Annotated in this window: 213 protein-coding genes, 10 tRNA genes and 1 pseudogene (2 of these 224 only partly in view); 130 read left to right on the forward strand and 94 right to left on the reverse strand. The window is 67.4% G+C overall.

All coding sequences use genetic code 11. The features are described from left to right. The 4 genes from QE395_RS07285 to QE395_RS07300 all read left to right on the forward strand — a co-directional run. Positions 1–1,114, forward strand: partial view of a prolyl oligopeptidase family serine peptidase gene (locus QE395_RS07285; RefSeq protein ID WP_249832741.1) — the final stretch only. Its footprint begins 1,343 nt before the window's first position; the window shows 1,114 of its 2,457 coding nt (coding positions 1,344–2,457); its start codon lies off the left edge, out of view; the stop codon is at positions 1,112–1,114. Positions 1,115–1,207: 93 nt separating this feature from the next. Then, entirely contained in the window at positions 1,208–3,490 is a 2,283-nt protein-coding gene (locus tag QE395_RS07290; protein WP_306988231.1) for a patatin-like phospholipase family protein, read from the forward strand. A gap of 123 nt (positions 3,491–3,613) precedes the next feature. Beyond that, a complete protein-coding gene (locus tag QE395_RS07295) occupies positions 3,614–5,986 on the forward strand; it encodes a GH92 family glycosyl hydrolase (RefSeq protein WP_306988234.1) in 2,373 nt (790 codons plus the stop codon). A gap of 87 nt (positions 5,987–6,073) precedes the next feature. Then, positions 6,074–6,433, forward strand: coding sequence for a hypothetical protein (locus tag QE395_RS07300; RefSeq protein WP_306988236.1), 360 nt, complete (start codon positions 6,074–6,076; stop codon positions 6,431–6,433). 90 nt (positions 6,434–6,523) lie between these two features. On the opposite strand, the gene QE395_RS07305 is transcribed toward QE395_RS07300, so the two are convergent. The 7 genes from QE395_RS07305 to hutI form a co-directional block, all read right to left on the reverse strand. Next, positions 6,524–7,201: a MarC family protein gene (locus tag QE395_RS07305; RefSeq protein ID WP_306988237.1), complete on the reverse strand. Its 678-nt coding sequence runs from the start codon at positions 7,199–7,201 to the stop codon at positions 6,524–6,526. Between the two features lie 26 nt (positions 7,202–7,227). After that, positions 7,228–7,644 carry a hypothetical protein gene (locus QE395_RS07310; protein WP_306988238.1) on the reverse strand — a complete coding sequence of 139 codons (417 nt, stop codon included), beginning with the start codon at positions 7,642–7,644 and terminating at the stop codon, positions 7,228–7,230. A gap of 115 nt (positions 7,645–7,759) precedes the next feature. Beyond that, the gene (locus tag QE395_RS07315; RefSeq protein ID WP_306988240.1) at positions 7,760–9,880 is read right to left on the reverse strand and encodes a TonB-dependent receptor; all 2,121 of its coding nucleotides are present in this window, start codon (positions 9,878–9,880) and stop codon (positions 7,760–7,762) included. Between the two features lie 365 nt (positions 9,881–10,245). Beyond that, positions 10,246–11,910: a urocanate hydratase gene (hutU, locus tag QE395_RS07320; protein ID WP_306988242.1), complete on the reverse strand. Its 1,665-nt coding sequence runs from the start codon at positions 11,908–11,910 to the stop codon at positions 10,246–10,248. Then, positions 11,907–12,761: an N-formylglutamate deformylase gene (gene hutG / locus QE395_RS07325; protein ID WP_093532572.1), complete on the reverse strand. Its 855-nt coding sequence runs from the start codon at positions 12,759–12,761 to the stop codon at positions 11,907–11,909. Before hutG ends, hutU begins: the two co-directional genes overlap by 4 nt. Next, positions 12,758–14,299, reverse strand: a complete 1,542-nt coding sequence (gene hutH / locus QE395_RS07330) for a histidine ammonia-lyase (protein ID WP_068852807.1) — start codon at positions 14,297–14,299, stop codon at positions 12,758–12,760. The genes hutG and hutH overlap by 4 nt, the downstream gene beginning before the upstream one ends. A 23-nt stretch (positions 14,300–14,322) precedes the next feature. Continuing rightward, on the reverse strand, positions 14,323–15,522 hold the full coding sequence (gene hutI, locus QE395_RS07335) for an imidazolonepropionase (protein WP_306988244.1): 1,200 nt from the start codon (positions 15,520–15,522) through the stop codon (positions 14,323–14,325). Positions 15,523–15,585: 63 nt separating this feature from the next. Between hutI and QE395_RS07340 the strand changes: the two genes are divergently transcribed. After that, positions 15,586–16,965, forward strand: coding sequence for a formimidoylglutamate deiminase (locus tag QE395_RS07340; RefSeq protein ID WP_306988246.1), 1,380 nt, complete (start codon positions 15,586–15,588; stop codon positions 16,963–16,965). Between the two features lie 31 nt (positions 16,966–16,996). After that, positions 16,997–17,725, forward strand: coding sequence for a histidine utilization repressor (gene hutC / locus QE395_RS07345; protein WP_093532590.1), 729 nt, complete (start codon positions 16,997–16,999; stop codon positions 17,723–17,725). A 3-nt stretch (positions 17,726–17,728) separates the two neighbouring features. Here hutC and QE395_RS07350 read toward each other — a convergent pair whose 3' ends face one another. From QE395_RS07350 to QE395_RS07360, 3 genes are all read right to left on the reverse strand, one after another. Then, positions 17,729–18,745 (reverse strand): restriction endonuclease, encoded by a 1,017-nt coding sequence (locus QE395_RS07350; RefSeq protein ID WP_068852798.1) that lies wholly within the window; start codon positions 18,743–18,745, stop codon positions 17,729–17,731. A 220-nt stretch (positions 18,746–18,965) separates the two neighbouring features. Next, positions 18,966–19,457, reverse strand: a complete 492-nt coding sequence (locus QE395_RS07355; protein ID WP_095362712.1) for a phasin family protein — start codon at positions 19,455–19,457, stop codon at positions 18,966–18,968. Between the two features lie 88 nt (positions 19,458–19,545). Further along, the gene (locus tag QE395_RS07360; RefSeq protein ID WP_217537534.1) at positions 19,546–19,821 is read right to left on the reverse strand and encodes a polyhydroxyalkanoic acid system family protein; all 276 of its coding nucleotides are present in this window, start codon (positions 19,819–19,821) and stop codon (positions 19,546–19,548) included. Between the two features lie 123 nt (positions 19,822–19,944). Here QE395_RS07360 and QE395_RS07365 point away from each other — a divergent pair, with 123 nt between their 5' ends. The 4 genes from QE395_RS07365 (at position 19,945) to aroA (ending at position 24,599) form a co-directional block, all read left to right on the forward strand. Next, positions 19,945–20,745: an FHA domain-containing protein gene (locus QE395_RS07365; RefSeq protein WP_093536024.1), complete on the forward strand. Its 801-nt coding sequence runs from the start codon at positions 19,945–19,947 to the stop codon at positions 20,743–20,745. A gap of 179 nt (positions 20,746–20,924) precedes the next feature. Further along, positions 20,925–22,010 (forward strand): phosphoserine transaminase, encoded by a 1,086-nt coding sequence (serC, locus tag QE395_RS07370; RefSeq protein WP_306988250.1) that lies wholly within the window; start codon positions 20,925–20,927, stop codon positions 22,008–22,010. 29 nt (positions 22,011–22,039) lie between these two features. Then, complete coding sequence (gene pheA, locus QE395_RS07375) at positions 22,040–23,200, forward strand: prephenate dehydratase (RefSeq protein ID WP_068852783.1); 1,161 nt, start codon at positions 22,040–22,042, stop codon at positions 23,198–23,200. A gap of 91 nt (positions 23,201–23,291) precedes the next feature. After that, positions 23,292–24,599, forward strand: a complete 1,308-nt coding sequence (gene aroA / locus QE395_RS07380) for a 3-phosphoshikimate 1-carboxyvinyltransferase (RefSeq protein ID WP_306988253.1) — start codon at positions 23,292–23,294, stop codon at positions 24,597–24,599. Between the two features lie 74 nt (positions 24,600–24,673). Here aroA and QE395_RS07385 read toward each other — a convergent pair whose 3' ends face one another. Then, on the reverse strand, positions 24,674–25,252 hold the full coding sequence (locus tag QE395_RS07385) for an energy transducer TonB (RefSeq protein ID WP_306988255.1): 579 nt from the start codon (positions 25,250–25,252) through the stop codon (positions 24,674–24,676). Positions 25,253–25,476: 224 nt separating this feature from the next. Further along, positions 25,477–26,109: an energy transducer TonB gene (locus tag QE395_RS07390; RefSeq protein ID WP_095362875.1), complete on the reverse strand. Its 633-nt coding sequence runs from the start codon at positions 26,107–26,109 to the stop codon at positions 25,477–25,479. A 115-nt stretch (positions 26,110–26,224) separates the two neighbouring features. On the opposite strand from QE395_RS07390, the gene serS reads away from it, so the two are divergent. Together serS and QE395_RS07400 are read left to right on the forward strand one after the other, a co-directional pair. Beyond that, positions 26,225–27,505: a serine--tRNA ligase gene (gene serS, locus QE395_RS07395; RefSeq protein WP_095362707.1), complete on the forward strand. Its 1,281-nt coding sequence runs from the start codon at positions 26,225–26,227 to the stop codon at positions 27,503–27,505. A gap of 222 nt (positions 27,506–27,727) precedes the next feature. Next, positions 27,728–28,552 carry a hypothetical protein gene (locus QE395_RS07400; RefSeq protein ID WP_306988258.1) on the forward strand — a complete coding sequence of 275 codons (825 nt, stop codon included), beginning with the start codon at positions 27,728–27,730 and terminating at the stop codon, positions 28,550–28,552. Positions 28,553–28,690: 138 nt separating this feature from the next. Here the strand turns inward: QE395_RS07400 and QE395_RS07405 are convergent, their stop codons facing one another. Beyond that, positions 28,691–29,278 carry an NAD(P)H-dependent oxidoreductase gene (locus QE395_RS07405; RefSeq protein WP_184126984.1) on the reverse strand — a complete coding sequence of 196 codons (588 nt, stop codon included), beginning with the start codon at positions 29,276–29,278 and terminating at the stop codon, positions 28,691–28,693. 124 nt (positions 29,279–29,402) lie between these two features. Between QE395_RS07405 and QE395_RS07410 the strand changes: the two genes are divergently transcribed. The 4 genes from QE395_RS07410 (at position 29,403) to QE395_RS07425 (ending at position 31,449) form a co-directional block, all read left to right on the forward strand. Further along, positions 29,403–30,395 carry a LysR family transcriptional regulator gene (locus QE395_RS07410; RefSeq protein WP_068854691.1) on the forward strand — a complete coding sequence of 331 codons (993 nt, stop codon included), beginning with the start codon at positions 29,403–29,405 and terminating at the stop codon, positions 30,393–30,395. A 79-nt stretch (positions 30,396–30,474) separates the two neighbouring features. Then, a tRNA-Ser gene (locus QE395_RS07415) sits at positions 30,475–30,564 on the forward strand. Between the two features lie 82 nt (positions 30,565–30,646). Then, entirely contained in the window at positions 30,647–31,210 is a 564-nt protein-coding gene (locus QE395_RS07420; protein WP_306988263.1) for a hypothetical protein, read from the forward strand. Then, positions 31,207–31,449: a hypothetical protein gene (locus QE395_RS07425; RefSeq protein WP_306988266.1), complete on the forward strand. Its 243-nt coding sequence runs from the start codon at positions 31,207–31,209 to the stop codon at positions 31,447–31,449. Before QE395_RS07420 ends, QE395_RS07425 begins: the two co-directional genes overlap by 4 nt. A 60-nt stretch (positions 31,450–31,509) precedes the next feature. On the opposite strand, the gene QE395_RS07430 is transcribed toward QE395_RS07425, so the two are convergent. Together QE395_RS07430 and QE395_RS07435 are read right to left on the reverse strand one after the other, a co-directional pair. Continuing rightward, positions 31,510–31,812 (reverse strand): hypothetical protein, encoded by a 303-nt coding sequence (locus QE395_RS07430; RefSeq protein WP_306988268.1) that lies wholly within the window; start codon positions 31,810–31,812, stop codon positions 31,510–31,512. Between the two features lie 248 nt (positions 31,813–32,060). Beyond that, entirely contained in the window at positions 32,061–32,231 is a 171-nt protein-coding gene (locus tag QE395_RS07435) for a CsbD family protein (RefSeq protein ID WP_184126979.1), read from the reverse strand. 201 nt (positions 32,232–32,432) lie between these two features. Here QE395_RS07435 and QE395_RS07440 point away from each other — a divergent pair, with 201 nt between their 5' ends. Then, entirely contained in the window at positions 32,433–33,341 is a 909-nt protein-coding gene (locus QE395_RS07440) for an NAD(P)/FAD-dependent oxidoreductase (RefSeq protein WP_306988271.1), read from the forward strand. A 29-nt stretch (positions 33,342–33,370) separates the two neighbouring features. Here the strand turns inward: QE395_RS07440 and QE395_RS07445 are convergent, their stop codons facing one another. After that, positions 33,371–36,097, reverse strand: a complete 2,727-nt coding sequence (locus QE395_RS07445; RefSeq protein ID WP_306988273.1) for a UvrD-helicase domain-containing protein — start codon at positions 36,095–36,097, stop codon at positions 33,371–33,373. A gap of 135 nt (positions 36,098–36,232) precedes the next feature. Beyond that, positions 36,233–37,453: an MFS transporter gene (locus tag QE395_RS07450; RefSeq protein WP_306988275.1), complete on the reverse strand. Its 1,221-nt coding sequence runs from the start codon at positions 37,451–37,453 to the stop codon at positions 36,233–36,235. Between the two features lie 152 nt (positions 37,454–37,605). Between QE395_RS07450 and QE395_RS07455 the strand changes: the two genes are divergently transcribed. The 17 genes from QE395_RS07455 (at position 37,606) to QE395_RS07535 (ending at position 54,426) form a co-directional block, all read left to right on the forward strand. After that, positions 37,606–38,082, forward strand: coding sequence for a D-Ala-D-Ala carboxypeptidase family metallohydrolase (locus QE395_RS07455; RefSeq protein ID WP_306988277.1), 477 nt, complete (start codon positions 37,606–37,608; stop codon positions 38,080–38,082). 156 nt (positions 38,083–38,238) lie between these two features. Continuing rightward, positions 38,239–38,499, forward strand: coding sequence for a hypothetical protein (locus QE395_RS07460; RefSeq protein WP_068852746.1), 261 nt, complete (start codon positions 38,239–38,241; stop codon positions 38,497–38,499). Between the two features lie 30 nt (positions 38,500–38,529). Beyond that, positions 38,530–40,203 carry a type IV secretory system conjugative DNA transfer family protein gene (locus QE395_RS07465; RefSeq protein WP_306988279.1) on the forward strand — a complete coding sequence of 558 codons (1,674 nt, stop codon included), beginning with the start codon at positions 38,530–38,532 and terminating at the stop codon, positions 40,201–40,203. A 406-nt stretch (positions 40,204–40,609) separates the two neighbouring features. Then, positions 40,610–41,068, forward strand: a complete 459-nt coding sequence (locus QE395_RS07470) for a hypothetical protein (RefSeq protein ID WP_068852741.1) — start codon at positions 40,610–40,612, stop codon at positions 41,066–41,068. Between the two features lie 41 nt (positions 41,069–41,109). After that, complete coding sequence (locus QE395_RS07475) at positions 41,110–42,240, forward strand: VirB8/TrbF family protein (protein ID WP_306988283.1); 1,131 nt, start codon at positions 41,110–41,112, stop codon at positions 42,238–42,240. Next, a complete protein-coding gene (locus QE395_RS07480; RefSeq protein ID WP_093535996.1) occupies positions 42,237–43,013 on the forward strand; it encodes a TrbG/VirB9 family P-type conjugative transfer protein in 777 nt (258 codons plus the stop codon). The genes QE395_RS07475 and QE395_RS07480 overlap by 4 nt, the downstream gene beginning before the upstream one ends. Beyond that, positions 43,010–44,263, forward strand: coding sequence for a TrbI/VirB10 family protein (locus QE395_RS07485; RefSeq protein ID WP_093535994.1), 1,254 nt, complete (start codon positions 43,010–43,012; stop codon positions 44,261–44,263). The genes QE395_RS07480 and QE395_RS07485 overlap by 4 nt, the downstream gene beginning before the upstream one ends. Positions 44,264–44,278: 15 nt before the next feature. Then, positions 44,279–45,328 carry a P-type DNA transfer ATPase VirB11 gene (virB11, locus tag QE395_RS07490; RefSeq protein ID WP_068852730.1) on the forward strand — a complete coding sequence of 350 codons (1,050 nt, stop codon included), beginning with the start codon at positions 44,279–44,281 and terminating at the stop codon, positions 45,326–45,328. Continuing rightward, positions 45,328–46,281 (forward strand): lytic transglycosylase domain-containing protein, encoded by a 954-nt coding sequence (locus QE395_RS07495; protein WP_249832660.1) that lies wholly within the window; start codon positions 45,328–45,330, stop codon positions 46,279–46,281. The genes virB11 and QE395_RS07495 overlap by 1 nt, the downstream gene beginning before the upstream one ends. Positions 46,282–46,326: 45 nt before the next feature. Further along, positions 46,327–46,728 carry a TrbC/VirB2 family protein gene (locus QE395_RS07500; protein ID WP_068852724.1) on the forward strand — a complete coding sequence of 134 codons (402 nt, stop codon included), beginning with the start codon at positions 46,327–46,329 and terminating at the stop codon, positions 46,726–46,728. Further along, positions 46,721–47,029 (forward strand): VirB3 family type IV secretion system protein, encoded by a 309-nt coding sequence (locus tag QE395_RS07505; RefSeq protein ID WP_083214171.1) that lies wholly within the window; start codon positions 46,721–46,723, stop codon positions 47,027–47,029. Before QE395_RS07500 ends, QE395_RS07505 begins: the two co-directional genes overlap by 8 nt. An 89-nt stretch (positions 47,030–47,118) precedes the next feature. Beyond that, entirely contained in the window at positions 47,119–49,566 is a 2,448-nt protein-coding gene (locus tag QE395_RS07510; RefSeq protein WP_249832659.1) for a VirB4 family type IV secretion/conjugal transfer ATPase, read from the forward strand. 53 nt (positions 49,567–49,619) lie between these two features. After that, positions 49,620–50,441, forward strand: a complete 822-nt coding sequence (locus tag QE395_RS07515) for a hypothetical protein (protein ID WP_095362699.1) — start codon at positions 49,620–49,622, stop codon at positions 50,439–50,441. Positions 50,442–50,520: 79 nt separating this feature from the next. Then, the gene (locus QE395_RS07520; RefSeq protein WP_249832657.1) at positions 50,521–51,660 is read left to right on the forward strand and encodes a type IV secretion system protein; all 1,140 of its coding nucleotides are present in this window, start codon (positions 50,521–50,523) and stop codon (positions 51,658–51,660) included. Positions 51,661–51,737: 77 nt separating this feature from the next. Beyond that, on the forward strand, positions 51,738–52,247 hold the full coding sequence (locus QE395_RS07525; RefSeq protein ID WP_249834365.1) for a DUF4189 domain-containing protein: 510 nt from the start codon (positions 51,738–51,740) through the stop codon (positions 52,245–52,247). Further along, on the forward strand, positions 52,248–52,790 hold the full coding sequence (locus tag QE395_RS07530) for a DUF4189 domain-containing protein (protein ID WP_249832656.1): 543 nt from the start codon (positions 52,248–52,250) through the stop codon (positions 52,788–52,790). It abuts the gene before it with no gap. A gap of 751 nt (positions 52,791–53,541) precedes the next feature. Continuing rightward, positions 53,542–54,426, forward strand: coding sequence for a hypothetical protein (locus tag QE395_RS07535; RefSeq protein ID WP_249832655.1), 885 nt, complete (start codon positions 53,542–53,544; stop codon positions 54,424–54,426). 80 nt (positions 54,427–54,506) lie between these two features. On the opposite strand, the gene QE395_RS07540 is transcribed toward QE395_RS07535, so the two are convergent. From QE395_RS07540 to QE395_RS07565, 6 genes are all read right to left on the reverse strand, one after another. After that, the gene (locus tag QE395_RS07540) at positions 54,507–54,743 is read right to left on the reverse strand and encodes a DUF1653 domain-containing protein (RefSeq protein WP_306988289.1); all 237 of its coding nucleotides are present in this window, start codon (positions 54,741–54,743) and stop codon (positions 54,507–54,509) included. 60 nt (positions 54,744–54,803) lie between these two features. Further along, entirely contained in the window at positions 54,804–56,129 is a 1,326-nt protein-coding gene (locus QE395_RS07545) for an XVIPCD domain-containing protein (protein ID WP_249832653.1), read from the reverse strand. Further along, a complete protein-coding gene (locus tag QE395_RS07550) occupies positions 56,126–56,809 on the reverse strand; it encodes a hypothetical protein (protein ID WP_249832652.1) in 684 nt (227 codons plus the stop codon). The genes QE395_RS07545 and QE395_RS07550 overlap by 4 nt, the downstream gene beginning before the upstream one ends. Positions 56,810–56,947: 138 nt before the next feature. Next, the gene (locus QE395_RS07555; RefSeq protein WP_306988291.1) at positions 56,948–58,738 is read right to left on the reverse strand and encodes a sensor domain-containing phosphodiesterase; all 1,791 of its coding nucleotides are present in this window, start codon (positions 58,736–58,738) and stop codon (positions 56,948–56,950) included. 104 nt (positions 58,739–58,842) lie between these two features. Beyond that, on the reverse strand, positions 58,843–59,211 hold the full coding sequence (locus tag QE395_RS07560; RefSeq protein WP_306988294.1) for a response regulator: 369 nt from the start codon (positions 59,209–59,211) through the stop codon (positions 58,843–58,845). Further along, the gene (locus QE395_RS07565; protein WP_306988296.1) at positions 59,204–60,361 is read right to left on the reverse strand and encodes an ATP-binding protein; all 1,158 of its coding nucleotides are present in this window, start codon (positions 60,359–60,361) and stop codon (positions 59,204–59,206) included. The genes QE395_RS07560 and QE395_RS07565 overlap by 8 nt, the downstream gene beginning before the upstream one ends. A gap of 157 nt (positions 60,362–60,518) precedes the next feature. On the opposite strand from QE395_RS07565, the gene QE395_RS07570 reads away from it, so the two are divergent. From QE395_RS07570 to QE395_RS07610, 9 genes are all read left to right on the forward strand, one after another. Next, positions 60,519–63,617, forward strand: a complete 3,099-nt coding sequence (locus QE395_RS07570; protein WP_306988298.1) for a response regulator — start codon at positions 60,519–60,521, stop codon at positions 63,615–63,617. After that, positions 63,590–64,438 carry a CheR family methyltransferase gene (locus QE395_RS07575; protein ID WP_210130536.1) on the forward strand — a complete coding sequence of 283 codons (849 nt, stop codon included), beginning with the start codon at positions 63,590–63,592 and terminating at the stop codon, positions 64,436–64,438. The genes QE395_RS07570 and QE395_RS07575 overlap by 28 nt, the downstream gene beginning before the upstream one ends. Continuing rightward, a complete protein-coding gene (locus QE395_RS07580; protein WP_249832647.1) occupies positions 64,438–65,022 on the forward strand; it encodes a chemotaxis protein CheB in 585 nt (194 codons plus the stop codon). The genes QE395_RS07575 and QE395_RS07580 overlap by 1 nt, the downstream gene beginning before the upstream one ends. Further along, on the forward strand, positions 65,019–66,134 hold the full coding sequence (locus tag QE395_RS07585; RefSeq protein WP_068852699.1) for a hybrid sensor histidine kinase/response regulator: 1,116 nt from the start codon (positions 65,019–65,021) through the stop codon (positions 66,132–66,134). Before QE395_RS07580 ends, QE395_RS07585 begins: the two co-directional genes overlap by 4 nt. A gap of 54 nt (positions 66,135–66,188) precedes the next feature. Then, complete coding sequence (gene mntR, locus QE395_RS07590; protein WP_068852696.1) at positions 66,189–66,647, forward strand: manganese-binding transcriptional regulator MntR; 459 nt, start codon at positions 66,189–66,191, stop codon at positions 66,645–66,647. Continuing rightward, on the forward strand, positions 66,634–67,164 hold the full coding sequence (gene tadA / locus QE395_RS07595; RefSeq protein ID WP_249832646.1) for a tRNA adenosine(34) deaminase TadA: 531 nt from the start codon (positions 66,634–66,636) through the stop codon (positions 67,162–67,164). The genes mntR and tadA overlap by 14 nt, the downstream gene beginning before the upstream one ends. A 66-nt stretch (positions 67,165–67,230) precedes the next feature. Continuing rightward, positions 67,231–67,803, forward strand: a complete 573-nt coding sequence (gene orn / locus QE395_RS07600; RefSeq protein WP_093535972.1) for an oligoribonuclease — start codon at positions 67,231–67,233, stop codon at positions 67,801–67,803. An 89-nt stretch (positions 67,804–67,892) separates the two neighbouring features. Then, complete coding sequence (locus QE395_RS07605; protein WP_068852687.1) at positions 67,893–68,762, forward strand: EcsC family protein; 870 nt, start codon at positions 67,893–67,895, stop codon at positions 68,760–68,762. A gap of 135 nt (positions 68,763–68,897) precedes the next feature. Continuing rightward, complete coding sequence (locus QE395_RS07610; RefSeq protein ID WP_249832644.1) at positions 68,898–70,010, forward strand: alkene reductase; 1,113 nt, start codon at positions 68,898–68,900, stop codon at positions 70,008–70,010. A 68-nt stretch (positions 70,011–70,078) separates the two neighbouring features. On the opposite strand, the gene ppsA is transcribed toward QE395_RS07610, so the two are convergent. Then, entirely contained in the window at positions 70,079–72,457 is a 2,379-nt protein-coding gene (gene ppsA / locus QE395_RS07615; protein WP_095362685.1) for a phosphoenolpyruvate synthase, read from the reverse strand. A 144-nt stretch (positions 72,458–72,601) separates the two neighbouring features. Between ppsA and QE395_RS07620 the strand changes: the two genes are divergently transcribed. The 16 genes from QE395_RS07620 (at position 72,602) to QE395_RS07695 (ending at position 92,152) form a co-directional block, all read left to right on the forward strand. Beyond that, on the forward strand, positions 72,602–73,423 hold the full coding sequence (locus QE395_RS07620) for a pyruvate, water dikinase regulatory protein (protein WP_068852678.1): 822 nt from the start codon (positions 72,602–72,604) through the stop codon (positions 73,421–73,423). 86 nt (positions 73,424–73,509) lie between these two features. Next, complete coding sequence (locus tag QE395_RS07625; RefSeq protein ID WP_093535966.1) at positions 73,510–74,022, forward strand: DUF1249 domain-containing protein; 513 nt, start codon at positions 73,510–73,512, stop codon at positions 74,020–74,022. Positions 74,023–74,083: 61 nt separating this feature from the next. Continuing rightward, positions 74,084–74,572 carry an 8-oxo-dGTP diphosphatase gene (locus tag QE395_RS07630; protein WP_249832643.1) on the forward strand — a complete coding sequence of 163 codons (489 nt, stop codon included), beginning with the start codon at positions 74,084–74,086 and terminating at the stop codon, positions 74,570–74,572. Positions 74,573–74,793: 221 nt separating this feature from the next. Continuing rightward, positions 74,794–75,408 carry a phosphatidylcholine/phosphatidylserine synthase gene (locus tag QE395_RS07635; protein ID WP_068852670.1) on the forward strand — a complete coding sequence of 205 codons (615 nt, stop codon included), beginning with the start codon at positions 74,794–74,796 and terminating at the stop codon, positions 75,406–75,408. Then, a complete protein-coding gene (gene phaE / locus QE395_RS07640) occupies positions 75,405–76,397 on the forward strand; it encodes a class III poly(R)-hydroxyalkanoic acid synthase subunit PhaE (protein WP_249832642.1) in 993 nt (330 codons plus the stop codon). Before QE395_RS07635 ends, phaE begins: the two co-directional genes overlap by 4 nt. Beyond that, positions 76,394–77,461, forward strand: a complete 1,068-nt coding sequence (gene phaC / locus QE395_RS07645) for a class III poly(R)-hydroxyalkanoic acid synthase subunit PhaC (protein ID WP_068852663.1) — start codon at positions 76,394–76,396, stop codon at positions 77,459–77,461. Before phaE ends, phaC begins: the two co-directional genes overlap by 4 nt. Next, positions 77,461–77,841, forward strand: coding sequence for a YfeK family protein (locus QE395_RS07650; protein ID WP_249832641.1), 381 nt, complete (start codon positions 77,461–77,463; stop codon positions 77,839–77,841). Before phaC ends, QE395_RS07650 begins: the two co-directional genes overlap by 1 nt. 88 nt (positions 77,842–77,929) lie before the next feature. Then, entirely contained in the window at positions 77,930–78,136 is a 207-nt protein-coding gene (locus tag QE395_RS07655; protein WP_068852656.1) for a PspC domain-containing protein, read from the forward strand. Continuing rightward, positions 78,133–78,585 carry a hypothetical protein gene (locus QE395_RS07660; protein ID WP_083214167.1) on the forward strand — a complete coding sequence of 151 codons (453 nt, stop codon included), beginning with the start codon at positions 78,133–78,135 and terminating at the stop codon, positions 78,583–78,585. The genes QE395_RS07655 and QE395_RS07660 overlap by 4 nt, the downstream gene beginning before the upstream one ends. Before the next feature lie 130 nt (positions 78,586–78,715). Continuing rightward, positions 78,716–78,931, forward strand: coding sequence for a hypothetical protein (locus tag QE395_RS07665; protein WP_093535956.1), 216 nt, complete (start codon positions 78,716–78,718; stop codon positions 78,929–78,931). Between the two features lie 111 nt (positions 78,932–79,042). Continuing rightward, on the forward strand, positions 79,043–81,418 hold the full coding sequence (locus QE395_RS07670) for a Tex family protein (protein ID WP_306988306.1): 2,376 nt from the start codon (positions 79,043–79,045) through the stop codon (positions 81,416–81,418). Positions 81,419–81,579: 161 nt separating this feature from the next. Beyond that, positions 81,580–83,814 (forward strand): PAS domain S-box protein, encoded by a 2,235-nt coding sequence (locus QE395_RS07675; RefSeq protein WP_306988308.1) that lies wholly within the window; start codon positions 81,580–81,582, stop codon positions 83,812–83,814. A 203-nt stretch (positions 83,815–84,017) separates the two neighbouring features. Beyond that, entirely contained in the window at positions 84,018–85,844 is a 1,827-nt protein-coding gene (locus QE395_RS07680) for a methyl-accepting chemotaxis protein (RefSeq protein WP_306990452.1), read from the forward strand. A 503-nt stretch (positions 85,845–86,347) separates the two neighbouring features. Next, positions 86,348–87,232, forward strand: a complete 885-nt coding sequence (locus QE395_RS07685) for an AraC family transcriptional regulator (RefSeq protein WP_306988309.1) — start codon at positions 86,348–86,350, stop codon at positions 87,230–87,232. 184 nt (positions 87,233–87,416) lie between these two features. Next, entirely contained in the window at positions 87,417–89,897 is a 2,481-nt protein-coding gene (locus QE395_RS07690) for a methyl-accepting chemotaxis protein (RefSeq protein WP_306988311.1), read from the forward strand. Next, entirely contained in the window at positions 89,897–92,152 is a 2,256-nt protein-coding gene (locus tag QE395_RS07695; RefSeq protein WP_306988313.1) for a hypothetical protein, read from the forward strand. The genes QE395_RS07690 and QE395_RS07695 overlap by 1 nt, the downstream gene beginning before the upstream one ends. Here QE395_RS07695 and QE395_RS07700 read toward each other — a convergent pair. From QE395_RS07700 to QE395_RS07715, 4 genes are all read right to left on the reverse strand, one after another. Continuing rightward, on the reverse strand, positions 92,099–92,305 hold the full coding sequence (locus tag QE395_RS07700; protein ID WP_306988315.1) for a hypothetical protein: 207 nt from the start codon (positions 92,303–92,305) through the stop codon (positions 92,099–92,101). The genes QE395_RS07695 and QE395_RS07700 overlap by 54 nt on opposite strands. Before the next feature lie 68 nt (positions 92,306–92,373). Beyond that, positions 92,374–92,850, reverse strand: a complete 477-nt coding sequence (locus QE395_RS07705) for a hypothetical protein (protein WP_306988317.1) — start codon at positions 92,848–92,850, stop codon at positions 92,374–92,376. A gap of 70 nt (positions 92,851–92,920) precedes the next feature. Then, a complete protein-coding gene (locus QE395_RS07710) occupies positions 92,921–93,415 on the reverse strand; it encodes a hypothetical protein (RefSeq protein WP_306988319.1) in 495 nt (164 codons plus the stop codon). Between the two features lie 60 nt (positions 93,416–93,475). Then, a complete protein-coding gene (locus tag QE395_RS07715) occupies positions 93,476–93,691 on the reverse strand; it encodes a hypothetical protein (RefSeq protein ID WP_306988321.1) in 216 nt (71 codons plus the stop codon). 113 nt (positions 93,692–93,804) lie between these two features. On the opposite strand from QE395_RS07715, the gene QE395_RS07720 reads away from it, so the two are divergent. Genes QE395_RS07720 through QE395_RS07765 form a run of 10 tightly spaced genes read left to right on the forward strand, consistent with a single transcriptional unit; the run spans position 93,805 to position 98,687 of the window. Continuing rightward, positions 93,805–94,326, forward strand: a complete 522-nt coding sequence (locus tag QE395_RS07720; RefSeq protein WP_306988323.1) for a hypothetical protein — start codon at positions 93,805–93,807, stop codon at positions 94,324–94,326. After that, positions 94,326–94,652 carry a hypothetical protein gene (locus QE395_RS07725; protein ID WP_306988324.1) on the forward strand — a complete coding sequence of 109 codons (327 nt, stop codon included), beginning with the start codon at positions 94,326–94,328 and terminating at the stop codon, positions 94,650–94,652. Before QE395_RS07720 ends, QE395_RS07725 begins: the two co-directional genes overlap by 1 nt. Beyond that, positions 94,649–94,867 (forward strand): hypothetical protein, encoded by a 219-nt coding sequence (locus tag QE395_RS07730; protein WP_306988326.1) that lies wholly within the window; start codon positions 94,649–94,651, stop codon positions 94,865–94,867. The genes QE395_RS07725 and QE395_RS07730 overlap by 4 nt, the downstream gene beginning before the upstream one ends. A gap of 1 nt (position 94,868) precedes the next feature. Next, positions 94,869–95,342, forward strand: coding sequence for a hypothetical protein (locus QE395_RS07735; RefSeq protein WP_306988328.1), 474 nt, complete (start codon positions 94,869–94,871; stop codon positions 95,340–95,342). Then, entirely contained in the window at positions 95,342–96,049 is a 708-nt protein-coding gene (locus tag QE395_RS07740; RefSeq protein ID WP_306988330.1) for a hypothetical protein, read from the forward strand. The genes QE395_RS07735 and QE395_RS07740 overlap by 1 nt, the downstream gene beginning before the upstream one ends. 3 nt (positions 96,050–96,052) lie before the next feature. Continuing rightward, positions 96,053–96,637, forward strand: a complete 585-nt coding sequence (locus QE395_RS07745) for a hypothetical protein (protein WP_306988332.1) — start codon at positions 96,053–96,055, stop codon at positions 96,635–96,637. Then, entirely contained in the window at positions 96,638–97,816 is a 1,179-nt protein-coding gene (locus tag QE395_RS07750; RefSeq protein ID WP_306988335.1) for a hypothetical protein, read from the forward strand. Between the two features lie 41 nt (positions 97,817–97,857). After that, a complete protein-coding gene (locus QE395_RS07755) occupies positions 97,858–98,235 on the forward strand; it encodes a hypothetical protein (RefSeq protein ID WP_306988337.1) in 378 nt (125 codons plus the stop codon). 9 nt (positions 98,236–98,244) lie between these two features. Further along, on the forward strand, positions 98,245–98,469 hold the full coding sequence (locus tag QE395_RS07760) for a hypothetical protein (RefSeq protein ID WP_306988339.1): 225 nt from the start codon (positions 98,245–98,247) through the stop codon (positions 98,467–98,469). Then, complete coding sequence (locus QE395_RS07765) at positions 98,466–98,687, forward strand: hypothetical protein (protein ID WP_306988341.1); 222 nt, start codon at positions 98,466–98,468, stop codon at positions 98,685–98,687. The genes QE395_RS07760 and QE395_RS07765 overlap by 4 nt, the downstream gene beginning before the upstream one ends. Positions 98,688–98,734: 47 nt before the next feature. Here QE395_RS07765 and QE395_RS07770 read toward each other — a convergent pair whose 3' ends face one another. Continuing rightward, on the reverse strand, positions 98,735–99,400 hold the full coding sequence (locus QE395_RS07770; RefSeq protein ID WP_306988343.1) for an SOS response-associated peptidase: 666 nt from the start codon (positions 99,398–99,400) through the stop codon (positions 98,735–98,737). Between the two features lie 94 nt (positions 99,401–99,494). Between QE395_RS07770 and QE395_RS07775 the strand changes: the two genes are divergently transcribed. Next, positions 99,495–99,677, forward strand: coding sequence for a hypothetical protein (locus tag QE395_RS07775; protein WP_306988345.1), 183 nt, complete (start codon positions 99,495–99,497; stop codon positions 99,675–99,677). Between the two features lie 103 nt (positions 99,678–99,780). Here QE395_RS07775 and QE395_RS07780 read toward each other — a convergent pair. Continuing rightward, positions 99,781–99,867, reverse strand: a tRNA-Leu gene (locus QE395_RS07780). 124 nt (positions 99,868–99,991) lie between these two features. Between QE395_RS07780 and QE395_RS07785 the strand changes: the two genes are divergently transcribed. Next, positions 99,992–100,372, forward strand: a complete 381-nt coding sequence (locus QE395_RS07785; protein WP_093535930.1) for a response regulator — start codon at positions 99,992–99,994, stop codon at positions 100,370–100,372. Here QE395_RS07785 and QE395_RS07790 read toward each other — a convergent pair. The 11 genes from QE395_RS07790 to QE395_RS07840 all read right to left on the reverse strand — a co-directional run bounded on the left by QE395_RS07790 (position 100,354) and on the right by QE395_RS07840 (position 105,282). Then, positions 100,354–101,310 (reverse strand): SOS response-associated peptidase family protein, encoded by a 957-nt coding sequence (locus tag QE395_RS07790; protein WP_306988348.1) that lies wholly within the window; start codon positions 101,308–101,310, stop codon positions 100,354–100,356. The two genes, QE395_RS07785 and QE395_RS07790, sit on opposite strands and share 19 nt — an antisense overlap. Positions 101,311–101,395: 85 nt before the next feature. Then, positions 101,396–101,471, reverse strand: a tRNA-Glu gene (locus QE395_RS07795). 56 nt (positions 101,472–101,527) lie between these two features. Next, a tRNA-Ala gene (locus QE395_RS07800) sits at positions 101,528–101,603 on the reverse strand. Positions 101,604–101,711: 108 nt separating this feature from the next. Beyond that, positions 101,712–101,787, reverse strand: a tRNA-Glu gene (locus QE395_RS07805). Between the two features lie 50 nt (positions 101,788–101,837). Further along, positions 101,838–101,913: transfer RNA gene (locus tag QE395_RS07810), tRNA-Ala, on the reverse strand. A 63-nt stretch (positions 101,914–101,976) separates the two neighbouring features. Continuing rightward, positions 101,977–102,052: transfer RNA gene (locus QE395_RS07815), tRNA-Glu, on the reverse strand. 51 nt (positions 102,053–102,103) lie between these two features. After that, positions 102,104–102,179 (reverse strand) — tRNA-Ala (locus QE395_RS07820). Positions 102,180–102,279: 100 nt separating this feature from the next. Beyond that, positions 102,280–102,355: transfer RNA gene (locus tag QE395_RS07825), tRNA-Glu, on the reverse strand. A 54-nt stretch (positions 102,356–102,409) separates the two neighbouring features. Then, positions 102,410–102,485, reverse strand: a tRNA-Ala gene (locus QE395_RS07830). 56 nt (positions 102,486–102,541) lie between these two features. Next, the gene (locus QE395_RS07835) at positions 102,542–104,887 is read right to left on the reverse strand and encodes a heavy metal translocating P-type ATPase (RefSeq protein WP_306988350.1); all 2,346 of its coding nucleotides are present in this window, start codon (positions 104,885–104,887) and stop codon (positions 102,542–102,544) included. Then, positions 104,884–105,282, reverse strand: a complete 399-nt coding sequence (locus QE395_RS07840) for a heavy metal-responsive transcriptional regulator (protein ID WP_095362675.1) — start codon at positions 105,280–105,282, stop codon at positions 104,884–104,886. Before QE395_RS07840 ends, QE395_RS07835 begins: the two co-directional genes overlap by 4 nt. A gap of 217 nt (positions 105,283–105,499) precedes the next feature. Between QE395_RS07840 and QE395_RS07845 the strand changes: the two genes are divergently transcribed. The 8 genes from QE395_RS07845 to map all read left to right on the forward strand — a co-directional run bounded on the left by QE395_RS07845 (position 105,500) and on the right by map (position 114,860). After that, positions 105,500–106,570 (forward strand): helix-turn-helix domain-containing protein, encoded by a 1,071-nt coding sequence (locus QE395_RS07845; RefSeq protein ID WP_237334251.1) that lies wholly within the window; start codon positions 105,500–105,502, stop codon positions 106,568–106,570. Between the two features lie 84 nt (positions 106,571–106,654). Next, positions 106,655–107,488: a thiol:disulfide interchange protein DsbG gene (gene dsbG / locus QE395_RS07850; RefSeq protein ID WP_095362674.1), complete on the forward strand. Its 834-nt coding sequence runs from the start codon at positions 106,655–106,657 to the stop codon at positions 107,486–107,488. Positions 107,489–107,848: 360 nt separating this feature from the next. Beyond that, complete coding sequence (locus QE395_RS07855; RefSeq protein WP_306990454.1) at positions 107,849–109,231, forward strand: DcaP family trimeric outer membrane transporter; 1,383 nt, start codon at positions 107,849–107,851, stop codon at positions 109,229–109,231. Between the two features lie 13 nt (positions 109,232–109,244). Then, positions 109,245–110,594, forward strand: a complete 1,350-nt coding sequence (gene adiC, locus QE395_RS07860) for an arginine/agmatine antiporter (protein ID WP_306988353.1) — start codon at positions 109,245–109,247, stop codon at positions 110,592–110,594. A 21-nt stretch (positions 110,595–110,615) separates the two neighbouring features. Continuing rightward, positions 110,616–112,904, forward strand: a complete 2,289-nt coding sequence (locus QE395_RS07865) for an Orn/Lys/Arg decarboxylase N-terminal domain-containing protein (protein ID WP_210130521.1) — start codon at positions 110,616–110,618, stop codon at positions 112,902–112,904. A 26-nt stretch (positions 112,905–112,930) separates the two neighbouring features. Continuing rightward, complete coding sequence (locus QE395_RS07870) at positions 112,931–113,833, forward strand: cation transporter (RefSeq protein ID WP_068852615.1); 903 nt, start codon at positions 112,931–112,933, stop codon at positions 113,831–113,833. A 47-nt stretch (positions 113,834–113,880) separates the two neighbouring features. Further along, positions 113,881–114,093, forward strand: coding sequence for a ParD-like family protein (locus QE395_RS07875; RefSeq protein ID WP_210130520.1), 213 nt, complete (start codon positions 113,881–113,883; stop codon positions 114,091–114,093). After that, on the forward strand, positions 114,090–114,860 hold the full coding sequence (gene map, locus QE395_RS07880; RefSeq protein ID WP_210130519.1) for a type I methionyl aminopeptidase: 771 nt from the start codon (positions 114,090–114,092) through the stop codon (positions 114,858–114,860). The genes QE395_RS07875 and map overlap by 4 nt, the downstream gene beginning before the upstream one ends. A 14-nt stretch (positions 114,861–114,874) precedes the next feature. Here the strand turns inward: map and QE395_RS07885 are convergent, their stop codons facing one another. Both QE395_RS07885 and QE395_RS07890 read right to left on the reverse strand, forming a co-directional pair. Continuing rightward, positions 114,875–115,654: a response regulator gene (locus tag QE395_RS07885; RefSeq protein ID WP_184126899.1), complete on the reverse strand. Its 780-nt coding sequence runs from the start codon at positions 115,652–115,654 to the stop codon at positions 114,875–114,877. Continuing rightward, positions 115,651–116,775: a histidine kinase gene (locus QE395_RS07890; protein WP_210130518.1), complete on the reverse strand. Its 1,125-nt coding sequence runs from the start codon at positions 116,773–116,775 to the stop codon at positions 115,651–115,653. The genes QE395_RS07885 and QE395_RS07890 overlap by 4 nt, the downstream gene beginning before the upstream one ends. Positions 116,776–116,848: 73 nt before the next feature. On the opposite strand from QE395_RS07890, the gene QE395_RS07895 reads away from it, so the two are divergent. After that, on the forward strand, positions 116,849–117,283 hold the full coding sequence (locus QE395_RS07895; RefSeq protein ID WP_210130517.1) for a hypothetical protein: 435 nt from the start codon (positions 116,849–116,851) through the stop codon (positions 117,281–117,283). Positions 117,284–117,306: 23 nt separating this feature from the next. Here the strand turns inward: QE395_RS07895 and QE395_RS07900 are convergent, their stop codons facing one another. Further along, positions 117,307–118,254, reverse strand: a complete 948-nt coding sequence (locus QE395_RS07900; RefSeq protein ID WP_306988359.1) for a LysR family transcriptional regulator — start codon at positions 118,252–118,254, stop codon at positions 117,307–117,309. Between the two features lie 113 nt (positions 118,255–118,367). On the opposite strand from QE395_RS07900, the gene QE395_RS07905 reads away from it, so the two are divergent. From QE395_RS07905 to QE395_RS07920, 4 genes are all read left to right on the forward strand, one after another. After that, positions 118,368–118,769, forward strand: coding sequence for a RidA family protein (locus QE395_RS07905; protein ID WP_068852594.1), 402 nt, complete (start codon positions 118,368–118,370; stop codon positions 118,767–118,769). Positions 118,770–118,857: 88 nt separating this feature from the next. Further along, positions 118,858–119,406: an outer membrane beta-barrel protein gene (locus QE395_RS07910; protein WP_095362665.1), complete on the forward strand. Its 549-nt coding sequence runs from the start codon at positions 118,858–118,860 to the stop codon at positions 119,404–119,406. 106 nt (positions 119,407–119,512) lie between these two features. After that, entirely contained in the window at positions 119,513–119,917 is a 405-nt protein-coding gene (locus QE395_RS07915) for a VOC family protein (RefSeq protein ID WP_068852588.1), read from the forward strand. Between the two features lie 84 nt (positions 119,918–120,001). Next, positions 120,002–122,179, forward strand: a complete 2,178-nt coding sequence (locus tag QE395_RS07920; protein WP_306988364.1) for a hypothetical protein — start codon at positions 120,002–120,004, stop codon at positions 122,177–122,179. An 11-nt stretch (positions 122,180–122,190) separates the two neighbouring features. Here QE395_RS07920 and QE395_RS07925 read toward each other — a convergent pair whose 3' ends face one another. Next, a complete protein-coding gene (locus QE395_RS07925; RefSeq protein WP_306988366.1) occupies positions 122,191–122,376 on the reverse strand; it encodes a hypothetical protein in 186 nt (61 codons plus the stop codon). Between the two features lie 98 nt (positions 122,377–122,474). Here QE395_RS07925 and QE395_RS07930 point away from each other — a divergent pair, with 98 nt between their 5' ends. Then, positions 122,475–123,374: a LysR substrate-binding domain-containing protein gene (locus QE395_RS07930; RefSeq protein WP_095362662.1), complete on the forward strand. Its 900-nt coding sequence runs from the start codon at positions 122,475–122,477 to the stop codon at positions 123,372–123,374. A 3-nt stretch (positions 123,375–123,377) separates the two neighbouring features. On the opposite strand, the gene QE395_RS07935 is transcribed toward QE395_RS07930, so the two are convergent. The 6 genes from QE395_RS07935 to QE395_RS07960 all read right to left on the reverse strand — a co-directional run bounded on the left by QE395_RS07935 (position 123,378) and on the right by QE395_RS07960 (position 131,637). After that, complete coding sequence (locus QE395_RS07935; protein ID WP_306988370.1) at positions 123,378–124,145, reverse strand: YggS family pyridoxal phosphate-dependent enzyme; 768 nt, start codon at positions 124,143–124,145, stop codon at positions 123,378–123,380. A 287-nt stretch (positions 124,146–124,432) separates the two neighbouring features. Continuing rightward, positions 124,433–124,939, reverse strand: coding sequence for a hypothetical protein (locus QE395_RS07940; RefSeq protein WP_093535896.1), 507 nt, complete (start codon positions 124,937–124,939; stop codon positions 124,433–124,435). Between the two features lie 106 nt (positions 124,940–125,045). Then, positions 125,046–128,147, reverse strand: a complete 3,102-nt coding sequence (locus QE395_RS07945; RefSeq protein ID WP_095362660.1) for an error-prone DNA polymerase — start codon at positions 128,145–128,147, stop codon at positions 125,046–125,048. Then, the gene (locus QE395_RS07950; protein WP_095362659.1) at positions 128,144–129,559 is read right to left on the reverse strand and encodes a DNA polymerase Y family protein; all 1,416 of its coding nucleotides are present in this window, start codon (positions 129,557–129,559) and stop codon (positions 128,144–128,146) included. Before QE395_RS07950 ends, QE395_RS07945 begins: the two co-directional genes overlap by 4 nt. A 9-nt stretch (positions 129,560–129,568) precedes the next feature. Beyond that, complete coding sequence (gene imuA / locus QE395_RS07955) at positions 129,569–130,186, reverse strand: translesion DNA synthesis-associated protein ImuA (protein ID WP_093535890.1); 618 nt, start codon at positions 130,184–130,186, stop codon at positions 129,569–129,571. Positions 130,187–130,443: 257 nt separating this feature from the next. Further along, a complete protein-coding gene (locus QE395_RS07960; RefSeq protein WP_306988375.1) occupies positions 130,444–131,637 on the reverse strand; it encodes an MFS transporter in 1,194 nt (397 codons plus the stop codon). Positions 131,638–131,711: 74 nt separating this feature from the next. On the opposite strand from QE395_RS07960, the gene QE395_RS07965 reads away from it, so the two are divergent. Then, entirely contained in the window at positions 131,712–132,182 is a 471-nt protein-coding gene (locus QE395_RS07965) for a helix-turn-helix domain-containing protein (protein ID WP_306988377.1), read from the forward strand. Here the strand turns inward: QE395_RS07965 and QE395_RS07970 are convergent. Then, positions 132,146–132,625, reverse strand: coding sequence for a type II TA system antitoxin MqsA family protein (locus QE395_RS07970; protein ID WP_306988380.1), 480 nt, complete (start codon positions 132,623–132,625; stop codon positions 132,146–132,148). The two genes, QE395_RS07965 and QE395_RS07970, sit on opposite strands and share 37 nt — an antisense overlap. 2 nt (positions 132,626–132,627) lie before the next feature. After that, on the reverse strand, positions 132,628–133,041 hold the full coding sequence (locus QE395_RS07975) for a type II toxin-antitoxin system MqsR family toxin (protein WP_306988382.1): 414 nt from the start codon (positions 133,039–133,041) through the stop codon (positions 132,628–132,630). Positions 133,042–133,402: 361 nt separating this feature from the next. On the opposite strand from QE395_RS07975, the gene QE395_RS07980 reads away from it, so the two are divergent. Further along, positions 133,403–136,219 carry a glycoside hydrolase family 3 C-terminal domain-containing protein gene (locus QE395_RS07980; protein ID WP_306988384.1) on the forward strand — a complete coding sequence of 939 codons (2,817 nt, stop codon included), beginning with the start codon at positions 133,403–133,405 and terminating at the stop codon, positions 136,217–136,219. A 555-nt stretch (positions 136,220–136,774) separates the two neighbouring features. Then, entirely contained in the window at positions 136,775–138,670 is a 1,896-nt protein-coding gene (locus tag QE395_RS07985; RefSeq protein WP_306988386.1) for a CocE/NonD family hydrolase, read from the forward strand. Between the two features lie 12 nt (positions 138,671–138,682). Here the strand turns inward: QE395_RS07985 and QE395_RS07990 are convergent, their stop codons facing one another. Beyond that, the gene (locus QE395_RS07990; protein ID WP_068852552.1) at positions 138,683–139,777 is read right to left on the reverse strand and encodes an alkene reductase; all 1,095 of its coding nucleotides are present in this window, start codon (positions 139,775–139,777) and stop codon (positions 138,683–138,685) included. A gap of 161 nt (positions 139,778–139,938) precedes the next feature. Between QE395_RS07990 and QE395_RS07995 the strand changes: the two genes are divergently transcribed. The 4 genes and pseudogenes from QE395_RS07995 (at position 139,939) to lldD (ending at position 142,913) form a co-directional block, all read left to right on the forward strand. Next, positions 139,939–140,697: an SDR family NAD(P)-dependent oxidoreductase gene (locus tag QE395_RS07995; RefSeq protein WP_306988388.1), complete on the forward strand. Its 759-nt coding sequence runs from the start codon at positions 139,939–139,941 to the stop codon at positions 140,695–140,697. Between the two features lie 114 nt (positions 140,698–140,811). Next, positions 140,812–141,270 carry an MgtC/SapB family protein gene (locus QE395_RS08000; RefSeq protein WP_068852546.1) on the forward strand — a complete coding sequence of 153 codons (459 nt, stop codon included), beginning with the start codon at positions 140,812–140,814 and terminating at the stop codon, positions 141,268–141,270. After that, positions 141,267–141,701 (forward strand): VOC family protein, encoded by a 435-nt coding sequence (locus QE395_RS08005; protein ID WP_093535860.1) that lies wholly within the window; start codon positions 141,267–141,269, stop codon positions 141,699–141,701. The genes QE395_RS08000 and QE395_RS08005 overlap by 4 nt, the downstream gene beginning before the upstream one ends. A gap of 74 nt (positions 141,702–141,775) precedes the next feature. Then, a pseudogene (gene lldD, locus QE395_RS08010) lies at positions 141,776–142,913 on the forward strand (FMN-dependent L-lactate dehydrogenase LldD). Between the two features lie 457 nt (positions 142,914–143,370). Here the strand turns inward: lldD and QE395_RS08015 are convergent. Continuing rightward, positions 143,371–143,676 carry a hypothetical protein gene (locus QE395_RS08015; RefSeq protein WP_217538531.1) on the reverse strand — a complete coding sequence of 102 codons (306 nt, stop codon included), beginning with the start codon at positions 143,674–143,676 and terminating at the stop codon, positions 143,371–143,373. A 101-nt stretch (positions 143,677–143,777) separates the two neighbouring features. Here QE395_RS08015 and QE395_RS08020 point away from each other — a divergent pair, with 101 nt between their 5' ends. After that, positions 143,778–144,272: a DUF1543 domain-containing protein gene (locus QE395_RS08020; RefSeq protein WP_249832621.1), complete on the forward strand. Its 495-nt coding sequence runs from the start codon at positions 143,778–143,780 to the stop codon at positions 144,270–144,272. Here QE395_RS08020 and QE395_RS08025 read toward each other — a convergent pair. Further along, positions 144,254–144,946, reverse strand: coding sequence for a hypothetical protein (locus QE395_RS08025; protein ID WP_306988390.1), 693 nt, complete (start codon positions 144,944–144,946; stop codon positions 144,254–144,256). The two genes, QE395_RS08020 and QE395_RS08025, sit on opposite strands and share 19 nt — an antisense overlap. A gap of 237 nt (positions 144,947–145,183) precedes the next feature. On the opposite strand from QE395_RS08025, the gene QE395_RS08030 reads away from it, so the two are divergent. Continuing rightward, positions 145,184–145,948, forward strand: a complete 765-nt coding sequence (locus tag QE395_RS08030; protein WP_068854682.1) for a SapC family protein — start codon at positions 145,184–145,186, stop codon at positions 145,946–145,948. A gap of 65 nt (positions 145,949–146,013) precedes the next feature. Here the strand turns inward: QE395_RS08030 and QE395_RS08035 are convergent, their stop codons facing one another. Continuing rightward, positions 146,014–147,366, reverse strand: coding sequence for a CpaF family protein (locus QE395_RS08035; RefSeq protein WP_306988392.1), 1,353 nt, complete (start codon positions 147,364–147,366; stop codon positions 146,014–146,016). Beyond that, positions 147,351–148,616 (reverse strand): fimbrial protein, encoded by a 1,266-nt coding sequence (locus tag QE395_RS08040; RefSeq protein ID WP_306988395.1) that lies wholly within the window; start codon positions 148,614–148,616, stop codon positions 147,351–147,353. Before QE395_RS08040 ends, QE395_RS08035 begins: the two co-directional genes overlap by 16 nt. 304 nt (positions 148,617–148,920) lie before the next feature. Between QE395_RS08040 and QE395_RS08045 the strand changes: the two genes are divergently transcribed. Further along, positions 148,921–149,904: a helix-turn-helix domain-containing protein gene (locus tag QE395_RS08045; RefSeq protein ID WP_306988397.1), complete on the forward strand. Its 984-nt coding sequence runs from the start codon at positions 148,921–148,923 to the stop codon at positions 149,902–149,904. Between the two features lie 276 nt (positions 149,905–150,180). Here QE395_RS08045 and QE395_RS08050 read toward each other — a convergent pair whose 3' ends face one another. From QE395_RS08050 to QE395_RS08060, 3 genes are all read right to left on the reverse strand, one after another. Further along, entirely contained in the window at positions 150,181–150,576 is a 396-nt protein-coding gene (locus QE395_RS08050; protein WP_093535850.1) for an OsmC family protein, read from the reverse strand. Positions 150,577–150,678: 102 nt separating this feature from the next. After that, positions 150,679–151,539 carry a phosphatase PAP2 family protein gene (locus QE395_RS08055; RefSeq protein WP_306988399.1) on the reverse strand — a complete coding sequence of 287 codons (861 nt, stop codon included), beginning with the start codon at positions 151,537–151,539 and terminating at the stop codon, positions 150,679–150,681. 22 nt (positions 151,540–151,561) lie between these two features. Continuing rightward, positions 151,562–153,361, reverse strand: coding sequence for a histidine kinase (locus QE395_RS08060; protein WP_095363887.1), 1,800 nt, complete (start codon positions 153,359–153,361; stop codon positions 151,562–151,564). Between the two features lie 97 nt (positions 153,362–153,458). Between QE395_RS08060 and QE395_RS08065 the strand changes: the two genes are divergently transcribed. From QE395_RS08065 to QE395_RS08075, 3 genes are all read left to right on the forward strand, one after another. Beyond that, a complete protein-coding gene (locus QE395_RS08065; RefSeq protein WP_176472658.1) occupies positions 153,459–154,418 on the forward strand; it encodes a helix-turn-helix domain-containing protein in 960 nt (319 codons plus the stop codon). A gap of 151 nt (positions 154,419–154,569) precedes the next feature. Next, positions 154,570–155,217, forward strand: a complete 648-nt coding sequence (locus tag QE395_RS08070) for a response regulator transcription factor (protein WP_184123369.1) — start codon at positions 154,570–154,572, stop codon at positions 155,215–155,217. Positions 155,218–155,337: 120 nt separating this feature from the next. Further along, the gene (locus QE395_RS08075; protein WP_249832612.1) at positions 155,338–155,727 is read left to right on the forward strand and encodes a response regulator transcription factor; all 390 of its coding nucleotides are present in this window, start codon (positions 155,338–155,340) and stop codon (positions 155,725–155,727) included. 13 nt (positions 155,728–155,740) lie between these two features. Here the strand turns inward: QE395_RS08075 and QE395_RS08080 are convergent, their stop codons facing one another. Next, positions 155,741–156,907: a hypothetical protein gene (locus QE395_RS08080; RefSeq protein ID WP_249832611.1), complete on the reverse strand. Its 1,167-nt coding sequence runs from the start codon at positions 156,905–156,907 to the stop codon at positions 155,741–155,743. Between the two features lie 131 nt (positions 156,908–157,038). Here QE395_RS08080 and QE395_RS08085 point away from each other — a divergent pair, with 131 nt between their 5' ends. The 9 genes from QE395_RS08085 (at position 157,039) to QE395_RS08125 (ending at position 163,126) form a co-directional block, all read left to right on the forward strand. Then, positions 157,039–157,470, forward strand: a complete 432-nt coding sequence (locus QE395_RS08085) for a hypothetical protein (RefSeq protein WP_068852508.1) — start codon at positions 157,039–157,041, stop codon at positions 157,468–157,470. Continuing rightward, entirely contained in the window at positions 157,467–157,979 is a 513-nt protein-coding gene (locus QE395_RS08090; RefSeq protein ID WP_083214162.1) for a DUF202 domain-containing protein, read from the forward strand. The genes QE395_RS08085 and QE395_RS08090 overlap by 4 nt, the downstream gene beginning before the upstream one ends. A 31-nt stretch (positions 157,980–158,010) precedes the next feature. Then, positions 158,011–158,172: an SUMF1/EgtB/PvdO family nonheme iron enzyme gene (locus tag QE395_RS08095; protein WP_306988404.1), complete on the forward strand. Its 162-nt coding sequence runs from the start codon at positions 158,011–158,013 to the stop codon at positions 158,170–158,172. Further along, positions 158,169–158,915: a formylglycine-generating enzyme family protein gene (locus tag QE395_RS08100; protein WP_306988406.1), complete on the forward strand. Its 747-nt coding sequence runs from the start codon at positions 158,169–158,171 to the stop codon at positions 158,913–158,915. Before QE395_RS08095 ends, QE395_RS08100 begins: the two co-directional genes overlap by 4 nt. A gap of 17 nt (positions 158,916–158,932) precedes the next feature. Continuing rightward, positions 158,933–159,916 (forward strand): transporter, encoded by a 984-nt coding sequence (locus QE395_RS08105; RefSeq protein ID WP_306988408.1) that lies wholly within the window; start codon positions 158,933–158,935, stop codon positions 159,914–159,916. A gap of 36 nt (positions 159,917–159,952) precedes the next feature. After that, a complete protein-coding gene (locus QE395_RS08110) occupies positions 159,953–160,771 on the forward strand; it encodes a DUF2092 domain-containing protein (protein WP_306988411.1) in 819 nt (272 codons plus the stop codon). 1 nt (position 160,772) lies between these two features. Beyond that, on the forward strand, positions 160,773–161,288 hold the full coding sequence (locus QE395_RS08115) for a hypothetical protein (protein WP_217977555.1): 516 nt from the start codon (positions 160,773–160,775) through the stop codon (positions 161,286–161,288). 103 nt (positions 161,289–161,391) lie between these two features. Further along, positions 161,392–162,504 (forward strand): ATP-binding protein, encoded by a 1,113-nt coding sequence (locus QE395_RS08120; protein ID WP_306988413.1) that lies wholly within the window; start codon positions 161,392–161,394, stop codon positions 162,502–162,504. A gap of 4 nt (positions 162,505–162,508) precedes the next feature. Next, the gene (locus QE395_RS08125) at positions 162,509–163,126 is read left to right on the forward strand and encodes a response regulator (protein ID WP_068852496.1); all 618 of its coding nucleotides are present in this window, start codon (positions 162,509–162,511) and stop codon (positions 163,124–163,126) included. A 23-nt stretch (positions 163,127–163,149) separates the two neighbouring features. Here QE395_RS08125 and QE395_RS08130 read toward each other — a convergent pair whose 3' ends face one another. From QE395_RS08130 to QE395_RS08145, 4 genes are read right to left on the reverse strand one after another with little or no spacing between them, the layout of a single operon-like run. After that, positions 163,150–164,838, reverse strand: a complete 1,689-nt coding sequence (locus QE395_RS08130; protein WP_306988417.1) for a hypothetical protein — start codon at positions 164,836–164,838, stop codon at positions 163,150–163,152. 23 nt (positions 164,839–164,861) lie between these two features. Continuing rightward, positions 164,862–166,199 (reverse strand): OprD family outer membrane porin, encoded by a 1,338-nt coding sequence (locus tag QE395_RS08135; RefSeq protein WP_095363893.1) that lies wholly within the window; start codon positions 166,197–166,199, stop codon positions 164,862–164,864. A 9-nt stretch (positions 166,200–166,208) separates the two neighbouring features. Next, on the reverse strand, positions 166,209–167,909 hold the full coding sequence (locus tag QE395_RS08140) for a TrkA C-terminal domain-containing protein (protein WP_306988419.1): 1,701 nt from the start codon (positions 167,907–167,909) through the stop codon (positions 166,209–166,211). Positions 167,910–167,939: 30 nt separating this feature from the next. Beyond that, the gene (locus QE395_RS08145) at positions 167,940–170,690 is read right to left on the reverse strand and encodes a decarboxylase (RefSeq protein ID WP_068852487.1); all 2,751 of its coding nucleotides are present in this window, start codon (positions 170,688–170,690) and stop codon (positions 167,940–167,942) included. 204 nt (positions 170,691–170,894) lie between these two features. On the opposite strand from QE395_RS08145, the gene QE395_RS08150 reads away from it, so the two are divergent. The 3 genes from QE395_RS08150 to QE395_RS08160 are packed head-to-tail and all read left to right on the forward strand — an operon-like array spanning position 170,895 to position 173,945. Beyond that, complete coding sequence (locus QE395_RS08150; protein WP_095363895.1) at positions 170,895–171,692, forward strand: OmpA family protein; 798 nt, start codon at positions 170,895–170,897, stop codon at positions 171,690–171,692. 41 nt (positions 171,693–171,733) lie between these two features. After that, positions 171,734–173,053 (forward strand): DUF3300 domain-containing protein, encoded by a 1,320-nt coding sequence (locus QE395_RS08155; RefSeq protein WP_095363896.1) that lies wholly within the window; start codon positions 171,734–171,736, stop codon positions 173,051–173,053. Positions 173,054–173,066: 13 nt separating this feature from the next. Beyond that, complete coding sequence (locus QE395_RS08160) at positions 173,067–173,945, forward strand: DUF2950 domain-containing protein (protein WP_095363897.1); 879 nt, start codon at positions 173,067–173,069, stop codon at positions 173,943–173,945. Here QE395_RS08160 and QE395_RS08165 read toward each other — a convergent pair. The 8 genes from QE395_RS08165 to QE395_RS08200 are packed head-to-tail and all read right to left on the reverse strand — an operon-like array spanning position 173,942 to position 181,703. Next, complete coding sequence (locus QE395_RS08165) at positions 173,942–175,534, reverse strand: mechanosensitive ion channel domain-containing protein (RefSeq protein WP_095363898.1); 1,593 nt, start codon at positions 175,532–175,534, stop codon at positions 173,942–173,944. The two genes, QE395_RS08160 and QE395_RS08165, sit on opposite strands and share 4 nt — an antisense overlap. Before the next feature lie 5 nt (positions 175,535–175,539). Continuing rightward, positions 175,540–176,352, reverse strand: coding sequence for an outer membrane beta-barrel protein (locus QE395_RS08170; protein ID WP_095363899.1), 813 nt, complete (start codon positions 176,350–176,352; stop codon positions 175,540–175,542). Between the two features lie 25 nt (positions 176,353–176,377). Beyond that, positions 176,378–177,040, reverse strand: a complete 663-nt coding sequence (locus QE395_RS08175; protein WP_093535812.1) for a potassium channel family protein — start codon at positions 177,038–177,040, stop codon at positions 176,378–176,380. 6 nt (positions 177,041–177,046) lie between these two features. Continuing rightward, on the reverse strand, positions 177,047–178,102 hold the full coding sequence (gene cax / locus QE395_RS08180) for a calcium/proton exchanger (protein WP_306988424.1): 1,056 nt from the start codon (positions 178,100–178,102) through the stop codon (positions 177,047–177,049). A gap of 4 nt (positions 178,103–178,106) precedes the next feature. Continuing rightward, complete coding sequence (locus tag QE395_RS08185) at positions 178,107–179,555, reverse strand: efflux transporter outer membrane subunit (RefSeq protein ID WP_095363900.1); 1,449 nt, start codon at positions 179,553–179,555, stop codon at positions 178,107–178,109. 1 nt (position 179,556) lies between these two features. Then, complete coding sequence (locus QE395_RS08190; RefSeq protein WP_095363901.1) at positions 179,557–180,738, reverse strand: HlyD family secretion protein; 1,182 nt, start codon at positions 180,736–180,738, stop codon at positions 179,557–179,559. A 3-nt stretch (positions 180,739–180,741) separates the two neighbouring features. Continuing rightward, positions 180,742–181,287, reverse strand: coding sequence for a DUF3302 domain-containing protein (locus QE395_RS08195; protein ID WP_093535804.1), 546 nt, complete (start codon positions 181,285–181,287; stop codon positions 180,742–180,744). Further along, positions 181,284–181,703 carry a response regulator gene (locus QE395_RS08200; RefSeq protein ID WP_068852455.1) on the reverse strand — a complete coding sequence of 140 codons (420 nt, stop codon included), beginning with the start codon at positions 181,701–181,703 and terminating at the stop codon, positions 181,284–181,286. Before QE395_RS08200 ends, QE395_RS08195 begins: the two co-directional genes overlap by 4 nt. 166 nt (positions 181,704–181,869) lie before the next feature. Here QE395_RS08200 and QE395_RS08205 point away from each other — a divergent pair, with 166 nt between their 5' ends. Further along, positions 181,870–182,421, forward strand: coding sequence for a DUF4136 domain-containing protein (locus QE395_RS08205; RefSeq protein WP_306988428.1), 552 nt, complete (start codon positions 181,870–181,872; stop codon positions 182,419–182,421). Positions 182,422–182,540: 119 nt separating this feature from the next. Next, the gene (locus QE395_RS08210; RefSeq protein WP_306988430.1) at positions 182,541–184,781 is read left to right on the forward strand and encodes a patatin-like phospholipase family protein; all 2,241 of its coding nucleotides are present in this window, start codon (positions 182,541–182,543) and stop codon (positions 184,779–184,781) included. A 12-nt stretch (positions 184,782–184,793) separates the two neighbouring features. On the opposite strand, the gene QE395_RS08215 is transcribed toward QE395_RS08210, so the two are convergent. The 9 genes from QE395_RS08215 to QE395_RS08255 all read right to left on the reverse strand — a co-directional run bounded on the left by QE395_RS08215 (position 184,794) and on the right by QE395_RS08255 (position 194,694). After that, positions 184,794–184,970 carry a hypothetical protein gene (locus QE395_RS08215; RefSeq protein WP_176472661.1) on the reverse strand — a complete coding sequence of 59 codons (177 nt, stop codon included), beginning with the start codon at positions 184,968–184,970 and terminating at the stop codon, positions 184,794–184,796. A 30-nt stretch (positions 184,971–185,000) separates the two neighbouring features. Then, the gene (locus QE395_RS08220; protein WP_143584531.1) at positions 185,001–185,816 is read right to left on the reverse strand and encodes a transporter; all 816 of its coding nucleotides are present in this window, start codon (positions 185,814–185,816) and stop codon (positions 185,001–185,003) included. Continuing rightward, the gene (locus QE395_RS08225) at positions 185,813–185,992 is read right to left on the reverse strand and encodes a hypothetical protein (RefSeq protein WP_093535796.1); all 180 of its coding nucleotides are present in this window, start codon (positions 185,990–185,992) and stop codon (positions 185,813–185,815) included. The genes QE395_RS08220 and QE395_RS08225 overlap by 4 nt, the downstream gene beginning before the upstream one ends. A 457-nt stretch (positions 185,993–186,449) precedes the next feature. After that, positions 186,450–187,247 (reverse strand): DUF2092 domain-containing protein, encoded by a 798-nt coding sequence (locus QE395_RS08230; protein ID WP_306988434.1) that lies wholly within the window; start codon positions 187,245–187,247, stop codon positions 186,450–186,452. Positions 187,248–187,370: 123 nt separating this feature from the next. Further along, positions 187,371–189,254 (reverse strand): DUF885 domain-containing protein, encoded by a 1,884-nt coding sequence (locus QE395_RS08235; RefSeq protein WP_306988436.1) that lies wholly within the window; start codon positions 189,252–189,254, stop codon positions 187,371–187,373. Between the two features lie 58 nt (positions 189,255–189,312). Continuing rightward, entirely contained in the window at positions 189,313–191,109 is a 1,797-nt protein-coding gene (locus QE395_RS08240; RefSeq protein ID WP_306988438.1) for an FAD-binding protein, read from the reverse strand. A 133-nt stretch (positions 191,110–191,242) separates the two neighbouring features. Continuing rightward, complete coding sequence (locus QE395_RS08245; RefSeq protein ID WP_306988441.1) at positions 191,243–192,082, reverse strand: class I SAM-dependent methyltransferase; 840 nt, start codon at positions 192,080–192,082, stop codon at positions 191,243–191,245. Between the two features lie 289 nt (positions 192,083–192,371). Next, positions 192,372–193,718, reverse strand: a complete 1,347-nt coding sequence (locus QE395_RS08250) for an Nramp family divalent metal transporter (protein WP_306988443.1) — start codon at positions 193,716–193,718, stop codon at positions 192,372–192,374. Between the two features lie 28 nt (positions 193,719–193,746). Continuing rightward, positions 193,747–194,694: a LysR family transcriptional regulator gene (locus QE395_RS08255; protein WP_306988445.1), complete on the reverse strand. Its 948-nt coding sequence runs from the start codon at positions 194,692–194,694 to the stop codon at positions 193,747–193,749. Positions 194,695–194,790: 96 nt separating this feature from the next. Here QE395_RS08255 and QE395_RS08260 point away from each other — a divergent pair, with 96 nt between their 5' ends. Beyond that, on the forward strand, positions 194,791–195,984 hold the full coding sequence (locus tag QE395_RS08260) for an MFS transporter (protein ID WP_254622148.1): 1,194 nt from the start codon (positions 194,791–194,793) through the stop codon (positions 195,982–195,984). Between the two features lie 17 nt (positions 195,985–196,001). Here the strand turns inward: QE395_RS08260 and QE395_RS08265 are convergent, their stop codons facing one another. Next, positions 196,002–196,658 (reverse strand): response regulator transcription factor, encoded by a 657-nt coding sequence (locus tag QE395_RS08265; RefSeq protein WP_068852421.1) that lies wholly within the window; start codon positions 196,656–196,658, stop codon positions 196,002–196,004. 183 nt (positions 196,659–196,841) lie between these two features. Here QE395_RS08265 and QE395_RS08270 point away from each other — a divergent pair, with 183 nt between their 5' ends. The 7 genes from QE395_RS08270 (at position 196,842) to QE395_RS08300 (ending at position 204,604) form a co-directional block, all read left to right on the forward strand. After that, positions 196,842–197,498 (forward strand): hydrolase, encoded by a 657-nt coding sequence (locus tag QE395_RS08270; protein WP_095363911.1) that lies wholly within the window; start codon positions 196,842–196,844, stop codon positions 197,496–197,498. Positions 197,499–197,500: 2 nt separating this feature from the next. Continuing rightward, positions 197,501–197,905 carry a DoxX family protein gene (locus QE395_RS08275; protein ID WP_095363912.1) on the forward strand — a complete coding sequence of 135 codons (405 nt, stop codon included), beginning with the start codon at positions 197,501–197,503 and terminating at the stop codon, positions 197,903–197,905. Between the two features lie 124 nt (positions 197,906–198,029). After that, positions 198,030–199,868, forward strand: coding sequence for an amidohydrolase (locus QE395_RS08280; protein WP_176472667.1), 1,839 nt, complete (start codon positions 198,030–198,032; stop codon positions 199,866–199,868). Beyond that, complete coding sequence (locus QE395_RS08285) at positions 199,847–201,145, forward strand: alginate export family protein (protein WP_095363914.1); 1,299 nt, start codon at positions 199,847–199,849, stop codon at positions 201,143–201,145. The genes QE395_RS08280 and QE395_RS08285 overlap by 22 nt, the downstream gene beginning before the upstream one ends. Next, the gene (locus QE395_RS08290; protein WP_249832592.1) at positions 201,139–202,779 is read left to right on the forward strand and encodes an MFS transporter; all 1,641 of its coding nucleotides are present in this window, start codon (positions 201,139–201,141) and stop codon (positions 202,777–202,779) included. The genes QE395_RS08285 and QE395_RS08290 overlap by 7 nt, the downstream gene beginning before the upstream one ends. Positions 202,780–202,838: 59 nt before the next feature. Further along, on the forward strand, positions 202,839–203,615 hold the full coding sequence (locus QE395_RS08295) for a hypothetical protein (protein ID WP_249832591.1): 777 nt from the start codon (positions 202,839–202,841) through the stop codon (positions 203,613–203,615). A 14-nt stretch (positions 203,616–203,629) separates the two neighbouring features. Continuing rightward, positions 203,630–204,604 carry a zinc-binding dehydrogenase gene (locus QE395_RS08300; protein ID WP_249832590.1) on the forward strand — a complete coding sequence of 325 codons (975 nt, stop codon included), beginning with the start codon at positions 203,630–203,632 and terminating at the stop codon, positions 204,602–204,604. 10 nt (positions 204,605–204,614) lie between these two features. Here QE395_RS08300 and QE395_RS08305 read toward each other — a convergent pair whose 3' ends face one another. Beyond that, positions 204,615–205,502 carry a LysR family transcriptional regulator gene (locus QE395_RS08305; protein ID WP_210132668.1) on the reverse strand — a complete coding sequence of 296 codons (888 nt, stop codon included), beginning with the start codon at positions 205,500–205,502 and terminating at the stop codon, positions 204,615–204,617. Between the two features lie 122 nt (positions 205,503–205,624). Here QE395_RS08305 and QE395_RS08310 point away from each other — a divergent pair, with 122 nt between their 5' ends. Then, positions 205,625–206,542 carry a M14 family metallocarboxypeptidase gene (locus tag QE395_RS08310; protein ID WP_249832589.1) on the forward strand — a complete coding sequence of 306 codons (918 nt, stop codon included), beginning with the start codon at positions 205,625–205,627 and terminating at the stop codon, positions 206,540–206,542. Between the two features lie 30 nt (positions 206,543–206,572). On the opposite strand, the gene QE395_RS08315 is transcribed toward QE395_RS08310, so the two are convergent. The 3 genes from QE395_RS08315 to QE395_RS08325 all read right to left on the reverse strand — a co-directional run bounded on the left by QE395_RS08315 (position 206,573) and on the right by QE395_RS08325 (position 209,488). Beyond that, positions 206,573–207,718, reverse strand: a complete 1,146-nt coding sequence (locus QE395_RS08315; protein WP_306988453.1) for an MFS transporter — start codon at positions 207,716–207,718, stop codon at positions 206,573–206,575. A 10-nt stretch (positions 207,719–207,728) separates the two neighbouring features. Then, complete coding sequence (locus tag QE395_RS08320) at positions 207,729–208,508, reverse strand: DeoR/GlpR family DNA-binding transcription regulator (protein ID WP_249832587.1); 780 nt, start codon at positions 208,506–208,508, stop codon at positions 207,729–207,731. A gap of 74 nt (positions 208,509–208,582) precedes the next feature. Continuing rightward, positions 208,583–209,488 (reverse strand): LysR substrate-binding domain-containing protein, encoded by a 906-nt coding sequence (locus tag QE395_RS08325; RefSeq protein ID WP_249832586.1) that lies wholly within the window; start codon positions 209,486–209,488, stop codon positions 208,583–208,585. Positions 209,489–209,588: 100 nt separating this feature from the next. Between QE395_RS08325 and QE395_RS08330 the strand changes: the two genes are divergently transcribed. Both QE395_RS08330 and QE395_RS08335 read left to right on the forward strand, forming a co-directional pair. Then, positions 209,589–210,353, forward strand: a complete 765-nt coding sequence (locus QE395_RS08330; protein ID WP_249832585.1) for an SDR family oxidoreductase — start codon at positions 209,589–209,591, stop codon at positions 210,351–210,353. 31 nt (positions 210,354–210,384) lie between these two features. Further along, the gene (locus tag QE395_RS08335; protein ID WP_176472662.1) at positions 210,385–210,759 is read left to right on the forward strand and encodes a DUF3817 domain-containing protein; all 375 of its coding nucleotides are present in this window, start codon (positions 210,385–210,387) and stop codon (positions 210,757–210,759) included. Here QE395_RS08335 and QE395_RS08340 read toward each other — a convergent pair. The 3 genes from QE395_RS08340 to atpC all read right to left on the reverse strand — a co-directional run bounded on the left by QE395_RS08340 (position 210,743) and on the right by atpC (position 214,125). Continuing rightward, positions 210,743–213,115, reverse strand: coding sequence for an autotransporter outer membrane beta-barrel domain-containing protein (locus QE395_RS08340; protein WP_306988457.1), 2,373 nt, complete (start codon positions 213,113–213,115; stop codon positions 210,743–210,745). The two genes, QE395_RS08335 and QE395_RS08340, sit on opposite strands and share 17 nt — an antisense overlap. Next, the gene (locus QE395_RS08345; RefSeq protein WP_306988459.1) at positions 213,037–213,483 is read right to left on the reverse strand and encodes a hypothetical protein; all 447 of its coding nucleotides are present in this window, start codon (positions 213,481–213,483) and stop codon (positions 213,037–213,039) included. Before QE395_RS08345 ends, QE395_RS08340 begins: the two co-directional genes overlap by 79 nt. Positions 213,484–213,678: 195 nt before the next feature. Beyond that, positions 213,679–214,125: an ATP synthase F1 subunit epsilon gene (gene atpC, locus QE395_RS08350; protein ID WP_249832583.1), complete on the reverse strand. Its 447-nt coding sequence runs from the start codon at positions 214,123–214,125 to the stop codon at positions 213,679–213,681. A gap of 220 nt (positions 214,126–214,345) precedes the next feature. Here atpC and QE395_RS08355 point away from each other — a divergent pair, with 220 nt between their 5' ends. From QE395_RS08355 to QE395_RS08385, 7 genes are read left to right on the forward strand one after another with little or no spacing between them, the layout of a single operon-like run. Continuing rightward, positions 214,346–215,542 carry an MFS transporter gene (locus QE395_RS08355; RefSeq protein ID WP_306988461.1) on the forward strand — a complete coding sequence of 399 codons (1,197 nt, stop codon included), beginning with the start codon at positions 214,346–214,348 and terminating at the stop codon, positions 215,540–215,542. Next, on the forward strand, positions 215,539–216,732 hold the full coding sequence (locus QE395_RS08360; protein WP_306988464.1) for an isochorismate synthase: 1,194 nt from the start codon (positions 215,539–215,541) through the stop codon (positions 216,730–216,732). The genes QE395_RS08355 and QE395_RS08360 overlap by 4 nt, the downstream gene beginning before the upstream one ends. Next, positions 216,732–218,384, forward strand: coding sequence for an AMP-binding protein (locus QE395_RS08365; protein WP_306988467.1), 1,653 nt, complete (start codon positions 216,732–216,734; stop codon positions 218,382–218,384). Before QE395_RS08360 ends, QE395_RS08365 begins: the two co-directional genes overlap by 1 nt. Next, positions 218,384–219,019 carry an isochorismatase family protein gene (locus QE395_RS08370; protein ID WP_306988469.1) on the forward strand — a complete coding sequence of 212 codons (636 nt, stop codon included), beginning with the start codon at positions 218,384–218,386 and terminating at the stop codon, positions 219,017–219,019. Before QE395_RS08365 ends, QE395_RS08370 begins: the two co-directional genes overlap by 1 nt. Further along, positions 219,016–219,282: a phosphopantetheine-binding protein gene (locus tag QE395_RS08375; protein WP_095363929.1), complete on the forward strand. Its 267-nt coding sequence runs from the start codon at positions 219,016–219,018 to the stop codon at positions 219,280–219,282. Before QE395_RS08370 ends, QE395_RS08375 begins: the two co-directional genes overlap by 4 nt. Next, on the forward strand, positions 219,279–223,199 hold the full coding sequence (locus tag QE395_RS08380; protein WP_306988472.1) for an amino acid adenylation domain-containing protein: 3,921 nt from the start codon (positions 219,279–219,281) through the stop codon (positions 223,197–223,199). Before QE395_RS08375 ends, QE395_RS08380 begins: the two co-directional genes overlap by 4 nt. After that, on the forward strand, positions 223,196–223,957 hold the full coding sequence (locus tag QE395_RS08385; protein ID WP_306988475.1) for a 2,3-dihydro-2,3-dihydroxybenzoate dehydrogenase: 762 nt from the start codon (positions 223,196–223,198) through the stop codon (positions 223,955–223,957). The genes QE395_RS08380 and QE395_RS08385 overlap by 4 nt, the downstream gene beginning before the upstream one ends. On the opposite strand, the gene QE395_RS08390 is transcribed toward QE395_RS08385, so the two are convergent. The 3 genes in view from QE395_RS08390 to QE395_RS08400 are tightly spaced (each overlapping or abutting the next) and all read right to left on the reverse strand, a layout consistent with a single transcriptional unit that may run on beyond the window. After that, on the reverse strand, positions 223,954–224,547 hold the full coding sequence (locus QE395_RS08390) for a DUF2894 domain-containing protein (RefSeq protein WP_306988477.1): 594 nt from the start codon (positions 224,545–224,547) through the stop codon (positions 223,954–223,956). The two genes, QE395_RS08385 and QE395_RS08390, sit on opposite strands and share 4 nt — an antisense overlap. After that, positions 224,537–225,184 (reverse strand): OmpA family protein, encoded by a 648-nt coding sequence (locus QE395_RS08395; protein ID WP_068852349.1) that lies wholly within the window; start codon positions 225,182–225,184, stop codon positions 224,537–224,539. The genes QE395_RS08390 and QE395_RS08395 overlap by 11 nt, the downstream gene beginning before the upstream one ends. Next, a protein-coding gene (locus QE395_RS08400) for a DUF802 domain-containing protein (protein ID WP_306988480.1) crosses the window boundary here: on the reverse strand, positions 225,181–225,462 show its final stretch. Its footprint extends 2,001 nt past the window's final position; only the last 282 of its 2,283 coding nucleotides appear in the window; its start codon lies beyond the right edge, outside the window — the gene reads right to left on this strand; it ends in the stop codon at positions 225,181–225,183. Before QE395_RS08400 ends, QE395_RS08395 begins: the two co-directional genes overlap by 4 nt.

Here is a 225,462-nt window from a genome sequence, read left to right on the forward strand (position 1 = left end):
GGTGGTGCGCCAGGACGGCAGCTTCGTGTTCCTGCGCGGGCAGGGCAGTTCGCCGCAGGGCGACCGTCCGTTCCTGGACCGGTTGGACCTGGGCACGCTCAAGACCGAGCGTCTGTTCCGCAGTGGCGCCGACGCCTATGAGCAGGTGTTGGGGCTGACCGCCACCCCGGGCCGCTACCTGACCTGGCACCAGTCGGTGATGGACCCGCCGAATGCGTTCGTGCGCCAGCAGGGCGAACGCGCTGCCAGCGCTAAAGACGGCGAGGCGCAGTACACCTCCACCGCCACCGCGCTGACCACGCTCAGCGACCCGACCCCGGAAGTGCGCCAGATCAAGAAGCGCCTGGTCACCTACAAGCGCGCCGACGGGGTGGACCTGTCGTTCACCCTGTACACCCCGCCGGGCTACCAGGAAGGCCAGCGCGTGCCGGCCATCCTGTACGCGTACCCGGCCGACTTCGCCAATGCGGCGCAGGCCGGGCAGGTCTCCGGTTCGCAGCAGACCTTCACCCGTCTGGCGCCGTACCGGCTGATGCTGCTGGCCGGCTACGCAATCATCGACAACGCCGCGTTCCCGATCGTCGGTGATCCGAAGAATGCCTACGACACCTACCTGGAGCAGCTCGAAGCCGATGCCAAGGCCGCGGTCGACAAAGCCGTGGACCTTGGCGTGGTGGACCGTAACCGGATCGGCGTCACCGGGCACAGCCATGGTGGGCTGATGACCGCCAACCTGATCGCGCACACCGACCTGTTCAAAGCCGGCGTGGCCACCAGCGGTTCGTACAACAAGACCTTCACCCCGTTCGGTTTCCAGAACGAACGGCGTTCGGTGTGGCAGGCGCAGGATGTGTACCTGAAGGCCTCGCCGTTCTTCTATGCCGACAAGATCAAGCTGCCGCTGCTGCTGGTCCACGGCGAGGACGACGCCAACCCGGGTACCGAACCGTTCCAGTCGCGCAAGCTGTACCAGGCGATCCGCGGCAACGGCGGCATCACCCGGCTGGTGATGCTGCCCAATGAACCGCACTGGTACACGGCGCTGGAATCCAACGAGCAGCTGGTGTCGGAAATGCTCAACTGGTTCGACACCTACGTCAAAAACGCCAAGTAGCGCCACGCCCTGCGTCGCTGCGTCGATCTGGACGTGCGCTGGAGGGACGGGCACAGTGCGGGCATCGGCCAGAATACGATGCCAGGAGCTGACATGCAGGATGACCCCCGTACGTCGCACAGGAAGGTGCGCCTGCTCCGTCGGTGGGCATCCCTTGCTGCGCTCCTGCTGCCGTTGGCAGCCGGGGCGCAGCAGGCAGCGACGGATACGCTCGCCGGCACGCACCCCGACCGCCCGCGCACCTGCCTGGTGCTCGGCGGTGGCGGCGCGCGTGGCGCAGCGCATATCGGCGTGCTCAAGGTGCTGGAGCGCGAGCGGGTGCCGGTGGACTGCATCGTCGGCACCTCGATGGGCGCGGTGGTCGGCGGGCTGTATGCCTCTGGATACTCGGCCGATGAAATCGAAACCGTGCTCGACCGCATCGACTGGGCCGACGTACTGCGCGACAAACCACCGCGCAACGAACGCAGCATGCGCCGCAAGGAAGACGACCTGCGCCTGCTCGGCGGGGTCGAAGTCGGCCTGAGCAACGGCAAGATCGCGTTCCCGCGCGGCCTGATCCAGGGCCAGAAACTGGAAATGCTGTTGCGGCGGCTGCTGCTGCCGACCTGGCAGGTGCGCGATTTCGACCAGCTGCCCATCCCGTTCCGGGCGGTGGCCACCGATATCGTCACCGGCGACAAGGTGGTGTTCGGCCAGGGCGACATGGCGCTGGCGATCCGCGCCAGCATGTCGGTCCCCGGCGTGTTCGCACCGGTGCGTTACCAGGACCACCTGCTGGTCGATGGCGGCGTGGTCGACAACCTGCCGATCGACGAAGCGCGCCGGCTCGGCGCGCAGCGCCTGATCGTGGTGCGGGTGGGCACGCCGTTGATGAGCGAAGAACGCCTGGATTCGCCGTTGGCGATCAGCCACCAGATGGCCGGCGTGCTGATGAAGCGGGTGGTCGATGCTCAGCTGGCCACGCTGGGTACGCAGGATCTGCTGATCACGCCGCCGCTGGGCGACATGGGCAGCCAGGACTTCAACCACTCGCCGGCGGCGGTAGCCGTGGGCGAGCAGGCCGCACAAGCCGAGGTGGCGGGCATCCAGCGCTATCAGGTCGATCCGGCGCAGTACGCGATCTTCCAGCAGCAGCACCGGCCGCCGGCCTATGAAACGCCGATCGTCGCGTTCATCGACGTGCTGCGCGAGGACACGCAGACCCCGCGCTTCATCGAACAGCGCCTGCAGCCGCAGCTGGGCCAGCCGCTGCAACCGGAACGGATCGAACGCCAGGTTGCACTGACCTACGGCGAAGGCCGCTACGAGCAGGTGCAATGGCGGCTGGACCAGCGCGATGACCAGTTCGGCCTGGTCATCGCCCCGCAGGACAAACGCTGGGGCCCGGATTTCCTGCATTTCGCGTTGCGCCTGTCCGATGACTTCGATGGCAGCAGCAATTACCAGCTGATCAGCGAGTTCACCCGCACCGGCCTGACCGACCAGGGCGCCGAACTGAAACTGCGCATCGGCCTGGGCGAGGTGGAAGAAGCCTTCGCCGAGTACTACCACCCGTTTGGCAGCAGCGGCCGGCACGCGCTCTCGACCTATGCACGCTACCGCGCAACCGACCTGGACCTGGCGCTGCTGCAGCGCGGTTCGCTGGCGCAGTACCGCTACAGCCAATGGCTGGGTGGCCTGCGCTGGGCCTGGTCGCCGCATCCGGACTGGGAACTGGCCAGCTTCCTCGAGCGCGGGCAGGAGCGCACCCGGCTGGATGTGGGCAATCCCAGCGAGCTGGGCAACTACCGCGCCGACATGGGCAGCATCGGCTGGCAGCTGCGCCACGATTCCATCGACAGTTCGGCCTTCCCCAGCCGCGGCCAGCGCCTGTCGCTGACCCGCCAGCACTACCTGGACGCGCTGGGCACGGATGATCCCGCCGCCGTTACTCGTCTGCAGTGGGATGGCGCCTGGGCGCGGGGCGAAAGTCGCTGGCTCGGTGGACTGCGCATTTCATCCGCCCACGGCGGCGACGACCTGCTGGCCACCTACGGCTTCCTGGGCGGCCTGGGCAACCTGTCGGGGTACCCGGAAGAGGCGATCTTCGCCCCGCAGACCGCGCTGGCGCGCATGGTGTACTACCGCCGCGTGGCCCATGCCGACTCGTTGCTGACCATTCCGCTGTACGTCGGGGGCAGCCTGGAATGGGGCGGGTTCTGGCGCACGCGTGATGAGGTGAACATCGACGGCATGCAGAGTGCCGGCAGCGTGTTCGTCGGGGCCGATACGTTTCTTGGGCCGGTGTTCCTCGGCTACGGCCGCGCCCAGGGCGGGCACGACTCGTTCTATCTCACCTTCGGTTCGTTGCTGCGCACCCTCGACGGGTTCTGACGCCCCGCGACAGGGGTGCCTTTGGTCAGATTGCGGGCGGGGTTTAGATCGATACAATCGATCCAGCCACGCAGGCCGTGGCGCTACGTTGATGGTCCGTCCTTTCCGCTTTGGGAGTTCGTCGTGCACCGTTCGATGCTGGTTGCCGTTTCGCTTGTCCTGACCGCCGCGCCCTGCGCCCTGCAGGCCGCCGACCTCGCCGCCGAGGTCAATCCCTTCATCGGCACCACCAACGCCGGCAATGTGTATCCGGGTCCGTCGATGCCGTTCGGCATGGTGGCCTTCAGCCCCGAGATGACCCCGCTGCCGGGCAAGCGCTTCGCCATTGCGGCGCCCGGTGGCTACGAGTGGCGCGGCAACGGCGTGCGCGGCTTCAGCCTGACCCATGTGTCCGGTACCGGCTGCACCGGGGCCAGCGGCGACGTTCCGATCATGCCGGTCACCACCAAGGTGGAACTGTCGCCGTCGTCGGCCGAGGCCGGGCTGCGCTACGCCAGCGTGCTGGACCACAAGCGCGAGTCGGCCAGTCCCGGCGCGTACCGGCTCACGCTCGACAACGGCGTGGTGGTGGACCTGGGCGCCACTTCGCGCACCGCGGTGGGGCAGTTCCATTTCCCGGCCGACAAGCCGGCCAACCTGCTGTTCCGCACCTCCGACAGTGAAGTGGGCAGCACCGACTCGAGCATCGTGATCGATCCGGACACGCGCACCGTGCGCGGCACGGTCACCGCCGGCAACTTCTGCGGTTACCTGGCCGAGGATCGCCGCGAAAGTTATTACACCCTGCATTTCGTGGCCGAGTTCGACCAGCCCTTCGAGGTCGGCGGCACCTGGCGCGACGAGACCGTGCAGGCCGGCGCGCGCGAAGGCGGTGGCGGCACCAGCTACGGCACCCAAGGTCACCCGCCGGTAGGCAAGGGTGCAGGCGGCTGGATCCAGTTCGATCCCAAGCGCAGCCCGAAGGTGACCGCGCGCATCGGTATTTCCTACGTGGACGAGGCCGGTGCACGCGCCAACCTGCGCCGCGAAAGCCCGGTTGGCACCACGGTCGAAGCGACCCAGGCCGCGACCCGCGCCGAATGGAACAAGACGCTGGGCCAGGTGCGCGTGGCCGGCGGAACACCCGACGAACGCACCGTGTTCTACACCGCCCTGTACCACACGCTGCTCGCGCCCAACCTGTTCAGTGACGGCGATGGCCGCTACCGGGGCATGGACGGCAAGGTGCACACGTTGGCGAAGGGCCAGCGTGCGCAGTACGCCAACTATTCCGGCTGGGACGTGTACCGCTCGCAGCTGCAGCTGGTCACGCTGCTGCAGCCGCAGGTCGGTTCGGACATCGCGCAGTCGCTGCTCAACCAGGCCGACCAGAACGGCGGCGTGTGGGACCGCTGGACGCACCTGACCGGTGCCACCGGGGTGATGAACGGCGATCCGTCACCGCCGTCGGTCGCCGCGATCTACGCGTTCGGTGGCCGCAACTTCGATCTGAAACGCGCCTACGCCTCGCTCAAGCAGGCGGCCACGGTGCCGACCGAACGCGACCTCAGCCGGCGCGGCTGCCCGGTGCTGTGCGTCGGCCAGCGCCCGGGCCTGGACCAGTGGATGGCGCTGAAGTACATGCCGGTGGGCGCGCCGGGCTGGGGCACCGCCTCGGACACGCTGGAAATGGCGGCCGCTGATTTCGGCCTTGCCGAACTTGCCAACGCCGCAGGCGACAAACAGGGCGCGACGCTGTTCCGCGAACGCTCCGGCTGGTGGCGCAACCTGTACAACCCCAAGGCGACGGCGCAGGCCGGCTACATCCAGCCGCGCAATGCCGATGGCAGCTGGCCGGCGTTCGATCCGGCCTCGGATGAGGAGTTCGTCGAAGGCAGCGGTGCGCAGTATCTGTGGATGGTGCCGTTCGACCCGGCCGGGCTGATCGCCACGCTAGGCGGCCGCGACGCGGCCATCCAGCGCCTGGATGCGTTCTTCCGCAAGGAAGACGGCGCGTGGGCAGTGACCAAATCGGGCCCGTTGCATGCCGAGCTGGACAACGAACCCTCGGTGGCGGCACCGTGGCTGTACAACTTCGTCGGCCAGCCGTGGAAAACACAGGAAACCGTGCGCCAAGCCATGCGCCAGATCTGGACCAATGCGCCTGAAGGCATGCCCGGCAACGATGACCTGGGCCAGATGTCGTCGTGGTACGTGTGGTCGGCGCTGGGCCTGTACCCGCTCTACCCGGGCCGTGCCGACCTGGTGATCGGCAGCCCGCTGTTCCGCGAAGCGGTCATCCAGCGCCCCGGCGCCACGTTGACCATCACCGCCAACGGCGCGGCGATGGACGCACCGTACGTGCAGTCGCTGCGCGTGGACGGCAAGCCCAGCGAGGCCAGCTGGCTGCCGGCCAGCGTGGTGCAGAAGGGCGGCACGCTGGAGTTTGAACTGGGCAAGGCGAAGAACACGCAGTGGGGCACCGCCACGCTGCCGCCGTCGTATGGGCCGAACTGACATGCAGCATCACATGGCATCCGTGATCGACCCTGACGGTCACCGGATGGGGGCCGTGGCCAACGCTATCGACGGGGCCATCCCGCGATGAACCTGACCCATCCGCTCCTGCAGCGCAGTGCCGGCATCCTGCCGTGGGTGGGGTTGGCCGCCAGTGTGGCCATGGCGTTCGTGGTGACCCTGTTCGGGGCACTGCTTCTGCCGCAGTTCGTGGAGATGTTCGGCAGCGCCGGCCAGGCACTGCCGTGGATCAGCCGCGTCTACAGCCAGGGTTATCTGCTGGCCTGGCTGGCGCCGGCGCTGGTGGGGGCGTGCTGGCACTTCGGCCCGCCCATCGCCGGCCGCATCCTGGCCGGGCTGCTGGGCCTTGGCGCAGGCCTGCTGGGCTCGGTGGGCATACTGTTTGCGATGTACCTGCCTTACTTCATGCTGGGTTCGCTGGTCTGAGTTCAACGGCGGCATCGAGACTGGGCCTGCACCAGGCGACGCAGCCGCTCCGTCACCGCGGGCGACCTGACCTGGATCAAGGCCAGCCGATCAGTGCGCCACTGGCAGCCCCAGCAGCTCGGACAGTCCCATCCAGCCGATCTCGACACCGATGCACAGGATCACGAACGCCAACAGGCGCAGCATCACCTGCATGCCCGTAGGCCCCAGCAAGGATTGCAGCCGCCCGGCGTAGCGCATGCACAGGTAGATCAGCACGCTCAACGCCAGCAGCGCGCAGCCTGCCGCGACGACATGCACCGATTCCGGCCCGTCTTTGGGCGAGGTGGTGCCCACGGCCGTCGCAACCGCGATCGCACCGGGACCCACGGTCAGCGGCAGGGTGAACGGGTAGAACGTCTGCGACTCCACCGTGGCATCCAGGTCGTGGCGCGCCTCCGCTTCGGCGGCGCCGGCCACCGAGCTGCGTTCGGCCTGCGCCGGTGCCTGCAGCAGGCGCCAGCCGGTGGCGGCAATCACCAGCCCGCCGGCCAGGCGCAACACCGGGATGGAGATGCCGAAGAAGGACAACACCCACGCCCCGACGCTGACCGACACAGCTAGCATCATCAGGCTGTTGAACGCCACCGCGCGAGCGACCCGGCCGCGCTGGGCGGGCGTGGCATCGGGCAGCAGGCCCAGCACCATCAGTGCCGCTCCCGGCGGATTGATAACCGGCAGCAGGCTGGTGAAAATCACCAGGAAAGCGTGGCTGAACTCATTCCACATGTGCGTCTGCCGTGAAGCACGGTTGCCTAGGGCCGCCAGAACCCAACCTGCAGCTCGGCCAGGGTCAGGTCGTTGTCGTGGTTGGTATCCAGTGATTGGAAGCGCAACTCCGCCACGCGGCGTACTTCCTCGTCGCTCAGCTCGCCATCGCCATTGAGATCGGCGACCCGGATGCGGTCTGCCGCCGTGAGCTGGCCATCGCGGTCCGGGCCGAGCAGTGCCTGCACTTCTTCGACCGTGACGCGGTAGTTGTGATCGGCATCGAGCGTGCGGAACAGCGCGCTGCCGTCGTACTCGTCTTCGCTGACCACGCCATCGCTGTTCTTGTCGAGCGTGGCGAAACGGGTCGCGGCGGTGTCGCCCACCGATTGGGCGTGGCCCGCGGCGGCAACGCCCAGGCAGAGCACGAGGGAACAGGCGAGACGCGTGGCGATCTGGCTCACGGGAAGCTCCGCAGCAGGGCAGGGAAGGCCTCCAGTCTCCGCCGTGCAGGCACGCGCGGCTACGGCAATCCCCGCGCCCGGCGCCAGTATTTCTACTGGCACCGGTTCGCTGGCCTCAATTGAAGCGCCAGCGGATGCCTGCATACACCCCGCGACCGTCGCCCGGTGTCGAGCGCGCCACGTCCCTGCCAGCGTCGTCATAGCCCGGCGTCACAGTAGCCGCGTAGTGGCGATCGCCCAGGTTGCGCAGTTCGGCCCAGGCCTGCCAGCGGCCGTTCGGTGCATCGAAGCCCACCCGCGTGCCGAAGATGAGGTGGCTGTCGGCGCGGAAGCTGTTGGCGTAGTCCACGAACATCGCCGAGGCGTACTCGGTGTTGACCGCGGCGTAGAACCCGGTCGGATGATCAAAGCGCAGTTCGCCCTGGTAGTAGTGGCGCGGCAGGCCCGGCAGGCGGTTGCTGCCGAAGCGGGCATCGTGGCGGTAGCGGAAGTCGCTGAAGGTATACGCCTGGCGCAGCGAGAGGCGACCGTCGGCGCCCTGCCACAGGGTGCTGTCCAGCCCGGCCTCGATGCCACGGTGCACGGTCGGGCTGGCGTTGTTCTCGGCCACGAACAGGTTCGGTACCGGAACGACTTCCACGCTCAGCAGTTCATGCAGCACGCGCGCGTAGTAGCCGGTCAGTTCCCAGCGGCCGAGTGCGCTGTCGCCGCGCGCGCCCAGCTCGAGCGTGGTGGCGGTCTGGTTGTCCAGCGCCACCGGTGCGCGTTGGCGTCCGCTGGACGCGCCGTTGCCGGGGGCGAAATACAGGTTCGAGCCCCAGATCATCGACCACGGGTGCGCCGGCTCCACCGAGCGGCTCAGGTTGCCGAACCACTGCGTGGCGGGGGTCTGCTGCCAGGTGAAGCCCAGTCGCGGCGCGTAGTCCCAGTCGCTGCCCGACAGCCGTTCCGGCGTGCTCGGCCAGGTGACCTGCACGTCGTGGCGGGTGTTGATCAGCGCAAGGCCGGTCTGCAGGCGCAGCGTGTCGCTCAGCGCCAGGTCATTGCCCACATGCAGCGTGCTGTTGGTGCCGTGGTGGGAGAAGTCGCGGGTGTGGGTGCCGGCGGGGTAGCCGCTGCTGGGGTAGCGCAGGGTTTCGCGCACGTCCGCATCCAGGTCGTGGGTGACGCGCAGGCCGAGCGTGGTCACGCTGTCGCGCCCGAACAGCAGGTGTTGCCGCCGGTAATCCAGCGTGGCGTTGAGGTTGGTGTAATCCAGCTGCTGCCGGTACAGGCTCTCGTTGAGATCCATCGGGTAGTGGTGGTAGACCAGCCCCGCCTGCAGCGAGGAATCGTCATCGATCTGCAGCGTGGTCATGTTGCCCAGCCAGGTGCTGCCCGGCTGCGGGCGCTGCGCATCGATGGCAAGGTTGGCCGGGTTGGCCGCGCGGGGATCGTTGCGGATCTGCGCGCGGGTGAGGCGTCCGGGCGTCTGGTGGTTGGTCTCGCGGTAGCGGAGGAAGAAGCGCGTTTCCAGCTGCGGGGTGATCTGCCAGCCCACGTTCGCCATCGCACCCTTGCCGTCGCCGGCGGCGTGCTGCTGGTAGCCGTCGTATTCGGTATCGGTGTAGGCCAGGTAGTAGTCCACGTCGCCCGCCTCGCCGCCGTAGCCTACGCTGCGCTTCTGGTAGCCACGGCTGCCCGCTTCATACTGCAGTTCCAGGCCGGTGGCGTCACGGCCGCTGCGGCTGACGTAGTTGATCGCACCCCCCAACGCCAGCGCGCCGGTTTCAAACCCGTTGGCCCCGCGCAGCACCTCGGCGCGGCTGAGCCACAACGGTTCCAGCAGCTCGTAGGGGGTGCCACCCGGGCCGGTGAGGGGCAGGCCATCCAGCGAGACCGAGATGCCGGAGGCATGCGCGCCGGGGCCGCGGTTGATGCCCGAGCCCCGAATGGAGACCTTGGCCCCTTCGTTGCCGGGCGACAGCGCGCTGATGCCGGGCTGGTAGGCCAGCACATCGGCGGTGCCGGCCAGGCGGCCATCGGTGCGGGCCAGGTCGATCACATTGCCGGCACCGGGCACGCGTTTGAGCGCGGCACGGGCCTGTTCGGTGGTGTCGGCGGCGGTGACGTTGACCGATTCCAGCGTTGTGGGCCTGTCGGCCGGAGCGGCGGAGGCGGTGGCAACCAGTACGGTCGAAAGGGCCAGGGTCAGCGTGGACAGGGTAGGGCGGTGCAACGACAGGAGAGGGGGCATGCGTCTGGAATCGGTACGAAATGGGCAGCGGCGGCCAGGCACGACACCTGTAAACCGTCGCGAGGTCGCGAAAGTTAACAGGTTGCGCCGCCGCCGTCACCCACCGAAGGAACGGGGGGGTAGGGTCGGTTCCCAAACGACTGCACGCACGGCAGGCGATCCCTTTAACGCATGGACGCCTGCAACCACGCTGCTTCGGGAGAGGCGATCCCGATCATTGCAATGCCGCCACGGGGCGCGGTGTGGCTATCGGCAGTCGATCGGGATGCGACCCTACCAAGCTGCGGAGCGTGCGGCCTGGGTGAGAAACAGGTTTCCCGGGCTCCCGGCACGGCCATGCTGACCTCAAGCTGGGCGGCATGCGTTCAAAGAATCCCAGGCAGATCCAACCCCTTCTCCCTCGCGCATTCAATCGCGATCTCATAGCCCGCATCCGCATGCCGCATCACGCCGGTGGCCGGGTCGTTCCAGAGCACGCGCGCGATGCGCTTGGCGGCGGCTTCGGTGCCGTCGCAGACGATCACCATGCCGGCGTGCTGCGAAAAGCCCATGCCCACGCCGCCGCCGTGGTGCAGTGACACCCAGGTCGCGCCGCTGGCGGTATTGAGCAGGGCGTTGAGCAGTGGCCAGTCCGAGACCGCGTCCGAGCCGTCGGCCATCGCTTCGGTTTCGCGGTTCGGCGACGCAACGCTTCCGCTGTCCAGGTGGTCGCGGCCGATCACCACCGGTGCCTTCAGCTCGCCGTTGGCGACCATTTCGTTGAACGCCAGCCCGAGGCGATCACGGTCCCCCAGGCCGACCCAGCAGATGCGCGCGGGCAGGCCCTGGAACTTGATCTTCTCGGCGGCCATGTCCAGCCAGCGGTGCAGGTGCGGGTTGTCCGGAATCAGTTCCTTCACCTTCGCATCCGTTTTGGCGATGTCCTCCGGGTCGCCGCTCAGTGCGGCCCAGCGGAACGGGCCGATGCCGCGGCAGAACAGCGGGCGGATATAGGCGGGCACGAAGCCGGGGAAATCGAAGGCGTTTTCCACGCCTTCTTCCAACGCCATCTGGCGCAGGTTGTTGCCGTAATCCACGGTCGGCACGCCCAGCGCATGGAAGGCGAGCATGGCCTGGATGTGGTTGGCCATCGACGCGCGCGCGGCTTTCTCGACCACCTTCGGCGCGCTCACGCGCTGTTCGTCCCATTGCTCCACCGTCCAGTCCTGCGGCAGGTAGCCGTTGACCGGGTCATGCGCGGAGGTCTGGTCGGTCAGCAGGTCCGGTTTGACCCCGCGCACCAGCAGTTCGTCCAGCACGTCGGCGACGTTGCCGAGCACGCCCACCGACAGCGGCTTCCTGGCCGTGCAGGATTCCTCGATCAGGCGCAGCGCTTCGTCCAGGTTGTCGGTCCAGGTATCCAGGTAGCCGGTGCGCAGGCGCATCTCGATGCTGCTCTTGCGGCACTCCACTGCCAGGCACGAGGCACCGGCCATCACCGCGGCCAGCGGCTGCGCGCCACCCATGCCGCCGAGGCCGCCGGTGAACAGCCACTTGCCGGCCAGGCTGCCGTTGTAGTGCTGGCGGCCCATTTCCACGAAGGTTTCGTAGGTGCCCTGCACGATGCCCTGCGCACCGATGTAGATCCAGCTGCCGGCGGTCATCTGGCCGTACATGGCCAGGCCCTTCTTATCCAGCTCGTTGAAGTGGTCCCAGTTGGCCCAGCGCGGCACCAGGTTCGAGTTGGCGATCAACACGCGCGGTGCATCGGCATGGGTGCGGAACACGCCCACCGGCTTGCCCGACTGCACCAGCAGGGTCTGGTCGTCTTCCAGGCGGGTGAGGGTCTCGATGATGGCGTCGTAGCTTTCCCAGTCGCGCGCGGCGCGGCCGATGCCGCCGTACACCACCAGTTCCTGCGGGCGCTCGGCCACGTCCGGGTGCAGGTTGTTCATCAGCATGCGCAACGGCGCCTCGGTCAGCCAGCTCCTGGCGGTGAGCGTGCTGCCGGTGGGGGCGATGATGGTGCGGGTGGAATCGTGACGGCTCATGCAGCACTCCGGGAGTTCGCGAATTCAAGGCAGGCGGTAAGCACCTGCTGCAGCGTGTGGCGCAGCGGCGCAGCGTGGTCGGGGTCGATCGGGGTGGGCCAGCTGTGCACGTCCACCTGTTCGGGTTCGGGTTCGTGCATGTAGCCGCGGCAGGCCAGCTCCATCTGCAGGCTGTGCACGCCGCCGGCGATGTCGCTGTAGTGGCGGGTGATCCAGCCGCCCTTGAAGCGGCCGTTGCGCACATGCGACAGGCCGCTGATCCGGCACAGGTTCTCCACCACATCGCTGAGCGCGTTGTCGCAGGAGGTATCCGGCGCGCCGGAGGGACCGGCAGTGCCCAGGTTGAACTGCGGCAGCTCCCCATCGAACAGGTGGGGGATGTGCGAGCGGATCGAATGCGCGTCGTATACCACCACGGTACCGTGGCGCTGGCGCAGGCGCGCGATCTGCGCGGCCAGCGCCGCGTGATAGGGCGCAAAATACGTATCGCGGCGCTGGGCGATCGCGTCGGCATCCGGCTCCCGGCCCGGGCGGTACAGCGGCTGGCTGTCGAAGGTGGTCAGCGGGCACAGCCCGGTGGTGTTCTGCCCGGGATACAGCGAGACGCCGCTGGGGTCGCGGTTGAGGTCGATCACCGAACGCGAGATCGCCGAACGCACCGTGGTGGCGCCCATGCGCTGCGCGAACTCATATAGCTCATGCACCCACCAGTCGGCATCGCGGCGGGCCAGCCACGGCGACACGAAATCGCCGGCAAGCGCATCGGGCAGTTCGGTGCCGGTGTGCGGGAAGCTGACGATCAGCGGCGCATCGCCTTCATGCACCTGCAGCCAGTCCGGATGCGCGGTCATGCCAGCGGCTCCACCTGCGGCAGGATGTCGGCCAGCCCTTCGGCCAGCGCGCCGCTGCGCACCAGCGCGGTGGCGGCCAGCATGTCCGGGTGGAAGTAGCGGTCATCCTGCAGGGTCGGCACCTGCGCACGCAGGCGCTGGCGCACTGCTTCCAGCGCATCGCTGGAGCGCAGGCCACCGTGGAAGTCGCACCCCTGCGCGGCGGCCAGCAGCTCGATACCTACCACGTTGGCCGCGTTCTCGGCCATCTGCAGCAGGCGGCGTGCGCCATGCGCGGCCATCGAGACGTGGTCTTCCTGGTTGGCCGAGGTGGGAATCGAATCCACGCTGGCCGGGTAGGCGCGCTGCTTGTTTTCCGAAACCAGCGCGGCGGCGGTCACCTGCGGAATCATGAAACCGGAATTCAGGCCCGGCTTCGGGGTGAGGAACGCGGGCAGGCCCGACAGCGCCGGGTCGACCAGCATCGCGGTGCGGCGTTCACTGATCGAACCGATCTCGCACACCGCCATCGCCAGCATGTCGGCGGCGAACGCAACCGGTTCGGCGTGGAAGTTGCCGCCGGACAGCGCTTCGTTGGTATCGGTGAACACCAGCGGATTGTCGGACACGCCATTGGCCTCGATCGACAGCGTGGTGGCGGCCTGGCGCATCACATCAAACGCCGCGCCCATCACCTGCGGCTGGCAGCGAAGGCAGTACGGGTCCTGCACGCGCACGTCGTTGTCGCGATGCGATTCACGGATCGCCGAGCCCTGCATCAACCTGCGCAGCGCCGCAGCCGTGGCGATCTGGCCACGCTGGCCGCGGATCTGGTGGATGCGCGGATCGAACGGGGTATCCGAGCCCTTGGCCGCTTCCACCGACAGCGCACCGGTGACCAGCGCGGCCTGGAACACGGTGGTGATCTCGAACAGCCCGGCCAGCGCATAAGCGGTGGAGTACTGGGTGCCGTTGAGCAGGGCCAGGCCTTCCTTGGCGCCCAGGACCAGCGGCGCCAGGCCGAAGCGGGCCAACGCATCGGCGGCCGGCAGGCGCTCGCCGCCGACGAATGCCTCGCCTACGCCGATCATTACGCTGGCCAGGTGCGACAACGGCGCCAGGTCGCCCGAGGCGCCCACCGAGCCTTGGCACGGAATCACCGGCACCAGGTCGTGCTGCAGGAAGGCTTCCAGCAAGGCGAGCGTTTCCGGGCGGATGCCCGAGGCGCCCTGGGCCAGGCTGGTCAGCTTCAGCGCCATCATCAGGCGCACCACCGGCGCGGGCATCGGCTCACCGACGCCGGCGGCGTGCGACAGCACGATATTGCGCTGCAGGGTTTCCAGGTCGTCGCGTTCGATGCGTACGCTGGCCAGCTTGCCGAAGCCGGTGTTGATGCCGTACACCGGCTCGCCCTTGGCCACGATGTCGGCCACGGTCTGCGCGCTGCGGCGTACCGCTTCGGCCGACGCGGGGTCCAGGCGCACGCGGGCACCGTCGAAGATCGCGCGCCAGTGCGCCAGCGTCACCGCGCCGGGCTGCAGGGTCAGGGTCGTACTCATGGAATCTCCAGGCATCTCTATGTTCAGACGGATACGCCGCGCATCACGCGCGCGTGCAGGGGGTTGAAGCCGATGCGGTAGACAAGGTCGGCAGGCGCCTCGATGTCCCACACGGCCAGGTTGCAGTCCAGCCCAATCGCCAGGCGGCCGATCCGCGCCTGCCGGCCCAGCGCACGCGCCGCTTCACGGGTGAAGCCGGCAATGCACTCGTCCACGGTCATGCGGAACAGTGTTGCGGCCATGTTCATGGCCAGCAGCGGGCTGGTCAGCGGCGAGGTGCCGGGGTTGCTGTCGGTGGCCAGTGCCAGCGGTACGCCGGCCGCGCGCAGCGCGTCGATCGGGGGCAGGGTGGTGTCGCGGGTGAAATAGAACGCGCCCGGCAGCAGCACCGCCACGGTGCCGGCAGCACGCATCGCGGCAATGCCGTCTGCATCGAGGTGTTCGATGTGGTCGGCCGACAGCGCGCCATGCCGCGCGGCCAACGCAGCGCCGTGCTGGTTGCTGAGCTGTTCGGCGTGGATCTTCACCGCCAGGCCGTGCGCCTGCGCGGCCACGAACACCTGCTCGGCCTGCGCGGTGCTGAAGGCGATGTTCTCGCAGAACACATCGACCGCTTCGGCCAGGTCCTGCGCGGCCACCGCCGGAATCATCACGTTGCACACCTCATCGATGTACTCCTGCGCCTGCCGCCCTGGCGGCACCGCGTGTGCACCGAGGAAGGTGGGCACCACCTCGACCGCGCGCTGCCGCGACAGCTCGCGGGCCACGCGCAGCTGCTTGGTTTCATCGTCAAGCGAGAGGCCGTAGCCGGATTTGATTTCCACCGTGGTGAGGCCTTCGGCCAGCATCGCGTCCAGCCGCGGCAGGCTGGCCGCCAGCAGCTCCGCTTCGCTGGCGGCACGGGTGGCGCGCACAGTGGAGACGATGCCGCCGCCGGCACGGGCGATGTCGGCATAGCTCACCCCCTGCAGGCGCTGTTCGAATTCATTGGCGCGGTTGCCGGCGTACACCAGGTGGGTGTGGCAGTCGACCAGCCCCGGGCTGATCCAGCGTCCGCCGCAGTCCACGCGGCGGTTCGGCTGCAGGTGCGCTTCGGAACCGGCCGGGCCGACGTGCACGATGCGCCCGTCGTGGGCGGCGATCACCCCGTCGCGGATCACGCCCAGGCCAGGGCCGTCGACGGTGATCAGGTGGGCGTTGGTCCAGAGGGTGTCACAGTGCATGGCAGCAACCACGGCGGCTTATATGTCTATACAATATAGGCGCCACTTCCGGGATGTCCAGTGATGCCAGCCAACCCCGCTTCCGTCCTCGCTTTCCACGCCGACCATGCCCTGCTGCCGCAGGGGTGGGCGCGCGATGTGCGCATCGTCTGCGCTGGCGGCACCCTGCAGTCGGTCACCCCGGGCGCGCCCGCGCAGCCTGGCGACACGGCGCTGGCGATCGCGCTGCCCGGGCTGGGCAACCTGCACAGCCACGCCTTCCAGCGCGGCATGGCCGGGTTGACTGAAATCGGCGGGCGCAGCGGCGACAGCTTCTGGAGCTGGCGCGAACTGATGTACCGGTTCCTGGCCCACCTGCAGCCCGATGCGGTGCAGGCCATCGCCGAACAGGCCTACGTGGAGATGCTCGAATCCGGCTTCACCCGCGTGGGCGAGTTCCACTACCTGCACCATGCCCCGGACGGCACGCCGTATGCCGACCGCGCCGAGATGGCCGCGCGCATCGCCGCGGCAGCGCAGGGCAGTGGCATCGGCCTGACCCTGCTGCCGGTGTTCTACGCGCACGCCGATTTCGGTGGCGCAGCGCCGAACCCGGCCCAGCGCCGGCTGCTGCATGACGTGGACGGGTTCGCCGCGCTGCTCGACGGCTGCCGCCATGCGCTGCGCGGACAGGACGATGCGGTGCTGGGCATCGCGCCGCACAGCCTGCGCGCGGTGACCGGCGAGGAGCTGGCGGCGCTGCTGCCGCTCAACCGCGGCCCGGTGCACATCCATATCGCCGAACAGACCCGCGAGGTCGATGCCTGCGTGGCCTGGAGCGGGCTGCGTCCCGTGCGCTGGCTGTACGAACACGCCGCCGTCGATGAACGCTGGTGCCTGGTGCATGCCACCCACGTCGATGCCGACGAAGTGCAGCGCATGCTGGCCAGCCGTGCCGTGGTCGGGCTGTGCCCGATCACCGAGGCCAACCTGGGCGATGGGCTGTTCCCGATGCAGGCCTTCGCGCGGGGCGGCGGCCGGTTCGGGGTGGGCTCGGATTCCAACGTGCTGATCGATGCGGCCGAAGAGCTGCGCCTGCTCGAATACGGGCAGCGCCTGCAGCTGCGTGGGCGTAACGTGCTCGCGCCGCAGGAAGGCGTTTCCAGCGGGCGCTGGCTGTTTGAACAGTCGCTGCAGGGCGCCGCGCAGGCCTTGGGCGTCACCACTGGCCTGCAGCCCGGTGCGCCGGCCGACGTGGTGGAACTGGACCCGCAGCACCCGGCGCTGATCGCGCGCGACGGCGATGCCTGGCTTGACAGCTGGGTGTTCGCCGCCCGTAATGGCGCCGTCCGATCGGTCTGGCGCGGGGGGCGCGAGCTGGTACGGCAAGGCCGCCACCTGCAGCGCGACGCCGTAGCGGCGCGCTTTGCCCACGCCCTTCGCGGCGTGCTTGCCGCGCACTGAACGTGGCCGCCACCCCTACCAGGATTCCCGCGTGACCGGCAAGAAAGCCGAAACCCTCAACCAGCGCATCCGTGCCGACCTCGAGAGCCGCATCCTGAGTGGGGAGTGGGCGCCGGGGTTCCGCATTCCGTACGAGCACGAGCTGATGGAGCAGTACGGCTGCTCGCGGATGACCGTCAACAAGGTGCTCACCGCGCTCGCTGAGAGCGGCATGATCGAGCGCCGGCGTCGCGCCGGCTCGTTCGTGGCGCGCCAGCCGCCGCACCTGGAACAGGTGGCGCTGGAGATTCCCGACATCGCCATGGCGGTCGGTGCGCGCGGCCATGTGTACGGCTACCAGCTGCTGGACCGCGCCTATCGCGCGCCGGACACGCAGGTGGATGAAGAAATGGCGTTGTCCGCTGGCGAGAAACTGCTGGCCATCCGCTGCCTGCACCGTGCCGACGGCAGGCCGTTCGCGCTCGAATACCGGCTGATCAGCCCGGTCGGGGTGCCCGAAGTGCTGGACGTGGATTTCAACACGACCGCGCCGGGCAGCTGGCTGCTGCAGAACGTGTCGTGGACCCGCGCCCAGCACCGGATCAGTGCGTGGGGCGCCGATGCCGCAGCAGCGGCCCTGCTTGAAGTGCCGCTGGGCACCGCGTGCCTGGTGATTGACCGCCTCACCTGGCGCGGCGACCAGCCCATCACCTGCGTGCGGCAGATGTTCCTGGGCGACGCCTGGGACCTGGTGGCCCGGTTCGCGCCCGGCGCGCGCTGATCCTTACGACGTGGCGCACTGGCGCCAGCGCACCGGCTCGTCGGTGTTGATGCGGGGATTGAGCTGGATGCGCACCGTGCGCAGTGCCGGATAGCGCTTCACCTGGGTGCAGATGCGGGGCCAGACCTCGTCGATCTCGGCCGAGCGGTTGACTGCCAGCGTCTGCCGGGTCTGCCAGAACGCGCTGAGCACGCCCTCCTGCTGGGCCAGCAGTGTTGCCAGTTCGCGCTGGTACACCGCCAGCGTGGCCGCATCCGGGTCGGCCACGGTGCCGAGGATCTGGTTTGGCGCGGCGGCCGTCTGGGCCGGGTTGGCCGGCGCAGCAGGTGCAGGGGCGACTGGAGCGGGCGGGGTGGGCGCCGGCGGGGTCGCTGCCTGCACGGGGGCCGACGCCGGCGCGGGCGCCTGGGCTGCCTGGTCCAGGCGGGATGTCAGGTATCCCATGCCGACCAGCAGACCCAGCGTCAGCGAGCCCAGCCCGGCGATCGAGATGCGCCGCACCGCTTCGCGGCGTGCCGCGTGCTTGACGCGGGTTTCCACGTCACCGGGCAGGTAAGGCTGCAGCATCGGCCACAGCAGCGCTCCATCCAGCACTTCCACGTTCTGCTTGTCGGCGGTGGAACGGCCATCGCGCTCGACCATGCCTTCGGTGATGAGGATGCCGCCGCGGGCACCGGCCAGGCGCGCCGCGGCGCCCAGCTCGTTCACCGCCGCCCGGCCGATCCGGTAGGCGCGGCCATGCTTGCACGACACCAGGTAGCGCTGGTGCTGGGCGTCCTGCATCAGGAAGTCGCTGCTGGGCTCACGGCTGTCGTCGGCCTCGCCGGTCACGTCCTGCAGGCCGCGCTGTTCGTGCAGGGCGCGCCGGACGATTTCCGAGAAGTCCCGCCAGTGCATGCCGGCCAAGGCGTTGAGCCCCAGCCGGGTCTCCTTGCGGCGGCGTTTCACCAGCCAGAAGTAGGCAGCGGCCAGGGACCAGACAACGAGGGCCAGCAGGAGAGCCAGAATCCAGGAGAACATGGGACCTAGAGATGAACACGGAGGCGCAGACGACAGTTTATATGCGCCCGCCCCTGTCTGCGGGATGTCGTTTTGAGATCGCGCACACAGAAAACCCGCCAATCCTTAGCCGTGAGGGGAGGGAACAAACGGCGCAGAAGCAATTGGCGGGTCGATTTCGATTGTCAACAAAGTGGTGCTGCTTTGCAACAATCGCCGTACGGAACAGTGTGGTCCGCGCTCAGGGGTCCGAACCGGGCGACTGGTGGGTGCCGGGCCGTGGGTCTGCGTTGGGGGAGGCGTTACGGGCCTCGGCGCGGTTGAGCCGGGCGGTAAGGGCATCGATCCGCACATTGAGCGCCGCCACGTCTTCTGCCGTGGGGATATGCAGGCGCTTGAGCACGCCCTGGACCCGGTCGTCGAAGGCCTTCTCGACCTTGTCCCAGGTGCCGGCGGCTTTTTCGCGCGCCTCGCCCAGGTGTTCCTCGACGTTGTCGCGCCAGCGCGGGGTGTCGCCGGCCTGCTCGCGGTTGCGCGCGTCCACCGACTCGCCTTCCTTGACCAGGTCGTCGAAAACGCGGCTGCCTTCAGCCTGGGCGCGTGCGAACACGCCGAGCCCGGCCAGCCAGATCTGCTGCGCCGAACCGGTCAGCCTGCGCGAGAAGCGCTCGGCCTGATCCTGCAGCGAGGGCTTTTCGCCGGTGCGGTCATCGTAGTCGTCGTGAGTATTCATGGGGCGATCCTGTGAGTGGCCACCCCTTGATCCTACCCAGCGCTTCGATTGCGCGGCGTGATGGCGTGCCCGCCGCCACGCCAGCGGTTCAGGCCAGCTTTTCCTGCAGGACGCGCTGGATTTCGCCTTCGACCATGCCCTTCATCATCGACACCGGGAAGCCCAGGTCGGCGACCACGCGCACCTGGTGAGCCAGCAGCTCGATCTGGCCATTCACGCCGGAGCCGTTGAACGCGAGCGCATCGCCGTCCCACTGGGTCTTGAGGGAAAACTTGTCGGTGAGCTTGGCCGCCATCGCCTCGATCGCGTCGCGGGCCGCTTCGGTGGACAGCGTGTGGTCGTGGCGGATATCGATGCGGGACATGCGGACTCCTGACAGGTGGTAGCGGGAAACGGGCGTGCATTGTGCGCATCCGCAGACAGAACTCCAAGCAGTGCGTCACACTTCTCTATCTTCCCTGACATCCAACCTGCTAGGCTGCGCCGCGTGCAGAACCTGCTTGTTCACTTCACTCATCGCCAACACCCCGACCAGCCGTTGCGGCCCGGGGTACAGCGCATCGTGCGCCATGCCTCGGGCAGCGTCCGCCTGGGCGGCGACGCGGCCGGCACGCTGTTGCTGGCCCAGTTCTGCCTGGACGACCGCGGCCTGTGGCTGCAGGTAGCCGCCGGCATGCGCGGCATCCACGTCAATGGTCGCCCGGTGCGGCGCATGGCGCTGCTGCGGCCCGGCGACGCGGTCTACGCCGACGGCGTGGAAATGCTGATCCAGGGCGAATGCGAGGCCCTCAACCACGCCCCGTCGCGCAGCGATGAGAGTGGGGAGGACCAGCGCCTGCTGCGCGGGGTGGGTGGCCAGCACCACGGGCGCAGCTTCACCCTCGACCGCCCGCGGGTGATCGGGCGCGGCGCCGAATCCGACATCGTGATCGACGATCCCGCGTTCGCCGAACAGCACGCGCGCCTGGAACGCCACGGCGACCGCCTGCTGTTGCGGGATCTGGGGGCGGGCGAATCGACCCGGGTCAACGGCGTCAGCGTCAGGCACTGCTGGCTGCAGCCCGGTGACCAGCTGGTCTTCGATGCGCAGCACCGGTTCGTGCTGGAAGTGCCGCACGACGGCCGCAAGCGGGTGGTCAGCGATGAGGAGGACGAGTTGCTCGACCTGCCATCGCCGGTGGAAGCCCAGGCCAAGCCGAAGCGGGTAAGCCGCTGGCCGTGGCTGCTCGGCAGCGCGCTGCTGCTGGCCGGCCTGATCAGCCTGCTGCTTTGGTTCGGCGCGCGTTGAACGCGTCGCCCGACCAACGGTCGGGCGCTACCCCTGTGTCGCACGATCGCCGGTAGCACACGACCGTTGGTCGTGTGGCGGCGTCGATAGATTCGGATGCAACCAATTTCGCCTTGTCCTGCAAGGCCTAAAGGCTGGTGCGCTGCGGCATACTAGGGGTCTTGCCCCATAGGTGTGACATGACGCGCGCGTTCAATTTCAGTGCCGGCCCTGCAACCCTGCCGGAATCGGTCCTGCGCCAGGCGCAGGAAGAGATGTTGGAATGGAACGGCGCTGGCGCCTCCATTGTCGAAATGAGCCACCGCGGCCCGGAGTTCATGGCCGTTGCCGCCCAGGCCGAAGCCGATCTGCGCCGCCTGCTCGGTGTGCCGGACGATTACGCGGTGATGTTCCTGGCCGGCGGGGCAACCACCCAGCAGGCCCTGCTCGCGCTGAACTTCGCCGCCCCCGGGCAGACCGTGGATTACGTGCTCACCGGGCATTGGGGCAAGACCGCGATCAAGCAGGTCAGCCCCTACGTGCGGGTCAACGTGGCCGCCAGCAGCGAAGCCGGTGGTTTCCATGACATCCCGCCGCGCAGCCAGTGGCAGTTGTCCGACGATGCCGCCTACGTGCACATCACCGCCAACGAAACCATTCACGGCGTCGAGTTCCGTGACACCCCGGAGGTCGGCAGCGCGCCGCTGTTCGCCGATTTCAGCTCCTCCATCGCCAGCGAACCGCTGGATGTCTCGCGCTACGGCCTGATCTACGCCGGTGCACAGAAGAACCTGGGCCCGGTCGGCGTGTCGGTGGTGATCGTGCGCCGCGACCTGCTCGAGCGCAGTGGCCAGCCGCGCGCGGACATCTTCGATTACCGCTCGCACGTCGCCCGCGATTCCATGCTCAATACCCCGCCCACCTGGAACTGGTACCTGGCCGGGCTGGTGTTCCAGTGGATGCTCGCCGAGGGCGGGGTGGAAGAATTCGCGCGCCGCAACGCGGTCAAGTCGACGCTGATCTACGGCGCCATCGATGCCTCCGGCGGCTTCTACCGCAATGAGGTGGTGCCTGCCGCGCGTTCACGCATGAACATTCCGTTCTTCCTGCCTGACGAAACCCTCACCGCCCGTTTCGTGAGCGAATCCAAGGCCGCCGGGCTGCTGGCGCTGAAGGGCCACAAGGCCGTCGGCGGCATCCGCGCCTCGCTGTACAACGCACTGCCGGTGGAAGGCGCACAGGCGCTGGCCGCCTTCATGCGCGATTTCCAGCAACGCAACGGCTGACGTTCCCGAATCTGTAACTGGATACCCTGATGGCCACCAAACCCGCCAAGCCCAAGGCACCCGCCGCCAAGCCCACCAAAGCCAAGGCCGACGCCGTACCTGCTGTCGCCGCCCCGGTGCTGTCGGATGTGCGCGCCAAGATCGACCACATCGACCGCAGCATCCAGGCGCTGATCGCCGAGCGCGCCCAGTTCGCCCACCAGGTCGGCAAGGCCAAGGGCAAGCTTGCTGCAGCCGTGGATTATTACCGCCCCGAACGCGAAGCCCAGGTGCTGCGCATGGTGGTGGACCGCAATGAAGGCCCGCTCAGCGATGAAGTGCTGGTGCATGTGTTCCGCGAAATCATGTCGGCCTGCCTGGCCCAGCAGGAGCCGCTGAAGATCGGTTACCTCGGCCCGGAAGGCACCTTCAGCCAGCAGGCCGTGCTCAAGCACTTCGGCCGTTCGGCGCTGGGCCTGCCGTTGGCCAGCATTGAAGAAGTGTTCCAGGAAGTGGAAGCGGGCAACGCCGATTTCGGCGTGGTGCCGGTGGAAAACTCGGGGCAGGGCACCATCCAGATCACCCTGGACATGTTCCTCACCTCCAACCTGAAGATCTGCGGCGAAGTCGAACTGCGCGTGCAGCAGTACCTGATGTCGCGCAGTGGCCGGCTGGAAGATGTGGAACGCGTGTACGGCCACCCGCAGTCGTTCATGCAGACCTCCTCGTGGCTGCGCGCCAACCTGCCCAAGGCCGAAAAGGTGCCGGTGTCGAGCAACGCCGAAGGCGCGCGCCGCGCCCGCAATGCAGATGATGCCGCCGCCATTGGTGGCGAAAGTGCAGGACACGTGTATGGCCTGAAGAAGGTCGTGACCAAGCCGATCCAGAACGACGCCGACAACACCACCCGCTTCCTGGTGGTGGGCCGCCAGTTCTTCCCGACCTCCGGCCACGACCGCACCTCGGTGCTGGTGTTCATCCACGACAAGCCCGGTGCGCTGTTCGACGTGCTCAGCCCGTTCGCGCGGCACGGCATCAGCATGAACCGCATCGAATCGCGTCCGTCGCACAACGCCAAGTGGGAATACGGCTTCTTCATCGACCTGGCCGGCCACATCGACGACGAGGCCATGCAGGCCGCGCTGGCCGAACTGAAGGCGCACTCGGCGCAGATCAAGGTGCTGGGCTCCTACCCGGTGGCCGTGCCCTGATACCCCGGCGCCGCCGCCCTGCGCGCGGCGCCGCTTACCGTCATTCCGCACCATCGCTGCCTTCGCGGGCGGCTTTCTACAGGATTCACCGATGACCGTTTCCGCTTCCTGGACCGCCCGCAAGGGCCAGCCCCTGCAAGGCAGCCTGACCATTCCCGGCGACAAGTCGGTTTCGCATCGTGCGGTGATGTTCGCTGCACTGGCCGATGGCGTTTCGCACATCGACGGTTTCCTGGAAGGCGAGGACACCCGCGCCACCGCCGCGATCTTCTCGCAGATGGGTGTACGCATTGAAACTCCGTCGCCGTCGCAGCGCATCGTCCACGGCGTGGGCGTGGATGGCCTGCAGGCGCCGGACGCGCCGCTGGACTGCGGCAACGCTGGCACCGGCATGCGCCTGCTCGCGGGCCTGCTGGCCGCGCAGCCGTTCGATTCAGTGATGGTGGGCGATGAATCGCTGTCGCGCCGTCCCATGCGTCGGGTGACCGGCCCATTGGCGCAGATGGGCGCGAAGATCGACACCGAGGCCGACGGCACCCCGCCGCTGCGCGTGCATGGCGGCCAGCCGCTGCACGGCATTGACTTCGCCTCGCCGGTGGCCAGCGCCCAGGTCAAATCGGCGGTGCTGCTGGCCGGCCTGTACGCGCAGGGCGACACCGCCGTGACCGAACCGCACCCGACCCGCGACTACAGCGAACGCATGCTGCGCGCCTTCGGCGTGGAGATCGACTTCTCGCCCGGCAAGGCTCGCCTGCGTGGCGGCCAGCGCCTGCGCGCCACTGACATCGCCGTGCCGGCCGACTTCTCCTCGGCCGCGTTCTTCCTGGTGGCGGCCAGCATCATTCCCGGTTCGGCACTCACCCTGCGCCAGGTCGGCCTCAACCCGCGCCGCACCGGCCTGCTCGCCGCGCTGCGACTGATGGGCGCGGATATCCGCGAAGAGAACCATGCTGAGCAGGGCGGGGAAGCCGTAGCAGACCTGGTGGTCCGCCATGCACCGCTTCACGGTGCCGAGATTCCCGAAGCGCTGGTGCCGGACATGATCGACGAGTTCCCGGCCCTGTTCGTTGCCGCTGCCGCTGCACAGGGCAACACCATCGTGCGTGGCGCGGCCGAACTGCGGGTCAAGGAATCCGATCGCCTCGCCGCGATGGCCACCGGCCTGCGCAGCCTGGGCGTGCAGGTCGATGAGACCGAAGACGGCGCCACGATCCACGGCGGCACGGAACTGGGCAGCGGCACCATCGAAAGCCACGGCGACCACCGCATCGCCATGGCCTTCGCCATCGCCGGCCAGCTCAGCAATGGCGAAGTGCGGATCAACGACATCGCCAACGTCGCCACCTCGTTCCCCAACTTCGACGGCATCGCCCGCACCGCCGGCTTCAACCTCGGGTAAGGCACCGTCGGCGGCAAAAAAAGGAGCCGACCAGATGGTCGGCTCCTGCTCCCCCGCCGTTTTACAGATGAGGGTTACCGCTGCTCAGTGCGGAAATCCACCGGCACGCGCACCACGCTGGCCACGGCGCGGCCGTTGTGCATCGCCGGTTCGAACTTCCAGTCACGCACGGTGCTCAGCACCGCACGATCCAGGTCGCGATCGCGGCCGCCACTGCGATGCACGATATTGGCGTCGGTCACCTGGCCGCGCGGGTTCACGTTGAGGCTGGCAATCACGCTGCCTTCCACGCCACTACGCAGAGCGGTCCGCGGATACACCGGCTTGGCGTTGCTGCTCAGCGGGCGCGCATCGCGATCGCGAACAACCGGAGCAGCACGACGCTGCGTGGTGGCAGGCGTCGCTTCACGGTTGGCGGGGGCGGGCGTCACCGCCACCGGCGTCTCGGTAGCAGGTAGCATGCGTTCCCCGACCGGGGCGCTGGCACCTTCATCGGGGTTGGCATAGCGCAGCCACACCAGCGCGGCGGCGAACATCGCGACGATCAGCGCGATCCAAAGCAGCGGGGAGGTGCGGCGGCGGCCCGGCTCGTCAATGATGTCGCGCTGCTGCTGCGGCGACGTAGGCATCTCGTGTGCATGGGTAACACTCATGGCGGACTCCTGGTGTCGAGTTGACGACGCCAGTCTTGCCTGAGCCGGGTTGCGGGTGTGTCACCGATGCGTCAACGCCACGAGTGCATTCCCGTTGAGGTTCAGCATCATGAGCCGGACCTTTACGTGGAGTTCGCGCGGTCTTCAAGCGTGTGCCCACTAACAGTGGGCACCTACCAGTGGGCACGTACCGGTGGCACCTGTGGGCACCTACCCGCGCAATATCATTGCGCCTTGAAATCGAATGGGACTTCGATGCTGCCCGGCACCGCAACGCCGTTGCTTTGCGCCGGCTGGAAACGCCAACGGCGCACGGCATCGCTGGCAGCGCGATCCAGGTCACGCGAGCCGCTGCGCTGGATGATGGTGACGTTCATCGGGTAGCCGGTCGCGTCCACATCCACGCGCACCACCACGCTGCCTTCCACGCCATTACGCAGGGCGGCAGGCGGGTAGGTCGGTGGCGGCGACTGGTCGGCAATCGGCTGCGGGCGGTCGCCGGCGGCCATCGCCACCGGGGCGGTTTCCGGCGCGGCAGCGGCCGGGGCGGCCGGTGCCGGCGGCGGAGCGGTTTCGACCAGCTGCGGCTTTTCGTCTTCCACCGGCAGCGGCTTGGCGTCAGGCATGTCGCTGGACCCGGCCGCGGCGGGCAGGGGTTCGGGCAAGGGTTCGACCTGGGCCACTTCCTGCGGGGTCTGCGCGGGGCCGGCCTTGTAGAAGTCGTTGTTGCGGTTGCCCAGCCACACGGCCAGGAACAGCAGCACGCCGACGCCAAAGGCGATCCCGGCGATCATGAGGCTGCGGCGGGGCAGCTGGAAGGTGATGTTCTTGCCAGACGAGGAACGGGAAGCGGACATGAGCCATACCATGGTGAACCCCCCGATTCTGCCACGCCGGGAATGAACCGGGCGGCAGAAAAGCCGATTACAGGCGATAATCCCCCTCCAGACCCGTACTTACCGCCCAAACGCCATGCTCGATCCAGCCCTGCTCCGCCAACAACCCGCCGAACTTGCCGAACGCCTGCGCGCCTCGCGAGGTTTCGAGCTGGACGTCTCCGGGCTGGAGTCGCTGGAAGCCGACCGCAAGCGCATCCAGATCCGTACCCAGGAGCTGCAGAGCCTGCGCAACAGCCGTTCCAAGGCCATCGGCCAGGCCAAGGCCAAGGGCGAGGACGTCTCGGCGATCATGGCCGAAGTGGCCGCCTTCGCCGACGAGCTCAAAGCCTCGGAAGTCACCCTGGACGAGCTGCGCGAGAAGATTGAAGCCATCGCGATGGGCATCCCCAACGTACCGGCCGACGATGTCCCGTACGGCAAGGACGAATCGGAGAATGTCGAGCAGAAGCGCTGGGGCACCCCGCGCAGCTTCGATTTCCCGGTGCTCGACCATGTCGAGCTGGGCGCGCGCAACCAGGGCCTGGACGGTGAAGCCGGCGCCAAGCTGTCGGGTTCGCGCTTCACCGTGCTGCGCGGCCCGGTCGCGCGCCTGCACCGCGCCCTGGCCCAGTTCATGCTCGACCTGCACACCGGCGAGCACGGGTATGAGGAAACCAACGTCCCGGTGCTGGTGAACCCGGAATCGCTGCGTGGCACCAGCCAGCTTCCCAAGTTCGAAGACGACCTGTTCAAGACCGCCGTGGGCGAGTCGACCCGCTACCTGATTCCGACCTCGGAAGTGTCGCTGACCAATATCGTGCGCGACGAAATCGTCGATGCCGAGCGCCTGCCGCTGAGCATGACCGCCCATTCGCTGTGCTTCCGCGCCGAAGCCGGCAGCGGCGGCCGCGACGTGCGCGGCATGATCCGCCAGCACCAGTTCGAGAAGGTCGAGCTGGTCACCGTCTGCGCCCCGGCCGAGAGCGAAGCCGAGCACCAGCGCATGACCCGCTGTGCCGAAGTGGTGCTGGAAAAGCTGGGCCTGCCTTACCGCAAGGTGCTGCTGTGCACCGGCGACATGGGCTTCTCGGCAATCAAGACCTACGACCTGGAAGTGTGGCTGCCCTCGCAGGACACCTACCGCGAGATTTCCTCGTGCTCCAACTGCGGCGACTTCCAGGCGCGCCGCATGCAGGCGCGCTGGCGCAACCCGGAAACCGGCAAGCCGGAACTGGTGCACACCCTCAACGGCTCGGGCGTGGCCGTGGGCCGCGCGATGATCGCGGTGATGGAGAACTACCAGAACGCCGACGGCAGCATCACCGTACCGGATGCGCTCAAGCCCTACATGGGCGGCCTGGAAAAGATCGCGTAACAGCAGAAGCCCGCCGAAAGGCGGGTTTTTTGTGCGTGCAGCCGGAAATCCCCCGGGCGTAGAGGCTCGCCCTGCGTAGCTGCCCCTGGTTTCACGGCGGCCTAACCCGTCGGCGCGTAATCAGTGCAGCGTCGGGGAAGACATCACGCGACCAACTGTTGCTATCGGCTACGTCGCAGCTTGCACCTGCGCGCCGATCTGCAACACGGGTGGAGCGCAGCCATGTCGTCGCAACGAATCAAGAGAGCGTTCGAATCTTCAGGGTCTTCGAGCCGCGCCAACGCGTCGCTTGAACAGATACAGCTGGCCGTGGAAATCAACTTCATGGTCGGGCCAGAGACGGTGCAAAGCGTGCACCCCTGGGGTTTTATCGTGCCGGGCGAAGTGGTCGCCAACGATGCGACCGTCCTGGCGACCATTGAAGCGCATCGGGTTCCAGTCGGCACGACGTTCATCGTGCGACTGGTTCCTGATGACGGATCCACAACGTACGAAACGCGCGTGCTTCACGTGGGCCCGAATCCGGTCGAGTACATCAAGTTACCGAACGCGTGGTTGATGCCTCTCATCGGGAGAACCGTCTATCTGGGCTACGAGGCGGAATGGCCGGATGGAACGCGAGCCGAAGGTCCGGGCCTCGAGTTCCAGATCACGCCGTTGCTTGAAATACCACCGATCAGATTTGAAGGCCTGGAGCCTGGCAAACCGCTCGACCCAGCAGAATTTCCAAGCGGGTTGGTTGCAACCATCGGCCCTATTCCGCAAATCAGGAGCTTCCACCGTGCAGCGCTGTATTTTACCGTCCTTGGAACGCGGGAAGGGTACATCTCCACCATTACTGTTCGGGGATATACCCTTGAAGGTCTGGAGGATCATCCCGTCCGCGTGACCATCGATCCAGCCGCCTACTCGGGCCATTACGAAGACGGGTACAGCGACGTTTACGCAATGCCCGCCTTGCATGCAACCCTTGTCCCACGACCCAACCCGCATGGTGTAGAGCCGTTCATGCTGGGACGTCTGGATGTGCTGCCCCCGCTCACCTGAAGCGGGGTGCCACAGGGTGTTGGCAGGTAAAGAAAACGGCCCCGCAGAAGCGGGGCCGCAGTGTGGGCCGGATGGGGGAGGGGGAACTCCGGCCCGGGCAGGGCGTCCGACGAGGACTCAACGCCTGCCCTGGAACACTCAGGCTTCGGCCAGTTCTTCGAACTCGGCGGCCGGCAGGCTGGCCAGCGCTGCGGCAATGGCTTCTTCGCGGTGGGTCGGCGAATACGCTATGCCTTCGGCACGCACGAATTCGACATTGGTGATGCCCATGAAGGCGAACACCTGGCGCAGGAACGGCTCCTGGAAGTCAGCCGGCGAATCGGTATAGATGCCGCCACGCGAGCTGGCGATGATCACGCGCTTGCCACCGGCCAGGCCGACCGGGCCATTCTCGGTGTACTTGAAGGTGCGCCCAGCCACCGCCACGCGGTCGATCCAGGCCTTCAGGGTCGACGGAATGCTGAAGTTGTACATCGGCGCGCCGATGACAATCACGTCTGCGGCAAGGAACTGCTGCATCACCGCTTCGGCATCGGTGGCTTCGGCCGCATCCACTTGGGCCAGCGAACCACTACTCAAATGGGGAATGGGATTACGATCGAGATCGCGGTAGGTTACATCGAGGTTCTCAACGGTCTCATTGAACCGTGCGACCACGGCCGCGGACAGCTGGCGGGAAACCGAGTTGTCGCCCAGCACGCTGGCATCAATGTGAAGAAGCTTCATGGCAATCACCTGTATCCGGGGAAGGGCGGTCAAGGCGCCGCCGACGGAAAGCAGGTTAGGTTGTTGCGTCGCTGGGATAAAGGTGGTTGAATACCACGTATTGTTCTATATCTGGAACTTCGGTATGCACGACCTCAACGACCTGTACTACTTTGCCATGGTGGTGGACCACGGTGGCTTCGCCGCGGCCGAACGCGCCCTGGGCATCCCCAAATCCCGTCTGAGCCGCCGCATCAGCCAGCTGGAAACCGACCTGGGCGTGCGCCTGCTGCAGCGCTCCACGCGCCGCTTCGCGGTGACCGACGTCGGCACCAGCGTGCATCGCCACGCGCAGACCATGCTGGCCGAAGCTCAGGCCGCACGCGAAGTGGTGGACCGGCTCAGTGCCGAGCCACGTGGCTTGGTGCGCGCCAGCGTGCCGGTCTCATTGGCGCAGATGCAGCTGCCCAAGCTGCTGCCGAAGTTCCTGGCCCAGTACCCGAAAGTGCGCCTACAGCTGAACATCAGCAACCGCCGCGTGGACATCATCAATGAAGGCTACGACGTCGCTCTGCGCGTGCGCTCGCGGCTGGACGATGATGGCAGCCTGGTGATGCGAAGCTTCGGCCAGGTGCAGGAACTGCTGGTGGCCAGCCCGAAATACCTTGATCGTGCCGGCCGCCCGAAAGATCCCGATGAACTGGCCAACCACGTCACCCTGAGCATCAGCGAAGACGAAGCCAGACAGCGCTGGGAGCTGCACGGCCCGGAGGGCGCGGTGCGCCGCGTTGACCTGCAGCCGCGCGTGGCCGGGTTCGACTTCCCGCTGCTGCAGAGCATGGTCAAGGACGGCTTCGGCATCACCATGCTGCCCGAGACCGTCTGTGCCGACGCCGTGCGCAGCGGCGAGCTGGAAGTGGTGCTGCCGGAATGGTCGCTGCCGCAGGGCATCTGCCACGCCGTATTCGCCTCCCGCCGCGGCCTGCTGCCGGCGGTGCGGGTGTTCATCGACTTCCTGGCCGAGCACCTGCCGCCGCAGCTGGAAGCGTCGCGCCTGGACTGCGGTGGGGCGTGCGAACGGGCCAAGGAAAAGATCCGCGCCAGCGCCCTGGGCGCCCTGGCGGTGGACGCCGGCTGATGCTGTCGGGGTCGGCCTTGGGTAAACCCGGCCGACCATGCGAGAATACGCGCCCGGCCCCGGCCGGCGCGCGACATCCGGAGAGATGGCCGAGCGGTTTAAGGCACCGGTCTTGAAAACCGGCGAAGGGTCATTCCTTCCGTGGGTTCGAATCCCACTCTCTCCGCCACTAGATCCTGAAAAAGTGATCTGGATTGAAATCTTAGTTTGAGTCGATTGGAAGGCAGGAAGCATGCAGAGGAATCACTCGCATGCGCATCGCTCGTCGTCTGAGCCGGCCCGCCATCGGCCGCTGGTCCTTCGTCCAGCGAGTCCCCGTCGAACTTCGCGTCGTGCTCGACTGCCGGCTTATCAAGCGTACCTCCGGACCAAGTATCTGGCCCAAGCCACGTGCGTGCGGTCGTCCTTTCATCGGCTGTGCTCGACTCTTCGCACAGTTGAAGGATCAACGCGTGGTCAAGCCCAGCAAGACGGTTGGTGACGTGGTCCTCGCTCGACTGACGAACGCCGGGAAGTTACAGGAGCTCACGTTGAACTGGAGCGGCTCCCCAGACGCCACGGTCAACTTGCAGCAGCAGATCGAGAGCCCGGGCGCTGTGGAATCCATCCACGCTCAAAATGTGCTCGCAGTCTCGCCATATCGAAGTCTTGAGCTTGTCGCGCATGTGGAAGCCAAGCTTTCCACTCAAGGCAGTCTGACAGTGGCCTGTTTGGATCCGCCTCAATTGCGAATGCGTCGTGATAGCATTTGTCGGCTGCAAGCTTCCATCGCGGTCATGGACGACTCCCAGCCCAAGCAAGACGGAAAAAGATGAATAGACGTACTTACATCGAACTTGTTCTTGAGTTGTTTGCGTTTATCGCCTTGTCTCTGGCGATGATGGCAAGCGGCAAAGCAGTGGTGATCTTCTCGCTGATCACTATCGCTTTAGTCATCTGGATTCCATTCCAAGCCCATGCGGGCAACCGTTTGACCCGGGCCCTAAGCATCGCGCTCCCCATTGCTGCTATAGCAAGGACTGTCGTTCACTTCCTACCAAACCCTTCGCTTTAGGAGCTGAACTACATGAATGTGCTTGGATGTTGCGCGGCGGCGGCCTTGGCGATCTGTGCCTCAAGCCTCATGCAGGCGGCGACGCAGCGCCCCCACCGCTGCCGCGATAGCCATCGCGGGCACCGCCAGCACCGCTGCGTATACCAGTCCGGCCAGCAACATCGGGCCAAAGCCCGACGCCATGGCCGCCACTGGCACCTGCAGCGCCATGAACAGCAGGCCCCACAGCCACGCATGCCGGGGAAAGCACGCGCCTAGAGCCGCGGCGATCCCCAGTGCGATGGGATAGACGACGGTCCAGAACGCGGGCGCGTCCCAAGGCTCGCGCCCCGGAGTCCGCCAGGCCACCAGGACCCAGAACAAGACGCCTACCTTCAGCGTGACAGCACTTGCTGCAAGAAAACTGCCCGATATCCGCATAGTTATTCTCCCGCACGAACATTCAGCATGCCCCTGTCGCGTTGACGGTGTATGACCAGCACCGGCAGGCGTTTTGCGTATCTGGCGGAGAGCGCCGGATGTCGAAGCAGAAAACCGCAAAAAGAAAACGCCCCAAGAAGGGGCGTCTTTCATGGGGGTGACGCAATGCCACGCAATGCGTGGCAGCGCCATCAATGACGCGCGTCGTCGCGAGCCTTACCCACGTCGCTCTGCACCTTGCCGACTTCCTTCTGGACCTTGCCTTCCAGTTCCTGCGACTTGTCGCCGGTCACCTTGCCAGCTACTTCCTTCACGGTGCCCTTGACCTGGTTCTTCGCGCCTTCAGTACGATTCTTGTCCATGTTCAATTACCTCGTGGTTGAACCCGTTGTGGGTGAATCGATCCTGCTTGGAACCCGGTAGCGAAGCAGTGAATCCCGGCCTCACGCGGCGCGAACACTAGGCAACTGTTCATTTGACGCTGCGTGCCGCAAGCACGTGAGCGGTACTTCACGCGGCAACCGTATGCTGCCGAAATCCATCTACACAGGTACCACCCGCGCATGAGCCGTACAGCGCAAGACCATTTCGACGTCATCATCATCGGCGGCAGCTACGCGGGCATGTCGGCCGCCCTGCAGCTGGTCCGGGCCCGGCGCAGCGTGCTGGTGATCGACAGTGGCCTGCCGCGCAACCGCAATTCCCTCGAAGCGCACGGCTTCATCGGCCGGGAAGGCATGCATCCGGCGGAAATCGCCGCGCAGGCGCGCACTGAACTGCTTACCTATCCCACCGTGACCTGGGTGGAGGGCAAGGCCGCGAGCGCCCGCGTCGTGGAGGAAGGCGTTTCGTTCGAGGTGGACTGCGACGACGGCCGCACGTTCGCCGCCGAACGGCTGGTGCTCGCCTATGGCGTAACCGATACATTACCGCCCGTCGATGGCCTGGCCGAGCGCTGGGGACGCAGTGTCTACCATTGCCCCTACTGCCATGGCTATGAGTTGTACGAAGGCAACATCGGCGTGCTCGGCTGCGCCAAGGATGGTGGGGTCGGGCAGGCGCTGCTGCTGTGCGACTGGGGAAAGATCACCCTGTTCTGCCCGGACCCGGGCAGCATCGATCCGGAAAAGCGCGAGCGGCTCGATGCATGCGGCGTGGTGATCGAATCCACCCGCGTCCAACGTGTCGAAGACACGGCCACCGTGGTGCTGGCCGACGACCGCCGTGTGGTGCTCGATGCGCTGTTCCTGCTGCCGACGTCGACGTTGTCCTGCGACCTGGCCGAACAGCTTGGCTGCGAGCTGATGGATGCCGGCTGCATCACGGCCGATTCGGCCAAGCAGACCACGGTGCCGGGCGTGTTTGCCTGTGGCGATGCGGGGCGGATGGCCGGCAGCATCGCGTTGGCGGTGGGCGAGGGTGCGTTGGTCGGGGTTGCGGTGCACCGTTCGCTGTTGGGATTGCTTGATTGATTGATGCGTCAGCCACGCAGGGCGTGGCGCTACCGTGATGCCGTTGCCGTTGCCGTTGCCGCCGCCGTCTGTCGCGGTTTGTACTGGCAGCGCGGGTAGCCGGAGCATGAGGCGAACTCGCCGTAGGGCCCGGTGCGCTGCACGATCACCCCGCCATCGCACGCCGGGCAGGCCTGCTCGCGGATCGGCTCGCCGTTGGCGGCCGTGATCTCCACGGCGCCATCGTGGACCAGCTCGTCGAGGAACGGCGAGCGTTTGCCCTGCACGGTAAACATGACCACCGCGCGTCGCGCACGGGTCAATGCGACATAGAACAGGCGGCGCTCCTCGCTGAGCGGATACGCATCGGCATGCGGCATTGCCAGCGCGAGCACCGGATCATCGGCGCGGGCACTGGGGAAGCTGCGGTCGAGCATGGCCGGCAGGATCACGATATCGGCCTCGGCGCCCTTCGCGCGGTGCGCGGTGATGAAGCTCAGCTGCAGCTGCGCGCCGAAGCGCGCCGCCCAATGCGAGGGAAGGAACGCGCGCTCGGCGTTGTACCGCCCTACGATGAACACCGACAACCGGCCATCGCGGCCGGGCGCCATGGCCCCGCTCTGAAGCTGCTGCTGCAGTCGCTGCAGGTACTGGTAGATCGCATCCTGCAGACGGTCGCGCGCGGCCACCTGGAAGGCCTGCAGGACCGGGCCCTGTGCCGGTGCGAGCGAGCGCACCTGCTTGGCGATCTGCCCGGGGTTCCTTGAAACGAAGCGGCTGGAGGCGTCGCACAATGCCTGCGGGCAGCGGAAGGTGCGGGTGAGCTGCAGGATCTGCGACGGACCGAAGGTCGCTTCGAAGTGGGTCATGCAGCTCACATCCGCGCCGGCGAAGCGGTTGATCGACTGCCAGTCGTCGCCCACCGCGAACAGGTGCCGCCCTGGCGCCTCCACCAGTGCCCGGCACAGCCGCGCACGGGCACGGGAGGCATCCTGGAACTCATCGGCCATCACCAGCAGATAGGGCGATGCGTAGCGGCCCTGTTCAAGGTGTTCGGCGGCCTGGTTGAGCATGTCCTCGAAGTCGATGGCATTCTCGGCGGCCAGCGCATCGTCCCACGCGTGCAGGATCGGGGTGGCCAGCTCGAGGAACAGCCGATAGCGGTGCTTGAAGCGGTCCTCGGGCAGCTGGCGCAGGCGCCCGGCCAGGTCGGCCACGGCAAGGCCGTTGCTCTTGGCGTGGCTGATGAAGGTACGCAGCAGGCCGATGAGGTCGCTGTCCGGCATCGGCCTGGCACCTTCCGCAGGCAGCTCGCGGTCCGGGTTGGGGTCGAGCCCGATGCGGTGCGCGCTCAACGCCGTTTCGAGTGCCTCGAACAGCGCGCCGCTGCGCAGCTGTCCGCTGCTGGTCTGCAGCTGTAGCGCATCGCGGCCGCGCGGGTGCGGACCGGCGCCGTCACCCGTGCGATGCGTGTGGTACAGCGTGGTGCCCGGATAGAAGAAGTCCGCGCGCCCCGGTTGCCAGGTATCGGTGGTGGTATCCAGCACCGGGTGCGGTTCGTAGGTGTATTCAACGCCGTTGTAGAACAGCCAGTCGGCAATCACGCATTCTTCGATGTTGCCCACGCGTTCGCCACGAAGCGTGCGCACATAGCGGTGACCCTCGGCGTCCCAGCCGTCGGCCGGCGCGGCCTGGCCCTGCGGCGGCAGGTCGCGCGCGAACACCAGCCGGAACATGTCCCACTGGGTGCGGAAGTGCAGCGACCGGTCCTTGAGGCGGTCGATGATGTCGGCCAGCTGTTCGAAGCCTTGGGCGGCGTCCACCGCCCAGGCCGGCACCTCCGGCATGCGCCCGGTGACCTTGCCGATGATCTGCCGACCGAGCGCGTGGAAGGTACAGGCGGTGACGTCGCCGGCCGGCAGGCCCAGCCGCTCGAAGGCGGCGCTGGTGCGCTGCTGCAGTTCGCCGGCCGCTTCGCGGTTGAAGGCCAGCATCACGATCTGGTCCGGTGCCATCAGGCCGCGCTCGACGGCGTAGGCGGCCTTGGCCACCATCGTCGAGGTCTTGCCCGAGCCGGCGGCGGCCACTACCAGCATCCGGCTGTCGAAGCACAGCACCGCCCGTGCCTGCTCGTCGCTGAGGGGCAGCCGCTCCACATGGCTCAGCAGTGCCGCCGCATCGGTCCGCTCGCGTTGCAGGTGCGCTTCATTGCGTGACGCCCACACCGCCGTCCAGTCGCCCGACCAGCGCAGCAGGTCATCCTCGATCACCGCAGCGGTCCCATCAAGCTGCGGGCGCAGCGCAGGGTCGTCGAACACCGCCCACAGCGCATCGTCGTCCAGCACCAGCACCGGGCGCGCGTGCAGCAGCGCATGCTGGTGTTCCTGGGTCAGCCAGCGGTCCGCGGCATCGGCACCCGCCATCACCGCGTCGACCTGTTGCAGCCACTCACGGATCTGCGCCAACGCTGCATTGGCCTCGCCCACCGCGTGGTCCTGTCGATGGATCTGCGCACTGGCGCTCCACAGCACTTCCAGTTCGTGCGCCTGCGCATTGGCGAGCCCGCCCAGGCGAAGCTCACCCTCTTCGGTCGCCATGCACAGCGTGGTCCATACCGCACCGCGCTGCAGGTGCCACGCCTGGGTCGCGCTGATCGGCAGGGAATACACCTGCGCGTCGACGGTGAGCTCGAAACGGTCATCGACCCGGCGCAGCCGCCAGTCCGGCGAACGCGAGAGGCGTCGGCCCCACGGGGAAGGGGACCAGTCGTGGGTCATCGGTACATCCAGGGAAGCGGGCCACGTACCGGAACGGGCCGGCATCGGGACGGGGTGGGCCGCCATGATAGGAAAATCCCAACAAAAAAGCCCCGCCGGAGCGGGGCTTCTTCAGCGCGGCGCCACGTTCGCGGATCAGCGCTCGCAGGCCACCACGGCACCGGTGCGCGACTGGCGCTGCACCAGTACTGCCACGACCCACAACAGCAGGCCGCCCAGCGCGGTGGCCGCGCCGACATAGCCGGTCACGGCGGGGCTGAAGCCGGCGCCGATGGCCATGCCACCGAACCACGGGCCCAGCGCATTGGCGGTATTGAACGCGGCATGGTTGGACGCCGCGGCCAGGGTCTGCGCTTCGCCGGCCACGTCCATCAAGCGGGTCTGCAGCACGGCGGCGAGGGCGCCCATCGTGCCCACCGCGATGATCATCGGGAAGATCGTCCACACAGATTTTGCGGCCAGTGGATAGGCCAGCAGCACCACGATCGACCACAGCAGCACGATCGCGGCCGCCCGGAACTGGAAGCGGTCCACCAGCCAGCCACCGGCGACATTGCCGATGATCGCGCCGATGCCGAAGATGCCCACCGCCACCGGCATCCACGACTCGGCCAGGCCGGTCACCTGCACCAGCGTCGGCGCCAGGTAGGTGAACACGCAGAACATGCCGGCAAAGCCCACCGAACCGATCGCCAGCGCCAGCCACACCTGTGGCCGGTTGAACGCGCGCAGTTCGCGCATCGGCGAGGTCCGCACTTCATCCGGGTCCGGCAGCAGGAAGCGGGCAATCATCAGCACCGTGGCAATCGCCAGCACGCTGACCAGCGCGAACGCGGTGCGCCAGCTCAGCTGCTGGCCCAGCCAGGTGGTGAGCGGATTGCCGACCAGGATCGCCACCGACAGGCCAAGCAGCACCTTCGAGACGGCGGCGCCACGCTGCGCCGGCGGACTGATCGCGGCGGCCACCAGCATGGCCACGCCGAAGTAGGCGCCATGCGGCAGGCCGGCGATGAAGCGGGCGATCAACATCGTCAGGTAATCCGGGGCCAGCGCGCTGGCGAGGTTGCCCACGGCATAGAAGCCCATCAGGCCGAGCAGCAACGTGCGGCGTGCATATCCCGCGCCGGCGAAGGCCAGCACCGGTGCACCCACCACCACGCCGATGGCATAGGCACTGATCAGGTGGCCTACCTGGGTCTCGCTGATGGACAGCCCGCGGCTGATCTCCAGCATCAGGCCCATGCTGGCGAATTCGCTGGTGCCGATGGCAAAGCCGCCCAGCGACAGCGCCAGGATGATCAGCGTGCGCTGACGCGCGGTGAGGCGCGCGGCCAGGGGGAGGGGAGTGGGGCTCATGGGCAGCAAGCGGAGAATGAAGCGGCCCATTGTACTGCTGCGGCGCAACATATGGCTGGAATCAAGGTATCCGGTGCTGGAATGCTGTGGCGTGACCGCTGGAACCGGGGATCGGTTTCGCCTTCTCTTCACGCAACCTTCACGCGGGCGAGATGCGCACGCTTCACGCTTGGACCATCCCATTCCGTGCGTGCAAGCCGATGCTGCTGACGCCGAACTTCCATCTCGAAGAGTTCACCCGGACCGCGACCGGGCTGCCCAACGTGCCCAACCGTGCAGAGCGCGCCGCACTACAGGCTCTGGCTGTACACGTGCTGCAGCCGTTGCGCGATTCAATTGGTAAACCGGTGTACATCACCTCCGGCTTCCGCTCGGCCGCGGTCAATCGCGCCGTAGGCGGGGTGGCTGGCAGCCAGCACCGCAATGGCCAGGCCGCAGACATCCGGGTGGAGGGGATGAGCTCCATGGCGCTGGCCCGACGCATCGTCGCGCTGCAACTTCCGTTCGACCAGCTCATCGAAGAATTCGGTGAGTGGGTGCATGTGTCCCATGCACCGCAACCCCGGCGACAACAACTGACCGCGGTGCGACGTGCGGGACGTACACGCTATCTTCACGGCGTGCGATGAGTGTTGAACGCGATCTCGTTACATTGTCCCGCCACGCGCAACATTGTTGCGAGTACACCTGTATTCACAGCTGTATTGTAAGTAATTTCTGATTGGCATCGCCGTAAACGTGCATTAGCATGCGCGCATTGGCATCGACCCGAGGGAGCGTGCGTGATGGTGCAATTCCCTCACGCACTGCGGGTAGATGGCAGGTTTCAGCTGGTGGCTTTGACATATTCGCCGGTCTACAGTCCGGCCGATGTGTTCGGCTTCGCCGTCCTCACTTCCGACGGCGCGCGGCTGACCGATGTGGTGTCGCTTGATGAGGCGCACCTGCACTGGTCGCTGTTGCGCGAGGAAGCGAAGACGGCCCTTGGGGAAGTTGAAGCAACCGGTACACGCGCGGCGCCACGCAGGCGTCGGCGTAAGTCGTAGCGCCTTCGGGCGCGTCATGGAGGATTGGGTTTGTCCACGCAGAAGATCGTTGTCACCGCTGTTGTCATCCTCTTGACCGCACTTGTTGGCTACTGCCTTGCCGGCTACCTCACGCTGCTGTTCCTCGGCCTCGATACCGGGCTGTTCAAGTGGAATACCTATTACCAGTACGTCCAGGCGATGGACCAGCCGGCGGTTGCGCCGTACCTGACCAAGATCAAAGCGGCGGGCGTGCTGGGTTTCGGCCTGCCGATCGTGGCCTGCCTGGTTGCGCTGTTCTTCGTGCTGAAGCCGAAGAAGAAATCCCTGCACGGCGATGCCCGCTTCGCGGACGCCGCCGACCTGGCCAGGCACGGTCTGTTCAAGAAGACCGACAACGGCATCGTGGTGGGCAGCTTCGGCGGCAAGCTGGTGCGCCTGAGCGGACAGCAGTTCGTGATCCTGGCCGCACCCACCCGCTCCGGCAAGGGCGTGGGCGTGGTCATTCCCAACCTGCTCGAGTACGGTGAGTCGGTGGTGGTGCTGGACATCAAGCAGGAAAACTTCGACCTCACCAGTGGCTGGCGTGCCAGCCAGGGCCATGAGGTGTTCCTGTTCAATCCGTTTGCCGAAGACCGCCGCACCCATCGCTGGAACCCGCTCAGCTACGTCTCCGACGACCAGGCCTTCCGCGTCTCGGAACTGATGAGCATCGCCGCGATGCTGTACCCGGATGGTTCGGACGAGCAGAAGTTCTGGATCAGCCAGGCGCGCAATGCGTTCATGGCCTTCACCCTGTACCTGTTCGAGAACTGGGACGACGAGCGTCGCCAGGGCTTCCCCGGCGGGCAGGGCACCCCGACGCTGGGCGCGGTGTTCCGCCTGTCCACCGGCGATGGCAGCGACCTGAAGAAGTACCTCAAGGCCCTGTCCGAACAGAAGTTCCTGAGCGGCAATGCGCGTTCGGCATTCGCCAACCTGCTGTCGCAGGCCGATGAAACCTTCGCGTCGATCATGGGCACGTTCAAGGAGCCCTTGAACGCCTGGATCAACCCGGTGCTGGACAAGGCCACCAGCGCCAACGACTTCCTGCTGACCGACCTGCGCAGGAAGAAGATGACCATCTACATCGGCATCCAGCCCAACAAGCTGGCCGAAAGCCGGCTGATCATCAACCTGTTCTTCAGCCAGATCATCAACCTCAATACCAAGGAACTGCCCAAGTCCAACCCGGACCTGAAGTATCAGTGCCTGCTGTTGATGGACGAATTCACCGCGATCGGCAAGGTGGACATCATCGCCTCGGCGGTGTCCTACATGGCCGGTTACAACGTGCGCCTGCTGCCCATCATCCAGAGCATGGCCCAGCTGGATGCCACTTACGGCAGGGACGTCTCGCGCACCATCATCACCAACCACGCCCTGCAGATCCTCTACGCACCGCGTGAGCAGCAGGATGCCAACGACTATTCGGAAATGCTCGGCTACACCACCGTGCGCAGGAAGAACGTCACCCATGCCCGTGAGAAGACACACAGCTTCACCGAAGAGCGGCGCGCGCTGATGCTGCCGCAGGAGCTGAAGGCGATGGGTAACGATCACGAAGTGTTCCTCTACGAGGGCATTCCGCATCCGGTCAAGTGCGACAAGATCAAGTATTACCAGGACCGCTACTTCACATCGCGTCTGTTGCCCAAGACGTCGGTGCCGACGTTGGATCTGTAACCGTCATATGTGAAGGCATGTGACGTGTGTCAAAGAAACGCGGGATGAACGTTAAAAAATTGTCGCTTTTGACGTTGATTTGACGCGAATGTGTGGCATCGTATTTGTGATGGACGTTCTGTACGTCATGAATTTGTTGTTGAGACCAGTGCTGGAAGACATGCACTGAAGCAGTCAAGAGGAACATGGATGGCTTTTCTCGGGTTGGGTGTGCAGGCGCAGGGGCCGGACAGGCGTTCGGGGCGTTTACACACCAGACGGGGCGGGGGCCCGGTTGCACCGGTGAAAGGTGTTGCTCGCATCCAACGTTGCGTTGTCGGGCCTGACCGCAGGCCATGACACGCCGACGTGTTGCCGTTTTTTCCCGGTTAAAAGCCGCTATTCCGTACGTCATAGGGAAGTTCGTATGAAGCAAGCGTTTCTGTCAAAGGGATCCATCAGCGTTGCCACCGCCGTTGCCGTGCTGCTGCTCGCCGGTTGTGCGACTCCCGACGCGCCGGATTTTGGCGGTCGCTGGAAGCCGGTGAACCGCTTCGCCAGCACCACCATGGAAATTCCGCTGTACACCAGCTACGTGTACCAGGCCTCGCCCATGGATGGCACCTTGAAGACCATGCTTGAACGCTGGGCCAAGGATTCGGGGATGACGCTGGATTACCGCATCAGCTCCGATTACACGCTGTATGGCGCGGTCTCCACGATCGGCACCACCAATCCGCAGCAGGCGATGATCGATCTCACTGCCGCCTATGCAGGGCAGGGCGTGTCGGTGTCCATCGTCGGCAACCAGATCGTCGTGCAGTCCGCCTCCGCCGCATCGCCGACCGCTGCCGCCGGCAGTGTCGACGCGTCCAGCGGAAGCTGAGTTCCGCGGCCCCTTGATGTTCCAGCAGTACGGATGACCCCATGTTCCGAAAGAAGGAAACAGGCAACACCCCCAAGGTCGACCAGGCGGTCGCCAAGGCGGTGAGCTACGAGTTGACCGTTGCCGACATGGCGCGCCGCAGCGAGCGCCGCGCCTGGTGGGTGGCGACCGGTTCACTGGTGATGTCGCTGGCGTTGGCCGGCGGCTACTACTACATGCTGCCGCTGAAGGAGAAGGTGCCGTTCCTGGTGATGGCCGACGCCTACACCGGCAACGCAACCGTGGCCCGGTTGGCGGGTAATTTCGGTGACGGATCGATCACCGCCAACGAAGCCATCAACCGCAGCAACGTGGCCCAGTACGTGCTGGCGCGCGAGTCGTTCGACTCGGCGGTGATGGGCCTGCGCGATTGGGACCTGGTGTTCACGATGTCGTCCGAGCCGGTCGCCGCCACCCAGCGCCAGCGCTATGCGAACAACAATCCGCAGAACCCGGTGTTCGTGTACGGCACCAACAAGGCAATCCGGGTCAAGATCCTGAGCATCACGCCGCTGGCCGCCGAAGGCAACGGCAGCTTCCGCGGCGCCTCGGTGCGCATCCAGCGCAGCCTGCTCGACAAGACCACCGGGGTCTCCCAGTTCCTGGACAACAAGCTGGTCACGATGCGTTTTGATTACCGCACCGACCTGGCGTTGAGCGAACAGGACCGGATCCTCAATCCGCTGGCGTTCCAGGTGACCGAATACCGCGTCGACAACGACTACGCCCGTGGCGTGCCGGTGCCCGACGACGCCGACATGGCCAGGCAGGCCAACCAGGCGGCCGCAGCGCAAGCGGCGCAGGCGGCGCAGGCGGCAGCGGCTGCCGCCGCGGCAGCGCCGGTGTACGACCCGAACAACCCGGCCACCGCCACCATGATCGATCCGGCCACCGGCCAGCCGGTTGCGGTGCCGGCCCAGGCCGTCCCCGGCCAGATGGTGGTGCCGGGGCAGCAGGTGCCGGGCCAGATGACGGTGCCGGGCCAGGTGCCCGCGCAGCCGATGCAGCAGCAATACCCCGGGCAGGCAGTGCCGGGCCAGGCGATACCAGGACAAGTCGCGCCGCGGCAACCGGCCACCGTGCCGGCACAGAACATTTCCACCGGAACTGCTGAGGGAGCAAGCAACCGATGAGTAGTAGCAAACTTTGGTGGGCCGCATTGGCCTTGGTGCCGATGATGTCCCTGGTCTCCGCGCCTGCGAAGGCCCAGGTGGTCGACCACTACGAATACGAACAGGACCGCATCTATCCGGTGCGCACCGGCCTGGGTCTCACCACCCAGATCGAATTGAGCCCGAACGAGAAGATCCTGGATTACAGCACCGGCTTCAGCAGTGGCTGGGAGCTGACCCGTCGCGAGAACGTGTTCTACCTCAAGCCGAAGAACGTCGACGTGGACACCAACATGATGGTGCGCACCGAGACCCATTCCTACATCTTCGAACTGAAGGTGGTGGCCACCGATTGGCGCCAGCTGGAACAGGCGCGTCGTGCCGGCGTGCAGTACAAGATCGCCTTCAGCTACCCCAGCGATACCGAGTTCGGTACCGCCCAGCAGGCGGTGGATGAAGAGGTGAAGCCGCTGCTCAGCTCGGAACTGGCCAAGGATCGCCAGTACAACTTCGACTATTCGTACTCCACCCGCCGCGCCAAGAAGATGGGCTGGCTGATTCCGGTCAACGCCTACGACGATGGCCGTTTCACCTACCTGAAACTGCCGGCGTCGCCGGAGTACAAGACGGGCATTTTCCCGGCGGTGTTCGGCCGTGAGAGCGAGTACGGTGAGGATTTCGTGGTCAACACGACGGTGGAGGGCAATTCGCTCATCGTGCATGGCACCTATCCCTACCTGGTCATCCGTCACGGTGACAACGTCGTTGGTCTGCGAAGGAACGTGAAGAAATGAGCCAGCACAACACTCCCGGCAACGAGCCGAACCACGGCCGCGACGACGGCGACGCGCCGAGCAACCCGTACTACGGCCAGAACGTGGCCGACAACAATCCCAACCTCGATGCCGCCGCGCCGCAGCTGCGCTCGGCCGAGGAACAACGCCTGAACCGCAAGGCGCTGGCGTTCCTGGGCGGCATCCTGGTGCTGATCATCGCCATGGGCTTCCTGCTGCTGCGCAAGAGCAGCGACGACCAGGACGGTCCGGCCAAGGTCAACGAACAGGCCCGCGTGTCCACCCCGGAACTGCCGACTGCGCAGCCGGTGCTGCCGCAGGCTCCGGTGGCCGATACGCAGCCCATTGAAATGCTGCCGCCGCTGCCGCCGCCGGAACAGGACAACCCGTACCGCACGCCGCCGGCCATTCCCAGTGACATGGGCATGTCCAACGAACCGCGTCAGCCGTCGCTGCTGGACCGCCGCATGGCGTCGGGCAACGGCGTGGGTGGCAGCAATGGGGCGGCTGGGGCCGAAGGGCAGGGTGGCTTCGGTGGCCGTCCGGATGACGAGTACACCCGCGCGATGATGGCGCAGCTGCCGGGTGCGCAGCAGCCGGCCCCGACCAAGGTCCGCCGCGGTCCCGATGTCGAAGACGTCTCCAGCGCGGCCTTCATCCGCAGCCCGGATGCGCTGCTGGTGCGCGGCACCTACCTGCGCTGCGTGCTGGAAACCCGCATCATCACCGACGTCTCCGGCTTCACTTCGTGCCTGCTGACCGAACCGGTGTATTCGATCAACGGCCGCAGCCTGCTGCTGCCGAAGGGTTCGAAGATCTACGGTGCGTATGGCGGCGGCCCGAAGGGCAAGCGCGTCGAAGTGATCTGGGACCGCATCACCACGCCGAACGGTATCGACGTGGCCATGTCCAGCCCGGGTATCGACCAGCTTGGTGGCGCGGGCCACCCGGGCGACTACAGCGCGCACTGGGGCAGCCGTATCGCCTCGGCGCTGATGATCAGCCTGATCGCGGACGCCTTCAAATATGCCGCGGCCGAACACGGCCCGGAGACCACCACCATCAGCAGCAGCGGTTTTGCCGTGCAGTCGCCCTATGAGAGCGCCACCGCGCGCAGCATGGAGCGCCTGGCCAACGAAGCGATGAGCGAGCGTCGCCCGCCCACCGTCACCATCAACCAAGGCACCGTGATGAGTGTCTACGTGGCCAAGGACGTCGATTTCAGCGACGTGCTGCCGCGCCGCCGCTGATCGCCTGGACAGAACATGGACGCCGAAGTGGCCCCTGTAGCCGACGTTTCCAGTGAGTTTCTCAGGTACCAGTACGAGGTCCTGGGCATTCACCAGTACATGACCTCGCCCGATGTGACGGAAATCTGCATCAACCGTCCGGGCGAGGTGTACCTGGAAACGCGTGACGGATGGCAGCGTGTGGAAGTTCCCACGCTGACCTTCGAGCGTGCGCGCCAGTTCTGTACCGCCGTGGTCAATGAAAGCAACACCGGCCAGCGCATCACCGACGTCGATCCGGTGGTGTCGCTGACCTTCCCGACCGGCCAGCGCGCCCAGTTCGTCATCCCGCCGGCGTGCGACGCCGGCAAGGTGTCGATCACCATCCGCCTGCCGTCCAAGCACACCAAGACCCTGGAGCAGTACCAGAGCGACGGGTTCTTCAACCAGATCCTGGAGCAGGGCCACGCGCTGAGCGAACAGGACCAGGAACTGCTGGCGCTGCGCCAGAACCGCGATTACGCCGAGTTCTTCCGCAAGGCCGTGCAGTACCGCAAGAACATCGTGGTATCCGGTGCCACCGGCAGCGGCAAGACCACCTTCATGAAGTCGCTGGTCAACCACATCCCGGCCAACGAACGCCTGGTCACCATCGAAGATGCGCGCGAGCTGTTCATCAGCCAGCCCAACGTGGTGCACCTGCTGTACTCCAAGGGCGGGCAGAGCGCCAGCAACGTCACCGCCAAGAGCTGCATGGAAGCGTGCCTGCGCATGAAGCCGGACCGCATCATCCTGGCCGAGCTTCGCGGCGATGAAGCGTTCTACTTCATCCGCAACTGCGCCTCCGGCCATCCCGGCTCGATCACCAGCTGCCACGCCGGCAGCCCCGAACAGACCTGGGACCAGCTGGGCCTGATGGTGAAGGCGTCGGCCGAAGGCTCCGGCCTGGAGTTCTCGGTGATCAAGCGCCTGCTGAAGATGACCATCGACGTGGTCGTGCACATCAAGGCGCATGCAGGCAGCCGCTACATCACCGGCATCGATTTCAGCCCCGAACGCGCGTTGGCCGCAGGGAGTGACGCCTGATGCTGCCCGGTCTTGAAGCCATGGCGTGTCCGGAAATGGCCGTGTCCATGGACGTGATGCAGCACGTGATCAACGTGGAATCGTCGCGCAACCCATACGCCATCGGCGTGGTTGGCGGCGCGCTGGTCCGCCAGCCCAAGCAGCTCGATGAGGCCCTGGCCACCGTGCGCATGCTGGAAGAGAAGGGCTACAACTTCTCGGTGGGCCTGGCCCAGGTCAATCGCTACAACCTGGCCAAGTACGGGCTGGACTCGTACGAGAAGGCGTTCCAGCAGTGCCCGAACCTGCAGGCCGCCTCGCGCATCCTGGCCGAGTGCTATGGACGCTCGGGCAAGGACTGGGGCAAGTCCTTCAGCTGCTACTACTCGGGCAACTTCACCACCGGCTTCCGCCACGGCTACGTGCAGAAGGTGTTCGCGTCCATTTCGCGCCAGCGCGGCAACATGGTCGCCGCCAACGGTGCCGCGCCAATCGACGTGGTCAGCCGTGCCCAGCGCCGCGTGGTCGACGTGGCCCACCACCCGCAGTTCAGCGGCCAGCCGCAGGGCGTGGCCGAAGCGCGCGTGCAGGCCATGCAGGCGCTCTCGCCCACGTATGCACAGGCCGTCGTGCCGGTGGACCCTGCGCGTGCCTATGAGGTCTACCCCTCCACCGGCGCGATGGTGCGCGGTGGCCTGGTCCGCACCGCCGACGCCGCGCTGTCACGCGTGGTGATGGGCGCCATGGACCAGGTGGTGCCGCAGCCGCAGGCGGCCCAGATGCCTGCACCGCAGCCCATCGCCCAGCAACCAGTCGCACCGCAGCCCATGCCGGCACAGAACGACGCCGGCCCGGTCGTGGTGCGCGCCTGGAGTGAACGCAATGCCCCGGTGGCATTACCCGCGCAGGCCGCACCTGCGCAGGCCATGCCGGTACAGAACATCCCCGCTGGGGATGAAGCCTTCGTGTTCTGAAGGACCGATCCAGTCGTGTTAGACCATCAACAAGGAAAACCCACCATGAAGCGTAACAACCTCGATATCGCCCAGGCCCAGCGCACGCTGAAGACCGTGCTGATGGCCGCTGCCTTCGCCGCTGCCGTGTTCGTGCCGGACGTGTTCGCCCAGTCCACCAACTTCGGCGGCACCGACACCAAGGTGTGCGGCTTCTTCTCCAACATCAACGGCCTGCTGAACATCGCCTCCATCGCCGTGGTGACCATCGCCGTCATCTTCGCCGGCTACCAGATCGCCTTCGCCCACAAGCGCATCGGTGACGTGGCCCCGATCCTGATCGGTGGCCTGCTGATCGGCGCCGCTGGCCAGATTGCCAAGATGCTGCTCGGTGACGGCGGTTCCAGCTCCTGCGCCGGCAGCGCCACCGGCGCCATCATGAACGCCGTCCAGTACTACAGTGCATAAGAACGTCCTGTTCCGCGGCTGCACGCGGCCAGCGATGTTTCTGGGCGTTCCGTACGTCCCGTTCTTCCTGGTCGCAGGCGGCTTGCTGTTGCTGAGCATGTACATCGACATGCGGCTGTTGATCACCATCCCGATTGCCATCTTCATCCTGCGTCACATGGCAAAGCGCGATGAAATGATCTTCCGCCTGATCGGGTTGCGCCTGCAGTTCAAGTTCCGCGCGCGCAACCTGCAGCAGCACGACGGAATGTGGGTGTTCACGCCCAACCATTACCGCGACAAGCCGCCGCCGTCGGACTGACCACGGCACGCTACAGGCCGGGCAGGCGATCACATCGCCTGCCCGGTGCAGGCCCCGCACCATCCCCGCAGCACCCTTTGGAAGCGCCCATGTTCAGTCCCGATACCTCGATCAGCGAATTCATTCCCCTGTCGTCCCATGTGGCGCCGACGGTCGTCAAGACCACGGGTGGAGACTTCCTGCTGACCTGGCACCTGGAAGGCCTGCCCTTCGTGGGGCGCGAGGATTGGGAGCTCGAACACCGCCACAACACCTTCAATCGACTGCTGCAGACCCTGCGCGCACCGGATTTCGTCAACGTCGCCTTCTGGGTGCACGACATCCGCCGTCGCCGCCAGCTCAAGGGCAGCAGCAAGTTCGGCCAGCGCTTCAACCAGGACGTGTCCGACCAGTACATGGGCATGCTGTCCTCGCAGCGCATCATGCAGAACGAGCTGTACCTGACCATGATCTACCGGCCGGTCGTGTCCGGTAAGCGCTTCATGGACAAGTCCTCCAGCATCACCCAGCTGCAGGCCGAGCAGGACCAGTCCGTGGCCAAGCTGCTGGAAATGGCCGGCAACGTGGAAGCGGTGATCCGCGACTACTCGCCGTACCGCATGGGCATGTACGAAGCCAAGAACGGCATGGTGTTCTCCGAGACCCTGGAGTTCTTCGGCTACCTGCTCAACCGCGTCGACGAGCCGGTACCGGTGCTGTCTGCGCCGGTCAAGGACTACCTGCCGATCAGCCGCCACATGTTCTCGGCCAAGACCGGCGATTTCGTGATCAGCACGCCCAACGGCGTCAATCACTTCGGCGCCATCCTCAACATCAAGGAATACGCCGAGGGCACCTATCCGGGCGTACTCAACGGCCTGAAGTACCTCGACTTCGAATACGTCATCACCCATTCGTTCAGCCCGATGGGCCGCCAGGACGCGCTCAAGGTGCTCGACCGCACCAAGGGCATGATGATCTCCTCCGGCGACAAGGCGGTCAGCCAGATCGTCGAGCTCGACCAGGCGATGGACCAGCTGTCCTCCGGCAACTTCGTGCTGGGTGAGTATCACTTCATCATGGCCGTCTACGCCGACAGCCAGGAAAAGCTCTCGCAGAACATCGCCACCACCCGCGCCGAGCTGTCCAACGCCGGGTTCGTGTCGACCAAGGAAGACCTGGCCGTCACCGCCTCGTTCTATTCGCAGTTCCCGGCCAACTGGCGCTACCGCACCCGCCTGGCCAACATCAGCTCGCTGAACTTCCTGGGCCTGTCGCCGCTGCACAACTTCGCCACCGGCAAGCAGCACAACAACCCGTGGGGCGACTGCGTAACCACGCTGCAGACCACCAACGGCCAGCCGTACTACTTCAACTTCCACGCCACCCACCCGTCGGAGAACTCGCTGGGCGAGAAGGCCATCGCCAACACCATGGTGATCGGCAAGTCTGGTACGGGTAAGACCGCACTGATCAACTTCCTGCTCAGCCAGGTGCAGAAGTACGACCCGTCGCCGACCATCTTCTTCTTCGACAAGGACCGCGGCGCGGAGATCTTCGTGCGCGCCTGCGGCGGCAACTACCTGGCGCTGGAGAATGGCCAGGCGACCGGCTTCAATCCGTTCCAGTGCGAGAACAACGAAGCCAACGTGCAGTTCCTGGCCGACCTGATCAAGGTGCTGGCCAACAAGCACGAGTACAGCGCCCGCGAGGAAGAGGACATCTTCCGCGGCGTCGAGAACATGCTCGACACCCCCATGCACCTGCGCAGCATGACCAACTTCCAGAAGAGCCTGCCCAACATGGGCGACGACGGCCTGTATGCGCGCCTGCGCAAGTGGACCTCGGGCAATTCGCTGGGCTGGGTGTTCGACAACCCGGTCGACACCGTCGACCTGAGTCGCGCCAACATCATCGGCTTCGACTACACCGACATCATCGACAACCCCGAAGTGCGCGTGCCGGTCATCAACTACCTGCTGCACCGCCTGGAATCGCTGATCGACGGCCGCCCGCTGATCTACGTGATGGACGAATTCTGGAAGATCCTGGACGGCGAGGGCGGCCTGAAGGAATTCGCCAAGAACAAGCAGAAGACCATCCGTAAGCAGAACGGCATGGGCATCTTCGCCACCCAGAGCCCGGAAGATGCGCTCAAGAGCGACATCGCCGCGGCGCTGATCGAGCAGACCGCCACGCTGATCCTGCTGCCCAACCCCAATGCCAGCCGCTCGGATTACATCGACGGCCTGAAGCTTACCGAGTCCGAGTTCAAGGTGGTCACCGCCCTGGACGAGCGCTCGCGCTGCTTCCTGGTCAAGCAGGGCCATGCCGCCAGCGTGTGCCAGCTCAACCTGCGTGGCATGGATGACATCCTGTCGGTGATTTCGGCCTCCACCGACAATATCGACGTGATGCACCGCGTCCTGCTCGACGCCGCCCAGCGCGAGAAGGTATCGCAGGCCGACCTCACCCCGGACCAGTGGCTCAGTGAGTTCTACAGGAAGCGCAAGGGCTCTGGAAAGCCCGCCGGGACACGACAGGACGCCGTTGCCTGACGGTCCCCCGGCCGATCAGGGACAGGCTTTCGCCGCATTCGATGGAGATAATTATGGACATTGCCATGAACAAGAACACGACCCGCCGCCGTCACTTCAGCTTCCGCCTGGCCGCCCTGTCGCTGGTGACCGTGCTGATGTGCAACGCGCCCGCGCCCGCCTACACGATGCCCGTGGTCGAAGTCGGCCCGAGCGTGTACCAGCAGATCATGAACCAGATCAACACCTACAAGGCCGAGATCACCGCGTACGCCTCCAAGGTGCAGGACGCGGCCGAGTATGTCGAACAGCGCACCCGCTGGATCCGCACGCTGGAGCAGTATGCGCAGGCGTTGGTCCAGGTGCAGGCGGTACTCAACAACTTTGGCATGCCGCAGGGTATCGCGCTCACGCCAGTGGCGGACAACTATCTGGTTGCGCAAAGCTGTGGCGGTACTACCGACCTGAGCGTGACCGGCCTGTTCAAGACCTTCGTCTTCAACCCGAAGGCCGATTTCAAGCAACAGCAGACACAAATCTGCGTGAACATCCGCATGATGCAGAACCGGAAGTACAACGAGGCGGTCAAGTTCATGACCGAATCTGTGCCGCTGATGCAGTCGTCGCTCACCCGGATTTTCAACATGCGTATTTTCAGCAACAGCCAGGGCAACGTGCAGGGCACGGACAGTGAAGCCCTTCGCATGGCCAACGACCTGGCGGTTCAGGCGCAGATTTGGCAATCGCGGATGCACTCGTACGACGCCTACATCGAGGTGATGGAAGCCAACCAGAAGGTGGTTGCCGAGAACGCCCTCAAAGGCGATACAACCAACCAGATCATCGGGACACTGGTGAAGACCGCCGCCCTCAAGGGCGCGCTCAGCGTCAAGTAACTCGCCCAAGCAGGTTCAGCGGGTCTGCAAAGTAATGCCGGACCCAAAGCAGTAGCAGCATCACCAAGGGATTGTGGAAATGTCGATCAGGTCGATTGCCAACGTTTTTGATTTCTCGGGCGGATTGCAGGATCTGCTGGGCTACGCAGTGCGTGTCCAGTCGATTGGCGACTTCGTGTTCTTCAAGCTGATCCTGGATTACCTGCGCGAGCGCATCAACGATTTCGGTATCGAGATGATGGGCCGCATGATGGCCTGGGTCGGCGGTATTGCCTTGATCCTGATGACCCTGTGGGTGCTGATCCAGGGCTACCGCATCGTCACTGGCCAGAGCCGCGACTCGATGATGGTGCTGGTCACCAACATGGCCCGCGCGGCGCTGATCATCAGTGTGGCAACGTCGATGGCGATGTTCGGCAGCAGCGTCAGTGACTTCCTGACCAAGGACGTTGGTGGCCTGATCACTCGCGTTGTCACCGGCAAGAGCGGCACCGCTGAAGACCAGATCGACAAGAGCCTGGCCTGGATGCAGGTGGCGTTGTCCAGTATCGATGCGATCAAGGTGCTGGACGATGGCGGCCTGCGCGAGGAAAAGACGCGTGCCATGTGGTTCATCGGCATTGGTACGGGCGGCCCGGCCGTGACGGCTGGCGCCATGCTGCTGCTTTACCAGGTTGCAATCGCGCTGTTCATCGGGTTCGGGCCGCTCTTCATTCTGTGTCTACTGTTCGACCAGACCAAGCAGTTCTTCCAGAAGTGGTTGTTCTATGGCATAGGCACCATGTTCTCCATGGCGGTGCTGTCGGCCATGGTCTCCATCGCGTTGGACATGGTCATTCGTGTTTCGGCGGCATTCTGGACATCGTCGCTGATCAACAGCTTCTTCCTCGATGATGCGATGAGCGACGGCATGACCAGCCAGGCCATGCAGCAAGGTGGCATGGGCCTCATCCTCACGACACTGATTCTGACTGCGCCCCCAATGGCCGCGATGTTCTTCCAGGGTACGTTGGGTAGCTTCATGGCATATTCCCAGATAGGTGGCTCGGCAGCCGCCGGCCCGCAAGGCCAGCCGCCGGGGTCGTACACTCCAGCGCAGACCAAGAATGACGATGCAGGATCAGTAGGCCAGGTGGTACAGCCAACCGTGAGGAGCACTTCTGAGGCCGGAAGTACCGCCAGCGGGTCTGGAAAGTACGGCAACGCTGATTCACGGTGAGACACGTTCAGCGGCGTTGCAATGACACGAGAGGTGGAGGTTCTTGTATGCAAAACAAGCTTTTGTTTGCACTGTTGATGCTGGTTCCCTTTGCGGCACTCGCGGAGGGCAATTGCCCACCTGGCCACTACCCAATTGGAGGACAAGGCGTTCAAGGTTGCGCCCCTATTCCGGGCGGCGGAACGGGCGCGAATGGTGTTTCTCCTCGACCAACCGGGAAGTGGGAAACGCGCTGGGGTGCGATTGCTGAAGACAAGTCTCCCAGTCCAGGTGCACCTCTCGCTACGGGGGCGGCTGTTTCCCAAAAGTCAAAGCGCGCCGCGTCGTCACTTGCGATGGATGAGTGTAGAAAACAAGGCGGGAACAAGTGTGAAGTTCGTCTCGCCTACTACAACCAATGCGCTGCAATAGCGGATCCTGGCACTTCGTCTGGCGTCATAGCTGGTGGCACTTCCATTGCTGCGCATGCGGAAACGCTTGAGCAGGCAAAGGGTCTGGCAGTTCGTGACTGTAAGCAAGCGAATGGCGGTGGCGACTGCACCGTCTCTTATTCTGCGTGTAGCATGTCCGAGTTCAAATCTTTCTGAATGGCTTGTGCGCTTGAACGGAATCAGGAGCGGCCTGTGATTCGAGTACTGATTGTCCTTGTAGGTCTGGTATTGCTTCCTGTGACCGGGATCGCGGAAGGACGCTGTCCTCCCGGTCAATACCCGATTGGGGGGCAGGGCGTTCAGGGATGTGCGCCAATCCCCGGTTCCGGATCAGAAGCGGGTTCGGGTTCTCCACGTCCCACAGGTGTTTGGCACAAGACGTGGGGCGCAATTGCGATCTCGACCGATGGAGCGGCAGGTGCATCGACGGGCAAGCTCAGCAAGGCTGACGCAGCGAAGGACTCCGAGGCAAACTGCGCGAAGAGTGGCGGCCGTTCCTGCAAGGTTGCTTTCACATTCAAGAATCAGTGCGGTGCAGCGACGGTGCCAACTTCCGGGGATGGTGGTACAAGTTTCGGTCGCGCCGAAACCAAGGAGAAGGCCGAAGAGCTGGCGATGGACCGGTGCGCTTCCGATGGTGGTATTGGATGCAATGTGATCTACGCAGCCTGCGCGCAGCCTGAGTTCGAGTCGTATTGACATTGCCCCGTGCGGACAATCGAGTGATCCCGCATTGAATCAGGTTTTCTCGGCGAGCGTCCAAGTGTGGTTCGATGCGCGCCTTGGGGCCCTTCGTCAGGTAAGAACATCGCGCTGGACCTCTGCGCCAAGTGCGGCGGGGTAGGTTGTCGCAGGATACATTCCGCGCGTGCCAAGCCGAAGTTTGAAGCATTCTGAGAAGGTGTGTCTCGTAGTTTAATTTTTCAGGTTCAAGGACGACATCATGCGACATTCTCTTGCTCTATCTCGGTGTTCGGCTGTTCGACTTCCGGCATGCTTCTTGGTGCTGTTGCCGATCGCGTTTTGCTCTGCTCATGCCCAGACGGCAGCGGTGGTCGACGAGGGGGGCGGTGCTGCTTCCCCGGTAGGTGTACCCGCTGCCGCTGAATCGACCGGTGTGCAGGAGGTGGCGGCTGTCGCTCAGCCTGCCTTGGTCAACCTGCCTGCGACGGTGACTCCGGGCATCGAGCCGAGGCCGGTGGAGCCGGCGCCCTCGCGACCAGCCACTGCGGTTGACGAAGTAGAGGCTGAAGCTTCGACTCTAAGTGACCCGACCGCCGCTGATGCTCCGGCCGCAGCGCCCGCTGCGCCGATCGGTGCTGCGTCCGTTGCAGGAGTACTTCATGGGGCCCAACCCCCGGCGAGTCCTTCTGCACCGGTCAACGCGGACACTGCAACTGTAGCTGCCGACACTGCTGCTGCGGTCGGTCCGCGAGGCGAGTCATCACCTTTGGTCGAACCGGCGCCCGTCGCTCCGCGCCCGCTGCCTATCCCCACCCTCGCCAATGACAACAACCAGATCGAGCGTCAGCTCGGTGCGCGTTGTCCGAACGACCTTGCAGCGCGTCTGGCCACCCAGGCAGACCTCCTTATCGGTGCCTGCCAAGGCACGCTGCCGCCGCACCTTTCAGCGTTGCTGGTGTCCATTCCGGAACAGCAACTGCTGCTGCCGCGCACTTGGCGCGAGCGCCAGGTCTCTCAGAAGGGATGGTTCAAGGCCGTGCCGGGCTACGGGCTGCGCCCGGACTTCCTGGCGGTGCAGGGCGATGTCTGGGTGCGTTCGTTCGAAGGCGCTGACCCGTCCACCACGGTGTACCTGGTGTCCGGCCCGTTCGCGTGTGCCGACAACCGCGGCCCCGACGCCGAGCCGGTCAAGACGGTGCGTCTGCCGGCCGGCAGCTGCCGCGAAGGGCTGGTGCAGCAGCGCGTCTACCGCGTGAGTGCTGGCGCGGCGCCGGTGGACATCACCCAGCAGGCGCTGCCGGCAGAGCCGTTGCTGTCGGATGCCGACCGGAAGCGTTACGGCGCCGACGGCGCACGCGTGCAGCTGGATGCGGGAAAACTGCAGTTTGGCCCGGCGTTGCGCTGGTATGTGGACGTTGGCACCACCGAGAAACCCGAGCCGCGCAGCTACGGCGAGTGGGGCCGGCTGCACCTGGGCTTCGCGGTCTGGAATGGCGAGCGCTTCGAGCCGCGCGATACCGTGCCGCGCGCGGTGTGGCCGTGCGATCCGGTCGCGCCGGGCGACGCCAGCTGCGGTGCCTACGCCGATGCCGGGCGCGACCCGTTCATCGTGGTCGGCGCCTCGGCCCAGGGTGTGACCGCGACACCTTGAGTCCATGGCTTTGACCCCGTAGCAAAAAAGCGCCCCTCGAGGCGCTTTCTTTTTGTGTGCACAGCAGCGACTGCGTAAGCTCAGCTCTGGTCCACCAACGCGAACCGTGGCCGCAGCACACCTTCCAACTCGACCTGTGCGGTGAACATCTCATACGGCCGCACCCACAGTCCCAGGTCCTCGTCGAGCGGGCGATACAGCACCATTGGCAGCAAGGTCTCGCTGTGGCGCACCACGTCGATCACCTGATAGTTGCCGCCCTTGAAATGGCGGTAGTGGCCCGGGGCAAGGACGGGCAGGGGCGCAAGGTCGGACATGGGGGAAATGCAGGCGTTGGAAAGGTCGCATTATGGCAGCGACGGGGTGGATGCCGGAGGTCAGGCGGTCATGCTGCGCGTGGCAGCCTGGCTTTCGGTCAGCTGGCGGTTCTGCTGCTCCAGCTGTTGGCTGGCGGCGGTGGCCTCCATCTGGCGGCTGCTCTGCTCCAGCGGCGTGTTCATGGCAACCACGGTGTCGACGCTGACGCGCAGGTGGGCTGGATCATCTACCTTGCCCTGTACGGCAAACGTGCGGGCGGCATCGCCGCTCATCAGCACGGCATCGATACGCGTACCACCGGCGGCATGCATTTCCGTGGCCAGGCTGCCGGCGAGCTGGTCGCTGGCGTGATCGGGTACGCGTCCTACGCGCGCATCCTGGGAATGGACGCCACGCCGGGCATCCTGGAACAGCGAGTACCCCGGATGGCCCGCCTCATCCATGCGTGAACTGCTCTGGTCGTTGCGGTGTTGTTCCGTATCGCGGCGACCGGGTTCGCCCGGTTCTAGCGGCCCGCGCATCTTGTCGTAGGCATCCATCACACCGCCCGGGACACCTCGGGAGATGACGGTTGCTCCCGTGCGCAGTCCCTCGATGTCACTGCGGTACTCGCCGATCATCCGGGCATTGTCGTCGGCCAGCATGCGCGCTCGGCCAGTGGCCAACACCGATTGGTCGCCAAGGAACTGACCCATCTTGTGGGAGTCCAGCGATGCGGTCGCCGCGACGAGCGGGTAGTCGGGTATCAGCAGGTTGAGGGCGCTGTTGCTGTATTGCGCCTTGGAGAGGGTGTCGATCTCCTGCTGCCGGGCATACACCCGCACCTCGCCAAAGTGTGGCGAGGCCGCGCTGACGGCATCGGCGGCCATGACGTGGTTGATTACGCTGTGGCCACCTTCCGGGATGCGGTAGCCGCTCAGGCTGACCGCACCGTAGGCGTTGAAGGTCTCACCCTTGAGCCCATGGTGGTGAGCGGTGATCTGGGCAAGCGAGCCGCCAAGGGAGTGGCCGGTGACGGTCACCAGGATGTCTCGCCCGGCGTTGTCGCTCAGTCGCTTGGCTTCGTCAACGGCGCGCTGGGTAAGGGTGATCGCCTGGACCGCTTGAGGGTTGCTCCGTGCAAGCACCATGGGTGCGTCGGTGAGTACGCCATCCTTGATCAACTCTGCCGTCCCGCGATGGGCAACGACGATTTCCTTCGAATCCACCCGCTGGTAGATCGTTCCCTGATATCCAGTTCGCGGATCATTTACGTGCTCGCGAATCTTGTACTGATTGCCACTGAGATAGACTTTCTCTTCCTGTCCAGCATCCCGCCGTCCGACCTTTCTGTCGGCGTAGGCATCATCCGCAAGTGCGGCGTAGTCCTGGCTGGTGATGGTCACCGAGCTTCCTCAACCGCCGTGATCGATATCGAGAAGAGCGAGTCGCGTAGTCCCTCCCGATACTCCGATGGGTCTTCTTCACCGCTGGATGCGTAGTCGTCAATGGCAGGAACATCCGACGAGCCTTCGACCTGGCCTGCGCGGGGATAGTCACGGAGCGGGTAAAAGCGCGTGTACGCCTTTCCGCCCACCAGATCCGGTGCATCCACGAACGTCAGGAACCGCGTCTCCTCCTGCGCGCCAGTGGCCTTCAGCAGCGCACCTGCGCCAGTGAATTCCCAGCGGCAGATCCCACGCCCGTAGTAGTCCTGGTCCTTCATGCGGTCCAGATACACAGTGCCTTGGTATTCCTCGTCGGAGATGCGGGTCAGCTCCAGTGGTTCCTGGCTGGTGATGCGCGATGCTGTGCCCGTAGCCGTTTCGATGTTGCCACACTGGTCTTCATTGATGACGTCGTACTGGGCGGTGCCGCGGACATGCCGGAACGCGCCGGGTGCGCCATGGAGGCGCAGCGTGATCTGGTATGCCTTGACCGGTGCTGGGTTGAGGGTGGCAAGCCCACGCCCACCGGCAGCGACATCGGCTTCGGCGTTGGACAGATCATGGCTCATGGCAGGCTCCGAACGGTTACAGGCCGTCATCAATACGGCGGTCAGGCAGAACAGGGTCAGTCGCTTCAAGGTGGCACTCCAGCCGGGCGTTCGCGTACAGGGCCGCGCAGCGAATCATCGGGGCGAACGAGACAGATCGCCGGTACCCCGATGCTAGCAGGAGAGGCCAATCTGCCTGTGTGTACTGGTCACGGTTCCAACCGAAGACTAGTCGCTGTCCATATCGCTCGGCGGCCCGGCGCGACAGGCCAGCACCAACTGCGTGACGGCATCGGCACTCATCGGCCGGGCCAGGTAATACCCCTGCGCCTCGTTGCAGTCCCACAGCCGCAGCAGCGACAGCTCGGACTCATGCTCCACACCCTCGGCCACGGTGCGGTAGCCCAGCTGCTGGGCGAGCCGGATGATGGCCTCCACCTTCAGCCGCGCGGTACGCGATCGCGCCAGGCCGGTGACCAGGCTCTGGTCCACCTTGATGTGGCTGATCGGCACTTCGCTCAGGTACCCGAAGTTGCTGTAACCACTGCCGAAGTCGTCGATGGCGATGCGCACGCCGGCAGCGGCCATCGCGCGCAGCTGGGGCAGGGCGGCGGGGTGGCTGTGCAGCCACTGGCCTTCGGTGATCTCTACTTCAATCTGTGAGGGCACCAGCCCGTTCGCCTGCAGGCGCCCGGCCATGCCGGTCCACAGGTTGGCGTTATCGAAATCGCGCGGGGACAGGTTGATCGACAAGGTGAACCCCGGCAGCAGCTGCTGCCAGCGCGCCGCCTGCGCGAACGCGTGCTCGATCACCCACTGGCTGAGCGCCGGCATCAGCGCCGTGCACTCGAGCACCGGAATGAACTCACCCGGGGTGATGGGGCCCAGCATCGGGTGGGTCCAGCGCAGCAATGCTTCGGCCGACACCGGCTGGCCATCGCGAAGGTCATAGCGCGGCTGGTAGACCAGGCTGAACTGGTCCTGGGCCAGCCCGCGCGCGGCATCGGAGGCGAGCCGGTAGCGGCGGCGCAGGTGCGCATCGCGGTCGGCCGAGTACCAGCACAGGCACGCGTCGGTCTGCAGTGCGTGATTCAGCGCCACCATGCATTTGCGCACCAGGTCGCCGGCTTCATCCGGATCGGCACGGAAATCGCACAGCCCGGCGTGGAACTGCGGCGACATTGGAATGCTGCCGACCATCAACGGCCGCCGCATGCGCTCGCGCAGCCGCTGCATCAACGCCTCGACCTGCGCGTGGTCGTGGTTGCGCACCACAAAGGCGAACCGGGTGGAGGCCACGTGGTAGACCTGCACGTCGTCGGTCAGCACTTCCTGCACGCGCAGCGACGCCTGCCGGAGCAGGGATTCCACCGGTTTGAGGCCCAACGCCTGGCCGGCGTCATTGGCGCTCTGCAGGTCGAACACATCCAGCAGCACGCCGGTGAACTGGTTGCCGCCGTCCTGGCGGCCGAGCACGCTCAGGTCGGCCTGGAACTGCTGGCGGTTGGGCAGCCCGCTGATCGGCTCGCGCCGGCCCAGCGACATCTTCAGTTCCATCTGGTTGACCACGATCCGCGCCAGGGTCTGCAGCTGGCGCTGCTCATCGGCGGTCAGCACGCGCGGGGTGCGGTCCATCAGGCACAGCGTGCCCAGCGCGATGCCGTTGCGGGTGACCAAAGGCGCGCCGGCGTAGAAACGCATCTGCTCGGGGCCGGCCACGATCGGGTTGTCGTGGAAGCGGGGGTCCTGGCGCAGGTCTTCGATCTGCAGGATCCCGCTGGACTGCAGCGCGCACGAGCAGATCGAGTGGTGGCGGTCGGTGCGTTCCAGTGCCAGCCCGACCCGCGAGATGAAGCGCTGCGAGTCGGCGTCGACGATGGAGATCAGCGCAATGGCGGTGCCGAAGGTAAACGCCGCCAGTTCGGTGACCGGGTCCAGCGAGCGCCCCAAGGCGGGATCCATCACGTTGAGCGCTTCGATCAGCGCAATGCGTTCCAGATCCTGGCTGCGGTCGAGCATTCCGTGCGTCCTGTCAAACGGAGTACGCAGGTACTATCCCGCCGCGTTTGCAGTGCCGGTGTGAAGTGCGCCGTTCAGGTATGAAGCATTCACCTCGGCACGCATCAGGTCGCCGGCGACGAATCCTTCAACAGCGTCACCAACTGCTTGAGCCGGTAGGGTTTCGGCAGGAATTCCACATTTTCCGGAAGCGGCGGCAGCTGGGAGCGCGCATAGCCGGACGACAGGATCATCCGGGCGTTCGGCAGGGCATTGGCGACATGCGCGCTCAATTCCAGGCCGCTCATGCCCTCGGGCATGTTGACGTCGCTGAACACGACATCGAAACCGCCGTTCAGGTCGATCAATTGGACGGCCGACGGGCCGTCGGTCGCCGTATGCACATCGATGCCGAAATCACGCAGCGCCTGTCCGATCAGCTCGCGCAGGTCTTCCTGGTCTTCGACCATCAACACACGAAGGGGCTCAGACATGCGCGACTTCCTCTAGGGCAGGTAACAACAAGCGGACAGTGGTGCCGCGTCCGGGGGCGGTCTGTACATCGACGAAACCGTCGCACTGGGACACGAAGCCAAATACCTGGCTCAGGCCCAGACCGCTGCCCTTGCCGACTTCCTTGGTGGTGAAGAACGGTTCGCTGGCACGCTCGGCCACATCCGGCGGCATGCCATTGCCCTGGTCCGTCACCGCGATGGCCACATAGCGGCGCTGCGTGGGGTTGGCCAGGTCCGGGGCCAGGCGGTGTTCGGCCGTGGCACTGATGGTGATGGTCCCGCCCTGCGGCATGGCCTCGCAGCTGTTGAGCAGCAGGTTCAATACAGCCGTATGCAACTGTACGCCATCGGTGGTGATTCGAGGTAGGTCGAAAGGCACTTCCAGACGCAGCCGGATGTTGTCCGGGCAGGCACGCTGCAGCACCGGCAGTTCCTGTTCGAACAGCCGCGCTACCTGCAAGGGCTCGCGTACCAGGGTCTGGTCGGCCGAGAACGCCAGCAGCTGGCGGGTCAGCAGCGAGCCCCGGTCGGCGGCGGCCTGGGCCAGTTCGGTCAGCTCGCGGGTGCGCGCATCGGCGCCGGGGCGCAGCGAGATCAGGTCCAGCGCGTTGCCGATGGTCGTCAACAGATTGTTGAATTCGTGCGCCAGCCCACGCGTGAGCCGGCCCACGCCCTCGAACTGCTGCAACTGCTCGCGGGCACGCTGGGCGTCCTGCAGCAGGCGCTGGGCGTGGTAACGCTCGGTGACGTCCTGGGTGACCTTGACGAAGCCGAGCAGGGTGCCGTCCTGGCGCACGGCTTCGATCACCTCGCTGGCGCGGAAGCATTCGCCGCTGCGGCGCACCCGCCAGCCTTCGCCAGCGTAGCGGCCATGCTGCTCGGCTTGGCCGAGGGTGTGTTCGGCGGTGCCGGAGGCGCGCTCGTCGGGGGCGTAGAACAGCCGCACGTGCTGCCCCATCACTTCTTCGGTGGAATAACCCTTGACCCGCTCGCAGCCCCGATTCCAGCTGCGGATGCAGCCTTGAGCGTCAAGCAGGTAAATCGCGTGATCGGATACGTGATCGATCAACAGCTGCAACTGCAGACGATCATCAGCAAGCGGCGCGATATCGGTGACTGCCTGGACCACGGCGGCGGTTTTACTCCCCTTTAAGGGGCTGAACCGTAGAAGTCGGGATGTGAAGATAGTGTCAACATTGGTTCTGAACACGTCGCCATTTGGCGTATAACGCCCGAATTCACAGTTCGGTTAACATCGAACCCCTTTTCACCCTGGAACCGTGTGCATGAATGCAGCGCCAACCGCTCGCGATCGCTGGATCTGGCTGGCATCGGCCGGCCTGATGGCCTTCACCATCGGCCTGGAGCTGGTGGTGCCGCTGGGCTATGCGGTGTGGCTGACGTACTTCATCGCGGTGGGCGTCACCCTGTTCCAGCGCCGGCTGGAGGTGCCGCTGCTGGTCGCGGCCGGCTCGTGCATCCTGCTGGTCGTCGGGTACCACCTGGCCCCGGCGAGCACCAATTCCGCATTTTCATTCGTCAACCGCACCATTGGCGGGATCTGCTTCCTGTTGATGGCGTTGACGGTGATCAAGGCCATCCAGGCCCGGCGTACGGCCGCCGATGCGCTGTGGCTGCAGGAAGGCGAGAACGCGGTGACGGTGAGCCTGCGCGGGGATCCGGAACCGCGCACGCTGGCCGACGAAGCCATGCGCACGCTGTGCGCGCAGCTGAACGCGGATGTGGGTGCGGTCTATCGCCTGCAGGGCGAACGCCTGGTGCTGGTTGGCGGCGCGGCGCTGCCGCCGCACCTGCCCGATTCCCTCATGGCGTCTGCCGGGCAGTGGGGCGAAGTCCTGCGACAGGGCCAGCCGCGTCGGCTGGAAGAAAGCGAAAGCCTGCTTGAGATTGAAACCGCGCTGGGCCGCACCCCCGTGCACCAGCGCCTGCTGGGACCGATCACCGCTGATGGCGCGGTGATCGGGTTGATCGAGCTGGGGCGCGCGGGCGTGTCCCCGGCGCGTTCACTGGAACTGGAACTGCTGTTGCAGTGCGCCGAGCCGATCGGCATGGCGCTGCGCACCGCACTGCTGCGCGCGCAGCTGGTGGAGCTGCTGGAAGAAACCCAGCGCCAGAGCGAAGAGCTGCAGACCCAGCAGGAAGAGCTGCGGGTGGCCAATGAAGAACTGGAAGAACAGAGCCGCAGCCTGCTGCACTCGCAGGCCAACCTGGAACAGCAGCAGGCCGAGCTGGAACAGACCAACGTGCAGCTGGAAGAGCGCACCCATGAACTGGAATCGCGCCAGCAGGCACTGCTGATCGCGCAGGGCCAGCTGGTGCAGAACAGCCGCGAACTGGAGGCCAGTTCGCGCTACAAGTCCGAGTTCCTGGCCAACATGTCGCACGAGCTGCGCACCCCGCTCAACAGTGCGCTGATCCTGGCCAAACTGCTGGCCGACAACAAGGACGGCACGCTGACCGCCGAACAGGTCAAGTACGCGCAGGCCATCCACTCGTCCAACAACGACCTGCTGGCGCTGATCAATGACATCCTGGACCTGTCGCGCATCGAAGCCGGGCATGTCGAACTGGCCGAAGAAAACCTGGCGGTGTCCAGCGTGCTGCAGCGCCTGAAGGAGACCTTCGAGCCGCTGGCCGCGCAGAAGGGCCTGGCGCTGGACATCCGCGCCGACACCGATGCGCCCAGCCAGCTGGTGGCCGATGGCCAGCGCCTGCAGCAGATCCTGAAGAACCTGCTGGCCAACGCGGTCAAGTTCACCGAACACGGCAGTGTCTCGCTGGTGGTGCGCGGCAACGGGGCAGGGCGCATCCAGTTCGCGGTGACCGATACCGGTATCGGCATTCCGCAGGCGCAGACCGACGTGATCTTCGAAGCGTTCCGCCAGGCCGATGGCAGCACCCGGCGCCGTTACGGCGGCACGGGCCTGGGCCTGTCGATCTCGCGCGACCTGGCCGCGCGCATGGGCGGTAGCATTTCCGTGTCCAGCGAGCCCGGTCGCGGCAGCTGCTTCACCCTGGACCTGCCGCTGGCGGCGGGTACTGCGACGGCAGCGCCGATGGCGGCGCCTGACGTGCGCCCGGCGCCGGCCGCCAAGCCGGCCGCACCGGCGCCGCTGTTCGGCAGCGCGCATGACGCGTCCGCCGCTGCCCCTTCGCCGCGCGTGGTGGATGACCGTGGCCGCCGCAGCCGCGCCGGGCGGATGATCCTGGTGGTCGAGGACGATGTGACCTTCGCCGAGGCGCTGGTGGGCATGGCCCATGAGCTGGACTTCGACTGCGTGGTCGCGCAGACCGCCGAAGAAGCCCTCGCGCTGGCCGCCGAGCTGCGCCCCAACGGCGTGCTGCTCGATATCGGCCTGCCCGATGTGTCCGGCCTGAGCGTGCTGGAGCGGCTCAAGCGCGACCCGGCCACCCGGCATATCCCGGTGCACGTGGTCTCCGGGCTGGAACGCTCGCAGGTGGCGATGGAGCTGGGCGCGATCGGGTATGTGATCAAGCCGGCCACGCGCGAACGCCTGGTCGAGGCGATCCAGCAGCTGGAAGCCACCAGCGAGCGCGACGTGCGCCGCCTGCTCATCGTCGAGGACGACAGCGCGCTGCGCTCCAACCTGCAGCTGCTGCTGGGCCGCGACCAGCTGGAAATCACCGCAGTGGGCAGCCTCGCCGAAGCAAAGGCCGAACTGGGCACCTCCACCTTCGATTGCATGGTCACCGACCTGGCGCTGCCCGACGGCACCGGCTACGACCTGCTCGAATACATGGCCGGCAACGAGGCGGTCGCCTTCCCGCCGGTCATCGTCTACACCGGGCGCGCACTGACCCGCGACGAAGAGCAGCGCCTGCGCCGCTATTCCAAGAGCATCATCATCAAGGGCGCGCGCTCGCCCGAGCGCCTGCTCGATGAAGTGACCCTGTTCCTGCACAGCGTGGAAGCCTCGCTGCCCAGTGACCAGCAGCGCCTGCTGCGCGAAGCGCGCCGCCGCGATGCGGTGCTGGATGGGCGCACCGTGCTGCTGGCCGAGGACGACGTGCGCAACATCTTCGCCCTGTCCAGCGTGCTGGAGCCGCTGGGGGTGAAGCTGGAAATCGCCCGCAACGGTCGGGAAGCCCTGGACAAACTGGGCCCTGACATCGACCTGGTGCTGATGGACATCATGATGCCGGAGATGGACGGGCTGACCGCAATGCGCGAAATCCGCCGTGACAACCGCTGGCGCGACCTGCCGATCATCGCGCTGACCGCCAAGGCCATGCCCGATGACCGCGAGCATTGCCTGCAGGCCGGTGCCAACGATTACATCGCCAAGCCCATCGATGTGGACAAGCTGGTCTCGCTGTGCCGCGTGTGGTGTTCGCGCCGATGAACGACGCCGAGCTGTTCGACCTGGAGTTGCGGCTGCTGTTGGAGGCCGTATACCAGCGCTACCACTACGACTTCCGCGACTACGCGCTGGCGTCGCTGCGCCGGCGCATGCGCCACGCCATGGCCCGCTTCGAGTGCGACAACATGGGCACGCTGCAGCACCGGCTGCTGCATGAGCCGGAAACCTTTGCGCTGGCCATGCAGTACTTCACCGTGCAGGTCTCGGAAATGTTCCGTGACCCGGCCTACTTCCGCATGCTGCGCGAGCACGCCATCCCGGTGCTGCGCACCTATCCGTCGATCAAGCTGTGGATCGCCGGCTGCAGCACCGGCGAGGAAGTGTGGTCGCTGGCGATCCTGCTGCAGGAAGAAGGCCTGCTGGACCGCGCCATCATCTACGCCACCGACATCAACCCCGATGCGCTGGAAGCCGCCGAAACCGGCGCGTTCGCGCTGGACCGTATGGCCCAGTTCAGCCGCAACTACCTGGAAGCGGGCGGCACCGGTTCGTTGTCGGACTACTACAGCAGCGGCTACGGCAGCGTGGTGTTCGACCGCCGGCTCAAGCGCAACATCGTGTTCGCCGACCACAGCCTGGCCACCGACACCGTGTTTTCCGAAGTACACCTGGTGTCGTGCCGCAACGTGCTGATCTACTTCCAGCGCGCCCTGCAGGACCGCGCCATTGGCCTGTTCCATGAGGCGCTGGTGCACCGTGGCTTCCTCGGCCTGGGCAGCAAGGAATCGCTGCAGTTCGGCGAGCACGCCGATGAATTCGAAGCCTGCGCGCGCGAACAGCGCCTGTACCGGAAGCTGGCCTGATGGACGCCCCGGTCGAGCAGCCCGAGTTCGAGGTCATCGTGGTCGGCGCCTCCGCCGGCGGCGTGAGCGCGCTGCAGCAGCTGCTGGCCGCGCTGCCGGCGGACCTGCCGATGCCGGTGCTGGTGGTGCTGCACCTGCCGCGTGACCGCCCCAGCCGGATCGCCGACCTGCTCGGCCTGCGTTGCCCGCTGGCGGTGGGCGAAGCCGAGGACAAGCAGCCGCTGGCGCCCGGTACGGTGACCTTCGCGCCGCCGGACTACCATCTGCTGGTCGAAAGCCGCAGCGCCCTGGCGTTGTCGGTCGACGCGCCGGTGCTGTTCTCGCGGCCGGCGATCGACCCGCTGTTCGAAAGCGCCGCCGAGGTGTTCGGCAGTGGCGTGCTCGCCATCCTGCTGACCGGGGCCAGCAACGACGGCAGCGCCGGCGTTGCCGCGGTCCGCAGCGCCGGTGGGCAGGCCTGGATCCAAAGCCCCGATGATGCCTATTCCCCGATCATGCCGGCGGCTGCGCTGGCACATGCCGGCGCCGATGCGGTGCTGACGCTCACCTCCCTATGCTCGCGCATGAAAGGCCTTGCCCGATGAACCTTATCGAGTCCACCACGACGCCGGCCACCGAGCGCGTGAACCTGCTCATCGTCGATGACGTCCCGCAGAACCTGGTCGCCATGGAGGCGCTGCTGCGCCGCGACGGCCTGGATATCCTGTGCGCGGCCTCGGGTGCCGAAGCGCTGGAACTGCTGCTGGAACACGAAGTGGCGCTGGCGCTGCTGGACGTGCACATGCCGGAGATCGATGGTTTTTCGCTGGCCGAGCTGATGCGCGGTTCGCAGCGCAGCCGCGATGTGCCGATCATCTTCCTGACCGCCTCGCCGAACGACCCGGTGCGCGCCTTCAAGGGCTACGAAAGCGGCGCGGTGGATTTCCTGCACAAGCCGATCGAGCCGCAGGTGATCATGAGCAAGGTCAATGTGTTCATCGAGCTCTACCAGCAGAAGCAGCTGCTCAAGGCGCGCAACCAGGCCCTGGAGCACGCGCTCAAGCTCAACGAAACCATGATGGCGGTGCTCACCCACGACCTGCGTACGCCGTTGTCGGCGATCCTGTTGTGCGCCGACAAACTGTCGCTGGACCTGCCCGACGACCCGTCCGCGCAGCAGACCCTGGTGCACCTGGAAAACAGCGCGGTGCGCATGGCGCGGATGGTCGAGCAGCTGCTGGATTTCTCGCGGATCCGCAGCGGTGGCCTGCGCCTGCAGACCGAGGAATGCGATCTGGCCGAAGTGGCGGCCGTGGTGGTCAACGAGGTCGGCCGCGCCCACCCGAAGGCGAAGATCGAGCTGCAGGTGGAAGGGGATACCCGCCTGCAGGGCGATCCGGACCGCTTGGCGCAGCTGCTCTCCAACCTGATCGGCAACGCGGTGCTGCATGGCGGCGATGCGCCGGTGCAGGTGCTGGTGCGTGGCCTTCCCGGCGATTCGCTGCGGCTGCAGGTGCGCAATGCCGGCCAGATTCCGGAAGCGCTGCTGCCGCGCCTGTTCGAGCCGTTCAAGGCCAGTTTCCACGACAGCCGCGGGCTTGGGCTGGGGCTGTTCATTGCCCACGAGTTTGCCCGGGCGCATGGTGGGTTGCTGTCGGCGCGGAACCTGGAAGGGGCGGTGCTGTTCGAGACCGGGTTGCTGCGTCGGGCGGACTGAGCCTGGCCGGTCTGCCATGACGGGCAGGGCCCGTCACTACGGTAAACTGGAGGCATGTCGCCTTCCCGTGCCAAGACCGCCACCCCGCTGATCGATGCCCAGGTGCACGTGGAGGGGTTCGTGCAGGTGCGCGAGGCGCGCCGCTCGGAGCTGGTCGAAGACTACGTGGAGCTGATCGCGGACCTGATCGCCGATGGCCGCGAGGCACGCCAGGTGGACATCGCCACCCGCCTGGGCGTTGCCCAGCCCACGGTGGCCAAGGCGCTCAAGCGCCTGGTCAAGGAAGGCTGGGCGATCCAGCGGCCGTACCGGGGCGTGTTCCTGACCCCGGCCGGCGAACAGCTGGCGGTGGAAATGCGCGCCCGCCACCAGACCGTGGAGCGTTTCCTGCTGGCGCTGGGCGTGGATGCCGATTCGGCCCGACGCGATGCCGAAGGGATCGAACACCATGTCAGCGAGGCCACCCTGGCGGCCTTCGACGCATTCCTGCGCAAGGCCGATGGTCGTGGTTGAGCGCCTGCCGCCGCCTCCGCCGCTGGGCGTGCCGGTGCACGACCAGGACGAATACTGGATGCAGCACGCATTGGGCCTGGCTGCACGCGCCGAGCGCGAGTTCAACGAGATCCCGGTCGGTGCGGTGCTGGTGGGTTCCGATGGCACGCTGCTGGGTGAAGGCTGGAACCTCAACATCGCCGACCACGACCCCAGCGCCCACGCCGAGATCGTGGCGATGCGCCAGGCGGGCAGGGCGCTGGCCAACCACCGCCTGCTGGGCAGCACCCTGTACGTGACGCTGGAGCCGTGCGCGATGTGCGCGATGGCAGTGGTGCATGCGCGGGTGGCGCGGCTGGTGTATGCGGCCACCGATCCCAAGACCGGGGCCTGCGGCAGCGTGTTTGACCTGCTCGGCGATGCGCGCCACAACCACCGCGTGGAACTGCACGGCGGTGTGCTCGCCAAGGAGGCCAGTACGCGGCTGACCAATTATTTCCGGGCCAAACGCGGCAAACCGCCGCTGCTGCTGGAATGATTTCACGGCAGGGCCACACCGCGAAGGCGGTATCATGTCGCAATACACTCTGCACAAGGGCATGACATGGCGGACAACGGCGCCGAAGGCGAACGACTGATCTGGATCGACCTGGAAATGACCGGTCTGGATACCGACAACGATTCGATCATCGAGATCGCTACCGTCGTCACCGATGCGCAGTTGAACGTGCTGGCCGAGGGCCCGGAGTTCGCCATCCACCACCCGGTGGAGCGCCTGGAAGCCATGGACGAATGGAACCGCAACCAGCACCGCCGTTCCGGGCTGTGGCAGCGCGTGGTCGACAGCCAGGTGACCCTTGCGCAGGCAGAAGCGCAGACGGTGAATTTCCTGGCGCAGTGGATCAAGGCCGGCGCCTCGCCGATGTGCGGCAACTCGATCTGCCAGGACCGCCGTTTCCTGCACCGTGAAATGCCGCGCCTGGAGAAGTACTTCCACTACCGCAACCTGGACGTGTCCACGGTGAAGGAGCTGGCCCGGCGCTGGGCACCGACGGTGGCCGCCGGCGTGGGCAAGACCTCCAGCCATACCGCGCTGAGCGACGTGCATGATTCGATCGCCGAACTGCGCCATTACCGGCAGTTCATGGGGGCGCTGTCCGGCCTGCCGGTCGCCTGACGTCCTGAACGTTTCACGTCCCCGTGGTCCGGCCAACGGCCGGGGCTACCGTCGTGCTTCATTCAATCTGCGGGCGGTATGATCCGGGCATGAGCCATATTGTCCGTATCGTGCCGCCGCCGCTGGAAGCGCAGATCCTGCCGACCTCGCAGGACTGGGCCGACCTGCAACGGGCGGTGGGCCTGCTGGAATCGCCCACGCTCACCGCCAAGATGGCCAACCTGATCGGTTCACCGCTGGAGTTCGCGGTGAAGAAGCTGCCGCAGTCGGTGTCGCGTCGCATCCACGGGGCGGTCGAGGCGGCGCTGTTCAAGTCGGCGCAGGCCGCGTTGTGGAGCATGGACAACACCCCCGGCAAGGCCGCATCCACGCGCTGGCACAAGCTGGCGGCGGCGACCACTGGTGCACTGGGCGGCGCGTTCGGCTTCACCGCGCTGTTCCTCGAGCTGCCGGTGTCGACCACGATCATGATGCGCTCGGTCGCCGACGTCGCGCGCAGCGAAGGGTTCGACCTGAGCGAGATGGGCACCCGCCACGCCTGCCTGGAGGTGTTCGCGCTGGGCGGCAACTCCGGCCAGGACGACGCCAGCGAGACCGGCTACTACATCACCCGTGGTTTCACCGCCGAAGTGATGCGCCACCTGTCGGCCGAACTGGCCGGCGCGGCGGTGGGCGGCGGTGGCGTGATGATCGGCCTGACCCCGAAGGAAGCCGGCAAGTGGCTGGCCAAGATCGTTGAAAAGGTCGCCGCCCGCTTCGGCGTGGTGGTTACCGAGAAGTTCGCCGCCCAGGCGGTGCCGATCATCGGCGCCGTAGCCGGTGCCACCCTGAACACCATGTTCACCGACTACTACCAGGACATGGCGCGCGGCCACTTCATCGTGCGCCGGCTGGAAAAGCAGTACGGCTACGAAACCGTGCGCGCCGCCTACAACCAGCTCGCAGGCGAAACCCCGTAGCGACACGCCATGCGTGTGCCAGGCGGTCCTGGCGTTCGATCATTGCATCCACGGCACAACTGTTTTGCCGGAACAGGCCTGTTGCCATCGCCACGCCATCCCCATCCTTGCCACAGTCTCCAGCAAGGAACCCCCATGCTCTTCACCCCCTACCGCCTCGGCCCGCTGACCCTGCCCAACCGTATCGTCATGCCGCCGATGACCCGCTCACGTGCCGCTGCCGGCAACGTCGCCACCCCGCTGATGGCGAAGTACTACGCCCAGCGCGCCTCGGCCGGCCTGATCGTCAGCGAGGGCACCCAGATCAGCCCGCAGGGGCAGGGCTACGCCTGGACCCCCGGCATCCACGATGACGCCCAGGTTGCCGGCTGGCGCGGCGTGACCGATGCCGTGCACGCCGCCGGCGGCCGCATCTTCGCCCAGCTCTGGCACGTGGGCCGCGTCTCGCACGTGGACCTGCAGCCCAACGGCGCCGCGCCGGTTTCGTCCTCGGCCCTGCAGGCCGAAGGCGTCAAGGTCTTCGTCGACGTCGCGGGCGCCGGCCCACAGGGCGGGGTAGGCGAGATGGTCCAGCACTCCATGCCGCGCGCCCTGGACACCAGCGAAATCCCGCAGATCGTGCGCGACTACGCGCTGGCCGCCCGCCGCGCCATCGACGCCGGCTTCGACGGCGTTGAACTGCATGGCGCCAACGGGTACCTGATCAACCAGTTCATCGATTCGCAGGCCAACCAGCGTACCGACGGCTACGGTGGTTCGCTGCAGAACCGCCTGCGTTTCCTGCGCGAAGTGGCCGAAGCGGTCGCCGCTGAAGTAGGCGCTGACCGCCTCGGCGTGCGCCTGGCCCCGCTGACAACCCTGCAAGGCGCGGTCGACGACACCCCGCAGGCCACGTACCTGGCCGCCGCGCATATCCTGGACAGCATCGGCGTGGCCTACCTGCACATCGCCGAAGCGGACTGGGAGGACGCCCCGGTGATGCCGGTGGCGTTCAAGGAAGCGCTGCGGATGATTTATCGCGGCACCCTGGTCTACGCCGGCAAGTACACCGTCGAGCGCGCCGAGGAAGCGCTGGCCAAGGGCTGGGCCGACCTGATCGGTTTCGGCCGGCCGTTCATCGCCAACCCCGACCTGCCGGCTCGCCTGCAGCAGGGCCTGGAGTTGAACGCGCCGGACAAGGCAACGTTCTTCGGCGGCGCCGAAGCCGGTTTCACCGATTACCCCAGCGCCGAAACAATCGAAGCGTAGTGACACGCCACGCGTGTCAACGCGGAGCCTGAACACAAAAAACCCCGCCGAAGCGGGGTTTTTCGTTATCAGCCCTTGGCCTTGAGCTTGGCCAGCCGCAGCCAGGTATCGACCACGGTGTCCGGGTTCAGCGACACCGACTCGATGCCTTCCTGCATCAGCCATTCGGCCAGGTCCGGATGATCGGACGGGCCCTGGCCGCAGATGCCCACGTACTTGCCCTTGGCGCGTGCCGACTTGATCGCCATCGACAGCAGCTTCTTCACCGCCGGGTTACGTTCGTCGAACAAGTGCGCCACGATCGACGAATCGCGGTCCAGGCCCAGCGTCAGCTGGGTCAGATCGTTCGAACCGATCGAGAAGCCGTCGAAGATCTCCAGGAACTCATCGGCGAGCAGCGCGTTGGACGGCACCTCGCACATCATGATGATCTTCAGGCCGTTCTCGCCCTGCTTCAGGCCGTTCTGTTCCAGCACCTCGACGACCTTGCGGCCTTCTTCCAGCGTGCGCACGAACGGAATCATGACCCACAGGTTGTCCAGGCCCATCTCGTTGCGCACGCGCAGCACAGCCTTGCACTCCAGCGCGAAGGCGGCCGAGAAGCTCGGGTCGACATAGCGGCTGGCGCCGCGGAAGCCGATCATCGGGTTCTCTTCGTGCGGCTCGTAGCCGCTGCCGCCGATCAGGTTGGCGTACTCGTTGGACTTGAAGTCCGACAGGCGCACGATCACCGGGTTCGGCGCCACCGACGCGGTCAGCGTGGCAATGCCTTCGGCCAGGCGGTTGACGTAGAAGCTGACCGGATCGGCGTAACCGGCGATCTTCTCGTCGATCTTCTTTTTCGTGGCCGCATCCTGGCGGTCGTATTCCAGCAGCGCGTTGGGATGGATGCCGATGTGGCTGGCAATGATCATCTCCAGGCGGGCCAGGCCGATGCCGGCGTTCGGCAGCTGGCCGAAGTCGAAGGCACGTTCCGGGTTGGCCACGTTCATCATGATCTTCAGCGGCGCCGGCGGCATGTTGCCGAGGTCCGTGGTGGTGCGCTCGAAGTCCAGCTTGCCTTCATAGATGAAGCCGGTGTCGCCCTCGGCGCAGCTGACCGTCACTTCCTGGCCGTCCTGCAGCACCTGGGTGGCGTTGCCCGAGCCGACCACGGCCGGAACGCCCAGCTCACGCGCGATGATCGCCGCGTGGCAGGTACGGCCACCGCGGTTGGTGACGATCGCCGAAGCGCGCTTCATCACCGGCTCCCAATCGGGATCGGTCATGTCGGCGATCAGCACGTCGCCCGGCTGCACGCGCGCCATGTCTTCCAGCGACTTGACCACGCGGGCCACGCCGGCACCGATCTTGGCACCCACCGCGCGGCCTTCGGCCAGCACCTTGCCGTCCTTCTGGTTCAGCGCGAAACGCTCGATCTGGGTGGCATGGCCACGCGACTTCACCGTTTCCGGGCGCGCCTGCACGATGAACAGCTTGCCGCTCACGCCGTCCTTGGCCCACTCGATATCCATCGGGCGGCCGTAATGCTTTTCGATGATCAGCGCCTGCTTGGACAGCTCCTGCACGTCCTCGTCGCTGATCGAGAAGGTATTGCGGATCTCCACCGGGGTGTCTTCGATGCGCACGCGCTCACCGGGCACGTCCGAATACACCATGCGGATCGCTTTGCTGCCCAGCGAGCGGCGCAGGATGGCCGGCTTGCCCGCATTGAGCGTGGGCTTGTAGACGTAGAACTCGTCGGGGTTGACCGCACCCTGCACGACCATTTCGCCCAGGCCGAAGCTGGAGGTCACGAAGACCACGTCGCGGAAGCCCGATTCGGTGTCCAGGGTGAACAGCACGCCGGACGAGCCCACGCCCGAGCGCACCATCAGCTGCACGCCGGAAGAGAGGAACACGTCTTCGTGCTTGAAGCCGTGGTGCACGCGGTAGGCGATGGCACGGTCGTTGTACAGCGAGGCGAACACTTCCTTGACCTTGTGCACGACATCGTCGGCACCGGTGACGTTGAGGAAGGTTTCCTGCTGGCCGGCGAAGGAGGCATCGGGCAGGTCTTCGGCGGTAGCCGAGGAGCGCACCGCCACGGCCACGTCACCGCCGCCGTTTTCGTCGCACAGCTGCCTGTAGGCGCTGCGGATGTCCTGGTCCAGCTGCGGCTGCAGCGGCGCGTCGATCACCCAGCCGCGGATTTCCTTGCCGGCAGCGGTGAGCGCGGCGACATCTTCCACGTCCAGCGTGGCCAGCTTGTCGAAAATGCGCTTGGACAGATCGTTGTGCGCGATGAAGTCCTTGAAGGCTTCAGCGGTGGTTGCGTAACCGCCGGGGACGGATACCCCCAGACCGGCAAGATTGCCGATCATTTCGCCCAGCGACGAATTCTTGCCGCCTACGCGGGCCAGGTCGGCCAGGCGCAGTTCGTGCAACCACAGGATATTCTCGTTCAAGCGCGATGCTCCGTTTGGCCATCGCCCGAGGCGGGCTTGGATGGCCACGTCCGTAGGAAGAAGCCGATATGATGCCGGGCATACCGCCGTCGGCACAAGCTTGTATCGTCGGCCTTTTTAAGCTTCAGAGGGGGTAAATGGCGCATGTCGACGATCCGTCCGGTGTTTTACGTATCCGATGGAACCGGTATCACCGCTGAAACCATTGGGCATAGCCTCCTGACCCAGTTCTCCGGGTTCAGCTTCATCACCGATCGAATGTCGTTCATCGACGATCCGGAAAAGGCCCGCGAAGCCTGTGAACGGATCCGCGCGGCGGGGGAGCGCTACCAGGTCCGGCCGATCGTGGTCAGTTCCTGCGTGGACAGCGGGCTGAGCATGATCCTGGCCGAGAGCGGGGGGCTGATGCTCGACGTGTTCGCCCCCTTCATCGAGCCGCTGGAGCGCGAACTGGCCGTGAACCGCCATTCCCGGGTGGGCCAGGCGCACGGCATGGTGGACTTCGAGACCTACCACCGGCGCATCAACGCGATGAACTTCGCGCTGACCCACGACGACGGCATCGCCATCAACTACGACGATGCCGACGTGATCCTGGTGGCGGTGTCGCGGGCCGGCAAGACCCCGACCTGCATCTACCTGGCCCTGCATTACGGGGTGCGCGCGGCCAACTACCCGCTGACCGACGAGGACCTGGAGCAGGACCGCCTGCCGGCCCGCCTGCGGCCCTACCGCAAGAAGCTGTTCGGGCTGACCATCGACCCGGACCGGCTGCAGCAGATCCGCCAGGAGCGGCGCCCGAACTCGCGCTACGCCAACCTGGAGACCTGCCGGCGCGAGGTCGCTGCGGCCGAGACCATGTTCCGGATGGAGCGCATTCCCACCCTGAGCACCACCCATACCTCGATCGAGGAGATCTCGAGCAAGGTATTGACCACGCTGGGGCTGCAGCGCGAGTTGTATTAACGGAAGGCGTCACGACCAACGGTCGTGACCTACCGGCGCAGCGGGCGCGTCCCCACGTTTGATTCTTCAACGTGTAGGATCGAGACATGGCCCAGGCATCACCCCGCATCGAACGCATTCCCCGGCTCAGCCGCCTGAGCTGGCTGATGGGCCTGTATGCCGAGAATTACCGCCACCTGGTGCGGCTGTTCGAGCCGGCCGGGCTGGAACCCGGCAGCTACGTGTCCTCGGTGGGGGATGGCCTGGATGTGCGGCTTGATGTCATCGAATGCCACCCCTATACGGTCGAACTGCGCCTGACCTACGACTTCGCCGACCCGGTGACCGGCCAGCCCGACCCGTCGGCCTATGTGCGCCTGTACCGCGATGCGCGCCAGGCCGAGACCACCCATTGCTACGTGGGCCGGCGCTGGCAGGACGTGGTCGGCATGTACCCGCCGCCGGCCGAGCTGATCAGCCACCGCATGCGCATGAACACCTTCCTGGGCAAGTGGCTGGAATACCTGGCCGAGCGCGGCCATGGCGTGGCCACCCTGCGCCGCGACCACAACGCGCTGGCGGCCCCGGCCGACACCCGCCGCGCCCAGGTGGCCGGCTGAGCGACCGGCCCCGCACGGATCGCGCATAATCGGCGATTGTGTCCTGCGAGCCGTTGCCTCCATGCCCTATACCCCGATCGTGGCCACGCTGGGCTACGTGCTGTCGCCCGATGGCCGCCAGGCCCTGATGATCCACCGCAACGCACGGCCGGGTGACCAGCACCTGGGCAAGTACAACGGACTGGGCGGCAAGGTCGAGCGCGACGAGGACGTGGCCGCCGGCATGCGCCGGGAAATCCTCGAGGAGGCCGGGATCGAGTGCGGCACCATGCGGATGCGCGGCACGATCAGCTGGCCGGGGTTCGGCAAGCACGGCGAAGACTGGTTTGGCTTTGTGTTCGTCATCGACGACTTCACCGGCACGCCCCTGACCTCGAACCCGGAGGGCACCCTGGAGTGGGTGGACGTGGACAAGCTGGAGACCCTGCCGTTGTGGGAAGGCGACCGCCAGTTCCTGCCGCTGGTGTTCGACGAGGACCCGCGCCCGTTCCATGGGGTGATGCCGTACCGCGACGGCACGATGCAGTCCTGGTCGTTCACCCGGCTGTGACGATAGGCGCGGCTTATCCACAGGGGGTGTGGATGACCGGTGCGTAAGTTTGTGGATAACGCGCGGCGGCGACCAGCCCCCATGGCTGTCAAGATGGGTGGCTAAAAATTCGCCGCTGGTCAGCATCGCGTGAGTACGATGCGAAGGTCGGCAACCGTGAAGGCTGTCGCGGTTCGGCCCGGTCGCGGTACTCTTTCGGCATTGCCGCCCACCGAGCTTCCATGAAACGTCACTTCACGATGCTGCGCGAGTTCCACCTGGCCGACTGGTTCACCCTGGCCAACGCGTTCTGCGGTACCGGTGCGGTGTTTGCGGCCATGCGCTACCTGCAGGACGGCGAGCGCAGCTACCTGCTGTTCGGCATGGCGCTGATCCCGCTGGCCTTCATCTTCGATGCGCTGGACGGGCGGATCGCGCGCTGGCGCAAGTCCAGCTCGACCCTGGGCCGCGAGCTGGACTCGCTCTCGGACGTGATCTCCTTCGGCGTGGCCCCTGCCGCGCTGGCCTATGCCTGTGGCATGCAGGGCGGCTGGGACTGGCTGGTCCTGAGCTACTTCGTCTGCTGCGGGGTGAGCCGCCTGGCCCGCTACAACGTGACTGCCGAAGCGCTGGCCGGCGATGGCGACAAGGTGCCGTACTTCGAGGGCACGCCCATTCCGACCAGCCTGGCGCTGGTGGTGGTGCTGGCCGTTGCCGCCAGCATGGGCGCGATCGGCCATGACCTGTGGCTCGGCCGCTGGCAGCTGGGGCCGTGGCAGCTGCACCCGCTGGTGCTGCTGTTCGCGCTGTCAGGGTCGCTGATGATCAGCAAGACCCTGCGCATTCCCAAGCCATGAGTACCGCCGGCGGCGGCCACGACGCAGGCGACTTCGAGGCGCTGGCCCGGCAGTACTTCAGTGCCTGGGGCGATGCGCTGCGGCACGCCGCGGTCCCCCCCGGGGGCGACCCCACCGGCGCCGCACCGGGCACCTGGCAGCAGACCATCGAGGGCTGGGCGCAGCTGATGTCCAACCCGGGCAACCGCCAGTCTGAAGACGCCGTGCACCGGTTCCGCGAGCAGGCCGGCGGCTGGTACGGCACCATGCAGCAGGTGGCCGCGCGTTTCGCCGGCCAGGACAGCAGCAGTGCCGACATCGCCCAAGCGTGGCGCGAGGCCGTGGAGGGGCAGGGCGACGGCCTGCTCAAGTGGATGCTGCAGGGCGCACGCGGGCATACCCAGGCCGGTGGGCCGGATCTGCTGGCGCTGCTGGAACGGCTGCAGCAGGACCTCGGGCCGTGGCTGCAGAGCCCCGCGTTCGGCCCCGGTCGCGAACACCAGGCGCGCTGGCAGGCGCTGCTGCGCGCCCAGCAGGAGTACCAGGGCCACGCCCGTGACTACGTGGACCAGATCAAGCAGGCGCTGGACGACGCGTTCACCCTGTTCGAGCAGCGCCTTGCCGAGCATGAGCAGCCGGGCAACCAGCTGACCAGTGCACGCGCGATGTTCGACCTGTGGATCGAGGCGGCCGAAGAGGCCTACGGCAACGTCGCGATGTCCGAACCGTTCCAGCAGGTCTACGCCGCGCTGGGCAACGCGCAGATGCGCCTGCGCGGCGCGGCGCAGCAGGAAGTGGAGCGGATCAGCGAGGCGTTCGGTCTGCCGACCCGCACCGAGATGGATGCCGCGCACCGGCGCATCACCGAACTGGAGCGGCTGGTACGGCGCATGGCGGCGGCAACCAGGCGCTCGCCGTCGCCCGCTGCCGGCACGCCGGAAAAGAAGCCTGCGAAAAAGCCCGCGAAGAAGGCCGCGCCCAAGCCGCGTGCGCGCAAGGCAGCCCCATGAAAGGACCCCTGGGCTTCAATGCCGAAGACCTGCTGCAGGAAACGCTGTCCATGCAGCGCAAGCTGATGGATGGCCTGAAGCTGCTGCCGTCGGTGGAGGACGTGGATTACGGCGCCACCGCGCGCGAGGAAGTCTGGCGCGACGGCAAGGTCACGCTGTACCGCTTCGTCGGTGAGCAGGCGCCGGTGCAGCGCACCCCGCTGCTGATCGTGTACGCGCTGGTCAACCGCCCCTACATGGTCGACCTGCAGGCCGACCGGTCGCTGGTCCAGCGCCTGCTGGCGCTGGGGCACGACGTGTACGTGCTGGACTGGGGCTACCCGGACCGCTCCGAGCGCTACCAGACCCTGGAAGACTATCTGCTGCGCTATGTGGAGGGCGCCGTCGACCACCTGGTCGCCGCCAACGACGGCGCACCGGTCAACATGCTGGGCGTTTGCCAGGGCGGCGTGTTCGCGCTGTGCTACGCCGCGCTGCGCCAGCCGAAACTGGCCAACCTGATCACCATGGTGACCCCGGTGGATTTCCAGACCCCGGACAACATGCTCTCGCACTGGGCGCGGCAGGTGGACGTGGACCTGCTGGTGGACACGCTGGGCAACATCCCGGCCGACCTGATGAACGCCAGTTACCTGATGCTCAAGCCGTTCCGGCTCAATATCCAGAAGTACGTGGGGTTGCTGGACATCCTCGATGACAAGGCCGCACTGCAGGACTTCCTGCGCATGGAGAAGTGGATCTTCGATTCGCCCGACCTGGCCGGTGAGGCCTTCCGTGACTTCATCAAGCAGTTCTACCAGGGCAACGGCCTGATGCGTGACGGGGTGACGATCGGCGAGGAGCATGTCGACCTGCGCCAGGTCACCCTGCCGGTGCTGAACATCTACGCCGAGCAGGATCACCTGGTGCCACCGGATGCCTCGCGCGCGATGGGCGCGCGGATCGGCAGCACCGACTACACCGAAAGCAGCTTCCGCGGCGGCCATATCGGCATCTACGTCTCCGGCCGCGCCCAGCGCGAAGTGCCGGGCACCATTTCGGCCTGGCTGGCGGAGCGCAGCTGATGGACATCCGATGCAGCGTGTTGCTGGCGATGCTGCTGGCCGCAACCGCCGCCACCGCCGGCAGCGCGTCGGCAGCGCCCAGCGAGGCGGCCCGCCGCGAGATTGGCGCCCTGATCGGTGCGCTGGACGGCTCGTCCTGCCGCTTCCAGCGCAACGGCAGCTGGCACGATGCCGCCGAGGCGCGTGCGCACCTGCAGCGCAAGTACGATTACCTGCTGAAAAAAGACAAAGTGGATACCGCCGAGCAGTTCATCGAGCGTGCCGCCAGCCAGAGCAGCATCAGCGGCAAGGCGTATCGGATTGCCTGCCCGGGCCAGCCCGAGCAGACCGCGGCGGCGTGGTTCGGCGCGCGCCTGCAGGCGCTGCGCCAGCCGCGCTGAACCGGGCCGGCCCGCCGCTCCATTCAAAACGCATCGGCTACACACCCGCTGCGTTACCGTTCCCCCATTACCGTTGGAGGACCTCGCCATGAACACCACCGCCCCCCGCACGCTGTCGCGTTCGCTCAACGACCGCATGATTGCCGGGGTGATGGGCGGCATCGCCCACCGTTTCGGCTGGAGCCCGACCCTGCTGCGCGTCCTGTTCGTGCTGGTGTCGCTGGCGTCGGCTGCGTTCCCGGGCATCCTGGTGTACCTGGTGCTGTGGCTGCTGATCCCCAACGAGGCCGATTGAGCCTGCCGCCACCGGCGCTGCGCGCGCTGCAGGGGCTGGGTGCGGTCTGGACCGCGCCCAACACCCTGATCGGCGTGCTGGGCGGGCTGGCCGGCATGCTGGCCGGCGCGCGCCCGTACTGGAGCCGGCGCGACTGTGCGCTGGTGTTCCGTGAGTACCCGTGGGGGCCGGGCGGGGCGATCACCCTGGGCAACGTGATCCTGCACACCGGTGCCAGCCTGGAGATCCCCTGCCGCACCTATGCGCACCAGGCCGGACACTGCACCGAGCCCGTGATCGGCCTGCATGACCACGAACGCGCCCATGTCTACCAGTACCTGGTGCTGGGGCCGTTCTACCTGCCGGTGTACCTGCTGTGCGGTGGGGTGAGCGCGCGCAACCCGTTCGAGCGCGCGGCGGATCTGTACGCGCTGCACGGTCACGGCTGGTGGCCGTTAAAAAAACGGTAAGCAATGCGCCGGTAACGCGACGTCATCTGCATGCAAACAAACGTCATTAGCCTCCTGACACACCAGTCAGGTTGGGCGCGCTAAGCTGTGCCGGCAGTACCTGCATGACGTTTCTGGAGGAACACATCACATGGCAATCGTTCTTTATGTCGGTGGTAGCAAGGATGGCGACAAGGGCCTGGTGCCCCACGGCTTCACCAAATCTCGTGCCGATACCGACGTCGGCCCTGAGATCTACACCGAGCGCTTCATGGAACTGCAGGGCCTGGGCAGGGTCCGGGTGATGGCCCTGGAGTCGTTGCAGGATGAGGCGGTCAGGGTCCGCGCAGCCCAGCATTACCGGTAGATGCCGACCGTGGGTCGGCATTGGCATTTTTCGGGAATGTCAACGGGTTTCCCCCGCCGCCCGGCGTTGCCACAATCGGTGTTTTCCGCATAGTGGCTTCGGCCGGACGCAATGCCAGACCTCAAGCTCGCTCAGCAGATCGCCCAGACCATCGCCGATGAAATCGGTGCCCAGCCTGCCCAGGCGCACGCCGCCATCGCCCTGCTCGACGAAGGTGCCAGCGTTCCGTTCATCGCCCGCTACCGCAAGGAAGTCACCGGCGGCCTGGATGACACCCAGCTGCGCAACCTGGAAAGCCGGCTGACCTACCTGCGCGAGCTGGAAGAGCGCCGCGCGTCGGTGCTGGCCAGCGTCGACGAACAGGGCAAGCTCAGCGACGAGCTGCGCAACGACATCCTCGGCGCGGACACCAAGTCGCGTCTGGAAGACCTGTACCTGCCGTACAAGCCCAAGCGCCGTACCCGCGCGCAGATCGCCCGCGAAGCCGGGCTGGAACCGCTGGCCGATGGCCTGCTGGCCGACCCGGGCCTGGACCCGCAGGTGTTCGCCGCCGGTTTCGTTGACGCCGACAAGGCCGTGGCCGACACCAAGGCCGCGCTGGAAGGCGCGCGCGCGATCCTGATGGAGCGCTGGGGCGAAGACGCCGCGCTGGTCGGTGAGCTGCGCGCCTGGCTGGGCGAGCACGGCGTGATCCGTGCGCGCGTGGCCGAAGGCAAGGAAGAGCAGGGCGCCAAGTATCGCGACTACTTCGAGCACGCCGAGGGGCTGGCGAAGATTCCCTCGCACCGCCTGCTGGCGCTGTTCCGCGCGCGCCGCGAGGACATCCTGTTCCTGGAACTGGACCCGGGCAGCGATGCCGAAGCCGGTCACGTGTATGCCGAAGGCCGCGTGGCGTTCAAGGCCGGGATCCGCGACGCGGGCCGCCCGGGCGACCGCTGGCTGCTCGACGCCTGCCGCCTGACCTGGCGCGCCAAGCTGCACATGCACCTGCTGCTGGACCTGTTCAACCAGGCCCGCGAAAAAGCCGAGGCCGAGGCCATCGCGGTGTTCGGCGACAACCTCAAGGACCTGCTGCTGGCTGCTCCGGCCGGGCCCAAGACGGTGCTCGGGCTGGACCCGGGCATCCGCACCGGCTGCAAGATCGCCGTGGTCGATGCCACCGGCAAGCTGGTGGCCACCGACACCATCTACCCGCACGAACCCCGCCGCCAGTGGGAGCAGTCGCTGCAGACCATCAAACAGCTGTGCATGAAGCACAACGTGGAACTGATCGCGATCGGCAACGGCACCGCCAGCCGCGAAACCGACAAGCTCGCCGGTGAAGTGATCCAGGCGCTGGGGGAAGCCAAGCTGCAGAAGATCGTGGTCAGCGAAGCCGGCGCCTCGGTGTATTCGGCGTCGGAGTTCGCGGCGAAGGAATTCCCCGACCTGGACGTGTCGATCCGTGGCGCGGTCTCCATTGCCCGCCGCCTGCAGGATCCACTGGCCGAGCTGGTCAAGATCGAACCCAAGGCGATCGGCGTGGGCCAGTACCAGCACGACGTGGACCAGTACCGGCTGGCGCGCGCGCTGGATGCGCGCGTGGAAGACTGCGTCAACGCGGTCGGCGTGCACGTCAACACCGCTTCTGCCGCATTGCTGTCGCGGGTTTCAGGCCTGTCCTCGACCGTGGCCGAGAATATCGTGCGCCACCGCGACGAAAACGGTCCGTTCAAGCGCCGCAAGGACCTGCTCAAGGTGCCGCGCCTGGGCGACAAGACCTTTGAACAGTGTGCCGGCTTCCTGCGTATTGCCGACGGCGACCAGCCGCTGGATGCGTCCTCGGTGCACCCGGAAGCGTACCCGGTGGTGGAGCGGATCGTGGCCGCCACCGCGCGCCCGATCAAGGCGCTGATCGGTGATGGCAGCTTCCTGCGCGGCCTGAAGGCCGAACAGTTCACCGACGACACCTTCGGCGTGCCGACCGTGCGCGACATCCTCAAGGAACTGGAGAAGCCCGGCCGCGACCCGCGCCCGGAATTCAAGGCCGCACGTTTCGCCGAAGGGGTGGAAGAGATCAAGGACCTCAAGCCGGGCATGGTGCTGGAAGGGGTTGTCAGCAACGTCGCCGCCTTCGGTGCGTTCGTCGACATCGGCGTGCACCAGGACGGCCTGATCCACATTTCGGCGTTGTCCGACACCTACGTGAAGGACCCGCGCGACGTGGTCAAGGCCGGTGACATCGTCAAGGTGAAGGTGCTGGAGGTCGACGTGGCGCGCAAGCGCATCGCGCTGACCCGGCGCTTGGACGATACCCCGGCCCCGGCCAAGGCGCCCGGCGAGCGCGATGCGCGCCCGGCCGGCGGCGGTCGGCGTGACGGAGGTAGCGGTGGCGGCGCCCGCCAGGGTGGCCGTGGCCCGGCGCCCGGCCCGCGCCCGGGCAGCAGTGCGCCGCCGGCCAACAACGCCCTGGCCGACGCCTTCGCCCGGGCCAAGCGGGGCGGTTGAGGCCGCCCTCGTCACGGGGTTGACGATGGCTTGATCCCGTTTCCCGTTGAATGCCGGTACGCTGTACCGGCGGCGGGAGGCCAGATGACAGACCAGCAGGCGGGGCAGTGGGGTCCGAGCCAGAGCGACACTGCCAGCCCTGGCGGCGTCCGGGTGCCCGCATGAAACGAAACGGCGCCCCGCCGGACGGTGACGAAGCGGCCGCGTTGGCCCGCGCGCTGCAGGACACCACCGAGCAGCGCCGACGGCTGGAAATGATCATCGACGGCACCGCGATGGGTACCTGGGAGTGGAACTGCCAGACCGGTGCCATGCGGGTCAACGAACGCTGGGCGCAGATCGTCGGCTACACCCGCGAGGAACTGTCGCCGATCACATCGCAGACCTTCTCCCGGCTGGTCCATCCCGATGACCTGGCGCAATCCAATGCGCTGCTGCGTGAGCACCTGGACGGACGGTCGCCGCACTACGACAGCCTGTGCCGCATGCGCCACAAGCAGGGACACTGGATCTGGGTACAGGACCGCGGGCGGGTCTACGAATGGGACGCCGAGGGCCGGCCACTGCGCATGGCCGGTGCGCACGCCGATGTCAGCGACCTGCAGAATGCACGCGAAGACGCGGCGGACACCCGCCAGCGCCTGCAGGCGGTGGTCGATGCGTCCGACGAGGTAGCGGTGATCGCCACCGACATCCATGGCGTGGTCAACCTGTTCAATACCGGTGCGCAGAAGCTGCTGGGCTACACGCCGGAAGAAGTGATCGGCCAGGTCAATCCGGGCCTGTTCCACGAGATCCATGAAATGCAGGATTACCTTCGGCCCCTGGCCGATGCGGAGGGGCGTCTGCCGACGGTGTTCGAAGCGCTCACCGCACACGCCGCGCAGGGCACCTGGTCGCACCAGTGGACCTTCGTGCGCAAGGACGGCGAGCACCGGCAGGTGCGGCTGTCGATCAGTCCGCTGGATTCGGGCAGCGGCCAGCGCATGGGCTACGTCGGCATGGCGGTGGACATCACCCCGCTGCTGGAAGTGCGCGAGCAGGCCTACCTGGCGGCGGAAAAATTCGCGGGTGCGTTCTCATCGGCCGCGCTCGGCATGGCACTGGTGTCGCTGGAAGGGCGCTGGCTGGACGTCAACGACGCGCTGTGCGGCATTCTCGGCTACACGCGCGCCGAGCTGCTGGAGATTGATTTCCAGACCCTGACCCATCCCGACGACCTGCATGCCGACCTGGCCCTGGTGGGCGACCTGCTGGCCGGGCGCCGCGACCACTACCACATGGAGAAGCGGTACCTGGGCAAGGGCGGCAACGTGGTCTGGGGCCGGCTGTCGGTATCGCTGGTGCGTGCGCCGCACGGCGAGCCACTGCATTTCGTCTCGCAGATCCAGGACGTCACCGTGCAGCGCTTCAGCGGCCAGCAGCTGCGCGAATCGGAGCACCGCACCCGGGTGACCCTCGATGCGGTCGCCGACATGGTGCTCACCCTGGACCTGGCGGGGCATATCCAATACGCCAATGCCGCCGCGACCCGGGCGCTGGCCGGGGAGGGCGCCGCCCCGGTGACCGGCAGCCAGATCCAGGATGTGATGGAGCTGACCACCGAATACGCCCCACGCTCGCCGCTGGACCTGGCCGTGCTGCTGGATGCGGAAAGCAATGCGGTGGACCTGCATTCGGACCTGCTGCTGTCGGTGGGCGCCCAGTTGCTTCCAGTGGACCTGACCCGGGCCTGGCTGCAGGGCGAGGACGGGCAGGTGAGTGGCACAGTGTGGGTGATCCGTGATGTGACCCAGCAGCGCGCCCGCCAGCGCGAGGCCCGCCACCTGGCCGAAGTCGACCCGTTGACCGAGCTGAGCAACCGGCGCGGCTTCGAAGCGCACCTGCAGGAGGCCATCACCCGGGTGGCACGGACCGGGCAGTCGGCCTCGCTGATGTTCATCGACCTGGACAATTTCAAGCCGATCAATGACAGCCATGGCCACCTGGCGGGAGACGCCATGCTGTGGGCGGTCGCCACCGTGCTCCGGCATGGCGTGCGCGATTCGGACATCGTGGCACGGCTGGGCGGCGACGAATTCGCGGTGATCCTGGCCGGCTGCTCGCTCCGGCGCGCGCGGCGCATCGCCAGCGACCTGCTGGAATCGGTGCGCACGCTCAGCGTGCCATGGGGCGCGGGACGCCTGGTGGTCGGCACCAGCATCGGCATCGCCGCGATCGGTGGCCACATGAGCGTGGATGCGGCGGTCGCCGCAGCGGACGCCCAGTGCTACCGGGCCAAGGCGCTGGGCAAGAACAACGTGCAGGTCGAAGCGCCCGTGCATGGTGGCCCCGACCCCCTGGACGCAGGTGACGCCGAACTCGATGGCGAGAGCAGCGAAGGCGGCCCAGGCTGAACCTGCTCAGGGTTGCCGTCCCAGTACCGTGCCCGATACCTCAAGCTTGATGGCCGAGGGTCGATACCTTCCTCGCAATCGGCCCCACCCCGCAGACGTCTTCGCAGGTCCCGAAGCCAACGTGATTCCGCGCCGCACAGCACCCGCGTCGCATCCCCATCAGCTGATCGGACATCGAGGATATGGAAATGTTCAGCTCAAGCATGCAGTTGCCCCTGTCGGCCGCGGACACGGCTTCCGCCCCCGCTTCGCGCTGGCGCCCGTTCGCCGCGCTGTTCAGCGCTCGTCGCGCGCTGCGCGACGACGCCCGGCAGGCCGCACTGCACCAGGCCGAGCTGGAAGCGCAGGTCGCCGCGCTGCACCGGGTCCAGGCGGTGATCGAGTTCGCGCTCGACGGCACCATCCTGACCGCCAATGCCAACTTCCTGCAGGCGCTCGGCTACTCGCTGGACGAGGTGCGCGGGAAGCACCATGCCATGTTCGTCGACCCGGCCCAGGTCGCCACGCCGGCGTATCGCGAGTTCTGGGCGCGGCTCGGCCGCGGCGAGTACGACGCCGGCCAGTACCGCCGGTTCGGCAAGGGCGGGCGCGAGATCTGGATCCAGGCCTCGTACAACCCGGTGCTGGACCCGAACGGGCGCCCGTACAAGGTCGTCAAGTTCGCCACCGACATCACCGCCCAGATGATGCAGGCGGCCGATTTCGCCGGCCAGCTCGCGGCCATCAACAAGTCGCAGGCGGTGATCGAGTTCAGCCTCGATGGCCGCATCCTCGGCGCCAACGAGAATTTCCTGGCCACCACCGGCTATACGCTGGAGGAAGTGCGCGGCCAGCACCATGCCATGTTCGTCGCCGCCGACTATCGCGGCAGCGACGAGTACCGCGCGTTCTGGGAGAAGATGGGGCGGGGCGAGTACGACGCCGGCCAGTACCGGCGCGTCGGCAAGGGCGGACGTGACATCTGGATCCAGGCGTCCTACAACCCCGTCCTGGACGTGGACGGCCGCCCGCTCAAGGTGGTCAAGTACGCCACCGACGTCACCGCCCAGGTCCGCGACAGCCAGGCCCTGCAGCAGGCGGTGGCGCAGACCCGCGAGGTGGTGGCGGCCGCGCAGGGGGGCGACCTTACCGGGCACATCGCCGTCGATGACAAAACCGGCCCCATCGCCGAACTGTGCTGCGGCATCAACGCGCTGGTCGAAGCGATGGCCGGCATCATCGGGCAGATCAAGTTTGCCGCCGACACCATTGCCCTGGGCGCCAGCGAAATCGCGGTCGGCAACGCCGACCTGTCCCAGCGCACCGAGCAGCAGGCCGCGTCGCTGGAGGAAACCGCGGTATCCATGAAGGACCTGGCCGATACCGTGCGGCGCACCGCCGACAATGCCCGCCAGGCCAGCGAACTGGCCAGTGGCGCGGTGGGCGTGGCGGCGCAGGGCGGGCAGGTGGTGCACGAGGTGGTGTCGACCATGGCGCTGATCAACGAGTCCTCGCGCCGCATCGTCGACATCATCGGCGTGATCGACGGCATTGCCTTCCAGACCAACATCCTGGCGTTGAACGCGGCGGTGGAAGCGGCCCGCGCGGGCGAACACGGGCGGGGATTCGCGGTCGTCGCGGCGGAAATCCGCTCGCTGTCGCAGCGTTCGGCCGGCGCGGCCAAGGAGATCAAGCAGCTGATCACCGACTCGGTGGACAAGGTCGGTACCGGCACCAGCCAGGTAGAGAGCGCCGGGCGCACCATGGACGAGATCGTGGTCAACGTGCGGCGGGTCAGCGACCTGATGACGGAGATCAGCACGGCCACCCGCCAGCAGAGCGAGGGGATCACCCAGATGAACCGGGCGGTCGACCAGATCGACGAGGGCACCCAGCAGAACGCCGCGCTGGTCGAGGAGGCCTCCGCCGCGGCGCGCAGCATGGAAGAGCAGGCCAGCCAGCTGCTGCAGACCGTGGCGGCGTTCCGGGTGGATGCGGCGGTGGCCACGGCGCTGCGCCAGGGCGCACAGCCGGTACTGCGGCTGGTCTGAAACGCGACGCCCCGTCAACGGCCGGATCCTTGGGGTCCGGCCGTTTTTCGTGGTGGCTGCCAGCGTCGTGGAACCGCGCCAGGGCACCCCGGATGGAGGTGCCGGGATTATGTCGGGAAGAAACTACGCATTTTACCGGCGAGGCCGTTTTCCAGGCCCGGCAACGGGGTGCTGGACAGTCCCCACCGTCCAGGCACCCCATCGCGAGGCGGGCTCATTCTTACTGGCGCAGTTTCCGGATCGCTACGTAAAGTTCGCCAAATCAAACGAAATAAACCATGACCAATAGCCGTGCACCTGCCTGTTCACGTGCCGTAGAGTAGGCGCGGTTCCGCATTGCGGCGCGCGCGAAGATCGATTGATCGATCTACTTCCTGTTATCTCAATCGATCTAGAAAATAATGCCCTCCCTGATTTTCCCGGACTTCGAGGCATATTCAAATTCAGTCAAGGGAATTGACAGCCATATACGGGTTACCGGGCGGAGTGATGGCGCGTGGGTGTTGAATCTGCTCGACCTTGGCGAAGTGATACTGCTGCACGGCATGGACGGCGCCCCCGTGGTGTACCGCGGCGCACCGCTCGCTTCGCGTTTTGCGGCCTATTTGGCGCTGCCGGGAAGCCAGACCGAGGTGGACGGCCAGCACGTGGGCGAGGCCGAGGTCTCCTGGCTGGCGCCACGGATCGAGGTGCATGGCTTCACCCGGGTGCCTGCGCGCTTCCTGTGCATCGACGTGGCCGAGCAGCTGCTGCTGGACCAGGCCGCGCATATCGATGGACTGGAGGTGAGCCGGCTGTACCGCACCGGCAACATCACCTCGACCCCCACCATGGTCGCCGATATCGGCGGGATGGTGCGGCGCGCGCTGGACATCCACGACCGCGACCCGGAGGCATTCGCGCAGCCGGGCGCGCGACGCGCCTTCGCGGCCCAGCTCAGCGCCCTGCTGCTGCAGTGCCACCTGCAGGCCGCCGGCGAACCTGCCGTCGCCCGGCGCGGTCGCCCGCCGCTGCCGCGCCGGGAGATCGTCCGCCGCGGCATCGAGCACATCCAGCGCAGCCTGCGCGGCGAAGCGGCGTTTTCGGACATCCCGTTCGCGGTAGGGGCCTCGCAACGTTCGCTCAACCGGGCGTTCGACGACCTGTTCGGCATGGCGCCGCACCAGTTCTATCTCGTCGAGCGCCTGCATGCGATCCGCAGCGCGCTGCGCTCGGCCGCGCCAGGCGATACGGTCACGGGCATCTGCTCACGGTTCGGGGTCTGGGACCTGGGGCGGATGGCGGCGCTGTATGCCCGCATGTTCGGCCTGCAGCCGGCACAGGAGCTGTCCCGGGCCGTCGGCGGCAAACCGTCGGCGACCGGGGCCACGTCCACGCGCAGGCGCTGAGCCGATATCGCCCTAAAGTTTTCCCGGCGGGTGCCGCTGACGGATATGCAGTCGATCTGTTTTGCCCACGGAAGGGACGCCAGCACCACGGCGGTCTTCGTGAGTCCCCAAGCGTTCTTGCGTACTACCCCGGGCATGTCGCCCGGCGTAGCCCATTGAGCTTGTTGGAACCGAGGAAACATCGATGTCCATCGCAGCCCTGCAGTCGCCGGCGTCCCCCCGCACCGGTGCCTCCACAGCCACGTCTTTCCTGCGCTCGCTGGGCGCGCTCGCCTTCTCGCCGCGGGCCACGCGGCAGGCCAGCACCGCCCTGGCCCAGCGCCATGCCGAACTTGAAGCGCAGGTCGCTGCGCTGCACCGGGTACAGGCGGTGATCGAGTTCGACCTGGAGGGCACCATCCTCCAGGCCAATGACAACTTCCTGCAGACCCTCGGCTACACGCTGGAGGAGATCCGCGGGCGCCACCATTCCATGTTCGTCGACCCGGAGCACGTGCGCAGCAGCGCCTACCGCGAGTTCTGGGCGCGGCTCGGTCGCGGCGAGTTCGATGCCGGCCAGTACCGGCGGGTGGGCAAGGGCGGCCGCGAGATATGGATCCAGGCGTCCTACAACCCGGTGTTCGACAGCAGCGGCCGGCCGGTCAAAGTGGTCAAGTTCGCCACCGACATCACGGCCCAGCAGATGCAGGCGGCCGACTTCGCCGGCCAGCTGGCCGCGATCAATACCTCGCAGGCGGTGATCGAGTTCAGCCTGGACGGCTGCATCCTGTCGGCCAACGACAACTTCCTGGCCACCACGGGCTACGCGCTGGAGGAAGTGCGCGGCCAGCACCATTCGATGTTCGCCGAACCCGAGTACGCCCGGAGCGCCGAATACCGGCAGTTCTGGCAGAAGCTTGGCCGGGGCGAGTATGACGCCGGCCAGTACCGCCGGCTGGGCAAGGGCGGGCGCGAGATCTGGATCCAGGCGTCCTATAACCCGATCTTCGACATGAACGGCCGTCCGTTCAAAGTGGTCAAGTACGCCACCGACATCAGCGCGCAGGTGCGTGATGCGCAGGCGCTGGCGGCTGCTGTCGCGCAGACCCGCGAAGTGGTTGCCGCCGCCCAGGCCGGCGACCTGGGCAGGCGCATCGATGCCGGCGACAAGACCGGCGCCATCGCCGAGCTGTGCGAGGGCATCAATGCCATGGTCGAGACCATGGGCAGCGTCATCGGCCAGATCCGCGTTGCCGCCGACGCGGTGGCGCTGGGCGCCAGCGAGATCGCCACCGGCAATGCCGACCTGTCCCAGCGCACCGAACAGCAGGCCGCGTCGCTGGAGGAAACCGCAGTATCGCTTCAGGGCCTGACAGGCACCGTACGGCAGAGCGCCGAGGATGCCCGACAGGCCAGCCAGCTGGCCGGCGGCGCGGTGGACGTGGCCGCACAAGGGGGCAGGGTGGTCAGCGAGGTGGTCACCACCATGAGCCTGATCAACGCCTCGTCGCGCCGCATCGTCGACATCATCAGCGTGATCGACGGCATCGCGTTCGCGCCGGCGGCGATCGCAGCTGGCATTTCCGCGCCGCAGGCAGATCTGTTGGCCAGCGCGTTTGCCGCCGGCTACGACCCGACCAAGCTGAGCGGCTACCTGGGCGACACCCAGGAACGGGGGTTCCGCGAAGGCGCCGTTGGCCGGGCCCTGGCCGGGGATTTCGGCGGAGGCAACGCCTACCTCATGGGCGTGGCCAACGGTCCGGTCGAGCTCGCTTCGGTGCAGGGCCAGAACCTGATCAACAACAGGCTCCTGGAGGGTGGCGGCGGCATCAGCACCACCGAGCAGGGCCGCGCAGGTATCGCTGCGGACGCGGCGCGGGCTGCCGCCAGCTACGCCAGTGCGAACAGCTCGAATGCTTCTGCGGCGCGCACTCGGCAGGGCATGGCGCTGGACCGCGCCGATGTCTTGGGCGGCGGTGGCGGCCGGCCGTCGAGCAAGGCGCCCAGCGGTTACCGTTGGAACGCTGCGGGGGGACTCGAATTCATCCCCGGCGGCCCGGCTGATCCGGCGAACAAATCCGGTGGCGCGCCGAGCGAGGACGAGCGCAAGGCGGCTGGTTGGCTGGGCCAGGCCAACCGTGCCCTTGCCAACATGCAGGACGCCATGACGGTAAAGAAGTCTGACGGGACGCCGATGCGTGATGCGAAGGGCAATCCGATCTTCAATGACGCTGACACCCCCGGATTCTTCGAGAAGTATTCGCCCAGCGAAGAGCTGGCCAACCGCAGCATGAGCCCGGAGCGCCAGCGCTACTCCAATGCGTCCTCGTCCCTGTCCGAAGCGCTGCTGCGCGCGGCCACCGGCGCCGGCGTCAATGAATCGGAAGCGCGGCAGAAGGTCGCCGAGCTGACGCCGCAGCGCGGCGATTCCGAAGCGGTGAAGCGCCAGAAGATGGCGGGGGCGGCTGGCTACATCGAAGACCTGCGCGCGCGGGCAGGGCGCGCATTGCCGGCCAATCCTACTGGCGGCAGCGCTGCAGCAGCGTTCGGCGGAGCCGCACCCATGCAGGTGGGTGGCGGGGTCCGTCCGACCACCGGCCAGGCTCCGGCAATCGGCACCACCCGGGGCGGCTATCGCTACACCGGCGGTGATCCTGCCGACCGCAGCAGCTGGGAGCGTCTCTGATGGCCGCGCCTTGGGAGGAATACCAGCAGGTCCGCGCAGGTGCACCGGCGAACGCTGTTGCCGCGCCGACCGTCGAACGCGGGCCGTGGGACGACTACCAGCAGGTCAGCGCCAATCTGCCGATTACGGACCTGCCGGCGGTCCAAGCCGAGCGCCCCGATTTCAGCGGGGTCACGGCCACGGTCGACAGCACCGCAGACGGCCGGCAGGCCGACGGTTGGATGGCCGGCCCGCTGCGTGACGCGCTGTTCGGCGCGCGCTCGGTACTGCAGGGCACCGGCAGCCTGATCGGTGCACTCGGCGGGGACGCGCTCGGCGCGCTGGAAACGAAGCTGACCGGGCGGCCGGTGGCCAGCTTCCGCGACAACGCGTCGCGTCTTGCTGATGCCATCGGGTTGCCCCAGGCGCAGACCGCGGGCGACCGCATCTACGGCGACATCGGTGAGGCGCTGACCGGTACGGGCCTGACCCTGGGGGCTGGCGGCTTGGCCAGCGCTGCCGCGCAAGCTCCTGCTCGCGCAGCGCAGGCAGGAATCGCACCTGCGCTGCGGGTAGCGCCGGTCGCCACCAGTCAGGCCGCCCTCATCAACCCGGCACGCGCCGCAGCGACACCGCTGCACCAGGTGGCCGGCAGCGCGCCAAGCCTTGCCCAGCGCGGGGCGGATATCCTCACTGCGCAGCCCGTGCTGCAGGCCATCAGTGCAGCGACCGGATCTGGCGCAAGCGGCGCAGTCCGTGAAAGCGGATACGGTCCTGGTGCGCAGATCGCCGCAGCGCTGGTAGGCGGCCTTGCCCCTTCCGCCGTGGCTGCAGGTGCACCTGCAGCCCTGCGCGGCACCCTGCGTGGTGGCGAAGGAAACAGGGTGGCGCTGGAGCAGGCGATCGACGACTTCGGATCTCTTGGCGCCACTCCTTCGGTCGGCCAAGGAACCGGCGCCTGGTCGCGGCAGGGCTTGGAAAATCTACTCAGCGGCGGCCCGACCAGCGGCGGGGTCATGCGCCAATTCGCCGAACAGCAGAACGAGCAGATCGGGGAGGGGCTTGCTGACATCAGCAACCAGCTCGCCAAGAACATCAGCGGCGAGCGTGCAGGGCGGGCGATCGAGCGCGGCGTGGACACGTTCGCAAAGAACACCAATGCCATGCGCAAAGCCCTGTACTGGCAGGCAGATCAGCACATTCCGAGTGACACGCGGATTGGAGTGACGAACACGGAGCGTGCCCTGGCGGAGCTGACCACGCCCGTGGCAGGCGCCGAGGCCACCACCGCTGCGCAGATCAGCCCGAAGATCCAGCGTATGGCCGACACTCTGGCTGAGGACGTGGCCGCCGCGCAGCAGGCTGGCCAGGCGGGCATCCCCTACGAGGCGGTGAAGCGGATCCGCAGCCAGATCGGTGAGGAACTGTCGGATTTCTCCCTTTCCACCGATCGGCCCACCGCGCAGTTGAAGCGGCTCTACGCATCCCTGTCGCAAGACCTGGAATCGGCCGCACAGGCGCAAGGGCCTGCTGCAGTGGCTGCCGTGAAGCGAGCCAGCAACTACTTCAAGGCATCTGCCGATCGATTGGAAACGCTGGAGCGCGTGGTCGACAAGAACGGCGGTCCGGAGAAGGTGTTCCAGGCTGCGATGGCCGGAACCAAGGACGGCGCGACGACCCTGCGCGCGGTGATGCGTTCTCTGCCGGAGGACAGCCAGAAGGCGGTCAGCGCCGCGGTGATCAAGCGCATGGGCTTGGCCACGCCTGGCGCGCAGAATGCCGCCGGCGACGCCTTCAGCCCCAACACGTTCCTGACTAACTGGGGCAACATCAGCCCGGAAGCGTGGCGCACGCTTTTCGGCCGGTACGGCAAGGAATTCAGCGACAACATGGACAAGGTGGCCAGGGTCGCGGAGCGCATCAAGACAGGCTCCGAGGTGTTCAAGAATCCGAGCGGGACGGCGAACCGCGGCGCGGCGCTGGCCTATGGTGCGTCCCTGGCTACCGCGATCATGTCGGGAAGTGCCTTGATGACGGGGGGGTTGCTGGCCAGTGGCGGTACGAGCAACCTGGCCGCCCGGCTGATGACCAATCCACGTTGGGTGCAGTGGCTCGCAAAGGCGACAGATCGTCCAGTGGGAGCGCTGCCGGCGCAGATCAACGTGCTGAAGCGGATCGCCAAGGAGAACGACGATCAGGACATTGCGGAGGCTGCCGCCAATTTAGCGGAAAGCCCCCCACATGCCGAAGATGGTGGCGATCAAGGCGACCGCTAGGCCGGCAATAATCAGTAGGCCGGCCCAGCCGAAAACGATGTCGTGCCACCAACGGCGCGGCATCGATTTTTCGAGGTTACGCGCGGCTCGGTCTCGATCGACCAACGATTTCGCTTCTGGCGATACAGGGTTCTTGTCCCAGGGGGCGCTCATGGGATGGTCCTCAAGTTCTTGGCGGGATGGTAGCACCGGCTGCGTGGGGCAGCCGGTGCAACGTCAGGTCAACCGACCGTAAATAGGGGCTTGTCGCTAAGGGCTTTGCCGTCACGGGTCAGCCATACCTCATACCGCTGGTAGTAGAAGGGGGAGCCATCAGCCTGTGGGACGGATATTCCGTCCAGACCGAAGCCGGCTCGGTAACCCTCGGCGCCAGGGATGTGGCCCCAGATCTGCGGGCCTCCCTCATCGGGGATTACCAGTGCGGCCCGTGTCGGCCGGCTGCCATCGGTGGTGATGTCCTCCGGCTGAGAAATGCGGAGTTCCACTTTCACCCCAGGGGCGGTGCACAGACCGCGATCCGAAAACCTGCCGTAGACAGCGCCAACGTCATCACCGGCCAGAATTATAGTTTTTGGGTTCGACTGGTGGGGCGTAATTGTTTGCCCAGCCAGGGTCCACCAACCTCGGACAAAAATGAGGGCGCCGTCTGGCGCTTCTTCGCACGCACAACGGATAAACGCATTTGCCGGATAGCTCATTACCTGCTCCTTGGTAGCCCTGGCCATTGCAGGGCGGAAAGGGCCGACCCACGGCCGGCCGTGACGGTGGTCAGACGGCTGCAGTTTGGAAGATTGGCTCCGCGCCAACGACGCGGCCTTCCGGGTCGATCACCCAAACCTGATATGCGGCGTAGTGGAGATAGGGGTAACCATCCGCTTCGTTGTATATCGGGACCTGGTCACCGGCGATGGTGAAACCGTGGCGGTGCTCAAGCACACCCATTATGTGGCCCCAGATTACGGGCTGCCCGCTTTCTTCCACGACGATGGTTCCGGATTTTGGCGAGTCACTGAACGCGGCGCCGGCAACATCCTTAACCCGGAACACCCATTCGTGATCTGGCGCCAAGGTGATGCCGATGGCGCCATCAGCCTTCGAAATAGCCCCGTGGTTCGGCCCAGCGATCGAGAGAATGCTCTTTCTAGGACCGTTTGGGGTCTCAAAGTCGCACCGGAACCACCAATTCCCTTTAGCGAAGAAGAGGCCGCCTTTGGGCACATCCTCTGCCGTGGATTTGACGAACACACTAATCGGAAAGCTCATCACCTTCTCCTTGGCTGAATCGTAATGCCGGCCGCGCTCGGCCGCCGGTTCGCATCAGGGTTACTTCATTCCGCGCAGCGCGCCTAAATAACTGTCGATGTTGGGCTTACCCGAATTCATCTGGTGGGCGAACACCCGCGCAGCCTCTATAGACTGGTCTAGAACCTGTTCAAAGGACGGACCTGCCTTCACGGCGATGCACTGTGCTGCGGCAGCGGCATAGATCTGCTGTACGAGCTGCATCTGCGCTGCTTCCTGCTGAGGGTCGTTGCTCATCTCCATCTCCTTGGCTGCCCCGGCCGATCCAGGGCCTAGCCGCATCCTACACCGTCCGTTGAACCAGCTCCCTGGCCCGGCAGCATGGCCCCATCAGAATCAGGGGCCTGCCCATGTCCACCGAAACCGTCGCAGCCGCCATGGGGGCAGGCAAATACGCCCAGGCCCTCGAAGAGGCCTGCATCCGCTTTGGCATTGTCACGCCGCTGGAGAAGGCCCACTTCTTGGCCCAGGTGGCTCATGAGTCAGACGGCTTCCGCACCGCGACGGAGTACGCCAGCGGCGCCGCCTATGAGGGCCGCAAGGACCTGGAGAACACACAGCCCGGCGACGGGAAGCGGTTCAAGGGGAGGGGCCTGATCCAGGTCACCGGCCGGGCCAACTACCGGACCTACAGCCTCTGGAAGTACGGCGACGAGCGCGTGGTCGTGAACCCGGGGATGCTCGCTGAGCTGCCCGACGCGGTGGACGCCGCCGGCTGGTACTGGACGGTCGCGCGGCCGAAGATCCCAGCCATGGCCAGGGCAGACGACCTCGTCGGCGTAACGAAGGCGATCAACGGCGGCCGGAACGGCTTGATTGATCGCGGGGAGAAGTTGGATAAGGCGAAGCGCCTGTTCGGGTTGGCCGCCTGATGCCGAGCAAGCGCACCAAAGACGCGGCTATCTCGAAGCTGCGGGCCACGCTCAACATGCTTGAGCCCCGGGGCATGTCCGGGACGATCACACCCACCGCCCTCGGCCACATCAAGGCGATGGTCGAAGAAGCCATCGACCTCATCCAGGAAACCGACCCGCTGAAGAAGCGGGTTGCCTTCATCGTCCTGGCGCTGCAGGAGTCCACGAGGATCCACACGGTGGCACTGCGCGGCAAGAACCACGAACGCATCTTGATCGTCGACCGCCCGCTGTACGAGTGGGCGATGAAGCAGGTTCACGAACTTACAAGGATGGCCGCATGACCTTCGCGTCCCGAAACGTAGGTGCTGCCCGTGCCGGCATTGCCACGCTGATCCTGTTCCTGATCGGCATGGGTATGGCCGCGATGCTGGCCGTGACCATCCCCGAGCAAAACAAGGACGCGTTCCTGATGCTCATCGGCGGGCTGAACACCGCCATGGGCGGGATCATCCAGTTCTATTTCAACATCGGCAGTCGCCGATCTGCGGGAGGCTGACGTGAACAGGACGGCCATTGCGGTGCTGGTTTTCGTCGCCTGGTCCGCTGCCATGTTCGGCGCCGGCTGGGCGTGGCGCGGCGATCGCGCCGAGGGCAAAGATGCCCGGCAGGAGGCCAGCGCCAGCGCCGCCCAGGTGCAGCAGGTCAACGACGTGCGCGCCACCGAGCATTCCCAGGCCGAGACCATGGCCGCCATTGGAGCGAAGCATGAAGAAGACCGCGCTGCGGCAACGACCGTCCCTGATGCTGTTGTGGCTGACCTGCGTGCTGACCGCCTCCGGTTGCGCGATGGGTGGGCAAGCTGTGAAACCCAACGCCTGTCCGAAGCCGTCACCGGCGCCAGCGAACGTGATGCGGCAGCCCAGCGCCGAGAAGAGTTTGCGGGAGCTGTTGTTCGAGCAGGTCGAGACGCCGACGACCAGCTCCGTGCCTGCCAAGTCGTAATTGCTGCGGATCGGGCTGGGAGCGGTTGATGGCCGACAAGAAGCTCAAGCTCAAGGATCAGCTGGGTCGAGTGGTCCGGCTCGATGACGGCAACGCCGGCGCGACCCTGGGCAAAAACCTGTACGGCGCCGACGGCAAGCTGCTGAAGGCTTCGGACATCATCAACCCGCCCCAGCAGCAGGGCGGCGCGATCGCGACGGTCTGGAAGCTGATCCGTGAGATCCCGGCGAACATCCAGCGGCTCGCTGCGTTGGTAGGGGCTGGGTTCGCGATCCGGCGGCCCAGCGGCGAGTGGTTGCTACGGACGTTTCAGGCAGGCCCGGGCATCACCATCGAGAACGGTGATGGTGACGATGGGGATCCGGTGATTGGGCTCACCCCGCTGACGAAGACCGCTGACGCGGCGCTCTCCGGGCACCGAATCATCCGCGCCACTGGTCCGACCACCGCCGGGTACGCCTCAGCCTCGATCGAGGCCCATGCCGATGACGTGCTGGGGATGACCACCGGCGCCGCCGCAGCGGGTACTGAGGTGCCGTACGTCACGGACGCCGAGGTGACCGAACCATCGTGGAACTGGACCCCGCTGCTGCCGCTGTACCTGGCGGCCGACGGCCTGATGACGCAGACATCGCCCAGCCTCGGAGAGGCCGAGTTCTCGCTGGTGGTGGGATTTGCCACCGGCACCACCTCTGCGCGCATCCGCATCGAAACCCCCATCTACCTCGAGGACTGAACCATGGCCGCCCCCCGCTTTCTAGCCAACATCGCTGGCCGCATCCGGATGATTGCAACGATCGTCACTTCTGCCGGCGCTGCGGACGCCGAGAAGGTGCCCAGCACCAATGCCAGCGGCGTACTGGATCCGACCGTGATCAACGCCGGCACCACGGGGAACAGCAAGGTGGTCATGACGCTGCCGGATGGCACACTTGACCCCTCGATCATGCCCACCGGAATCGGCGCAGACGTCAAGAACATGCCCGCCTCGGAAGCCTTGGCTGCCAATGCCCTGGTCAACGTCTGGAACGATGCTGGCACGGTGAAGGCGCGCAACGCTGACGCCACGGCCGAAGGCAAGGAAGCCACTGGCTTCGTGAAGGCAGCAGTGGCCTCCGGCGCTACCGCGGCGGTCTACTTCGAGGGGCGTGTGAGCGGGCTGAGCGGCCTGACGCCTGGTGCGCGGCAGTACCTGTCGACCACCCCCGGACAGTTCACTGCCGCGGCTCCCTCGACTGCCGGCAATGTCGTGCAATGGCTCGGTGATGCGATCAGCTCCACCGAGGTGGATTTCGAGAAGTCCAACGCCGTCACGGTGGCCTGAGTGGCAGATCGCCGCCCCCTGATTCTGAGCGCCAATGGCAGGCTGCGCATGCTGCCGGCTGGCGACACTTTGGGCGTGGCAATGGGGGGCACGGGCGCAACCACCGCCGCGCAGGCGAGGGTGAATCTTGGGCTGGGCACGATAGCCACGCAGAACGCCGGTGATTACCTGCCCACTGCGGGCGGCAACCTTACCGGTCCGGTGGTCAGCACCAGTTCGTTCGCCGCCCGCGAGGTCGTGTATTTCGGGGGTGGGGCTGCCAACACGGCCGACAAACTGCGCATGACCAACAGCGGGTCGGCGATCCGCCTGGACGCAGTCGATGCCAACGCCGCTGTGCTCAAGACGATGAATTTCGGCGCTACCGACTACGCTTTCGGGGGCGGCGGTCCGGCGGCTTTTACCGGGTATGTAAAGGCGACCTCCTACCAAGCCTACAACGGCGCTTTCGGCACTCAGACCGGCCATGTGGCGCGCGGCTGGAACAACGGGATTACCCGATGGCTCGACGTAATGGAGGCCGATGGCTCCTTCGCGCTGTACTCCTACGACACGGCGGGCGGAACGCCCACCACCGTCTACAATTTCAAGACCCCGGTGGCCGGCGGGGTAGCGCAAGCGACTTTTTCTGGCGCGCTGACTGCCGTTGGGTCCATCGTTTCCGGCGGCGCTATTTCGACCACTGGATCGGGGGCGTCATTTTCTTTTCAAGACCGCTCTAATAGCGCCAACAAGTGGGACTGGTACGCCACGGCCGGCGTAGCGCGCCTGTGGGCGTCGGGGGCCGGTGACCGCGTGCAGATCAACGGCAGTGGCGAGATATACACCACCAGCAACATCGACGCTGGCGGTGTTACACCAAATACCGGGCGCGCCCGACTCAGCATCGCCGAAGCGGGTCGTACCGGGTATCTCTCGTTCTATCGCAGCACCGGGCAGCGAGCCGGCTACATTGGCTACGCCGGCGCCGGCGCCGACCGCATCAGTTTGGTGCCGGAAGACGGGATCATCGGCTGGCGTGTGGACGGCGACATGCTGCATACCGGCGTCGTCTACTGCAACACCACCCTCAATCTTTTGTGGGCCAACGCCGCCGGCTACGTGCGCGTGCCACGCATCTTTGTCGGCGGCGGCGACCCTGGCGCGGCAGCATCTGATGGCGATGTCTGGATCACATGACAATTTACCGACGCTCTGGTGGGACCTGGATCGGGTCGACTGTGTACGCGCGCATCGGCTCAGGCTTTGCAGCACGCGTGGTGCGGCGCCGGCAAGGTGGGGGATGGGTCTTCGCCAGCAACTTGGTGCTCAGTGGCAACGCCGCACCCAGCAACCATATCGTGGGCCCAGGGTCCGCTTCCAACTCTGCAGGACCGGGGCTGTCTATAAGTGGGGGCTCCGGGAATTACAGCTACAACACCGTTTACCTCTCCGGCTCCACCGGGCTCACCCTTATCAACCCGAACAGTCTCTCCGTTTACGCATCCGTGGTAATGAGCGCCGGCCAAAGCTACGTCACGGCGTACCGCACAACCGCGATCGACAACGTCACCGGACAGACGACGATTTTCGACTGGACCGTCACCCTCACTCACTAGGAGCGCCAAATGAAAAGCCCGCAAGACACGCTACAACGGCCAGCGCCGAGCAACCCTGAAACGGCCGCAGCAGTCACGCAGCAGCAGGTGCAGGCCAAGGTAATTGCTGTGCCGCTACCGCTCGCAAATGCGGTCGTCAATTTCCTGTCGGCGCAGCCGTACAATCAGGTTGCGGGCCTGATCGCCGAGCTGCAGCAGTGCCAACCCTTCGACATCGTGGAGAACGTCCCATGAAGTTTCAGCTCATCAGCCGCCAGACCTCCGAGAGCTTCGGGGCTTTGCCCGATGCCAGGAACACGCAGCTCATCTTCACCGGGGTGATTGAAGAGCCTGGCGCGCCAAGCCCTGGCATGTACTCGAGCAGCATCAACATCGCGGTGACGCAGGCTGATGCGGCCAGCTACGAGCTGGGCGGCTACTACGACATGAGCCTGGTCGAGGCGAGCGAGTAGTAAACCGTGGATGCCTCGGCCAGCGGCCGTCGCTTGAATGGCTCAGGCTATGCGACGGCCTCGAGCAGCTGCTCGGTGTTGTTGCGCGGGGTGTTGACCGCGCGGCTCACGCGGTAGGCTTCCATCGCCGGCGGCTCGCTGGCCAGCAGCATCGCCATGGCGCCGTCGGCGTCGGCCTTCATCCATTCCTCGGCCTGGCCCGGGTTGAGCCAAACCGGCATGCGGTCGTGGATGTCAGCCGACACGCCGCTGCTGTCCCCGGTGATGACGGTGAAGGTGCCCAGGTTGTCATCGCCGAGCAGCTTGCTGGAGTCCTCCCACAGGCCGGCAGCCCACAGTGGCGTGGCGGCATGGATGAACCACGGGTCCTTCTTCCCGTCGTCTGGGTTCACCGACCACTCGTAGTAGCCGGCCATCGGAATCAGGCAGCGCCGCGCCTTGAACGCGCTGCGGAACGCCGGCTTGGTGGCCACCGTCTCGATGCGGGCATTGATGGTCGAGCCCTGCAGGCTCTTCGCCTTGGCCCAGAATGGCAGGAGGCCCCAAGCCAGGCGCTGCACCTGCAGGCCGTCGCCGCGGTCCAGAAGCACCGCGGCGCGCTGCGTCGGCGCCAGGTTGTAGCTGGCAGGCAGGGACAGCAGGTCGCCCACCAGCTGGGGGAAGCCCGGGCTGGCGGCGTCTCGGATCGGGGTCTGGACGAATCGGCCGCACATGGCCTGACCATACTCCAGCCGGGAGCCGGCACCGTTCGCGCGGCGTTGACCGGCTTTCTCATGCCCTGAGCCGGGCCGGGCGTATCGTGGCCGCATGGACACCCCAGACAAGCCCGCGCCGGCCGACCGCCCGGACCCCACGAAGCTCCAGCCCACACTGGGGCACCTGCTGCTGCCCGACAGCCGCACCCCCGAAGAGCAGCGCGCCGCGTCGCTCAAAGAGTCCGCCCGGCGCAAGGGCAGGGGGCGTGGAAAGTGGTGGGAGAAGAGCAACTGAGCCGCCAACGAAAAAGGCCCCGCGTGAGCGAGGCCTGATCGAATTGCGGAGCGGGTCGTTTATTGCGGAGCGAAAACCACCACTCGAAAACCCCGCAAACCATTGGTGCCGAAGGTGGGACTCGAACCCACACGCTTTTAAGGGCGGCGGATTTTGAGTCCGCTGCGTCTACCGATTCCGCCACTTCGGCTGGCTGGCCGCGTAGTGTATACAAACCCGGCCGGATTGGGGAGGTCTGAATCGTTCAGTCGACCCCGGACCTTCATTTTTCCGCGACGTTATACTCATTGCGCTGAACGATACAGGGAGCAGCGATGAGCGCGTTGCAGGGTCTGCGGGTACTGGTGGTGGAAAACGACGCGATGAGCGCGTCGTTGCTCGAGATGCAGCTGATGCACGCGGGTGCGGTGATGGTCGGGCCGGCGTCGTCGGTGGCCGAGGCACTGCACCTGATCGAGGAGGCTGCGCCGCAGATCGTTCTGCTGGATTACCGCCTGGCCAACCACGAGACCAGCGACCCGGTCGCCGATGCGCTGACCACGCTTGGCATTCCTTTCGTGGTGGCCACCGGCATGGCGCATTTCCAGCTGCCCGAAGCGTTCCGCGCGGGCAGGGTGCTGACCAAGCCCTATCTGACCGCTGAGTTGAACCAGGCGCTGACCGCTGCGCTGCAGGATCACGCCGCCTCGGCGTAATCCAGCTCGACCGGCTCGCGGTCGTCCAGGATGCGGTACAACGCGGCCAGGTCCTGCGGATCTGGATTCAGCCACGCATCCAGGTTTTCACGGCGGATCGGCACGATGCAGCGGTCATGCCCGGCCGCGGCCACGTCGCGCGGGGGGGCGTCGGTGATGGCGGCGAACGAGAGCAGGCGGCCTTCGGGGCCTTCCCATTCCGACCAGAGGCAGGCGATCAACAGGTCGCGCGGTGGCTGCGGGCGGAATTCGAGCACCACGTTCCGTGGATTCTCGCCCGGCGCCAGGCTGCGCTGTTCCAGCGCATGGCGGGGCACGTGTTCGTAGAACGATTGCACGACGACGACGCCGTGGTGGTGGCCGAACGCGTTCTTCCAGTAAGCCTCGAGGCTGTCGCGGCGGGCGTTGTAGGTGCCCGGATAGAGCGCGTCGTTGCGTGCGGGCTTGTCGGGCAGGCGGCACTGGTAGCGCATCGGCTTGATCACGCGTTGGCCCTGTTCGGACACGATCACCGGGGCGTATACGCCGGGAAAGATGCGGCTGTCGCGCGGCAGCAGGCCGGTGCGGTGCAGGTCCGCCAGGCGTGCCTGGGCGCGGTCAACGCGGTTGCCGGCAATGCGGATGTCATTGCGGGCCTTCTGGGTGGGGCGGTGCGCCAGGCTTTCTTCGGCCTGCTTCCGGCGTGCGGACTGGACGCGGATTTCCTCGTCCAGCGCCTGCATTTCTTCGGCATGCCATTGCTGGATCTTCGCCACGATATCCTGGCCCTGCGCGGTGCGCGCACCGGCAAAGCCGTCGTCCATGGCCTTGGGGGTCTTGGGGCGTTGCTTGCCGGCGTCATGGGCGTAGAGCTGGGCGAACTCGTCCAGCGAAATGGCGGCGCCGAACTCGCGAACCAGCTTGCTGTAGTCGGCGCGGATCTGGGCGGAATAGCACATGGGCCTGGACCGGAGGGTATCAACTGTGGGTTGATACGCTACCAAACAAAAAGCCCCGGCATTGCCGGGGCTTTCTGCGTTGTATTGGCGTCCCCACGGGGATTCGAACCCCGGTCGCCACCGTGAAAGGGTGATGTCCTAGGCCTCTAGACGATGGGGACGCACGAAAACCTGAATTTAATGCTGCATCCATCCGATCGGCCTAATGACCGGATGTTGGTGGAGCCAGGCGGGATCGAACCGCCGACCTCCTGCATGCCATGCAGGCGCTCTCCCAGCTGAGCTATGGCCCCACGTTGATGCTGCGAGCCGCCTATCATATCGGTGTTTTCCGAAAAGGGAAACACTTTTTTCGACGGATACAAAAAACCCCGGCATTGCCGGGGTTTTCTGCGTTTGATTGGCGTCCCCACGGGGATTCGAACCCCGGTCGCCACCGTGAAAGGGTGATGTCCTAGGCCTCTAGACGATGGGGACGCACGAAACTTTGAATTTTGCTTCTGTCGGACGGCCTATGTCCGGAGAAGTGGTGGAGCCAGGCGGGATCGAACCGCCGACCTCCTGCATGCCATGCAGGCGCTCTCCCAGCTGAGCTATGGCCCCACGTTGTTGCTACCAGCCCGACATTCTAGCGTTGATTTGCCTGAATGGCCAGCTGTTGATGAGTGGCGTCCCCACGGGGATTCGAACCCCGGTCGCCACCGTGAAAGGGTGATGTCCTAGGCCTCTAGACGATGGGGACGCATGAACTCATCAATGTTTCCAACACCTCCGAACGGCCTAAGGTCCGGAGTGGTGGAGCCAGGCGGGATCGAACCGCCGACCTCCTGCATGCCATGCAGGCGCTCTCCCAGCTGAGCTATGGCCCCACGATGCTGGAGGCGGAATTCTACGCGTGTGAAGACGATTCGCCAAGTGTTTTTGCAAACAAAAAGCCCCGACCGAAGTCAGGGCTTTTTGTTTTGTAACTGGCGTCCCCACGGGGATTCGAACCCCGGTCGCCACCGTGAAAGGGTGATGTCCTAGGCCTCTAGACGATGGGGACGCACGAAAAACTCGAATTGTGTTCACTACCTTCCGAACGGCCTAAGGTCCGGAGTGGTGGAGCCAGGCGGGATCGAACCGCCGACCTCCTGCATGCCATGCAGGCGCTCTCCCAGCTGAGCTATGGCCCCACGTCGTGAGGAGCGAGATCATAGCGATGCTGTTTTCGATTGGCAAGAAAAAACTGTCATGACGTTGGCAATCGTTGATGGCGAAGACGCAATGCATTGCTGATCACCGACACCGAACTGAGGCTCATCGCCACCGCCGCCAGCATCGGCGACATCGTGATGCCCAGTGGATACAGCACACCTGCCGCCACCGGAATGCCCAGGCCGTTGTAGAGGAACGCGAAGCCCAGGTTCTGCCGCATGTTGCGCACACTTGCGGACGACAGCTGGCGTGCCCGCAGGATCCCGCGCAGGTCGCCCTTGACCAGCGTGACCTGTGCGCTGGACATCGCCACGTCCGTGCCGTTGCCCATCGCGATGCCGACATTGGCGCTTGCCAATGCAGGCGCATCGTTGATGCCATCGCCGGCCATGGCCACCGTGCGGCCCTGTGCCTGCAGCGCGCGGATCAGTTCGGCCTTGTCCGCCGGGCGCATTTCACCGTGCACCTCGTCCAGGCCCAGCTCGCGCGCTACGGCTTCCGCCGTGGCGGTGCCGTCGCCGGTCGCCATCACGATGCGCAGGCCATCGCGGTGCAGCTGTGCGATGGCTTCGGCGGTGGACGCCTTGATGGGGTCGGCTACTGCAATCAGCCCGGCCAGGGTGCCGTCGACGGCCAGGAACATCACGCTGGCCGCCGCCTCGCGCAATTGCTTGGCATCGGCGTGCAGGAGCTGCAGGGAGATGTGGTGGTCGGCCATCAGCGCGGCGTTGCCGAGCAGCAGTGTCCTGCCTTCAACCGTGCCACGCACGCCAAGGCCGGTGAGCGAGTCGAAGTCCTCCACCGATGCGAGTGGGCGGCCTCGACGGCGCGCTTCGGCGACGATCGCTGCGGCCAGCGGGTGTTCGCTGCCCTGGTCCAGGCTGGCCGCCCGGTGCAGCACGTCGTCGGCCGCGAATCCGGGCACCGGCTTTACGTCGCGGAAGGCGGGCCGGCCTTCGGTGAGCGTGCCGGTCTTGTCCACCACCAGCGTATCCACGCTGCGCAGCGCTTCGATGGCCTCGGCGTCGCGGAACAGCACGCCATGCTGCGCGGCGCGTCCGGTGGCGACCATGATGGTCATCGGCGTGGCCAGGCCAAGAGCGCAGGGGCAGGCAATGATCAACACCGCCACCGCGCTGAGCACCGCATGCGTCCACGACGGGTCCGGTCCGAACAGGCCCCAGCCGAAGAAGGTCAGCATCGCCGCGCCCAGTACCGCCAGCACGAACCAGTAGGCGACCTTGTCGGCCATCCGCTGCATCGGCGCGCGCGAACGCTGCGCCTGCGCCACCAGCTGCACGATCTGCGCCAGCATGCTGTCTTCGCCCAGCCGCTCGGCACGGATCACCAGGCTGCCGGTGCCGTTGAGGGTCGCGCCGATGACGGTATCGCCCACGGTCTTGGCCACCGGCACCGGTTCGCCGGTCAGCATCGATTCGTCCACCGTGGAACGACCCTCCAGCACGCTGCCATCCACCGGTACTTTCTCGCCCGGCCGCACCCGCAGGCGGTCGCCGGGTTGGAGTGCAGTGATGTCCACGTCTTCCTCGTGGCCGTCCTCGCGCAGTACCCGCGCGGTTTTCGGTGCCAGCCCCAGCAAGGCCTTGATCGCCGCCGACGTCTGGGCGCGGGCGCGCAGCTCCATCAGCTGGCCGAGCAGGGTGAGCGAGATGATGATCGCCGCCGCTTCGAAGTACACGCCCACGTGGCCGTGCTGCTGGAACGACGGCGGGAAAAGCCCGGGCGCAATCGTTGCCACCACGCTGTAGCCATACGCGGCCAGCACACCGGTGCCGATCAGGGTCCACATGTTCGGGCTGCGGTTGCGGATCGACTGCGCCCAGCGCTGCACGAACGGCCAGCCTGCCCACAGCACCACCGGCGTGGCCAGCACCAGCTCGATCCACACCCGCACGCCCGGCGGCACGCCGTGCAGCAGCGGGGTCATGGCCAGCATTGCCAGCGCCGGGGTGGCGATGCTCAGCGGCAGGCTCCACCAGAAGCGCCGGCGGAAGTCGGTGAGCTCCGGGTTTTCGCCCTCTTCCAGGCTGGGCATCATCGGTTCCAGCGCCATGCCGCAGATGGGGCAGGTGCCGGGCCCTTCCTGCACGATCTCTGGATCCATCGGGCAGGTGTAGAGCGTGCCGGCCGGTACCGGTTCGGCGATGTGCGAGGCAGGGTCGAGATAGCGCTGCGGCGCGGCGATGAATTTCCGCCGGCAGCCGTCGCTGCAGAAGTGGTAGTCGCTGCCGGCATGCCGGGCGTGGTGCGCGGTGGTGTCCGGGTTCACGTCCATGCCGCAGACCAGGTCCTTGACCGTGTTGCCCGCCGGGGCGCCACCGCCGTGCGCGGCGCAGCAGCTGCCTTTGGGCGCGGTCATCGGTGGGGCTCCGCCAGTGCACCCAGGATCGGGCATTGTTCCAGGCCGCCATGGCCGGGGCAGGCATCGACCAGCTGCTCCAGCGCGGCATGCATGCGCTGCAGCTCGGCGACGCGCTGTTCGATGTCCTGCAGCTTCAGCACTGCCGCCTCGCGAACCTGGGCCATGTCCTGGCCGCGCTGGTCGCTAAGGGCGAGCAGTTCGCCGATTTCCTCCAGGGTAAAGCCCAGCGCCTTGGCGCGGCGGATGAAGCGCAGGCGGGTCAGGTCGGTGTCGTTGAAGACCCGGTAGCCACCGGCACTGCGCTGGGCCGTGGGCAGCAGATGCTGGCGCTCGTAATAGCGCACGGTATCGATGGGCACGCCAGCCTGGCGTGCGAGTTGTCCAATGTTCACGGCGACCTCTCTGGGGAGCAGGCGCACAGTGTGGACCCTGGAGTCTGGTCAAGAGTCAAGGGTTTGCTGCGGCGGCCTCCAATGTCGTTACCGGTCCGGATTTACAACTAGTTTCATAGCTGCCGTGGGGGGCGCTCCGTACGCTCCATTGGAATCGCCGTCAGGCCTTGATCCAGCAGGGTTTGGCGGTCTCAGCAGCCGTTCCAGGAGCGCCGCCATGGAAGCACTTCCCCCCTCTTCATCGCCCACCCACAAGCCCACGTCCCCGACCCTGATGGAAGTCGCGGTGCTCGAATACCCGGGCAGCCTGCGTGCTGCCGCACCGGTGCTGTCCGAACTTGCCCAGCGCTGCAACCGCACCGCTGCGGCGGGTAAACGCACGGGCGCGCGCATGCTGGTGACCCGCTGGACGCTGTCCACGCGTGGGCATGGCATGCAGCGGGTGGCCGGCGCCGAACTGTTCGGCGATACCCCGCCGGCCGTGATCGTGGTGCCGGGTAACGAGCCCAGCTGGCCGCTGATGCAGGCCGACGAACGCATGCTGACCTGGCTGCGCGACTGCCATGATGCGGGCAGCCTGCTGGCGGGCTGCGAAGAGGGTGGGCTGCTGTTGGCCTCGGCCGGGGTCATGACCGGGCGCTCGGTCAGCGTCCCCGACCTGTCGCGCTGCCCGTCGCTGGCGGCGGTGGTGCCGGGCTGGCATCCGAGCGAGCGCGCGCTGGTGGACGACGGCGACCTGCTGACCGCCTCCGGCCCGGATGCATGGAAATACCTCAGCCTGCGGCTGCTGGCCCGGATCTACGGGCAGAGCGTGATGAGCGCGGCCATCCAGCAGCTGCAGCTGGTCATTCCGCGCGGCGTGCAGGAAGACCTGGAGCGCTTCAGTCCGAACTTCGCCCATGGCGACCGCGGCATCCTGAAGGCGCAGCGCTGGCTGCACGGCATCGCAGCGCGTGGCGTCACCCTGCAGGACATCTGCGACGCGGCAGGGCTGGAGCCGCGCACGCTGCAGCGGCGCTTCCTGAAGGCCACCGGCCTGCGTCCGATTGCCTACTGCCAGCGGCTGCGCATCGCAAAGGCGCAGCTGCTGCTGCAGGCCGGTGGTGCGGTCGATGAGGTGTCGTGGGCGGTGGGGTACTCTGACCAGAGCGCCTTCCGCCGGCTGTTCCTGCGCATCGTCGGAGTGACCCCGGCGCGTTACCGGCGGCAGATTTTCGCGCAACGGCGCGAGCGTCCCCGCAGCCCGCTTGCGCAGCTGCAGGGCGAACCGTTGCGCCCGGCGGCCTGAGCCGCTGCGCCAGTGGCTGCAGGGTCAGGCAGATGCGTCTACCCTGTGGGCCATTCGCCGTTCGCGTGCATTCCAGGAGTTGCCATGTTGTTGAAGACCTCGCCCGTGCTGGGCTCCGTGCTGAGCGCTGCATTGCTGCTGGCAGTCGCTGGCTGCAGCCAGGCCCAGCAAAGCCCCGCCACCGCGAAGGCGACGGCCCAAGCGGCATCCGCGAAGAGCGCCAACCGGCCGGCCGTGCTGCAGGGCATCGAGAAGCAGGGCTTCGAGGTCATCGGTGAATTCGACGCACCCGGCGGCCTGCGCGGCTTCGCTGGCGTGGTCGGCGGACAGCAGCCCGCTGCGGCTTACGTAACGGCCGACGGCAAGAATGTGATGGTCGGCACGCTCTTCAATGAGAAGGGTGAGGATGTCGGCGCGGCGCCGCTGGAAAAGCTGGTGGCCAAGCCGATGTCGGACCGGATCTGGAAGCGGCTGGATGGCAGTGCGTGGGTGCGCGATGGGCGCGCCGATGCCCCGCGCGTGGTGTACACCTTCAGCGACGCCAACTGCCCCTACTGCCATCGCTTCTGGGAAGCAGCGCGGCCGTGGGTGGACAGCGGCAAGGTGCAGCTGCGCCACGTCATGGTGGGCGTGATCCGCGAGGACAGCCCGGCAAAGGCGGCCGCGATCCTGGGCGCGCCCAATCCAAGCGCGGTGTTCCTGCAGAACGAACATGACTTCAGCAAGGGTGGCATCAAGCCGGCCGCGACGATCACGCCGGCGCTTGCCAACAAGCTCGACGCCAACCAGGTGTTGATGGTGGAACTGGGCTTCCAGGGCACGCCCGGCATCCTGTTCCATGATGCGCAGGGCATGGTGCAACGCGTGTCCGGCATGCCGCAGGGCGAGGACATGGAAAAGGTGATGGGCCCGCGTTGATCTGAATCAAGGTCGACCCGCATGCGCGCAGCCACACTGCGCGCATGGCGTTTGACAACGTAAAACTTCACGAAAAACTCACTCCTGACTTGTTACTCAGGGCGCTGGCGTGCGCAGCTTCTGCGCGTCACCCGGGATGAGGAGGGAATCCCACGCGGGTGCACTGCCGATGGCAGCATGGCGATTGCAACATGTCGCCGGAATTACTGCGGTCGTCGTTCTCCTGCGGAGCAGTACCGGGTTGCCGTTATCGGCCGTGCGCGTGAGCGCAGCCGACACCGGCAGTATCGTCTGCAGTTCAGGGAGGACGTGATGCGTTGCGCTGCCGTGCTGCTGTTCTCTGCCCTGGCGCTTTCCGCGATGCCGGTGCATGCGCAGGATTCCGCCGACGCCCTGCGCCAGGACATCCGCACCCTGCGACAAACGCTGGAGGCGATGGAAAAGCGCCTGGATGCGCTGGAAACCGCAGAAGGCCGCGCGCCTGCGCAGCGTCCCGAGGTGACCGCGGTTGCGCCCACGGCGATCACGCCGTCCGCCACACTTCCCCATGCAACCACCGCCCAGGTGCCCGGCACCGGCCAGGCCATCCTGCCGCCGCGTGATTCAGTGGCCGATCCGTCATCGGCCGCCTCGCGGCCGGACAGTGTGGCCGGCCCGACCGATCCGGAACTGAAAGGGTTCCTGGCCATCCCCAATACCGACACGCTGATCCGCATCGGTGGCTATGCCAAGCTCGATGCGATCGTGGATACCCGTGCGGCCGGGGACGAGGATCAGTTCGTGACCTCCACCATTCCGGTGGGCAGCGCTCACCGCGATGTCTCCAACTTCAACCTGCATGCCAAGCAGACCCGTTTCAGCTTCGAAGCACGCCGCCCGACCAGCCGCGGCAACCTGCGCTTCTACCTGGAGAACGACTTCTTCGGCAGCAGTGACGGCTACCAGTTCCGGCTGCGGCATGCCTACGGGCAGCTCGGCAACACCTACGCCGGCTATGGCTACGCCACCTTCATGGATGCCGACAGCCTGCCCGACACGCTGGACTTCGCCGGTCCCGGCGGCGCCGGCTACCTGCTGGTGGCCGGCATTCACCACAGCTTCGCGATGGGCAAGGGCAACACGTTGACGGTGGCGGCCGAAGATCCCGACGCACAGCTGGCGGGGACCACCGATGCAACGGTAGCCGCCAACCGGCTGCCGGACGTGACCGTTACCGCGCGCCTGGAGCGCGACTGGGGCCACCTGCAGCTGGGTGGCGTGGCGCGCAGCCTTGGCTACGACGGCGACCAGCGCGACGACCGCCGCTTCGGCGGCGGCGTCCAGCTCAGCGGTTCGGCGTCGGTCGGCGAACAGGACCTGCTGCTGTTCGGCGCGCTGGGCGGCAAAGGCCTGAGCCGCTATACCGCCGACCTCACCGGTTCGGACCTGGATGCGGTGATCGGCCAGGACGGGCGCCTGCATGCGCTGTCACTGCAGGGCGGCTTCGTGGGTTACACGCACTACTGGTCGCCGCTGTGGCGCTCGAACCTGATCTACGGCCAGCTCACGATGGCGCGCAACGCCGCGCTCGCGGCCGATGCGTTCCGCCAGAGCCGGTACGGGGTGTTCAACCTGATCTGGAGCCCGGCGCCGTCGTGGACGATGGGCATGGAAGTGCTGTACGGGCAACTGGAACAGCAGGACGGACAACGCGCCGACACGGTGCGGGTGCAGGGCAGCCTGCAATACAACTTCATCAAGTAGCGGAGAGACCGTCATGGCGCAAGCGAAGAAAATCGGAGTTGTCGGCGCCACCTTCCTGGTGGCCGGCAACATGATGGGCTCCGGCGTGTTCCTGCTGCCGTCCAGCCTGGCCAAGATCGGCACCGCCTCGATCTGGGGCTGGCTGGTCACCACCGCCGGCGCACTGCTGCTGGCCTTCGTGTTCGCCAAACTGGGCAAGCTGGCGCCCATGGCGGGCGGCCCCTATGCCTACGCACGCGACTGGTTCGGGCCGTACATGGGGTTCCAGACCAACACCATCTACTGGTTCGCCAACTGGATCGGCAACGTCGCCATCCCGATCGCGGCGGTGGGCTACTTCAGCTACTTCTTCCCGATCCTGTCGCAGCCGATACCGCGCTGCATCGCCGTGCTCGCGCTGGTGTGGGCGCTGAGTTTCGCCAACGTGATCGGCCCGGCCTTCGTCAGCCGCCTGCAGACGGTGACCACCAGCTTCGCGCTGGTACCGATCCTGGGCATTGCCATCTTCGGCTGGTTCTTCTTCGACCCGGCCATCTTCAAGGGCGCCTACAACGTCTCGGGCGACTCCAACTTCGGCGCCATCTCCAGCGCGGCCGCTCTGACGTTGTGGGCCTTCATCGGGGTCGAGTCGGCCTCGGTCACCGCCGGCGTGGTCGAAAACCCGGAGAAGAACGTGGCGCGGGCCACCCTGGCCGGGGTGTTCCTGGCTGCGGTGGCGTACATCGCCAGCTCGTCGGTGATCATGGGCATGGTGCCCAATGGCGAGCTGCAGGTCTCCGATGCACCGTTCGCGCTGGCGGCCGCCAATGCGGTGGGCGGCTGGGGCGGCGCGCTGGTGAGCCTGTGCGCCTTTGTCGGCGCCGCCGGCTCGCTCGGCGGCTGGATCCTGCTGACCGCGCAGAGCGCCAAGGCGGCCTCGGACGATGGCCTGTTCCCCAGCATCTTCAGCAAGACCAACAAGGATGACGTGCCGGTCAAGGGCGTAGTGATCGTGGCGGTGCTGATGACCCTGGCCGTCCTGCTCACCTCCACGTCGGAAACCGCCTCGGCGCAGTTCGACGTGATTACGTCGGCGGCGGTGGTATTGACCCTGCTGCCCTACATCTATTCCTGCGTGGCCTGCTACTTCGTGGTCGAACGCTCGCACACCCTGGTCCACACCGGCGCGTTCTGGTTCCTGACCAGCATCACCGTCGTGTACTGCCTGTGGGCGATCTTCGGCTCCTCCGGCAGCATCGTGCAGTACGCCTTCCTGTTCGTGCTGTTCATCACGGTGTTCTACCCGTTCTTCAGCGAGGAGCGGCGCCGCCAGCGCGGCCAGCTGTCGCCGCTGGACACCCCCGCCAGCACGAAGATTCCGTGACCTTCCCCCAGGAGAAATGCTGTGTATTTCAAGTCTCTGGATTACCCGATCATCGTCATCGACGACGACTACGAGTCCCCGCGCATCGGCGGCATCCTGATCCGCGCGCTGGTCGAGGAGCTGCGTGGCAACGATCAGCGCGTGCTGTGCGGGCTGACCCTGGCCGATGCCCAGGCCGGTGCGCGGACCTATGTGGCGGCCTCGGCGGTATTGATCTCGATTGATGGCACCGAAGACAAGCCCGGTGAGTTCCAGCGCCTGCTGGGGTTCCTGCGCGAGCAGAGCGCACGCCGCGGCGGGTTGCCCGTGTTCCTGTACGGCGAGCGCCGCACCATCGAGAAGGTGCCGAGCAAGCTGCTCAAGTACGTGCACGGCTACATCTTCCTGTTCGAGGACACCAAGAGCTTCATCTCGCGCCAGGTGATGCGCGCGGCCGAAGACTACATGCAGCAGTTGCTGCCGCCGTTCTTCAAGGCACTCATCCACCATACCGCCGAATCCAACTACTCCTGGCACACCCCCGGCCACGCCGGTGGGGTGGCCTTCACCAAGTCACCGGTGGGACGTGCGTTCCATCAGTTCTACGGTGAGAACACGTTGCGCAGCGATCTGTCGATTTCGGTGCCTGAGCTGGGCTCGCTGCTCGACCACAGCGGGCCGATCAAGGAGGCGGAAAACGAGGCTGCGCGCAACTTCGGCGCCGACCACACCTTCTTCGTCACCAATGGCACCTCCACCGCCAACAAGATCGTCTGGCATGGCACGGTGGGGCGGGGCGACGTGGTGTTCGTCGACCGCAACTGCCACAAGTCGCTGCTGCATTCGCTGATCATGACCGGCGGCGTACCGGTGTACTTCACCCCCAGCCGCAATGCGCACGGCATCATCGGGCCGATCAGCCTGGACCAGTTCACCCCCGAGGCGCTGCAGCAGGCCATCGCTGCCAACCCGCTGGCCACCAAAGCGTTCCGCGCCGGCTCCAGGCCACGGATCGCGGTGGTTACCAATTCCACCTATGACGGGCTGTGCTACAACGCCGAGAAGATCGCCGACGAGATCGGCAGCGCGGTGGACTTCCTGCATTTCGACGAGGCCTGGTACGCCTATGCGGCCTTCCATCCGTTCTATGAAAACCACTACGGCATGGCCAAGGGCAAGCCGCGCGGCCAGGACGCGATCATCTTCACCACCCATTCCACCCACAAGCTGCTGGCCGCGTTCTCGCAGGCCTCGATGATCCACGTGCGCAACGCGGCGACCCGCGAGCTGGATGCCGAACGCTTCAACGAAGCGTTCATGATGCATACCACCACCAGCCCGCATTACGGGGTGATTGCCGCCTGCGACGTGGCGTCCAAGATGATGGAGGGCGCGGCCGGTGAATCGCTGGTGCAGGAAATGCACGACGAGGCGATCGCCTTCCGTCGGGCCATGCTGCACGTACGCGAGGACCTGGGCCGCGACGACTGGTGGTTCAGCGTGTGGCAGCCGGACAAGCTGGAACGCTCGCTGGGCAAGGGCGATGCACCAACGCCGATGGTGGCAAAGCGCGAGGAATGGTACCTGCAGCCCGATGCGCATTGGCACGGGTTCGATGGCCTGGTCGAAGACTACGTGCTGATCGACCCGATCAAGGTCACCCTGCTGACCCCGGGCCTGTCCATCGACGGTGACCTGGGCGAGCTGGGCATTCCCGCCGCCGTGCTGAGCAGGTTCCTGTGGACGCGCGGCATCACGGTGGAGAAGACCAACCTGTACTCGGTGCTGTTCCTGTTCTCGATGGGCATCACCAAGGGCAAGTGGAGCACGCTGGTGACCGAGCTGATGGCCTTCAAGGAACTGTTCGACAACAACGCGCCGCTGACCCGCGCGCTGCCCGACCTGGCGGCGGACTACCCGCAGACTTACGCTGGCTGGGGGTTGCGCGACCTGTGCGAGGCCCTGCATGCCTTCAACCGCGAGTTTGCGGTAGCCCAGGTGATGCGTGCGATGTACGTGGACCTGCCCGAGCCCGTGATGACGCCGGCCGAGGCCTACGACCACCTGGTGCGTGGCCAGATCGAGCGCGTTGATATCGAAGCGATCAGTGGTCGTGTCGCCGGGACCATGCTGGTGCCTTACCCGCCGGGCATTCCGACCATCATGCCGGGCGAGCGCTTTGGCGCGCAGGATGAGCCGATCATCCAGTCGCTGCGCATTGCCCGCGAGCAGAACGCGCGCTTCCCGGGCTTCGAGTCGGACGTGCACGGGCTTATCATCGACCGTGACGGCGACGTGCCGAGCTACAAGGTGGAGGTGCTGAAGACCTGAGCGGCGGCCAGGATCTTCGGCAGGCGATGGATACAGCACGCGAGCAGCGGATCCTCAAATTCTCGATTGGCGTGACGGTGGCGGTCAGCGCCACCGGCTTCATCGGCGGCCTGCTGGTGGGATCGCAGGCGATCCTGTTCGACGGGGTATACAGCCTGGTCGATGTAGCCCTCACGCTGGTGGCGCTGGCCGTGCTGCGCCTGCTCGGGCGCGAGGGCAGCCCACGGTTCCAGTACGGCTATTGGCACCTGGAGCCGATGGTGGAAGCGCTGGGCGGGGCGATCCTGGCGTTGGCCTGCATCTATGCGTTGGCCAATTCGATCATCGGGCTCACCACCGGCGGGCACGTCATCCGCGCCGGGCCGGCGTTGATGTGGGCGACCCTGTTGTGCGTGAGCAACCTGGGCATGGCCGCGTTCGTGCGCGTGCATGCGGCGCGATTGCATTCGCCGCTGCTGTGGCTGGACGTACGCGCCTGGCTGCTCAGCGGCATGATGAGCCTGGCGGTGGTGCTGGCCTTTGCGCTGGCGCTGCTGCTGGAAGACGGCGACCACGCGCACTGGATTCCGTTCCTGGATCCGCTGGTGCTGGCGATCATCAGCCTGGCGGTGTTGCCGGTGCCGCTGCGCGGTGCGTGGAAAGCGATGCGCGAGGTGCTGCAGGTGGCGCCCGATACGCTGGACGCGCGCGTACAGGCGGTGATGACGCAGTTCGTGGCCGAGCACGGCTATCTCGGTTTCACCAGCCACGTGGCCAAGATGGGGCGGATGCGCTTCGTGGAGATCCATATCCTCACCCACCCGGACACGGTGATTGGCACCATCGGCAGCGTCGATGCGCTGCGCGATGACATCGCCGAACGGCTGGATGCCCGTGGCAGCGAGTTCTGGCTGACCATCGATTTCACCGCGGATCCTGCCTGGACCTGAAATATACGTACCGTATATGATGCGTATATTCCGTACCGAGGCATCCCATGGGCATCGTCAACATCGACGACGAACTGCACGACAACCTGCGCCGCGCCAGCGGCGTGTCCGGCCGCTCGATCAACGCCCAGGCCGGCTTCTGGATCAAGGTCGGCATGCTCTGCGAAATGAACCCCGGCATGAGCTACCAGGAGGTCGTCAACCGTGAACTGCGCGCGGCCGGGGTCGATCCCGGTGCCCTGCGGGTGGCGGTCGCGTGATCAAGACGCTCGAGGAACAGGCGCTGATGCGGGCATCGGGGCGGTTGTTGGCCTCGGTGTTCGAGGCACTGGACCGCTTGCCGCTGGAAGGCATGAGCACCCTGCAGGTGAACGACTGGGTGGAGCGGTTCATCGTCGATGAACTGCATGCGCGGCCGGCCAGCAAGGGCCAGTACGGGTTTGCCTATGTGCTCAACAGCTCGGTGGACAATGTGGTCTGCCATGGCGTGCCCTCGGCAGACGAGATCCTGCGCGGCGGCAGCATCGTCAACCTGGACATCACGCTGGAGAAGGATGGTTTCATCGCCGATTCCAGCAAGACCTACCTGATCGGCGAGGTCGATTTCCAGGCGAAGCGGCTGGTGCGGGTGACCCGCGAGGCCATGTGGAAAGGCATCTCGGTGGTGCGCCCGGGGGCGACGCTGGGCGATATCGGCTTCGCCATCCAGCAGCATGCCAAGGCGCACGGCTACAGCGTGGTGCGCGAGTTCTGCGGGCACGGCATCGGGCGCGAGATGCACGAAGACCCGCAGGTGCTGCATTACGGCAAGCGCGGTACCGGCGTGGAGCTGGAGCCGGGCATGACGTTCACCATCGAGCCGATGATCAACCAGGGCCGTGCGGCGATCGACATGAGCGAGGACGGCTGGACCGTGACCACCCGCGATGGGAAGTTGTCCGCGCAGGCGGAGCATACGGTGCTGGTGACGGAAACCGGGGTGGAAGTGCTGACCCTGCGCGAAGGCGAGCGCATCCCGACGGCGTAGCGCCACGCCCGGCGCTACGGTGTGTCCCGGGTGGAAACGAGCTTGAGGAACGCCTCGTTCTGGTAGCGGCTCATGCGCAGCTGCTGGCCGGTGTCCAGGGTAACGACGTGGTGGCCGTTGAACCACGGGTGGATCGCCTTGACCCGCCGGATGTTGACGATGGCCGATCGGTGCACGCGGGCAAAGTGGCGCGGGTCCAGCCGGGCGGCGAGGGCGGCCATGGTGCCACGGTGTTCGTGCATGCGGCCGGCGAGGTGGATCTCGGCGATGTTGCGTGCGGCCTTGATCCAGACGATCTCGTCCACGTCCACCAGCACCACGTGTTCGTCGACCCGTACCGGTATGCGCTGCAGGTAGGCCTCGCGCTGGCGCAGTGCGTCCAGTGCCTGCAGGATCTGCGTGGCCGTCTGCGCACTGGTGCCGGCGGCAGTTGAAAGGCGTTGCCGGGCGCGCTGCAGGGTAGCGGCAAAGCGTTCGCGGCTGAACGGCTTGACCAGGTAATCCACCGCATTGGCCTCGAAGGCCTTCACCGCGTACTGCTCGTAGGCGGTGACGAACACGGTGGCCGGCATGCGCTCGGCGCCGATGGTGGCCACCACGTCCAGGCCGGTGATCGCCGGCATCTGGATGTCCAGGAACACCAGGTCGGGCGAGTGCTCGCGGATGGCGTTCACTGCGGAGACGCCGTCGCCGCATTCGCCCAGCAGTTCGATCTCCGGGTCCTCGGCCAGCAGGCGCACGATCGCGCGGCGCGCCAGCGGCTCGTCGTCCACCACCAGCACCGACAGGGTCATGCCGGCGCCACTCCCGCCGTGAACTCCGGCGCTTCGTCTTCCACCTCCAGGGTACGGAAGGGCAGGCGTACACGGCAGGCCACGCCCTCGGGCCAGATGATGTCCAGCCGCACGTCGGCGGCATCGCCGTACAGCTCCTTCAGGCGCAGCCGGGTGTTGGACATGCCGATGCCATGGCCTGCGGGCGCGCCGGGCGTGGCGTCAAGCGTGCTGTTGCGGTTGCGCACTTCAATGCACAGCACCTCGCCGTCGCGGCGCGTTTCGATCTCGATCACGTCACTGCCCACGCGCTGCCCGATGCCGTGGCGCACCGCATTCTCCACCAACGGCTGCAGCAACAGGCTGGGCACGGCGCAGTCGAGGGTATCCGGGGCGATATAGGTGCGGGTGGTCAGCCGGTCCTTGAAGCGCACGCGCTGGATGCCCAGGTACAGCTCGATCAGGTCCAGTTCCTGGCGCAGGGGAATCTCCTGGCCGTCGTAGTCTTCCAGGAAGGCGCGCAGCAGTTCGCTCAGGCGCAGCAGCATGTCTTCGGCCGAGACCGTGTCTTCGTCCAGCAGGGTGATGATGGCGTGCAGCGTGTTGAACAGGAAATGTGGCTGCAGCTGGGATTTCAGCGCAAGCAGCCGCGATTGCGCCAGTTCGGTGGCCAGCCGGCTGGCTTCCATTTCGCGCCGCGCCTTTTCGGCCTGGAAGTGCAATGCCTGCTGCAGCGCGAACAGCGCCCAGTAGGTGAGCAGCCCGATGGCGAAATGCTGCGCCAGGAAGTACCCGAGCTGTTCGAAGAAGCCGCTGGGTTCGAACAGCGCGGAGGCCGCTGCGCCGATGAGCATTGCGCCGAAGGTCACCGCCAGGCTGGCCACGACCTGCCTGCCCAGGCCAAGCAGGCGGCGCTGGGGATCCAGCGGATAGCGCTCGGCCAGGCGGAACACCAGCGGTGCCAGTGCCGCCCACGTGTACCACTGGATCATCGCCCAGCGCAGGTGCACCAGGAACGGCCAGCTGTTGCCGTGCAGCCCATCGCTGAGCGAATGCTGCACGGCAAACACCAGCACCACGGCCGTCCACAGCAGCAGGTAGCGGGCGAGGCTGATCGATGTACTGCCAAGGCGAACCATCATGGCCGGTATCCAGGACGCCCGGCGCAGCGGGGCAGGGCCATCTTAGGCGTGCGGGCGGGCCCGGAGAAGCGCCATGGGGGCCCATTACGATTGGTCCTGCCGGGACGACGATTCGTCCCGGATCGGTGGCGTGCGCGGGGCGGCCAGCGGCCTGATGGCGGCGAACCCAACCGCCGGAGCTGCCGCGATGTTCCCGATCCGTCTTGCCTTCCTGACCAGCCTGCTTTTCGCCACGGCCACGCATGCCGCCGCCCCGCGTTACCTGACACTGCTCAACCGCGCCGATGACAGCATCACCACGCTGGAGGTGGCCACCGCCGGCGGCGACGCGTTCGAGCAGCGCCCGATCGACACCATCGACGGCGGTGGGGGCAGCACCACGGTGCGCCTGGGCGATGCCGGCTGCCGCTTCGACCTGCGCCTGCAGTTTCGTAACGGGCGCACGGCGATCTACCGCGACGTCAACGTATGCAAGGGCGATACGCTGGTGATCGCGCCGCTGCGGTGATGCATGCGTCCGGTTGCCCGCGCCTACCGATCCCGCTGCGGTGGCATCACCGGTACGTGGTCGGCCATCAGGGCCGCTACCCAGTCGACGAACACGCGCAGTTTGGCGCTGACGTGGCGGTTGGGGCGGAAGGCGATGTGCAGCGGCATCGGGTTGACCTGCCAGTCGGTGAGCACGCGTAGCAGTTCGCCGCGCCCGGCGTGTGCGGCGGCAACGTAATCGGGCAGCCAGAGCACGCCGAGCCCGGCTACTCCGGCCGCCAGATAGGCGTTGCCGTCGTCGACCGCCAGCTGATGCCGGCCGTGAACGGTCAGCGTTTCTTCGCCACGCCGCAGCGCGTAGGGCATGGCGCCTGCACGCCGCGAGCCCCGGTAACCGACGATGCGATGGGGTTCGGCTTCCAGTGCCTTGGGGTGGTCGGGCATGCCAACCGTGGCCAGGTACTGCGGCGCGGCGTACAGCCCGGCCTGCAGGTCGCCGATGTGCCGCGCGACCAGCGAGGGGTCGGTGAGCACGCCGCCGCGGATCACGCAGTCCACGTTCTCATCGATCAGGTCGACATTGCGGTCGCTGACGCCCAGGTCCAGCTGGATGTCCGGATAGCGGGCGTGGAAACCGGGCAGGGCAGGGACGAGCAGGAACCGCGCCAGCGGCGCGGGCACATCCACCCGCAGCCGGCCGCGCGGGCTGGCGGCAAAGCTGGAGAGGCTGGTTTCCGCGTCGTCCAGGTTGGCGAGCAGCCGCGAGACGTGCTCGTAGTACGCCGCGCCATCGTCGGTGACATTGACCTGGCGGGTGGTGCGGTTGAGCAGGCGCACCCGCAGCCGCGCTTCCAGCTGCTGCACCAGCTGGGTCACCGTGGTGCGGCTCATGTGCAGGGTCTGCGCGGCCCGGGTGAAGCTGCCTGTCTCCACGACGCGGGCAAAGGCCTGCATGGCATCGAAACGGTCCATCGGCACTCCTGCGGGCAATTGTTTGGATTCTACAAACAGTGATGGACAAGGTTGGTCGTTTATCGACCGGGCCGGGGCGCCTACCGTGGAGATATCCCATCACCCGGGGCAAAACCCCTCTGGAGTCTGCAATGGCAAGTCGCGACGTCGTGTTCCCCTCTGGCCGGCAGGATCTGTATGCCCGCTACCGCTATTCGCCGGCGGTGCGGTCCAACGGCTTCCTGTTTGTCTCCGGCCAGGTCGGCAGCCGCGAGGACGGTTCGCCCGAACCGGGCCTGGAAGCGCAGGTGCACAAGCTGTTCGAGAACCTCAACGCGGTGCTGGCGGCCGCCGGCTGCACGTTCGACGATGTGGTCGACGTGACCGTTTTCATGATCGACCCGGACCGGATCCTGGAGCGGGTCTGGGCGATCGTGCCCGAGTACTGGGGCCAGGCGCCGCACCCGACCCTGACCGCGGTCGGGGTCACCTGGCTCAGCGGGTTCGACGTGGAGTTCAAGGTGGTGGCCAAGTTGCCAGAGGCCCGCGCCTGAGGGTTCTCTTAACGGAATTGACACAAACATGAACAGGAGGCAGAGTGGCGCCGCCCAGATGGGCAAACCACCTTTTGGAAGGACCTGAATGAAGAAGTTCGTCACCCTGGCCGCCGCCATCGCGCTGGCCACCCTGTCGACCGATGCCATGGCCGGCCACGCATTCGTGCGCGCCGAGCTGGGCAGCAGCGATACCGAAGTGCGTTACGACGGTTTCCGTGGCAGCGAGTCGGACACCTCCGCCTCGGTCGGCGGCGGCTACTGGTTCACCCCGAACATCGGCGTCGAAGGCCATGTCGGTTCGCTGTACAACAAGGACCTGGGCTACGACCAGGAGCTGGACCTGGTCTCGATCGGTGCTGGCCTGGTGGTCAAGAAGAACTTCGGCGCCGACGATACCGGCTTCTTCATCGGCGCACGCGCCGGCATCGCGCGGCTGACCGCGCAGGTGCGCGAAGACACCTTCGACGTGGTGGATGACGAAAGCTCGACCAAGCCGTACTACGGCGTCAATGTCGGTTACGACTTCAACCGCCGCTGGGGGCTGAGCCTGAACTACGACCGCCGCCAAGGCGATTTCAGCGGCGTGGACGTCGACGTGGATACGATCAGCCTGGGTGGCGAGTTCCGCTTCTGATCCCACCGCTTGCGGTGACAGGACAACGGCAGGCCGGTGCAACGGCCTGCCGTTTTCTTTTGCGCGGGCAAGGGCATAGGATCAGCACGGACCCAGGGAGACTGCGATGGCAAAGGTGACCGGAATCGGTGGGGTGTTCTTCAAGAGCCGTGGCGACCGCGCGGCGCTGGCCGAGTGGTACCGGCAGCACCTGGGCATGACGCTGGAGGAGTTTGGTGGCGCGGTGCTGCGCTGGCCCGACGACAAGGCCAATGACGGCGGGTTGACCGTGTGGGCGCTGGCCGAGCCTGACAGCCAGTGGTTCAGTCCCAGCGATGCGCCTTTCATGATCAATTACCGGGTGGATGACCTGGAGGGGCTGCTGGCGAACCTGCGCGAGGCTGGCGTGACCATCGTCAGCGGGCCGGAGACGCATGAGAACGGTTCGTTCGCCTGGATACTGGATCCGGAGGGGAACAAGCTGGAGTTGTGGCAGCCGATGGCGTGGGACCCGGAGCGGCGGGCCGGTTGAGCGGCATCGGGGGCGCTTCTTCACACGACTCCGTCGCCCGGTTGTCGATAGTGGCCGCGTCACTCCGCTTCGTCGCAGAACTCCATGCCCCTGATTCCCGAGCGCGTCCGGCGCTGGCCCCGGCCATGGCGCGTGGCGTTGCTTACCTTGCTGGCGCTGTATGCGCTGTACCTTGTTGCCGGCAACGTGTTCCTCAACACGCCGTTGTTCGATGCGGTCACCAACCGCAAACCTGAAAAATTCAGGCTGCAGACCGGGCCGGCGCTGACGCTGCTGCCCGGGCACGCGGTTGTCTGGAACGTGCGCATCCGCGGCCAGGCCAACCATACCGTCTACATCTTCCGTGCCGACCGTGCGAGCGCGTGGATCTCGCTGGTGCACCTGTTCAAGCGCGAAGTCCGCATTCCAGGCATCAACGCCACCGGCGTGGAAGCGGACATCCAACGGGTGGAAAAGGCGATCCCGCCGCCGCCGCGTGGTGATCGCGGCTGGAACATCCGGCTGGATGCGATCCACAGCGACAGCATCCGCAGCGGCCGCTTCGGAAAGCTGCTGATTGCCGGGCAGGGCCATGGCACGGTGGGCTTCCAGAAGCAGGTCAAGGGCGGGCCGTCCGAACTGTTCGATTCCACTGCTGGCTTCGAGCAGGCCACGATCACCTACGACGGGGTCAAGCTGCTTGACGAGGCGCATCTGGCCGCGCGCTTCCATTACCCGCGCCACTACCGGGATGAAGCCCCGGGCCTGCGCAAGTTCGGCATCACCTTCGCGCAGCTGCAGGTGGATGGGCGCAGCCAGGCGATCAAGATCGACACGGCCGGGCCACACGTCAAGGTCGGCAGCGTACCGGCCGAGGCACGGCTCACGGCCGATGTGGTGATGGACCGCGGCCTGCTGCAACCCGGCAGCCGGGTGGTGTGGCGGGTGCCGGTGCATGCCGGCGTGCATGCACCGGATCGCGGCTTGTTGTCGCTGCAGCTGGACGTGGCCCAGGACATGCGCGTGCAGGCACGCCTGCCGCGCGACCCGGAAACCGGCAGCGAACTGCACGCGGACCTGCGCGTCACCGGCCGGAAGATTCCGTTCGAGGCGCCGGCCGAACTGTTGCCGCGGCTGTCCGGGCAGGTACGTGGCGCGTGGCGGTTCGAGTCGTTGAACTGGATTGCCGATCTGTTCGTGCGCAAGCCGTGGTTCAAGCTGGAAGGTGGCGGGCTGCTGCAGGGTGACCTGCGCATTGCCGATGGCCAGTTGGCGCCGGGCAGCACCCTGGAGGTGCCGCAGGTGGCCGCCATTGCCGAGGTGGCGGGCGTGCGCATGCAGGGCGATGCGCATGCGCTGGGACGCATCGTCAACGGTGCGCCGCCGCAGGCGGAATTGAAGGTCGATATTCCCACGTTCCGCGCGGCGCCGTCCGATGCGCCCAAGGCGGTGTTGTTCGATGGCAAGGCGCTGGCGTTGACCCTGCGCGGCGATGCACGGCTGCAGCAGCTGCGCGACGGCATGCGCGCGCAGCTGCGCTTCAACGACGCGCGCGTGCCTGACCTGAGCGCCTACAACCGCTACGTGGGCAACGACAACGTGCGTCTGCTCGGGGGGACCGCACTGCTGAGCGGCGACGTGACGCTGGATGCTGCCGGCCGGGTCGGGCAGGGGCGCGCGGACCTGCGCGGCACCGGTGCGCGCATGCAGGCCGCAGGCCTGTCGCTGCGTGGCGATGCCCAGGTCAAGGCAAGGCTGCAGCGTGCCGACTTCGACGCTGGCCAGTTCGACCTGGGCGGCACCACGCTCAGCCTGCGCAACGTGCAGGTGGACGGCGATGCCGCCAAGGGCGGCTGGTGGGGCGAGGTCGACCTGCGCAGCGGGCATATCCAGTCAGAGGCACCGTTCCAGGTGGACGCACGTGCCGACCTGCGTCTGCGTGATGCCGGTCCGCTGCTGGGCATCTATGCCGAGCGCAGCCAGTACCCGCGCTGGGTGCTGGGCCTGCTCGATTCGGGTGAAGTGCAGGCCAGCGGCCAGCTGCGCTGGCGCCGCGAGCACCTGGCGGTGGACGACCTGCAGGCCGAAAACGCGCGGCTGTCGCTGCGCGCCCGGCTGGACATGGAGCAGGCGCAGCGCCGTGGCGACCTGTACCTGCGCTGGGGCCTGCTCGGGGCCGGCATCGAACTGGACGGCGGCAAGCGCACCTGGCACCTGTCCGGGGCGCGCGACTGGTACGACAGCCGCCCCCGGGTGCTGCCCGAGGCCAAGCCGGCCCCGTAAGCCACGAAGTCTCAACGCCGCGCGGCACCAACGTCGCAGGCAGCCCGGGCCGGTAGAGCCACGCCCTGCGTGGCTGTCCCCGCCACCGCCCGTGCTGCGTCACCGGCGGGCACCTTTTCCGGCTCCGCCAGCGCCCGCGCCAACCCCGCATCGGCGATATGCCCTTGCAGGAACAACAATCCGCTGTAGATGTTCATGTGCGTCCTCCACTTGAGTAGGACTCACGATAGGGGCAGGATGGGCGACGCAAAAGCGATCCTTTCGCAAGTCTTTCTTGAACTGGATTCAAGTCGCCATGTCCCGTATCCCGCTCCAGCCGCTGCAGAATTTCGTTACCGCCGCACGCCTGGGCAACCTGACCCGCGCGGCCGATTCGCTGAACCTGACCGTCAGCGCGCTCAGCCACCAGATGCGGCAGCTGGAGGAGCGCCTGGGGTATGCGTTGCTGCAGCGCCAGGCACGCGGGGTGCGGGTGACGCCCGAAGGGCAGCGGTTGCTGGAACAGGTGGGCCCACACCTGGATGCGATCGCGCAGGCGCTGCAGCCGTTTGGCGCGCGCCACGACCGCGTGCTGTCGGTCAGTGCGTTGCCATCGATGGCCTCCAACTGGCTGGTGCCACGGCTGGGCTCGTTCGTGGCCTGCCACCCGGAGATTGAATTCAACCTGGAATCCAGCGAGCGGCTCACCGATTTCGAGCGGCAGCTGCAGTGTGATGCTGCGTTGCGGGTGGGTGCCGGGCAGTGGAGCGGCCTGCATGTGGAGCCGCTGTTCGATGAGTGGCTGATGCCGATGGCCAGCCCGTCACTGGTCGAGCGCATGGGCGGGCTGGGCGCGCTGCCGCTCTCGCAGTGGCCGCTGCTGGGGGACCCGGATGGCGAGTGGCAGCGCTGGTTCGCCTCGGTCGGCGAGGTTGCGCCGTCGCGCTATGTGGCCATGCTCAATGACTCCGAATCGCACCATCGTGCCGCGCTGGATGGCTTTGGGGTCGCGCTGGGGCGGGTGACGCGGGCGCGGTTGCTGCTGGATTCGGGGCAGTTGATTGCCTTGTCACCGCACCGGTTGAAGACGCGCTGGTCGCATTGGCTGGTATATCCGCCACGGTCGTCCACGCACCGGGGGTTCCTGGCGTTTCGGGAGTGGCTGCACACGCAGGCTGCGGAGCATGCGCGGCATATGGAGGCGTTGGTGGGGTAACGATCAACCCGCAGGGGTTGGCCAATAGTGGCTGTCGGGGGTGCTGCGCGCGCCGAAAATCGCCTGGCCTACGCGTACCACCGTGGCGCCTTCTTCGATGGCGATCTCGAAATCGCCGGACATGCCCATCGACAGTTCATCCAGGCTGACCCCCACCGGCAGGGTCGGACGCAGGCGCTCGCGCAGGTCGCGCAGGCGCACGAAACACGGGCGCACCTGTTCGGGATCGGCCGAGAACAGCGCCAGAGTCATCAAGCCGCGCACGCGCAGCTGGGGGAAGGCGGGCAGCTGCTGTACGAAGTCGGCCACCTCGATCGGGTCCAATCCGTACTTGCTGGCTTCGCCCGAGGTGTTGACCTGCACGAACACATCCAGCGTGCGGCCTTCCTGCGCCAGCCGCTGGTCCAGCGCCTGGGCCACGCGCAGGCTGTCCAGCGCCTGGAATTCGCTGGCGAAGCGGGCCACATCCCGCGCCTTGTTGGTCTGCAGGTGGCCGATCAGCGACCAGCGGATGCCCAGGTCGGCCATGGCTTCGGCCTTGCCCTTGGCTTCCTGCACCTTGTTTTCGCCCAGCGTATCGCAGCCGGCCTGCACCGCCAGTCGCAGCCGCGCTTCGTCCACGGTCTTGCTCACCGGCAGCAGCCGCACCGTGGCCGGATCGCGCCCGGCACGGGCGCAGGCAGCGGCAATGCGTGCGTGCACCGCGTCCAGGTTGCGGCGGAAATCTTCGACGGTGGCAGCCTGCGGCCAGGTGGGTGCGACGATGGACATGACGTGTTCCGGAACCGGCGAGGCACGAATTTTCGCACGGGCAAACGAAATGGGTCGGTAACATTTCGTGGCCCATCGGCGCCTGCGTGGGCCGGCCAACGGCCGGCGCTACCGGTATCCGAAGCCTGCGGTTGATCCCGATCTCAATGGGCCCGTAACGGTTCGTAGCCCCGGCCGTTGGCCGGACACCGCGCGTAGCGCGGCCCAAGCGTCCGGAGACGGTCCCGCAACGATGACGGCCGGTACGCCGGCGTTTACACCTTCCGAAGCCCACCGTCAGGCGTCGATCAGGGCGCGGCAGTGGTACCCGGACGGATGTAATGCGACTGCCCGTTGTCGTTGAGGAAGATCAGCTCCGGCTTGCCCTGCCAGGAGGTGAGCATGGCGCCGGTGCTGTTCTGGTGCTTGATCACCAGGGTGGCGCCACGATCCGGGTTCGCGGTGATCTTGAACACTTCGGTGGTGCCCTTGGCATCATCCAGCGTGAGCGAGGCCTCATCGCCGACATCGGCAGTGCCATAACTGCCCCGTTCGGACCCGTCGGCACCAAGCAGCACCACGCCCGACAGCGGCGAGGCGCGCGGGCCCTGCGACACGCCCTTGCTGAGCGGATCGGGCAGCGGCGCGCCCAGGATCACCCGCGCCTGGCCGCTGCCGTCCTGGATGACCAGCCCGCGGGCGGTGATCACCCGCTCGGCGGACTGGCTGCGGTGCAGCTGCACGGCGGTGTACCCCGAGACCAGCAGGGCAAGGCTGGACACTGCCAGTGTGGTGAGGGTGAGTACGCGCGACATGGCAGGTTCCGGATCCTTGGATGGCAGCGACGATAGCCGAAGCCGTGATGGCCGCACCAGTCGGAAAAGTCTGTATCTAGCGTCAGCGTGAAACCGGTCACAGCAATCAATGGAAGTCGCGGCTGTGGGTACGCACCCCCTCGATCAGCGCATCGAGGTTGTGCATGCGCTGCACGATCAGGTGCTGCACGCCATCCACCCGCTCCAGCCGGCCATCGATCTGCATCAGCTGCGCCTCCACCAGCACCCGGTGCTGGCGGTCGGCGGTCCTGCGCCAGACCACTGCGTTGACCATGCCGCTTTCGTCTTCCAGGGTGAGGAAGGTCACCCCGCTGGCGGTCTGCGGGCGCTGGCGCATGCGTACCAGGCCGGCGAAACGCACGCTGCGCCCGTGCGGCAGCTGCGCCAGTTCATCGGATCGCTGGCAACGCCGTGCGCGCAGCTCGTCGCGCAGGAACGACACCATGTGCTGGCCCAGGGTGGTGCCGGTGCTGTTGTAATCGGCCTGCATGTCCTCGAACGCACTCGGCGCCGGCAAGGCCACGGCCGCGTCGGCGGTGGCGCGGACGTTCTCGAACAGCGGCAACGGCTTTTCCACCCCCGAGACATCCCAGCGCGCGCGGTGGCGGTGCCCGCTCAGCCCCTTCAGCGCGCCGGCGTCGGCCAGCAGCCCCTGGTGGCGGCGGTCCAGCCGGGCCCGCTGGCTGAGGTCGGCCACGCTGTCGAAGGCATGTCGCGTACGTGCCTGCATCACTTCCTCGGCCACCGCTTCGCTGAAGCCATCGATCATGCGCAGGCCGAGCCGGATGCCGGGCAGGGCATCGGCCTGCGTGGCCGGCACCAGCGTGCAGTTCCAGTCGCTGTGGCGCACGTCCACCGGCAGCACCGGCACGCCGTGCCGGCGCGCATCCTGCAGGATCTGGTCGGGGGTGTAGAAGCCCAGCGGCTGGCTGTTGACCAGGCTGGCGGCAAACGCGGCGGGGTGGTGGCATTTGAGCCAGCAGCTGACGTAGGTGATCAGCGCGAAGCTGGCCGCGTGGCTTTCCGGGAAGCCATAGCTGCCGAAGCCCTTGATCTGCTCGAACAGGCGCTCGCCGTAGTCGCGGCTGTAGTTGTTCTTTGCCATGCCGGCCAGCAGCTTGTCGCGGTGCGGTTCCAGCCCGCCGTGGCGCTTCCAGGCGGCCATCGAACGGCGCAGCGCGTCGGCCTCGCCCGGGGTGAAGCCGGCGGCGGCCACTGCCAGCTGCATCACCTGTTCCTGGAACAGCGGCACGCCCAGGGTGCGCTTGAACACTTTCTCCAGTGCCGGCGGGTAGTCGACTTCTTCGATCCCTTCTTCCTTGAGCCGCTTGCGGCGGTTGAGGTAGGGATGGACCATGTCGCCCTGGATCGGGCCGGGCCGCACGATCGCCACTTCAATCACCAGGTCGTAGAAGCAGCGCGGCTGCATGCGCGGCAGCATCGCCATCTGCGCGCGCGATTCGATCTGGAACACGCCCAGCGTATCGGCGCGGCAGATCATGTCGTAGGTGGCGGTATCGCCGGCCGGGATGTCGGCCATGCCCATCGCCGGCTCGCCATGCGCGTGCAGCATGGCCAGGCATTTGCGCACGGCGGTGAGCATGCCCAGCGCCAGGCAGTCGACCTTCATCAGCCCGGTGGCATCCAGGTCGTCCTTGTCCCACTGGATCACGGTGCGGTCGGCCATGGCCGCGTTCTCCACCGGCACCAGGGTGGACAGCGGGTGCTCGGAAATCACGAAGCCGCCCGGGTGCTGGGACAGGTGGCGTGGGAAGTCCACCAGTTCGGCGGTGAGCGCCACCACCCGCTGCATCAACGGCGTGTCCGGGTCGAAGCCGCGTTCGCGCAGGGCCTCGGGCAGTGGCTCGTGGCTGCTCCAGCGGTCCAGGCAGGCGGCCAGTTCGTTGACTTGGTCCGGCGGCAGGCCGAGCACGCGGGCCACGTCGCGCACCGCGCTGCGGCCACGGTAGCTGATCGCCACGGCGGTGAGCGCGGCACGTTCGCGGCCGTAGCGGTTGAACACATACTGCAGCACTTCCTCGCGCCGTTCGTGTTCGAAATCGATGTCGATGTCCGGCGGTTCGTCGCGTTCTTCGGAAATGAAGCGCTCGAACAGCAGTTCCATGTGGCTGGGATCGATCTCGGTCACGCCCAGCACGAAGCACACCGACGAATTGGCCGCCGAGCCACGGCCCTGGCACAGGATCTGCTGGCTGCGGGCAAAGCGCACGATGTCGTGCACGGTGAGGAAGTACGACTCGTACTGCTTGAGGTGGATCAGCCGCAGCTCGTGTTCGATCTGCCCGCGCTGCGCCTCGCTGGCGCCGCCGGGCCAGCGCCAGCGCATGCCCTCTTCGACCAGGGTGCGCAGCCAGCTGGCCGGGTCGTGGCCGTCGGGCACCAGCTCGCGCGGGTAGGTGTACTGCAGCTGCGCCAGGTCGAACCGACAAAGCTCGGCCACGCGCAGGGTTTCCTCCAGCAGCTCGGGCGGGTACAGCGCGGCCAGCGCCTGGCGGGTGCGCAGGTGGCGTTCGCCATTGGGAAACAGGTGCCAGCCGGCATCGGCGATGGTGCAGTGCTGGCGGATCGCGGTGAGGGTGTCCTGCAGCGCACGGCGGCGGCGCACGTGCATGTGCACATCGCCGCTGGCCAACAGCGGCAGGTCGTGGGCGTAGCCGAATTCCAGCAGCGCTTCCAGCCGCGCCACGTCGTCGGCGTCGCGGTGCAGTTCCACCGCCAGCCACACGCGGTGCGCGAAGCGCGCATGCAGCCAGGCCGCCTCTTCGGCACTGGGCGAACGCGCCGGCCACAGGCACAGCAGGCTGTCGGGCAGGGCATCGAAGTCCTCGCGCAGGCAGCGGTATTCGCCCTTCGGCGCACGCCGGCGGCAGGTGGTGATCAGCTGGCACAGCCCGGCATAGGCGGCCTGGTCGGTGCACAGCAGCACCACCTTGGGCCCGTCCTCGATCTGGAATTCCGCGCCGGTGATCAGCGCCAGCGCGTGCTTCTTCGCCGCCTGCCAGGCGCGCACGATGCCGGCCAGCGAACATTCGTCGGTGATCGCCAGGGCCTGGTAGCCCTGTTCCTTCGCACGCGCGAACAGCTCCTCGGCAATGGAGGCGCCGCGCTGGAAACTGAAGGCCGACAGGCAATGCAGTTCGGCGTAGCCGGGCAGGGCGGTGCTCATGCGAACCAGCCGTGCAGCATGAACGGCCCATGCCGCGCGCCGGCGGCGGTGTAGGCCCAGGCGCGCTGGCCCAGCGCCGTTTCCACCACGTAGTAGTCGCGGCGCACATCGCCTTCGTCCCACCAGCCCGATTCAATCCGCTCCGGCCCGGAGAGGATGCGCAGGTCCGGGTCGTACAGTGGCTGCGGCGTGGCCAGCAGCCAGCCCGGGCGCAGCGGCAGGGTGGGGGGCGGCCCCTTGATGGCCTGTGCGGCGGTGCCGCTGGCGCGTTCGGGGCGGTGTTCGGCGCGCAGCCCCACGCCCTGCACGGCATCGTCGCCCAGCCGCGCGCGCAGGCGTTCGCGCAGCTGTTCCCACGGCATGGCCTGCTGCGGGCGCGGGTCGAACAGGTCGCGCGCGGCCGGCACGAACGGCGGCAGGTGTTCGGCCTGCAGGCGCAGCCCACGGCTGCCGGCGGGCAGGCGCAGGTGGTCGACGCGGTTGCGCGCCAGTTCGAACAGCATGGCCGCATCGCGTTCGGGAGCGAGCAACCCTACGGTGAGCCGGGTATCGGGGTGGCGCTCGTGTTCGAACCACAGGTCGAACTGCTGCGCGCCGCCATCGCGCGAACACAGGAAGGCGGCCAGGTCGGCGGTAAGGCGGCGCAACGGGAACAGCAGGGCCTGGGTGGATTCGATTTCATACTCGAACTCGATTCGCGCATCGAACCGGTCCGGCGGCCGGAAGTACTGCAGCGGTGCGCTGCCGATACCGCGCAGCGCATCCAGGTGGGCCAGCACCTGGGCCGGGAAACGCCGGGCCAGGCTTTCGCGGGGCAGCGCGAAGGCCGCGCCCAGCGTGCGCAGGCCGGAGCGCGCCAGTACCGTGACGGCCTCGGCCGGCAGGCCGCTGCGGTCGATCGGGATCTGCGCCAGTGCAGGTTCCAGCGCGGTCGCATCCACGCCCAAGCGGGCATGCACGCCGGTGAGTACCCAGGCGGCGTGCGGGTTGGGTGCCGCTACCAGCCGATGGCGGAAGCCGAGTTCCTTCAAGCCCTCGCGCAGGCGCTGTTCGATTGCCGGCCAGTCACCGAACAGGGCACGGCTGGCGCCGATTTCCAGCGCCAGCGCATGCGGGAAGGCCAGGCTCACCTGCGAGCTGATGCCGTACAGCCAGCTGGCCAGCAGCTGGCGGGTGCCCTGTTCGGCGCGCGGGTCGTAGTCCACCGTGAGCATGTCGCGGGTCAGCACCTGCGCGGCCGACAGCAGCATGCCGCGGCGCAGGCCAAGCTGGCGCGCCGCCGGGCTGACCGCATGCAGCACCCGCCGCTGGGCCGGGCCGGTGACCAGCACCAGCGGCGCGCGCGGATCGGGCTGCTGGCGCAGGGCCGCGTCCAGCGCCAATTGAGGCAGCAACAGGCAGGCCCACTGCATGGCGGCGCCTCAATGGGCCAGGGCCAGCGGCAACGGCTGCGCCGGTGCCATGCCGCCGCGGCATTTGAGCACCCGCACCTGGCCGGCATCGAGCTGCAGGCGCAACGGGGCGGGGGAGGGGTTGCGGGCCAGCCGGCTGTCGCGGAACGCAAAGCCCAGGCACTGGCCGGTTTCGGCGGCCACCTGCAGCCGGCGCAGGGCGCGGTCGTCGGCGTGCCCGGGCCAGCACAGCACCGCCGCACACGCGGCCGAGCGCAGGCATTGTTCGGCCGCCCACAGCGCTTCGCGCGGGCTGGCATGCACTACCTGCAACTGGGCCAGGGCCAGCCCGGCGCCGGCCCAGGCTGGCGCATGCGGCAGGTGCGGCGGGGCGACCAGCACTACGGTCTGCTGCAGCTGGCTGAGCCGGGCCAGGGTCGGCCAGACCAGCGCCAGCTCTCCCTGGCCGGGCGCGGCCAGCAGCACCTCGGACAGGGCCGAGGACGGCCAGCCGCCGCCGGGCAGCCGGCTGTCCAGCGCCGGGTGCCCGGTCGGGTGGGCAGCGGCTTCCCGCGCCGTCCCGCGCGGCTGCCCGCGCCAGACCTGGCGGCTTTCCAGCAGCTGTTCCAAGGCCACCACCGCGCCCATCAGCGCACCTCCCTGGCGGGCTGGAACAAGGAGAAATGGGCGGGAAACCTGAACATGGAGGCGAGGATAGGCAGGGCAGGTGTCAAGGGTTGAGACCGACATGCTACGTGGTATTAGCAAAATTGCTAATGAATTTACCGCCCTGTCGGTGACCCCGTAACAATTCGTAGCCCCGGCCGTTGGCCGGACACCGCGCGCAGCGCGGCCCAAGCGTCCGAAGCCCAATTCACATCAGCCCACCGCACATTTCCCGACGTTTACCGCCGCCGAAGCCGCCCGTCAGACGTCCATGACCCCCGCAAAAAAATCCCCAACGCCAACAGCGACACCCCAGCCCCCACCCAGCACACCGCCCCCCACCCATGCGCCGCATACACCGCGCTTCCCAGCAACGCGCCCAAGCCACTCCCGGCCGCATAGAACAGCATGTACCCCGCAATCACCTGCGCCTGGGCCTGCGTAGGTGCCGCCGCCAGGATCAGGCTCTGGTTGGTCACATGCAGGGCCTGCACGGCCAGATCCAGCAGCAATACGCCCAGCACCAGCCAGCCCAGCGAGGCGTGCAGTGCCGACAGCGGCCACCAGCTCAGCAGCAACAGCAGCAGGGCCCCCCGCGTCACCCGGTCGGCATGCCCACGGTCGCTCCAGTGCCCGCTGCGTGCGGCGGCCAGTGCGCCGAGCAGGCCCACCAGTGCGAATGCACCGATCGCGGTGTGCCCAAGCCGGAACGGCGGCGCGCTCAACGGCAGCGCCATGCTGCTCCAGAACAGCCCGAACCCGGTGAACATCAACAACCCCAGCAGCCCCCGCCGGCGCAGCACCGGTTGCTGGCGCAGCAGGGCCAGCAGTGACAACCGCGGCGAGGCGATTGGCACCGCAAGACGCGGCAGATACCGCCACAGCAGCACCCCGGTCAGTCCCATCACGCCCGCCGAGAACAGGTACACCGTGCGCCAGCCGCCCAGGTCGGCGACCACGCCCGCCACCAGCCGCGCCAGCAGCAGCCCGATCACCACCCCGGCCTGCGCCGCACCGACCACGCGGCCCCGCTCATGCGCCGGCGCGGCGGCGGCCGCGTAGGCAATCAGCCCCTGGGTCATCGCCGTGCCCAGCAGGCCGACCGCGAACATGGCCAGCAGCAGGCCCATGGCCGTACCGGCGGCAGCAACCCAGAGCAGCGCCAGCATCAGCGCAGCGGTCTGCAGCGCCATCAGCCGCCGTCGCTCGACCCGGTCGCCCAGCGGCACCAGCCACAGCAGGGCGGCCACCGACCCGACCTGCGTCGCGGCGATCACCGCGCCGATCCAGGACACGCCGATGTGCAGGTCGGCCGACAGGGCATCCAGCAGCGGCTGGGCGTAGTAGACGTTGGCCACGCTGAGCCCGCCGGCGCAGGCGAACAGCAGAAGCAGGGAAGGGGCGATGCGCGGGAGTGGGGTGGTGGCGGACATAACTGGTCTCAAAATAGAACCAGTTGAGTCTGTGTCATTTGGTTCTAAAATGAAACCACTCGAGGAGGCTCGCCATGCACCACGATCTCAACCGCACCTGCCCGGTTGCCCGCGCGCTGGACCGGATCGGCGACCGCTGGTCGCTGCTGATCGTGCGTGACGCCTTCGACGGCGTCCGCCGCTTCAGCGATTTCCAGCGCGGTCTGGGCATGTCGCGCAGCATGCTCAGCCAGCGCCTGCAGGCCCTGCAGGACGCCGGTGTGCTGATCCAGCAGGCCGCCGCCGATGGCAGCCGATACCACGACTACGTACTCACCGCCCAAGGCCAGGCGCTGTTCCCGCTGGTGGTGGCGCTGCGCCAATGGGGCGAGGGCCACCTGTTCGACCCGTCTGAACCGCGTTCGCACCTGCAGGTGATCAGCACCGGGCAGGCCGTGGCACCGCTGCTGCCCCACGATGCAGAGGGCAGGGCACTGACGGCTGCGGAGACCGAAGTAATCAAGCCGGATCAGGTTCCCCTGAGCGGCGACTTGCCCCGGGGCTGAAAGCTGGCGGCCGCCTCGAGGATTTCTCCAAGAAGGTCGGGGTGGCGATCCAAGAGGCGGAACAGGTTGAACACCGCTGCCACCGGCTGTGCCTTGCCCGTTTCATACCGGGAAAACGCATTGGGGCCGCCGCCGGCGATGGCCGCTGCCTCATGCTGACTCAAGCGCAGCTTACGACGTACGCGGCGCAGCTCCGCGCCCGCGTCCAATCGGGCTTGGTGCACCAGTTCATCGGCCGCCGCGAGATATCGCGCATGGCTGGTGTCATCCAGAAACGTCTCTTCGCAACGCTCGCAGCGCTCACCAATAAGATGGGGCACTTCGATCGTTCGATTGCCGCTGGCCAGTGGCAGCGATCCGGCAAAAGCGACCAGTGAACCCACCGCGCCGCATGCAGGGCATTGACCTGGGGCGAGGGTGGGGTAGTCGTGTGCGGTCGTCATGGTCATAGCTTCTTGAATGAAACAACGAGCTTGGGAGTGGGGGCGATTGCGTTGCTGGAAGCAACAGGTGGAAACCAGAGCATGAATTTGATGTACGCCAACCCGTTTTCAGTAGGGCCGTGATAGACGTCCTGCCAAAGGGTGTGAGCTGCGTCGTTCTCGGCTGTCATGGACTTGAAGAAGTGATCTGGGGCCAAGCCCAGGATTGCCTTGATTGCCTGCTGCGGGGCCAGCTGCATCGCGGCCATGCCCGCCACTGCCTTGAATCCGAAAACCTGGGTTCCCAAGCGCCGCACCACCTGCTTGACCTGTATCAGTGGGTACTCCGGCGCCTGCTTTTCCCAGACGCCGTCGGAGCGGACGGTGACACCGCGTGGCGTGGCACCAGCCCGGGTGTGAGGGGGCGATGTACGCATCGCTTCCTTCCATGGTCAGGACGAATATACACCTTAGAGGTTGAATCACAATCACTGCAACGCAAACGTTTCTATCCAATTCGGTTGTTCGATAGGCCACATCGCTCGTAACTCAAAGCTGAACACGCTGTTGACACGAATGAACAGGGTGAACGACTCTTGAGCGGATGGGTGCTGGTGACGGCACCCGACGGATGCGGTGGCTGTGGCGACAGGCGGAGGGGCCTGATCGTGGCTGGCGTGCCCGTGTAGTTCGATCCCGAGCGCAGTTGCGTGCCGGGATCCCGCCATGACGGCGCTGCACCCTTCTGCGGCAAGACTCCCTGGATTTACTGCGTCAGCAAAGGTGTTTCGCCCGCTTATGAAAACGATTACAAAGCCCTTGGCCCTGACGGCCGCCATCGCCCTGTCGCTGTCTGCCCCTGCCCTTGCCGCACCGGCGGTGGGTGGCGACGCCTTCACCGTGCTCCGCCTGGACCAGGCACCGACGTACCTGGATGCCAAGCTGGTGGCCGAACAGCTGCAGGCGCTGGACGTGGATGCGCTGACCATCGGCAACGTGATCCGTCCGGCTGACAGCATGGAAAGCGCGCAGGCACCGGACCCGCTTGCAGCATTGGCCGACGACCTGGGCTACACCTATCGCTTCGTCAGTGCCGACCCGGCTGCGGCCGAACAGCGCGGCAGCATCGTGCTCTCACGCCTGCCAGTGGAAGCCGAATCGGGCGTGGAAGCGCCGGGCCTGAACTACCTGCGCCTCAACGACGGCCGCCACGTGGTGGCGCTGTACACGCGCGCTGCCGAGGCCGATGGCGCGGCGGTCAAGACGCTGGTGGACAGTTCGCGCCTGGGTGCGCCGGCGGTGCTGCTGGGTACCGATGCGGACATCGCCACCGCCGCGGGTTTCGCCGCCATCGGCAAGGGTGCCGGGTACAGTGCCGGCTTCGATGCCGCCACGACCAAGCCGGTCAAGCTGCGCCTGGATGCCGATGCGAGCATCGCCGGCCAGCTGCTGACGCTGGGCTACAACGCCCCCGTGGGCGGCGACACGCCGTGGATGGACACCGGCCTGGGCGCGGATGCGCGCGCCAGGCTGCTGGTGGCGCGGATGACCGTGGACGAGAAGTTCCAGATGCTGCACAGCTACTTCGGGCTGGGCAAGGATGGCGGGCCGCTGCCGGACGGCGCGGTCGGTTCGGCCGGGTTCGTGCCGGGCGTGCCGCGCCTGGGCATTCCGTCCCAGCAGTCGGCCGATGCCGGCGTGGGCGTGACCAACCCGGGCGGGATCCGCAAGGGCGACCATGCCACGGCGATGCCCTCGGGCCCGTCCACCGCCTCGAGCTGGAATCCGCAGATCGCCTTCACCGGCGGTGCCACCATGGGCCGCGAAGCGTGGCAGCAGCGCTTCAACATCCTGCTGGCCGGCAGCGTCAACCTCCAGCGCGACCCGCGCAATGGCCGCAATTTCGAATACGCCGGCGAAGACCCGGTGCTGGCCGGTCGCCTGGTGGGTGAGTCGATCCGCGGTGTGCAGAGCCAGCACGTGATCTCGACGATGAAGCATTTCGCGCTCAACGACATGGAAACCTCGCGCAACTTCCACAGTGCCGAAATCGGCGAACAGGCGATGCGCGAATCGGACCTGCTGGCCTTTGAAATCGCCCTGGACGAAGGCAAGCCCGGTTCGGTGATGTGTTCCTACAACCGCATCAACGGCACCTACGGCTGCGAGCACGATTACCTGATGAACCAGGTGCTCAAGCAGGAGTGGAAGTTCCCGGGTTTCGTGATGTCCGACTGGGGCGGTGTGCACAGCGGTTCGAAGGCGGCGCTGGCCGGCCTGGACCAGCAGTCGGCGGGCGAGGTGTTCGACAAGGCGGTGTATTTCGATGCGCCGCTGCGGCTGGCCGTGGCCGGTGGCACGGTGCCGCAGGCGCGCTTGGACGACATGGTGGCGCGGATCCTGCGCACGATGTTCGCGCACGGCAATTTCGACCTGCCGCCGCAGCATGTGCCGATCGACGATGAAGCGGGCTTTGCAGCCGCGCAGCGCACGGTGGAAGAGGGCAGCGTACTGCTGCGCAACGCCGGCGACGTGCTGCCGCTGGGCAAGGAAGTGCAGCGCATCGTGATCATCGGCGGGCATGCCGACAAGGGCGTGATCGGGGGCGGTGGTTCGTCGATGGTGGGCTGGACCGCGCGTGGCACCAATGCGGTGCCGGGGGTGCTGCCGACCACCTGGCCGGGCCCGGTGATCTTCCACCCGTCCTCGCCGCTGGAGGCGCTGCGCGCCGAGCGCCCGGATGCGACCATCGAGTACGTGGACGGCCGTGACGTGGCGGCTGCCGCGCGCGCTGCCGCCGCAGCCGACGTGGCGATCGTGTTCGCGACGCAGTGGTCGGCCGAGTCGGTGGACCTGCCGCACATGAAGCTGCCGGACAACCAGGACACGCTGATTGCCGGGGTGGCCAAGGCCAACCCGAAGACGGTGGTGGTGCTGGAAACCAACGGTCCGGTCGAGCTGCCGTGGCTGCAGCAGGTGCCGGCGATCCTGCAGGCGTGGTACCCGGGCATCCGCGGCGGTGAGGCCATTGCGGCGCTGCTGACCGGCAAGGTGAATCCCTCGGGCCGGCTGCCGGTGACGTGGCCGGTGGACGCGTCGCAGCTGCCTCGCCCGCACGTGAACGGGCTGGGCTTCAATCCGAAGCAGAAGCCGGACGACACCATCGATTACAACATCGAAGGCGCCAACGTCGGCTACAAGTGGTTCGCGGCCAAGGGTCTCACGCCGCAGTTCGCGTTCGGCCACGGGCTCTCGTACACGCAGTTCCAGTACGACAACCTGACCTACACGGCGATGGGCCAGCGCCTGGTGGCGACGGTGGACGTACGCAACACCGGCAAGGTGGCCGGTGCGGACGTGGCGCAGCTGTACCTGAAGATGCCCGAAGGCAGCACCACGCCGATCCGCCTGATCGGGTTCCAGAAGGTCACGCTGCAGCCGGGCGAATCGCGCCGGATCCGCATCGAGGCCGAACCGAAGGCGATGGCCAGTTTCGATACGCGCGACAAGCAGTGGAAGATTGCGGAAGGCCGCTACGAGCTGCAGCTTTCGCGCTCGGCCAATGAGCCGCTGCAGAGCTCGCCGATGGTGTTGAGTGGTGGTGTGGTGAAGTAAGGCCGGCGCGATGCGTGGGCGCGTTTTGCGCTCACGCATTTCGGCGAACGGCAGCGTTTTGATTGCTGCGCGCTGAGGCGGGCGGGTACCCCCATCCGGGACCCGCCGTGAACCCATCCATGGGGGCTTGTCAAAAACATCCATGTTTTAGACAGTCCCGGATGGGGGTACCCGCCCACCTCAAGACGGATTCCGGTGTTCGGTAGCCGAAAGCAAAAGCAGCGGCAGGTGCCGACCAACGGTCGGTACCTCCCGCTGTTTCTTTGGCCGCCGACTCACTGTCAAAGGGTCGGCGGGCATGGGGGTACGGGGGCTTTGCGAAACATGGATGTTTCGCAAGAGCCCCCATGGATGGGTTTACGGCGCCCCCCGTACCCCCATGCCCGCCGGCCCAAGCCAGGGACGCCCGCAGACCAAGGCTTTGGCTTTTAAGGCTCTGGCTCTCAAGGCTTTGCTGTAAAAGGCCGTTCGCGGCCAACCATCGGCACATATCGGCAGGGGAAGAACGGCGCTAGGCTGCGGAGGTAGGTCGCCATCACCTTCCCGGAGAGAGCCATGCGTGTTCGTGTCGTGCCTGTCGTGCTGTTGAGCCTGATGATTGCCGCCAGCGTGTCGGCGCAGACCGCGCCGATGACGCCGGATATTCCGGCCAAGGGATTCGTCACCCCTACCGCCGGTTATGACTACGACAAGCGCGAAGTGATGATTCCGATGCGCGATGGGACCAAGCTGTATACCGTGATCGTCGTGCCCAAGGGCGCGCGCAATGCACCGATGCTGTTGACCCGTACGCCCTACGACGCCGCCAACCGCGCCAAGCGCATCGATTCGCCGCATATGCGCGACATCCTCCCGCAGGGCGACGAAGTTTTCGTCGATGCCGGCTATATCCGCGTGTTCCAGGATATCCGCGGCAAGTACGGCTCTGAAGGCGATTACGTGATGACCCGGCCGCTGCGTGGCCCGCTCAATGCCACCAAGGTCGACCATGCCACCGACGCCTGGGACACCATCGACTGGCTGGTCAAGCACGTGCCCGAAAGCAACGGCAAGGTCGGCATGCTGGGCTCCTCGTATGAAGGCTTCACCGTGGTGATGGCGCTCACCAACCCGCACCCCGCGCTGAAGGTCGCCGCGCCGCAGAGCCCGATGATCGATGGCTGGATGGGCGATGACTGGCTCAACTACGGCGCCTTCCGCCAGGTCAACTTCGGCTACTTCACCGGCCAGCTGGCCAAGCGCGGCAAAGGCCCGTCCATTCCCAGCACCGGCTACGACGATTACACCACCTTCCTGCGTGCCGGCTCGGCCGGTGACTATGCCAAGGCCAATGGCCTGGAACAGCTGGCGTGGTGGCACAAGCTGGTGGAACACCCGGCCTACGACGCCTTCTGGCAGGAACAGGCGCTCGATGCGCGCATGGCCAAGACCGAATTGAAAGTCCCCACCATGTGGCTGCAGGGCCTGTGGGACCAGGAAGACATGTGGGGCGCGGTGCACAGCTATGCCGCGATGGAGCCGCGGGACACCGGCAATACGCTCAACTATCTGGTCATGGGCCCTTGGCGGCACAGCCAGGTCAACTATGACGGCAGCAGCCTGGGCGCGCTCAAGTTCAACGGCGATACCGCGCTGCAGTTCCGCCGCGACGTGCTCAAGCCGTTCTTCGACCAGTACCTGGTCGATGGCGCGGCCAAGGCCGATACGCCCCCGGTGCTGATCTACAACACCGGCGAAAACCACTGGGACAAGCTGCAGCAGTGGCCGCGTACCGCTGCCCAGACCAGACCGCTGTACCTGCGCGCCGGCGGCAAGCTCTCGTTCGAAGCGCCGCAGGCGGGGGAGGCCACGTACGAAGCCTATGTTTCCGACCCGGCCAAGCCGGTCCCGTTCGCGCCGCGCCCGGTACGCTTCGCCGACCGCGATATGTGGACCAGCTGGCTGGTCAAGGACCAGCGCTTCGTCGATGGCCGCACCGACGTGCTGACCTTCGTCAGCGAGCCGCTCACCGAACCGCTGCGGATCGGCGGCGCGCCGCAGGTGAACCTGCAGGCGGCCACCAGCGGCAGCGACAGTGACTGGGTGGTGAAGCTGATCGACGTGTATCCGGACCAGGTGCCGTCGACGCCCGAGATGGGCGGCTATGAGCTGGGCGTGTCGATGGCGATCTTCCGGGGCCGCTACCGCGAAAGCTTCAGCGAACCCAAGGCGATCGCCTCCAACCAGGTGCTCGATTACAAATTCGGCCTGCCTACCGCCAACCACGTGTTCCAGCCGGGCCACCGGGTGATGGTGCAGGTGCAGTCCAGCCTGTTCCCGCTGTACGACCGCAACCCGCAGACCTTCGTGCCCAACATCTACCTGGCCAAGCCCGGCGATTACCAGAAGGCGACCCAGCAGGTGTGGCATGCACCGGGCAACGCGTCGTTCATTGCGTTGCCGGTGTACTGATGCCGAGGGCGATTATCCGGACACGCTCGGGTAATCGGTGTAGCCCTTGGCGCCGCCGCCATACAGCGTGTCCGGATCGAGGTCGGACAATGCCACGCCCAGGCGCAGGCGTTCGACCAGGTCCGGGTTGGCGATGAAGGCGCGCCCGAATGCGATCATGTCCGCATAGCCGGACGCGATGGCCTGCTCGGCACTGTCCTTGTCGTAGCCGTTGTTGGCGATCCACGGGCCCTTGAACTTCGCGCGCAGCGCCGCGTAATCGAACGCGATGTTGTCGCGCGGGCCACCGGTGGCGCCTTCGATCACATGCACGAAGGCCAGGCCGCCAATGGCATCCAGGCGCTCGACCGCACGTTCGAACAACGGCTGCGGCTGCGAATCCCGCGCATCGTTGGCCGGGGTCACCGGCGACAGGCGCACGCCGGTACGCTCTGCGCCGATTTCCGAAGCGATCGCGCGCACCACTTCGTCGAGCAGGCGGGTGCGGTTTTCGATGCTGCCACCGTATTCGTCGGTGCGCAGGTTGCTGCCATCACGCAGGAATTGATCGATCAGGTAGCCGTTGGCGGCATGCACTTCCACGCCGTCGAAACCGGCGGTGATCGCGTTGCGTGCGGCCTGGCGGAAGTCCTGGATCAGCGCGGGAATCTCGTCCAGGCGCAGCGCGCGCGGCTCGGAGACATCCTCGAAGCCCTTTGCGGTGAAGGTCTTGCCGTTGGCGCGCAGGGCGCTGGGTGCCACCGGCACTTCGCCGTCCGGAAGCAGGCTGGTGTGCGAGATGCGGCCCACGTGCCAGAGCTGCAGCACGATGCGGCCGCCGCGCGCATGCACCGCATCGGTCACCTTGCGCCACGCATCGATCTGGGCTTGGCTGTAGATGCCGGGCGTGTCCAGGTAGCCCTGGCCGAGCGGGCTGATCTGGGTGGCTTCGGCGATGATCAGGCCGGCGCTCGCGCGCTGCTCGTAGTACTGGATGGCCAGCGGGTTGGGCACCCGACCCTCGATCGCGCGGTTGCGCGTCAACGGTGCCATCGCGATGCGGTTGCCGACCTCGATCGCGCCGAGCCGGGTGGGGGTGAACAACGTACCGTCAGGGGACTGTGTCATGTGCGATGCCTTGGGGAAGGGAAGTCGTGCAGGGGATACGACACCCAGCATAGGCCCGGGTGCGTTGCAGCGATGGGAAGCATTGTTGCGGGGCGCTGCGTGCACGTTGTGTAACGCATCCGGGGCGTAGGGTAGTGAGGTACCCAAGCAGAGGCAGTGCAATGATCGATTACCAACTCAAGGGCAAGGTTGCCATCGTCACCGGTGGCGTTTCCGGTATCGGCCTGGCCGTGGCCGAGCTGCTGGCCGATTCCGGCGCGGCGGTCGCGGTGTGGGACCTGAAGGACGACGCGGTGCAGAAGACCGCCGAGGCCATCCGTGGTCGTGGCGTCAATGCGATCGGCGTCGCCCTGGACGTCACCGATGAAGCGGCGGTGGACGCGGCCGTACAGCGCACGGTGCAGGAACTGGGCGGGCTGGATATCGCGGTCAACAACGCAGGCATCGGTGGCCCGTCGGCGACCAGCGGCGAGTACCCGGTGGACGGCTGGAAGCGCGTCATCGACGTGAACCTCAACAGCGTGTTCCTGTGCCAGCGCGCGCAGATCCAGGCGCTGCGCAAGGGCGGCAAGGGCGGCAGCATCATCAACATGGCCTCGATCCTGGGCCAGGTCGGGTTCGCCAATTCGGCCGCCTACGTGGCCGCCAAGCACGGCGTGGTGGGCCTGACCCAGACCGCAGCCTGGGAACACGCGGGCGACAACATCCGGGTCAACGCGGTTGGCCCGGGCTTCATTGCCACGCCGCTGCTGGACAAGATGGATCCGACCGTACGCAAGGCGCTGGAAGCCAAGCACGCGCTGAACCGGCTGGGGAAGGCGGAAGAAGTGGCAGCGCTGGTGGCCTGGCTGGCCAGTGCCGACGCGTCGTTCGCTACCGGTACGTATTACGCCATCGATGGCGGTTACCTGGCCCAGTAAACACCGTGGGGCAGGAGCGGGCCTGGCCCGCTCCTGCACGCCATGCTCACGCCCGACTTCACGGCACTCCCACGACGCTCACGCAAGGCTGGAACCATTGCCGAGGAGAGCTGGATGGGACTGGAACAGGATCTGTCGATTCTGCTGCGCATTGCCGCAGCAATGTTGTTTGGTGGCGTGCTCGGCCTGGAGCGGGAGTTGGGCAAGCATGCGGCCGGGCTGCGCACGCACATGCTGATTGCCGGCGCGGCCGCGCTGATCGTCGGCCTGGGCGACAGCATCGCCGAGCATTTCCAGCAGGAGCGCTACCGTGACCTGCTGCAGGTGGATCCGGTACGCCTGATCGAGGCGGTGGTGGCGTGCGTTGGCTTCGTGGCGGCGGGCACCATCCTGCGTGGCAACCGCGATGACGAGGTCAGCGGTTTGACCACGGCCAGTTCGCTGATCATGGCCGCGGCCATCGGCATCGCGGTGGGGATCGGGGAATATGTGATTGCGATCGGGGTCAGCGTGATGTGCGTGATCGTGCTGACGGTGTTTCGTCGATTGGCAAAAAAGCTGGAGTCACCATGAGCAGCGAACGTCCGTTCGAGATCAAACGCCTTGATCACCTGGTGCTGCGGGTACAGGATCTGCAACGTGCCGTGGCCTTCTACCGCGATGTATTGGGCTGCACGGTAGCGCGCGAGCGCCCGACGCTGGGCATGGTGCACCTGCATGCAGGATCCTCGATGATCGACCTGGTGAGCGTAGAAGGTGCACTGGGCAGCCGTGGTGGTCCGGCGGCCGGCGCGCAGGGACGCAATCTCGAGCACCTGTGCCTGCGCATCGAGCCGTTCGACGAGACGGCGCTGCGCGAGCACCTGACGATGCACGGGGTGGCGGTGGATGGGCAGGTCAGCAGCAACCTGGGTGCGGAAGGCGATGGGCTGTCGCTTTACCTGCGCGACCCCGATGGCAACGGGGTGGAGCTCAAGGGACCGGCCAGTCCGTGCTGCGGTTAGGCAGCCAATCCGCTGTGGGGGCGTAGATCTTTGGTCTAATGGGCGGATCGTGAACGCTTCGCCATGGTTGGACCATGATCATTTCCGCTTCCACCGATTACCGCGCCGCCGCGCAACGCCGGCTGCCGCCGTTCCTGTTCCATTACATCGACGGCGGCGCCTACGCCGAGCACACGCTGCGCCGCAACGTCGAAGACCTGGCCGGCATCGCGCTGCGCCAGCGGATCCTGCGCAACGTGGCCGACCTCAGCCTGGATGCGGAGCTGCTGGGTGAGCGCATGGCGATGCCGGTGGCGCTGGGGCCGGTGGGGCTGACCGGGATGTTTGCGCGACGGGGCGAGGTGCAGGCGGCGAGAGCGGCGGCGAGCCGCGGCATTCCGTTCACGCTGTCGACGGTGTCGGTGTGTGCGATCGAGGAGGTGGCGCCGGCCATCGGTCGCCCGATGTGGTTCCAGTTGTATGTGCTCAAGGACCGCGGTTTCATGCGTAATGCGCTGGAACGCGCCAAGGCGGCAGGGGTCACCACGCTGGTGTTCACGGTGGACATGCCCACGCCCGGCGCGCGCTACCGCGATGCGCATTCGGGGATGAGCGGTCCCAACGCGCCGTTGCGGCGCATGCTGCAGGCCGTGACCCACCCGCGCTGGGCGTTGGACGTTGGGTTGCGTGGGCGCCCGCATGACCTGGGCAACATCTCCACCTACCGCGGCAATCCCACCGGGCTGGGCGATTACATCGGCTGGCTGGGCAGCAATTTCGATCCTTCCATTTCGTGGAAGGACCTGGAATGGATCCGCGAGTTCTGGACGGGGCCGATGGTGATCAAGGGCATCCTGGATCCCGAAGACGCGCGCGATGCGGTGCGCTTCGGCGCCGATGGCATCGTGGTATCCTGGCGGCCGCCAGCTGGACGGGGTGCTGTCGACGGCGCGCGCGCTTCCGGCCATCGCCAGTGCGGTCAAGGGCGAGGTGGAGATCCTGGTCGATTCGGGCATCCGCAGCGGGCTGGACGTAGTTCGCATGCTGGCGCTGGGTGCTGACGGCGTCCTGCTGGGCCGCGCGTTCGTGTATGCGCTGGCGGCTCACGGCGAGGCCGGCGTGGCCAACCTGCTGGATCTGATCGCGAAGGAAATGCGCGTGGCGATGACGTTGACCGGCGCGCGGAACATTCGCGAGATCAGTGAGGATTCTCTTGTCGGTTTGTCGCGCTGAAAGCGGTAACGCGGTAAAGCGGTGAAGCCTTGGTCTGCGAATTTGCCTGGCTTGGGCCGGCGGGCATGGGGGTACGGGGGGCGCCGTAAACCCATCCCTGGGGGCTCTTGCGAAACATCCATGTTTCGCAAAGCCCCCGTACCCCCATGCCCGCCGACCCATTGACAGTGAGCCGGTGGCCTAGGGAGAAGCGACAGCGTAGTGGCTGCCGTTGCCGTTGCCGTTGCCCTTGTATTTGATTTCCGTGGGTCACCGGCCAACTGTCAAAGGCTGGCGGGGGTGGGTTTGCGGGACCGTAGAGCGCCATGGATGGCGCGAACGAGCTTACATGGATGTACTTGCAGCGTGTCCCGCAAACCCACACCCGCCGGCCAAGCCGCGGACGTTCGCAGACCAGGGCTTTTTGCTCTTGCTTGTGCTCTTGCTCTTGCTCTGCGCCGTACGCGCTAAACCAACATCACTCGCAGCGGACTGCAGTGATGATGTTGTCCTTGTCGAGGTAGACGCGCAGGCGGTCGGGACGGTGGTCGCGGGTGGCGACGGTGGAGCCGGGGCCGATGGGGATGATCAGCCCGGCGCCGCTCTGCTTGAAGACAGTGCGCATGGTGGCTTCGTCGGCATTCTTGCCGATGGCCCAGGTCAGGCCTTCGGCGTGGCATTCGCCGCTGCCGGTGATTTCCGGCCCGGGCGCGGTGGCGCAGGCGGACAGGGACAGGGTGGCCAGGGCCACCAGCGGAAGCACGTTGCGCGAACGGGTCGTCATGGGTCGCTCCTGCGGTTGCCAGCCCCGACCATACCACCGCCGTGGTGGCCCCGGGGTGGGCGCCGCTACACTGGTGGCCGGAGTCGACCAAGGAGCCGGTGGTGCTGCACGTGTTCATGCTGGGGGGGCGTCATGCCCGCGCGCGGATCGAAGTCCATGACGTGGCGTTCGCCAACGTTGAACGCATCGAAGATGCGTATCCGCAGCTGCGCCGGGACTGGTTTGGCGAGGCCAAGGGGCTGCATGTCGATGGCTGGCTGGCCGTCGATGGGGTCGAAGACTATCGGGTCGGGTTTGGCGACGCCGCCCCGGCGGCGGACGAGCCCCGGCTGTTCTTCGTCAATCTGGGTGGCTATGTGCCCGGCGCACTGGGCGAGGCGCATGATTACCTGCTGCTGGTCGCGCCTGATCTGGCGGCGGCCCGGCGCAAGGCCAAGGCGCTGCAGGATGCGCGGTGGGACAAGCCGCATACCGATGCGTTGCTGGAGGTGGATGACTGCATCGCCATCGACCAGGTGGGGGGCCGCCATGTACAGCTGGTGCGCGCTGCGCATGCAGGCATCCAGCAGGTCAGCGATTACATCGTGATCGGCTGAGCGCGCAGCGTCGACCACAGCGCCTCCAGGTGCTGCACGAACGCTGCCGGCGCGGTCGCCAGGTTCGCGCTGCCGTGGTGTTCGCCGCCGAAGGGCTCCTCCCCGGGCAGCGACACCCGCGTTTCACCTTCGATTCCGTAGCCGGTGCCGCCGTCTATCAGGCTGATGTGCAGCTGGTGCGGGTCGATGCCGCCCCCACAGAACGTGTGGCTGGCCAACGTGATCTCTGCCTGGCCATCGCCATCCAGGTCGGTCACGCCCACGTGCTCCAGAAACCAGCCCGCTTCCAGGTCCAGTCCGGCGCAGGGCTGGCGGATCTGACGCTGCCATTGCTTGCTCCAGGCCCCGCGCGGGTCCGACCGGGCATGCAGCTGCGCAGTCAGCACCGCGACCTCGAGCACGTTGCCGCTGTCGGCATCCTCATGGGTTTCGTCTCTTCGCTCCAGCACCAGCAGGCCTTCCCCGTGGCGGTCGCGGAAATGCACGCGCCGAAGCACGTGGTCGCCCCCCGGTAGCGGCGCCGCAGTGGCCACCGGTTCGGGAAGCAGGGTCAGTTCGTGCACCGCCGCCGCCGGCCCCTGCTCGGCACAGGCGGCCAGTGCCAGGCAGGCGGCCCCCATCAGCACAGGGTTGAGCAGGCGGAACAGGCGGGGCGGGCAGGCGGTATCGTGCATGGGGGGGCGTCGCGTAGCTGCCGTGATCATTACCCATCCCCTGCCGGCATGACCACGCACCGCGTCGCGACCGGCTCGTTTCGAGGGCCCGGATTGACTCGTCCGGCCCGTGTTGCTGCAGTGCAGCGAATTCACCGGGCGGTAGCCGGCTGCAAAACAGCCACGCTATAGTGGTCGATCAATGCGGTGCCCGCTTTCGTGCCCGGGCTGTATGGCGCGTCGTACCTGACCAAATTCATGACTGCTGAAACGACTACTCCGCCGGCCGCTCCGGCCCAGGCTTCCGGTCCGCTGTTCTACCGCCAGCCGCTGCCGCTGCAATCGGACAAGCACGCCAACTGGCGCCTGCGTCCGGGTTCGCTGGCGTTCGCCGCCGAGACCAACGCCATTCCGGCGGTGATCGGCGAATTCGGCATGGCCGCCCAGCATTTCCCCATCCTGTTCACCGGCCAGGATGCCTCGCCGATCGTGGCCGTGGGCCTGGCCCGCCGCAACCTGTTCGTGACCGACGGCAAGTGGGCCGACGACACCTACGCCCCGGCCTACCTGCGCCGCTATCCGTTCGTGTTCGTGCAGGCCGAGGACGACAATTTCCTGCTGGCGCTGGATGCCGATTCGGAACAGGTCAACCAGGGCGTCAGCGACGAAGGCGAGCCGCTGTTCGTTGATGGCAAGGCGACCGAACTGGTCGACAACGCCATGAAGTTCTGCGCCGATTTCACCCGCGAATACGAACAGACCCGCCAGTTCAGCGCCGCGCTGAAGGAACAGGACCTGCTGGTCGAGCGCAGCATCGACGTGACCCTGCCCAGCGGTGAAAAGATGTCGGTGAACGGCTTCCACGTGGTGGACGTCGAGAAGTTCGCCAAGCTGCCCGACGCCATCGTCCTCGCCTGGCATCGCAACGGCTGGCTGGCCTCGATCCACCACCACCTGAGCTCGCTGGCGCGCTTCAATGCGCTGGTGCAGCGCCAGAGCGCGCAGGTCGCTGCCGCGGCCTGATCACGCAATGGCGTGTGAGGACGGAAACGGCGGCCGCAGGGCCGCCGTTTCTGTCTGTCCCGGCATCAGGAACGGCTGCCCCGTGCCTGGCGCAGCTGCCGTCGGAACGCCTCCAGCTTGCTGGAGCGGGGTTGGAGGTCGATCCCGACCCAGCGGTCCTGCTCGCGGCCATCGGCATCGATCTGCAGTTCGTGATGGAACAGTTCGCGGGTGCCGCCGTCGCTGATGCCGGTCACCTCGCTGATCGACGCCACCACGCGGCGACCGCTGCCCAGCCGCTGGACATGCACCACGAAATCAACCGCACTGGCGATCTGCCGACGCACGTTGTCTTCGCTGCCCTGGAAGCCCGCGAGTCCTGCCAGGATCTCCAGCCGTTGCAGGCAGTCGCGCGCGGAGCTGGCGCGCACAGTGGCCATGGAGCCATCGTGCCCGGTCGCCATCGCCTGCAGCATCTCGATGACCTCGGCGCCGCGCAGTTCACCGACCAGGATCCGGTCGGGGCGCATGCCCAGGCTGCTGCGCATCAGCTCGCGGATGCCGACCGCGCCCTGGCCGTCCGTGCCCGCTGCGCGGCTTTCCAGACGCACGACATGCGGGTGCTTGAGCGTCAGTTCGGCAACCTCCTCGACGGTGGCGATGCGTTCGTCGGCCGGAATGTATCCGGCCATGGCGTTGAGCAGCGCGGTTTTCCCCGAATCGGCGGTGCCGCAGACGAGGACGTTGCAGCGGCCCAGCACCATGGCGTTCAACAGCGCATGCACGGCGGGATCGAACGTGCCCATGCGCAGCAGCTCGTCACAGGTGAACGGGGTCCTGCGGAACTTGCGGATGGAGACCACCGGGCCATCCAGCGCCAGCGGCGGGATGATCGCGTTGAGATGGCCACCAGCGGGCAGGCGCACGTCCGCGATCGGGCACTCTTCGTCCAGCCGGCGCCCCAGCGGGGCCAGGATACGGCGCAGGATCCGCAGCAGGTGGTCATCATCGGTGAAACGCTGGTTGATCGGCACCAGCTGCCCGGCTTGGGAGACTTGGATATCCCGGTAGCCGTTGATGAGGATGGCATCGATGGCGGGGTCGCGCAGCAGGTCATCCAAGGGGCCGAAGCCGGTCAGTTCCTTGACCAGCGCGGCTGCCACGATTTCCATTTCGGCGGCATTGACCGGGATGCGCCATTCCTGCACGAACCGGTCGGTCTGGGTGGTTACGTAGCGGGCTACCGTGACCGGCGACCAGGCGTCGATGTCGACCTGGCCATCCTCGATGCTGTTGAGCAGGTGCTCATGGGCAGCGGCCAGCACCCGCAGAAAGTCCTCGGACTGCGCGAACGGCACCCGTGGGTCCGCTGCCGGATCCGCGGGCACGGAATCCGCATGCGCAGCGACCGGGCCGAGCGGGGCTACTTTCTTTTCCATTGACGGCTGTCCAGGAAGCGCATGAGGGTTTCCAGCGGGGTGTGCGGCCGCGCAGGCGGCGCGGCAGGGCACAGGCGCGCCAGCAAGGGCGCGAGCGCGCGCAGGTAGGGCGCGCGAGGGGCATCGTGCAACAGCAGGTGCCCATGGTTGGCGCTGGTGCGCAGGCGTTCGCAGCAGGGCAGGGCAGCCAGCAATGGCAGGCCGAACCGGTCAGCGATCTGGGCCGGGCCCAGTCCGCCGCCCTGGTGGTGGCGGTTGATGACCAACTGCAGGCGCGCGTCGCGGCTGCCGATGGCGTCCAGGTGTTTCAACACCTGGTCGAGTGAGACCAGCGTGCCGATCGCCGGGTCGGCGACGAGCCAGATCTCATCGGCACCGTTGAGGAGGGAGCGGGGAACCTGGCGGACCGGAACACCACCCAGGTCGCACAGCACCGTGCCGAACACCCCGCGCAGGCGCTGCATCAGTACGGCTGGATCGGCAAGGGTACCGCCATCTCCGCCTGCCGGCTGTCCCAGCAGGTGAAGTCCGCCTTCGTGCCGGGTCACTACCGTGCGGACCAGGTTGGCGTCGATGCGATTGGCATGGCGCAGCGCATCCTCGTAGTGGAACTGGCTGTCCACGTTGAGGTACAGCGCGGCATCGCCGGCCGGATGGCCGAGATCGACCAGCAGGGTGTCGGTGGCGTCGTCCTCTCCGGCGCGGGGCACGGCGAGCTGTTGCGCCATCACCCCCAGATGGGTGGCCAGCGTGCTGGTGCCGACCCCGGCGCGTACGCCCAGCAGCAGGATCAGCCGGGCCTTCGCGGCGCCCGGCGCAGGCAGGTCGGGAACATCGGCAGGCAGGGCGGCGGCGCGGCGCAGCACGGCGTCGATCTCGGCGGTGCTCGCTTCCAGGTCGAGAATGTCGCGCAGGCCCGCCCGCACCGCCGCGACAATGCCATCCTCCTCCTTCGACGAGGTCGACCCTACCGCGACCAGCGGCAGGTCGGGATGACTGCGCTGGAGCCGTCTGGCCAGTTCGCTGGAGGCCTGGGCGGCCCCGCGCAGATAATCCAGCAGCACCACGCAGGGGCCGCTGCGACGATGGACGTCGAGGGCACCCGCCGGCGCGGCACTGTCCTGCCAGTGCACGCGCATACCGACCGGGAGCCGGGCTTCGAGCAGGGCGGCCAGGTGGCTGGCCGGGGCGTAGAGGACGAGGGTCATCGGTGGCGGCCTGGGGTGCAGCAGCTGGAGGGGAGCGGCCATGGGAAGCGTCCTTGCGCGCGGGGCACGTCGGACGATGTTCCGCCACCGCCGGCCCCGGCGGATGCACAAAATCGGCAGGGTGTTGCATGCCACCCCGTGATGGCCCCATGGACATCAAGTGAATGGAGGATATTGACGCCGTGTAAACACCTTCACGCAGAAACTCCGCGAAAACACACCGATATTCTGTCCGGTAGAACCAGCGACGCATTCCGAAGGGGGGAATGCCCAGCAAACCAGGAAGGGGCCTGCACGGTGGATGGCGACCATCGTGGAGTCCACGCCAAACGGGGAAACCGCTGTCATGGCCGATGGTGAAGTGCAGGAGATTCACGGTACCGGGTTACGCCAGCATGACCTGGCGTCATTGGGCGGTGTGCTCCGGGTCTGCGAACTGGAAATGGTGCTGCTGGACGACAACGGGCCGCGCGCATCGATCCAGTCGCAGGTGCATGATGAATCGCTGTTCTGCACGGTCACCTGCGGTTTCCACTTCCGCGGACGCTTCGTGTTGCCGCCGGAATGGTGCCTGCTCGGTTTCATCCACGAGACCGACCCATCGCGAAGCTGGTGCCACGGCGTGAGCCTGGGCGCGGGTACGGCATTGACGGTGTTTCCCGAAGGCGCCAGTGAATTCGCGTTCAGTGCCGGCAGCCGTTTCAGCTTCCTGCTTACGCCCATGCAGCGGGTGCAGCGCAAACTCACCGAACTCAGCCTGCGTTCGAACCTGCCTTTCGGGCAGGCACTGTCGCTGTTCGATGCGGGCGCCAGCGGTTGCGGGCTTGCCGGGCGCTACGCGCAGCTTCCCGCATGGCTTGGCGGCGCGGATCCGGCCCTGCCTGCTGACGCTGCGGCCGTGCTGCTGCACGAACACGTGCAGGCGTTGCTCGCGGCCCAGGGCCAGAGCCGGACGGCCAATTCCCGTGCGCGCCGCGCGCACTATCTGATCTCACAGCGCGCCGAATCCTTCATGCGGCAGAATCTGCGGCGCAACATCTACATGCACGAGATCTGCGCCGCAGCGGGCGTGAGCGAGCGTGCCCTGCGCTATGCCTTCGAGGACCTGTTCGGAACCTCGCCCAACCGGTACCTGTCGATGCTGCGGCTGTGCGCCGCATGCCGCGGCCTGTCGATGGCCGACGCCACCCGCAAGTCGGTCAAGGCGGTGGCGCTCAGCTGTGGCCTGTGGGATCTGTCGCGGTTCGCCGACAACTATCGGCGCGTGTTCGGTGAGCTGCCCCGGGACACCCTGATGCGTGCGCCTGCCTCGGCGGGCATCCCGGCCTGAAGGCACGTTTCCGGCAGCGTGCCGGAATTGCACATCCACATGCCGCATTCCTCCCTCGTCTTGCCGGAACGCACGTTCGTGCTGCCGGATCGAGGCGTCTGCGCATCCATCCCGGCGTTCTAATGACTACGAAGCGCCAACGCGTGGACAGGGCCCTGGAGGTCCAGGAGCACGCGACCGGCACGCTTTGTCCTGGCTCGCTGTCAACCGCGGGATGTCTCCCCCGTCATCGCTCAGGGGGCAGCGAGCCAGGCCATTTCTCGCCTGCGATCCGTCTCAGCCGGCAGCCCGCTCGCTGGTGATCACCGCACCTTCGCGCATCACCAGGGTCACCGGCGTCCGCTCCACGACGTCCAGCAACCGTTGCCACTGCGCGTCATCAAGCGCACCGCTGGCATGCAGCACCCGGTGGACCAGCAGCCGGTTGTCGGCGTCGCGGGAGGAAGACAGTTCGGCGCGGAACTCGCCGAGGTCCCAGCCCTTCTTCTCCGCATACATGCGCAGGGTGATGGCCGTGCAGGCCGACAGCGCCGCCAGGTACAGCTCGAACGGCGCCATGCCCGCGCCCTGTCCGCCCAGCGTGGCCGGCTCATCGGCCACCACGTGGTGCGCACCGGCCTGGATCTGGTGACGGTAGTTGGGGCCGTCGGAAACAATTTTGACCTGTGCCATGGCGCACGCTCTGCAACGGGAATGTGGGGCGCCGAGCATGCCATGCCGGCTGGCTGCGCGCAGCCTGCCATCGGCGGGACGGTTTGTTGCCTTCGCGGGTGGTTACTCCACGCCGGGTATCTTCACCTTCAATGCGGTCGCCTCGGCCTCGCAGTCCTGGGCCACCACGCCGCTGCCGCGCAGGCTGTCGATCTCGGCACGGGCTGCCCTCATGTCCGCGTTGAAGGTTTCATTGGCGTGCAGCACCGCGACGGCGCCAGCGCCGACCGCACGCCCCTGCAGCACATCGCTTTGCCAGTGCGCGTTGCAGATCAGCCGGTTCTCGCCGAACGCTCGACCGCGGGCGAGCACGGCATCGGCCTGGGCCGGGCTCAGCTCGCTCAGCAGCAGTGCCCAGGCCCAGCCGATCGAGGTATGCCCGGACGGATAGGAGCCGTCGGTGCGCAGCGAGGCTTCGTCGGCCGGGAAGCAGGTCTTCTCTTTGTAGAACACGAACGGCCGTGTGCGCTTGTAATGGTCCTTGGCCGCGTACGTGGCCAGGCCCGCATCGACGAGGCTGCGTTGCAGCAGCAGGTAGAGGCGCGGCGTATCCTGCTGGCTGATCGGCACCCCCAGCGCGCAGGAAAACGTGCTGGCCACCTGCGGGAAGCGCAGGTCGGCATCGCGACTGGCCAGTGCGTAGCGCGGACTGGATTTCAACTTCTGCGATGCCCGGCTGGTCGCCTGGTCACGGGCAAACCCGGGCGAGCCCTTGGCGGGAGGCGGCGGCAGCAACAGCAGGCTGTCGGGCAGCGCACGTCCCAGGTAGCCGGCGGGCACGCCCGGGCGCAGCTCCGGAACCGGCGCAGGCTGTGGCGGCAGCGCGGTGGGGATCAGTGCCGGTGCCGGGCTGGTCAGTGGACCGGTGGCGCAGCCGGCCAACAGCACGACGGACAGCCAGGACGCCTTGCGAAGAGCGGGCATGGGAATCTCCATCCGTAGGGTTCTACTGGCCGGCCGCGCCACGCGGCGCGGCATCGCGCAGGGGAAAGCGCACTTCGATCCGCGCACCGCCGAGCGGGCTGGTGCCCACGTGCAGGGTGCCGGCCAGCAGGCGTGCGCGTTCTTCCATGCTGATCAGGCCCAGCCCGGGCGTGCGCCGCAGGTGGCTGGCCAGGATGCCCACGCCATCGTCATCCACCCGCAGCACCACGTTCTGCCCACGCACGCACACCAGCACGTCGGCCACGCTGGCGCGCGCGTGCTTGTCCACGTTGTTGACCGCTTCCTGGACGATCCGGAAAAGGCTCAGCTCCTGATCGTCGTTCAGGCGTGGCGCGTCCTCGATGGTGCAGCGCAGCCGCAGCCGTCCACGTGCGTTGCGCTTGATGCAGAACGCATCCAACGCACTGGCCAGCCCGGTGAAGCGCAGGATGCTGGGGTGCAGTTCGTGCGAAATGGCGCGGATGTCGTTGGACACCGACAACAGCTGGTCCTGCAGTTCCACCACGCTGGGGCGCTCGGCAGGCGGGATGTGGTTGCGCAGGGTGCTGAGCCGGATCGAGATCGCGGCCAGCGACTGGTTGACGTCGTCATGCAGGTCGCGCGCGATCCGGGTGCGTTCCTCTTCCTGCACCACCAGCATCCGCCCGGTGACTTCGCCCAGGCGCGCGTACGCACGCTGCAGTTTTATCCGGTTGGACAGCTTCTGCTCGGAAAGTGCGCCCAGGAACAGCAGTGCGAACCCCGTGCACAGGGTCCAGGCCTGGCCGGTGAGCAGGTTGCGCTCCGGCGTCCAGAAGCCGAACGGTCCCATCGCTTCCAGGCCCAGCTGCATCCCCAGCACCGCCACTACCACCATGGTCAAGGATGCCCCCGCGATGCCAAACACGATCAGTGCCCAGACCAGCAACGGAATCGGCGCCAGGGTGAGCAGCGGGGTGACCACACCGTCCTGCCAGTCCACCGTCCACAGCACCACCAGCAGGCCCAGCAGCAGCAGGGCCAGGCCCAGCGTCTGCCAATGCCAGCCGTGGCGGCGCTCGGGCGCTTCAAGGATGCGGGCCACGTTGACCAGGGCCGGCACCAGCAGCAGGTAGCTGACGCTGCTGGTGAGGGCGAACTCGCGCATCGTGGCAGGCGCCAGCGCAGGACCGCGTCCACCCAGCGCCAGCGCGTACCACCACGCCCCGCACAGGGGCAGCAGTACACAGGCCAGCAGCAGGAACAGGGTCAGGTCGCGGTAGTCCTCCAGCGCAGCGCGCTCGCCGCGCCAGCGCTGCAGCAGCCACGCCACCATTGCCACCATGGCGAACTCGCCCAGGCTCGCCAGCAGGCGCGGCAGTGCCGACAGCGGCACCAGCAGCAGCGACAGCACGGTGCCGGCGCAGGCGGCGAGGATGCACCCGCGCCATTGGCTGCGCGGGGTGAACAGCAACCAGCCGAGCAGTACCGGGCCGGGTATCCACAGCACCTGCAGCTGCGGGTTGTGGCCAAGCGTGGGCAGCCAGTGGCCGAGCATGCAGCCGACCAGGAGCGGGAGTACATTTGTTATGAGAATGCGCACATCCAGTGGAGAGGATGTGAAGCGCTCACTGCGACGTGAGGGCGAGCGGTTCTGGGCAGTGTCCGGCGGGGTAGCTCCGACCTGGTTCACCTGGCTGCTGGCCTGCACTCTGCACCTCGGGGAGATGCGCGGGATCGCCACATTGGCAATCCATGCGCCATAACGTGGTACGACTTTCGGGTGAGCAACGGACTGCGACCGGTCATGGCTGGGGGGTTCGGCGGCACGACTTGTCGCCATGTCGTAACGGCCCCACAATCGCGCCGATGAGAACAGGTTGACTCGACGCGCGCTATCCACATTCCGACGAATCCGGGAGCTGGCGATGGACGAACCGATGTCCCCCTACAGCCGTTTTGTCGTTGACGGCTTTGATGCGGACGCCCTGTTGGGGGTGGTGCGCGATACCCGCTTCGAACAGCGGCTGCTGGCTGCCGGCCACTTTCGCGCCTGCGTGCAACGCCTGGTCTTTCCGGAATTCAGCCTGGACAGCGGCGCCTACACGCTGCCGATCTTTGCCAGTGGAAGCTTCAGCCAGGGCATGATCGCGCTGGCCCTGGCCGTCACCTGCGCGCAACCGATGTGGGCCAACGGACGCTGGATCGCAGCGGGCCAGATCATGGTGTTTGCCGAGGACAGCGAGTTGAACGTGCGCCCCAGTCCCGGGGGCTGGCAATGGGCAGTGATGCTCATTCCGCGCACCGTGCTGCAGCGGGAAGCGGTGCAGCGGGTCGGGCGCGAATTGCGGCTGCCCAAGGTGGGCTGGTACAGCCGCGCGGCGGCCCCCAGGGACGCCCGCAACCTGCGCGAAGGGGTGTTCACGGTGCTTCAGGACGCCGCCGGTTGGCAGGGGATTGTCCGGCCCGAGCAGCTGGAGATGCAGGCATCCACCCTGCTCGGGGTGTTCATCGATGCCGTGGCGGCATCCGATGGTGGTCCCGAACGGCGGGGGTTGGGCAGCTGCAACGAACGCCGCCGCGACGCCATCGTGCGCCAGGCCGAGGCCTATCTGAAATTGCAGCTGGAGAATCCCTATGACAGCCGGGCGCTGTCCCGGCACCTGGGCGTGGGCGAACGCCAGCTGGAGCGTCTGTTTCGTGATGCTTACGGACATGGCCCGTGCCATTGGCACCAGCTGGCGCGGTTGAACCTGGCCCGCAGTGCCCTGCGGCATGCCCGGGGCTCGGTTGGGGTGACCGAGGTGGCGACGCGTTTCGGCTTTGCGCATCTGGGGCGGTTCTCGGTGATGTACCGCGACGTGTTCGGCGAAAGCCCCCGGGACACCCTGCGTGGCTGAACCGTTTTGAACGTCCGTCACAGTGTGAAACAACGTCACGGCGCCATCACGTCGGCACCATCAAGGTCGAATCGTTGTGCGGGGCTGGCGCTACCGCTGGCCCGCAGAGCACTTCAATCAGGGGACGATTGATGCCACGGGAGACGACAACATGCAGGTTTCGTATTCGCCGGCGGAGTGCCGGTATCGCAGGGTAGTGCTGGCCGACGACCACCGCGTGGTGGCGCAGGGCATCGAGCATTTGTTGGAGGACCGGTTCGAGTCGATCGAACTGGTGTCTTCCGGACAGGAACTGGTTGACGCCGTCAGGCGGGATCCGCCCGACGTCGTGGTGGCCGACATCAGCATGCCTGGCCTGACCGGCATACAGGCACTGCGTCGGATGCGCGAAGAGGGCTACGAGATGCCGGTGGTGTTCCTCACCATGCATGACGAGTCGAGCGTGGCCGCCGAGGCGATCCGCGCCGGCGCCCGCGGCTATGTGCTCAAGAGTGCGGCGGGTGAGGAACTGGTGCGGGCGTTGGCGGGCGTGATGGGCGGGCACACGTACGTGACCCCGACCCTGGCGGTGGATGCCATCACCAATGCGGGCCGGCAGCAGTACGTGCTGACCGACAAGCAGCTGCGCATCCTGGAGTACGTCGCGCGCGGCCTGCGCTCCAAGCAGATCGCCTACGAACTTGGGGTGTCGGTGCGCACGATCGAATCGCACAAATACGCGATCATGCAGGAGCTCGGCGTGCACGGCACGCTGGAACTGGTGCGCAAGGCCGAACACGAAGGCCTGATCCGGCACTGAGCACCGTCTGCATACGGGACGCGGGCAAGTAGATTTACTTGCCCGCGTCCGGTTGTTTTTCCCTTGTCCGGGGCGCAGGCACGGCACACCATCAGGGAACGCGTTGACCTGGCGGGAACCATGAATGCTGCCCGTGTGCTGCTTGCCGAAGACGGCTCCGCCATGGGCCGGCAACTGCGTGGCCTGCTTGCCGAACAGTTCGAGGTGATCGGCCTGGTGCAGGACGGCGCCTCGCTGGTCAAGGCGGCGCAATCGATGCTGCCCGACGTGGTGGTCACCGATATCGCGATGCCGGAACTCAACGGGCTGGAAGCGGCGCGCCGTCTGCGCGTGCAGCGGCCCGTGCTGGGCGTGGTGTTCATCACCGTCCACTCCGAATCGCAGCTGGTGGACCAGGCCATGGCGCTGGGGCCCTGCAGTTACGTGCTGAAGTCCGACGCGGGCGATGACCTGGCCATGGCCGTGCAGGCCGCATTGCGCGGCGAACGCTTCCTCTCGCACTCGCTGTAGGCAGATCCGTCGTTCAGATCAGCATGCCTGCCAGCTTGGCGACCAGATCGTCGACCGACATCGCCACCAGCGCCAGGGGCAGCAGTGGCGCCAAGGCGGGCAGGGCCATGCCCAGCAGGGTCCAGCGGGTGAACGGTACCACTGACATCGATGCGGTGCCCTGGTAAACCGCGCTGAAATCAGCGAACGCCGAGGCATCGTTGTGGTCGAGCAGCGACTCGCTGCCGGCCGTGTCCTCACTGGCCGCTCTCCAGCGCTGGTCGAACGCGGCCGCCGCGCGGCTGCCCAGGGCGCTGAAACGGTACAGCGCATGCCGTCGCGCGCGGATCAGTATCGGGCTGAGCAGTAGCAGCGGGGCCAGCAACAGCAGGGTCACGCCAATGACGTACCCCGCCAGCAAGTGGCGCAGCGAGTACAGCGAGGCGTCGAGATAGGTCATGTGGTTGAGGCAGGCCCCGGACAGGACCAGTGCGCCAGCCGCGCCCAGCATGCTGAAACGCTCGTGGGCCACGCCCAGAAACGCCAGGCCACCGGTCCGGTCGGGATGCTCGGCGTGCAGCGTCAGACCCACCGATGGCAGCCGGGCCAGCAGCATGGCCCAGAGCAGGAACCGCCACAGCCACAGCAGCATGACCAGCCGGAACAGGGGCATGCCGACCCATGCATACCAGTGCCCCGCAGGCGTGGTCGCGCCGCCTTCGGTTCGCCAGTCGGGAACGCCGCTGAGCAGGCTGACCACGCCACCCTGGACGAACAGCGGCAGGAAGGCCAGCACGATGCAGGCCAGCTCCGGCCATCGACTGTCACGCAGACGTCGGATTGTAGCCAGCAGCGCCTGCAGCCGGGGCTGCCGACGTGGGTGGACCAGGCTGGCCTGGCTGAGTTGGCGCAGGGCACTGTGCAGCAGCGCATCGGCACGTGGCGCGGCGAGTACCAGCAGCGGCAACGCCAGCAGCAGGCGGGCGAGGGTGGCGTAGTCGCCGAGCAACGCCATGGCGTGTGGCCGCGGCAGCAGCATTCCCTGCGCGCTGGCCAGCCCGACCAGGGGAAGCAGTGTCACCGCCACCAGCAGGGCGGCAAGCCACCACGACAGGCGCCGGCTGCCATGCAGTGCGCCGCTGGCGTGCAGCAGGCGGTGCACCAGTCCACCGCGCATCAGTGAGTAGCTGTCCTGGCTCATGCCGGATGAGCATACCCTCGAGGCATACCGTTGCCGGCGCAGTAAAAATACTGACGCCGGTGCAGTACCTATCCCGATGTGCGTTTACATTGTCACCGCCAAGCTGGAATCCTCTGCAATGGAACCCGGCAATGCTCCTGGCCATCGATTTCCTGACGCGCTTCTGGACAGACATGATGGGTCGTGCGGACGGTCCGATGACGTTCCGGTTCTTCCTGCAGCCGACCATGGCGCTGATCACCGCGCTGATCGACGGCATCCGCGCCGCCCGGGCCGGCAAGCCGCCCTATGCATGGCTCATCGCCCACAGCAGCGGCGGTGAGCGCCTCGCCACATGGCGCGAAGGGGTCACCGCAACGACGCGGATCCTGTTGCTGGGCGTGGTCATGGATGTGATCTACCAGGTCCGCGTGTACGGCGGCTTCCGCTACCCGCTGGAAGCGTTCGTGCTCGCGGTCCTGCTGGGCTTCATTCCCTACCTCATCCTGCGAGGCCCCTTCACCCGCCTGGCGGGCTATTGGCTGCGGCGTCACCCCCACCACGGCAAGGACTCCCGGCCATGACCGAGAAAGATCCGGCGAAGGCACTGTCCGACCGCGCCATCACCATCGAGCAGGCACGGCAGACGCTGGGCGGCACCGACCAGGCATCGCTGGAGCTGTCCTCGCGGCGCACCGGCATGTCGTTCCAGCGCACGCGCATGAGCGCCGACCGCACGCTGATGTCGATTATCCGCACCGCGCTGTCGCTGATCGGATTCGGCTTCACCATCTACCAGTTCTTCGGCCACATGCTGGAGACGCCCGGCGTGACCCTGCGCCCGCACGCCCCGCGCAACTTCGGCGTGGCCCTGGTCGCACTGGGCATGGTGATGCTGACCCTGGGCATCATCTACCACCTGCGCTACATGAAGGAGCTGCGCCGCGAGCGTGCCCTGATGATGGGTGAAGGCCTGATCCACGGCGAAAGCCACTACCCGATATCGCTGACCCTGATCACCGCAGGCCTGCTCTGGCTGCTTGGCCTGCTGGCGATCGTGAGCATGACGTTCAATGTTGCGCCTTTCGGCTGAGGGGGAAGAGATGAGTGTGGTGGCCGATACCATGATCGACATCGAGGGCGGGGTCTTCCTGATGGGCTCCGACGACCATTACCCGGAAGAGCGCCCCGCGCACAAGGTGCGGGTGGGGCCGTTCCGGATCGACCGCTATCCGGTCACCAACCGCGCGAGTTCTCGCGCTTCGTCAGCGCCACCGGTTATGTGACCGCGGCCGAGCGGCCTGCCGATCCGCGCGACTACCCGGGTGCGGATCCGGCGCTGCTGGTGCCCTCGTCGGTGGTGTTCGTGCAGCCCTCCGGCCCGGTGGACATGTCCAATACCCACAACTGGTGGCACTACGTTGCAGGCGCCAACTGGCGCCATCCGCGCGGACCCTTTACCCAACTGGACGGCCTGGATGACCACCCGGTGGTCCATGTGACCTTCGCCGATGCGCAGGCGTACGCGAAATGGATCGGCAAGGACCTGCCCACGGAGGCGGAGTGGGAGTACGCCGCACGTGGCGGCCAGGAGCCCAGCGAGTTCGCCTGGGGCGACAGCCTCACCGTGCGCGGGCGCCACCAGGCCAATACCTGGCAGGGCGAGTTTCCGTGGATGAACGTGGAAGAAGACGGTCACCGCTGGACCTCGCCGGTGGGCAGCTATCCGCCCAATGGCTACGGGCTGTACGACATGATCGGCAACGTGTGGGAGTGGACCAGCGACTGGTACCAGCAGCATGACCGGCTGCAGAGCAAAGCCTGCTGCGCGATCGACAACCCACGCGGCGGCGAGCGCCAGCGCAGCCACGATCCGAACGATGGCAGCGCGATCCCACGGCGGGTGATGAAGGGTGGCTCGCACCTGTGCGCGCCCAACTATTGCCGCCGCTACCGTCCGGCCGCACGGATGGCCCAGCCGATCGATACCTCCACCTGCCACGTCGGCTTCCGCTGCGTGGAACGATGACCCACGAGGTGATTGCCATGCCAGCCCCTTCCGCCTCGCTCTATCGCCGCAGCTGTCTGGCCACGGCCGTGCTGCTTGGCACGCTTGCACTGGTCGCCGCGTTGCCCGCGCACGCGGTCGAAGGCGGGTTGGGACGTTCGATCACCGGCATGCAGATCACCTCCTACGTCGGCGTGATTCCGCCGGAGCCTGGCATGCAGTGGTCGCTGAGTTATGTGCAGTACGACGGCAAGATCGGCGCCAGCCGACCGGCGCCGATCGCGGGGCAGGTCTCGCTGGGGCTGGAGGGGGATGTCAGCCTGTGGGCCGCCAGCGGCGTGTACGTGTGGCAGACCAGGACCGGCCGGTGGAACTTCGCCAGCATGCTGACCGTGCCCTACATCGATGCCGATGTCACCGCCAGCCTGCAGGGCCCGCTGGGCAACCAGGCGCGTGTGCAGGACAGCGCTTCGAATCTGTTCGACGTGTACTTCGCGCCGGTGATCGCTGGTTTCCACATCAACGAAGTGCAGCACCTGTCGTTCGGTCTGTATGTCTACGCGCCCACCGCCAAGTACACGCCGGGCAAGCTGGCCAACCCCGGCCTGAACGTCTGGACCGTGTCGCCTGCCGCCGGCTACACCCATCTGTTCCAGAAAGGCACGCTGGAATTCAGCGTGCTTGGTGGCATGGACTGGTACAGCCGCAACGATGACACCGACTACAAGAACGGCCTGGTCCTGCGCACCGACGCGCTGCTGGTCAAGCGCACCGCCAGTGGCTGGGGGTTCGGCGCGGCCGCCGGCTGGCTGCAGCAGGTGCAGGACGATGAAAGCGACCTGGCCGACCGCCTCGACGGCTTCAAAGGTCGTTCGTTCGGTGTCGGGCCGGTGCTGACCTACGGCAAGAAATGGTCCGGCGGTGAGCATGTGGATGTTTCGTTCCGCTATCTGAGTGAGTTCAGCGTGCGCAACCGCTTTGAGGGTGATCCCTGGAGCGTGTCGATCAGCGCGGGTTTCTGAGCCGCGCGTTTCCCTTTCCTTCTCCGGAGGCATGCAATGGCGACCCCTGCAATCTGTATTGCCCGCACTGCCTGCCTGCTGATCGCTGGGCTGGCGGGCGGCGCGCTGCCGCTCGCGGCGGCGCCGGCGCGCACGCCGCCGGCCACCGCGGACGTCGGCGAGCGCGATCCTGAAGCGCTGGCGGCGCTGGATCGGATGGGTGCGGCGTTGCGTGGACTCAGACAGTTCTCGCTGACCTCCGATGCGAGCACCGAGGTGGTGCTGGAAGACGGCCAGAAGATCGAGCTGGACGGTGTGGTGACCTACAAGGTCAAGGCGCCCGACCAGCTGTTCCTGGAACTGCGCAGTGACCGCCAGTTGCGGCAGCTGTTCTACGATGGCAAGGCCTTGACGGTGTACTCGCCGCGGTTGAAGTACTACGCGCAGGTGGACGGGGCAGGGGCCACGCTGGGTGAACTGGTCGACCAGGCCGCCCTCCGCCATGGCATCGAAATGCCACTGGCCGATATGTTCCTTTGGGGTACCGACAAGGCGCCCACGTCCGCGATCCGCAACGCATTGCACATTGGCGGCGGTACCGTGGACGGTGAGCCGGTGGAGCAGTACGCGTTCAAGCAGGATGCCGTGGACTGGCAGGTGTGGATATCCAAGGCGACCTCGCTGCCGAAGAAGCTGATCATCAACTCCCTGGATGACCCGGCCCAGCCGCAGTATCGGGCCCGCCTGAACTGGGATGCCGGCACGGCGGTACCGGCCACCGCGTTCCAGTTCATCCCGGCGGCCGACGACGCGCGGATAAAGCTGGTGCCGGTCGAGGTTGCCGTGGTTGCCCCCGATGCCGGCCAGGAGAACTGACATGCGCACCCTGCTCAAGGCCCGCACCCCTGTGTTGACCTGCGCGGGTAGCCTGCTGGTCCTGCTTGCGGTGGGCATCGCGCCGGTCAACGCGCAGCACGGCCACCGCGGCGGCGGCGCGGCCCGCGCAAGCGCGCACGCCAACATCAACCGGCCGGTACGCCCGCAGGGCGGTGGCGCCCACCGCGATGTCAACCACAACGCAAACCGCAACGTGGACCGCGACGTCAACCGGAATGTGAACCGGAACGTGAATCGGGATGTCCATGTGGACGTGGACTACCACGACGACCACTGGAACCGCTATGACGACCACCCGTTCGCGACGGCGGCGGCGGTTACCGCGGGCGTGGCGGTGACCTCGGCGGTGATCGGCTCGATCGTGAATTCGGTGCCGCCCAGCTGTGTGACCACCGTCATCAATGGCATGGCCTACCAGCAGTGCGGGAGTACCTGGTATGAGCCGCGGTACAGCGGTACCACGGTGCAGTATGTGGTGATCAATCCGCCCAGGTAAGTGTGATGCGTCATCGGTGTGCGTCTGCGTTGAAGGGGGTGGGTTGAAGGAGAATCCACATGCACGGTTCGCTGCACGCTCACGGGCCTCGGAGGCCAGAATGGTGACGCTTACGCCACACCCGGAATCGACAACACGGGACCAGGTCAAGCTGCGGGCGGTACTGAACGCGCTGCCACTGGCTTTGCTTCTGGTCGACCGGCATTGCGTGGTGCGTTATGCCAACGACCGTGCGGCGACGGTATTCGGCTACGCGCCGGGTGAGATCGAGGGCCGGCCGCTGGTTGCGCTGGTGCCGGATGCCACCGGTGCCATCTGGTCCTGCAGCCATCGCGCCGACCCCGTCGCCGCGCGTTGCATGGGCCGTGACGAGCATGGCCTGCGTCGTGATGGCCAGGCGTTTCCGGTGGAACTGCTGTTCAATGCGGTGGAACTTGATTGCGGATGGCAGGGCGTGCTCGCGGTTGCCGACCTGACCGCGCAGCGGCATGCCGAGCAGGAGCTTGCGGTGGAGCGCGAAAGCATGGCCCACATGTCGCGGGTTACCCTGATCGGCGAGATTTCGGGCTCGCTGGCGCATGAGCTCAACCAGCCGCTGGCGGCGATCCTGAGCAATGCCCAAGCCGGCCTGCGGATCCTGCGCCGCGACCCGGGCGCGATCGGCGAGATCCGCGAGATCCTGCAGGACATCGTCGAAAACGACCAGCGCGCCGGCGAGGTGATCAGCCGCCTGCGCGGACTGCTGCGGCGCGAGACCCGGACGCTCGGCGCGCTGATGGTCAACGACCTGGTGCATGATGCGGTCCGTGTGATCCGCAACGACCTGATCAACCGCGGTGTCGAGTACCGGCTGGACCTGTCGGTACCGTTCAGCCGGGTCCAGGGTGATGGCGTGCAGCTGCAGCAGGTCCTGCTCAACCTGATCATCAATGCCTGCGATGCCATGGTCGACAGCCCACGCCGGGTGCTGACCGTGCGCACGGACGGCTCGGTGCCAGGGACCATCCGGATCGAGGTGCGCGACACCGGCCCCGGCATCGCGGCGGAGCGCATGGACACCATCTTCGCCCCGTTCCACAGCAGCAAGCCCAACGGCATGGGCATGGGCCTGGCGATCTGCCGCACGCTGCTTCGGGCCCACGGTGGCGAGATCAATGCCCGTAACCTGCCCGAGGGCGGCGCCTGTTTCTACATCGACCTTCCTTTGATGGAGTAGTGCCATGAGCCCTGTCGTGCACATTGTCGACGATGACCCGCGCGTGCTTGCCGCGCTGGGACGCTGCCTCCGCGCCGATGGGCTGGAGGTGACCCTGAGCGGCTCCCCGGACGAATTCCTGGCCCGGTACGATGCCGACACCGCAGGGTGCGTGGTGCTGGACCTGCACATGCCCGGGATGGACGGGCTGGCGTTGCAGCAGCTGTTCGGAGAACGCGGCCAGGCGCCGGTGATGATCTTCGTCAGCGGCGATGCGGACGTTTCCAGCTGCGCCCAGGCAATGCGTGCCGGCGCGGTGGATTTCCTGACCAAGCCGGTGGATGCAGCGGTGCTGCTGGAGGCGGTGATGCGCGGCATCGACGCCGATGCCTGCGCACGGATCCGGCGCAGTGGCGAGCAGGGCGCGGTGCAGCGCTACCAGTGCCTGACCCCGCGCGAGCGCCAGGTGCTGCCGCATGTGATTTCCGGGCGGTTGAACAAGCAGATCGCTGCAGACCTGGGGATTTCGTTGAAGACCACCAAGGTGCACCGCAGCCGCATCATGGTGAAGTTCGGCGTGCGTTCGGTGGCGGCGCTGGTCCGCCTGGCCGAGCTGGCCCACGTCGATCCCGGCGGCGGCTGAAAGGTACCTGCGCCCTGGTGTCCTCAGGCCATCGCCAGCACCATCACCGTGCCCCAGGTGGTCAGCAGCACATGGGCAATGGCGACCGCACCGGAGTAACCGATCACCGCGATCGAACTGTCCGAGCGTTCCTGCAGCGCGGCCAGCGCCGCGGTGAACGTCTGCGCGCCTGAGATTGCACCCAGCAGCAGCACCCCGGGAATTTTCAGTACCTTGTGGCCGAACCACAGACCGGCCAGCAACGGCGTCATGGTGACCCCGATGCCGCCCAGGAACAGGCCGAGCCCGTGTTGTTCCACCGCTTCGACGAAATGCGGGCCGGCACCCAGCCCGACCATCGCAACGAACGCGGCAAGGCCGTAGGACTGCATCAGCTTGACCGCGCTCTCCGGGACCCGCCCGAACAGCGGGCGGCGCACCCGCAGATGCCCGACCACGATGCCGCCCAGCAGCGCGCCGACGCTGCTGCCGATGCTGACCGACAGCGTGCCCAGCGGCACCACGGCAACGATGCCGGACACCGCGCCGAGGAAGATCGCCATGCCCACGACCACGAAATCGGTGGCGGTGGTCGGGTGCAGGATCCGACCGACTTCGGCGGCAGCACGCACCACTGCAGGCTCCGGTCCGATCAGTTCCAGCACGTCCCCGCGTTCGAGCACTGTCTGGGTGCCGATCGGCATCGATTGGCCGTTGCGGCGGATCCCGCGCAGGAACACCGCGCGCACCGCATCGTGGCGGGCGATCTGTTCCAGCCGCTGCCCGGCCCAGGTACGCCGGCTGACCAGCACCTGGTGGGACGCCATTGGAATGTCCAGCAGTTCCGGGTCGTCCACTTCCTCGGCACGCTCGCCCAGCACTTCCACCAGCGCCTTGCGTGGACCGCCGATGACGATGTGGTCGCCGGCATGCAGGCGCGTGGCCGGGCCCGGCTCGACCAGTGACTGGCCGTGACGCACCCGGTAGACGAACAGGCGCAGGCCCGGCAGCAGGCATTCGGCCTGGTCCACGCGCAAACCGGCGATTCGCATGCCCGGCGCGATGCGATAGGCGCGGGTATCGAAGGGCTGCCAGGCCGATGCGATGCCGGCCGCCGAGCGTTCGATGCCGAACCGGTGCTCCAGTGCCAGCGCATCGTCGACCAGGTTCAGGCGCAGCAGGCGCGGCCCGATCACGTTGCAGGTGAGGATCACCCCCAGTGCCCCGGCCACGTAGCACAAGGCATCGGCAACGCCGACATGGGCGATGTAGCGGGCCTTGAGCGCGTCATCGATGGGCAGGCGCTGGATGGCCTCGTTGGCCGTGCCCATCGCCGGCGATTCGGTCAGGGCGCCGGACATCATGCCGGCCGCCAGGCCCGGATCGAGCTTCAGCGCGTGGGCGACGACCAGGGCGGCCAGCAGCCCTACCACGGGCATGAATACCGCCAGCACCGCATAGCGCCAGCCATCGCCCTTCATCGCGGACAGGAAGCGCGGACCGACCTCGTAGCCGATGCCGAACAGGAACAGCAGGAACACCAGCGATTTGGCGGTGGCCGCCACCGGGACATGGAATGCCCAGCCAATCAGCATGCCCACCAGCAACGAACCGGTGACACCGCCGAGGTTGAACCCATGGACCTTGATGCCGCCCAACCAGTGGCCCAGCGCCAGGGCCAGGTACACGGCAAGTTCCGGATAGCGGTCCAGCAGCGATGCGAAGCCGTCCATGTGCGCCCCTCCGGATGGGTGGATCAGAGTCCCGGCGGATCGTAGTAGACCAGCAGCCGGAGGTCGTCCAGGTCGCTGGTCTGCGGACCCTTCTGGCTGACGTGCGCGTAACGCACCCGCATCATCAGGCCTTTCAGCGGCCCGTCGGCCGCCGTCCATTGGGCGTTGAGGTTGTACTCGTCCTTGGCGTAGTCGGTGGGCGCGTCCGGATCGGAGCCATCCACGTACAGCGCATAGAAGCTCAGCCCCTTGACCGATTGGACGTTGTACGCCGCACGCAGCAGCCAGGCGCCTTCGCCATTGCGGTTGAAATCCTCGACCTGCACGCTGGTGTAGCCGGGATAGCCGCTCCACGGGTTCTGCATGTTGGTGCCGCCACTGGCACGGGTGTAGCCGGTGGTGAACAGCGCTCCCTTGTAACCCAGTTCCAGCTTGCCACCCCATTGGCGGGCGGAGAATTCATCGCCGCGCAGCAGGTTGTCGCCCGCACTGTCCTGGTCGGAGTACTGCAGCGCCAGGTTGAGTTTGGCGGTGTCGCCCAGCGGAAAGGCGTACTTCGCCTCGGTGTAGAAGATGCTGATGATGTCGTTGCTGTGGTAGTAGATCGCACCGGCGCTTAGCCGGTCGCGGGTGTAATTCGCGCCAAGCGTATACACGCCGCGGTCGACCCAGGAAGGCGCGCCGGCGTCCCTGGCCATGGACACGAAAGTGTCGGCGTTGCGCTCCTTGATCTTGTCGAAGTAGCCGGCACCGAATTTCCATTGCGGTGCGCCGCCGTCGCCGCCATACACCCCCTGCACGGTCAGGGCCTGGAAGGTGTTCGGGGTCATGCGCGCGTCATTGCGGTTGACGTAGGGGGTATCGATGCCGAAGCGGCCGAGCTTGAGCCGGGTGTCATCGTTGATCAGGAACTCGCCATAGGCTTCGCCCAGCACGGTGTAGCCTTCCTGGCCGGGTTTGAGCAGCAGGGTGCCGTCCTTGTCATCCGGTCCGTACAGGCGCTGGGAGGTGTAGCCGGTGGCGCCGAAGGCGAAGCGTTCGCGGAAGTAGCCGGTCTTGAACCCGGCCGAGCCGCCCAGTGCCCACGCCGTGCTCTGGCTGTCGTCGTACTTGTCGCGGTCCAGGTAGAAGGTGCGCGCCTGCACGTCGAAGGCGGTGTCCTTCCACGCCTGGCGGCGCGTTTCGCGGATCCAGGCAGCGCGGTCGCGCGGGACGAACGCTTCGTCGAGGGGGGTCTGGCCCTGTTCGGTGGAACTGGGGGACGCGTCGGCCGTGGCCGGGTCGTCGGGCGCAGCGGACTGCGCCCGGGCCAGGGCGGGCAGCAGCGCCGCTGCGGCCAGCATGCATGCGAGTGGCTTCATGTCCGTCTCCTAGTGCGAGAGCAACATCGCGAAGTAGCCAAACACGGTGTACAGCACGCCGGACACGGCATAGCCGACCGGGAAGCCCACCCAGGGCACGGTACTGTCGATCTCCTTGGCGGCCTCGCGCGCGGGACCCGAGTGCGACCGTGAGCCGGCCACGCCGCCCATCAGCACGGCGGGATTGATCTTGAAGAAGTGGTACCCCACCGCCCAGGTGATGAAGGGCGGCACCGTGCTGGCGACGAAGCCCGCCAGGAAGATCTTGAGCGCGATGGCGCCGGTCAGCTGTTCCAGCAGCGTCGCGCCGGCATTGATGCCGACGATGGCGATGAAGGTCACCAGGCCCAGGTCCTCCAGGATGTTGCGGGCGGCGTTGGGCGTGCTGCCGAAGAAGCGCAGCCGCGACACCAGCGACGACACCAGGATGCCCGAGAGCAGCAGGCCGCCCGCGTTGCCAAGGCCGACCGAGAAGTCGCCGATCGGCACGTTGACCTTGCCGATCAGCAGGCCCAGCACCATGCCCCCGGACAGCGTCAGCAGGTCGGTGGTAGTGCTGGGACGGGCGATCTTGCCGAGCATGCCGGCCGCACGGTCCACCGCACTCTTCAGACCGGTGACGAACAGCACGTCCAGGCGCTTGAGTTCGGTTTCGGCGCCGGCCGGGATGGGTTCACCCGAACGTTCCAGCCGGGTGACCTGCAGCTGCCCCGCGAAATCCTCGCCGGCCAGGCTCCTCAGCGGCTTGCCGACGAAGTCCTTGTCGGTGACCAGGATCTCGGCCTGGTCCAGCGGAATGTTCAACGCCTTGGGGTCGTCCACCTCCGCACCGAGCAGGCCGATGTTGTCGGTGAGGTCCTGCAGCCGTCCACCCAGCGCGACCACGTCGCCCTGCTGCAGCACCAGGCCGGGATCCGCGCCCAGCGTTTCCTCGCCGCGGCGCACGTTGACGATGCGGTACTGCGGATACCTGCTGCGGAACTGGCCGATGCTCTGCCCGGCGCTGGTGGCGTTGTCCAGCCGGTAGGCACGCAGGCCACCGCCGCGGTAGCCCGACAGCGCGGCGTCATCGACGTTGCGCACACCGTGTTCCAGCTCGTACTCGCGTGCGGCCTTGCGTGCATCCACGCCCCACCAGCGCGGCAGGTACTTGCAGACCAGGATGATGCCGACCGTGCCCCAGATGTAGGTGACGCCGTAGCCCAGCGCGATCATTCCCGAAACCTGCTCGGCGGTCGTCCCGGGCGGCAGCTGGTAGGCGCCTTGTTCGACCGCCATTTCGGCGGTCCCGATCGCGGCCGACATGGTCTGCGACCCGGCCAGCACGCCACCGGCCGCGCCGGCCGGCAGCCCGAGCAGCCCGGACATCAGCACCACCAGCAGCAGGCCCAGCACGGCGCAGATCACCGCCAGGACGGTGAACTTGATGCCGTCCTTCTTGAGGCTGTTGAAGAACGCCGGCCCCACCCGCAGGCCCACGCCGTACATGAACAGATAGTAGAAGAGCGACTTGGCGAAGTTGTCCAGCTGCAGCTTCACGCCGTAGGTGGACGCCCAGGTGGCCAGCGCCGCGCCGACCACCACCGCTGCGGCGACCATGCCCAGGCCGTAGCCCTTGACCGAAAACTTGCCCGCCAGCACCGCCATGCCGACGGTGAAGAACAGCAGGATATAGGGGTTGTCAGCGAGAAACTGGAAGAAACCTTGCATGACGTGTGCTCCTGTCCGGGGGACGGCGGTTCACTGCAGGGAACCGGCACGCAGGCCGGCCAGCGCATCGGGTTTGATCAGTTTGATTCCCTGCGCGGCGTGGTAGCCGTGGATCTCCTTGACATCCAGCTTGCGCATGAAGGCAATGGTGTCGGCGGTGATCACCTGGCCGGGCACCATGATCGGGAAGCCGGGCGGGTAGGGGATGACGAAGTTGGCAGAGACCATCTGCGGTCCTTCGGCCAGCCGCCGGTCGACGTCGTCGCTGTGCAGCCGCACGAATTCGCAGTTGGCTTCCTCGTAGGCCATGAAGAAGGCCGGGCGCATGTGGCCTTCGTTGCTGGCCCCGTCCGGCGCTTCGCGGAAGGCATCGTGGAACTGGCTGAAGTTGGGCAGGTCGGGCACGTCGGTCATCAACGCGCGGACCCGGTCGGCGAAGACCTGGCGACCGTTGGCGCCTTCCTGTGCCAGCCGCGCTTCGATTTCGCGCGAGAGGTCGGCAAGGGCCTTGATCAACAGCGCCGCGTCGCTGTGGGTGTTGTTGATGTTGGTCTGGACCAGGATGCTGTTGCGCGAGGTCTTGTTGATCTGGATGTCGAAGCGCTCGGCCAGCAGGCCCTTGAACTGGGTGCCGTCGAAGCCGGCCGCGCCGCAGATCACGGTCAGCCGGGTCGGGTCCAGCGCGAACTCATCGTCGTCCCACGCCTGCAGCGTCTCCACCCAGCTGGCATTGGGCGGCCCGTAGTCGCGCAGGCCGGAGGCGCGGAACTCGGCCGGGATCATGTCTTCGGGCGTGGCGACGTGGAAGTACTTCGAGATCAACGGGTGGCCGTTGATGGTGCGCCGCAGGCGCAGCGCCAGGTCGGTCATCTTCAGCGTCAGGCCGTAGCCTTCCAGTTCCATCTGCCGCCGTGCCAGGTCAAGCGAGGCGATCAGCTGCAGGTTGGGCGAGGTCGAGGTATGGGCGAAGAACGCTTCTTCGAACGGGCCTTCCACCTCGTGGAAATCCTCGTCCCAGACCAGCATCATCGACCCCTGCCGGAAGGCAGACATCGACTTGTGGGTGGAGTTGGTCTGGTATACCCGGATGCGCACCTTATCCGGATCGGGCAGCAGATGTTCATCCAGCTGGGCCGGGTCGCCGGGCTCGACCTTGCCGCGCTGCGCCTTCCAGGCTTCGTACTCGGTGCGGTACGCCTTGCTGCGATAGCGTTCGGTCAACGCGGCCGCGGCGCCCAGACCGGTCCGCCGACGGTGCAGCGGGCTGAAGCGGGCGAAGCCGAACCAGGCTTCGTCCCACAGGAAGATCAGGTCCGGCTTGATCGCCAGGCACTCCTCCATCACCCGTTGCGGGTTGTACATGTGGCCGTCGAAGGTGCAGTTGGTCATGTCGATGACCTTGACCCGGTCCAGCTTGCCGCCGGCCTGGCAGTCCAGCAGCGCCTGTTTGATGGTGCGCAGCGGGACCGCGCCGTACATCGAATACTGGGTCAACGGGAACGCTTCCACGTAGTAGGGCTGCGCGCCGCTGAGCACGAAGCCGTAGTGGTGCGATTTGTGGCAGTTGCGGTCGACGATGACGATGTCGCCGGGCTTGCACACCGCCTGCACCACGATCTTGTTCGAGGTGGAAGTGCCGTTGGTGCCGAAGTAGGCGCGCTTGGCGCCAAAGGCCCTGGCCGCGGCGGTCTGCGCGCGTTTGATGGTGCCGGTGGGTTCCAGCAGGCTGTCCAGGCCACCGGTGGTGGCCGAGGATTCGGCGAACAGGATGTTGGTGCCGTAGAAGTGGCCCATGTCGCGGATCCAGTTGGAGCCGAAGATGGACTTGCCGCGTGCGATCGGCAGCGCGTGGAAAGTGCCGATCGGGCGCAGCGCGTATTTCTTGAGGTTGTCGAAGTACGGCGTTTCGTAACGGTCGGCGATGCCATCCAGCAATGCCAGGTGCACTTCCATGGGTTCTTCGACGTGGTGGAAGACGCGGCGCAGCGGCGCGGCTTCGTCGCTGCCAGCCAGACGCTCCGGGGAGCGGTCGGTGAGCAGGTAGAGGTCCAGCTCCGGTCGGAAGTGCTTCAGGGCGCGGGCCAGCGAGGTGGACAATGCGCCGGCCGTCGACGGCTCGTCGTCGCTGCCGAGGTTGCGGGCGAGGAACTGCTTCAGGTCCGGGATGTCGAGCAGCGAGGTGAAACGGAATCCGTCGACGATGACCACCGCCTGCACGTCCGCATTGACCATTGCCGCCAGCGCGGCATCCTCGAAACTGCCGGCGTGGGTGACCGCGTAGTGGAACTGATCGTCGACGCGGCGCATGGCGCGCATTTCGTCGCGGGCACGTTGCCACAGCGCCGGTTCGTTGGGGGTCACGATCAACACTTCGAAGTAGGGCTTGTCCGGCGCGCCCAGCAGCTCGGGCGGCAGCGCATCGAGCAGGGTGCGGTCGCCGTCGTCGTCGGCGTTCCAGGCCTGTTCGTCGCGGCGGAAATCGCCGGACAGGATCGCGGCCGAAAGCTTGCGTGCCAGCCGCGCGAACTGTGCGGCGTCGTTGTCGGCCAGTGCCGCGGCCAGCGCGCCCAGCAGGCGTTCGCCGGGGTAGGCCCAGCACTGTTCGAGCGGGCGCAGGTCGGCCAATGCTTCGACGCAGGCGCCACGCCGTTCGGCGCTGTCGGTGCCTGCTGCCGCCCACGCACGCGCATACGCGTTCAGTTGGCGCCAGTGGTCGGCGCGCATCGAGGCGGCAGCCAGCACCGTGGACAGTTGCGGCAGGGCAGCAGGGTCGGCATTCATGGCAGGGCTCCGGCGGGGAACGAAAGGAATCCGCCACGCGCTCGAGCAGGCGCGGCGGCCACTACGCAGCGCAGGCTAGACCCCTGCAGCAGGGCCGGGAATTGGCCCTTGGGGCCATGCCCGGCGTATGGCCCCAAGGGCCAATTGCGGGCCGGGTGGCCCACGCCTAGCGTGGTTCATCGTCCTCGTTCCTGGAGCTGCCCCATGTCCACCCGCACCGTGTCCCGCGCCGCCGCCCCCCTGCTGCTGGTGCTGGTCGGCCTCACCTCCCTGGCCGCGCTGGCCGCCGATCCGGCCAAAACCAAGCTCAAAGGCGTGATCACGGCCGTGCAGGGCGACACCATTACCGTGGTGGACCAGGCCCGAACCGCACACACCGTGCACGTGTCGGCCGACACGGTGTACAAGAAGACCAAAGGGCTGACCAACGTCATCCATGAAAAGACCGATGCCAGCGTCCTGGCGGCGGGGCTTCCGGTCACGGTCGAAGGCGGTGCCGCGGGCGATGCGCTGGCCGCGCGCGAAATCAGCTTCCGCTCCGAGGACCTGCGCACCACCCGGCAGATCCAGGCGGGCATGGCGCCCACCACGGAAGAGGTCGGTGCGATGAACAAGCGCATGGACGAGTTCGGTACGTACGAGCAGCTGGATGCGGCGGAAGTAACGTTCGACTCGGGCAGCGCAAAGCTTTCGGCCAAGGCACGTGGCGACCTGGATACATTCGCCGCCAAGGCCAAGCAGACCCACAACTACGCCGTGGTGCTGCAGGGCTTCACCGATTCCACCGGCAACGCCGCCGCCAACCAGCGCCTGAGCACCCAGCGTGCCGCAGCGGTGGCCAACTACCTGCAGCAGAATGCCGGCCTGGCACCGGGCAGGGTCCGCGCCGGCGACGGCATGGGCGTGGCACCGGATGCGGGCAGCGGCAGCAACGGCGCAGCGCGCAAGGTGGTGGCCAAGCTGGTCGTCGACAAAGGTGTACAAGCGGGCGTCAAACCCTGAACCCTGGCCGCAGGCGCACGGCGCATTGAAGTGGAGGTCGCATGCACACCTACCTGACATGGGCACGGCTACCCACGCTGGTGCTGGCACTGGCCTGCACGGCGGTGACGGTGCGCCCTGCCGTCGCTGCCGCACCCGTGCCCGCCAAAGCAGCGGCGAGCCAAGGCACCTTCACGCGCGAACAGCTGGACCAGATGCTGGCGCCGGTGGCGCTGTATCCGGACGCGCTGCTGGCGCAGGTGCTGATGGCCTCCAGCTATCCTGGCGATGTCACCGATGCGGTGGCATGGTCAAAGGCACATCCTGATGCCAAGGGCGAAGACGCGGTGCGCCAGGTGGCCAACCAGGCGTGGGATCCCAGCGTGCAATCACTGGTTGCGTTCCCGCAGCTGCTGGCGGTGCTGGGGCAGGACCCGGCCTGGGTACAGAAGATGGGCGACGCATTCCTGGCCCAGCCCGACGCCGTGATGGATTCGGTGCAGCGCCTGCGCCGGCAGGCCCAGACCGCGGGCCACCTGGACAGCAATGAACAGCAGAAGGTCAGCACCCAGCCCGCGGCGTCCTCCGCGCCACAGACCATCGTGATCGAATCTGCCGACCCGCAGGTGGTGTACGTACCCAGTTACAACCCCAGCGTGGTGTACGGCAGCTGGGCCTACCCGGCCTACCCGCCGTACTACTACCCGCCGCCGCCGTATTACTACCCCGGCGGTGCGCTGCTCAGTTTCGGCATCGGCGTGGCCGTGGGCGGTGCGCTGTGGGGCGACCTGGACTGGGGGCACGGCGATATCGATATCGACGTGGACCGCTACAACGAGTTCAACAGCAACCGCCAGATCAACCGCGACGACAGCAGGTGGAAGCACAACGCGGCCAACCGTGACGGCGTGCCCTATCGTGACGGGGCTACCCGCGAACGCTTCGATGGAGCGCGCGACAGTGCGGCGCAGCGGCAGGACTATCGAGGTCGTGATGATGCACGGGCGGCCGAGCGCGACCGCGCACGCCAGTCGATGGAACGCCGTGGATTCGATACGCCCGCCACCACCAACCGTGAGGCGCGCGACCGCGCCGGTGCGTCGCAGCGAGAGCTGGGCCAGCGCCCTGCGCAGGGGCGCAACCCGTCCGGCAGCAATCAGTTCCGCAACCAGGGGGGCGCCGGCCACGGTCGCCCGCCGGGCAGCCATCCGGAGAATGCGTTCAATGGTGCGCGCAATCCCGGCCAGTCGCTGGGCGATGCCGATCGCGGGCATCGCAGCGTGCAGAGTTCGCAGCGTCCCGCCGGCGCACGCCCGCAGGGGCGGCCGATGAATCGGCCGGCCGCTCCGCGCGGTGGTGGTGGCGGCGGTCGTCGTCGTTGATCGGAGATCTGCCATGACCCTTCGTCTTTCCCTTTTGAGCGTGGCCTGCCTGCTGCTGGTCGCGCCCGCCCAGGCCCAACAGGCCTATCCCAGCGCCGCTGCCGCGGCCGACGCGCTGGTGGCAGCGCTGCAAGTGCGCGACACGCAGCCCGGACAGGTCTCGGTGGTACTGGGCGACGACTGGGAGGATTACGTGCCGCGCGACGATATCGAGCGCAAGGACGTGGACACCTTCATCAGCCAGTACCAGCGCAGGCACGCGATAAAGCCCGTCGACGCCAGCCATGCGCTGGTCAGCGTGGGCGACGAAGGCTGGACGTTGCCGGTGCCACTGGTGAAACAGGGCAGCGGCTGGGCCTTCGACCTGGCTGCGGCCGCACCCGAACTGCGTGCGCGCCGGATCGGGCGCAACGAGCGCGAAGCGGCGCAGGCCGTGCTGGCCTACCATGACGCGCAACGCGAATACGCACGCCGTGACCGCAACGATGACACGCTGCCCGAGTACGCCGCCCGGCTGCGCAGCAGCCCCGGTACGCATGACGGCCTGTACTGGCCTGCCGACGCGGGCGGTGAGAGCCCGCTGGGGCCGTTGTTCGGCGGCGAGACGCCGGACGATGAGTGGCATGGCTACCACTACCGGATCCTGCAGGGGCAGGGCCCTTCCGCACCGCGAGGGGCGTACCCCTACTCGGTGGCCGGCGCCATGACCCGCGGCTTCGCGCTGGTGGCCTGGCCGGCGCGCTACGGCGACAGCGGCGTGATGAGCTTCACCATCAGCCATGCCGGCCAGGTCTATGAGAAAGACCTGGGGCCGGACACCGACCGCGAGGCCCGCGCCATGACCCTGTTCGATCCGGACAGCAGCTGGACGCAGGTCGATACCGCCGACTAGGTTTCGTCGCTGGCCGGCGCCGGCCGTCCTTCCCAGTGCGCCTTCGGCACCACCTTGGCCTGTTCCGGGTCGCCTTCGTAGTTGGGCGACATGATCTGCACTCCTGCCGCATTGAACGCGTCCTGGATATGCGCATGCAGCGCGCTGCGCACCTGCCAGCGGCGTTCGACCTCGACCACGCGCACGCGCAGCACGTAGCGCACCGCGACGTCGCCCAGTTCGGACTGCACCACGTGCGGTGGTGGATCGGCCAGCGCCCCGTCGGTGGCCGCTGCGGCCTGCAGCAGCAGCCGGTGCACCTGCCGCCACGGCGCGTCGTAGCCGATGGTGATCGCGCTTTCCAGCCACAGGCCAGGCCCCTGCGGATCGCGCGAGTAGTTGCGCAGCTCGCCGGCAAGCACCACGTTGTTGGGGATGCTGACCTCCACCCCCAGCGGGGTGCGCAGGCGGGTGGTGAACAAGCCGATCTGTATCGCCACGCCTTCGGTGTCGCCCACGCGCACGACATCGCCGACCATCAGGGTGCGTGAGTAGAGCAGGGTGAAGCCGCTGGCGGCCTGGCCGACGATGCTCGACGCACCCAACGACACCATCAGGCCGACGAACACGCTCAGCCCCTTGAACGCGTCGGTCTCGGCACCGGGCAGGTAGGGGTAGGCCATCGCCAGCGCGAACAGCCAGATGACCACGGTGATGATCCGCCGGGTCGGTTCGGCCAAGGGCTGGTCGATGCCCACGAACTGGAACCGGCCGCTTGCCACCCCGTCGAATACGATGCGTACCGCCTGCACCACCAGCCGTGCGGCCAGGAAGATCAGCGCCGCCGTGAACAGGTCGGGCAGCGCCTCCAACACGCCACGGCCAAAGCGGGCGACGCGTTCGCCGATCCAGCCGCCCATCGCCGCCGACCAGGGCTGGGTGTAGGGGAAGCGACCGAACACGAAGCGCAGCCATTCCTCCAGCACCACCAGCACCACCAGCCAACCCACCAGCCGCCCCAGGCTGCGCGCGCTGGTCACCAGCCCCAGCAGCAGCTGCCGCGCCGAAACGCTGCGCAGCTGCTGCACACGCTGCTGGACCCAGCCATCCACCCGTCGGCGCATGCGCCGGCTGCACCAGCGCAGCCCCCACAACACGCCGATGGCAATGGCGGTGGCCAGCAGCGCCCACGCGGCACCGGCCAGCAGCCGCTGTGGCAGGCGGGCCTGTTCGGCGGCCGCCAGCGCCACCTGCATGCGGGCCACGGTGCGGTCGCGCAGTTCGGGCAGGGTTTCATTGCCCAGTGCGTTGCAGTCGGCCGGGGTCAGCACGGTGACCAGCTGCCCGCCGGCCAGGATGACCACGCCCTGCGGCACCGGCTGGGACTGCAGGGTGGCCTGGCCGGGCAGGTCGACGATGCGTGCCAGGTTGGCTTCGGTGGCGCGTGCGCGCATCTCCGGCGTGTTGCCGTACAGCGGTGCGCGGAAGGTCACCAGGTCACGGTTGAACCAGCGCGCCGTGGCCGGCGCGGGCGCGCCGCCCGCGATGAGCGCCCAGGCCAGCAGCCAGGCGCCGCAGGCACAACGCACCACCAGCCGAAGCGCGGGCATGGCGATCAGAACCGGTAGATCACACCCACCCGCACGCCGCTGTCGACGAAGCGCAGGTTGCCATCCAGGCGCGAGGCATCCACGTCCGCTTCGATGCGGCGCACCGTGTAGTCGAGCGAGAAACCCCAGTTGTCCCACGGGAAGTACTCCACGCCGCCACGGCCGAAGGTGACGTCGGCATCGACGTCATTGAGGCTGGCGCTGAAATAGCCCGCGTCGGCGCTCAGGCGCCAGTGCTCGCCAGGTGCCCAGCGCCAGCTGCCGCCGATCGTGGGCGCCGGCAGGTCTGCATTGACGTTGTTGCCCGCGCGGGCATTGACGGGGTCACCGTTGACATCGGCGGTGGCGCTCAGGTCCAGGTCCATCTGGTACCAGATCAGGCCCACGCGGGGACCCAGGGCCCAGCGCCCGTCGCCCCACGCCCACCAGGTGTAGTAGCCCTCGTAGGCATCCAGGTCGAACTTGGCGCGGATCCGGGTGTGGGTCGCGTAGTGCTGGCCGTTGAAGTCAATGTCGCGGTCGGTGTTGCGCTCGGCATCGGCGCTGTCGCGGTACCAGGACAGGCCGAACTCATGCTTTTCCCACGGGCGCCAGCTCAGCGCGATCACGCCGATGGCGTTGTTGTTGTCCAGGCCCAGGTCGCGGCGGAGGTCGATGCGGGTGCCTTGGCCGGTCTGGCCGTCGGCCCGCACTTTCGTATCGAAATCGGTGATGTAGCCGCCGGCGCGGACACTGAAAGTATCCAGCGGTTCAACCGCCCAGCACGGGGCGCTGGCGAGCAGCAGAAGGAACGAGGACAGCAGGTGCGGGCGTTTCATGGCAGGCTCCCGGGGGCGCGATGGGTCAGGGGGATCGATCGGTGCTGCGCAGGCCGACCAGGCGCGCGACCAGCAGCGCCAGGTAGAGCTGGCCGGCAATCGCTTCGAGCGTGGCCAGCCCCCGCGCGACCTGGCTGACCGGGGTGATGTCGCCGTAGCCGAGTGTGGCCAAGGTGACGAAACTGAAATACATCGCGGTGCCGATGCCCAGGCCATGCGCCGTGCCCTGGCCGCCCACCGCCATGGCGCTGGGTGAAATGGCCGACAGCGCGGCGAAGACCACGCCGCCACATACGCCCAGCAGCAGGTAGGCGCTCAACGCGGCGGCCAGGTGCTCGGTGCGCACGCGCTGGCTGGACAACGAAAAGCGCACCGCGTGCCAGGCCGCGATGGTGGCCAGCACGCCCCACAGCACTGCGCCGGCCATGGCCACCGCGCCACCGGCGTCGCTGGCCAACCAGCGCAGCAGCTGGGCGACCAGCACCAGCACCAGCAGCACGTGGCGCTGCAGGCGCTGCCCGATCGGAAACAGCGCCGCCAGCAGGCTTGCGCACAGCAGCAGTTCCATCAGCCGGTGGCCGAACGACACCGCCTCCAGCAACGGGCCCAGGGTGACTGTCACCAGCAGCGCACCGAACAGGAAGGCGTAGCGGTGGCGGTGGATCAGCAGGGCGGGCGAGGAGCGCATGCGCGGTCATGATCCCGTGTCCGGCACGAACCAGAACAGCGTGGCCAGGATCACGTACAGCCCGAGCAGCTGGACCCCGCGCAACCAGTCGGCACGGCCGTCGCTGGCGACCTGACCGGTGATGATCACCGCCACCAGTACGCTCAGCACCAGGCCGGGGCCGAACTCCAGGCTCATCGGCTGCGGACCGATCACGTAGCTGAGCAGCACCAGCAGCGGCGCGACCAGCAGCGCCAGCTGCACGCCCGAGCCCAGCGCGATGGACAGGCTCAGGCTCATCTGGTTGCGGCGGGCGGCCACCAGCGCGGTGGCCTGTTCGGCTGCGCCGCCGATCACGGCCAGTACGAACACGCCGGTGAATGCATCGGAGAAGCCCAGCTGCTGGCTGGCCGGTTCGACCACGCCGACCAGGATCTCGCTCATCCAGATGATGCCGATGCTGGTGCCGCCCAACAGCAGCAGGGCGCGGGCGTTGGACAGGCCGGCATCGTGGCCGTGGCCGGCGGCGGGGCCGCTGCCCTCGCTTGCCGCGCTGCGCAGGGTGAACACCACGGTGGCCAGGTACACCAACAGCAGCAATACCGACAGCACCAGGCTGATCGACTGCAGCGCGGCATCGGCCTCGGGCACCACCGCGCGGTAGGACGCCGGCAGGATCAGGGTGATCACCGCCAGGGTCAGCATGGTGGCCTGCATGCGGGCGTTGGCGGCGTCGTAGCGCTGCTGGCCGTGGCGCAACCCGCCCAGCACCATCGACAGGCCGAGCACGAACAGGATGTTGCCGATGATGGTGCCCGCGATGGACGCCTTGACCATGCCGTGCAGCCCGGCGCGCAGCGCCGCCATCGCAATGATGAATTCGGCGGCGTTGCCGAAGGTGGCATTGAGCAGGCCGCCGATGCTGGGCCCGAGCCGCGTGGCCAGCGCGCCGGTGGCGCGCGACATCAGCGCCGCCAGCGGCACGATCGCCAGCGCGGTGGCGCCGAACACCAGCAGGGCGTTGCCCGGCAGCAGGTAGTGCAGCGCGATCGCCAGCGGTACCAGCAGCAGCATCCAGTACATGCACTTACTCCGGGGAGGGGGAGGGCGGGCTGGCAGGCGCCGCGGCGTCTGCCGTGGCGTAGTCGCCGCCCAGGGCCAGGTACAGATCCACGCGCCGGCTCAGCCGTTCGCGGCGCACGCCCAGCAGCGCCGAACGTGCGGCCAGCGCCTGCATTTCCTGGGTGGCCACCGCGCGGTGGTCGGCCCGGCCGATCCGTTCGGAATCGCGCACCTGCCGCACCACCTGTTCGTTGTTGGCCAGCACCTGCCCGAGCAGCTGTTCGCGCTCGGCCAGCACGCGTTCGGCGGTCAGTGCGTCTTCCACCTCGCCCAGCGCCAGCAACGCACGCCGCGCGTAGTCGGCCACCGCCTGCTTCTGTTCGGCCGAACGCAGCTGCACCTGGCCACTGAGCGCACCGCCCGTATAGAGCGGCATGATGCCGGTGGCCGAAACGCTGGAGGTGGTCTGTTCCAGGTCGTCCCGGGTGCGCACGGCCGCGTTGCTGAGCCGTCCGTAGCCGGCCGACAGCGACAGCGTGGGCAGCATCGCCGCGCGCGCCTCGCCAACCCGGTCGAAGGCGGCCGCCACCCGGCGTTCGGCGGCATGCAGGTCCGGGCGCCGGTTGAGCACATCGATGGGCATGCCGGCCGGCACTTCGCCGGGCAGCGCGGTGAGCGCGGCCGGCGCGGCCAGCGTCGCGCCAGGGTAGCGCCCCAGCAGTATCTCCAGCGCGCGGCTGGCGCTGTGGGTGGCCAGGTCGGCCTGCTGGCGGGCATCCAGGTAGCTGGCGGCGCTGGCGCGCGCGGCCAGGGTTTCATTGGAACTGCCTGCACCCACCCGTTCGCGCTGTTCGGCCAGGCCGACCAGCTGCTCGCCGCTGCCGGCCATCTGTCCGGCGATGTCGTACTGCAGGCGTGCTTCGGTCACCGTGAACCATGCACGTGCGACGCTGGCCGCCAGCGATTGCTGGGCATACCGGTAGTCGGCGTTCTGCGCATCACTGGCGGCAATGGCGGCATTGCGTGCGTACCGCAGGCGCCCCCACAGATCGATCTCCCAGCTCAGGCGCAGCATCAACCCGCTCAGCAGCGGCACCAGGTCGGCGATCGGCTTGGAGCCGCCGCGGCCGATCAAGCCAATGGCGGGGCGCAGCTGGGCCTGGGCGATGTCGACCTGGGCATTGGCCTGTTCGACCCGCGCCGCGGCAATCAGCAGGTCCGGATTACGGGCCAGCGCTTCGTGCACCAGGGCGGTCAACTGCGGGTCGGCAAACGCGTCGAGCCAGCCGCGGTCGACCTGGGCCTGGCTGGCCTGCGCCGACCAGTTCGGTGGAATGGCCACCGTGCCCAGCGCGTCGGCCCGGATCTGCTCGCTGCCCGGCTCCGGCGCGGTGGCACATCCGGCCAGCGCCAGGGCCAGCGCCAGCAGCAGCGGGCGGGGCAGGGCACCACAGCGGCGGCGCGGTGCGGTCATGTCAGTGCAGCTTCAGGACCAGCCAATCCAGCTTGCTGCCCACGCGCAGGATCACCCGGCGCACGATGTGGATCAGCTTGCCGTGCTCGGTGTAGATCGCGCCCTGGCCTTGTGCTCCCATGGCGATGAACACATCGCGGTCGCGCCCGTCCGGGCGCAGCCGTACCGCGATGCGCCCCGGCGGCAGCGGACTGGTGCCGGTCTGCGGAATCATGCCGCTGATCGGCAGCTGGCCGGTGCCGGATGCCCACACCACTGAATCCACCCGGCACTTGATGATGCGGTTGGGATAGACCTTCAGCGCGATTTCCGCTTCGTTGCCCGGCGCCACGTTGCCCAGTTCGTTCTGCGAGAACATCGCCAGGATCCACTGCTCGCGCTCGACGAAGGTCATCACCGGGGTCAACGGCAGGCTGGCGGCGTAGGAGCCTTCGCGCAGCTGCAGGTTGATCACGCTGCCATCGGCCGGGGCGCGTACCACGGTCTGCTCCAGCTGCCAGCGTGCTTCCACGATCTGCGCCTGCAGCTGGACCATGCCGGCCTGGGCCTGCGCCACTTCGGACAGTTCGCCGTCGCGGGTCTGTGCGGACAGCTTCTGCTGCACCTGCGCCATCTGCGCGGTGGTGGATACCAGGTCCGAGCGCAGGCTGGCCGCTTCGGTCTGTGCCTGCTCATGGTCGAAGCGGCTGCCGGCACCGCTGCTGGCCAGCTCACCTGTCTGGCGTTGGCGGCGTTCGGCCAGCTGCAGGCGCACGGCCAACGCCTCGCGGGTGGCGCGCGCGCCGCGCAGCTGTTCGCCCAGTTCACGCTGGTAGGCATCGGCACTGTCCACTTTGGCCGACAGTTCAGGCAGCTTCGCTTCCAGCGCCGCCAGCTGCTGCTGGTAGGGCACCGGGTCGATGCGGAACAGCACCTCGCCCTTGCGCACCGGGCGGTTGGCTTCCACCGGCACCTCGATCACCCGCCCGGTGACGCGCGGCACCACCTGCACCACGTAGTTGATCGCACGCACGTCCGAGGAGGAGGGTGCCACTACGTTCAGGACCAGGATCAGCGCGGTCATCGCGAAGATCGGCAATGAGACCACGACCACCTGCGACACGAAGTTCCACGGCAGCCACTTGAACTTGAAGAAGATCAGCCAGACGAAGAACGAATAGATGAGCAGCAGGATGACTTCCATGGTTCAGCCCTCCGGCCGCGTAGACGGGCCCGGGCGCAGGCGCTCCATCTCCGCCAGGCGCCGTTCGAGTGCATCTACCCGCTGCTGCCACGCAGACGCGTCCACGGGGGTGGGCAGGTCCGGTTCGACCGGCTCCACCCGGGCATCGTGCAGGGGCGCCAGTGCGGCGTCGCCGTGTCCGTGGTCGATCTGGTCGGTGCCATAGGCCAGCTTGTGCAGCACCGGGCGGGTATAGGCCCACAGCCACGCCAGCGGCCACAACAGGCCACCGAACAGCAGTGACAGCAGGCACAGGGTCTTGATCGCATCCAGCTGCGGGTGGTGGCGCTTGTGCGCGATCTTCTCGGGCAGGATGTGCACCATCCAGAACACTGCAATCAGGACCACCGGCACCACCACCAGGGCCAGCCAGGCGATCACGTTGGCCGCCGTATCCAGCGCCTCGCCACTGAGGAAGGAGGCGTGCGCATCGGGGGCTGCGCCGAGCAGCAGGGCGGGCAGCAGCCACGTGGCGGCGGAAGCAACGACGGAACAGCGGGGACGGTTCATGGGGACTCCGGCCGACTGCGCGGGGGGGAGGGAGGGTTTCGCGCGCAGCGTTCGATCGCCGCCTGCGTGGCGTTGATCAGCGCATCGCCATCCACGGGTTTGCACAGGTACGCGTCGGCGCCCCCGGCCAGCGCCTGGTGGCGGCTGGCGGCACTGTCGTCGGCGCTCACCACCACCACCGGGATCGCCAGCTGCTGGGCGCGCAGCGCGGCCTGCACCTCGAATCCGCTGGGGCCGGGCATGCGCAGGTCCAGCACCACGCAGTCGGGCAGGCTGCTGGCCGCATGGCGCAGGAACTCCGACCCCGATTCGTAGGCCAGCACGTCGTACCCGGCCGAGCGAAGCAACCGGCGCAGTGCAAGCCGCACGTCGTCTTCGTCGTCGACCACCGCAACCACTGGCGCTCGCTTGGTCATTGGGGGTCAAGATCGCCTGTGCCGGACACGGCCAGCAATTGGCCCTTGGCCCCATGCCGGCGGAGCAACCGGTAGTTTTGCTGGCTTGGCTGCGTAGTTATGCGGATGACCATGAGCAGGCCGAGGGCTAGGCTGGAAGCCAATTCACTGCCCGGAGTGTCGTGTGATGAAAGCCTTTGCGATCGCGGTCCTCGCCACCTCGCTGGTGGCCTGTGCCACCACGCCAACCGTTCACACCGACTTCGATCCGGGGGCGAACTTCGCCTCCTTCCGGACCTACAGCTGGGCGATGAAGCCGCAGGGCGGCTCCCCGCTGATCACCCAGCGCATCGTGGACGGCATTGACTCGCGGCTGGCGGCCCGTGGCTGGCGGCAGACCCCCAGCGACGGCGACGTCGCGCTGGCCGCGCATATCGTGACCAGCCAGCGCCAGACCCTGGACACCTTCTACAGCGGCAGCAACATGGGCGGTTGGGGCTGGCGCGGCGGTGGCTGGGGCGGTGGCATGGGCATGGGCAGCGCGACCACCACGGTGCGCACCTATGACGTGGGCACGCTGGTGGTGGACATGTTCGACGCGCGCAGCAGGCAGGCGGTCTGGCGCGGCACGGCCAGCGCTACGGTGCCGAGCTCGCCGGAGCGGGCCAACGCGGCGGTGGAAGCGGGCCTGGACAAGCTGTTCGCCGGCTTCCCGCCGGGCAGTGCACCGGCCCGCTGAACCGCTGCCGGTAAACCACGTTTCACCGCGCGGCGCCGCACCGGGGTCCATCCCTCCCACCGGCCCGGCGCCGCGCACTTTCATCGAGGTGGCCCTTGGCGATTCCCACGCCTGCGCGCATGCCCCTGCTGCTGGCCTGCCTGCTGGCACCGGGTGCCGCCCTGGCCGCCGAGCCGGTGGCGACCCTGGACGGCACGCAGTGTGGTCACCGCGACAGCGGGGACCCGCGGCCGCGCATCGGCGTGGCGCTGGGCGGTGGCGGTGCACGCGGTATCGCCCATGTGCGCATCCTGCGCCAGCTCGAGGCGCTGCATATTCCGGTGGACTGCATTGCCGGCACCAGCGCCGGCGCGCTGGTCGGTGCGCTGTATGCCTCCGGCAAGACGCCGGCGCAGATCGAGCAGGTGGTGCTGGATACGCAGTGGATGGCGATGTTCAGTGACACCCTGCCGCGCCGCGAGCGTTCGCTGCAGCGCAAGGCCGACGACTACCAACAGCTGGCACCGATCGGGATCGGGCTGGGCGGGCAGGGCAAACGGGTGCAGATCTCCGGCGGCATGTCGCAGGGCGAGCGGCTGATCGCGTTGTTCGAGACTGCCACCGGCGGCAGCCGGGTCACCGGTGATTTCGACGACCTGTCCATCCCGTTCCGGGCGATCGCCACCGACCTCAACACCGGCGAAGCGGTGATCCTGGACCACGGCAGCCTGCCAATGGCGATGCGCGCCAGCATGTCGTTGCCCGGCATCTTCCGGCCCATCACCATCGATGGGCGCGTGCTGCTTGATGGCGGTGTGTCCAACCAGGTTCCCATCGACGTGGTGCGGGCGATGGGCGCCGACCGGGTCATCGCGGTGGATGTGGGCACGCCGCTGAGCGCGCTCGACCGCGACGCCAGCCTGGTGGACGTGATCGGGCAGCTCAGTGGCTTTTTGACGACGCGCAATGCCCAGCGCCAACTGGATACGCTGGGCCCGCAGGATCTGCTGATTGCACCCCAGCTTACCGGCAAGGTGGCCACCGGCGATTTCGACAAGGCGCCCGAAGCGCTGGCGATCGGTCAAGAGGCCGCTGACCAGGCGGCCCCGGCGCTGCGTGCCTTCTCGCAACCGGCGCCGGTGTACCAGCGCTGGTACGCCACCCGCGAAACGCGCGCCGCGCCGTCGGCTCCGGCGCCCATCGCCTACATCGAGGTCCGCAACCACACCGGCTATGCCGATGAGCTGCTGTTGTCCTACCTGCCGGTGGAACTCGGCAAGCCGCTGGACAGCAAGGCCATGCAGGAAGGCGTGCTGCGTGCGTACGGCATGGATACCCTGGCCAGCATCAGCTACGAGCAGGACCGCCGCGACGACGGCCAAGTCGGGGTGGTGATCACCGCGTATGAGAAGCCCAACGGCCCGATCTACCTGGAGGCCGGCTGGACCCTGAGCAACGACCTGGATGGCAACCACGAAAGCAACCTGCGCGCCGGCCTGCTGTTCGCGCCGCTGTCGCCGTATGGCGCGGAGGCGAGAGTGACCCTGCAGGTGGGCAGCGAACCGGCGATACGCGGGAGCTACTACCATCCCTTCGACGTGGGCAACCGCTACGCGTTCGAAGCGCTGGGCGGTTACGAAACACGCAGCTTCAACGTGTTTGATGCGGCGGGCAACAAGACCTCGCGCTACCGGGTCAGCCGCACCGGTGCGGGCGTGGACCTGGTGCGCAACGTGTCCAACGTGCTGTCGGTACGCGCCGGCATCGAGCGATACACCGGCAGTGCACGCATGGACATCGGCTCGCCCCGGGTGCCACGCACCGATTTCGACGACGGTGGGCTGACCGCCCGCGTCACCTACGACAACATCGACAGCCTGTACTTCCCGCGCGACGGCTTCCTGGTCAACCTGGGCACCTACCAGTCGCGGGAGGCCCTGGGTGCCGATACCCGCTTCGGCCAGATCGACCTGGATGCGGTGGGCGCGTTTCCGTTCGGACGCAGCGCGGTGCAGCTGGGCCTGCGCTACCACGTGACCTCCGCGGGCACCGCACCGGTACAGAGCCTCTATCGGTTGGGCGGGCGCTGGCGGCTGGCCGGGTTCCAGCACAACCAGCTGACCGGCCAGGACTATGCGCTGGGATTTGCCGGCTACACCTATGAACTGGGCAAGGTGCTGGGCCGGTCCGCGCAGGTCGGTGGCACGGTGGAGTATGGCAATGCCTGGCAGCGCCGTTCGGACATGTCGATCAGCGATGGCATCTGGAACGGCAGCCTGTTCCTGGGCTTCGATTCGTGGATCGGGCCGCTGATCTTCGGCCTGGGCATGCGCGAAGGCGGCGACCGGGTGGTGTTCATCGAGTTGGGTCAGTCGCTTTGATGGGGCGCGGTGTTACAGCACCTGGGAAAGAATGACCGCAAGGGCCCCGATCCAGCACACCAGGACGAACCATGCCAGCACGGCGTTGGCGCTGATGCCGCGCTTGCGCACCGCCAGGCTGACCACGAGCGCGGCCACCAGCGGCACGATGAACAGGCAGAGGAACCAGAACCAGGGATGGGCTTGCATGTCGGCACCTGCAGGAAGTGGCGCGGGGGGCTATTCCGGGAACACCAGCGTCACGATGAAGCGGGCGCTCCAGCGGTTTGCATACTGCGGCCGGTCCACGTTGTAGAAGCCGCCGGCGCCGACGCTGATCGGGGTTCTGCCCAGGTGCAGCACCTTGGACACAGTGGCACCCAGCGGCACCGTCCACGCATTGCCGCTGTCGGCCTTCCAGTTATAGCTGGTCTCCGAGGTCATGCTGACCGACCAGCCGGCGGGCAGGTTGCGGGTCACGAACGGCTGCACGCTGGTGCTGCTCACATCGTCGCGGTCGCTGTCGCCGGCAATCGACCAGACATGGTTGGCCAGCGCGCCGACCGTCCAGTTGCGCGTCTTGTGCACCAGGATGAACGCCGGGCCGAGCGAATACCTGCCACTGCCCAGGCTGTCGTGGGAGGCGGTGTCGAGCAATGCGGCGGCACCAAAGCCGAACTCCGTGCCACGCGCTTCAGACGCGGTCTTCGGAATGTAGTAACCCTGCACGAACAGGTCGCCGGTGCCGCTGCGGTCCTGGGGGTACTGGTTCCACTGGATCGGCAGGATCGGCCTCAGGATGAACTTGCCGTGCTCGCCGACAAAGGGAATCACCGGCTGGATCTTGAGCTGCTGGTTGTGGAAGTCGCCGCTTGGGCCGACCGAGCCGAGGTAGTTGTACTGGAACGGCACGGAGATGAGCGCCGCACCGGGATCGGCCAGCTTGCGCGCGATGTCATCGGTGGACGAGGCCGCGGGCGCGTTCTGCGCGCCCGCACCCGCGCACGCCAGCACGCCACCGATCACGGTGACGGCCATGGCGAGACGGCAGTTCATCGCGGCGCGTCCACGACGATGTACTGCACCGTGGTGCCCACGTAGCGCGGCTGGTACCAGCCGTTGCTGCACTGCTGGTAGCCGATGCCGTCCACGACCACGGTGCTGCAGTCGACCGGCAGCGAGTACACCACCGAGCCGATCGCCGCGGCGGTCAGCGCGACCCCGGCGGTCACGGCGGCGGCATCCCAGAACGGGTGGTCCCAGTACGGCGGGGGCGGCGGCGGAGGAGGTGGATAGGGGCCGGGCCCGGGGTGTGGACCGGGTCCAGGATGGGGCCCGGGACCCGGACCAGGTCCAGGGCCAGGCCCCGGCCCCGGCCCCGGCCCCGGATGCGGTCCTGGACCCGGGCCAGGGTGGGGACCCGGCCCCGGGTGTGGGCCCGGGCCGGGTCCCGGTCCCGGTCCCGGAGCTGGTCCCGGATGCGGGCCGGGCCCGGGATGCGGCGCGAAACCGCCGTGGCCGCCGCCGGCAAACCCGTCACCGAACCCGCCGTGGCTGGCGATCGACGGATGCGCGAAGCCGCGCAGCCCGGGGCGGCCCTGTGCGTCGGCGCTGGCCAGCAGGCCGGCAGTGGTGGTGCAGACCAGCGCGGCAAGCAGCGCGGTGCGCAGCGAAGTCGTGGCAGCCATGTCAGAGCCCTCCCTTGTCGTCGGCATCGCCGGCCTGTGCCACCGGGACGAACGCGATCCGTGTGGCGCCGTCGGGGCGGAACACCAGCTCGTTGGCGGACACGGCACGGCGGGTGTCCCACTTCAGCGTGGCCTGGTAGTCGGGCAGGGCGGGATCGGCGTGGCTGGTGATCAGCAGTTGCCGCGGCAGGTGGGTGGCATCGGAAATCCAGACCTGCCAGTCCACCCCGGGTTGGCGGAACGCGTAATGGCGGGTCGCTTCGCCGTCCACGCGTTCACTACCCACGAACAGCGCCGACTCGATCACGTCGGTCGGAAAGCCCGGCGTTCCCCACAGGAACAGGTCCGCCAGCGGGAACTCCACGCCCAGCCGCGTTGCCGAATCGCTGAGCAGCGCCTGGCTGCTGCGGTCCAGGTTCTCCACCGTGGCGTAGTACTTCTGGCGTGGCGAATGAATGGTCAGCGTGTGACCGTCGTAGAACAGCTGGCGATGCTGGTGATCGCTGCGGATTTCGACGAAGAAACGGTCCGGGCCGAGCACCTTGTAGTCCACCGTGCCGGCCAGCGCGAGCTTCTGCCCATCGTCGAGCACGTAGTCGGTACGCGTGGTGGCGGCCAGCGTGAAATGGGGCAGGGCGCGCAACGCCTTGCCCATGCGGGTCAGTGCGGCCACCGCCTCGGGGTCCACGGTGGCGGATGCGGCCGCGCGCGGCGCAGGTGGCGCGCCGCTGGCCGACTGCCAGGGCAGCGGCGCGGCGATCAGCAGCGCAAGCAGCGGGCACGCAAGGGAATGACGCATGGTGCTCTCCTGTAGGGCGGAACCAGCCACGTGGCCATGCCCTCACTCTGCGCACCCGTACCGGGGCGGACAAGCGGAGTTACACCGAGGCGGCCTAGGTATTTCTACGCAGCCGCGCCCCGCTCATGGAGCGCGCCGGGGATCGCCACCGCCGCTGGCCACCCATGCATCCACCGCCTGCTCCAGCACGGTCATCGGCAGCGCGCCGTTGCCCAGCACCAGGTCGTGGAAGGCGCGGATGTCGAACCGATCGCCGAGCTGCTTCTGCGCCTTGGCGCGCAGCGCCAGCAGGCGCAGCTGGCCCATCTTGTAGGACGAGGCCTGGCCGGGCTGCACCAGGTAGCGGTTGACTTCGATGCGCACGTCCGAGGCCTTCATGCCGGTCTTCTGTTGCATGTAGGCGATGGCCTGTTCGGGGGTCCAGCGCTTGCGGTGCAGGCCGGTGTCCACTACCAGGCGCACCGAGCGGAACATCTCGGCCTGCAGCCGGCCGATGTCGCCGGCCGGGTCGTCGCGGTAGACGCCGGCTTCTGCCATCAGCTGCTCGGCATACAGTGCCCAGCCTTCGGAAAACGCACTGGGATTGAGGCTGCGGCGCAGCAGTGGCAGGTCGGTCAGGGTCTGCCCGATCGAGATCTGGAAGTGGTGGCCCGGCGACCCCTCGTGGTAGGTCAGGGTGGGCGTGCTCCAGCGGGTGTTGGAGGCCATGTCCCCCAGGTTGATGAAGAAGGTGCCCGGGCGCGAGCCGTCCATCGCCGGCGGGTAGTAGTAGCCGCCGGGCGAGGTGGCCTGCATGTGCGCCGGCACCGGCTGCACCAGCAGCTTCTGCGGCGGCAGGTGGCCGAAGTAGGTGGGCAGCAGCGGGTCGAGGTCACGCAGGCGCTGTTCGATGTCGCCGATCAGTTCCCTGCGGCCGGCATCGCTGTCGGCGTAGCGGTAACGCGGATCGTCGCCCAGGGCCCGGATGCGCTCGGCCACGGTGCCATCGCGCAGGCCGATCTCGCGCAGGCGCGCGTCCATGCTCTTTTCCAGGCGCGCCACTTCGTCCAGGCCGATCTGGTGGATGGCATCGGCGCCCAGGTCGGTGCTGGTGTACCAGCGCAGGGCCGCGTCATAGAACGCATCGCCGTGCGGCAGCGCCCACATGCCCTTGTTGCCGGGGTGGGTGGCCTGCAGTGCCTGCACGCGGTCGAGCAGGCGCTGGTAGCCGGGGTTGACCGAATCGCGAACGGCCACGGTCGCCTGTTCGAGCAGCGCGGCGCGCTCGGCGACCGGGATCGCCGGCAGTTTGTCCAGCTTGCGCTGCAGCGAAGCCACCCACAGGCTGTCCTCCGGCGCCGGTTTGAGCAGCGTGCGGAACTGGCTGGCCGCGCCGGCCAGGGCCAGTTCCGGCGGCACCACGCCCTGCGCGGCCTGCATGTCCACGTTTGCGCGCACCTGGTCCAGCTTGCTGCCCATGGCGTCCAGGCGGGCGATGTAGTGGCGCGCAGTGGTCACATCGGTGACGGCGTGCTGGTTGTCGAAGAACTGCGGCAGGTTCACCGGCAGGCTGAACAACTGGTCCACCGCATAGGTGCTGCCCCCCACCGGCAGCCACGCCGCGGCCCACGGCACCGCCATCAGGTCGATCTGTGCCTGGTAGAACCAGCGCGCCAGACCGTCGCTGAGCTGTTGCTGCGGGTCCAGCGGTGCACCCTTCCAGGCCTTGATCGCGGCCAGGTTGTCGGCCAGGAAGCGCCGGTTGACCTCACGCTGGGCCAGCGACACGTCGGTGAGCCGGTCGGAGGTATCGGCCGCGCCGTCGCCGCTGATCCCAAGCAGGGTTTTCAGTTCGGGATCGGCATTGATCGCGGCCATGGTCTGCGCATCGAGCAGTGCATTGAAGCTCTGCGCGTGCGCCACGCCTGCAGTAGCGGGTGCCGCCTGTGCAGCGGCGGTGACCGGCAACAGCGCGGTGGCGATGGAGAGGCAGAGCAGGGCGGGGACGGCGAGCGTAAACGACGGCACGGGGCGGACTCCTGCAGCGGGCGGGTGCCCCGCAGCCTAAGCCAGTGCGGGCGCCGCGTCAGCTGCGCCGTTCGAAGCCATCGGCGCTCCAGTCCTCGCTGCCCACGCCGTGATGGATCACGAACAGGCCGTCCGGGTCATAGCGCCGCTTGGCCGCCAGCAGGCGCGGGTAATGCGGGCCCCAGAACGACTGCTGCCAGTCGCGCTGGTAGAAGTCGCACTCGGACACATAGGTCGGTGCACGCGGCAGCACCGCGCGCAGGGCGGCGTAGGAACGCCCGACCCGCGCTGCCCCTTCGCGGGCGTTGGCCTCATCCACCGTTCCGCCACTGCCCGCGTACACCGGGCCACCGGCATTCCCGATCAGCGCCAGCGCGAACGCATCCAGCACCGCCGGATGGGTCGCGGTGTCGCGGCTGGCGGCGAGGGCGTCGGCCGGGGCGCCAAACAGCCCCTTGTTGCAGTGCAGTTCGACCGGCATGTGCGCGGCCGCCGTGCAGATCGCCGCTGCCGCCGCATCGCGCTGCGCATCGCCAAGCAGCGCCGAGGGCATCCACGCCGACGCATAGCCATGCAGGTACCAGCCCACCTGGCCTTGGTCGCCCTTCCAGAGCATGTGCGTGGCCGGCGCGCCCGCGCGGGTATCGTCGGCGATCAGCGTCGGGGCATGCTTGCGGAAGAAGTCCGCGTCCCACATGTGCTGGGCGGGCAACGCCAACGCCTGCAGGGGATCGATCACGGTGTATTGCGGGTGCGCGGCCACCCACGCTTCAAACGGGGCCCACACCGCGGCGGCCTGTTCCTGGCTCAGCCCCTGGAACACCATCGACGCCCCGAAGGTGCGATGGCTGTCGAAGCGCAGCTGTTCGCCCCACTGCGGCGTGCACAAGGCATCGCGGCAGAAGCGCAGTACTTCGGCGGCCAGCGCCTGGAAGCTTTCGTCGCTGTCGGCACGTACCTTCATCGACACCCCGCCAAACGTGGCGGGCAGTACATGGGTGCGCAGGGTGATCCGGGTCACCACGCCAAAGCTGCCGGCGCAGCCGCCCTTCAGCGCCCAGAACAGCTCGGGATCCTGGGTCGCATTGACCACCCGCACGCGGCCGTCGGCAGTGACCACTTCGGCTTCCAGCAGGTTGGCCGCTGCGGTGCCGAAGCCCTTGGAGAAGCTGCCGAAGCCGCCGCCGGTGACCAGACCGGTCACGCCCACCGAGGTGCAGCCGCCGCCCTGGACGTAGCGGCCGCCGCGCGTGGTGACCGCATCGTAGGCATCGATCCACATCGCCCCGGCACCGAGGCTGACCGCCGGCTGCGCGGCCGTGCCGGCGGGTGCGCCCTGCGCCACGAAGGCATCGTGCAGTTCCACCGCGTTCATGGCGCGGGTCCATACCAGCAGCGAATCCGGCGCGCAGGAGGTGCCGTGGTAGCTGTGCCCACCGCCCTTGACCACCAGCCGCAGCCGGTGCCGGCGCGCGAAGTCGACTGCCGCGGCGACATCGGCGCTGTTGGCGGCGGCTACCACCCGCGCGCTGGGCCGCGACAGCCAGGCCCCGTGGTAGCCACTGGTCTGGGTCAACCCAGGCTGGTCGCCGATGAAGAACGGGTTCTGGATCTGCGCCAGTGCCTCGGCGCGGGTGCCTGCATCGCCGAGGAAGGGCGACACCGGGATCGACAGCCGTCCACCGACGGCGTTGGAGAGCTGGTCCCATTCGCTGGCAGAGGGCCACCCGGCGGCACCGGGACGGGCACGAGAGAGAGCGTTGCGTGACCCGGTTGAATTGCCGGCGGCCGCTTTTTGAACCAGCGGGAGCAAGGGCAGGGCAAGACCGGCTTTCAGGCAGTCACGACGTTTCATGGCAGTCACAGGCAGAGGGCGATGAACCCAGCATGTGCCCGTCAACCCTTGCTGTCATTGGCCTGGGGCCGAATGACGGTCACCCGGGACGAATGGCGGCCGCGGGGTGACGTGGGTATTGGCCGCTTCGCGTTCACGCGGCCCGGATCGACCAGCACGCGGCGGTGAACACCACCCGATCACCCCGCACGAACGGTGCGAACGCGTCGACCACGGTCGACAGCACCCCCTGCCGGAGGTCAGGATCCAGCCCTTCGGCGCGCAGTGCCTGTCCGACCGGTCCCAGCAACGACACGTAGGTCGGCAGGGCGTCGCGGGCGATGCTGCATTCCACGTCGAGCGGGGCGATGTCGATGTGATCCCAACCACTGTCATCCAGGATCTTCCGCACGACGCCTGCATCGGCGAACGCAAACTGTCCCGGCCCACCTTCGGCCCGCGCCGGCAGGGTCAGCAGCGACGCTGCCGCGCGCTCGGCGGTGGTCATGAACGGATTATCGGCCGGACTGCGCCAGGCAATGGCATGCAGGCGGCCACCAGGCCGAAGCGCCCGCCGCAGGTTGCCGAACGCGCGCACCGGATCATCGAAGAACATCACCCCGAACCGCGACACGATGCGGTCCAGGCTGGCGGGGGCAAAGGGATGCTGCTGGGCATCGCCCACGGTGAAATCGATGGCCTTGCCCGCCGCCAGCGCCCGCTCGCGCGCCACGGCGATCATCGGCGCGGAAATATCCACCCCGCTGCAGCGGCCCTGCGGACCCTGCCGATCGGCAATGGCCAGGCAGAGCGCCCCGGTGCCGCAGCCGACGTCCAGCACGCGCGCATCGGGCTCGGCGGCAATGGGATCGGCAAGAACCGGCTCGAAGCCGGCGAACATGCCGTCGAGCAGCGACTGCGCCTGTACCCAGGCATCGCCGGCCGGGCCGTTCCAGAGGTCGTGCTGGCTGGGTGGTGATGCTGCGTTGGTCATGTCGGCGCTTCTGGGGGGATTCAATGTACTGTGCCACCTCAACCGTGATTGAGGTCAAGAGCAGCCAGGCATGGCCTGGCTCTACGAGTCCAACGCGTACAGTCGGAATGGAGGCGACCTGATGTATCCGGGTCTACGGTCGTTACGTAACAATTCGTAGCGCCGGGCCATGCCCGGCGACCGCGCAACGCGCGGCTCGATTGTCCGGAGCCGGGTACGATTCGCCGTCATGATGGGCCCAGGGTTTAACGGTGATCGAAAACGTCCGTCAGATGTCCATGACCCCGGATCACCCCATCAAAGTCTCGGCCAACAGCTTAACGTTGAGCACCACGATCACCGCGGCAATCACCCAGGCCAGCGTCAACAGCCAGCGCGGGGCCACAAGTTTGCCCATCCGTGCCTTGTCACCGACGAACATCACCAGCGGAATCACCGCGAATGGCAGTTGCATCGACAACACCACCTGGCTCAGCACCAGCAGCCGCGCCGTTCCCTGTTCGCCATAGATCGCGGTGACGATCACCACCGGTACGATGGCGATGCCACGGGTCAGCAGGCGGCGCGCCCAGGGCGCGATGCGCAGGCGCAGGAACCCCTCCATCACGATCTGCCCGGCCAGGGTGGCGGTCACCGTGGAGTTGATGCCCGAGGCGAGCAGCGCGACCGCGAACAAGGTCGATGCCAGCCCGACTCCCAGCATCGGCGCCAGCAGCTCATGGGCCTGTTCGATCTCCTGCACATCGGTGCGCCCGCTGGCATGGAACACCGCCGCGGCCAGGATCAGGATCGAGGCGTTGATGAACAATGCCAGCATCAACGCGATGGTGCTGTCGGTCACCGCCCAGCGCAGCGCGCTGCGCCGGCCGTTGTCGGTGCGCGGGTAGGCGCGGGTCTGCACGATGGACGAATGCAGGTACAGGTTGTGCGGCATCACCGTGGCCCCGATGATGCCGATGGCCAGGTACAGCGCATGCGGGTTGGTGACCACCTCCGCGCGCGGGATGAAACCGCCCAGCACCGCCTGCAGCGGCGGCGCGGCCAACGCGATCTGCACCGCGAAGCACGCGAAGATCACCAGCAGCAGCGCGATCACGAACGCTTCCAGCGCGCGGAAGCCACGGTGCATCAGCCACAGCACCAGCACCACGTCCACGGCGGTGATGATCGCCCCCATCATCAGCGGCAACCCGAACAGCAGCTTGAGCGCGATGGCGGTGCCGATCACCTCGGCCAGGTCGCAGGCGATGATCGCGATCTCGCACAGCACCCACAGGCACAGGTTCACCGGTCTGGAGAAATGGTCGCGGCAGGCCTGCGCCAGATCGCGCCCGGTGGCGATGCCCAGGCGTGCCGACAACCCCTGCAGCACGATGGCCATCAGGTTGGAGAGCAGGATCACCGACAGCAGCAGGTAGCCGAACTGCGCGCCACCGGCGATATCGGTGGCCCAGTTGCCCGGGTCCATGTACCCCACCGACACCATGTAGCCGGGGCCCAGGAAGGCCAGCAGCCGGAACCACCAGTGGCCGCCCCTGGGTACGGCGACGCTGGCGTGCATCTCGCCCAGGCTGGGGCGATCGCCGGTAGCCTGCGGCCATGCGCTGGTGGTCGGAGAGGTGGGGTCCGCGCTCATGCGGCCGAATATAGCAGAGGCTATGTTATCAAGGTGAGGGCATCGGCCACGAACGCATGCCATGGGTATGCGGCAGGCTGGCCTTCATGGCATCGATGAAGGCGCGCAGCCGCGAGGGCATCTGGCGCGCGGCCGGGTACACCAGATGCACCGGCAATGGCGGCGCCTCCCAGCCGGGCACCAGCTGCACCAGCCGGCCGTCGCGCAGGTCATCGCCCACCAGCCACGCCGACACCACCGCCGCGCCCAGTCCGGACACCGCCGCGCGGCGCGCCACGAACAGGTTGTCGGTGAGCAGGCGCGGCTGGATGTCCACCCGCAGCGCCGGACCGTCATCGGCCGGCAGCAGGGTGAAACGGTCGCGGTAGAAGGTGGTCAGGGCGATCCACGGCAGGCCGGGCAGCAGGGTGGGGTCGCGTGGGTCGGCCGCTTCCAGCAGCGAGGGCGCGGCGATGACGATGCGCGGCACTTCGGCCAGCGCAACCGCCACCAGTTGCGGTTCCTCCACGCGTCCCACCCGGATGGCGCAGTCGATCCCGTCGGCAATGAAGTCCACCGGCTGGTCTTCCAGCATCCACTCCAGCGTGACCTGGGGATGGCGTGCCATGAACTGCAGCATCGGTTCCAGCAGCTGGGCCTGGCCGAAGGCATGTGGCACCACCACGCGCAGGCGCCCGCGTGGCACGTCCACGTCACCACGCAGGTCGGCCTGGATCGCGTCCCAGTCGTCCACCAGGGCCCGGGCGTGCGCATAGCAGCGCTCGCCGTCTTCGGTCAGCGTCATCTGGTGGGTGGAACGCTTGATCAGGTGCAGGCCGAACAGCCGTTCCAGGGTCTGCAGGCGGCGGCTGACGGTGGGCTGGGTGGTGCCCAGCTGCACGGCGGCGGCGGACAGGCTGCCGCTTTCGACGATGCGGACAAAGGTGGCCAGCAGGTCGATACGGTCCGCACCCGGTGCCGCAGAAAGAGTGCTCATACAACCTTCGTATGATGGATATGTACCGAAGCCTACTACACGCCTTCTCGTTCAAGGAGGATGCTGGCGCCACTTTCTTCAGGCGTGGAGTGGCTCATGTCCAGCGTGCATATTCCGGCGGTCGCCGTCCCCCGGCCTGCGGTGCCGTCGCGGCTGATCGTCGCGATGGCGGCCGGGGCCGGGTTTTCGGTGGCCTCGATCTACTACAGCCAGCCCATGCTGGGCGTCATCGCCAGCGGGCTGGGCAGCGATGCGCAGTCCACGGGCATGGTCCCGACCCTGACCCAGCTGGGCTACGCGTTGGGCATCCTGCTGCTGGCGCCGCTGGGCGACCGCGTCGACCGCCGGCAGCTGATCCTGCTCAAGTCGCTGGTGCTGGCCGCCGCGCTGGCCGGCGCCGCGCTGTCGGGCAGCCTGCCGACGCTGCTGCTGGCCAGCCTGCTGATCGGGTTGATGGCTACCGTGGCCCAGGACGTGGTGCCCTCGGCGGCGATGCTGGCGCCGGAAGCCGAACGCGGCGCGGTGGTGGGCAAGGTGATGACCGGCCTGCTGCTGGGCATCCTGCTGTCGCGCGTGGCCAGCGGGCTGGTCGCCGAGGCACTGGGCTGGCGGGCGATGTTCGGTATTGCCGCCGGCTCGGTGGTGGTGATGGCGCTGGTACTGGCGCGCGAGCTGCCGCACCTGGCACCGACCACGTCGTTGCGGTATCCGGCGTTGCTGCGTTCGCTGGCCCACCTGTGGCGTGGACAGCCGCAGCTGCGCCGTGCGGTGTTCGCGCAGGGGCTGCTGGCGGTGGGCTTCAGTGCGTTCTGGTCGACGTTGGCGGTCATGCTGCACGACCGCTACCAGCTGGGCAGTGCGGTGGCCGGTGCCTTCGGCATTGCCGGTGCAGCGGGTGCGCTGGCGGCGCCGCTGGCCGGGCGCTGGGCCGACCGGCTGGGCAGCCACGCGGTGGCGCGCATCGCCATCGGGATCGCGCTGCTGGGCTTTGCGATGCTGCTGCTGGATGCGTGGTTGCCGCGGGTGGCGATCGTGCCGTTGCTGGCCATCAGTGCGGTGGTGTTCGACTTTGGCTTCCAGGCCGCGTTGGTCTCGCACCAGACGCTGGTCTATGGGCTGGCGCCGGAAGCGCGCAGCCGGCTCAATGCGCTGCTGTTCACCGGGGTATTCCTGGGCATGGCGGCCGGTGGTGCGCTGGGCGCGGTGGTGCTGGCGCACTTCGGGTGGCCGGGCGTGGCGACGCTGGCAACCGTGTCGGCAGGCGCCGCCCTGCTGGTCCGCATGCGCTGAGGCCGCAGTTGCCGGCCCTAGCGGTCGTGGGTGGCGTCGTCCAGGCTGATGATGCCGCGCTTGAGGGCCAGGGTGACCGCGTGGGTGCGGTCGCGGGCCCCGAGCTTTTCCATGATGTTCTTCATGTGCGCCTTCACCGTCTGTTCGGAGATGCGCATCTGTTCGCCGATGCCCTTGTTCGAGCGACCGCTGGCGACGTGGCCCAGCACTTCGGTTTCGCGGGGGGACAGGCTGTCCTCCACCACGTGCGCGGCGATGCTGGCGGCCAGGGTGGCCGGAATGCCGGCGCGGCGGCCGCTGTGCACGGTGCGGATGGTGTCCACCAGTTCGTGGCGCAGCATGTCCTTGAGCAGGTAGCCGCTGGCCCCGGCCTGCAGCGCACGCACCGCCCGCACATCGCCGCGGTAGGTGGTGAGCACGATGATGCGCGCGCGCGGGTCATGGTGGCGGATGCGGGTGATCGCTTCCACGCCGTCCACGCCGGGCAGCTGCAGGTCCATCAGCACCACGTCCGGGTGCAGGGCCAGGTACTGGGCCACGGCCTCCTCGCCATCGGCGGCTTCCCCGAGCAGGCGCATGTCCGGCTGCATGTCCAGCAGGGCAGCCAGGCCATCGCGCAGCAGGGGATGGTCGTCGACCACCAGGATGCCGATCGACGGAGAGGAAGGGGTCATGCGGGATCTCCAGGGTGCGCCGCCAGCGCCAGGGAAGGATTGTCGCAGGCGCGGGGCCGGCCACGCCCCCTCTTTCGGGTGAGCGCCTCCCCCAAAAGAGTAGCTGCGTTCACCACCCAAGGGGGGTAGGGCAACCGGGCCGCGGCCGCCACCATGGCCTTACCCGCCCACCAAGGATTTCCCATGACCACCGCCACCGCCGTTCCCGGCGCCTCGCTGCTATCGCCCGCCGACCACGCCCTGGTGCTGATCGACTTCCAGTCGCAGATGGCGTTCGCCACGCGCACCATCGATGTCGCCGCGCTGCGCAACAATGTCGCGCTGATCGCCAAGGGTGCCGCCGGCTTCAAGGTGCCGGTGGTGCTGACCACCGTGGCCGAAAAGTCATTCTCCGGCCCGATGTTCCCGGAGATCGCGCCTGTCTTCCCCGGCCAGAAGGTGTTCGACCGCACCTCGATGAACTGCTGGGAAGACCAGGCGGTGATCGATGAGATCAACCGCATCGGCACGCAGCGCGTGGTCATCGCCGGCCTGTGGACCAGCGTCTGCATCGTCGGGCCGGCGCTGTCGGCGATCGACCAGGGCTTCGAGGTGTATGTGATCACCGACGCCTGCGGCGATGTCAGCGACGAAGCGCACGAGCGTGCGGTCACCCGCATGGTCCAGGCCGGCGCGGTGCCGCTTACCTCGGTGCAGTACCTGCTTGAGCTGCAGCGCGACTGGGGCCGCAGCGCCACCTACGACCTCACCACCGGCATCGCCCGCGAACACGCCGGTGGCTATGGCTTGGGCATCCAGTACGCCAAGAGCATGTTCGGCGCACAGGAAGGCGGCCACTGAGCATGGGCGGCGCCACCGGCCTGGATGTGGGGCTGCTGGTGCTGCGGCTGGCGGCAGGCGGATTCCTGCTGCCGCACGCGCTGGGCAAGCTGTTCGGCTGGTTCGGGGGTCCCGGGCTGGCCGGTTTTGCCGAGGAACTGCGCGGGTACCACCTGCCGGCGCCGGCACCGGTGCCACTGCTGCTGGCCGTGGTGCAGGTGCTTTCCGGCCTGGCCGTGCTGATCGGCTGGCAGGCCCGCCCCGCCGCCACGGTGGGCGCGCTGTTCCTGGGCATGACCGCCGTGCTGGCCCTGCCCAAGGGCTGGTTCTGGATGCGGGGCGGGATCGAGTATCCGTTGTTCTGGACACTGGCCCTGTCGGCCATTGCCTTGGCTGGCCCCGGCGCCCTTGCGCTGCATTCGACGTGAGCGGAGTGTCCCCATGTCCCCTGATCCGCCCCTTCCTGCACGCCGCGACCTACTGCTCGGCGCCGGCGCCGCGATGGCGCTGGGCCTGGCCGGTCGCGCCTTCGCCACGCACCCGGAGAAACCCATGACCACGCTGCTCATCCGCAATGCCCGCATCACCACGCTGGACCCGCGCCTGCCGCAGGCCGACGCACTGGCGGTGGTGGACGGGCGCATCGCCGCGATCGGCGCCGAAGCCGAGGTGCGCGCCGGACTGGCCGAGGCAACGGTGATCGACGCGGGCGGCCGCCGCCTGGTGCCCGGGCTCAACGACAGCCACACGCACCTGATCCGTGGTGGCCTCAACTACAACCTGGAACTGCGCTGGGACGGGCTGCGCTCGCTGGCCGACGCCATGGCCATGCTCAAGGCGCAGGTCGACATCACGCCGGCTCCGCAGTGGGTGCGGGTGGTGGGCGGATTCACCGCCGAGCAGTTCGTGGAGAAACGCCTGCCGACGCTGGCCGAGCTCAACGCCATCGCGCCGGATACGCCGGTGTTCCTGCTGCACCTGTACGACCGCGCGCTGCTCAACCGCGCCGCGCTGCGCGCCTGCGGCTACGACAAGACCACGCCGGACCCGCCGGGCGGGCAGATCGTGCGCGACAGCCTGGGCAATCCCACCGGGCTGCTGCTGGCCAAGCCCAACGCACTGATCCTCTACGCGACGCTGGCCAAGGGGCCGCGCCTGCCGATCGAGTACCAGGCCAACTCGACGCGGCATTTCATGCGCGAGCTGAACCGGCTGGGGATCACCTCGGTGATCGATGCCGGCGGTGGCTTCCAGAATTACCCCGAGGACTACCAGGTCATCGAGCAGCTGCATCGCGACGGTGAACTCACGGTGCGCATCGCCTACAACCTGTTCACCCAGAACAAGGGCAAGGAAGCGCAGGACTTCCAGCACTGGAGCGAGATCCTGGCCCCGCGCCAGGGCGACGACCTGCTGCGCCACAACGGTGCGGGCGAGATGCTGGTGTTCTCCGCGGCCGACTTCGAACTGTTCAACGAGCCGCGACCGGAACTGCCGCCGGGCATGGAGCCGGAACTGGAGGAAGTGGTCAAGCTGCTGGTGGAAAAGCGCTGGCCGTTCCGCATCCATGCCACCTATGACGAGAGCATCGACCGCATCCTGGATGTGTACGAGCAGGTCAACCGCGAGATCCCGTTCGATGGCCTGCACTGGTTCATCGACCACGCCGAAACCATCACCCCCCGCAACATCGAGCGCATCCGCGCGCTGGGCGGTGGCCTGGCAATCCAGCACCGCATGGCCTACCAGGGCGAGGCGTTCGTGCAGCGCTACGGCGCCGACGCCGCACGCCACACGCCTCCGGTACGGCGCATGCTGCAGGCCGGCGTTCCGGTCGGTGCCGGTACCGACGCCACCCGCGTGGCCAGCTACAACCCGTGGGTGGCGCTGTCCTGGCTGGTCACCGGTCGCACCGTCGGCGGACTGGCGCTGTATGGCGAAGAGAACCTGCTCGAGCGCGAAGAGGCGCTGCGGCTGTGGACCCAGGGCAGTGCCTGGTTCTCCGGCGACGAGGGCCGCAAGGGCACGCTGGCGGTCGGCCAGCTGGCCGACTTCTGCGTGCTCTCGTCGGACTTCTTCGCGGTGGACGATGCCGGCATCGCCGATATCACCAGCGTGCTGACCGTGGTCGGCGGGCGGGTGGTGCACGGCGATGGCGACTTTGCTCCGCTTGCGCCGACCCTTCCTCCGGCGATGCCGGACTGGTCGCCGGTGAACCGCTTTGGCGGGTACCACGTGGGCGGTGCCGCCACCGGCCTGGTCGCGCATGCGCACGCCCACGGCGGCGCCTGCCGCACCCACGGCCACGGCCATGCAACGGCGCACCCGGTGCCGACCGACGCGCCCACTGCGTTCTGGGGCGCACTGGGATGTTCGTGCTTCGCGTTCTGAGCCTGGCGTTGGCGACGGCACTGCCGTCGCTGGCATCTGCCTGCACACCTGGCGATACCGGTCGCTGCATCGCGCTGGACGGCGGCGGCGACGTGCAGGTGGATGCCTCGCTGCGCCTGCGGGGCATGTATTACGACCCGACCCGGTTCGGCATACAGGGTAGAGAGGACGGATACGGCCTGCTGCGCGCGCTGGGGTCGGTGGCGGCGCACCGCGGTCGCTGGGATGGGCTGGTGCAGCTTGGCGTGCACGCAGAGCAGGGGCGCGCCGGCGGGCCCGGCGGCACCGACCAGGGCGCGCTCGACCTGCAGCAGGGCTTCGTGCGCTGGCAGGGCGACCATGCAACGTGGCAGCTCGGCCGGCAGGAGGCCGCTTATGGCAGCTCGCGCCTGCTTTCGGTGCGCGATGGGCCCAACATCCGGCTGGCGTTCGATGGCGTGCGCGGGCGGTGGCAACAGGGCGCACTGAAGCTCGACGTGATGGCGCTGCGCCCGGTCGACAACCGCAGCGGCGCCTTCGATGACCGCGGCGACCGTGGCCAGTACCTGCTCGGCAGCTACGCCACCTGGCAGCCTGGGCGGCCGGGCACCGGCATCGACCTGTACGTGCTCGACTACGGTCGCGATGGCGCACGCTTCGCCAGCGCGGTCGGCGACGAACGCCGTACCTCGCTCGGCACGCGCGCCTTCGTGCTGCAGCCACGCTGGGACGCCAACATCGAGCTGGTCGCGCAGCGCGGCACCCTGTCGCGTGCCCAGGGCAACCTGGCGATCCGCGCCTGGACGCTGGCCACCGACAGCGGGCTGCGCTGGCCCGCGCGGCGCTGGCAGCCGCGGCTGGGCGTCAAGCTGGACATCGCCAGCGGCGACCAGGACCCCGGCGATGGCCGCTTGAACACCTTCAATGCGATGTACCCCAAGTCTGCGTACTTCAGCGAAGCCAGCCTGCTGGCGCCGGCCAACCTGATGGACGTGCAGCCGACGCTGACGTTGACCCTGCGCCCCGGCCTGACCACCGACATCGGCTGGCAGCTGGCGTGGAAGCACCGCCGCAGCGACGCGGTCTACACCACGCCGGCGCCACTGGCCGCGGTGCCGGGCACGGCCGGCACGCCGCGTCGCATCGGCCAGCAGTACAAGTGGGAAACCAGCTGGGAGGCCAGTGACCACTGGACCTGGAAAGGCCAGCTGGCCTGGTTCGAGGCCGGTCCCGGCCTGCGCGCGGCCGGCGGCCGCGACACCCTGTTTGCATCGGTAGTAGGAGCATGGCAATGGTAAACACACACGAAGACGCGGCCCCCGGCGCGTGGTCGCCGCTGAAGATCCGGCTGTTCCGCGCGATGTGGCTGGCCATCCTGGGCAGCAACGTCGGCACCTGGGTCAATGACGTTGCCGCCGCCTGGGTGATGGCCGAGCGCACCGGATCGCCGCTGATGGTGGCGCTGGTGCAGTCGGCCACCACGGTGCCGGTGGTGCTGCTGGCGCTGGTCGCCGGCACGTTGGCCGACATCGTCGACCGTCGGCGCTACCTGCTTTTCACCCAGGGCTGGATGCTGCTGGTGGCCGCCACGCTGGCCACCCTGACGGCACTGGGCATGCTCACGCCCCCGCTGCTGGTCCTGCTGACCTTCGCGATGGGCTGTGGCGCGGCCATGGCGATGCCGGCACAGGCCGCCATCGTGTCCGAGCTGGTGCCGCGGCCGATGCTGGCATCCGCGGTGGCGTTGAATTCGATCGGCATCAACATCGCGCGCTCGCTCGGCCCGGCCATCGGCGGCCTGATCGTGGCGCAGCTGGGCGCGGGGTGGGCGTTCGGCCTGAACGCACTGAGTTTCGCGGCCATGCTGTGGGTGCTGTTCAACTGGAGACCCGATGCGCTTGCCTCCGCCTTGCCGCCGGAAGGCTTCGGTGCCGGGCTGCGCGCCGGCGTGCGCTACGCGTTGCGCGCCGGCCGCCTGCAGGCGGTATTGATCAAGTCGGCCGGATTCTTCTTCTTCGCCAGCGCGGTGACCGCGCTGCTGCCGCTGGTGGTACGCAGCGAACTGCACGGCGGGGCAGGCACGTACGGGCTGCTGCTGGGCTGCATCGGCATCGGTGCGGTCAGCGGCGCGCTGGTGCTGCCGAGCCTGCGTGCACGGCTGGACCGTGACCTGCTGGTGCTGCTGGCCACGCTGGCCTGCGCGCTGAGCCTGTTCGGGCTGGCCTGGCTGCGGCACATGGCGCTGTTGCCGCTGGCGATGCTGGTGAACGGGTTTGCCTGGATCACGGTGCTGTCCTCGCTGCAGATCGCCGCGCAGACCGCGGTGCCGGCGTGGGTGCGGGCGCGCGCGCTGTCGCTGTACATCATGGTGTTCTCGCTGGGCATGGCTGCCGGTGGGCTGAGCTGGGGCAGCATCGCCCAGCGCACCTCGATTCCGCTGGCGCTGACCATCGCGGCGGTGGGCGCGGTGATCGGCGGGTTGCTGGTGTGGCGCGTGCGCATCGCCGGCAGCGAGGAACTGGACCTGCGCCCGGCCGGGCATTGGCCCGCGCCCGAGCTGGCGGTGCCGGTCACCCACGACCGCGGCCCGGTGCTGGTGACGGTGGAGTACCACATTGATGACGCCGACCGCGCCGCGTTCCATGCCTTGCTGGGTGAGCTCGGCCGTACCCGCCGCCGCGATGGCGCGGTGATCTGGGGCGTGGCCGAGGACGTGGCCACGCCGGGCATCCACCTGGAATATTTCGTGACCCCGTCCTGGATCGAGCACCTGCGCCAGCATGAGCGGGTCACCGCTGAAGACCGGATCCTGCAGGAGAAGGTCAGGGCGCTGCACCGCAACGAGCATGCGCCGATCGTGCGTCATTTCGCAGGCGGCACCGGCGCCTTGAAGGCGTTGCAGCACGGTCACGAGCATCCGGCATTGGGTTGATGGCATCTTCTTAACCGCAATGCGCGTATGGTCGGTGCTCTTTGAGCTGGAGTGGATGCATGCGCTGGATCGTGTTGTTGGCCGCCTTGGCCATGCCGTTGGTGGCGTGGTTGTCCCAGACCGGTCAGTTCGGCCCGACCAACGGTGCGATCTCCGACCGCTATCCCACGTTGCTGGTCGCGGCCGGCTATGCGTTTTCGATCTGGGGCCTGATCTTCCTGTGGGACGTGGCCTTCGGGCTGTGGCAGCTGCGCCAGCGCCGGCCCGATGACAATGCCAGCGTGCGCGGCTGGGCCGCCGCCGGGTTCGCGCTGACGGCGGCGTGGATGCCGGTGTTCTCCAACCAGGCGTTTCTGCCGGCGCTGGCCATCATCTGGCTGGCGCTGGTGTGCCTGCTGGTTGCCGCGGTACGCGCGGCGCCGGCCACCGCCAGTGCCGGCCAGCGCGCTTTCGCGGCCTATCCGCTGGCGCTGCACGCGGGCTGGCTGACCATGGCCGCCTTCCTCAACACCGCCCAGGTGATCGTGGCCTACCAGTGGCTGCCGACCGGCGACATGCTGTCGTGGAGCGTGGTGCTGCTGGCGCTGGCCACGCTGCTCGCATGGGTGATGAATTACCGCCTGCGTGGGCACTTCGCCTACCCGGCGGCGGTGATCTGGGCGCTGGTGGGCGTGTACATCAAGCAATCCGGCTGGCGCCTGCCGGGTGCCGATACCGTTGCGGTGCTGGCGCTGGCCGTGGCCGCGCTGCTGGTGCTGCAGACCCTGCTGCTGCGCACCCGGGCCTGGCGCGCACCGCGCGTGGGCGTGGTCGCCGCACACCGCCATCGTCGTTGATACAGGAGATTCGCATGCGCGCTGCATTGCATGAACAGTTTGGTGACCCGACCGTCGTCCTGCATGGCGGTGAGGCCGCCACGCCTGAACCCGGTGCGGGCGAGGTGCGCATCCGCACCGTGCTGGCGCCGATCCACAACCATGACCTGTGGACCGTGCGCGGCCAGTACGGCTACAAGCCCGAGCTGCCTGCCATCGGCGGCAGCGAAGGCACCGGCGTGATCGACGCGCTGGGCGAGGGCGTGACCAGCCTGCAGGTCGGGCAGCGGGTCAGTGCGGCGTCGGTGCATGGCACCTGGGCCGAGCAGTTCATTGCGCCGGCGCGGATGGTGATCCCGATGCCGGACAGCATCAACGATGAAACGGCCGCGCAGCTGATCGCCATGCCGCTCAGCGCGTTGATGCTGCTGGAATTCCTGCAGGTGGAAGCCGGCCAGTGGATCGTGCAGAACGCGGCCAATGGTGCGGTCGGCAAGGCATTGGCGATGCTGGCCAAGGCGCGTGGCGTGCACTGCGTGAACCTGGTGCGGCGCGATGCGGGCGTGGCCGAAATGGCGGCGCTGGGCATCGACAACACGATTTCCACCGCGCAGGCGGACTGGCTGGCGCAGGTGCAGGCGCGGGTAGGCGAGGGTGCGGCGGCGGCGGTCGATTCGGTCGGCGGGCGTGCCAGCGGCGAGTTGCTCGGGCTGCTGGGCGAGGGCGGCACGCTGGTGTCGTTCGGCTCGATGACCGGCGAGCCGATGCAGCTGGGCTCGGGTGACGTGATCTTCAAGCAGGCCGTGGTGAAGGGCTTCTGGGGCAGCAAGGTGAGCCAGAACATGGCCCCGGAGAAGAAACGGGCGCTGGTGGGCGAGCTGCTGAAGCTGGCCGCCACGGGCGGGTTGAGCCTGCCTGTAGATGCCGTGTTCGGGCTGGATCAGGTAGCCGAAGCGGCGAAAGCCAGCCTCGAACCGGGCCGCAACGGCAAGGTGCTGCTGCGCCCGTAACGGCGTGGCATCACACCCGCAGCGCGTCGATCACCACGCGCAGCGCGCTGGAGGACTGCCGGCGGCTGGGGTAGTAGGCGTGGAAGCCGTCGAACACATCGCACCAGTCCTGCATCACCCGTTGCAGGCGCCCGGCCGCGATGTCCTCCAGCACCATGTCTTCCAGCAGGTAGGCCAACCCGGCGCCGGCCAGTGCGGCGCGGTGCATGGCGATGCTGCTGTTGAAGGTCCACTGGCCCTGTACGCGCACGTTGACGTTCTGCTCGTCCTTGCGCAGGTCCCACACCATCAAGCCGCCATGGGTGGGCAGGCGCAGACCGATGCAGTCATGCGCGGCCAGGTCGCCCGGCCGTTGCGGTGCGGCGTGGGCGCGGAAGTACGCCGGACTGCCGACGATCGCCATCCGCTGCGGGCCGGTGACCGGCACGGCGATCATGCCCTGTGCGACCCGTTCACCGAGCCGGATGCCGATGTCGTAGCGCTGTTCGACGATATCGGCCAGCCCGTAGTCGATGGTCAGTTCCACCTTCAAATCAGGGTAGCGGGGTAGTACGTGGGCCAGGCGGGGCCACACCACCGTGTTGGCCACGTGTTCGGACGCGGTGATGCGGATGGTGCCGGCCGGGTGGTCGCGGTATTCCGCCACCGCCGCGATTTCTGCTTCGATTTCCTCCAGCCGCGGTGCCACGCTCAGGTAAAGACGCTCGCCGGCCTCGGTCATCGACACGTTGCGGGTGGTGCGGGTCAACAGCCGCACCCCGAGCCGTTCCTCCAGTGCGCGCACGGTATGGCTGAGCGCGGACTGCGAAACACCCAGCTGCGCCGCAGCGCGGGTGAAGCTGCGCTCGCGCGCCACGGTCACGAAGACCTGCAGATCGTTGAAGTTTTCGCGGGCCATGAGGGCAGCGGAGGCGCATGACGGTCATGCCGGCCCATGATGGCCGGGAGCCACGGCGATTGGTAGGGGCGTGGGGGGCAGGCTAAAATCGCAGTTCTTCCGTGACAACCGCGAGCCCCTCCATGAATGACACCCGCTTCTATCCCATCGGTACCCCCGGCCAGCCCTGGGGCGCTGCAGAGAAGGCGGAGTGGCGGGCGCGGCAGTTGCCGGTGCGGCGCTATGCCGACGACGTGCTGCCGGTGCTGGACCAGCTGCGCGCCCAGTTCGAGGTGGTCCAGTACGGCACCCTGGAGTACGCACCGGACCGCTACCCGCTGTTTGCCGTGCGCAGCCGCGACTGGAACCCGGCGCTGCCGTCGGTGCTGGTCACTGGTGGCGTGCACGGCTACGAAACCAGCGGCGTGGAAGGCGCGCTGCAGTTCCTGGCCACGCGTGCGGCCGACTACGCCGGGCGTGCCAATGTGCTGGTGGCGCCGTGCGTGAGCCCGTGGGGCTACGAGCGCTTCCAGCGCTGGAATGCCGATGCGACCGACCCGAACCGCTCGTTCGTGGCCGACAGCCCGGCGCAGGAATCGGCGGCGCTGATGGCGCTGGTGGCACCGTTGCGTGATGGCATGGTGCTGCACATCGATCTGCACGAAACCACCGACAGCGACGAAAGCGAGTTCCGCCCGGCGCTGGCCGCGCGCGATGGCAAGCCGTTCGCCCCGGGCCTGATTCCCGATGGCTTCTACCTGGTGGACGACACCGAAAACCCGCAGCCGGCGTTCCAGCAGGCGGTCAATGCGGCGGTGGAGCAGGTGACCCACATTGCCCCGGCCGACGACAAGAACGAAATCATCGGTTCGCCGGTGGTGGCGCCGGGCGTGATCGAATATCCGCTGAAGAAGCTGGGGCTGTGCGCCAGCATCACCGGCGCGCGCTTCACCACCACCACCGAGGTGTATCCGGACAGCCCGCGTGCGACCCCGCAGCAGTGCAACGATGCACAGGTGGCGGCAGTGTGCGCGGCAATCGATTACGCGCTTGCCCATTGATTGAGCGTTGCAGGCACGCAGGGCGTGGTCCTACGCCTTCACCCAGCGTGCGGTGATGCCGACCAGCAGCAGGGCAGCGGCCACCAGGCAGAAGGCCGTTACCAGGCTGCTGGCCTGGGCGACGAAGCCGATCAGGGCCGGGCCGGCCAGCACGCCTGCGTAGCCCAGCGTGGTGATGGCGGGGATGGCCAGGCTTTCGGGCATGGTCTTCTGGTTGCCGGCCATGGAGAACAGCGCCGGCACGATGTTGGCGCAGCCCAGGCCGATCAGTGCGTAGCCGAGCAGGGCCGGCAGCAGGGTGCCGGCAAAGGTGGCGATGCCGAAGCCGGCCGCGGCCACGATGCTGCCCAGCAGGATCGCGCGCAGGCGGCCGAGTTTCGCCACGATGCCGTCGCCGACCAGGCGGGTGAGGGTCATGGCGATGGCGAAGGTCATGAAGCCCAGGCCGGCGAGGTCCGGCGGCACCTGCTGCACTTCATGCAGGAACACCGCGCTCCAGTCGAGCATGGCGCCTTCGGCAAGGAAGGCGACGAAACAGAGCACGCCGATCGCCAGCACCACGCCATGCGGGATCGCAAACACCGGCGCGCCGCTCGGCGCGCGGTCACGCCGCCAGTACGGCACTGAAACCGCCAGCACCACCACCATCGCCATCGAGGCCAGCACGCACACCCACAGCGGTGGCAGCCGCAGCGCGAGCAGCGCGGTCATCGCCGCGGCCCCCACCGCACCGCCGATGCTGTAGAAAGCGTGGAAGCCGGACATCATCGGCCGCCCGCTGTCGCGCTCCACCATCACCGCCTGGATGTTCATGGTGCAATCGCAGGCGCCCACACCGGCGCCGAACACGAACAGGGCCAGGCCCAGTGTCCACGGCGAGGGCGCGACCGCCAGCAGCGGCAGGCTGGCCATCACCATCAGCAGGGTGGCGATCATCACCGCGCGGCAGCCATGGCGGGCGGCCAGGATGCCGGCCAATGGCATCGCCAGCAGCGAACCGGCGCCCAGGCACAACAGCACCAGGCCCAGCGATCCTTCATCCAGCCCGGTACGGGTTTTGGCGAACGGCACCAGGGGTGCCCAGGCGGCGGTGGCGAAGCCGGGCAGGAAAAACGCCGCACGGGTGGCGTGCTGTTCGGCGCGCGTGCCGCGCGCGGAAAGAGCGGAGTCGATCATCAAGGCAGCCTCAGTACGGCGCAGCGCGCTGGATATCGACGCCACGACGCGCGAATGCCGCCACCTGCGCGTCAGGAGCATCGTGCTCGATCACCAGCAGGTCGATCTGCTCGACCCCGCCCACGCGGTAGGCGGCCTGCGTGCCGAGCTTGTCGTTAGTGGCTACTGCAACGCAGCGGCTGCTCGCCGCCAGCACTGCCCGCTTGAGAGGGGCTTCTTCGCCATCGATGGCCCACAGGCCCGCCTCGGCATCGACTGCGCAGGTGCCGATGAAACAGACATCCGCGCGCAGCCCGGCCACCGTCTCCAGCGTCTGCGCACCGATGCAGGCGCCTGCGCGGGGATCCAGCCGCCCGCCGATCAGGGTCACCTCCATCCCGCCGCGCGCCAGCAGCGCCAGGGCGATGTCGGGGGCATTGGTGATCACATGCAGGCCCTGCTGTTGCGGCAGGCACGCGGCGATGGCGCTGTTGGTGGAGCCGGCATCGAGCAGGATGCGCTCGCCCGGGCGGATACACGCGGCGGCGGCCAAGGCCAGCGCGTGCTTCTGCGCCGGCTGCTGCGCGTGGCGTGCGGGGAGGGGCGGGAATTCCACTGCCGCCGGCAGCGCACCGCCGTGGACTTTCCGGCAGAGCCCCTGGCTGGCGAGTTCGCGGAGGTCGCGTCGGATCGAGTCCTCCGACACCTCCATCTGCAGCGCGAGCTGGGCCGAAAACACGCGACCCTGTTCGCGCAGCAGGCGCAGTATGGTCTGTTGGCGTTCGCCGGGTAGCGTGTCGGGAGTCGTCATGCGCGAACTGTACCTGATTCAGTGCGCGAATGTGCATGAATGTGCGTGATAGGGCGTGTATGCGCGGTTGCGGTTCAGTCCAACCGCTGCAGCTCCGGCGTGACCAGCGCCGCCATCCAGTCCATGAAGGCGGCCACCCGGCGTGGCAGATGTCGTCGCTGCGCGTACAACAGGGTCACCGGCATGGGCTCGGCCACGCACGCCGGCAGCACTTCCACCAGCGTCCCCGCGGCCAGCGCCACGCGCGCACCCAGCCGTGGCACCTGGATGATGCCCAGCCCCGCCAGCGCCGCGGCACTGTAGGCCTCGCCACTGTTGACCGTGATCGCGCCGCGCATCGGCACACTGCGGTAGGTCTGGCCGTCGTGGTACTCGAAGCCCGGCGAGCGCTGGCCCAGCGTGCCCACGTAATGCACCAGCGCATGGTGGGAGAGATCCTCCAGCGAGTACGGCATCCCCCGTGCAGCCAGGTACGCCGGGCTGGCGCAGTTGACGATGTGCATCACCCCCAGCGGGCGCGCCACCAGCGTGTTGTCGTCCAATGGGCCGACCCGGACCACGCAGTCGAAGCCTTCGCGGACCAGGTCGACGCGGCGGTCGGTGCCGCTCAGCTCGATTTCCAGTCCCGGGTGCCGGGCCAGGAAGTCCGGCAGGTGGGGAATCACCAGCTGCCGGGCCAGCCCGCTGGACATGTCCACCCGCAGCCGGCCCTTGAGCTGGGTGTCACGGCGGAACATGCCCTGCAGATCCTCCATGTCGTCCAGCAGGTCGCGGGCGCGCTGCTGGAACTGCGCGCCGTCGGCTGTCAGCCGCACCCGGCGGGTGGTCCGGTGCAGCAGCTGCACGCCCACTTCCGCTTCCAGCCGCTGCACGGCCAGCGACACGCTGGCCTTGGGCAGGCCCAGCTGCTCGGCAGCGGCGGTGAACGAGCCCAGTTCGGCAACACGCAGGAAACTACGCAGGTGGTCGAGGCGGTCCATGGATTGTTCGCTCTGGCTGGACAGTCAAATCAGGATCGCGCGGTTTATGTGATGGCGCAATGCCAATAGTCTGGCGTCACACCTCACCCAGGAGCACCCCATGTCCCACTCCACCTCACGCGTTGTCCTGATCACCGGCGGCAGCCGCGGCCTCGGCCGCAATGCCGCCCTGGCGCTGGCGGCCGACGGTGCCGACATCCTGCTGACCTACCGCCGCCGGGCCGATGCGGCCGACGCCGTGGTCGCCCAGATCCAGGCGCTGGGCCGACGTGCCGCCGCGCTGCCGCTGGACATGGCGGACAGCGCCGGCTTTGCCGGCTTCGCCGAGGCCGTGCAGGCGCAACTGCAGGCCTGGGGCGCGGCCGGCCTGCAGGGGCTGTTCAACAACGCCGGCGAAGGCCTGTATGCCGGTTTCGCCGACACCACGCCGGCCCAGTTCGACGAGCTGGTCGCCGTGCACCTGAAAGGGCCGTACTTCCTGACCCAGGCGCTGCTGCCGCTGATCGCCGATGGTGGCCGCATTCTCAACGTGTCCAGTGGCCTGGCCCGCTTCTCGCTGCCGGGCAGTTCGGCCTACGCGATGATGAAGGGCGGCATCGAAGTCTTCAGCCGGTACCTGGCCAGGGAACTGGGCGCGCGCGGCATCAGTGCCAACACGCTGGCACCGGGCGCGATCGAAACCGACTTCGGCGGCGGGCATGTGCGTGACAACGCCGACATCAATGCGATGGTGGCCGGCAACACCGCGCTGGGTCGCGCAGGGCAGCCGGACGATATCGGGCCGGTCGTCGCCGCGCTGCTGTCGCCGCGTACGGGCTGGATCAACGCGCAGCGCGTGGAAGCGTCGGGCGGCATGTTCGTCTGAGTGCGAAAGCGTCGCATTCGCGCAAGACGGTATGATGGGCGGCCTTGTCGCCCCTGCAGAGACTGTCTTGCGCGCTTCCGTACCGTTGCACCCGATGGGCCGTGTGTTTGCCGTTGTCGCCTTGTTCGAGGCGTTTACCTGGGCCGGGCTGCTGGTCGGCATGTACCTGAAGTACCACGCCGCCGAGCCGACCACCGCCGGCGTGGCGCTGTTCGGGCCGGTGCATGGCGTGGCCTTCATGGTCTACGTGGTGGTCACCGTGCTGGCGGCGGTGAAGCTGCGCTGGCCGTGGTGGGCCGCCGGCCTGGCGCTGCTGGCAGCGGTGCCGCCGCTGGTGACGCTGCCGCTGGAAGGGTGGTTCAAGCGGCGTGGCCTGTTGTCCACGCAGCTCACCACCGATAGCTGAGTCCCAGCTGCGCGCTGCGCTGGAAATAGCCCTGGCCCTGCTGCAGCGACAACCCGCCCCACGCGCCAAACCCGTTGGCGAACACCAGCGAGGCGCCGGCACTGAATTCGCCGCGGTTGCGCGGAATGCGCGCATCCACCCGCTCATCATCCATGCGTACGCGCGCGTCCGCGCCGGTGCGGATCCAGTGTGCGGCGATGTACGGCTGCACGCTGGCCGCCAGGCCGTCCCACCGGGTCACGCCGGAAAGGCGGACACCCACGCGGCCGAAGGTGCCGTTGGCGTCCTCGGTGGTGACCAGGGTGCCGTTCTGTTCAAGATGGCGCACATCGTTCCAGCGCGTGTAGCCCACCTGCAGCTGCGGCTCGATGAACACGCCGCCGTGTTCGCCGCGACCGAGGCGGAACGCGTGGCCGGCTTCCAGCGCGCCCTGCCAGGCGCGGGTGTCGTAGCGTTCGGTGGCCAGCGCGGCGCCTTCCACCCGGTTGGAGAAGCGCGCGTGCTGCAGCGAGCCGTCCAGGTAGAAACCGGTGTACGGGTCGCCATCGCCGGCGGTACGCCAGGTGGCATACACGCCCAATGCGGCCCCGCGCACCTTGCCGCGCGCGTAATACCCGGTCAGCGCGCTGGTGGAGGTGCTGGACGCATTGCCGCTGGACAGCATCACCCCGAAGCCGCTGCCCTGCGGGGTGCGCAGCAGATCGGTACCCACGCTCAGCGCCTGGCTGCTGCCGTGCACGTCGAGCTGGCGGCTGTCGGCATCGAAGCGCGAACGCGCGCCGTCCACGCGCACCCAGGCACGCCCGCTGTTCTGGCCCGCGTGGCGCTCGTGATAGCCGAGCCGGAACATGCCTTCGGCAGCCTGCAGGTTGGCCAGGTACGCGCCCGGTTCCGGCCGCAGCACCGGCACCGGCTCGGGGTCCACGCACTCGGGCAGGGTGGGATCGATCGCGCACGGGTCCGGTTCCGGATCCACGCAGCCCGGCGCCGTCGGATCGATCAGGCAGGGATCGGGTTCCGGATCGACACAGCCGGGCTGGGTCGGGTCGGCGTCGCACGGGTCGGGCAGTTCCGAGCGCAGGTACCAGTTGCCATCGGCAGCGCTCTTGAACAGGAAGTACTCGTACTGGCCGCCCACCGCGCGCCCGGCAAGGTCGAAGGTGCCGTTGGACGCACCGCCGATCTCGATCAGGCTGATGCCCTGGCTGGTCTGCGCCCCGGCGCCGCCCACGTTGTTGACCCGTACGTTGGTCTGGCCGCTGGTACCACCCTCGATCAGCAGCCGGTCGGATGACGCGTCGTCGCCGGCCAGTACCGTGTTGAACAGCAGCGTGCCGCCGTCGCCGACGTAATTGCCGGCGACCTGCAGGGTGTTGAAGGTGGTGCCGTCACCCAGCGCCAGCAGCGAAGCGCCGCTCAACGACAGGTCCTGCACCGTGCTGTCGCCGGTCAGTCGCCATTGCGCGTCGGTCAGCGACACCGTGTTGCCGTTGACGATCGCGCCGGTCAGCGATGCGCCTTCGCCCAGTGCGATGTTGACCTCGGCGCTGCTGGTCCCGCGGGTCTGCCCGATGATGTCGCCGACCAGCGCGGAGGCCACTACCTCCAGGTTGGCCGTAGCGCCTGACCCCACCTGCAGGATCACGCCGTTGCCGGCCTCGACGGTGGAGCCGTTGGCGATGCGGAGGTCGGCATTGCCGGACTGCGGCATCACAATCGCCGGGCCGGTGGTCGAGACAAGGCGCGACTGGTCCACCACCACGGTGCTGGTGCCGGCCGCGCTGCCGGTGATCGACAGGGCACTGTTGCTGCCCTCCAGGGTGCTGCCCTGCGACACGACCAGCGTGGCATTGTTGAGCGCCACGCCCACGCCGTTGTTGGCGCCGCTGCCGCTGCCCGCCGTGCCACGCACCTGGCTGCCTGCCAGGGTGAGGCTGGCGCCGCGCGTGACGGTGGCGCCGGTGGTGCCGGTGACTTCGGAGCCCGACAGCGTTGCGACAGGCCCGGCCGTGCCGGTGCCGACCATCGACAGCGCGGTGCCGCTGGACGTGATCGTCGAGGCGTCCATGACCAGCTCGCCGCCGGTCATGGCCACCCCGGCCAGCGAGCCCGACAGCGCGCTGTTGCTGACGCGGGCGGTGCCGCCGGCCATCTCCAGCCCGTAGCCGAGCGCGCCACTGGCGCTGCCATCCGAGCTGGCCTGTACGTTGTCCAGCACCAGCAGTGCACCATCGTCCACCTGCAGCGCTTCGCCGCCGGCGGTAACGGTCGTGTTGGTCAACGTGAGTTCGCTGCCGTCGCCGGTGGCGCTGAAGCCGCGCCCGGCGGAAGTGACGGTGACCGCGTTGATGCCCATGGTGCTGCCGGACGAGACCCCCCGCCAGCGTCGGCGAAGGGAGAGGTGAAGGTCATCGTGCCGCCGTTGATGTCGGCGCTGCCGCCGTTGGCAACGCGGATCCCGAACAGCCCGCTGATGTCCACGTCAGTGCCGATCACGCGCGCGTTGTCGACCTGGGTAGGGCCTGCCAGGCCACCGGCGGCGATGGTGAGTTCGGCGCCGTCGGACACGGTCCAGTCCTCACGCAGGTCGCCGGGCTGGATGGTGTGCGTGCTGCCGGGGCCGGTGAGCGTGGCTGCTGCTGCAGCAAGGGGCAGGGTCGCGAGCGTCACGGCGATGGCCGTAACGAGCATGCGGCGCGGGCCGCATGGGGTAATGGCTGTCATGACTGGACTCCGAAACGGAACTGGGTGGACCGCACGACCCCCGTAGCACCACAACGTCGTACCAGGATCAGCGAGGGACCGAATCCTCCGGTCCAAAGGCCGCTGTATCCATGCAACATCTTGTAGGCGTCATCTATCACTACCGCCTGTTCAGCATGAGCACGTCTATGTGGGGCTCGCGTGAAGGCGGAGGTGCTATTTCCAGGGCAGCCCGCGCAGCTGCAGGGCGCGCTGGTGCATCAGCTCGGCGTGCAGGCGCACGTAGTCCTCGTCGGTGAACGCCTGTGCCATCGGTGAGCGTGCGGCCTCTGCGGCCACGCGTGCGCGCGCTTCGTCGAGATCATCGCTGCGCAGGGCGAGGTCGGCCATCACGATCACCTTGCCGGGTTGCACTTCCACATAGCCACCGGACACGTACACGTGCAGCGGCGGTTCGGGCGTGAGCGGATACGCCGACACCATGCCTTCGCGCAGCGTGCCCAGCAGCGGTGCGTGCCGGGCCATTACTCCGAAGCGGCCATTGCTGCCCGGCATGCTCACCTCGCGCACCTCGCCGTTCCACAGTTCACCGGCCAGGCTGAGGATCTGCAACGAGAAGCCCTGTGCGTCGGCAAGCAGCGCGGGCAGGGGAGGTGACGCCATGGGGAATGTCCGTGGAACGTTGCCAGCAGCTTAGTCGGGCGGGCGGAAGACGGCGTTGATCCGCATCATGAACACCGTAACCATTGATCGCGCAAACCTAAATGCGAGCTGTTATCATTTGAAACGATAGCCACGCCGGTCCTTGAATCGACGAAGCCGAATCAATCAAACGCCCGCCTTCGCGCGGTGCGTGTCCATTCCTGATCGGTCGTGGTGATGCATGCGTTCAACTCCCGTGGTTTCCGGCTTGCCGGCTCTGGTCTTCGCCGCGTGGGTCGGCACCATGGCGATGATGGCGTTCGTCGCGGTGATCGGCCCGGTGGTGCGCCTGCTGGGACTGTCCGAATGGCACGCGGGGTTGTCGGTGACCGCGGCCGGCGTGCTGTGGATGCTGTCGGCCCCACGTTGGGGCGCACTGAGCGACCGCATCGGGCGCCGCCGTGTACTGCTGATCGCACTGGCGGCGTATGCGGTGGTCTATATCGTGATGGCGGTGTTCGTGGACACCGCGTTGCAGGCACCGCCGGCGGTGTGGCTGTCGGTGCTGGTGCTGGTGGGCACGCGCGCCCTGGTCGGCCTGTTCTATGCCGCCGTGCCACCGACCGCCGCGGCGCTGGTGGCCGATGAAGCCGCACCCGGGCAACGTGCCGGTGCGATGGCCAAACTGGGCAGCGCCAATGCATTGGGCATGGTGATCGGGCCCGCAGCAGCGGGCTGGGTCGCGTTCCACGACCTTGCGCTGACCCTGTACGTGGCGGCACTGCTGCCGGTGCTCGCGCTGCTGGTCATCGCCTGGCGGCTGCCGTCGGCGCCACCGCCGGCGGCGCCCACCAACGGTCCGCGTGCCGCGCTGGCCTGGTACGACCCGCGCCTGCGCCTGCCGGTGATGGCGGTGTTCGCGGCGATGATCTCGGTGACCATTGCCCAGGTCACGGTGGGGTTCTTCGCCATCGACCGCCTGCAGCTGGCGCCAGCGGCCGGCGCGCGCATGGCCGGCCTGGCGCTCACGGCGGTCGGGGTTGGGCTGATCGTGGCTCAGGTGCTGGTGATGACCTTCAAGACCATGCCGCCACGCCGTTGGATCGCGCTGGGTGCAGTGATCTCCGGTATCGGGTTTGCGGCGGTAGCGCTGGTGCAGGCGCCCTGGCAGCTGCTGGCCACCTATGCGCTGGCGGCGTTCGGCATGGGGTTTGTGTTTCCCTCGTTCCAGGCCTTGGCCGCCGATTCGGTGCAGGCGCACGAGCAGGGTGCGGCTGCCGGTGCGGTGGCTTCCGTGCAGGGACTGGGCATGGTGATCGGGCCGATGGTGGGCACGCTGCTGTATCGCGCAGCCCCCAGTGCGCCGTACCTGCTGGTAGGTCTGGTGCTGTTGGGGCTGGCGGTTGCGGCTACGCTGGACGGGAGGCGCGCGGCATGAACGACGCACTGCGCGCGGACAGCGACACCATCGCGCAGGTGGGCGATCCCGGTGCCGGCGACGCAGCGGAGCACTTTCTGCTGCGCCTGCCTGGGCGCACGCTGGATGCACGTGGCTGCCACGCCACGCTTCCGTCCGGCGGCACCGCCACGTTGGATGCCCGCGCGCGGGCCTTCTTCGCGCGCGAAGGGCGCACACCGGCACTGCTGGTCGGCGCGGTGCCGTTCGATCCGAAGGGTGGCGACGCGCTGTACCAGCCCGCGTCACTGGCGGAGGGGGTGGCGGAGGTGGTGACGCCGGCACTGCCTTTCAGCGGTGACATCCACGCCGAGCCGAGCGCCGCGCAGTACGCGGACGCGGTACGGCAGGCACTGGCAGGGTTGCACGACGGCGACGGCGAACTGAAGAAGGTGGTGCTGGCCCGCACGCTGCGTGTGCACAGCCGCGCGGCGATCGACCCGCGTGCGTTGGTGGCGCGGCTGGGCCATGACCCGGACGCGGTCACCTACCTGTGCCCGCTGCCGGTAGCCGCCGGCGATGCGCCAGCGTGGCTGGTGGGTGCCAGCCCGGAGCTGCTGGTGTCGCGTCGTGGACCGCAGGTGCTTTCGCATCCGCTGGCCGGCTCGGCCCGGCGTCGCCCGGATCCGGATGAGGACGCCCAGGCGGCCCGCGAGCTGTTGGGCTCGGCGAAGGACCATGACGAACACCGCTACGTGGTCGACGCCATCGTGGCGGCGCTGCGTCCGTATTGCGAGCGGATCGACGCTGCGGCTCGGCCGACCCTGCATGCCACCACCACCCTGTGGCACCTCGGCACGCGCATCGAAGCACGCCTGCGCGATCCGTCCACCTCGGTAGCCACGCTGCTGGCGGCCCTGCATCCCACGCCGGCGGTGTGCGGCACGCCTGCCGCACTCGCGTTGGATACCATTCGCCGCCTTGAGCCGGTGCAGCGCGGCTTCTATGCAGGCGCGGTGGGCTGGATGGACGCGCACGGTGATGGCGACTGGTACGTGGCGATCCGCTGCGCACGCGTGCAGGGCCACCAGGCCCGCATCCATGCCGGCGCCGGCATCGTCGCCGGTTCGGAGCCGGCCGCAGAGGTTGCCGAGACCGGGGTGAAGTTCGGGGCCTTGTTGGCCGCGCTGGGCGCGGACGCCGCCCCACGGATTGAAGGATGGACACTCTGATGAATGCAGTCGTTTCTCCGGTGCGTGTGCCACTGCGCCAGGTCTGGCCGCCGGCGCTGGTCGCGCGCTACCGCGCCGCCGGCTATTGGCGTGGCGAAACGTTCCCCGGCTTCCTGCGCGAGCGTGCCGGACAGTTCGCCGACGACGTGGCCGTGGTCGGCGGCGGGTCCCGCCTGACTTACGCACAGCTGTGGCAGGAGGCAGGGCGCATCGGTGCTGGCCTGCTGGCCGCTGGCTTGGCGCCGGGTGACCGGGTGGTGGTGCAGCTGGGCAACACGGTCGAATTCGTCAGCGTGGTCTGCGGGCTGTTCCGCGCCGGGTTGATCCCGGTATATGCACTGCCGGCGCATCGCCTGACCGAGATTGCGCACGTGGTGCGCACGGCCGAAGCCAGCGCCTACATTGCTGCGTCGGCATACGAGGGTTTCGACTACCGCACGCTCGCGCGCGAACTGCAGGCGTCCATACCCGGTGTCCGCCACGTGCTGATTGTCGGCGATGCAGCGGAATTCCTTTCCGTCGCCGGGCTGGCCGGACCCGCTGACGCGCTGCCGCCGGATCCCGACCCGCAGTCGGTGGCGTTCCTGCAGCTCTCCGGTGGCAGCACCGGTTTGTCCAAGCTGATTCCGCGCACCCACGACGACTACCTGTATTCGTTCCGCGCCAGCAACGCGATCTGCGGCATCGGCCGCGACAGCGTGTACCTGGTGGCGCTGCCGGCCGCGCACAATTTCCCGATGAGTTCGCCGGGCTTCTTCGGCGCACTGTATGCCGGGGCACGGGTGGTGCTCAGCCCCGGCGCAGGCCCGGACACCGCGTTCCCGCTGATCGCGCGCGAGCGGGTGACCTGCGTGGGCCTGGTGCCGCCGTTGGCGCTGCTGTGGGCACAGGCCGCAGCCAGTACCCCGCATGACCTGTCCAGCCTGCAGGTGCTGCAGGTCGGCGGGGCCAAGCTGGTGCCGGAAGCCGCGCGCCGGGTCATCGACGGGCTGGACTGCCAGCTGCAGCAGGTGTTCGGCATGGCCGAAGGCCTGGTCAACTACACCCGCCTGCACGACGCGCCGGAGTGCGTGCTGAACACCCAGGGCCGCCCGATCTCGCCCGACGATGAAGTGCTGGTGGTGGACGACCACGGCCACCCGGTCGCGCCGGGCGAGGTGGGCCACCTGCTGACGCGGGGCCCGTACACGATCCGCGGTTACCACAACGACCCCGGCGCGAACGCGCGGTCGTTCACCGAAGATGGCTTCTATCGCACCGGCGACAGGGTCCAGCAGCTGCCGGGAGGCTACCTGGTGGTGCAGGGTCGCGCCGGCGACCACATCAACCGTGCGGGCGAAAAGATCTCGGCCGAGGAGATCGAAGACCACCTGCTCGCGCACGCCAGCGTCTTCGACGCGGCGGTGGTGTCCATGCCAGATCCGTACCTGGGCGAGCGCAGCTGTGCCTTCGTCATCACGCGCGGCGAGCGCCCGACCGCGGCCAGCCTGAAGGCGTGGGTGCGCAGCCGCGGTCTTGCCGCCTTCAAGGTGCCGGACCAGGTGGTGTTCGTGGACGCCTTCGGCACCACGGCGGTGGGCAAGGTCAGCCGCCGCGAACTGCGTGCGCAGCTGCGTGCGCGCCATATCGAACAGACAGGAGAACCGCGCTGATGGCGCTGCCCACCATTCCATCCTACGCGCTGCCCACGGCGGCCGAACTGCCGGCGCCGCGCGGACCGTGGCAACCTGACCCGGCGCGCATCGCGCTGCTGGTGCATGACATGCAGCGCTATTTCCTGGCCGCGTTCGGCGCCGATGCCGCGCCGCTGGCCCCGGCAACCGCCAACATCGTCAGGCTGGTCGCGCAGTGCCGGGCGCAGGGCATACCGGTGTTCTACACCGCCCAGCGCGGCAACCAGGACCGGCGTGACCGCGGCCTGCAGGCAGACCTGTGGGGGCCGGGCATGCAGGCAACCCGCGAACACGAGGCGATCATCGCTGCGCTGGCGCCCGCCGAAGGCGACCACGTGCTGGTCAAGCACCGCTACAGCGCCTTCCAGCGCAGCAACCTGGAGACGATGATGCGCGCACGCGGCCGCGACCAGCTGCTGGTGACCGGGGTGTACGCGCATATCGGCTGCACCGCCACCGTGGCCGAAGCATTCCAGCGCGATATCGAAGCGTTCATCGCGGCCGACGCGGTGGCCGATTTCTCGCGTGCCGACCATGACCTGGCGCTGCACTGGATCGCCCGCACCTGCGGCGTGCCGATGACCACCGATCAGCTGCTGGAGCGCCTGGCATGAATGACACCCCCACCGCACCCCTGACCCTGGAACGGATGCGCGCCGATGTGGCCGGCATGCTCGGCGAAGCGCCCGACGCCGTCGGCGATGACGACCACCTGATGGACCTGGGCCTGGATTCGATGCGGGTGCTCGGGCTGGTGCTGGCCTGGAGCAATACCGGCATCGCCCTGGAGTTCGGCCACCTGGCCGAGCACACCACGCTGGCCGGCTGGTGGCAGGTGGTGCAGCAGCTGCAGGCCAGGGCCAGTGCCGGGGCATGAGCGCGCAGATGGCCAGCGCCGAGGGCGCAGGGCGGCAACGGTATCCGCTGAGTGAGGCGCAGACCGGGCTGTGGTACGCGCAGCGCCTGTCGCCTGCGCCCGCAACATTCAATACCGCACACGTCGTGTGGTTTGAAGGCGCGCTGGATGTCGACCGTTTCCGTGCGGCTGCCGATGCAGCCGCCGCTGAAGCCGAGGCACTGTGCCTGCGCGTGGCCGAAAACGAAGCGGGCGTGCCGCAGCAGTGGCTGGACCCGGAACACATTCCGCGTGTGCAGGTGGTGGATCTTTCTGTCCCGACCGATCCGCTGCACGCCGCGCGCGAGGTGATGCAGGCCGACCGCCTGCAGCCGGTCGATCCCGGCCGCGACCGCATGGCCCAGCAGCGCCTGTTCGTGCTCGGTCCGCGGCGTTTCGCGTGGTATCTGCGGGTGCATCACCTGGCCACCGATGGCTATGGCATGGCGCAGTTCAGCGCCCGGGTGTGTTCGCTGTACGCCGGCGAAGCCAGCGATGGTCTGCAGCCGCTGCGGCCGGTGCTGGACGAAGATGCGCAGTACCGCACCGGTGAGCGCCGGGTGGCCGATTCGGGCTACTGGCGGGCCTACATGCAGGACGCGGCACCCGCAGAGGGACTGGGTGGTGGCATGGCAGCGGCAACAGCCGATGCGCTGCGCGTGACCGAAACCATCAACGTGCCGCTGCGCGAACAGCTGTTGGCCGCTGCGCAGGCCATGGGCCAGCCATGGCCGGACCTGCTCACCGCGTTGACTGCCGAGTACTGCCGACGGATGACGGCCAGCGATGAGGTGACCGTCGGTGTGCCTTACATGGGGCGGCTGGGCAGCGCCTCGGCACGGGTCCCGGCGATGGTGATGAACGTGCTGCCGCTGCGCGTAGCCGCGACCGCAGATGAAACCGTTGAGGCCAGGGTGCGCGATACCGCACGGGCGCTGGTGCGGGGCCGCCGGCATGGCCGCTACCGGGGCGAGCAGATCCGCCGCGACCTGGGCTGGAGCGGCCAGCAGCATCGGCTGCACGGCGCCCTGGTGAACGTGCAGCCGTTCTACCGGCCGCTGCCGTGGCCGGGGGTCACGGCGCAGCTGGAGGTGCTGTGCACCGGACCGGTGGACGACATCACCTTCGGTTTCCGCGGGGATGCACTGACGTCGCTGGCATTGGAGATCGAGGCCAATCCGCAGCAGTACACGCGGCCGGGGATCACCGCGCATGCCCGACGGCTGCTGCATTTCGTGTCGTCCGCGCTCGACGTGCAGGCACGCGGTGGCCCGCTGGCAGACATTGCGCTGTGCACGCCTGACGAAGCGCAGCACTGGCTGTACACCGTCAATGCCACGCAGCATGCAGTTGCCGATGTGTCACTTGCCGCGCTGCTGAACCTGCAGCTGGCCGAGTCGCCAGACGCAACCGCGCTGGTGTACGACGGCGAGGCATTGAGCTACGCGGCGCTGGAACAGAGCAGCCGTGCGTTGGCGCTGCAGCTCCAGGCAATGGGCGTTACCCGCGAGTCGCGCGTTGTGGTGGCCCTGCCGCGTTCGTTGTCGCTGCTGATCGCGCTGGTGGCGGTGGTACGCGCCGGGGGCGCGTACCTGCCGGTGGACCTGGATCATCCGGATGCGCGGCTACGGAAGATCCTGGCGTCGGCGCAGCCGCAGTGCGTGCTGGCCGAAAGAGGCGATGCACATCGCTTCGTGGGCGCGCCGGTCCTGTCGCCGTCGCAATGGGCAATCCGCAGCGATGTGGCTCTCCCCGATACCGTGCAACCGGGTGACGCGGCCTACGTGATCTACACCTCCGGCTCCACCGGCGAGCCCAAGGGCGTCGTGGTGGAACACCGCGCCATCGTCAACCGTCTCGAATGGATGCGCAGCCAGTACCGGATCGGGCCGGAGGCGCGCATCCTGCAGAAGACGCCGGCCACCTTCGACGTTTCGGTGTGGGAGTTCTTCCTGCCGCTGATCAGCGGTGCCACGCTGGTGATCGCATCGCCCGGCCTGCACCGCGACCCGCAGGCGCTGACCCGATTGATCGTGGCCGAGCGCATCACCACGCTGCATTTCGTGCCGTCCATGCTGGATGCCTGGCTGGCCGTGCCGGATCTGCGCGGCCTCCCGCTGCAGCAGGTGTTCACCAGTGGCGAGGCGCTGGACGCCGGCTTGCGCGACCGCTTCCACGCGCGTGTCGACGCGGAGCTGCACAATCTCTACGGCCCCACCGAAGCAGCGGTCGACGTCAGTTACTGGCCGGCGTCCCGTGAGGACCGTTCGGACCCGGTGCCGATTGGCCATCCGGTCTGGAACACGCGGCTGTACGTGCTGGATGCACAGCTTCGGGCGCTGCCGGCGGGCGTGCCCGGCGACCTGTATCTCGGCGGGGTGCAGCTCGCGCGTGGGTACCTCGGGCGCGAGGACCTGACCGCCGAACGCTTCCTCGACGACCCGCACGTCCCCGGAGGACGCCTGTACCGCAGCGGCGACCGGGCACGCTGGCGTGATGACGGGGCGCTGGAGTACCTGGGCCGCAGTGACCACCAGGTCAAGCTGCGCGGCCTGCGCATCGAGCTGGGCGAGATTGAATCCGCGTTGCGCGGCCTGCCCGGCGTGACCCGCGCCGAGGTGCTGCTGCGCGACCAGGACCCGGGCATGCCGGCACGCCTGGTGGCGTACGTGTCCGGCGACGTACTGGACGCAGGAAGCCTGCGCCGTGCGCTCGGCACGCAGTTGCCCGAATACATGGTGCCGGCGGCCATCGTGGTGGTACAGGCGTGGCCGGTAACGGCCAACGGCAAGCTCGACCGCGCCGCGCTGCCACTGCCGGATACCCACGCGGCCGGCCGCAGCGCGCAGACGCCCACGGAACAGGCCCTGGCGGCGCTGTTCCAGCAGGTGCTCGGGCTGGCGGCGCCGGCTGCAGCGGACGCGGACTTCTTTTCGCTGGGCGGCGATTCGCTGTCGGCAGTACACCTGCTGCTGGCGATCCAGCAGCGTTGGCAGCAGGACCCGGGATTGGGTGCGGTATTCGCCACGCCGACGGTGGCGGGCTTGGCTGCACGCCTGGAGGCGCCGCTGCAGGACGCCGACCACGGCCTGGCGCCAGTGATCACACTCGCGCGCGGTGAGCCGGGCAGGGTGCCGCTGTTCGTGATCCATCCCGCAGGCGGCATCGCCTGGAACTACCGCGAGCTGGGCCGTGCGCTGCACCCGGCGCGCGACGTGCACGGCCTGCAATCGCCGGTACTCGACCCCGCGCAGCCGCTGCCGGCGGGGATCGATGCGCTGGCCGCCGACTACGCCGCACGCATCCTCGCGCTGCAGCCGCAGGGCCCGGTGCACCTGTTGGGCTGGTCGGTGGGCGGCATCATCGCCCAGGCCATCGCGGTGCACCTGCAGGCGATGCAGCGTGAGGTAGGCGCGCTGGTCCTGCTGGATGCCTACCCCAGCGAATGCTGGCGCGCGGAGCCCGAGCCGGATCCGGTGGCGGCGCTGCGTGCGCTGTTGGCCATTGCCGGCTACGACCCGGAGCGCCACCCCGAGCTGGACAGCCGCGAGCGCATCGTGGCGTTCCTACGCCGCGGCGAGAGCGCGCTGGGCAACCTGCCCGGGCACGTGCTGGACGGCGTGGTGCGCGCGGTGACCGGCACCAACCGCTTGATCCGCGAGCATCACCATCGCCACTTCGCCGGCACCCTGGTGCATGTGCGCGCCGGCAATGACCACGCGCAGCGGCCGCACCTGCAGTCTGCGCTGTGGCAGGCGCACGCCTCGCGGGTGGAGGCACTGCCGCTGCCGTTCCTGCATGCCGAGCTGACCGGCCGCGATGCCGTGGCGCAGCTGGCGCCGTGGCTGTCGGCGCGGCTGCAGCACTGGGACGGCCTTGAACGAAAGGACAGGACATGAAGCTGACAGGATTCGAGAACACGATTGCACTGGTCACCGGTGCCGGCGGCGGCATTGGCGCTGCGCTGGTCCGGCAGCTGCTGGACAGCGGCTGCAGGGTGGTCGCCACCGACCTGGCCGCACCGGCGCTGCCGCCCCATCCGCGACTACACCCGCGGTCACTGGACGTGACCGATTCAACGGCGGTTGACGCACTGGTCGGAGCGGTTGAAGTCACCCTTGGCCCGATCGGCTTCGGCATCAGCGTTGCCGGCGTGCTGCAGGTCGGCGAGGTCACCGGCATCGATGACGCCCAATGGCACCATGTGTTCGCGGTCAATGCTGATGGGGTCTTCCATCTAAGCCGTGCGCTGGCGCGGGTGATGGTGCCGCGCGGGCAGGGCGCCATCGTGACGGTGAGCTCGAATGCCGCCGGCGTGCCGCGCCATGGCATGGCCGCATATGCGGCGTCGAAGGCGGCGGCGACCATGTTCACCCGCTGCCTGGGCCTGGAACTGGCGCCGCACGGCATCCGCTGCAACATCGTGGCGCCGGGGTCGACGCTGACCCCGATGCAGACCGGCATGTGGGCCGATGACCACGGCGCGCAGCGGGTCATCGATGGCAGTCCGGCAACCTACAAGGCCGGCATTCCGTTACGCAAACTGGCTACGCCGGATGACATCGCGCAGGCGGTGATGTTCCTGCTGTCCGACCAGGCCGGCCACATCGCCATGAGCGACCTGTACGTGGACGGCGGCGCGACCCTGCGCGGCTAGCGTGCGGTGCGGCTGCGGCGCGGCTTGGCCGGGGCGCGGCCGGGCACGCTGTCGCGGCTGGGCAGGGTGCCGCGCTGCTGCATCTGCTCCAGCCAGGCCAGGTTGTCGATGTAGGCGAGGAAATGCTGCAGGTACGCGGGCGACACCTCGCCCATCCAGCCGATGGCACGGTGCACCAGCACGCTGGAGTTCAACGGACCGCCATCGCTTGGCGTCTGCGCCAGGGTCTGCCGGACCTGGCCGGCGGTGCGCAGCGCGGCCCAGGCACTGCGGAAGTCGGCCAGCGCCGGCAGTGCGGGGTAGTCGGGGTTGTGCGTGGCGCGCGGCTGGCCCAGCGCGGCCAGCGTATCCGCCGTTTCGGCGCGCTTCGCGGGCGCGGTTGCAACGGGTGCGGCAGCCACGCGTTCGGCGTAGGCAGCCAGCAGCGCCTCCAGGCGGGCATCCAGCACGCCGCGCAGCGAACCGCTGGCCAGCTGCGCGCGGCGCTGCAGCGCTTCCATGAAGGCGAACTGCACCGGATCGTGGCGATCCAGCTGCTGCCCGCGCCAGTGCGCGAGCCGGTCGCTGACGACGGTACGGTTACCGTCCATCGCCCGCCACGGTCGGCTTCGGGCGTGGGATCGGCGCCATTTCGACACGGCGATTGCGTGCGCGGCCTTCTTCGTCGGCGTTGGAACCCACCGGCTGTTCGGCACCGAACGCGGCGGCGAACACCGAACCGGCCGGCACGCCCTCGGCGATCAGGGTGCGGGTCACGGTCAACGCGCGCTCGGCCGACAGTTCCCAGTTGTCGGCGAACTGGCGGTTGCTGTCGCGTACCGGACGGTCATCGGTGAACCCGCTGACCATCAGGATCTCTTCGCGCGATGAAAGATACCCGGCCAGCGGCGCGGCCAGGCTGCGCAGCAGCTCGCGGCCTTCCGGCTGCAGCTGGTCGGAATTGAGCGCGAACAGCACGCTGCCGCGGATGCCGATGCGGCCATCCACCAGCGTTACCCGCCCGGCGGCCAGCGGGCCGGCCAGGGCCTGTTCCAGGGTCTGGCGCCGCTTGGCTTCAGCCTGGCGCTGCGCTACTTCCTCATCGAGGCGATGCGACAGCTCCAGCTGCAGCGCCACCACGCCGACCAGGATCAGTACGAACGCGCCCAGCAGCACCGACATCAGGTCGCCGAAGGCGGCCCAGATCGGCGCGCCGGTTTCGCCTTCCAGTTCGATCTCGTCGCTCATGCGGTGGCGGCCCCGGCGCTGCGGCGGCGGCCGGCCAGCTGCTGCAGTTCCTCGATGATCTGCTGCTGGGAGAGCACGCTCAGGTCAATCACTTCACGCGCCTGGGTCACGTAATAGGCCAGCTGCTCATCGCTGCGGGTCATCGAGGCATCCAGCGCGCCGGCCACCTGCTGCAGCTGTTCACCCAGCCCGGTGCTGGCGGTGCCGAAGCTCTGCATCGCAGTGCCGAACGCGTCGGCCAGGCTGGCCACTTCCACCGCGCTGCCGCTCAGTTGCGC

It is taken from the genome of Stenotrophomonas sp. SORGH_AS_0282 (assembly GCF_030818125.1).
In the GTDB taxonomy this organism is placed as follows: domain Bacteria; phylum Pseudomonadota; class Gammaproteobacteria; order Xanthomonadales; family Xanthomonadaceae; genus Stenotrophomonas; species Stenotrophomonas rhizophila_A.

What these genes read in the sequence shown, in the direction of transcription:
- QE395_RS08015 (WP_217538531.1), bottom strand. Translation starts at nt 143,676, where the DNA reads ATGACGACCCGTTCGCGCAACGTGCTTCCGCTGGTGGCCCTGGCCACC.
- QE395_RS08315 (WP_306988453.1), bottom strand. Translation starts at nt 207,718, where the DNA reads ATGATCGACTCCGCTCTTTCCGCGCGCGGCACGCGCGCCGAACAGCAC.
- QE395_RS07470 (WP_068852741.1), top strand. Translation starts at nt 40,610, where the DNA reads ATGAAGCAAGCGTTTCTGTCAAAGGGATCCATCAGCGTTGCCACCGCC.
- QE395_RS07745 (WP_306988332.1), top strand. Translation starts at nt 96,053, where the DNA reads ATGGCCGCCCCCCGCTTTCTAGCCAACATCGCTGGCCGCATCCGGATG.
- QE395_RS08080 (WP_249832611.1), bottom strand. Translation starts at nt 156,907, where the DNA reads ATGAGCCAGGACAGCTACTCACTGATGCGCGGTGGACTGGTGCACCGC.
- QE395_RS08005 (WP_093535860.1), top strand. Translation starts at nt 141,267, where the DNA reads ATGAGCAGCGAACGTCCGTTCGAGATCAAACGCCTTGATCACCTGGTG.
- QE395_RS07540 (WP_306988289.1), bottom strand. Translation starts at nt 54,743, where the DNA reads ATGTCCGACCTTGCGCCCCTGCCCGTCCTTGCCCCGGGCCACTACCGC.
- QE395_RS07870 (WP_068852615.1), top strand. Translation starts at nt 112,931, where the DNA reads ATGGATACAGCACGCGAGCAGCGGATCCTCAAATTCTCGATTGGCGTG.
- QE395_RS07995 (WP_306988388.1), top strand. Translation starts at nt 139,939, where the DNA reads ATGATCGATTACCAACTCAAGGGCAAGGTTGCCATCGTCACCGGTGGC.
- QE395_RS08150 (WP_095363895.1), top strand. Translation starts at nt 170,895, where the DNA reads ATGTCCACCCGCACCGTGTCCCGCGCCGCCGCCCCCCTGCTGCTGGTG.
- QE395_RS07980 (WP_306988384.1), top strand. Translation starts at nt 133,403, where the DNA reads ATGAAAACGATTACAAAGCCCTTGGCCCTGACGGCCGCCATCGCCCTG.
- QE395_RS07425 (WP_306988266.1), top strand. Translation starts at nt 31,207, where the DNA reads ATGAATAGACGTACTTACATCGAACTTGTTCTTGAGTTGTTTGCGTTT.
- QE395_RS07350 (WP_068852798.1), bottom strand. Translation starts at nt 18,745, where the DNA reads ATGTTCTCCTGGATTCTGGCTCTCCTGCTGGCCCTCGTTGTCTGGTCC.
- QE395_RS07385 (WP_306988255.1), bottom strand. Translation starts at nt 25,252, where the DNA reads ATGAGTGTTACCCATGCACACGAGATGCCTACGTCGCCGCAGCAGCAG.
- QE395_RS08260 (WP_254622148.1), top strand. Translation starts at nt 194,791, where the DNA reads ATGTCCAGCGTGCATATTCCGGCGGTCGCCGTCCCCCGGCCTGCGGTG.
- QE395_RS07440 (WP_306988271.1), top strand. Translation starts at nt 32,433, where the DNA reads ATGAGCCGTACAGCGCAAGACCATTTCGACGTCATCATCATCGGCGGC.
- hutU (WP_306988242.1), bottom strand. Translation starts at nt 11,910, where the DNA reads ATGAGCCGTCACGATTCCACCCGCACCATCATCGCCCCCACCGGCAGC.
- QE395_RS07935 (WP_306988370.1), bottom strand. Translation starts at nt 124,145, where the DNA reads ATGTCCATCGTCGCACCCACCTGGCCGCAGGCTGCCACCGTCGAAGAT.
- QE395_RS07315 (WP_306988240.1), bottom strand. Translation starts at nt 9,880, where the DNA reads ATGCCCCCTCTCCTGTCGTTGCACCGCCCTACCCTGTCCACGCTGACC.
- mntR (WP_068852696.1), top strand. Translation starts at nt 66,189, where the DNA reads ATGTCGCCTTCCCGTGCCAAGACCGCCACCCCGCTGATCGATGCCCAG.
- QE395_RS07990 (WP_068852552.1), bottom strand. Translation starts at nt 139,777, where the DNA reads ATGACACAGTCCCCTGACGGTACGTTGTTCACCCCCACCCGGCTCGGC.
- QE395_RS07885 (WP_184126899.1), bottom strand. Translation starts at nt 115,654, where the DNA reads ATGACCCTGTCGGTGCTGGTGGTGGACGACGAGCCGCTGGCGCGCCGC.
- QE395_RS07610 (WP_249832644.1), top strand. Translation starts at nt 68,898, where the DNA reads ATGCTCTTCACCCCCTACCGCCTCGGCCCGCTGACCCTGCCCAACCGT.
- QE395_RS08075 (WP_249832612.1), top strand. Translation starts at nt 155,338, where the DNA reads ATGAATGCTGCCCGTGTGCTGCTTGCCGAAGACGGCTCCGCCATGGGC.
- QE395_RS08175 (WP_093535812.1), bottom strand. Translation starts at nt 177,040, where the DNA reads ATGCGCTCCTCGCCCGCCCTGCTGATCCACCGCCACCGCTACGCCTTC.
- QE395_RS07690 (WP_306988311.1), top strand. Translation starts at nt 87,417, where the DNA reads ATGTCCATCGCAGCCCTGCAGTCGCCGGCGTCCCCCCGCACCGGTGCC.
- QE395_RS08245 (WP_306988441.1), bottom strand. Translation starts at nt 192,082, where the DNA reads ATGACCAACGCAGCATCACCACCCAGCCAGCACGACCTCTGGAACGGC.
- hutG (WP_093532572.1), bottom strand. Translation starts at nt 12,761, where the DNA reads ATGACCGCGCATCCGGACTGGCTGCAGGTGCATGAAGGCGATGCGCCG.
- QE395_RS08085 (WP_068852508.1), top strand. Translation starts at nt 157,039, where the DNA reads ATGCTCCTGGCCATCGATTTCCTGACGCGCTTCTGGACAGACATGATG.
- QE395_RS07560 (WP_306988294.1), bottom strand. Translation starts at nt 59,211, where the DNA reads ATGTCTGAGCCCCTTCGTGTGTTGATGGTCGAAGACCAGGAAGACCTG.
- QE395_RS07695 (WP_306988313.1), top strand. Translation starts at nt 89,897, where the DNA reads ATGGCCGCGCCTTGGGAGGAATACCAGCAGGTCCGCGCAGGTGCACCG.
- QE395_RS07460 (WP_068852746.1), top strand. Translation starts at nt 38,239, where the DNA reads ATGGTGCAATTCCCTCACGCACTGCGGGTAGATGGCAGGTTTCAGCTG.
- QE395_RS07905 (WP_068852594.1), top strand. Translation starts at nt 118,368, where the DNA reads ATGGCAAGTCGCGACGTCGTGTTCCCCTCTGGCCGGCAGGATCTGTAT.
- QE395_RS08200 (WP_068852455.1), bottom strand. Translation starts at nt 181,703, where the DNA reads ATGACCAAGCGAGCGCCAGTGGTTGCGGTGGTCGACGACGAAGACGAC.
- aroA (WP_306988253.1), top strand. Translation starts at nt 23,292, where the DNA reads ATGACCGTTTCCGCTTCCTGGACCGCCCGCAAGGGCCAGCCCCTGCAA.
- QE395_RS08255 (WP_306988445.1), bottom strand. Translation starts at nt 194,694, where the DNA reads ATGAGCACTCTTTCTGCGGCACCGGGTGCGGACCGTATCGACCTGCTG.
- QE395_RS07705 (WP_306988317.1), bottom strand. Translation starts at nt 92,850, where the DNA reads ATGAGCTATCCGGCAAATGCGTTTATCCGTTGTGCGTGCGAAGAAGCG.
- QE395_RS07945 (WP_095362660.1), bottom strand. Translation starts at nt 128,147, where the DNA reads ATGAGCACCGCCCTGCCCGGCTACGCCGAACTGCATTGCCTGTCGGCC.
- QE395_RS08155 (WP_095363896.1), top strand. Translation starts at nt 171,734, where the DNA reads ATGCACACCTACCTGACATGGGCACGGCTACCCACGCTGGTGCTGGCA.
- QE395_RS08285 (WP_095363914.1), top strand. Translation starts at nt 199,847, where the DNA reads ATGTTCGTGCTTCGCGTTCTGAGCCTGGCGTTGGCGACGGCACTGCCG.
- QE395_RS08220 (WP_143584531.1), bottom strand. Translation starts at nt 185,816, where the DNA reads ATGAACTGCCGTCTCGCCATGGCCGTCACCGTGATCGGTGGCGTGCTG.
- QE395_RS08125 (WP_068852496.1), top strand. Translation starts at nt 162,509, where the DNA reads ATGAGCCCTGTCGTGCACATTGTCGACGATGACCCGCGCGTGCTTGCC.
- QE395_RS08030 (WP_068854682.1), top strand. Translation starts at nt 145,184, where the DNA reads ATGACTGCTGAAACGACTACTCCGCCGGCCGCTCCGGCCCAGGCTTCC.
- QE395_RS08050 (WP_093535850.1), bottom strand. Translation starts at nt 150,576, where the DNA reads ATGGCACAGGTCAAAATTGTTTCCGACGGCCCCAACTACCGTCACCAG.
- QE395_RS08335 (WP_176472662.1), top strand. Translation starts at nt 210,385, where the DNA reads ATGATGGGCGGCCTTGTCGCCCCTGCAGAGACTGTCTTGCGCGCTTCC.
- serS (WP_095362707.1), top strand. Translation starts at nt 26,225, where the DNA reads ATGCTCGATCCAGCCCTGCTCCGCCAACAACCCGCCGAACTTGCCGAA.
- QE395_RS08250 (WP_306988443.1), bottom strand. Translation starts at nt 193,718, where the DNA reads ATGAGCGCGGACCCCACCTCTCCGACCACCAGCGCATGGCCGCAGGCT.
- QE395_RS08025 (WP_306988390.1), bottom strand. Translation starts at nt 144,946, where the DNA reads ATGCACGATACCGCCTGCCCGCCCCGCCTGTTCCGCCTGCTCAACCCT.
- QE395_RS07500 (WP_068852724.1), top strand. Translation starts at nt 46,327, where the DNA reads ATGAAGCGTAACAACCTCGATATCGCCCAGGCCCAGCGCACGCTGAAG.
- QE395_RS08330 (WP_249832585.1), top strand. Translation starts at nt 209,589, where the DNA reads ATGTCCCACTCCACCTCACGCGTTGTCCTGATCACCGGCGGCAGCCGC.
- QE395_RS07700 (WP_306988315.1), bottom strand. Translation starts at nt 92,305, where the DNA reads ATGAGCGCCCCCTGGGACAAGAACCCTGTATCGCCAGAAGCGAAATCG.
- QE395_RS07740 (WP_306988330.1), top strand. Translation starts at nt 95,342, where the DNA reads ATGGCCGACAAGAAGCTCAAGCTCAAGGATCAGCTGGGTCGAGTGGTC.
- QE395_RS07970 (WP_306988380.1), bottom strand. Translation starts at nt 132,625, where the DNA reads ATGACGACCGCACACGACTACCCCACCCTCGCCCCAGGTCAATGCCCT.
- QE395_RS08230 (WP_306988434.1), bottom strand. Translation starts at nt 187,247, where the DNA reads ATGCGTCATTCCCTTGCGTGCCCGCTGCTTGCGCTGCTGATCGCCGCG.
- QE395_RS07855 (WP_306990454.1), top strand. Translation starts at nt 107,849, where the DNA reads ATGCCGGTGCATGCGCAGGATTCCGCCGACGCCCTGCGCCAGGACATC.
- QE395_RS07410 (WP_068854691.1), top strand. Translation starts at nt 29,403, where the DNA reads ATGCACGACCTCAACGACCTGTACTACTTTGCCATGGTGGTGGACCAC.
- QE395_RS08355 (WP_306988461.1), top strand. Translation starts at nt 214,346, where the DNA reads ATGCGTTCAACTCCCGTGGTTTCCGGCTTGCCGGCTCTGGTCTTCGCC.
- QE395_RS08165 (WP_095363898.1), bottom strand. Translation starts at nt 175,534, where the DNA reads ATGCCCGCGCTTCGGCTGGTGGTGCGTTGTGCCTGCGGCGCCTGGCTG.
- QE395_RS07475 (WP_306988283.1), top strand. Translation starts at nt 41,110, where the DNA reads ATGTTCCGAAAGAAGGAAACAGGCAACACCCCCAAGGTCGACCAGGCG.
- QE395_RS07450 (WP_306988275.1), bottom strand. Translation starts at nt 37,453, where the DNA reads ATGAGCCCCACTCCCCTCCCCCTGGCCGCGCGCCTCACCGCGCGTCAG.
- phaE (WP_249832642.1), top strand. Translation starts at nt 75,405, where the DNA reads ATGAGTACCGCCGGCGGCGGCCACGACGCAGGCGACTTCGAGGCGCTG.
- QE395_RS08395 (WP_068852349.1), bottom strand. Translation starts at nt 225,184, where the DNA reads ATGAGCGACGAGATCGAACTGGAAGGCGAAACCGGCGCGCCGATCTGG.
- QE395_RS07760 (WP_306988339.1), top strand. Translation starts at nt 98,245, where the DNA reads ATGAAAAGCCCGCAAGACACGCTACAACGGCCAGCGCCGAGCAACCCT.
- imuA (WP_093535890.1), bottom strand. Translation starts at nt 130,186, where the DNA reads ATGGGCGCGGTGGTGGCCTTGGAACAGCTGCTGGAAAGCCGCCAGGTC.
- QE395_RS07530 (WP_249832656.1), top strand. Translation starts at nt 52,248, where the DNA reads ATGGCTTGTGCGCTTGAACGGAATCAGGAGCGGCCTGTGATTCGAGTA.
- QE395_RS07650 (WP_249832641.1), top strand. Translation starts at nt 77,461, where the DNA reads ATGGACATCCGATGCAGCGTGTTGCTGGCGATGCTGCTGGCCGCAACC.
- QE395_RS08135 (WP_095363893.1), bottom strand. Translation starts at nt 166,199, where the DNA reads ATGAAGCCACTCGCATGCATGCTGGCCGCAGCGGCGCTGCTGCCCGCC.
- QE395_RS07770 (WP_306988343.1), bottom strand. Translation starts at nt 99,400, where the DNA reads ATGTGCGGCCGATTCGTCCAGACCCCGATCCGAGACGCCGCCAGCCCG.
- QE395_RS07895 (WP_210130517.1), top strand. Translation starts at nt 116,849, where the DNA reads ATGGGGGCCCATTACGATTGGTCCTGCCGGGACGACGATTCGTCCCGG.
- QE395_RS08390 (WP_306988477.1), bottom strand. Translation starts at nt 224,547, where the DNA reads ATGGACGGTAACCGTACCGTCGTCAGCGACCGGCTCGCGCACTGGCGC.
- QE395_RS08060 (WP_095363887.1), bottom strand. Translation starts at nt 153,361, where the DNA reads ATGGCGACAAGTCGTGCCGCCGAACCCCCCAGCCATGACCGGTCGCAG.
- QE395_RS07715 (WP_306988321.1), bottom strand. Translation starts at nt 93,691, where the DNA reads ATGAGCAACGACCCTCAGCAGGAAGCAGCGCAGATGCAGCTCGTACAG.
- QE395_RS08270 (WP_095363911.1), top strand. Translation starts at nt 196,842, where the DNA reads ATGACCACCGCCACCGCCGTTCCCGGCGCCTCGCTGCTATCGCCCGCC.
- QE395_RS07965 (WP_306988377.1), top strand. Translation starts at nt 131,712, where the DNA reads ATGCACCACGATCTCAACCGCACCTGCCCGGTTGCCCGCGCGCTGGAC.
- QE395_RS07400 (WP_306988258.1), top strand. Translation starts at nt 27,728, where the DNA reads ATGTCGTCGCAACGAATCAAGAGAGCGTTCGAATCTTCAGGGTCTTCG.
- QE395_RS08035 (WP_306988392.1), bottom strand. Translation starts at nt 147,366, where the DNA reads ATGGAAAAGAAAGTAGCCCCGCTCGGCCCGGTCGCTGCGCATGCGGAT.
- QE395_RS07625 (WP_093535966.1), top strand. Translation starts at nt 73,510, where the DNA reads ATGGCCCAGGCATCACCCCGCATCGAACGCATTCCCCGGCTCAGCCGC.
- QE395_RS08280 (WP_176472667.1), top strand. Translation starts at nt 198,030, where the DNA reads ATGACCACGCTGCTCATCCGCAATGCCCGCATCACCACGCTGGACCCG.
- QE395_RS07630 (WP_249832643.1), top strand. Translation starts at nt 74,084, where the DNA reads ATGCCCTATACCCCGATCGTGGCCACGCTGGGCTACGTGCTGTCGCCC.
- QE395_RS08295 (WP_249832591.1), top strand. Translation starts at nt 202,839, where the DNA reads ATGCGCTGGATCGTGTTGTTGGCCGCCTTGGCCATGCCGTTGGTGGCG.
- virB11 (WP_068852730.1), top strand. Translation starts at nt 44,279, where the DNA reads ATGGACGCCGAAGTGGCCCCTGTAGCCGACGTTTCCAGTGAGTTTCTC.
- QE395_RS08140 (WP_306988419.1), bottom strand. Translation starts at nt 167,909, where the DNA reads ATGCAAGGTTTCTTCCAGTTTCTCGCTGACAACCCCTATATCCTGCTG.
- QE395_RS07605 (WP_068852687.1), top strand. Translation starts at nt 67,893, where the DNA reads ATGAGCCATATTGTCCGTATCGTGCCGCCGCCGCTGGAAGCGCAGATC.
- QE395_RS07960 (WP_306988375.1), bottom strand. Translation starts at nt 131,637, where the DNA reads ATGTCCGCCACCACCCCACTCCCGCGCATCGCCCCTTCCCTGCTTCTG.
- QE395_RS08040 (WP_306988395.1), bottom strand. Translation starts at nt 148,616, where the DNA reads ATGGCCGCTCCCCTCCAGCTGCTGCACCCCAGGCCGCCACCGATGACC.
- QE395_RS08170 (WP_095363899.1), bottom strand. Translation starts at nt 176,352, where the DNA reads ATGAAACGCCCGCACCTGCTGTCCTCGTTCCTTCTGCTGCTCGCCAGC.
- QE395_RS07635 (WP_068852670.1), top strand. Translation starts at nt 74,794, where the DNA reads ATGAAACGTCACTTCACGATGCTGCGCGAGTTCCACCTGGCCGACTGG.
- atpC (WP_249832583.1), bottom strand. Translation starts at nt 214,125, where the DNA reads ATGGCGTCACCTCCCCTGCCCGCGCTGCTTGCCGACGCACAGGGCTTC.
- QE395_RS08070 (WP_184123369.1), top strand. Translation starts at nt 154,570, where the DNA reads ATGCAGGTTTCGTATTCGCCGGCGGAGTGCCGGTATCGCAGGGTAGTG.
- hutH (WP_068852807.1), bottom strand. Translation starts at nt 14,299, where the DNA reads ATGAGTACGACCCTGACCCTGCAGCCCGGCGCGGTGACGCTGGCGCAC.
- QE395_RS07290 (WP_306988231.1), top strand. Translation starts at nt 1,208, where the DNA reads ATGCAGGATGACCCCCGTACGTCGCACAGGAAGGTGCGCCTGCTCCGT.
- QE395_RS07940 (WP_093535896.1), bottom strand. Translation starts at nt 124,939, where the DNA reads ATGTCGCGCGTACTCACCCTCACCACACTGGCAGTGTCCAGCCTTGCC.
- QE395_RS07730 (WP_306988326.1), top strand. Translation starts at nt 94,649, where the DNA reads ATGACCTTCGCGTCCCGAAACGTAGGTGCTGCCCGTGCCGGCATTGCC.
- QE395_RS08055 (WP_306988399.1), bottom strand. Translation starts at nt 151,539, where the DNA reads ATGCCCGCTCTTCGCAAGGCGTCCTGGCTGTCCGTCGTGCTGTTGGCC.
- QE395_RS08045 (WP_306988397.1), top strand. Translation starts at nt 148,921, where the DNA reads ATGGCCGATGGTGAAGTGCAGGAGATTCACGGTACCGGGTTACGCCAG.
- QE395_RS07925 (WP_306988366.1), bottom strand. Translation starts at nt 122,376, where the DNA reads ATGAACATCTACAGCGGATTGTTGTTCCTGCAAGGGCATATCGCCGAT.
- QE395_RS07975 (WP_306988382.1), bottom strand. Translation starts at nt 133,041, where the DNA reads ATGCGTACATCGCCCCCTCACACCCGGGCTGGTGCCACGCCACGCGGT.
- dsbG (WP_095362674.1), top strand. Translation starts at nt 106,655, where the DNA reads ATGTTGTTGAAGACCTCGCCCGTGCTGGGCTCCGTGCTGAGCGCTGCA.
- QE395_RS08345 (WP_306988459.1), bottom strand. Translation starts at nt 213,483, where the DNA reads ATGACAGCCATTACCCCATGCGGCCCGCGCCGCATGCTCGTTACGGCC.
- QE395_RS07725 (WP_306988324.1), top strand. Translation starts at nt 94,326, where the DNA reads ATGCCGAGCAAGCGCACCAAAGACGCGGCTATCTCGAAGCTGCGGGCC.
- QE395_RS07355 (WP_095362712.1), bottom strand. Translation starts at nt 19,457, where the DNA reads ATGAATACTCACGACGACTACGATGACCGCACCGGCGAAAAGCCCTCG.
- QE395_RS08380 (WP_306988472.1), top strand. Translation starts at nt 219,279, where the DNA reads ATGAGCGCGCAGATGGCCAGCGCCGAGGGCGCAGGGCGGCAACGGTAT.
- QE395_RS07360 (WP_217537534.1), bottom strand. Translation starts at nt 19,821, where the DNA reads ATGTCCCGCATCGATATCCGCCACGACCACACGCTGTCCACCGAAGCG.
- QE395_RS08375 (WP_095363929.1), top strand. Translation starts at nt 219,016, where the DNA reads ATGAATGACACCCCCACCGCACCCCTGACCCTGGAACGGATGCGCGCC.
- QE395_RS08090 (WP_083214162.1), top strand. Translation starts at nt 157,467, where the DNA reads ATGACCGAGAAAGATCCGGCGAAGGCACTGTCCGACCGCGCCATCACC.
- QE395_RS07835 (WP_306988350.1), bottom strand. Translation starts at nt 104,887, where the DNA reads ATGACCGCGCCCAAAGGCAGCTGCTGCGCCGCGCACGGCGGTGGCGCC.
- QE395_RS07520 (WP_249832657.1), top strand. Translation starts at nt 50,521, where the DNA reads ATGTCGATCAGGTCGATTGCCAACGTTTTTGATTTCTCGGGCGGATTG.
- cax (WP_306988424.1), bottom strand. Translation starts at nt 178,102, where the DNA reads ATGTACTGGATGCTGCTGCTGGTACCGCTGGCGATCGCGCTGCACTAC.
- QE395_RS08185 (WP_095363900.1), bottom strand. Translation starts at nt 179,555, where the DNA reads ATGACCGCACCGCGCCGCCGCTGTGGTGCCCTGCCCCGCCCGCTGCTG.
- QE395_RS07515 (WP_095362699.1), top strand. Translation starts at nt 49,620, where the DNA reads ATGGACATTGCCATGAACAAGAACACGACCCGCCGCCGTCACTTCAGC.
- QE395_RS08110 (WP_306988411.1), top strand. Translation starts at nt 159,953, where the DNA reads ATGGCGACCCCTGCAATCTGTATTGCCCGCACTGCCTGCCTGCTGATC.
- QE395_RS08205 (WP_306988428.1), top strand. Translation starts at nt 181,870, where the DNA reads ATGAAAGCCTTTGCGATCGCGGTCCTCGCCACCTCGCTGGTGGCCTGT.
- pheA (WP_068852783.1), top strand. Translation starts at nt 22,040, where the DNA reads ATGGCCACCAAACCCGCCAAGCCCAAGGCACCCGCCGCCAAGCCCACC.
- QE395_RS07675 (WP_306988308.1), top strand. Translation starts at nt 81,580, where the DNA reads ATGAAACGAAACGGCGCCCCGCCGGACGGTGACGAAGCGGCCGCGTTG.
- QE395_RS07555 (WP_306988291.1), bottom strand. Translation starts at nt 58,738, where the DNA reads ATGCTCGACCGCAGCCAGGATCTGGAACGCATTGCGCTGATCGAAGCG.
- QE395_RS08190 (WP_095363901.1), bottom strand. Translation starts at nt 180,738, where the DNA reads ATGGAAGTCATCCTGCTGCTCATCTATTCGTTCTTCGTCTGGCTGATC.
- orn (WP_093535972.1), top strand. Translation starts at nt 67,231, where the DNA reads ATGGCGGACAACGGCGCCGAAGGCGAACGACTGATCTGGATCGACCTG.
- QE395_RS07720 (WP_306988323.1), top strand. Translation starts at nt 93,805, where the DNA reads ATGTCCACCGAAACCGTCGCAGCCGCCATGGGGGCAGGCAAATACGCC.
- QE395_RS08160 (WP_095363897.1), top strand. Translation starts at nt 173,067, where the DNA reads ATGACCCTTCGTCTTTCCCTTTTGAGCGTGGCCTGCCTGCTGCTGGTC.
- QE395_RS07420 (WP_306988263.1), top strand. Translation starts at nt 30,647, where the DNA reads ATGCGCATCGCTCGTCGTCTGAGCCGGCCCGCCATCGGCCGCTGGTCC.
- QE395_RS08360 (WP_306988464.1), top strand. Translation starts at nt 215,539, where the DNA reads ATGAACGACGCACTGCGCGCGGACAGCGACACCATCGCGCAGGTGGGC.
- QE395_RS07480 (WP_093535996.1), top strand. Translation starts at nt 42,237, where the DNA reads ATGAGTAGTAGCAAACTTTGGTGGGCCGCATTGGCCTTGGTGCCGATG.
- QE395_RS07915 (WP_068852588.1), top strand. Translation starts at nt 119,513, where the DNA reads ATGGCAAAGGTGACCGGAATCGGTGGGGTGTTCTTCAAGAGCCGTGGC.
- QE395_RS07485 (WP_093535994.1), top strand. Translation starts at nt 43,010, where the DNA reads ATGAGCCAGCACAACACTCCCGGCAACGAGCCGAACCACGGCCGCGAC.
- hutI (WP_306988244.1), bottom strand. Translation starts at nt 15,522, where the DNA reads ATGCACTGTGACACCCTCTGGACCAACGCCCACCTGATCACCGTCGAC.
- QE395_RS08145 (WP_068852487.1), bottom strand. Translation starts at nt 170,690, where the DNA reads ATGAATGCCGACCCTGCTGCCCTGCCGCAACTGTCCACGGTGCTGGCT.
- QE395_RS08365 (WP_306988467.1), top strand. Translation starts at nt 216,732, where the DNA reads ATGAATGCAGTCGTTTCTCCGGTGCGTGTGCCACTGCGCCAGGTCTGG.
- QE395_RS08320 (WP_249832587.1), bottom strand. Translation starts at nt 208,508, where the DNA reads ATGACGACTCCCGACACGCTACCCGGCGAACGCCAACAGACCATACTG.
- QE395_RS08370 (WP_306988469.1), top strand. Translation starts at nt 218,384, where the DNA reads ATGGCGCTGCCCACCATTCCATCCTACGCGCTGCCCACGGCGGCCGAA.
- QE395_RS07930 (WP_095362662.1), top strand. Translation starts at nt 122,475, where the DNA reads ATGTCCCGTATCCCGCTCCAGCCGCTGCAGAATTTCGTTACCGCCGCA.
- serC (WP_306988250.1), top strand. Translation starts at nt 20,925, where the DNA reads ATGACGCGCGCGTTCAATTTCAGTGCCGGCCCTGCAACCCTGCCGGAA.
- QE395_RS07570 (WP_306988298.1), top strand. Translation starts at nt 60,519, where the DNA reads ATGAATGCAGCGCCAACCGCTCGCGATCGCTGGATCTGGCTGGCATCG.
- QE395_RS07950 (WP_095362659.1), bottom strand. Translation starts at nt 129,559, where the DNA reads ATGCAGTGGGCCTGCCTGTTGCTGCCTCAATTGGCGCTGGACGCGGCC.
- QE395_RS07680 (WP_306990452.1), top strand. Translation starts at nt 84,018, where the DNA reads ATGCAGTTGCCCCTGTCGGCCGCGGACACGGCTTCCGCCCCCGCTTCG.
- QE395_RS07340 (WP_306988246.1), top strand. Translation starts at nt 15,586, where the DNA reads ATGCCAGCCAACCCCGCTTCCGTCCTCGCTTTCCACGCCGACCATGCC.
- QE395_RS08305 (WP_210132668.1), bottom strand. Translation starts at nt 205,502, where the DNA reads ATGGCCCGCGAAAACTTCAACGATCTGCAGGTCTTCGTGACCGTGGCG.
- QE395_RS08340 (WP_306988457.1), bottom strand. Translation starts at nt 213,115, where the DNA reads ATGGGCATCAACGCGGTCACCGTCACTTCCGCCGGGCGCGGCTTCAGC.
- adiC (WP_306988353.1), top strand. Translation starts at nt 109,245, where the DNA reads ATGGCGCAAGCGAAGAAAATCGGAGTTGTCGGCGCCACCTTCCTGGTG.
- QE395_RS08065 (WP_176472658.1), top strand. Translation starts at nt 153,459, where the DNA reads ATGTCCCCCTACAGCCGTTTTGTCGTTGACGGCTTTGATGCGGACGCC.
- phaC (WP_068852663.1), top strand. Translation starts at nt 76,394, where the DNA reads ATGAAAGGACCCCTGGGCTTCAATGCCGAAGACCTGCTGCAGGAAACG.
- QE395_RS07300 (WP_306988236.1), top strand. Translation starts at nt 6,074, where the DNA reads ATGAACCTGACCCATCCGCTCCTGCAGCGCAGTGCCGGCATCCTGCCG.
- QE395_RS08300 (WP_249832590.1), top strand. Translation starts at nt 203,630, where the DNA reads ATGCGCGCTGCATTGCATGAACAGTTTGGTGACCCGACCGTCGTCCTG.
- QE395_RS07890 (WP_210130518.1), bottom strand. Translation starts at nt 116,775, where the DNA reads ATGATGGTTCGCCTTGGCAGTACATCGATCAGCCTCGCCCGCTACCTG.
- QE395_RS08385 (WP_306988475.1), top strand. Translation starts at nt 223,196, where the DNA reads ATGAAGCTGACAGGATTCGAGAACACGATTGCACTGGTCACCGGTGCC.
- QE395_RS07435 (WP_184126979.1), bottom strand. Translation starts at nt 32,231, where the DNA reads ATGGACAAGAATCGTACTGAAGGCGCGAAGAACCAGGTCAAGGGCACC.
- QE395_RS07455 (WP_306988277.1), top strand. Translation starts at nt 37,606, where the DNA reads ATGCGCACGCTTCACGCTTGGACCATCCCATTCCGTGCGTGCAAGCCG.
- QE395_RS08105 (WP_306988408.1), top strand. Translation starts at nt 158,933, where the DNA reads ATGCCAGCCCCTTCCGCCTCGCTCTATCGCCGCAGCTGTCTGGCCACG.
- QE395_RS07665 (WP_093535956.1), top strand. Translation starts at nt 78,716, where the DNA reads ATGGCAATCGTTCTTTATGTCGGTGGTAGCAAGGATGGCGACAAGGGC.
- QE395_RS08000 (WP_068852546.1), top strand. Translation starts at nt 140,812, where the DNA reads ATGGGACTGGAACAGGATCTGTCGATTCTGCTGCGCATTGCCGCAGCA.
- QE395_RS08265 (WP_068852421.1), bottom strand. Translation starts at nt 196,658, where the DNA reads ATGACCCCTTCCTCTCCGTCGATCGGCATCCTGGTGGTCGACGACCAT.
- QE395_RS08240 (WP_306988438.1), bottom strand. Translation starts at nt 191,109, where the DNA reads ATGAAACGTCGTGACTGCCTGAAAGCCGGTCTTGCCCTGCCCTTGCTC.
- QE395_RS07390 (WP_095362875.1), bottom strand. Translation starts at nt 26,109, where the DNA reads ATGTCCGCTTCCCGTTCCTCGTCTGGCAAGAACATCACCTTCCAGCTG.
- QE395_RS08275 (WP_095363912.1), top strand. Translation starts at nt 197,501, where the DNA reads ATGGGCGGCGCCACCGGCCTGGATGTGGGGCTGCTGGTGCTGCGGCTG.
- QE395_RS07655 (WP_068852656.1), top strand. Translation starts at nt 77,930, where the DNA reads ATGAACACCACCGCCCCCCGCACGCTGTCGCGTTCGCTCAACGACCGC.
- QE395_RS08215 (WP_176472661.1), bottom strand. Translation starts at nt 184,970, where the DNA reads ATGCAAGCCCATCCCTGGTTCTGGTTCCTCTGCCTGTTCATCGTGCCG.
- QE395_RS07910 (WP_095362665.1), top strand. Translation starts at nt 118,858, where the DNA reads ATGAAGAAGTTCGTCACCCTGGCCGCCGCCATCGCGCTGGCCACCCTG.
- QE395_RS08210 (WP_306988430.1), top strand. Translation starts at nt 182,541, where the DNA reads ATGCCCCTGCTGCTGGCCTGCCTGCTGGCACCGGGTGCCGCCCTGGCC.
- QE395_RS07495 (WP_249832660.1), top strand. Translation starts at nt 45,328, where the DNA reads ATGCTGCCCGGTCTTGAAGCCATGGCGTGTCCGGAAATGGCCGTGTCC.
- QE395_RS08115 (WP_217977555.1), top strand. Translation starts at nt 160,773, where the DNA reads ATGCGCACCCTGCTCAAGGCCCGCACCCCTGTGTTGACCTGCGCGGGT.
- tadA (WP_249832646.1), top strand. Translation starts at nt 66,634, where the DNA reads ATGGTCGTGGTTGAGCGCCTGCCGCCGCCTCCGCCGCTGGGCGTGCCG.
- QE395_RS07670 (WP_306988306.1), top strand. Translation starts at nt 79,043, where the DNA reads ATGCCAGACCTCAAGCTCGCTCAGCAGATCGCCCAGACCATCGCCGAT.
- QE395_RS07790 (WP_306988348.1), bottom strand. Translation starts at nt 101,310, where the DNA reads ATGTGCTATTCCGCCCAGATCCGCGCCGACTACAGCAAGCTGGTTCGC.
- QE395_RS07585 (WP_068852699.1), top strand. Translation starts at nt 65,019, where the DNA reads ATGAACCTTATCGAGTCCACCACGACGCCGGCCACCGAGCGCGTGAAC.
- QE395_RS07510 (WP_249832659.1), top strand. Translation starts at nt 47,119, where the DNA reads ATGTTCAGTCCCGATACCTCGATCAGCGAATTCATTCCCCTGTCGTCC.
- QE395_RS08290 (WP_249832592.1), top strand. Translation starts at nt 201,139, where the DNA reads ATGGTAAACACACACGAAGACGCGGCCCCCGGCGCGTGGTCGCCGCTG.
- QE395_RS08195 (WP_093535804.1), bottom strand. Translation starts at nt 181,287, where the DNA reads ATGAACCGTCCCCGCTGTTCCGTCGTTGCTTCCGCCGCCACGTGGCTG.
- QE395_RS07445 (WP_306988273.1), bottom strand. Translation starts at nt 36,097, where the DNA reads ATGACCCACGACTGGTCCCCTTCCCCGTGGGGCCGACGCCTCTCGCGT.
- QE395_RS08095 (WP_306988404.1), top strand. Translation starts at nt 158,011, where the DNA reads ATGATCGACATCGAGGGCGGGGTCTTCCTGATGGGCTCCGACGACCAT.
- QE395_RS07875 (WP_210130520.1), top strand. Translation starts at nt 113,881, where the DNA reads ATGGGCATCGTCAACATCGACGACGAACTGCACGACAACCTGCGCCGC.
- QE395_RS07305 (WP_306988237.1), bottom strand. Translation starts at nt 7,201, where the DNA reads ATGTGGAATGAGTTCAGCCACGCTTTCCTGGTGATTTTCACCAGCCTG.
- QE395_RS07920 (WP_306988364.1), top strand. Translation starts at nt 120,002, where the DNA reads ATGCCCCTGATTCCCGAGCGCGTCCGGCGCTGGCCCCGGCCATGGCGC.
- QE395_RS07985 (WP_306988386.1), top strand. Translation starts at nt 136,775, where the DNA reads ATGCGTGTTCGTGTCGTGCCTGTCGTGCTGTTGAGCCTGATGATTGCC.
- QE395_RS07405 (WP_184126984.1), bottom strand. Translation starts at nt 29,278, where the DNA reads ATGAAGCTTCTTCACATTGATGCCAGCGTGCTGGGCGACAACTCGGTT.
- QE395_RS07710 (WP_306988319.1), bottom strand. Translation starts at nt 93,415, where the DNA reads ATGAGCTTTCCGATTAGTGTGTTCGTCAAATCCACGGCAGAGGATGTG.
- QE395_RS07765 (WP_306988341.1), top strand. Translation starts at nt 98,466, where the DNA reads ATGAAGTTTCAGCTCATCAGCCGCCAGACCTCCGAGAGCTTCGGGGCT.
- QE395_RS07775 (WP_306988345.1), top strand. Translation starts at nt 99,495, where the DNA reads ATGGACACCCCAGACAAGCCCGCGCCGGCCGACCGCCCGGACCCCACG.
- QE395_RS08130 (WP_306988417.1), bottom strand. Translation starts at nt 164,838, where the DNA reads ATGGACGGCTTCGCATCGCTGCTGGACCGCTATCCGGAACTTGCCGTG.
- QE395_RS07845 (WP_237334251.1), top strand. Translation starts at nt 105,500, where the DNA reads ATGGAAGCACTTCCCCCCTCTTCATCGCCCACCCACAAGCCCACGTCC.
- QE395_RS08325 (WP_249832586.1), bottom strand. Translation starts at nt 209,488, where the DNA reads ATGGACCGCCTCGACCACCTGCGTAGTTTCCTGCGTGTTGCCGAACTG.
- QE395_RS07580 (WP_249832647.1), top strand. Translation starts at nt 64,438, where the DNA reads ATGGACGCCCCGGTCGAGCAGCCCGAGTTCGAGGTCATCGTGGTCGGC.
- QE395_RS08310 (WP_249832589.1), top strand. Translation starts at nt 205,625, where the DNA reads ATGAATGACACCCGCTTCTATCCCATCGGTACCCCCGGCCAGCCCTGG.
- QE395_RS07620 (WP_068852678.1), top strand. Translation starts at nt 72,602, where the DNA reads ATGTCGACGATCCGTCCGGTGTTTTACGTATCCGATGGAACCGGTATC.
- QE395_RS07785 (WP_093535930.1), top strand. Translation starts at nt 99,992, where the DNA reads ATGAGCGCGTTGCAGGGTCTGCGGGTACTGGTGGTGGAAAACGACGCG.
- QE395_RS07525 (WP_249834365.1), top strand. Translation starts at nt 51,738, where the DNA reads ATGCTGGTTCCCTTTGCGGCACTCGCGGAGGGCAATTGCCCACCTGGC.